The following is a 230686-nucleotide window of genomic DNA, read 5'->3' on the forward strand; positions in this document are numbered from 1 at the left end:
GCGCTTTGCCGGGCCCTACAACAATGGCGGTTGCCGCGATCGGTGATTGCCTGCACCGGCCTCATCGCCGGCAAGCCGGCTCCCACAGGAATTGCGTTAACTTCTAGAAATTGGGTAAGACATTTGCCCCCACAATATCCGCAGCGCTGCTAAACCCTGTGGGAGCCGGCTTGCCGGCGATGAGGCCGGTGCAAGCACCTGCTTTGCCGCTACCGGCAACCCGGCGCCGGATAACCGGCGTTCTCATGGTCGGCAGCTCCCCTCAAAGCCTGTATTTACGGGCTATTCCACGATTTCAAAAAGTTGGTTCGGAACTTGCTTGAGTGCCTGCACAGCAACGGCGAGCGGCAAGCAATCGCCAGTGCAGCGGAGGATGACTGTGGACAAGATGCTTTACGTGGCCATGACCGGCGCCAGCCAGAACGCGCTGGCGCAGAAGGCCCATGCCAACAACCTGGCGAACATTTCCACCAATGGTTTCCAGCGTGACCTGGAGCAGGCGCGCTCGATGCCGGTGTTTGGTGACAGCTTTCCGTCGCGGGCGTATGCCATGACCGAGCGTCCTGCCACCGACTTCAGTGAAGGGCCCATGGTCGAGACCGGGCGTGACCTGGATGTGGCGGTGGCGGGGCAGGGCTTCATTGCCGTGCAGGCCCCCGATGGCAGCGAAGCCTACGTGCGTACCGGTAGCCTGAACATCGATGCCCTCGGCGTGCTGCGCGCCGGCAATGGCATGCCGGTGATCGGCAACGGCGGCCCGATCGCCATTCCGCCAGAGCAGAAGGTCGAAGTCGGCGCTGACGGCACCATCAGCATCCGCTCCATGGGTGAAGACCCGCGGGTGATGGCTGAAGTCGACCGGATCAAGCTGGTCAACCCGGACACCAAAGGCCTGACCAAGGGCCTGGACGGGCTGATCCACACCGCCAGCGGCCAGCCGGCTGCTGCCGACGTCAACGTCAAGGTCGTATCGGGCTTCCTGGAGGGCAGCAACGTCAATGCCGTCGAAGAGATGACGTCGGTGCTGGCGCTTTCTCGCCAATTCGAACTGCACGTGAAAATGATGAACGCGGCCAAGGAAGGCGACGAAGCCATGGCGCGTGTTTTGCAACTCGGCTAACCACACTTGAACGGGTGCCGTAAAACAGGCGCACGAGGAGAATACTGATGCTTCCGGCTCTTTGGGTCGCTAAAACCGGCCTGTCCGCCCAGGACACCAACCTGACGGTCATTTCCAACAACCTGGCCAACGTGTCGACCACCGGCTTCAAGCGTGACCGCGCCGAGTTCCAGGACCTGCTGTACCAGATCAAACGCCAGCCAGGCGCGCAGTCCACCCAGGACAGCGAACTGCCGTCGGGCCTGCAGGTCGGTACCGGTGTGCGCATCGTCGGCACTCAGAAAAACTTCCAGACCGGCAGCCTGCAGACCACCGAAAACCCGCTGGACATGGCGGTCAACGGCCGTGGTTTCTTCCAGGTGCTGCAGCCGGACGGTACGGTTTCGTACACCCGTGACGGTACCTTCCACCTGAACTCCGACGGCCAGATCGTCACCGCCAATGGCTTTGCGCTGGAGCCTGCGGTGGTCGTGCCGAACGACGCCCAGACCTTCACCGTCGGCCAGGACGGCACCGTGTCGATCACCACTGCTGGCAACCCGGCAGCGCAGGTGATCGGCAACATCCAGACCGCCGACTTCATCAACCCGGCCGGCCTGCAGGCGATCGGCGACAACCTGTTCCTGGAAACCGCTGCCAGTGGTGCCCCACAGGTCGGTACCCCAGGCCTGAACGGCTTCGGCACCACCCTGCAGCAGACCCTGGAAAACTCCAACGTCAGCACCGTGGAAGAGCTGGTGAACATGATCACCACTCAGCGCGCCTACGAGATGAACTCCAAGGTCATCTCCACCGCCGACCAGATGCTGTCGTTCGTCACCCAGCAGCTGTAAGCCCAAGTCCCTGTTACACCGTGAGGTAAGCGTCATGAATCGTCTGTTGTCCGTGTTCGCCCTGGGGGGGGCGGTGTTGCTGGCTGGTTGCGTCGCACCGACGGCCAAGCCCAACGACCCGTACTACGCGCCGGTTTTGCCGCGCACCCCGTTGCCGGCAGCGGCCAACAACGGTTCGATCTACCAGGCCGGTTTCGAGCAGAACCTGTACAGCGACCGTAAGGCGTTCCGCGTCGGTGACATCATCACCATCACGCTCAACGAACGCACCTCGGCCAGCAAGAATGCCGGTTCGCAGATCCAGAAGGACAGCAGCGCCAACATCGGCCTGACCTCGCTGTTCGGTGCCACGCCGAGCACCAACAACCCGTTCGGCAGCGGCGATCTGTCGCTGGAAGCGGGCTACAGCGGTGAACGCGCCACCAAGGGCGACAGCAAGGCTACCCAAGGCAATACGCTGACGGGTTCGGTCACTGTCACCGTCGCTGAAGTGCTGCCCAACGGCATCATCGCCGTGCGTGGTGAGAAGTGGATGACCCTGAACACCGGCGAAGAGCTGGTGCGCATCGCCGGCCTGATCCGCGCCGACGACATCGCCACCGATAACACAGTGCCGTCCACCCGTGTGGCCGATGCGCGCATCACCTATTCGGGTACCGGTTCCTTCGCCGACGCCAGCCAGCCTGGTTGGCTGGACCGTTTCTTCCTCAGCCCGCTTTGGCCCTTCTGAGTACGGATGAACATGTTCAACGTCAGGCAACTGATTGCCGCAACCTTGCTTCTGTCCTGTGCGTTCGGCGCCCATGCCGAGCGCCTGAAGGACATCGCCAGTATCTCGGGCGTGCGTTCCAACCAGTTGATCGGTTACGGCCTGGTGGTGGGGCTCAACGGCACGGGTGACCAGACCACCCAGACGCCATTCACCCTGCAGACGTTCAACAACATGCTGTCGCAGTTCGGCATCAAAGTGCCCGCCGGCTCCGGCAACGTGCAGCTGAAAAACGTCGCTGCGGTGTCGGTGCATGCCGACCTGCCGCCATTCGCCAAGCCGGGCCAGGTGGTGGACATTACCGTGTCCTCGATCGGCAACTCCAAGAGCCTGCGCGGCGGCAGCCTGCTGATGACGCCGCTCAAGGGTATCGACGGCAACGTCTATGCGATCGCCCAGGGCAACCTGGTGGTCGGCGGCTTCGATGCCGAAGGCCGCGATGGCTCGAAGATCACCGTCAACGTTCCGTCAGCTGGCCGTATCCCGGGTGGCGCTTCGGTGGAGCGTGCAGTACCGAGTGGTTTCAACCAGGGCAATAGTCTGACGTTGAACCTCAACCGGCCCGACTTCACCACCGCCAAGCGTATCGTCGACAAGGTCAACGAACTGCTGGGCCCAGGCGTGGCCCAGGCCGTGGATGGCGGCTCGGTGCGCGTCAGCGCGCCGATGGACCCGACTCAGCGTGTGGACTACCTGTCGATCCTTGAAAACCTGGAGATCGACCCGGGCCAGGCTGTTGCCAAGGTCATCATCAATTCGCGTACCGGCACCATCGTGATCGGCCAGAACGTCAAGGTCTCGCCGGCCGCGGTGACCCACGGCAGCCTGACCGTGACCATCACCGAAGACCCGATCGTCAGCCAGCCGGGGCCGTTCTCCAATGGTGAGACGGCCGTGGTGCCGCGCTCGCGGGTCAACGCGCAACAGGAAGCCAAGCCGATGTTCAAGTTCGGCCCGGGCACCACGCTGGATGAAATCGTCCGTGCGGTGAACCAGGTGGGCGCAGCGCCCAGCGACCTGATGGCCATCCTCGAAGCCCTGAAACAGGCCGGCGCCTTGCAGGCCGACCTGATCGTGATCTGAGGACGCCACGCATGAACTCGAAAAGCCTGGTTTCCAGCGCGGCCGACAGCGGCGCCTACACCGACCTCAATCGCCTGAGCTCGCTCAAGCACGGTGATCGCGACAGCGACGCCAACGTGCGCAAGGTGGCCCAGGAGTTCGAGTCGCTGTTCATCAGCGAAATGCTCAAGGCCTCGCGCAAGGCCAGTGATGTACTGGCCGATGACAACCCGATGAACAGCGCGACGGTCAAGCAGTACCGCGACATGTACGACCAGCAGCTGGCCGTGAGCATGTCCCGCGAGGGCGGCGGTATCGGCCTGCAGGACGTGCTGGTGCGCCAGCTGTCGAAGAACAAGAGCGCGCCGGTCAACACCAGCCCGTTCCCGCGTATCGAGGGCAGTGCGCCGGCGCTGTGGGGCAACAAGGTAGCCGAGCCGGTACATGCCGCGCAGTCGGCTGCCAGCCGCAACGACGTTGCCGCGCTCAATTCACGGCGCCTGGCGTTGCCGGGCAAGCTGACCGACCGCTTGCTGGCCGGTATCGTGCCCTCGGCGGACAATCCGGCGGCGGCCACCAATACCGCCGCCGTGCCGGCCCGCGATGGGCAGCAGGTGGCCCAGAGCTTTGCCGTGCCCGAACGCGGCCTGCGCATCACCGGCCGTGCCGTGGCGCAGCCACCCTTGGCGCCGAACAAAGCGTTCGCCGACAGCGACGCGTTCGTCGCCACCATGCTGCCGATGGCCGAACAGGCCGCCAAGCGTATCGGTGTCGACCCGCGTTACCTGGTGGCCCAGGCCGCCCTGGAAACCGGTTGGGGCAAGTCGGTCATGCGCAACAGCGATGGCAGCAGCAGCCACAACCTGTTCGGCATCAAGGCCACGGGCAATTGGGAAGGCGATTCGGCGCGGGCGATCACCAGCGAGTTCCGTGACGGCCAGTTCGTCAAGGAGACGGCAGCGTTCCGCTCGTACGATTCCTATCAGGACAGCTTCCACGACCTGGTGAGCCTGCTGCAGAACAATTCCCGCTATCAAGAAGCGGTGAAGGCGGCCGATAAGCCAGAACAGTTCGTGCAAGAGTTGCAAAAGGCCGGGTACGCCACCGACCCGAATTACGCCAGCAAGATCTCGCAGATCGCAAGACAGATGAAGTCGTACGAGAGCTATGCATCGCTCGGTACCACAACACCACTTTAAGGGTATGGAAACATGGCGAGTTTGATCAACATTGGCATGTCGGGGTTGTCGGCCTCCCAGTCGGGTCTGCATACCACAGGCAACAACATCGCCAACGCCGATGTCGCCGGGTACTCCCGTCAGCAGAACATCCAGCGTGCCAAGGGTTCGCTTCAGGAAGGCCAGTTGTTCATGGGCACCGGTACGACGCTGGCGGATGTGCGCCGGGTGTACAACGCCTTCCTGGATGCACAGTTGCAGACCGCCACCTCGCTCAACAGTGACAGCACCGCCTACCTGAATCAGGTCACGCCGCTCAACAACTTGTTGTCTGACAGCAACACCGGTATCACTGGCGCGCTGACCAACTTCTTTTCTGCCTTGCAGAGCGCCGCCAACAAACCGACCGAAGATGCTTCCCGCCAGCTGTTGTTAAGCAATGCCGATGCGTTGGCCAATCGTTTCAACAGCCTGTCTGCCCAGTTCAAGGAGCAGAACACCAACATCAATGGCAACTTGAGCTCGATGACCGCCCGGATCAACGAGCTGACCTCCAGTATCGCGCAGTACAACGAGCAGATTTCCAAGGTTTCGGCAGTCAATGGTCAGCCCAACGACCTGCTCGATCAGCGCAACGAGGCCGTGCGCCAGCTCAATGAGTTGGTGGGCGTGCAAACCGTCGAGCGTGACGGCAATATCGACGTCTACCTGAAGAACGGCCAGTCGCTGGTACTGGGCAAGACCACCAACAAGATGAGCGCTGAACCCAGCGCCACCGACCCTACGCAGTTTGCGATCAAGCTCGATCGTGGCAGCACCACCATGGACATCACCAACAGCATCACCGGTGGTGAAATGGGTGGGCTGTTGCGCTACCGCAGTGAAACCCTGGCGCCGGCCATGAACGAGCTGGGTCGTATCGCGCTGGTGGTGTCGCAGCAGATCAACTCGCAGCTCGGCCAAGGTATCGACAAGAACGGTGAATTCGGCGCTGCTCTGTTTGGCGACATCAATAGCGACAAAGCCATGTCTGCGCGCAGCACTGCCAAGATTGGCAATGCTGGCGACGCCGCCCTGAACGTTGTCATCCGCGATACCGGCAAGCTGAGCACCAGTGACTATCAGGTGACGTTCGTCGGCCCGACCGCGGACAAGTTCCAGGTCAAGAAGCTGCCTGACGGCACGGACATGGGCACCTACAGCACCAACGACGACCCGGCACCGGTGATCGACGGTTTCAGCATCGACCTCAAGAGCGGTACTGCTGCAGTGGGGGACAGCTTCAAGATCACCCCGACCCGCAATGCCTCGGCAGAAATCGATGTGGTGCTCACTGACGCCAAGCGGCTGGCCTTGGCCGCACCGCTGACCGCCACATCCGGCAGCGGCAATTCCGGTACCGGTGTGATCACCCAGCCGGTTCTGACCTCGGTGCTGGACATCGCCGACCCTGCCCAGCGTCTGGAGCTGCAAACCGGCATAAAGTATTCCACCCCGGTGCGCCTGGTGTTCGGTGACGAAACCACCTCACCGCAAACCTACGAAGCCTTCGATGCCAAGGGCAACAGCATTGGCACCGGCACCTTCATTCCGGGGCAAAGCAATACCCTGAAGCTCGATGTGCCAATGATCGATGCCTCGGGCAACCCGATCAATGACGCCAGCGGCGTCCAGAAGTCATTCAGCTTCGAGATGGATGTAGCCGGCTCGCCCAAGAATGGCGACAGCTTTACCGTATCGTTGACCGGCGCAGGCTCCTCGGACAACCGCAATGCACTGTCCCTGCAGGAGCTGCAGACCAAACAGACGATGGACATCGGTTCGACCAAGGGCATCAGCATTACCGATGCCTACGGCAAACTGGTGGAAAGTGTGGGTGCCCAGGCCAAGCAGGGCCAGATGGATACCCAGGCAACCGGCGTCATCCTTACCCAGGCTGCCGGTGCCCGTGATTCGTTGTCCGGCGTGCAGCTGGATGAAGAAGCCAGCAACCTGATCAAGTACCAGCAGTACTACACGGCCTCGTCGCAGATCATCAAGACGGCGCAGGACATCTTCAACACCCTGATCGCTGCGCTTTAAGGAGTATTGATCCATGCGTATTTCCACGGCCCAGTTCTACCAGACCAGCGCGGCGAACTACCAGCGCAACTATTCCAACCTGATCAAGACCAACGAAGAGGCCAGTTCCTTCGTCAGGGTCAATACCGCTGCCGATGATCCGGTGGGGGCTGCACGTCTGCTGCAGCTGGGTAATCAGGCAGACATGCTGGCCCAGTACAAGACCAACGCGACAAACATCACCAACTCGCTGAACCAGACCGAGACCACGCTCAATTCGATCAACACGATCCTGACGCGGGTCAACGAGCTGGCGATCGAGTCGGGTAATGCCGGCTACACCGACACCGAACGCAAGGCCAAGGCAGCCGAGCTGGGGCAGTTGGAAGACCAGCTGTTGAGCCTCATGAACAGCCGTGATGAGAACGGCCAGTACCTGTTTGCCGGTTCCAGTACCGACACCGCGCCGTTCGTGCGCAATGCCGATGGTACCTATTCTTATCAAGGTGACCAGACCCAGCTGGAGCTGCAGGTTGGTGACATGCTCAAGATGGCCGGCAACAGCTCTGGCTATAGCGTATTCGAGCAAGCCCTCAACACCAGCCGCACCGAAACCAGCCTGAGCGCCCCCGCGGTGGATGATGGCCGCGTGAAGCTGTCCAATGGGCAAGTGTCCGGCAGCGTCACGTACAACGATCGCTTCCGCAGTGGTCAGCCGTACACAGTCACCATGCTCAGCAGTACCGAGTTCAGCATCACCGACAGCTTGGGCAACGATGTGACCGCCGAGGCCACCCAGGGCGGTAAATTTGATCCCGATACCGTAGGCGGATCGATGATCAGCTTCCGTGGTGTGGACATGCGGCTGAACATCAACCTTCAGGACGGCGACGTTCCGGATGCAGCGGTGGCAGGTCATACCTTCACCCTGCAAAGCAAGCCCGATACCATCACTGCGACCCGTAGCCCGGGCAACCCGTCGAGTGCTCAGGTATCGTCGATCAGCATCACTGATCCGGCCCAGTACAAAGCGATGTTTCCCAATGGCGGTGCGGTCATCAAGTTCACCAGCGCCACGGACTTCGAACTCTATGCCCAGCCGCTGACCGCTGACAGCCGCCCGGTGGCCAGTGGTGCCATGACTGGCAACGTCGCCTCGGCTGCCGGTGTGGACTTCACCTTCACCAGCACGCCCGCGCAGCAGTCCGGTGACCAGTACGTGGTGAACGTCGACAACCACCAGACCCAGAACGTTCTGGACACCGTCGCCCAGTTGCGTACGGCGTTGAGCAAGCCGATCGACGGCGACAACGCGGCCTACCAGCAACTGCGTGCAGACCTGGATTCGGCCATCGCCAATATCCAGAGCGGTCAGGACGCGCTCAACACGGCAGTCACCGATATCGGTGCCCGTGGCAAGGCGCTGGAAATCCAGCAAAACACCAACGAGAGTCTGAGCATTGCCAACAGCACCACGCAGTCGTCGATCCGTGACTCGGACCCTGCCACCGTGCTGGTCCGCCTTACCCAGCAGCAGACCTTGCTTCAGGCTTCGCAGGCGGCTTTCGCACGCGTCAGCCAGCTGAGCCTGTTCAACGCCATCGGTTAAGTGCGCCCGTCGCCTTCACCGCTTATCCCTCGGGTACGCGGTGAAGGCGCATTGATTTCCCCGTAGTATCGACTGTTCTGAATTCCCTGCGGGCAGTCATCGGTCGAGAGATTTCCTCGTGAACCCAGCCCCTCTAGTCAGCCTCGTCATTCCCGCCTGCAACCCCCGTTACTTCCGTACTGCTCTGGTCAGCGCCCTGGCTCAGGATTACGCAAACCTCGAAGTCATCGTCTGCGACGACAGCCCAGGTACGCAGATCGAGGCGGTGGTCGATGAGCTGCGCAGTCTTGCACGTCATCCACTGATTTACTTGCGTAACCCGCAACCGCTGGGTTTTGCCGGGAATTTGCAACACGGGCTGGAGCAGAGCCAGGGCGACTACATCAAGTTCCTCTGTGACGATGACCGCCTGATGGCCGATTGCGTGTCCAGCCAGGTGCGACTGTTCCAGGCCCATGACGATGTCAGCCTGGTCGCGGCCAGGCGCCACCAGGTCGATGCTGAAGATCACATTTTGCCGCAGCGTCTGGAAACCAGCCCGGTCACGTTTGGCGACACACTGTTCAACGGTGACGACCTGCTGGATTTCTTCGAGACCCGCCAGCTCAACTTCATCGGCGGGCTGAGCAGCGTGCTGGTGCGTACCCGCGATCTGCGTGAATTGCTGCCTGCGCTGGCGCCGGGCTTTGTGGCAATGCTCGATTTCGTGTTGTTCGTGTGCCTGCTGCGTCGCGGCCATCTGGGCGTGACCGCCGGGGTGCACTGTGTCGAGCGGGTTCATCCCGACCAATTGCGTCGCCAGAGCGATGTGAAGGCTGCCGCTACCAGTGAATCACAACACCTGCGCGACATGTTCGCCGCGCGCACTGCAGTACGTGAGCCGTTCTCCGGTTGGGTGCGGGTGCAAATCCTCCAGGGCGACGAGGGCGATACCCAGCGTATCTGGGAGAACCTGTTCCTGATCCATACCCTGCGCTGCTTGCAGGCGATCCAGGAATCTCATGTCGGCAGCGACAGCGACAGTTTTGCCGAGCTGTACAGCAAATGGCTGGCCTGCCGACAGGATCCGCTGGTGCTCGCGCGTCTGATGCGCCTTAGCGAGCACTGGCCAACTCGTCCGCGAATCGTGCCCGTGGTTATCGACAGCGAGGGTGATGCACAAGCTCTGCAGGTTACCCTGGACAGCATTGAGCGCCAGGCCTATGGCGCAGAGATGACGCTGGTATTGTCCAGCGCGCCGCTGCCAGGCGGCCCAGATGTTCGCAGGGTCCACCAGCCATTGCAGGCCGACTGGGCTGAACAACTGAACACGGCGTTTGACCAGTTGGGCGAGGTGGACTGGATCTACCTGCTGCGTGCTGGCGACCGGCTCAATGCCTTCAGCCTGATGCTCCTGGCCGAGCGGGTCGTATCGCGCCCGCAGATCGCCTGCTGCTATGGCGATGAGGGGGGCGTGCGGGATGAGGCGTCCGTAGAGCCGGTGTTCAAGCCCGACTTCAACCTCGATTTGATGCGCGGCTACCCCTATACCGGTCGCATGCTGGCGTTCTCGCTTGACGCCTTGCGGGTACTGGGCGGTTTCACGCCCGGATATCGCGAGCTGGCGCCGCACGATCTGCTCTGGCGTCTTGTGGAAAGCCGCGGCCCCCATGCCATCGAGCACATTCCGGAAGTGCTGGCCGAAAGCGCGTTCAGCTACGCTGCCTGGCTGTCTTCGCAGGCAGTGGTTGAGGAAAATCCGAAACTGCTGGATGCCCACCTCAAGCGCTTGGGCGTGACCTACCGGCTGCAGAACAGTGGCGGGGCAATCAACCAGGTCCGCTACCTGCACGCCACCCAGCCACTGGTAAGCCTGGTGATCAGTGCCCAGGACCAGTTGCCTGCCCTCGAGCGCTGCCTGGAAAGCGTGCTTGAGAAGACCGCCTACGGTCACTACGAAGTGCTGATTGTCGACAATGCCAGTCAAGGTGCCGAGACTCACGCCTGGCTCAGCGCCCTTCAACAGCTGGGCGAAGACAAGTTGCGGGTCCTGATGCTGGGCGAGCAGGCCAGCTTCGCCGCTGTGCAGAACCTTGCCGCGCAACACGCCCGGGGTGAATACCTGCTGATGCTGAGCCCGTTCGCTGTGGTCACCGAGCCAGACTGGCTCGACGCACTGCTCAGCCATGGCCAGCGCCCTGAAGTCGGAGCGGTGGGTGCCAAGCTCTGCAACGCCCACGGTCTGATCGTGCATGCGGGCGGCGTGCTGGGCCTGCGTGGCGCCGTGGGGTCGCCGTTCGTGGGCGAGCCGATGGAGGCGGGCGGTTACATGCAGCGCTTGCAAGTGGCGCAGAATTATTCTGCTGTCGGGGCTGATTGCCTGTTGGTGCGCAAAGAGCTGTTCCTGTCGTTGGGCGGGCTCAATGAAAGCGTCTTCAGCCTGGCCTTCAGCGATATCGACCTGGGCCTGCGCCTGGGCGAAGCCGGGTACCTTGTGGTGTGGGCGCCGGATGCCCGGCTGGTACTGGACCCGCCAGCGCCGGCGGCGATCGATGCGCAGGCTGAAGCCGAGCGCCAGGCCCGGCTGGCGCAGCAGCATGATGCCTTCTTCAAGGCCTGGATGCCGGTGGTAGCGCGTGACCCCGCTTACAATATCAACCTGTCCCTGAACGGCTCCAGCTTCTGCCTGGATCCGGGCCTCAAGGCCGCCTGGACGCCTTTCGTCAGCCGTCCACTGCCCCATGTGCTGGCGTTGCCAATGAACAAGACTGCGGTCGGGCATTACCGGGTGATCCAGCCGCTGGTCGAGCTGGAGAAGGCTGGCTGGGTGACCCAGCAGCAGTACTTCGAGATACCGAGCAACGTCGAGCTGGAACGCAGCTCGCCGGATGTGGCAATTCTGCAGGGGCGTTATACCGAAGGGTTCGTCAAGGAGATCGAGCGCCTCAAGACCTTCTCCAAGGGCTTTTGCATCTACGAGCTGGACGACTACGTGATTGATGTGCCGAAGAAGAACGGGCACCTCAAGCACACGCCAAAAGATCTGGAAAAATCCCTGCGCCGAGGTATCGAACGCTGTGATCGGCTGGTGGTGTCGACCCAGGCGCTGGCGGATGCCCTGCATGACACCCATAGCGATATCCGGGTAATGCCGAACATGCTGGCCGAGCAGCTCTGGACCGGTTTGCGTAGCCAGCGCCGCAGCGCGCGCAAGCCGCGGGTGGGTTGGGGCGGTGGCACCAGCCATACCGGCGACCTGGAAGTGATTGCCGAGGTGGTCAAGACCTTGGCGAACGAAGTCCAATGGGTGTTCTTCGGTATGTGTCCGCCGGCATTGCGGCCCTACATCAGCGAGTTCCATCCGCCGGTGCCGCTGGAGCTGTACCCGGCCAAGCTCGCCAGCCTGAACCTGGACCTGGCCTTGGCGCCACTGGAGTATCACATCTTCAATGACTGCAAGAGCAACTTGCGCTTGCTGGAATACGGCGCGTGCGGGTACCCGGTGATCGTCACCGATACCCGTGCCTATGAAGGCTACTTGCCGTGCACGCGGATCAAGACCAACAGCACCGCCGAGTGGCTGGAGGCGATCCGCATGCACCTGGCGGACCCTGACGAAAGTTTCCGCCAGGGCGACCGTCTGAAGCAGGAAGTGCTGCGTGACTATGTGCTGCGCGAAGAGCACGTTCAGCATTGGTACAGCGGCTGGATGCCGGGCTGACTGCGGGGTGTATGGACGACACCAGTAAAGCGCCTTCTGGCGCGTTTCCTGCAAGCCCCCCGTCATATCGCCATAAATCGTGCAGCCACACGACTTATGGCCGGTGACGAACACGAGGGGACGACATGAAGGCGGTAATTCTGGCGGGTGGACTGGGCACGCGTATCAGCGAAGAGTCTCACCTCAAGCCCAAACCCATGATCGAAATCGGTGGGAAGCCAATTCTCTGGCACATCATGAAGCAGTACTCGGCTCACGGCATCCACGACTTCGTGATCTGCCTGGGCTACAAGGGCTACGCGATCAAGGATTTCTTCGCCAACTACTTCCTGCACACCTCGGACGTCACCTTCGACATGCGCGAAAACCGCATGGACGTGCACCAGAACTACAGCGAGCCATGGCGCGTGACCCTGGTCGACACCGGTGAAGAAACCATGACCGGTGGCCGCCTGCGCCGCGCCGCTCGCTACCTTGAGGGCGAAGATGCCTTCTGTTTCACCTACGGGGACGGTGTTTCGGACCTGAACATCGGCGCCCTGGTGGATTTCCACCTGGCCCACGGCAAACTCGCCACCGTTACTGCGGTACAGCCTCCTGGCCGCTACGGCGCGCTGGCACGCGACGGCGACAGCGTCACCGGTTTCGTCGAAAAGCCCCGTGGTGACGGTGGCTGGATCAACGGTGGCTTCTTCGTGCTTTCGCCCAAGGTGCTCGACTACATCGCCAACGATCAGACTTCCTGGGAGTCGGAGCCGCTTGCCTGCCTGGCCGCTGAGTCGCAACTGAACGCCTTTGAGCATGATGGCTTCTGGCATCCAATGGATACGCTGCGTGACAAGAACCATCTGGAACAACTCTGGCAAAGCGGGGAGGCTCCATGGAAGCAGTGGGCCTGAGTCCAGCGTTCTGGCAGGGCAAGCGTGTTCTGCTCACCGGTCACACGGGTTTCAAAGGCAGTTGGCTGGCGCTCTGGTTGCATGAGCTCGGCGCTCAGGTCACAGGCTTCGCGCTGGACCCTGGCACCGAACCAAGCCTGTTCGAACTTGCCCAGGTCGGCAGCGACATTGCCGACGTGCGCGGCGACCTGCGCGACCTCGGCGCGCTGCTTGAAGCTGTGGCCCAGGCCCAGCCGGAAATCGTCCTGCACCTGGCGGCTCAGCCACTGGTGCGCGAGGCCTACCGTGACCCGCTAGGTACCTATTCCAGCAACGTGATGGGCACCCTTAACCTGCTTGAAGCGGTGCGCCAGGTTGGCGGGGTGCGTGCGTGCGTCCTGGTCACCACCGACAAGGTCTATGCCAACCAGGAATGGCCCTGGCCGTACCGCGAGAACGAGGCCCTGGGCGGGCATGACCCGTACAGCAGCAGCAAGGCCTGCTGCGAGCTGCTGGCGCAGTCCTATGCCGCGTCATTCTTCCCGGCCGCCGAGCACGCAGAACATGGCGTGGCCCTGGCCACCGCGCGCGCCGGCAACGTGCTGGGCGGTGGAGACTTTGCCGCAGAGCGGCTTGTACCCGATGTGCTCAAGGCTTGGTCGGCCGGGTCGCCGGTCACCCTGCGCTACCCGCAGGCCGTGCGCCCCTGGCAGCACGCCCTGGAACCGCTGGCCGGCTACCTGCAGTTGGCCGAGCGCCTGTATACCCAGGGGCCGGCCTGCGCCGGTGCGTGGAACTTCGGCCCGAGCGAAGGCGACATGTGCAGCGTCGGTGAGGTGGTCGACCGCCTGGCCCGGCAATGGCCGCAGGCACCAGGGGTGCGGGTCGAGCCAAGCGAGTTGCATGAAGCCGGGTTGCTACGCCTGGACAGCTCTCGCGCCCGCCAGGTGCTGGGCTGGCGTACACGCTGGTCGTTGCACGAATGCCTGCAGCACACGCTCGACTGGCACCTGGCGTGGCAGCGTGGCGACAACATGCGCGCCGTCACGCTGCACCAGCTGAACCTGTACACGGAGTTGCCGTGACTGATCTGCTGCTGCAAGCCTTGCCACTGGGTGGCCTGTTCAGTGTCCAGCACAAGCGCCATGGCGATGCCCGCGGGCAGTTCGCGCGGCTGTTCTGCGAATCCAGCCTGGGCGCCCTGGGTGCGCCGTTCCATGTGCGCCAGATCAACCACTCGCACACTCAGGGCTCAGGTAGCGTACGTGGCCTGCACTACCAGACCGGCGACACCCCGGAGGCCAAGCTGATCACCTGCCTGCGCGGTGAGGTGTGGGACGTGGCAGTGGACCTTCGCGAAGGCTCGCCAACCTTCCTGCACTGGCACGCCGAGCACTTGCGGGCCGGCGATGGCCGCAGCCTGTTGATACCGGCCGGCTTTGCCCATGGTTTCCAGGTGCTGAGCGAGGATGCCGAGCTGCTTTACCTGCACAGTGCCGACTATGCGCCGGGCCGCGAAGGCGGGCTGTCGGTACTCGATCCGAAATTGGCCATCTGTTGGCCGCTCGCTGTCAAGAATCTGTCGGCCCGGGATGCCGCTCATCCCTGGCTGGACCTGTCGTTTACCGGAGTGCGTCCATGAACTGCCGTGGCTGTGGTACCTGCCTGAGCCTGCCCCTGATCGACCTTGGCACTGCGCCGCCGTCCAACGCCTACCTGCGCGCTGACCAACTGGCCGCGGCCGAGGCCTGGGTGCCGCTTAAAGTGGCGGTGTGTGAGCAGTGCTGGCTGGTGCAGACCGAGGATTACACCCGCGCCGAGACGCTGTTCGATGCCGACTATGCGTATTTCAGCTCCTATTCCAGTTCGTGGCTGGCCCATGCCCGCGACTATGTCGGGCAGATGGTCGAGCGTTTCGGCCTGAACGGCGAGAGCCGGGTGGTGGAAATCGCCGCCAATGACGGTTATCTGTTGCAGTATGTGGCCGAGCGCGGCATTCCGTGTCTAGGTGTCGAACCCACCCGAAGCACTGCGCAGGCGGCCCGGGAGAAAGGGCTGCAGATTCGTGAGGTGTTCTTCGGCGAACAGGCCGCCCGTGACCTGGCGAGTGAAGGTTGGTCGGCTGACCTGATGGCCGCCAACAACGTGCTCGCCCACGTGCCGGACATCAACGATTTTCTGCGCGGTTTCGCGACCCTGCTCAAAGCCGATGGTGTGGCCACTTTCGAGTTTCCGCACCTGCTGCGCCTGATGGCCGAGCAGCAGTTCGATACCCTTTACCATGAGCACTACTCCTACCTGTCGCTTACGGCGGTCAACACGCTCTGTGCTCGCAACGGCCTGGTGATCTTCGATGTCAGCGAATTGCCGACCCATGGCGGATCGTTGCGGGTTTTCGTGCAGCGCGCCGATGGCCCGCGCCCACGCCAGGCCAGTGTCGACGACCTGCTTGGCATCGAGGCGCGGGTCGGTGTCAGCACGGCGGCGTTCTACAGCACCCTTGCACCGGCGGCGCAGCGGATCAAGCACCAGCTGCTGCGCTTCCTGTTGCAGGCCAAGGCCGAAGGCAAGCGAGTGGTTGGCTATGGCGCCGCAGCAAAGGGCAACACCCTGTTCAACTACGCAGGCGTGAAGCCCGACCTGCTGGCCTGGGTGGCCGACGCCAACCCGCACAAGCAGGGCAAGTTCCTGCCGGGCAGCCGAATTCCCGTGGTCGCCCCCGAGCGCCTGGCCATCGAGCGGCCGGACTATGTGCTGGTACTGCCGTGGAATCTGCTCAAGGAAGTCAGCGAGCAGCAGGCGCACATCCGCAAATGGGGCGGGCGCTTTGTGATCGCCGTGCCTGAGCTGACCGTCCTGTGACCGCGATGAAGGTGCTTGTCACCGGTGCCACAGGCTTTGTTGGCCGGCATCTGGTCGCCGCCTTGCTGGCGCGCGGGTACCGGGTGCGTGCGCTGGCACGTCGTCTGGAGCCGGCTCAAGCCATGCCGTGGTTCGGCCAGGTCGATTTCGTCGGCGCCGATCTGCATGACCCGCAGCTGGACGTCAATCAGTTGTGCGACGGCATCGATGCGCTGGTGCACCTGGCCTGGCCAGGCCTGCCGAATTATCAAGGGCTGTTCCACCTGGAGCGCAACTTGATGGCTGACTATGCCTTCATCAAGCGTGCCGTCGCAGCCGGTGTCGGCCAGGTGCAGGTGGCCGGCACCTGTTTCGAATATGGCCTGCGCAATGGCGCGCTGGACGAGGCGCTGGACTGCCAGCCGGCCAACCCTTATGGGCTGGCCAAGCACAGCTTGCGCCTGTTCCTCGAAAGCCTGGCCCGCCAGCAACCGTTCAACCTGCAGTGGGTGCGCTTGTTCTACCTGTTTGGCGAGGGGCAAAACCCAGGCAGCCTGCTGGCAGCCTTGGACCGCGCAATCGACCAGGGGCAGCCGCATTTCGACATGTCAGGTGGCGAGCAACTGCGCGACTACCTTGCCATCGAAAGCGCCAGTACATACCTGGCCGACCTGCTCGGGCAGCGCGATTTCAGCGGCGTGGTCAATTGCTGCAGCGGCCAGCCGATATCGGTACGCAAGCTGGTGGAAGCCCGCATCGCCGAGCGCAACGCCACCCTTGCGCTGAATCTTGGCCATTACCCTTATCCTGCCCACGAACCCATGGCGTTCTGGGGCGATGCCCGCAAGTTGCAGGCTCTGCTGGGAGCACGCCATGAAACATGAGTTGTATCGCGCTACCGGCCTGCCGGTGCTGCAGAACCGCACATTCGCCGATGCCCAGTCGGCCCGTACCTCTGCCTGCGCCGAGATGCGTCTGGTGCAGGACAGCCGCACCGGGTTGGTCTACAACGACGCTTTCGATGCCGACAAGCTCAGCTACGACAGCGACTATCAGAACGAGCAGGCGCATTCGGCGCGCTTCCAGCGCCACCTGGACGATGTCGAAGGTGTCATCGCCCGCCACTTCAAGGGCCAGCGTCTGATCGAAGTGGGCTGTGGCAAAGGCTGGTTCCTCGAACTGCTGCGCGAGCGCGGTTATGCCGTCACCGGCATCGACCCGGCCTACGAGGGCGACAACCCGGACGTGGTCAAAGCGCCCTTCACCCGTGAGTTGAACCGCCAGGCCGAAGCCATCGTGTTGCGCCATGTGCTCGAGCACATTCAGGACCCGGTCACGTTCCTTGCCGCCATCGCCGATGCCAACGGCGGGGCAGGGCAGATATACATCGAAGTGCCCTGCCTGGACTGGATCATCGAGCACAAGGCCTGGTTTGACCTGTTCTACGAGCATGTCAATTACTTCCGCCTGGCCGACCTGCGCCGCTTGTTCGGTACGGTCGCCGAGGCCGGTCACCTGTTCGATGGCCAGTACCTGTACATCGTTGCCGACCTTGCCAGCCTGCGCACCACGCTCGAGCCCGTGCCGCCGCTGTCGTTGCCGGCAGATTTCAGTGCCAGCCTGCAGCATGCCGCACGTCTGGTGCGCCGCGATGCCGGACGTGGTTCGGCGATCTGGGGGGCATCGTCCAAGGGCGTGATCTATTCGCTGTTCCTGCAGCGTGCCGGGGCTCCGGTGGACCAGGTTATCGACATCAATCCTGCCAAGCAGGGTCGCTACCTGCCGTTAAGTGGCGCGCGGGTGTCATCGCCGCAAGAGGCGATGCAAAGCCTGCCGGATGGCGCCCACCTGTTCGTGATGAATTCCAATTACCTCGAGGAAATCCGCCGCATGACCGATGGCCGTTTTGTCTATCACGCCGTCGACAATGCCGATTTCACCGACCAGCCAACCGAGTAAAGAACCATGACCGACACGCCGATCAAAGCCTTCGAAGCCGAGTGCAACGCGCAGATCGCCTCCCAGGGCGAAGACAAGGAGCTGCAGCAACTGTCTCGCGACTTCTTCAACAAGTCCGCCGAGCACAAGTACAGCTACCATTTTTCGTGGATGGGCCGGCCGATCATCCAGTTGCCCCAGGACATGATGGCGATGCAGGAGATCGTCTGGCAGGTCAAGCCTGACCTGATCATCGAGTGCGGCATCGCTCACGGCGGTTCGATCCTCTACTACGCCTCCCTGCTGGAGCTGCAGGGCCATGGCGAAGTGCTTGGCATCGACATCGACATCCGCCCGCACAACCGCCAGGCCATCGAGGCGCACCCGATGAGCAAGCGCGTGCGCATGATCGAAGGCTCGAGCATCGATGCCGAGATCGCCGGGCAGGTCAGGGCGCTCGCCGAAGGCAAGAAGGTCATCCTGGTGCTCGACTCCAACCACACGCATGAGCACGTGCTCAAGGAGCTGGAGCTGTATGCGCCGCTGGTGGCCGTGGGCAGTTACTGCGTGGTGATGGACACCGTGGTCGAGGACATGCCGGCAGACTTCTTCCCCGATCGCCCGTGGGGGCCTGGCGACAACCCCAAGACCGCAGTTTGGGAATACCTCAAGGGTAACGACAGCTTCGAAATCGACTATCAGCTGCAGAACAAGCTGCTGGTCACCGTGGCACCGGACGGCTACCTGCGCCGGGTTCGCTGAGACATTCAACAGAGTTCGATTTCTTCGGCGGCAACGCCAATGGTGGGTAAGACTATGCAAGGCAATTTCTCGGCAGACCAGGCAGCCACACTGCGCGAGCGGTTCACGCTGGTATTGATGACGCACAACCGGCCGGCGTTCCTGCAGCGCACGCTGCAGTATTACAGCGGCTATCGGTGCTCGATCCTCGTGCTGGATTCCTCGGGCGAATCGGCCGAGGTGATGGCCGCGCAGTACCCCGGCGTCGAGTACCTGCACCTGCCACAGTTTTCCTACCAGGGCTTCCAGGCCAAGCTGGCCTATGGCGTGGGCCGGGTGAACACGCCGTTCATGGCCTTCGCCGCTGATGACGATTTCCTGCTGTACGACGGGCTGAACCAGTCGCTGGACTTCCTTGAGGCCAACCCCGATTACGGCCTGTGCCATGGCTACTGTCTGAACTACCTGGCCGAAGCCACCCAGGTGAAGTACTACCGGCGTAACAAGAAGGTCCGTGAGGACTACAACGCTCCGCGCGCTGAACAGCGCCTGCTGGACTACATGGGTGAGTTCATCCCGCCCTTCTTCGCTGTCACCCGCACTGCATTGCTGCGCCAGTGGTTTGAGCTGCTGCCCGAGGGCACGAGCTTCGAGTGGCAGGAAATCGGCCACGCGTACTTCCTGCTGACCAACGCCAAAGCGCGGATTCTGCCAATCCCCTACGCGGTACGTGAAACCAACTACGGTGTCTCCGAGCATCAGACCGAGGTCATTCATGTGCTGGCCTTCACCGACGCCAAGTCGGTGGCCGAGCGCGAACAGTTTGCCGACTTCCTTGCCGGCCTGCCGACCGCCATCGAGGGGCTGGACCACGAGGCGCGGCGCCAGCTGGCCCTGGACAGCTTTGCAGTCACTGCCGAGGGGCTGTTCAAAGGCCGGGCGATGACCCTGGAGCTGATCTGGGAGTCAAGCTGGACCGACCCGCTGAACCCGCCGGTGCGTACCTTCCAGCCGTCCCAGTACGTGGAAATGCCGTTCTACAACCAGGCATTCTTCGATCAGCTTACGGCACTGGAGTTTCTGATCCATGCCATGCCGGCCGGGCGCCTGCAGTTGCAGCAACTGGAGCCGCTGCTATTGCGCCAGGAACAGCTGCTGCTGGCACAGCCCAGCGACACTTCGGGCACCGTACGTACCCGCTTGTGGGAGGCACTGCAGTGCAACGCGTTCAACCGTGAGGTGGTGCGGCACCTGGCCGGACACCTGCGTGACAGTGATGAGGCCGAGGAGAGCGAGGCGCTGTTCGCTTGGCTGGCACGGCTTGAAGGCGTATTGAAGCAAAGCGGTCGCGAACTGCTTGGGAGCATGCATTCGGGTCGCCTGCTCGACTGGCTGGAGGCGCGCAAGCCGGACACCGCCGCGCTAGCGGCGGTCAACGAGCACCTGGCGCTGCATCAGGGTGGTCCGCAGTTCGGCATCCTGCTGTTGGACCTGGACAACAACATGGCCAAGCTCCAGGACACGTTCGACAGCCTGCTGGGCGGCCTGAGCAAGGCGTTCCGGATCATGGTCTTCACCACAGGCGAGCCGCCTGTGGCCACCTCGCTGCAGAACACCCTGCATTTCATCAAGGTCAGCCGAGAAGACTACGTCGAGCGGATCAACCAGATCGCCCGGCAGACGGCCTGCGAATGGCTGTTGCTGGCTGATGCGGGTGACCGTTTCACCGCCACCGGTCTTTTGCGCGCCAGCCTCGAGCTGCTGAACGCTCCCGATTGCCGAGCGGTCGCGGTAGACGAGATCCAGCAACAGGCCGATGGTGCCTGGCGAGAGCTGCTGCGCCCGGGAGTAAACCTGGACCTGCTGCAGGCCAATCCCGCGCTGATGGCACGCCATTGGCTGCTGCGTCGGGAGGTGCTGGTGGAGGCGGGTGGCTTCGATAAGGACTTTGCCGAGGCGTTGGAGTTCGACCTGCTGCTGCGCCTGATCGAGCAGGGCGGCCTCAACGGGCTGGCCCATCTCGACGAGCCGATGCTGATCACCCCGGCACCGCAGGCCAAGGACAGCGAGCATGCCCGCCAGGCCTTGATGCGACACTTGGCCGGCCGTGGCTACAAGGCCCAGGTCAGTACGCCGCTGCCTGGCACCTTGCGTATCGACTACAGGCATGTCGAGCGGCCGCTGGTGAGCATCGTGCTGCGCAGCGAGGACAATCTGGACGAACTGCAGCGCTGCCTGAAGAGCATCCTGCAGCGCACTCGCTATGCGCGCTACGAGGTACTGATCGCCGACAACGCCAGTCAGTCACCGCAGTTGCTCGAATGGCTGGCGCAGCAGCAAGTTGGCAAGGTGCGCGTGCTGCAAAGTGCCGAGCGCCTGAGCGCGGCAGCGCTATGCAACGCTGCCAGTGCCGAGGCCAAGGGGCAATACCTGATATTGCTGGCGGCGGACGCCGAAGTGGTCAATGCCAACTGGATCGAAGCGTTGCTCAACCAGGCGCAGCGTCCGGAAGTAGGCGTGGTCGGTGCCAAGCTGCTCGATACTGACGGCAAGCTTGCCCAGGCGGGCTTGCTGCTGGACGCCGAAGGCGCAGTTGCGCCAGCTTTTGCCGGTGAGGCCGCAAATGCCATGGGTTACCTGAATCGGCTGGCGGTCGAGCAGAACTGCCCAGCGGTCTCGGCGAGCTGCCTGATGGTCCGTAGCGAAGTCTTCCGTGCTCTGGAGGGGCTCGACGAAACCACGTTCGCCCATGCCCATGGTGATGTCGACCTGTGCCTGAAAGCAGCCGCGGCCGGCCTGCTGACAGTCTGGACGCCACAGGTGCAGGTGATTCACCCCGGCGTGGTCGCCGAGGACGAGGCGGCGCTGGCGGCATTGCGTGCCAAATGGTCGGCGCAGTGGCAAGGTACAGTCCAAAGCCAGGTGCTTGCCCCCGGCAAGGCGGCGCTGGACTGGGCCGGGCTGATCGCCTGACGCGGGACTGGCCTGCATCTTGCTTCGAGCTGGTTCATTGGGGGCGCGAGTCAGAAATCTGTACGCTGTGCGCCCTGCCTTACAGTGCAATCGGGCGCCTTCGTCAGCTGACGGCGCCGCCCCTAGGAACCAGGTATGTTCGACGACAAGTCCATTTTCATCTCCGGGGGGACCGGGTCGTTCGGGCGCCGCTTCATCGAGCGGTTGCTTGAGCGCTACCGCCCGCGGCGCGTCGTGGTGTTCTCCCGCGACGAGTTGAAACAGTATGAGATGCAGCAGCGTTTCAACGCGCCGTGCATGCGCTATTTCCTGGGCGATGTCCGTGATGCCGAGCGCGTGCGCCAGGCCATGCGCGGTATCGACTATGTGGTTCATGCCGCCGCGCTCAAGCATGTGCCCGCGGCCGAATACAACCCCACCGAATGCATCCGCACCAACGTCAATGGTGCCGAAAACATCATCGCCGCGGCGATCGAGAATGGCGTGCAGAAGGTCGTCGCACTGTCCACCGACAAGGCGGCCAGCCCGATCAACCTGTATGGTGCGACCAAGCTGCTGTCCGACAAGCTGTTCGTGGCCGCCAACAATTTTGCCGGCCAACAGGACACCCGCTTTGCGGTTGTGCGCTATGGCAATGTGGCGGGCTCCCGGGGCTCGGTGGTGCCATTCTTCAAGCGCCTGATCGAGGAGGGTGCCCACGAGCTCCCCGTCACTGACCCGCGGATGACGCGCTTCTGGATCACCCTCGACCATGGCGTACAGTTCGTGCTCGACAGCTTTGCCCGCATGCACGGGGGGGAAGTGTTCGTGCCCAAGATCCCATCCATTCGCATCGTCGACCTGGCGCGCGGCATGGCCGGGCACTTGCCGCAGAACGTGGTCGGCATCCGCCCGGGGGAAAAGCTGCACGAACTGATGATCCCGCTGGACGATGCGCGGATGACCCTTGAGTTTGGTGATCATTTCACCATCGTTCCGTCGATCCGCTTCAACCATACGGATGTGGATTTTGCGATCGATTGCGTGGGTGAAACCGGGCGCTGGGTTGCCGAGGACTTCGAGTACCGTTCCGATACCAATCCCGCCTTCCTCACCGTGGACCAGCTGGCAGACCTGCACGCAGGCTTGCCAGCATGATCCCCTATGCTCGGCAGAGCATCGATCAGGCGGATATCGCCGCGGTCGTAGAGGTGCTGCAGTCCGACTGGCTGACTCAGGGGCCACTGATCGAGCACTTCGAGCAGGCTATGGCCCAGCGTTGTGGCGCAACGCACGCGGTAGCTGTGTGCAACGCCACTGCGGGGCTGCACCTTGCCTGCCTCGCCGCTGGCCTGGGGAGCGGGGACTGGCTATGGACCAGCCCCATCAGTTTTGTCGCATCAGCCAACTGTGGGCGCTACTGCGGCGCCGGTGTCGATTTCGTCGATATCGACCCGCACACCTGGACTATCGACGCCCAGGCACTTGCGCTGAAACTCGAGCAGGCCGCCCGGGAGGGGCGCCTGCCCAAGGTAGTAGTCGCCGTGGCCTTTGCCGGGCAAAGCGCCGACATGCGTTCGATCGCGGTGCTGGCCCGGCAGTATGGCTTTACCCTTATCGAGGACGCTGCCCACGCGGTCGGCGCACGTTACGCGGGCAAGCCGGTCGGCTGTGGCGAATATGCCGACATGACGGTGTTCAGCTTTCACCCGGTAAAGATCATCACCACGGCCGAGGGCGGCATGGTGCTTACCGCGCGTGACGATCTGGCCGTGCGTTTGCGCAGGCTGCGCAGTCACGGGATCAGCCGTGACCCGGGCCAAATGACCGAAGAAAGCCATGGTGCCTGGTACTACCAGCAACTTGAACTGGGCTTCAACTATCGCATCACCGACCTGCAAGCTGCCCTGGGGCTGTCTCAACTGACCCGGCTGGATGCGTTCCTTGCCCGTCGCCGTGAGTTGGCGGCTCGCTATCAGCGCTTGCTGGCGCACCTGCCCGTGAGCGTCCAGGCACCTCAGCAGGATGCCGAGTCCGCCTGGCATCTGTTCGTGGTGCGCCTTGAGTGTGATCGTATCCTGCGTTCACACCGGGAGATTTTCGATGGGATGCGGGCTGCAGGAGTTGGGGTCAACCTTCATTACATTCCCATTCACCTGCAACCCTATTACCGCGACCTGGGCTTCAAACAGGGCGATTTTCCGCAGGCCGAAAGTTACTACGCACAAGCCCTGAGCCTGCCAATGTACCCGCAGCTGACTGACGCTCAGCAGGATCAAGTGATCGCCAGCCTGTGCGGGTTGCTGAAGTTGCCGGTGGGCTGCGTGAATGCCTGAGCGAATGGAAACCAACGTCGCGATCATCCCGGCCCGTGGAGGCAGCAAACGGATCCCTGGCAAGAACCTCAAGATGTTCGCCGGGCTGCCGATCATTGCCCACTCGATCCGCGTGGCACTGGCCAGTGGCTTGTTCGACCAGGTGGTGGTCAGCACCGACGACCCTGAAATAGAGGCGGTGGCACGGGAATACGGTGCGCAGGTGCCGTTCCGTCGGCCGGCGCACCTGGCTGACGATCATGCCACCACCCAGGCTGTGGTCAGCCACGCCCTGCAGGCACTGGCCAGCCAGGGCCATGTCCTGACCCATGCCTGTTGCATCTACGCCACTGCGCCTTTCGTGCAGCAGCGTTACTTGCAGCAGGGGTTGGCGTTGTTGCGGCAACACCCTGAGCGCTCTTTCGCCTTTTCGGTGAGCAGCTTCGGTTTCCCGGTACAGCGGGCGCTGTCGCTCGACGATCAGGGTGCGCTTGTGCCTCTGTACCCACAGTATCGTGAGACCCGGTCTCAGGACCTTGCACCGGCCTATCAGGATGCTGGCCAGTTTTACTGGGGGCGGGTGCAGGCCTGGTTGCAGAACGAGGCCCTTCATTCCGAGCGGAGTTTGCCAGTGATCATCCCCCGGCATCTGGTTCAGGACATCGACAGCGAGGAAGACTGGTTGCGCGCGCAGTACCTGTACGCAGCGCTCAAAGCTGGCGGGGAGCTGGCGCCATGAAGGTGCTGGTACGTGCTGATGCCTCTTCATCGATTGGCGTCGGCCACACGGCGCGCTGCCTGACGCTGGGCAAAGCCCTCCGAGAGCTCGGTGCGCAGGTGAGCTTTGCCTGTTGCCTGCTTGACGGTCATCGCCGGGCCGCCATCGAGCAGGAGGGTTTCGAGGTCTTTGCATGGCCGCAGCGCGAGGAAAAAAAACCGGGCATCGAACCCTGGGCCGCGGATATCGCGGCGCTGCGTGATGTGCTGCCGGCACAGGCCCGATTCGACTGGCTAATCGTCGATCATTACGCCTTGGACGCCCGCTGGGAGCAGGCAGCCCGGGCGTTCGCCCGGCGCATCGCGGTCATCGATGACCTGGCTGATCGTGATCATGCCGCCGACCTGCTGCTGGATCAGAATTTCAGTGCCAGCGAGGCGCTCTACGCGCCGCGGCTGGCAACGGAGTGCCGGCGCTTGCTGGGGCCACGCTATGCGCTGGTGGGGCCGGCGTTTCAGGGGGCGGCGATATCGCCGCCCCTGCAGGCACGAAGGGTGCTGGTGAGTTTCGGTGGCTTCGATGTGGCTGGCATGCTGCCCAGGACCTTGCAGGCGCTGTCCGGGCTGGAAGGGTTGCAGGTCACCTGCATCGCTGGGCTCGGGCATCGGCAGGGTGAGCTGCTGGCCCAGTTGTGCGACGCGCGGGCGGGTTGGGAGCTGCATGACTATGTCGACGATCTGCCAATGCGGATGGTTGCGGCAGACTTGTTCATCGGCGCCGGCGGCGGTACTACCTGGGAGCGCGCCGCGCTGGGCTTGCCGAGCCTGTGCGTGAGCGTGGCAGACAACCAGCGGGCTAATGCCCAGGCCATGGCTCGGGCGGGCATGCACCTTTACCTGGGGGAGGCTGGGCAGGTCCAGGTGCCTGCGCTGCGCCAGGCGATTGCCCTGTTGCTGAGCAATCAGGCACTGCGCCAGAGCTTCGCCGAGCGCAGTCGGGCACTGGTCGATGGCCTGGGGGCGCAGCGGGTGGCGGTGGCCTTGCTGGGGGAAGGGCTTGCGCTACGTCCGGCCAGCAGTGAAGACGCGCGGCTTTTGTTCGACGGGCGCAACGCGCCCGAGGTACGTCGCCGTTCGCAGCAGGCGCGGGAGCTGGACTGGGCGGGGCATCTGGCCTGGCTGGCTGCTACGCTGGCTGATCGGCAGCGTTTGCTGCTGATCGCCGAGGCAGCCGGCGGGCCGGTGGGCTGTGTGCGCTACGACCGCTTGCCCGGGCAGCGGGCGAAGGTGTCGTTGTATCTCTTCGCGGGGCGTTGCGGGCTGGGTTGGGGCAGAGCGTTGCTCGCCCGTGGCGAGGCCTGCGTGCGTGAGTTCTGGCCGGACCTGCGTGCGATCGAGGCCCAGGTGCTGCCCGACAATCAGGCGTCATTGCAATTATTCGCGGGTGCCGGCTTCGCTCAGTCGCCGTGCTCGTTCGAGCGGGTATTCCAGGAGTAGCCCATGAACAGATTCAACATCGGGCACCGCTGTGTCGGCCCGGACCAGCCACCGCTGGTGATCGCGGAGATGAGTGGCAATCACAACCAGTCGCTGGCCCGGGCACTGGAGATCGTCGAAGCGGCCGCCGCCGCCGGCGCCCATGCGCTGAAGCTGCAGACCTACACTGCCGACACCATGACCCTGGACCTGGCGCATGGTGAGTTTTTCATCGCCGACCCGAACAGCCTCTGGTCTGGCTCATCGCTGTATGCGCTGTATGAAAAGGCCCATACCCCCTGGGAGTGGCACCCAGCGATCTTCGAGCGCGCTCGTGAGCTGGGCATGCTGGTGTTCTCCACGCCGTTCGACGAAACGTCGGTGGATTTCCTCGAAAGCCTGGATGTGCCGGCCTACAAGATCGCCAGCTTCGAGAACACCGATCTGCCGCTGATACGCAAAGTGGCGGCCACTGGTAAACCTATGATCATTTCCACCGGCATGGCCAGCCTCGCGGAACTCGAACGTACCGTGCGGGTGGCGCGCGAAGGAGGGTGTCGCGACCTGGTGCTGCTCAAGTGCACCAGTACCTACCCGGCCAGCCCGCAGAACAGCAACGTACTGACCATCCCGCACATGCGCGAGCTCTTCGGTTGTCAGGTCGGGCTGTCGGATCACTCCATGGGGGTGGGGGTTGCCGTGGCGGCAGTGGCCCTGGGGGCGACGGTGGTGGAAAAGCACTTCACGCTTGACCGTGCCGATGGCGGCGTGGATGCGGCATTTTCCCTGGAACCCCAGGAAATGGCAGCGCTGGTGCTGGAAACCGAGCGTGCCTGGCAGTCGCTGGGGCGGGTGCACTATGGCGCGACCCAGGCCGAGGAGGCCTCGCGGCGTTTCCGCCGCTCGCTGTATGTAGTGCGTGACATGGCTGCTGGCGAGGTCTTCGACCGTAGCAACGTGCGCGCCATCCGCCCAGGTTTGGGGCTGGCGCCAGGCCATCTCGATGCGGTGCTTGGCCGCAAGGCCAGGCAACCACTCAAGCGCGGTACGCCCCTGGACTGGCAACTGCTCGACTGAAAGTTGGCTCCAGCCGGGGCCAGGTTTGCCCTGCATGGCAAACTCGCAAGCGCTATGACGACGTGACGCGGCCAGGCAAAATATGCGATTGTCTTGAAATATTCGTGACCTATCGGTCAGAGCGGGCATCTCCTTCTGTAACCGTTAATGGGGCAGGTGTGCAATTGCCGCCTGCCACCCTGCCTGTCGCCACGCCACCTGGGCGGCAGATCCCGTTCTTCAGGCGCCGCTCGAGTCATCCGGGCGGTGGTATTGAGCTGTTATTTATTGGGAAGCCATGATGATCGGCATTAAAAGCATCGCGAGCTATGTGCCCGCTTCCGGCCTGGACAACTATGTACAAGGCGCGAAATTCGGCAAGGACGAAGAGTTCATGTTCGGCAAGATCGGCGCAAGCTTCCTGCCGCGCAAGGACGATGAGCAGGAGACTTCCGATCTGTGTGTCGAAGCGGTCAACAACCTGTTCGCCGCTAACCCGCAACTCAAGCGCGAGGCGATCGATGCGCTGATCGTCGTCACCCAGAACGGTGACGAGGAAGGCTTGCCTCACACCGCTGCCATCGTCCAGCACAAACTCGGTCTGCCGACCCATGTCGCGGCCTTCGACATTTCCCTGGGCTGCTCCGGCTACGTCTATGGCATTTACGCGCTCAAAGGCTTCATGGAAGCCGCAGGCCTGAAGAATGGCCTGCTGGTGACGGCCGATCCGTACTCCAAGATCGTCAACACAGAAGACCGCAATACCACCATGTTGTTCGGCGACGCGGCCACTGCCACCTGGATGGGTGAGGGCGCTACCTGGCAACTGGGCAAGGCGAAGTTCGGTACCGACGGTGCTGGTGCGCCGCACCTGAAGGTGACTGATGGCGAGTTCTTCATGAACGGTCGTCAGGTCTTCAACTTCGCTCTGATCAAGGTGCCGGCGCATCTGCATGAGCTGCTGCGCGAGTCAGGGCTGGAAAACAAGGATATCGACGCCTTCTGCATCCATCAGGGCAGTGCGGCGATCGTCGATGCCGTGGCACGACGCTTCGAGGAAGACCCGGAAAAGTCCCAGGCCGACAAGTTCATCAAGGACATGCTGGAGACCGGTAATACCGTGTCATCGAGCGTTCCGCTGCTGTTGCAGAAGCACATGTTCGACAGTGCCTGGAAGCGCGTGGCCATTAGCGGCTTCGGTGTCGGCCTGTCGTGGGGCTCGGCGGTTCTCTACAAGGCTGAATAAGCGCTGCCAGTCGGGTACTCTTCGGTGTTTCGCAGGTAAGGGAAGCTCAACCCATGAGCGAGTTTTTCCAGCGTAACGCTGAAGTGCTGCAGGCCCGCTGGCCGGCACTGTACGAGCGCCTGCAAGGCGAGGCGTGTAGTGCGCTCGAGGTCGAGCTGGTGGAGGGGCTGGGGTCTACCCTGAGCGTGTGTGGCATCCAGCTCACAAGTCGTCACGATCGTCTTGCCGAGGCGCGCCTGCAGGCCGCGAGCCTGCCTGAAGACAGTTCCACTCTTCATCTCTATGGCAGTGGGCTGGGTGACTTGCAGCGTGTGCTGCTGGAGCGGCCTGGGCTCGTGCGGTTGCAGGTGTACCTGCTCAACGGCGCACTGTTCCAGCTGGTGCTGCAACTGCTGGATCAGTCCGACTGGCTTGCCGACCCGCGCGTCGAACTGGCCTATGCCGGCGACAGCGCGGAAATCGCCTTGCCGTTCTTCGCCTTGCCTTCCGAACGGGTGCTGGCCGATGACTTCAATGCGAAGGTGCGCGACCGTCTGATCAGCGAGGCCCACCTGGCAGACAACAATCGCGCTTTCGATGTGGCCGACCCGCGCTTGCAGAAGCTGCTCGAAGACAGTTTGCCATTGCTGCGTCTCGACCCCGATGTGGCCACGCTGTTCGGTAGCCAGGCCGGGCGTGACTGCTATGTGATTGCCACCGGGCCAACCTTGGCCGGGCACCTGCCTGCGTTGGCAAGGGTGCGCGCTCAGGCCGAGCGGCCACTGTTCATCTGCGTCGACACCGCTTATATCCCCCTGCTGCGCGCCGGAATCCAGCCTGACATCGTGGTCAGTGTCGACCATAAAATCCGCCTCCATCACTTGCCGCCGCAAGACTCGGCTGCGACCACTCTGGTCTACATGCCGATGCTGGACGTCGAGCTGCTCGGTAATTGGCGTGGGCCACGCTACACAGCCTATTCCGGCAGTGCGCTGTATGCACAGGTGCGCCAAGCCATACCGCGCGCCGAGTTGTTCGTTGGGGGAAGCGTGATTCACCCTGCTACGGACCTGGCTGTGAAGATGGGGGCCGTGCGCATTACGTTTTTCGGCGCTGATTTCGCCTTCCCGGGTGGTCGCACCCACACAGGCTGGGACGATGGCGTACTCGGCCCGGCGATTGCGGCGGCGCAGCACTGGGTGCTGGATGGCCATGGCCAGCGTGCACGAACCCAGCTTAACTTCCGCAGTTACCTGATCGAGCTTGAGCGGTTCATTGCGCGCCATCCCCAGGTGCGGTTCCACAACACCAGTCGTGCCGGCGCGCACATCGCCGGCACCACTTTCGATCCGGAGTTCTGTTCATGAATGCTGCCGATCAAGGGCGCGCGGCGCGCGAATGCGCCACGCTGTTACGCCTTGGGCGGGATGTGGAGGCGGCGTTGCGTATGGTCGAGCTGTTCGATGAGGTATTGCCGCAGGTCGATCCAAAAGCGGGGGCGGTGGTCATGCAGGCCATGCTCGATGCCCAGCAGCGCCAGGACTGGCTGGCGCTGGCCGATTACCTCGAATATGAGCTGCTGCATCTGATCGAGCAGGCGGCCTCGCGCTGAAGTGTGAGCTGTATCACACTTCGTGGTTGGCGAAAGCATCGCGGGGAACGGCTGTAAAGCCCGGTTTGCAAGGGGGTGGCGTGGTGATGGCATTTTTTTTTGGAAAAGCCCTAAAGCAACTTGCAAACCCGACGATAACCATTACGAAGGTTCTCTAGGCCACACCCGGCGGACGCCAGGGCCGGAAGCCGCAGTATCCATCCAACGAGGAATTCGTCATGGCTTTAACCGTAAACACCAACACCACTTCGCTGGGCGTGCAGAAGAACCTGAACAAAGCTTCCGACGCGCTGAGCACTTCGATGACTCGCCTGTCTTCCGGCCTGCGTATCAACAGCGCTAAAGACGATGCTGCTGGTCAGCAGATCGCCAACAAGCTGCAGACCATGGTTACCGGTACCACCGTTGCCATCAAGAACGCCAACGACGGTAACTCGATCACCCAGACCGCTGAAGGCGCGCTGTCGGAAATCACCAACATCCTGCAGCGTATGCGTGAACTGGCTCTGCAGGCACGTAACGACTCCAACGGCACCACTGAACGCGCTGCTCTGAACAAAGAATTCGCGGCCAAGTCCGACGAGATCACTCGTATCGCGACCTCCACCACCTTCGGTACCAGCAAGCAACTGCTGAACGGCACCGCTGGCACCATGGAGTTCCAGGTTGGCGCGATGACTGGTACCAGCCAGATCCTGAGCGTTTCGATGACTTCCTCGTTCGCTGCTTCGACCCTGGCTGTCGGCACTGGCACCCTGGCGATCTCGGGTACTTCCGACTCCGCCGTTCACACCTCCGTCGACGCCGCCATTACCGCGATCGACGCTGCTCTGCAGACCGTTGACACCAAGAAGTCGGACCTGGGTGCTATCCAGAACCGCTTCCAGTCGACCATCAACAACCTGCAAAGCATGAACGAAAACTCGGCTGCCGCCATGGGCCGAGTTCAGGACACCGACTTCGCCGCAGAAACCGCTCAGCTGACCAAGCAGCAGACCCTGCAGCAAGCTTCGACCTCTGTTCTGGCTCAGGCTAACCAGCTGCCATCCGCCGTACTGAAACTGCTTCAGTAATAGCGCGATGAAGTTCGGCGAGGGAGTGCTCATGCGCTCTCTCGCTTTTTACTTTTTAAAGGTGATGTGCGATGGACATAAGCGTCAAGTCAAGCCCGTCGTATCCGGTGTCGTCGCTGGTTGGCAACACCGAGCACAATACAGCTGCTGACAAGGTTTCAGGTCAGCTGCGCAAGACATTGCAGCAAGACGCTCCCAAGAGCGAGGCCGAGTTACAATCGGCCGTCAAGGAAATTCAAGATTTTGTCCAGTCGTTGCAGCGCAACCTGGAGTTTTCGGTGGATGATTCCACCGGCAGGTGGATCGTCAAGGTCGTTGCCCGCGATAGCGGTGAGGTGATCCGTCAGATCCCGTCGGAAACAGCGCTGGAGCTGGCCCGAAGCCTGCAAGATGTCAATAGTTTGCTCTTCGATGAGAAAGTCTGACAGCCGGCCGGTCATTTGAATTGTTGCACCGGCGCTGATCAGGCAACTCTGCGTTTGGGCGTTAACCAGAAAGGAGGATGTAATGGCAAGTCCAATTCTACCGAGTTTGGGGCTGGGTTCCGGTCTCGATACCTCGGCCATTGTGAAGGCCCTGGTTGATGCCGAAAAGACTCCCAAGCAGAGCCAGCTCGACCGCCGCACGTCGGCGAACACCGCATCGATTTCGGCGGTGGGTAGCCTCAAAAGTGCGTTGACCGCCTACAAGACGGCGCTGGAGAAGCTTAACGACAGTGCCAACCCTGCGTTTCTCGGGTCGACGGCAGCCTCCTCCAACGACAAATACGTCAAGGCCACGGCAGGCAGTGCGGCAGTCAACGGCAGCTATTCGATCCAGGTTACCCAGCTGGCCACGGCGTCGCGCGTAGCCAGTCAGCGTTTCACCGACAGCAGCTCGGTTGTTTCCGCCAGTGGTGGCACGTTGACCATCACCCAGAATAGCGTCGACTTCGATGTGACCATTCCGGCCAACGCTACGCTGCAGCAGGCGCGTGATGCGATCAACGCCCAGGCGAGCGGCAAGGGCTTCACCGCCAACATCGTTAACGACGGTACCGGTTCGCGGTTGGTGTTGAGCTCCGAAACCATGGGCGAAGGTTCGGACATCTCTACTTCGGGGATCGCTGACCTGACCATCGACCCGGCAACGCAGATGGCCGATGCGGGCGGTGCTGGCCGTATCGGCGAACTCGCAAAAGATGCCGAGTTCGATATCGATGGCATGAAGCTCACCAGCAAATCGAACAAGGTCGATAACGCGATCAGTGGCATGACGTTCGAACTGCTGTCCAAGACCGAAACGCTCAGCCCGGTCAGCGTCACCGTGGCTGCCAACACTGAGGGCCTGAAAAAGTCGGTGCAGTCGTTCGTCGATGCCTATAACGCGTTGGTGAATACGATAAACAGTGTGAGTGTGTCGACCAAGGCGGCAGACGGCAGCTGGAACACTCCGGCTCTGTCGGGTGACCCGGCAGTGCGCAGCATGCTGTCGGCCATGCGTAATGAACTGGTGGTCTCCGGTACCGGTGGTTCGGGGCAATTGACGGTACTTTCGCAGTTGGGGATCAATACCGCTCAGAGTAGCGGCCTGCTGGAGTTCGACAGCACCAAGTTCACCAAGGCGATCAATGATCAGAAGCTTGGTGGTGAGGTGCAGAACCTGTTCAATGGTGACGGCGGCCTGCTCGATCGCATGGTCAAGACCATGGAGCCGTTCTCTGCGTCCGGTGGTGTGCTGGATGAGCGCAACAAGTCGCTTGAGGTTGCCAAGAAAAGCCTGAGCATGGAGCAGAGCTCTCTGGATGCCCGCATCAAGGACCTGGAAGCGTCGCTGACCAAGAAGTACAACACCATGGACACCCTGGTTGGGCAGCTCAATGCTCAGCGCGACAGCGTCGTTTCCATTTTTGAAGCAATGGCAGCGCAACAGAAGAACTCCTGATCTGCCTGAGGCTTCATGGCAAGGTCGCGGCGTCACACTGTATGGCGCCGCGCGCGTGTTACGATGTAGGCACGGTAAACAAACGCCAAAAGCCCGACGAAGCGTGACGCTTGGTCGGGCTTTTTTGTATTCTCCCTAAAGTTTTTTGACGCCGCGCCGATAGCCCGGTCATACAGCAACCCCGTGGTGACGAGGTACCCCATGAATCCAATGTTAGCCCTTCGGCAGTACCAGAAGATTGGCGCCCAGGCGCAGACCTCTGAAGCGAGCCCGCATCGTTTGGTGCAAATGCTGATGGAGGGTGGCCTGGACCGCATTGCCCAGGCCAGTGGCGCGATGCAGCGCAAGGACATCGCCGGCAAGGGCATCGCGATAGGCAAGGCTATTGGCATCATTGGCGGCCTGCGCGAAGGTCTGGACCGTGACAACATGACTGACGAGCTCAATCGTCTCGACAGCCTTTACCTGTACATGACTCGTCGTCTGAGTGAGGCCAATATCCAGAACGATCCGGCGATCCTGGACGAGGTCAGGGACTTGCTGAGCACTGTCAAGGAAGGCTGGGACGCGATCGGCCCACAGTCGATGGTCCCCTGAGCCGGGAGGTTTTATGAGCAAGGTGATCGAGGGTATCGAGCGGACTCGCAGCGAGTTGCTTGCCGCATTGGCCAGCCGTGACTGGGATGCGGTAGGTGAGCTTGACCTGAAGTGTCGTCTTTGTGTCGAGGACGTTCTGGCTGAGGCGCTCAGCAATGAAGACGCGGTACGCTCGAGCCTTGAGGGCCTGCTAGCGGTCTACGGGAAGTTAATTGAAGTTGCAAGCGGTGAGCGTCAATCGATAGTCGACGAGATGGTGCAAATCCGTCAGGCGAAAAACGCCGCTAAGGTATACCATCTGTTCACTTGACCACAGATGTCCTAAAAGCCATGCGCCATTAATTTGACTGCATGCTTTTTTTTGACTTTACTAGTGGCTGTTTTCGAATTTCAGACGTCCGAACACTGACCATTCAGTCTGAATGATGTCGAGCACGCCCTCGGGCGCCGATATGACTAGGGAAGTTGCTATTGCATGTGGCGTGAAACCAAGATTCTCCTGATCGATGACGACAGCGCCCGCCGCCGCGATCTGGCGGTGGTTCTGAACTTCCTCGGCGAAGAAAACCTGCCCTGCTCCAGCCTGGATTGGCAGCAGGTGGTGGGGGCATTGTCTTCCAGCCGTGAAGTGCTCTGCGTGCTCATCGGAACCGTGAATGCTCCAGGCAATGTGCTTGGGTTGCTTAAGACAGTGGCCGGGTGGGATGAGTTCCTTCCGGTATTGCTGATCGGCGAAATTTCTTCTGCGGATTTCCCCGAAGAGCTTCGCCGTCGCGTGCTGGCCAACCTTGAGATGCCGCCCAGCTACAGCCAGCTGCTCGACTCCCTGCACCGTGCCCAGGTCTATCGCGAGATGTACGACCAGGCCCGTGAGCGTGGCCGTCAGCGCGAGCCCAACCTGTTCCGCAGCCTGGTGGGCACCAGCCGCGCCATCCAGCATGTTCGGCAGATGATGCAGCAGGTCGCCGATACCGACGCCAGCGTGCTCATTCTTGGTGAGTCCGGTACTGGCAAGGAGGTGGTCGCGCGCAACCTGCATTACCACTCCAAGCGCCGCGAAGCGCCGTTCGTGCCGGTCAATTGCGGGGCGATCCCGGCCGAATTGCTGGAAAGCGAACTGTTCGGCCACGAGAAGGGTGCTTTCACGGGCGCCATCACCAGCCGTGCCGGGCGTTTCGAACTGGCCAATGGCGGTACGCTGTTCCTTGACGAGATCGGCGACATGCCGCTGCCGATGCAGGTCAAACTGCTGCGTGTGCTGCAGGAGCGTACCTTCGAGCGGGTGGGCAGCAACAAGACCCAGAGCATTGACGTGCGCATCATCGCCGCGACCCACAAGAACCTCGAGACCATGATCGAGGGTGGGACCTTCCGCGAAGACCTGTACTACCGCCTCAACGTGTTCCCGATCGAGATGGCGCCGTTGCGTGAGCGTGTGGAAGACATTCCGCTGCTGATGAACGAGCTGATTTCGCGCATGGAGCATGAGAAGCGCGGCTCGATACGCTTCAATTCTGCATCGATCATGTCGCTGTGCCGGCATGGCTGGCCGGGCAACGTGCGCGAGCTGGCCAACCTGGTCGAGCGCATGGCGATCATGCACCCGTACGGCGTGATTGGCGTGTCGGAGCTGCCGAAGAAATTCCGCTACATCGACGATGAAGACGAGCAGTTGGTCGACAGCCTGCGCAGCGACCTCGAAGAGCGCGTGGCGATCAACGGCCACGCGCCGAGCTTTGCCAACCATGCCATGCTGCCGCCTGAGGGCCTGGACCTGAAGGATTACCTGGGCAGCCTGGAGCAGGGGCTGATCCAGCAGGCGCTGGACGACGCCAACGGTATCGTGGCGCGGGCGGCTGAACGTTTGCGTATTCGGCGTACCACCTTGGTGGAGAAGATGCGCAAGTACGGCATGAGCCGCCAGGGCGGTGAGGAGCAGGCTGAAGATTGACTTCGCCTGTACCGCCACAATCGCCGGCAAGCCCACATGGATTTGCGCCGGCTTTAAGAAATTTTGCTTGCACAGGTAAAGCGCAAACCTGAAGAGCAGCGCGGTCGTGGTGGGAGCCGGCTTGCCGGCGATAGGGCCCGAGCAGGCAGCACAAACCCCCATCCCCGGCACGGCTATTGCTACACCGCTGGCATCACACCGTTTTTATGACGGTCAGCCACGCGAGAGAGCACGATGCCCCAGGCCGCCCATGTTTCCCGAGTCCCTGATCCGCAGGGGCCTACCCCCGTCGAACAGGAGAGTCGACAGGGGCTTGAGCAGGCGTTCGCCCTGTTCGACCAGGTCTCCACCCAGCTCAACCAGTCCTACAGCATGCTCGAGGCCCGCGTCAGCGAACTCAAAGGCGAGTTGGCGGTGGTCGGCGCCCAGCGCATGGCCGAGCTGAACGAGAAAGAGCGCCTGGCCAATCGCTTGCAGAACCTGCTGGCCCTGCTGCCCGGCGGGGTGATCGTCATCGATGACCAGGGCCTGGTGCGCGAAGCCAATCCGGCGGCCTGTGAACTGTTGGGTGAACCCTTGCTCGGCCAGTTGTGGCGCCAGGTGATCGCCCGCAGCTTCGCCCCGCGCAAGGATGACGGGCATGAGGTGTCACTGCGCGATGGCCGTCGCCTGTCCATTGCCACGCGTTCGCTGGATGCCGAGCCAGGCCAACTGGTGCTGCTCAATGACCTGACCGAAACCCGTCGCCTGCAAGACCAGTTGGCACGCCATGAGCGCCTGTCGTCGCTGGGGCGCATGGTTGCTTCGCTGGCCCATCAGATACGCACGCCGCTGTCGGCAGCCATGCTCTATGCCAGCCACCTGGCGCAAGACGAGCGTGAGCTTGCGCCACAGACCCGCCGGCGTTTCGCCGGAAGCCTCAAGGAACGTCTGCACGAATTGGAGCACCAGGTGCGCGACATGCTGGTGTTCGCCCGCGGCGAGCTGCCACTGGGTGACCGGTTGAGCCCAAAGGGCCTGTTCCAGGCCTTGCAGCAGGCTGCCCAGCCTCATGTCCAGGGCCATGCCGTGCGTTGGCAGTGCGACAGCCACCTGGGTGAGTTGCTGTGCAATCGCGACACCCTGGTCGGTGCCATGCTCAACCTGATCGAGAATGCCCTGCAGGCAAGCGTTGGCGCTGCGCGGCTCAAAGTGCACCTGTATCGGCGCGCGCACACCCTGCACCTGTGCGTCAGCGATGCCGGCAGCGGCATCGATGCCGACCTGTTGGGTCGGCTGGGTGAGCCGTTCCTGACCACCAAAGCTACCGGCACCGGGCTCGGCTTGGCGGTGGTCATGGCCGTGGTGCGGGCGCACCACGGCAAGTTGCAGCTGCGCTCCAGGGTAGGGCGTGGCACCTGCGTCAGGGTGGAGTTGCCGTTGATCGGCGGGCAGCCTGCGGAGGTCGCATGATGCTCATCAAGGTGCTGCTGGTCGAGGATGACCGCGCGTTGCGCCAGGCGCTTGGCGATACCCTGGAGATCGGCGGTTTTGCCTATCGCGCTGTCGGCAGCGCGGAAGAAGCGCTGGAGGCGGTGCAGGGCGACGCGTACAGCCTGGTCATCAGTGACGTGAACATGCCGGGGATGGATGGGCATCAGTTGCTGGCGCACCTGCGCCGCCAGTACCCGCAATTGCCGGTGCTGCTGATGACCGCTCACGCTGCCGTGGAGCGCGCTGTCGAGGCGATGCGCCAGGGCGCTGTGGATTACCTGGTCAAACCCTTCGAGCCCAAGGCGCTGCTGAGCCTGGTCGAGCGTCATGCCGCCGGGCGCCTGAGTGCGGTCGAGGACGAAGGGCCGGTGGCCAGCGAGCCTGCCAGCCGCCAATTGCTGGAGCTTGCTGCACGTGTGGCCCGCAGCGATTCGACCGTACTCATCTCGGGTGAGTCGGGCACCGGCAAGGAAGTGCTTGCGCGGTACATTCACCAACAGTCGCCGCGTGCAGCGCAGCCATTTGTCGCGATCAACTGCGCGGCCATCCCGGACAACATGCTCGAGGCGACCTTGTTCGGTCACGAGAAAGGAGCCTTCACCGGCGCCATTGCGGCGCAGGCCGGCAAATTCGAGCAGGCCGAGGGTGGCACCTTGCTGCTCGACGAGATTTCCGAAATGCCTCTGGGCCTGCAGGCCAAGCTGTTGCGTGTCTTGCAGGAACGTGAGGTCGAGCGGGTAGGGGGGCGCAAGCCGATTGCCCTGGACATCCGCGTGCTGGCAACCAGCAATCGCGACATGGCCGGTGAAGTGGCGGCCGGGCGGTTCCGCGAAGACCTGTTCTATCGCCTGTCGGTGTTCCCGTTGGCCTGGCAGCCGCTGCGTGAGCGTGCCGGTGACATCCTGCCGCTGGCCGAGCGCTTGCTGGCGCGGCATGTGGCGAAGATGAAGCATGCGCCGGTGCGCCTGTCTGCTGCGGCGCAGGCCTGCCTGCAGGCCCATGCCTGGCCAGGCAATGTGCGTGAGCTGGACAACGCTTTGCAGCGGGCGCTGATCCTGCAGCAGGGCGGGGTGATCGAGGCGGCGGATTTTTGTCTGGCCGGCGCCATTCCCTTGTCGGCGGTTGCACCAGCCGCGGCGTTGCCCGTGGCGGTCGAGCCGGCAGGTGAGGCCGGTGGCCTGGGCGATGACATGCGCCGCCATGAGTTCCAGATGATCATCGACACCTTGCGCGCCGAGCGCGGTCGCCGCAAGGAGGCTGCCGAGCGGCTTGGCATCAGCCCGCGTACCCTGCGCTACAAGCTGGCACAAATGCGCGATGCCGGGCTCGACGTGGAAGCCAGCCTGTACGGGTGAGCTACAAGCTACAAGCAAGCGCAAGAGCACCGCAGCCTGGCTTGAAGCTTGAAGCTTTCAAAGGCTGGCACTGTTGTTGCTTAGAGAGGCTATCCGCCGCATGAGTGTCAAAAAAATGCGGCCGCCGGAGAGAGAAGTTCATGAGCCAAGGTGTTGAATTCAATCGTCTGATGCTGGACATGCGTGCCATGCAGGCCGATGCCATGTCGCTGCCAAAAGCCACTGCTGCCCCCGAATTGGCAGAAGGCCAGAGCAGCTTCGCTGACATGCTCGGCCAGGCCATCGGCAAAGTGCACCAGACCCAGCAGGCGTCGACCCAGCTCGCCAATGCTTTCGAGATCGGCAAGAGTGGTGTCGACCTGACCGACGTGATGATCGCCTCGCAGAAAGCCAGCGTTTCCATGCAAGCGCTGACCCAGGTACGCAACAAGCTGGTCCAGGCGTACCAGGACATCATGCAGATGCCGGTTTGAGGACGGAAGTAAGTCATGGCTGAAGCAGTCGTCGATAACGCCCCCGCCAAAAGTGGCCCGCCAGCGTCCAAACCGCCGCTGTTCGGCATGGCGTTTCTGGAAAACATCTCGCAGATGCCCATGCTGCGTCAGGTCGGCCTGCTGGTCGGGTTGGCGGCGAGCGTGGCGATCGGCTTCGCCGTGGTGCTGTGGTCGCAACAGCCGGACTACCGCCCGCTGTATGGCAGCCTGGCGGGCATGGACACCAAGCAGGTCATGGATACCCTGGCCGCTGCAGACATCCCCTACAATGTCGAGCCCAATTCCGGTGCTCTGCTGGTCAAGGCCGACGACCTCTCCCGTGCGCGCCTGAAACTGGCAGCCGCCGGCGTTGCGCCAAGCGACGGCAATGTTGGCTTCGAACTGCTCGACAAAGAGCAGGGCCTGGGTACCAGCCAGTTCATGGAAGCTACCCGTTACCGTCGCAGCCTGGAAGGCGAGTTGGCCCGTACGGTCTCCAGCCTGAACAACGTCAAGGCGGCGCGCGTGCACCTGGCGATTCCGAAAAGCTCGGTGTTCGTGCGCGATGAGCGCAAGCCAAGCGCCTCGGTCCTGGTCGAACTGTACCCGGGCCGTTCGCTGGAAGCCGGCCAGGTGATGGCGATCGTCAACCTGGTCGCCACCAGCGTGCCCGAGCTGGACAAGTCGCAGGTCACCGTGGTCGACCAGAAGGGCAACCTGCTCTCCGACCAGTTGCAGGACACGGCGTTGACCATGGCTGGCAAGCAGTTCGACTACAGCCGCCGCATGGAAGGCATGCTCACCCAGCGTGTGCACAACATCCTGCAACCCGTCTTGGGTAACGACCGTTACAAGGCCGAGGTGTCGGCCGACCTTGACTTCAGTGCGGTGGAGTCCACTTCCGAGCAGTTCAACCCGGACCAGCCGGCGCTGCGCAGCGAGCAGTCGGTCAACGAGCAGCGCGCCAGCAGTTCGGGGCCGCAAGGTGTGCCGGGCGCGCTGAGCAACCAGCCGCCGGCAGGTGCCGCAGCGCCTGAAAACGCCACCGCCGCAGCCCCTGCTGCCGGTGCCATCCAGCCTGGCCAGCCGCTGGTGGATGCCAATGGCCAGCAGATCATGGACCCGGCCACCGGCCAGCCAATGCTCGCGCCATACCCGGCCGACAAGCGTCTGCAGACCACCAAGAACTTCGAACTGGACCGCTCGATCAGCCACACCCGCCAGCAGCAGGGTCGCCTGACCCGTCTGTCGGTGGCGGTAGTGGTCGATGACCAGGTCAAGGTCGACGCCGCCGGCGAGACCACCCGCGCGCCGTGGGGCGCCGAAGACCTGGCGCGCTTCACCCGCCTGGTACAGGACGCCGTTGGCTTCGATGCCAGCCGTGGCGACAGCGTGACGGTGATCAACGTGCCGTTCGCCGCCGACCGGGGCGAAGAAATCGCCGACATCGCGTTTTACCAGCAGCCTTGGTTCTGGGACATCGTCAAGCAGGTGATGGGCGTGGTGTTCATCCTGGTACTGGTGTTCGGCGTGCTGCGCCCGGTACTCAACAACATCACTGGCGGCGGCAAGCAGGCTGCTGCAACGGACAGCGACATGGAGCTGGGCGGCATGATCGGTCTGGATGGCGAACTGGCCAACGACCGCGTCAGCCTGGGTGGCCCGACAAGCATTCTGTTGCCAAGCCCGAGCGAGGGTTACGAGGCACAGCTCAACGCAATCAAAGGCCTGGTGGCCGAAGACCCGGGCCGTGTCGCCCAGGTCGTGAAAGAGTGGATCAACGCCGATGAGTGATAACCGAGCCGTTACCGCCAAGCTGAGCCGCACCGACAAGGCGGCAATCCTTTTGCTCTCGCTGGGTGAGACCGATGCCGCCCAGGTACTGCGGCACATGGGCCCCAAAGAAGTGCAGCGGGTCGGTGTGGCCATGGCTCAGATGGGCAACGTGCACCGCGAGCAGGTCCAGCAGGTGATGAGCGAGTTCGTCGAGATCGTCGGCGACCAGACCAGCCTGGGCGTAGGTTCCGACGGTTATATCCGCAAGATGCTCAACCAGGCCCTGGGCGAGGACAAGGCCAACGGCCTGATCGACCGCATCCTGCTGGGCGGCAACACCAGCGGCCTGGACAGCCTCAAGTGGATGGAGCCACGGGCGGTGGCGGATGTGATCCGCTTCGAGCACCCGCAGATTCAGGCCATCGTGGTCGCCTACCTCGACCCCGATCAGGCTGGCGAAGTGCTGAGCAACTTCGACCACAAGGTGCGCCTGGACATCATCCTGCGCGTGTCGTCGCTCAACACCGTTCAGCCTGCCGCGCTCAAGGAACTGAACCAGATTCTCGAGAAGCAGTTCTCGGGGAACTCCAATGCCGCACGCACCACCCTGGGTGGCATCAAGCGCGCCGCCGACATCATGAACTTCCTCGACAGCTCTGTGGAAGGTGCGCTGATGGACTCGATCCGCGAGGTCGACAACGACCTGTCGGAGCAGATCGAAGACCTGATGTTCGTCTTCAACAACCTGGCCGATGTCGACGACCGCGGCATCCAGGCGCTGCTGCGCGAAGTGTCCTCCGATGTGCTGGTGGTGTCGCTCAAAGGTGCCGACGAGCGCGTCAAGGACAAGATTTTCAAGAACATGTCCAAGCGTGCTTCGGAACTGCTGCGCGACGACCTCGAGGCCAAGGGCCCGGTGCGCGTCAGCGACGTGGAAACGGCGCAGAAGGAAATCCTCACCATTGCCCGACGCATGGCCGAGGCCGGCGAGATCGTGCTGGGCGGCAAGGGCGCCGAGGAAATGATTTAAGCGGCAAGCCACAAGCTGCAAGCTACAAGGGAAAGCCAGACGCTGCACAGCCTGCTTCTTCTTGCAGCTTGCAGCTAACAGCTTGCAGCTCATCCCGCTTTCAACACCAGGCATGCCAATGTCCAGCAAAGAAACTCACCCCAGCGACCTGATTCGTGCACGTGACCTGGAAGGCGTCGATGTGTGGGCACTGCCCAGCTTCGACCCTGAGCCGGAACCGGAGCCGGAACCGGAACCCGAAATCATCGAGGAAGAGGTCGAGGAAGTGCCGCTGGAGGAAGTCCAGCCCCTGACCCTTGAAGAGCTCGAAGCGATCCGGCAGGAGGCCTACAACGAAGGTTTCGCCACCGGCGAGCGTGAGGGTTTTCACAGCACCCAGTTGAAGGTGCGACAGGAGGCCGAGGAGGCGCTCAATGCCCGGCTGGCTGACCTGGAACAACTGATGGCACACCTGCTCGAGCCTATCGCCGAACAGGACACACAGATCGAGAAGACCCTCGTTCACCTGGTGGCGCACATGGCGCGCCAGGTGATCGGTCGCGAACTGCGCAGCGACTCCAGTCAGATCACCCAAGTACTGCGTGAAGCGTTGAAGCTGCTGCCCATGGGTGCGGACAATATCCGCATTCACCTCAATCCTCAGGATTTCGAGCTGGCCAAGGCCCTGCGCGAACGCCATGAGGAGAGCTGGAAGCTGCTTGAGGATGACGCCCTGTTACCCGGGGGGTGCCGCATCGAGACCGCGCACAGCCGCATCGACGCGACCATGGAAACCCGTATCGAAAAGGCCGTGGCCCAGCTGTTCGACCAGTTGCACGACCAGTCCCTGCACCCGGCGGCGCCGGATGTATCGATCGAGTTGGGCGCCAACGATGCGCCTTGACCGCACCAGCTTCGGCAAACGCCTGGGTGGCTACGCCGAGACGATCAAGCTGCCCGTGCAGCCGGTGGTCGAAGGCCGCCTGCTGCGCATGGTCGGCCTTACCCTGGAGGCCGAGGGGCTGCGCGCCGCAGTGGGCGCACGCTGCCTGGTGATCAATGACGACTCGTACCACCCGGTGCAGGTCGAAGCCGAAGTCATGGGCTTTGCTGGCAGCAAGATCTTCCTCATGCCGGTCGGCAGCATCGCCGGTATCGCGCCCGGGGCGCGGGTGGTGCCACTGGACGACAGCGGCCGTTTGCCCATGGGCATGAGTATGCTCGGCCGGGTGCTCGATGGCGCCGGTCGCGCCCTGGACGGCAAGGGCGGGATGAAGGCCGAGGATTGGGTGCCGATGGACGGCCCGATCATCAACCCGCTCAACCGCGACCCTATCAGCCAGCCACTGGACGTGGGCATTCGCAGCATCAACGGCCTGCTCACCGTCGGCCGGGGCCAGCGCCTGGGACTGTTCGCCGGTACCGGTGTCGGTAAGTCGGTGTTGCTCGGCATGATGACTCGCTTCACCGAAGCCGAAATCATCGTGGTCGGCCTGATTGGCGAACGGGGCCGCGAGGTGAAGGAGTTCATCGAGCATATTCTGGGTGAAGAGGGGCTCAAGCGATCGGTGGTGGTCGCATCCCCGGCCGATGACGCGCCGTTGATGCGTTTGCGCGCGGCTATGTATTGCACGCGCATTGCCGAGTACTTCCGCGACAAAGGCAAGAACGTCCTGCTGCTGATGGATTCGCTGACCCGTTTTGCCCAGGCCCAGCGTGAAATTGCCTTGGCAATCGGCGAACCGCCAGCGACTCGTGGCTATCCGCCATCGGTGTTCGCGAAACTCCCCAAACTGGTAGAGCGCGCCGGTAACGGTGAGCCGGGTGGTGGTTCGATCACGGCCTTCTATACCGTATTGTCCGAAGGTGACGACCAGCAGGATCCGATCGCCGACTCGGCGCGGGGCGTGCTCGATGGCCACTTCGTCTTGTCCCGGCGGCTGGCCGAAGAAGGCCACTACCCTGCTATCGACATCGAAGCCTCGATCAGCCGGGTGATGCCCCAGGTGGTCGATGCCAATCATCTGCGCCAGGCGCAAAAATTCAAGCAGCTGTGGTCGCGCCTGTCGCAAAGCCGCGACCTGATCAGTGTCGGCGCTTATGTGCCAGGCGGCGATCCTGAAACCGACCTGGCCATTGCCCTGCAGCCAAAACTGGTGGACTTCCTGCGCCAAGGGCTGGACGAAAATGTCGGCATGGACCAGAGCCGACAGCAGTTGGGGGCGATCTTCACGCCTCCGGCGAACGGTTGATAGGCCATGAGTACGCCAAGCCGTGCCGCGCGCCTGGCGCCAGTGGTGCAGATGGCCGAGGAGGCCGAACGCAAGGCAGCCCAGCGGCTGGGGCACTTTCAGCAGTTGGTGGCTCAGGCCCAGGCCAAGCTGGCCGAACTCGAGTCGTTTCGTGAGGGCTACCAGGCGCAATGGATCGACCGCGGTGGCCAAGGCGTCAATGGCAGTTGGCTGGTCAACTACCAGCGCTTTCTGGGGCAGCTTGAAACGGCCATGACCCAGCAGCGCCAGAGCCTGACATGGCACCAGAGCAACCTGAAGAACGCCAGGGGCACCTGGCAGCAAGCCTATGCCCGGGTAGAGGGCCTGCGCAAACTGGTGCAGCGTTACCTGGAAGAGGCGCGGCGGGCCGAGGACAAACGCGAGCAGCGCTTGCTGGATGAATTATCACAGCGGTTGCCAAGGCAAGGCCACATCTAGCTTGCAGCTTGCAGCTCTGCCCCCCGCCTGCTAAACCTTGAACTGTTGCATTCGCCATCATCGAAGGAATCGCTAGCATGGCAGTCGAGACTGATTTTTCGCAGGACGAGAAAAAGCTGACGATCAAGATCAAAGGCCGCTTCGATTTCGGTAAGCATCAGGAGTTTCGCGATGCCTACGAGCGCCAGCCCAAGCGCCCGGACTCGGTGGTGGTCGACCTCAAAGACACCACTTACCTGGACAGCTCCGCCCTCGGCATGTTGCTGCTGCTGCGTGATCACGCCGGTGGCGATGAATCGGACGTGCGCGTGGTGCATGCCAGTTCAGATGTGCGCAAGATCCTTGCCATCTCCAATTTCGACAAACTGTTCGCTATCAGTTGAGCGTCATGACGCCGGCCGAACAGCCGTTGACTGTGCTGGTGGCCGAAGACGGGGCCACGGATAGGCTGTTGCTGGCCCAGATCGTCCGGCGCCAGGGGCATCACGTGTATACCGCCGAAAACGGCCAGCAGGCCGTTGAGCTGTTTGCCGAAAAGCGCCCGCAGCTGGTTCTGCTCGATGCCCTGATGCCGGTCATGGACGGTTTCGAAGCTGCGCGGCAGATCAAGGCATTGGCCGGCGAGGCCCTGGTACCGATCATCTTTCTTACCTCGCTCAACGAGGAAGAGGCCTTGGTGCGCTGCCTGGAGGCCGGTGGTGACGACTTCATGGCCAAGCCCTACAGTGCGGTGATCCTTGGTGCCAAGATCCGCGCCATGGATCGCCTGCGCAGGTTGCAGGCCACGGTGCTGGAGCAGCGTGACCTGATCACCCGGCATCACCATCACCTGCTCAACGAGCAGCGGGTGGCCAAGGCAGTGTTCGACAAGGTTGCCCATTCTGGCTGCATCACGGCGCCGAACATTCGGTACCTGCAGTCGCCTTACGCGTTATTCAACGGCGACTTGCTGCTGGCCGCGTTCACTCCATCCGGCGACATGCATGTGCTGCTGGGTGACTTTACCGGGCATGGGCTACCCGCCGCAGTCGGTGCCATGCCCCTGGCAGAAGTGTTCTACGGCATGACTGCCAAGGGCTACGGCCTGGCGCAGATGCTGCGCGAGATGAATGCCAAGCTCAAGCGCATCCTGCCGGTAGACATGTTCTGTTGCGCACAGCTCCTCAGCCTGAGCGTGCAGCGCGGCTCGGTGGAGGTCTGGAACGGTGGCATGCCGGATGGTTACCGGCTGTCGGCCGGCGGCGAGGTGCTTTCCATGCTGGGTTCGCGCCACCTTCCGCTGGGCATCCTGGCGCCGGAGCGCTTCGATGACAGTACCGAGGTGTTGCCGCTGGCGCCGGGGGAGCGGCTGCTACTGCTGTCCGATGGCGTTGTGGATACAGCCGACGAAGCGCAGACGTTGTTCGGTGTCGAGCGCTTGCGCGCGGTGCTGGCGGCCAATCGTGACCCGGCGCGGCTTTTCGACGAGGTGATGGAGGCGCTGGAGCGCTTCGGCGGGTGCCCCAGAGATGACATCAGCCTGTGCGATATCCGCATGTTCACTGCGCAGGAGCGGGTGCCGGCCCCAACCATCTATTCTGATAGTGGGCGCTCCAGCCCGCTGGACTGGTCGCTGGGCTTCGAGTTGCGCGGTGAGAGCCTCAAACGTTTCAACCCGGTGCCGTACCTTGTGCAGTTGCTGCAGGAAATCCACGGTTTGCGGCCCCGCACCGGCGCCCTGCACAGCGTGCTAAGCGAGCTGTATTCCAATGCGCTGGAGCACGGTGTGCTGGGCCTGGATTCGCGGCTCAAGCGCGATGTGCATGGGTTTGCCGACTATTATCAGGAACGCACCCGCAGGCTCGGTGTGTTGACCGAGGGCAGCGTGCGCATCGATCTGAAGGTGGAACCGATGGCTGCAGGCGGTCGTCTGATGATCGAAGTTCGTGACAGTGGTGCTGGGTTCGATGTGCAGCGGGTGCTGGCGCTTCCTTCCCGTGAGCATGGATTGAGTGGTCGAGGGTTGCACCTGGTACGGCGCCTTGGTAGTAGTGCCGGGTGGCGGGACGGTGGCCGTTGCGCATGGGTGCAGTTCGATTGGTGAGCTGTTTGGCGCTTGAGGCATAATTCTGCTTGATCAAGGAGTGAGCAAGTGACTGACATGCATATTGATCACAGGGTGCTCAGTGAGCTGCAGGAGGTCATGGAAGATGGCTACCTGCAACTGCTGGAAACCTTTCTGGAAGATTCCGGGCGGCGTCTTGACGAACTTCATGGCGCCAGGAACGCCGATGAGTTGTGCGTGGCTGCGCACAGTTTCAAGGGCAGCAGCAGCAACATGGGTGCGGTCGGGCTGGCGCAGCTTTGCCATCAGTTGGAGGAGCGGGTCAAGCAGCGCTCGCTGCATGGCATAGAAGAGCTGATCAACCGCATCGACCAGGAGTATCTTGAGGTGCAGCGTTTCTATCAGGGCGAGCGCAAGCGGGTTTCCGCAGGCTGATCGGCCAGTTGGCTCGACTTTTGCCTGTATGTGCCTGAACGATACCTTTGTTTCTGGCGCGGAGACCCTTCAATGCCTGTCGCACCTAATCCTTTGTTGCAAACCAGTACGCTGAGCAAGCCGTCGCGTGCAGGTGCCTCGCAGGTGGACAAGCCGCTGCAGGCCTCGGGCGGGCAGGGCAGCGGCTTCGATCAGGTCATGGCCAAGCAGGGCAATGACAAAGCGCCGGTACGCGATGACAAGGTTGCCCAGGCCAAGCCCAAAGACAAACCCGAGGTCGCCCACGGCGGCAAGAAAGAGGCGGCCGACAAACCGGCGGTTGCCGATGACGGCAATAAGTTGCCAGCTGACGATCAGGCGCAAGCCGGTGCCGATAGTGCGCCTGGCAGTGAATCGACCTCGCTGGACGCCAGCCTGGTGGCGGGCCAGGTGACCGATGCGCAGCCGGGGGCGCAGTTGCTGCAAGCCCAGGCTGAAGCCGTGGCGCCGGTGCTTCAGGCAGCGGTCCAGTTACCGCAAGCCCCGACAACCGAAGAGCTGCCCGAGGACCCGGCAGCGCAGGCCTTCGACCCTGATGCCGACCCATTGGCCAACTTGCCGACCCTGCGCCTGGCGCTGGAGCAAACTGCCCAGGCCAAGGGCACGACCTCGGCCCACGCCGCCGATCCTTCCCAGGCCGGCGCCGAGGATGGTCAGCCAGCCGTCAATCCCTTGGCGACCTTGATGGACAAGGTCGAGGCTGAGGCAGGGCAATCGGAGAGCGGGGACAAGGCGTTTGGTGCGTTGCTCGAAGATGGCCTCAAAGACACCAAGAGCGCCTCCAGCGACACCCGAATCGACGATTTCGCCAACCGCTTGGCGAGCCTGACCCAGGCTGCCACGGCCAAGACGGCCAATGCCGTGCCGGTGACCGGCAATCCGCTGCACCAGCCGTTGCCGATGAACCAGAACGCCTGGGCCGAAGGTTTGGTCAACCGCGTCATGTACCTGTCCAGCCAGAACCTGAAGTCGGCGGACATCCAGTTGGAGCCGGCCGAGCTTGGCCGCCTGGATATCCGCGTCAACGTGGCGGCCGACCAGGCCACCCAGGTGACCTTCATCAGCGGCCACGCGGGCGTGCGTGATGCGCTGGACAGCCAGGTGCATCGCCTGCGCGAGCTGTTTGCCCAGCAGGGGCTGGCGCAGCCGGACGTCAACGTGGCTGACCAGTCGCGCGGGCAGCAACAGCAAGCCCAGCAGGACGGTTCACAGCTGTCCGGCGTTGCCGCACGGCGGGCGCAGGATGGCGGTGGTACCGAGCAGGGTGAGCTTGCCGATGCCTCACGGCCGGTGGAGCAGCAGGTGGTCGTTGGCGACAGTGCGGTCGATTTCTACGCGTGAGTTGCTGATGGCCCTTTCGCAGGCGATAGGGCCGGTACAGGCAAAAATTCCCAATCTGGCATAACACTTGCTCAAGCCACGTCATCCTCATTTGAAACCCCGATGGACGACGGATTATTGGCATGGCGAAGAGCGACGCAGTGAAAGACCCCGCCACTAAAGGCAAACTCAAGCTGATCCTGCTGTTGGTGCTGGCCCTTCTGCTGGCGGTCGGCCTGTCGGTAGGCGCGACCTGGTTCTTCATGCACAAGAGCGAGTCGGCACCCGCGGCCGACCCGGCAGCGGCCAACGTCAAGCCGGCGGCGATCTACGAGCCCCTGGCGCCGGCCTTCGTGGTCAACTTCAACCAGAACGGCCGCCAGCGCTACATGCAGGTGAGCATCACCCTGCAGGGCCGCAACCAGGCCGACCTTGATGCCCTCAAGGTGCATATGCCGGTGATCCGCAACAACCTGGTGATGATGTTCTCCGGGCAGGGCTTCGACACCTTGGCCGCCAGCTCCGTGGGCCAGGAAATGCTGCGCCAGAAAGCCACCGCAGTGGTTCAGGAAGTGGCGCAAAAGGAAGTCGGCAAGCCGGTGATAGACCAGCTGCTGTTCACCAATTTCGTATTGCAGTAGGAGTCCGCAATGGCCGTACAGGACCTGCTGTCCCAGGATGAGATCGACGCCCTGTTGCATGGCGTCGATGATGGGCTGGTACAGACCGAGAGCGCTGCCGAGCCTGGCAGCATCAAAAGCTACGACCTGACCAGCCAGGATCGGATCGTGCGGGGGCGCATGCCGACCCTCGAAATGATCAACGAACGTTTCGCCCGCTACACCCGTATCAGCATGTTCAACCTCCTGCGCCGCTCCGCCGACGTGGCGGTTGGGGGTGTGCAGGTGATGAAGTTCGGTGAGTACGTGCATTCGCTGTACGTGCCGACAAGTCTCAACCTGGTCAAGATCAAGCCGCTGCGCGGCACTTCGCTGTTCATTCTGGATGCCAAGCTGGTGTTCAAACTGGTGGACAACTTCTTCGGTGGTGACGGTCGTCACGCCAAGATCGAAGGCCGCGAGTTCACCCCCACTGAGCTGCGGGTTGTGCGCATGGTGCTGGACCAGTGCTTCATCGACCTCAAGGAAGCCTGGCAGGCGATCATGCCGGTCAACTTCGAGTACATGAACTCCGAAGTCAACCCGGCCATGGCCAACATCGTCGGGCCGAGCGAAGCAGTGGTGGTGTCGACCTTCCATATCGAACTGGACGGTGGCGGCGGCGACCTGCACGTGACCATGCCCTACTCGATGATCGAGCCGGTGCGCGAAATGCTCGATGCCGGTTTCCAGTCCGACCTGGACGACCAGGACGAGCGCTGGGTGAAGGCCCTGCGCGAAGACGTGCTGGACGTTTCCGTACCGCTCAGTGCCACGGTTGCCCGCCGCCAACTCAAATTGCGCGATGTGCTGCACATGCAGCCGGGTGACGTGATCCCGGTGGAGCTGCCGGAGCACCTTGTGCTGCGTGCCAATGGCGTACCGTCGTTCAAGGCGCGCCTGGGTTCGCACAAGGGCAACCTGGCGCTGCAGATCATCGACCCGATCGAACGCCGCTGACGGCGTGCCGGTCGCTCACTACGAATTGAATGCCTGTCGAGGACATCATGGCTAACGAAAACGAGATCACCTCCCCGGAAGACCAGGCCCTGGCCGATGAATGGGCGGCGGCGCTGGAAGAAACCGGTGATGCCGGCCAGGCTGACATCGATGCGCTGCTCGGTGGCGACGGCGGTAGCGCCGGTGCCGGCCGGTTGCCGATGGAAGAGTTCGCAAGCTCGCCACGGCCGAAAGAAAACGTCAGCCTGGAAGGCCCGAACCTGGACGTGATCCTGGACATTCCGGTGAACATCTCCATGGAAGTGGGCAGCACCGAAATCAACATCCGCAACCTGCTGCAGCTCAACCAGGGCTCGGTGATCGAGCTCGACCGCCTGGCCGGCGAGCCGCTGGATGTACTGGTCAACGGCACTTTGATCGCCCATGGCGAAGTGGTTGTGGTCAACGAGAAGTTCGGCATCCGCCTGACTGACGTGATCAGCCCCAGCGAACGTATCAAGAAGCTGCGCTGAGTGAAGGGCACGATACGGGCCGTCACGGCCCTTGCCGCGCTGCTCGCCAGCGAAGTGGTGATCGCCGCTGCCGCGCCGGCCGTGGTGGCCACGCCGCCAGCTGCGGCGCCCGGCAGCCTGGGTGGGCAGCTGGCGCAAATGGTGCTGGGCTTGCTGCTGGTGGTGGGCCTGATCTTCTTCCTGGCCTGGTTGCTGCGCCGTATGCAGGGCGCGGCACCCAAAGGTGGCCAGGTGATCGAAGTGATCGGCAGCCGCGCCATCGGCCCGCGTGACCGGCTGTTGCTGGTGCAGGTCGGCAAGGAGCAGATCCTCATCGGCCATACCCCGGGCAGCATCGAGGCCTTGCATGTGCTGGCCGAGCCCGTGGAAGTACCTGCCAGCGCCCGCCAGGCGACGCCGGAGTTTGCCCAGCGCCTTATGGAGCTGATGGGCAAGGATCATAAGGACAAGAAGTGATGAGCGGCGCGCTACGTACCCTGTCGGGCCTGTTGTTGATGCTGGCGCTGCTGTTGGCCGCGCCGCTGGCCTTGGCCGCCGACCCGCTGTCGATCCCGGCCATTACCTTGTCCAACGGCCCGGACGGGCAGCAGGAATACTCGGTCAGCCTGCAGATCCTGTTGATCATGACGGCGCTGAGTTTCATACCTGCGTTCGTCATCCTGATGACCAGCTTCACCCGAATCATCATCGTGTTCTCGATCCTGCGCCAGGCCCTGGGCTTGCAGCAGACACCGTCGAACCAGGTGCTGACCGGCATGGCGCTGTTCCTGACGATGTTCATCATGGCCCCGGTGTTCGACCGGGTGAACCAGGATGCACTGCAGCCGTACCTTAAGGAGCAGATGACCGCCCAGCAGGCGATCGACAAGGCCCAGGGGCCGCTCAAGGACTTCATGCTGGCGCAGACCCGGCAGAGCGACCTTGACCTGTTCATGCGCCTGTCCAAGCGCACCGATATCGCCGGGCCTGATCAGGTACCTTTGACCATCCTGGTGCCAGCGTTCGTCACCTCGGAGCTCAAGACGGCGTTCCAGATCGGTTTCATGATCTTCATTCCGTTCCTGATCATCGACATGGTGGTCGCCAGCGTGCTGATGGCCATGGGTATGATGATGCTGTCGCCGTTGATCATCTCGCTGCCGTTCAAGATCATGCTGTTCGTTCTGGTCGATGGCTGGGCGCTGATCATGGGCACCCTGGCCGGCAGTTTCGGCGGCGTCTGACGCCGTCAAGGAGAGCCTTGCATGACCCCTGAAGTTGCCGTCGACCTGTTCCGCGACGCCCTGTGGCTGACCACGCTGATGGTGGCCATCCTGGTGGTGCCGAGCCTGCTGGTCGGCCTGGTGGTGGCGATGTTCCAGGCCGCCACGCAGATCAACGAACAGACCCTGAGCTTCCTGCCGCGCCTGCTGGTGATGCTGGTGACACTGATCGTCGCCGGGCCGTGGCTTACGCAGAAGTTCATGGAATACATCACGGGCCTGTACACCAGCATCCCGCAGCTGATCGGTTGAGGCGGCCATGCTGGAGCTGACCGACGCACAGATCGGCACCTGGGTCGCCACCTTCATCCTGCCGCTGTTCCGGGTGACCGCGGTGCTGATGACCATGCCTATCTTCGGTACCCGCATGCTGCCGGCGCGCATACGCCTGTACGCGGCCGTGGCCATTACCGTGGTGATCGTGCCAGCGTTACCGCCGTTGCCTGAATTCGACCCGCTGAGCTTGCGCGGCCTGTTGTTGTGCGGTGAGCAGATCATCGTCGGGGCGTTGTTCGGTTTTTCGTTGCAGTTGCTGTTCCAGGCGTTCGTCATCGCCGGGCAGATCATCGCGATACAGATGGGTATGGCCTTCGCATCGATGGTCGACCCGGCCAACGGCGTAAACGTGGCGGTGGTCAGCCAGTTCATGACCATGCTGGTGAGCGTGCTGTTCCTGGTGATGAACGGCCATCTGGTCGTGTTCGAGGTGCTGACCGAAAGCTTTACCACCTTGCCGGTGGGCAACGCGCTGGTGGTCAACCACTTCTGGGAGATGGCTGGGCGCCTTAGCTGGGTATTTGGTGCCGGTCTGCTACTGATCCTGCCGGCAATCGCCGCGCTACTGGTGGTGAACATCGCCTTTGGCGTGATGACCCGCGCCGCGCCGCAGTTGAACATCTTCTCTATCGGTTTCCCGCTGACACTGGTGCTGGGTATGGGCATCTTCTGGGTGGGCCTGGCCGATGTTCTTTCCCACTACCAGGCATTGGCCAGCGAAGCGCTGCAATGGCTGCGTGAACTGGCGAGGGCGCGCTGAGCATGGCTGAGAGCGAGAGTGGTCAGGACAAGACAGAAGACCCCACCGACAAGCGCAAGCGCGACGCACGCGAAAAAGGTGAGATCGCCCGGTCCAAGGAGCTGAACACGGTGGCGGTGACCCTGGCGGGTGCCGGCGGTTTGCTGGCGTTCGGTGGGCACCTGGCCGAGACGCTGCTGGAAATGATGCGCCTCAACTTCAGCCTGACCCGTGAAGTGATCGTCGACGAGGGTGCCATGGGCGCCTTCTTGCTGGCCTCGGGCAAGATGGCGATCTGGGCAGTGCAGCCGGTGCTGATCTTGCTGTTCGTGGTGGCATTCATTGCGCCCATCGCGTTGGGCGGCTTTCTGTTCTCCGGCAGCCTGCTGCAGCCAAAATTCAGCCGCATGAACCCGCTGGCGGGGATCAAGCGCATGTTCTCTATGAATGCCCTGACCGAGCTGCTCAAGGCCGTTGCCAAGTTCGTCGTCATCCTGGTGGTGGCGTTGGTGGTGCTGGCCAACGACCGCCAGGCGTTGCTGGCGATCGCCAACGAGCCGCTGGACCAGGCGATCATCCATAGCGTCCAGGTGGTGGGGTGGAGTGCATTGTGGATGTCGGCGGGGCTGTTGCTGATTGCCGCAGCAGACGTGCCGTTCCAGCTTTGGCAGACGCACAAGAAGCTGAAGATGACCAAGCAGGAGGTCAAGGACGAGTACAAGGACAGCGAAGGCAAGCCTGAGGTCAAGCAACGGATTCGCCAGTTGCAGCGCGAGGTGTCGCAGCGGCGCATGATGGCTGCCGTACCCGATGCGGATGTGATCATCACCAACCCGACCCACTATGCCGTGGCGCTGCAGTATGACCCCGAGAAGGGTGGGGTGGCACCGCTGCTGCTGGCCAAGGGTACGGATTTCATTGCCTTGAAAATTCGCGAGATCGGGGTCGAGCACAAGGTGCAGATTCTAGAGTCGCCTGCGCTGGCGCGTGCGATCTACTACTCCACCGAAGTCGAGCAGGAGATTCCCGCAGGGTTGTACCTCGCGGTGGCGCAGGTGCTGGCGTATGTGTTCCAGATCCGTCAGTACCGGTCCGGCAAGGGCAAGCGGCCGGAGCCGTTGAAGGAAGATTTGCCGATACCGCCGGATTTGCGGCGTGATGGTTGAGGTATACAGGTAATTGGCCTCTTTTTTGTAGGAGCGGCCTTGCGTCGCGAAGGGGCTGCGATGAGTCCCCTGGTTGTCAGCGGCGCTGCATGAATTGCCGGGGCTGCGATGCAGCCCTTTCGCGACGCAAGGCCGCTCCTACAGGCAAATAAAAGTGACCTGAGCAAAGTTGGAAAGCTTCTTGCAAAGCCACGCCCAAGCGCCCCTTGGGCGTCAAAGTTTTGCTTGAAGAGGGCTCTCGGTGGATCGCAGTCAGTTAATCAACAACGCACGCCACAACCTGGCCGGCCTGGGCCGGGGCAACCTGGGTGTGCCGCTGTTGCTGCTGGTGATGTTGGCAATGATGATGTTGCCGATACCGCCGTTCCTGCTCGACGTGTTCTTCACCTTCAACATCGCGCTGTCGATCGTGGTCCTGCTGGTCTGCGTGTATGCCTTGCGGCCACTTGATTTTGCCGCCTTCCCCACCATTTTGCTGGTCGCGACGCTGCTGCGACTGGCGTTGAACGTCGCCTCCACGCGCGTGGTCATGCTCCATGGTCAGGAGGGCCATGGTGCCGCAGGCCAAGTGATCCAGGCTTTCGGTGATGTGGTGATCGGCGGCAACTATGTGGTCGGTGCGGTGGTGTTCGCCATCCTCATGATCATCAACTTCGTGGTGGTCACCAAGGGTGCCGGGCGCATCTCTGAAGTGAGCGCGCGTTTCACCCTCGACGCCATGCCCGGCAAGCAGATGGCGATCGACGCCGACCTCAACGCCGGCCTCATCGATCAGGCCCAGGCCAAGGGGCGGCGCGCTGAGGTCGCCCAGGAGGCCGAGTTCTACGGTTCGATGGACGGTGCCAGCAAATTCGTGCGCGGTGACGCCATCGCCGGCCTGTTGATCCTGTTCATCAACCTCATCGGCGGCATGCTCATTGGCATGCTCCAGTACAACATGTCCTTCAGCGAGGCCGGCAAGGTCTACGCGCTGCTGACCATCGGTGACGGTTTGGTGGCGCAATTGCCATCACTGCTGCTGTCTACCGCTGCTGCGATCATGGTGACCCGTGCCTCCGGCTCCGAGGACATGGGCAAGCTGATCAACCGGCAGATGTTCGATTCGCCCAAAGCGCTGGCGGTGTCTGCAGGCTTGATGATCGTCATGGGCCTGGTGCCAGGCATGCCGCACTTCGCTTTCATCAGCCTTGGGCTGTTGGCCGGCGGTGGTGCCTATCTGGTGTGGAAGAAGCAGCAGAAGGCCAAGCTCGCCGCGCAGCAAGAGGTGCAACGCCAGCAGGACCTGTTGCCGTCGCCGCAACGGGCGATGGAAACCAAGGAGCTTGGCTGGGATGACGTGACGCCGATCGACATGATCGGCCTGGAGGTCGGCTACCGCCTGATCCCGCTGGTCGATCGCAACCAGGGTGGGCAGTTGCTGGCCCGGATCAAGGGGGTGCGCAAAAAGCTCTCCCAGGACCTGGGCTTCCTCATGCCCACCGTGCACATCCGCGACAACCTCGACCTGCAGCCCAGCGCCTACCGCCTGACGCTGATGGGCGTGATTCTGGCCGAGGCCGAGATCTACCCGGACCGCGAGCTTGCCATCAACCCGGGGCAGGTATTCGGCACCCTCAACGGTATCGCCGCCCGTGACCCGGCCTTCGGCCTGGAAGCGGTCTGGATCGATATTGGCCAGCGCGCCCAGGCGCAGTCGCTGGGCTACACCGTGGTCGACGCCAGTACCGTGGTTGCCACGCACCTCAACCAGATCCTGCAGAAGCACTGCCATGAACTGATCGGCCACGAGGAAGTGCAGCAACTGCTGCAGGTGCTGGCCAAGGCTTCGCCTAAACTTGCCGAAGAGCTGGTGCCTGGTGTCATTTCCTTGTCGGGGCTGCTCAAGGTCCTGCAGGCACTGCTCGCCGAGCAGGTGCCGGTGCGTGACATCCGCAGCATTGCCGAGGCCATCGCCAATAATGCCGGCAAGAGTCAAGATACCGCCGCGCTGGTGGCGGCAGTGCGCGTCGGATTGTGTCGCGCCATCGTGCAAAGCATTGTCGGCGTTGAGTCCGAGCTGCCTGTGATCACTCTTGAGCCAAGGTTGGAACAGATTTTGCTCAATAGTCTGCAAAGGGCCGGGCAAGGTCAGGAAGACGGTGTTCTTCTGGAGCCGAGCATGGCCGAAAAGCTGCAGCGTTCGTTGATCGAAGCGGCCCAGCGTCAGGAGATGCAGGGCCAGCCGGCCATCCTTCTGGTTGCCGGCCCGATCCGAGCCATGCTGTCGCGCTTCGGCCGCCTGGCTGTACCGAATTTGCATGTTCTGGCGTATCAGGAAATACCGGATAACAAGCAAGTCACCATCGTTGCCACCGTGGGCCCCAACGGCTGAGGTAGTGGGTTATGCAAGTTAAGCGTTTTTTCGCCGCCGATATGCGCCAGGCCATGAAGCTGGTCCGTGATGAGCTGGGCTCCGACGCCGCCATCATCGGTAACCGGCGCATCGCTGGCGGTGTCGAACTGACGGCCGCGCTGGACTACAAACTGTCCGCGTTGGCCCCGCGCGTGCCCAATGCCGAGCTCGAGCACGAGCTGCGCAAGACCCAGACGCGCATCGCCACTGCCCAGGCCGAGCTGGACAACCGCAGTGATGCCACCGAAGGCAGCCGCCAATTGTTCGCCGGCCAGTCGCTGACCGCCTCGCAGCCGTTGATCGAACCGCATGTGGATGTACCGGCCCCTGCAGCACCTGCTGCACCGGCACCGGTTGACCCGCGCCTGTTCGATGCCATGCGCTCTGAGCTGTCGGGCCTGCGCGAGCTGCTGGAAGTGCAGCTTGGCTCGCTGGCATGGAGCCAGCTGCAAGGCAGCAAGCCGGCGCAGGCCAACCTCTGGCGCCGGCTGCAGCGCATCGGCCTGTCCGGGCCGATCGCCCGCGAGTTGCTTGACCTCACCGCCGAAATCGAGGAACCGCGCCAGGCTTGGCGCATGCTGCTGGCGCACTTGGCACGCATGATCGAAGTGCCTGAGATCGAACCGATCGAAGAGGGTGGTGTGATCGCCATGGTCGGCCCCGCCGGCATGGGCAAGACCACCACCCTGGCCAAGCTGGCGGCGCGCTATGTGCTCAAGTACGGCCCGCAGAACCTGGCCCTGGTCAGCATGGACAGTTTCCGCATTGGTGCCCAGGAGCAGCTCAAGACCCTGGGGCGCATCCTCAACGTGCCGGTGACCTATGTAGACCCCGGCCAGTCGCTGGCCCAGGCGTTGGAGCCGCTGCTGCGCAAGCGCGTGGTGCTGATCGATACCGCCGGCCTGCAGGCCAGCGACCCGGCCCTGCGCATGCAGCTGGAAAGCCTCGCCAGCCGCGGCATCGCCTCGAAGAATTACCTGGTGCTGGCCACCACCAGCCAGAAGCAGGTGCTGACGGCTGCCTATCACAGCTACAAACGCTGTGGGCTGGCCGGCTGCATCCTGACCAAACTCGATGAAACGGCGAGCCTCGGCGATGTGCTGAGCCTGGCCATCAGTCATGAACTGCCCGTTGCCTATCTTACCGATGGCCCGCGCATTCCTGACGACCTGCACTTGCCGCGGGCGCACCAACTGGTTACCCGCGCGGTCAATGTGCAGTTGCAGGACGAGCCCAGCGAAGAGGCCATGGCCGACATGTTCGCTGATCTCTATCACAACCCAAGGAGAGCGGGTTGATGATCAAGCGTATGCAAAATACCTACACCAAGGGGGCCGCAGTCATGCCCCACGTGTGGCTTGGGTCCAAGCGAGACAAGGTGAACAACGAACATGGGTAGCATGCATCCCGTACAGGTGATCGCCGTAACCGGTGGCAAAGGTGGCGTCGGCAAGACTAACGTTTCAGTGAACCTGTCCCTGGCGCTGGCCGAGCTCGGCCGCCGGGTCATGCTGCTGGACGCCGACCTGGGCCTTGCCAACGTCGACGTATTGCTGGGCCTGACCCCCAAACACACCCTGGCCGATGTCATTGAAGGGCGCTGTGAGCTGCGCGACGTGCTGCTGCAAGGGCCGGGCGGCGTGCGCATCGTGCCGGCGGCCTCTGGCACGCAGAGCATGGTGCACCTGGCCCCGGCCCAGCATGCCGGGCTGATCCAGGCCTTCAGCGAGATCGGCGACAACCTCGACGTGTTGGTGATCGACACCGCTGCGGGGATTGGTGACTCAGTAGTCAGCTTCGTCCGTGCAGCCCAGGAAGTGCTGCTGGTGGTGTGCGATGAACCCACCTCGATCACCGATGCCTACGCGCTGATCAAGCTGCTCAATCGCGATTATGGGATGAACCGTTTCCGCGTGCTGGCCAACATGGCGCAGAGCCCGCAGGAAGGGCGCAACCTGTTCGCCAAGTTGACCAAGGTCACCGACCGCTTCCTCGACGTTGCCCTGCAATACGTCGGCGCCGTGCCGTACGACGAGTGTGTGCGCAAGGCGGTGCAGAAGCAGCGGGCAGTCTACGAAGCCTTCCCCCGTTCCAAGTGTGCGCTGGCCTTCAAGGCCATTGCGCAGAAGGTCGACAGCTGGCCGTTGCCGGCCAACCCGCGCGGGCATCTGGAGTTCTTCGTCGAGCGCCTGGTGCAGCCCACCAGCGCAGGGCCGGTCCTATGAGTGCGAGCGGGTTCAAGATGTACAGCAAGGCGTCCAAGGACGCCCAGTACGATCTGGTTGAACGCTACGCGCCGCTGGTCAAGCGCATTGCCTACCACCTGCTGGCGCGCTTGCCTGCCAACGTGCAGGTGGAAGACCTGATCCAGGCCGGCATGATCGGCTTGCTTGAGGTGGCCAACAAATACGACGCCAGCAAGGGCGCCAGCTTTGAAACCTATGCCGGCATCCGCATCCGCGGCGCCATGCTCGATGAGGTACGCAAAGGTGACTGGGCACCGCGCTCTGTGCACCGCAACACCCGCATGGTCAGCGATGCGATGCGCGCTGTGGAAGCAAGAACCGGCCGTGACGCTAAAGATCATGAAGTTGCGGCCGAACTCAAGTTGAGTCTCGATGATTACTACGGGATTTTGAACGATACCCTGGGTAGCCGCCTGTTCAGCTTTGACGACCTGTTACAGGACGGCGAGCACGAAGGGTTGCACGAGGAGGGCGCCAGTGGCCAGGTCGAGCCGTCGCGCGACCTGGAAGACGAGCGCTTCCAGGCCGCACTGACCGATGCCATCGCCAACTTGCCGGAGCGCGAGCGGCTGGTGCTGGCGCTGTACTACGACGAAGAGCTGAACCTCAAGGAAATCGGTGAGGTACTGGGGGTCAGCGAATCGCGTGTCAGCCAGTTGCACAGCCAGTGCGCCGCGCGACTGCGCAGCCGTCTTGGGGAATGGCGGGCGCGTTGAGCCCGGGGTCGTTGCAGTCGTTTTCACGTTGTACCGAATTGATTGAATGCGCGCTCGGGGCCGAGCGCGTTTGAGACTGCTTGGAGGTCTAATTGAACAAAGACATGAAAATCCTCATCGTTGACGACTTTTCGACGATGCGGCGGATCATCAAGAACCTGTTGCGTGATCTGGGCTTCACCAATACTGACGAAGCCGACGACGGCACCACGGCATTGCCGATGCTCGAAAGCGGCCATTACGACTTCCTGGTGACCGACTGGAACATGCCTGGCATGTCCGGCATCGACTTGCTGCGCAAGGTACGTGCCCACGACCGCCTGAAGGCCATGCCGGTACTGATGGTGACGGCCGAAGCCAAGCGCGACCAGATCATCGAAGCGGCTCAAGCCGGCGTGAATGGGTATGTGGTCAAGCCGTTCACCGCCCAGGTGCTCAAAGAAAAGATCGAGAAGATCTTCGAACGCGTCAACGGCTGAACAAAGTCAGGGGGCGCCATGGAATCAACACAAACGTCTTTGGGGGAGTTTGAGTCAACCCTGAAGAAGCATGCCCAGGAACTGGTCGAAAGCCTGGAACGGGGCCGGTTCGGCGAGGCGGTGCAGCTGATTCATCAGCTCAACCAGACCCGCGACCGCGGCTTGTATCAGGAAGTCGGCAAGCTCACCCGCGAGCTGCACAGTGCGATCGTCAGCTTCCAGATCGACCCGCGCATGCCGCAGGCCGAGGAAGTCTCGCAGATCACCGACGCCACCGAACGTTTGTCCTATGTGGTCAAGCTTACCGAAGGCGCCGCCAACCGCACCATGGACCTGGTGGAGGAGAGCACGCCCGTGCTCAACGACCTGGCCGCTGAGGCGCAGAACCTGAGTGTCGACTGGCAGCGCTTCATGCGCCGCGAAGTCGCTGCGCCGGAATTCCGCGAGCTGGTCAAGCGTGTCGACAGTTTCCTGACGCACAGCGCTGAAGGTAACCGCAAGGTATCTGGCCACCTCAATGACATTCTGCTGGCTCAGGACTATCAGGACCTGACCGGCCAGGTGATCAAGCGGGTGACCGCGCTGGTGACCGAAGTCGAAAGCAATCTGCTCAAGCTCGTGCTGATGGCCAGTCAGGTCGACCGTTTTGCCGGTATCGAACATGACCACCAACAGCTGCGCGCTGAAAAAGATGAAGAAAAATATCCGGCTCGGGGTGAAGGTCCGCAGATTCATGCCGATAAGCGTGAAGACGTTGTGTCCGGTCAGGACGATGTCGATGATCTGCTGTCCAGCCTGGGTTTTTAAGGAGCACGTTTAATGAGCTTCGGCGCCGATGAAGAAATCCTTCAGGATTTCCTGGTAGAAGCCGGCGAAATTCTTGAGCAACTGTCCGAGCAACTGGTCGAGCTGGAAAGCCGGCCCGATGATGCCGACCTGCTCAATGCGATCTTTCGCGGTTTCCACACTGTAAAAGGGGGCGCCGGCTTCCTCCAGCTCAATGAGCTGGTGGAGTGCTGCCATATCGCCGAGAACGTGTTCGACATCCTGCGCAAAGGTGAGCGCCGGGTCGACGCGGAACTGATGGACGTGGTGCTCGAAGCGCTGGATACGGTCAACAGCATGTTCGGCCAAGTGCGCGAGCGCAGTGAAGTGACCCCGGCCACGCCCGAGTTGCTGGCGGCCTTGGCCCGCCTGGCCGAGCCGGGTAGCGTCGAAGCTGCTGCGCCGGTGGCCGAGGCTGTGCCTGCGCCGGCCGAGCCTGCCGCCGAGGCAGACATCACCGACACCGAATTCGAGCAGTTGCTCGATTCGCTCGATGCGGTCAAAGCCCAAGCAGCGGCTGCCGAACAGCAGCTGCAGGGCGAAACGTTGGCCGGCTCCGGTGACGAGATCACCGACGACGAATTCGAGTCGTTGCTTGACCAGTTGCACGGCAAGGGCCAGTTCTCGGCCGAAGTCGTTGCCACTGAGCCCGTGGCCGCTGCAGCCAGCGCGCCAGCCAGCGACGAAATCACCGACGAAGAGTTCGAGTCGCTGCTGGATCAGCTGCACGGCAAGGGCACGTTCCAGGCGGACGCGCTGCCTGCTGCCGTTGCTCCGGTGGCCGGTGAAGTGCCAGCTGCCGGTAGCGGCGATGAAATCAGCGAGCACGAGTTCGAGGCATTGCTCGATCAGTTGCATGGCAAAGGCAAGTTCACCGGCGATGCCGTGACCGCTGAAGCGCCCGCCGCCGTTGCCACCCCTGTCGCCGCCAAGCCGCAAACCCAGCCTGTGGCCAAGCCGGCACCGGCACCTGCTGCTGTGGCCAAGCCTGCCGCGCCGGCCCGCGCGCCCGCACCGGCTGCCGAGAAGCACGCAGTCAGCGAAGCGGAAACCACCGTGCGCGTCGATACTGCGCGCCTGGACGAGATCATGAATATGGTCGGCGAGCTGGTGCTGGTGCGTAACCGCCTGGTGCGCCTGGGCCTGAACAGCGGTGACGAGGCCATGTCCAAGGCCGTGTCGAACCTCGATGTGGTCACGGCCGACTTGCAGACTGCGGTGATGAAGACCCGCATGCAGCCGATCAAGAAAGTCTTCGGCCGCTTCCCGCGCCTGGTCCGCGACCTGGCCCGCCAGTTGAAGAAAGAGATCAACCTGGAACTGGTCGGTGAAGAGACCGACCTGGACAAGAACCTGGTCGAGGCATTGGCCGACCCGCTGGTGCACTTGGTGCGCAATGCGGTTGACCACGGTGTCGAGATGCCTGAAGAACGTGAAGCCTCGGGCAAGGCGCGTACCGGCCGCGTGGTGCTGTCGGCCGAGCAGGAAGGCGACCACATCCTGCTGTCGATTTCCGACGACGGCAAAGGCATGGACCCTAACATTCTGCGCGCCAAGGCCGTGGAAAAGGGCTTGATGGACAAGGACGCCGCCGACCGTCTGAGCGAGTCGGACTGCTACAACCTGATCTTCGCTCCGGGCTTCTCGACCAAGACGGAAATCTCCGATGTGTCCGGCCGTGGTGTCGGTATGGACGTGGTCAAGACCAAGATTTCCCAGCTCAACGGCTCGATCAACATCTTCTCGGCCAAAGGCCAGGGTTCGAAGATCGTCATCAAGGTGCCGCTGACGTTAGCGATCATGCCGACCCTGATGGTGATGCTGGGCAACCAGGCGTTCGCCTTCCCGCTGGTCAACGTCAACGAGATTTTCCACCTGGACCTGTCGCGCACCAACGTGGTCGACGGCCAGGAGGTGGTGATCGTACGCGACAAGGCGCTGCCGCTGTTCTACCTCAAGCGCTGGCTGGTTCAGGGCCAGGTGCATGAGGAGCAGCGCGAGGGCCACGTGGTGATTCTGTCTGTGGGCACCCAGCGCATCGGCTTCGTGGTCGACCAACTGGTCGGCCAGGAAGAAGTGGTGATCAAGCCGCTGGGCAAGATGCTGCAGGGCACCCCGGGCATGTCCGGCGCCACCATCACCGGCGACGGTCGCATTGCGCTGATTCTCGACGTACCGAGCATGCTCAAGCGTTACGCGGCGCGGCGTATTTGATTTCGGTGGCGCGCCCTTGCCGGCTGCGCCACCTAATGGAGTGTTTATGGCAGTCAAGGTCCTGGTGGTGGATGATTCGGGTTTCTTCCGCCGCCGCGTCTCGGAAATCCTCTCGGCGGACCCGACGATCCAGGTCGTCGGTACCGCGACCAACGGCAGGGAAGCGATCGACCAGGCGCTGGCGCTCAAGCCCGATGTCATCACCATGGACTACGAAATGCCCATGATGGATGGCATCACCGCAGTGCGGCACATCATGCAGCGCTGCCCGACGCCGGTGTTGATGTTCTCCTCGCTGACCCACGAAGGCGCCCGGGTGACCCTCGACGCGCTGGATGCCGGTGCGGTGGATTACCTGCCGAAGAACTTCGAGGACATCTCCCGCAACCCGGAGAAGGTCAAGCAGATGCTGTGCGAGAAGGTTCACACCCTTTCGCGCAGCAACCGTCGTTTCGGTGGTTACGCAAGCCCCGCTGCGGCGGCTGCGCCGGCACCTGCCAGCGTTGCGCACACCGCCACCAGCAGCCTGGCCAGCCCGGCGCCAACGCGCAGCGTGGCGCCTGCCCGTGCGGCGGCGGCGTCAACCCATTCGCCAGCGCCCAAGCGCAAGCCCTACAAACTGGTGGCTATCGGTACGTCGACCGGTGGCCCGGTCGCCCTGCAGCGGGTACTGACGCAACTGCCTGCCGGGTTCCCGGCGCCGATCGTGCTCATCCAGCACATGCCGGCGGCGTTCACCAAGGCTTTTGCCGAGCGCCTGGACAAGCTGTGCAAGATCAGCGTCAAGGAAGCCGAGGACGGCGACTTGCTGCGCCCAGGCCTGGCCCTGTTGGCCCCCGGTGGCAAGCAGATGATGATCGATGGCCGGGGCACGGTGAAGATCCTGCCCGGTGACGAGCGCTTGAACTACAAGCCCTGCGTGGACATCACCTTCGGTTCGGCAGCCAAGTCGTACGGTGACAAGGTGCTGTCGGTGGTGCTTACCGGCATGGGCGCCGACGGCCGTGAGGGCGCGCGCCTGCTCAAGCAGGGTGGCAGCACCGTGTGGGCCCAGGATGAAGCCAGTTGCGTGATCTATGGCATGCCCATGGCCATCGTCAAGGCCAACCTGGCCGATGCGGTGTACAGCCTGGATGAGATCGGCAAGCACTTGGTCGAGGCGTGTGTCTGATGGATGTCCTTAGCCTGATCGGTCTGATCCTGGCCTTCGTCGCCATCGTCGGTGGCAACTTTCTCGAAGGGGGCCATGTCGGGGCGCTGCTCAATGGCCCGGCAGCCCTGATCGTGTTGGGCGGTACCCTGGCGGCGGCGCTTTTGCAGTCACCGTTGTCATCGTTCAAGCGTGCCTTGCAGATCTTGCGCTGGATCATCTTCCCGCCACGGGTTGACCTGGCTGGCGGTATCGACCGGGTGGTGAACTGGAGCCTGACCGCACGCAAGGAAGGCCTGCTGGGCCTGGAGGGTGTGGCCGATGGCGAGCCCGACCCGTATGCCCGCAAGGGCTTGCAGTTGCTGGTCGACGGCGCCGAGCCCGAGGCCATCCGCAGTATCCTCGAAGTCGATTTTCTCACCCAGGAAGGCCGCGATATCCAGGCTGCCAAGGTGTTCGAAAGCATGGGTGGCTATGCGCCGACCATCGGTATCATCGGTGCGGTGATGGGCCTGATCCACGTGATGGGCAACCTGGCCGACCCGTCGCAGCTGGGCAACGGCATCGCTGTGGCGTTCGTTGCCACCATCTATGGCGTGGCCAGTGCCAACCTGATCCTGCTGCCGGTCGCCAGCAAGCTCAAGGCCATTGTCATGCGTCAGTCGCGCTACCGCGAAATGCTGCTCGAAGGCCTGTTGTCGATTGCCGAGGGTGAGAACCCGCGTTCGATCGAGTTGAAGCTGCAAGGCTTCATGGAGTAACCCATGCGTCGCCGTCGCCATACCGAAGAACACGAAAATCACGAGCGCTGGCTGGTGTCGTACGCCGACTTCATTACCTTGCTGTTCGCTTTTTTCGTGGTCATGTACTCGATTTCCTCGATCAACGAGGGCAAGTACAAGGTCATTTCGCAAGCACTGCTCGGGGTGTTCAACGACCCTGAGCGGAGCATGAAGCCAATCCCTATCGGCGATGAGCAACCGCTCAGCATCAAGCCGGCCGAGCCGTTGATCAAGGACAGCGAGCAGACCGACGCAGGCCTTGCGCAGAGCAGCGTCGACCCACTCAAAGCCATCAGTGACGACGTACGCGATGCCTTCGGTGACCTGATCAAGTCCGACCAGATGACCATCCGCGGAAACGAGCTGTGGGTGGAGATCGAGCTGAATTCCTCGCTCCTGTTCGGCAGTGGCGATGCCATGCCCAGCGACAAGGCTTTCGACATCATCGAGAAGGTGGCGAATATCCTCAAGCCGTTCGCCAACCCGGTGCACGTCGAAGGCTTTACCGACAACCTGCCGATCCGTACCGCGCAATACCCGACCAACTGGGAGCTATCTTCGGCGCGGGCGGCGAGCATCGTCCGCCTGCTGGCGATGGAAGGCGTCAACCCGGCGCGCATGGCCTCGGTGGGGTATGGCGAATATCAGCCTGTGGCCGGCAATGACACTGCTGAGGGCCGGGCGCGAAACCGCCGTGTGGTGCTGGTGATCTCCCGCAACCTTGAAGTACGCCGCAGCCTGACCGGCTCCGGCAGTGCCAACGCCACACCGGACGCTGCCTTGCGCCGCGCTGGCACACAAAGTGCACCGGCAACCCCAGCAGCGATGGCGGGGCAGTGACTCGTCAATTCTCTGTCACCGCAAACCCATTGCGGTCCGGAAAACCGGATCGCACAGGGGTCAGCGGCCTCCATGAATCAAGAGTTGTCCTATGAGAGTCTGGGCAGTAGCCAATCAGAAAGGCGGGGTCGGCAAGACCACCACCACTATCGCCCTGGCCGGTTTGCTGGCCGAGGCGGGCAAGCGCGTGGTCGTCGTCGACCTCGACCCGCATGGTTCGATGACCAGCTATTTCGGGCACAACCCCGATGCGTTGGAGCACAGCTGTTACGACCTGTTCCTGCACAAGGGCCAGGTGCCGGACGGCTTGCCCGGGCAACTGCTGCTGCCCACCAGCGACCAGCGTATCTCGCTGCTGCCCTCGAGTACCGCATTGGCGGTGCTGGAGCGTCAGTCGCCGGGGCAGAGTGGCCTGGGCCTGGTGATCGCCAAGAGTCTGGCGCAGCTGTGGCAGGACTTCGACTTCGCCCTGATCGACAGCCCGCCGCTGCTCGGGGTGCTGATGGTCAATGCACTGGCCGCCAGCCAGCAACTGGTGATTCCGGTGCAGACCGAGTTCCTCGCGGTCAAGGGCCTGGAACGCATGATCGGCACGCTGGCCATGATCAACCGTTCGCGCAAGCAGGCCTTGCCGTACCAGATCGTGCCGACCCTGTTCGACCGCCGTACCCAGGCCTCGCTGGGTACGCTGAAAGTGCTACGTGATGCCTATGAGCATCAGGTATGGCAGGGCTACATTCCGGTCGATACGCGCCTGCGCGATGCCAGCCGCAACGGCGTCACGCCGTCACAGTTCGATGGCAAGAGCCGCGGCGTGATCGCTTACCGGGCACTGCTCAAGCACCTGCTCACCTACAAGACTGCAGTACAGGTGGCTTCATGACGGTGAAGACCGGTACCCTGCCGCAACTGGCCCTGCAATCCTATCTGGATGGTCTGCTGCAGGAAGCCACCGAGGCTGAGGGCATTCTTGACCTGCCGGCTGCGAGCGACGAATTTGCCGCTGCCGTGCGCGAAGAACAGGCCCGAGATGCGCAGCCGCAGGTCCAGAGCCCTGCAGTCAGCATCCCGGCAAGGCCTTTTGCCGAACCGCAGGCCGGGGTGCTTGCGACCGTCTTGCCGGTCGAAGCGCCGGTCGTGGCGGTGGTCGAGACCAAGGTGGTGGCCGAAGCCGCCATTCCTGTACTGACCCAGGTTCAATCGCCCGAGCCCGTCGCGCCGCTGGTTGAAGTCAACCTGCCCGCGCCGAGTGCGCCCGTGCCACCGGCAACGGTCGATGGTCGCCCGGCCTGGGCGGCCGAGCCCTTCGAGTGCCTGCTGTTCGACGTCGCCGGGCTGACGCTGGCGGTGCCGCTGGTGTGCCTGGGCTCTATCTACAGCCTGGAGGGCCAGGAGCTGACGCCGCTGTTCGGCCAGCCGGACTGGTTCCTTGGCATCCTCACCTGTCAGGCGGGCAACCTGAAGGTGCTGGACACGGCGCGCTGGGTCATGCCGGATCGCTACCGGGACGATTTCCGCCAGGGCCTGCACTACGTCATTTCCGTTCAGGGCTACGAATGGGGGCTGGCGGTGCATCAGGTCAGCCGTTCGCTGCGCCTGGACCCGTCCGAGATCAAATGGCGCAGCCAACGTGGCCAGCGACCGTGGCTGGCCGGCACGGTGATCGAACACATGTGTGCGCTGCTGGACGTCGCCGAACTGGCCGAGCTGATCGCCAGTGGCGCGGTCAAGCAGTTGCATGCCAAACACAAATAACTGCGAACACACCGCCATCGGCGGAATTTGAGGGCTAGGGGAATGAAAAAGTCGTCTGCACAAGGTTCGGAAGATCCGATTCTGCAATGGGTAACCTTCCGTCTGGACAACGAGTCCTACGGCATCAATGTCATGCAGGTGCAGGAAGTCCTGCGCTACACCGAGATCGCCCCGGTACCGGGTGCGCCGAGCTACGTGCTGGGTATCATCAACCTGCGTGGCAATGTGGTGACAGTGATCGATACCCGTCAGCGCTTCGGCCTGATGCCTACCGAGGTGACCGACAACACCCGTATCGTCATCATCGAGGCTGACAAGCAAGTGGTCGGCATCCTCGTCGACAGCGTCGCCGAGGTGGTCTACCTGCGTCAGTCGGAGATCGAGACTGCGCCGAACGTGGGTAACGAAGAGTCGGCCAAGTTCATCCAGGGTGTATGCAACAAGAATGGAGAACTGTTGATCCTGGTCGAGCTGGACAAGATGATGACCGAGGAAGAGTGGTCCGAGCTGGAGAACATCTGAGTTGATTTTCGAGGTTGCTGTCATCTTCCTGGCGCTGTTGTGGGCGCTGAGCCTGTGGTTCTTCCTCAACTACAGCAAGCGCCAGCGCGAACTCGCTGCCCAGCAGGCCCTGGGCGATGCGGTGCGTGACCAGCGCATCAAGGACCTGGCCAAGCGCCTGGATGACTACCAGAACGGTACCGTGCGCATGGGTGAAGCCATCCATGAGTTGCGCGCGGTGGTGGCCACCTTGCCAGACCGGTTGGAGCGTCTGGAGCAACGCGACCCGAGCAATGTCACCTTCAGCCAGGCGGCCAAACTGGTAGGGATGGGGGCGAGTGTGTCGGAGTTGACCGAAAGCTGCGGATTGACGCAAGCCGAGGCCGAGCTGATGAGCAAGTTGCATCGCAGCGAGTAGTTGAAGCAGCGAGTAGTTGAAAAGGCGACCCAGGTCGCCTTTTCCTTTTCTGTACCGGCTCGTTCAAGCCAGTCTGCGGCTCACACAAACCCTAATGAATATGCCGCTCAGGGCCTGACCCAGGAATTGAATCCGCCGATCCTGGCAATCCGGTCAAGCGGGAGCATCTGCCTTTGCACCGCCCGCAAGTCAGTAAGGTTCACGAACTGCCATGAGTGGGTTCGGGGGAAGGCGTACAGGTTGATGATCTGGCGCATGACGCCGAGCTCTGGCAGGTGGCGATCGACCATGTCGGTGAGCAGCCTCGGCCCGGTGAGGCGGCAAAGGGTCTGGGCATATTGATAGAAGCCGTGCGGGTCAGTTTGCAGGGTAGGCTTGCTGTCGTAGAAGCCTGGTTCCTCCAGGTAGCGCGCATGCATCTCTTCGAGGATTGCCCTTAGTGTCGGATTACCCGCATGGCTGCCTATCAGGCTGCTGTTATAGAGGGTGTTCATGCCCATTTTTTCATTGGACACAGGGGGGTAGAGCAGCAGGCCGCTTTCGGTGGTGGCGAGTGTCACGTCATCAAGCCGCTCACCCGGCTGCCCCCTGGGTACACCGTCGATGACCGAAGGGTACTCACCCGGTGCCAGCAATGCATCGTCGATGTCCATGTACAAGCCTCCCTCGTGCTCTAGCAGGGCAAAGCGCAAGATGTCTGCGGCGGAGGCAAAGTTGCTGGCCACGCCGCCGTTCCCGTCGATCGCCGCCTGATACTGGGTGTAGTTGTCGCTGCCCCGCAAGCTTGCATAGAACGGCTGGTCTTCAAGTGCCAGTACCTCGACCCCCGGGGCATGCGCTGTCAGGCGAGCCAGGTTTTCCTGGAAGGCAGCAGGCTCGGCCCTGGAAAGATAGAGACGCAGCGCGTACTGCGTATCCTGCACTTTCAGGGCGTTGCTGGCGACGTTGTCGATCAACAAGTCCGGAATGACCTTGTCGCCCACCCACACGTTGAGGATCTGCTTGGGGATCGGGCGCAGGTCTGCGGCGTGTGGCGCGGGCAAATCGATGGGGAGCTCCAAGTCCACGCCCAATGCACGCAGGGTTGCCATGCGCATGGCATTGGTGACCGGACGCGTTCGCACATCTACTTCAACCAGGTTGAGCGAGCCCGGCGTTGCGATGTAATAGGTCGGCTCGACCTCATTCAGATCGCTTTCCAGGCGAAAGGCATCAGCCTTCATGTCATAAATCACTTCTGCGTGGTAACCACCGATCATTGCTGCGAGCAGGTCAGGCGTGCCGTCGTAGCGAGGCGTCCTGACAATCGCCCCGGCAACGTCAGTGTTTGCCTCAGCAAGCGGAGCAATAGGGTCCGGTATATGGAAATAATCAGCCACTTCGGCCAGCGGCAGGTGGGGTGGCGTGGTGGGGCTCAGGGGGTAGCCAAGTTTCCCGTTTACTCTGCTGGGTAGCACGAAACCATCGTTTTTGATGCGCAGCAGCGTGGGGGCTTCGGACAAGCCGGCAGTGATCAGCGGCGCGGCATTGAGCAACCCGAAGACCGACGTACTGACGCCTTCGGCTTTCTGTTGTGCGCTCTTGCCTTCAATGGCCTGGTCCAGGCCCAGGCCAAACTGGGCGACGCCGCCCAGGGCGAACAGCGGGGCCAGCTCGGGTACCACCAAAGCCAGAGGGGCCAGCAGGTTGATCGCTGAGTTCAGGTAGCCGCGCCACCTGGCCTTGGTCACCTCACGGTCGCTGGTGATGATGAAACTCGCATCCTGGTAGCTGCGCTGCTTCTGGCGTTTGGCCAAGGTAAGGAACAGGTCGCCCTGGATCAGCGGGCTGTAGTCCTTGGCCTTGTAGTTGATGTAGTCCTTTGGTGGCCAGATGCCTTCTGCCGTGAAACCGGGGCGGTTGCTGTCCAGGTGATAAGGCTCTGGATAGCTGCCAAGGCCGCACAGGGCAGTGTGAAGGCCGCTGTAGCTCAAGCCGTCTTCGCGGTCAGCGAGCGTGAAGTGGGCTTGAAGTGCATCGCGTTTGTCGGGTGCGCGGCATTGTTCGGCGAACCAGTCCAGCAGGGCCTGTTTGCCCCTGAACTCATGCAGCGGCGAAGCGTTGCCCGGAATGTAGAGCAGAACCAGGTCGCTGACGGCGTCGTTGATACACAGCAGGTCGGTGGCCGCATAACCGTACACATTCAGCAGCCTGGCCCGCACCCTCGGTTTGCTGCTGGCCGTGCCGTCGCTGCGCAGTACCGGGGCCGCAGCTTCCAGGCCGCATGCCTGCCAGGCCAGTTGCCTGCCAGCGTCAGTGAGGCTGCCTTCGGCCACTTGCTTGTTGCAGGCGGCGATGAAGTTGATTTTTGCACCGATGCGGTAGTGGTCCAGGTGAGCATCCCAGTAGCTGTCGAGCATCGACTTGTAATGCCCGTGCAAGTCCAGTTCCCAGATAAAGGACTCAAAGGCCTCGGCGTCCAGTGGTACATGGGTGCTGGCGTTGTATTGCTGCTTGTCGCTATGCCTGAACAGGCCGTTGTAGACGCCATACGGTGAGTGGTTGCCCAGCAGGCTTTGGTCGCGCAGGCTGTCGACGATGGTCAGCGGGCCATCGGGTAGATGTCCGGCCCAAGGCGCACCGATTGCCGCGCCCAGCCAGTTGTTGGCCGATTCACCTTGCCAGTTCGACAGCACCGCTTGGGTCAGTGTCATTTTCTGCGCAATGACGGCAACCCAGCCGAGCTTGGGGTTGAACTGGCAGTGCAGCGTGACGGCATCGACCCTGTCAGGGTCAAGGTCTATGGCGCGTTCTTTGGCCCACTGGCGTATGGCGTCGGCTGCTGCCCGGTCCGGGCGCGGAAAACCGGCGAGGCTGTCGCGCACATATTGCACACCCTTGGCATTTACGTATCGGTTCTTCATGGTATTCACTTTCGCAGCGGGGAAGGGCTGGCAAAAGTGACTTGTGCAGAGAGGGGGGTGGGGCTAATTAATTGTGGGGTTGTTCACCGGCCTTTACCGATGCGCCCGCGCGCCTCACCGTATCAACCCGAGGGCAGACGCAATGTTTGCGGGGTGATATCACGGCTTGGGGCTGGCTCGTCGTCGAAGCCAACAGGGACTTTGCCGCGCAATTGCCAGGCGAAGGCGATGATCTCGGCGATGGTCAGGTACAGCGCTTCGGGAATCTGCTCGCCCAGCTCCAGGCGAGCCAGCAGGCGCACCAGCTCGGCGTTCTCGTAGATCGGCACTTCATGTTCACGTGCCAGCGCCAGGATGGCCTCGGCCAGTTCATCGTCGCCTTTGGCACTCAGGGTGGGGGCTTGCTGGCCATCGTAGCTCAGGGCGATGGCCTGACGCGGTTGCTTGCTGCTCATGCGGTTTCGTCCACCCAGCGTTGTTCCACACGTGTGCGCGGCCCTTGAGGCGGGATGCCGGGATGACATTCGAGGTCGCCAACGTCCAATCCGCGGGCCAGAAGGCGTTCACGCAGCGCGCCGAGCTGGCTGTCGATCAGTCGGGCGGTTTGTTCACGTTCAGCCCACAACTGGCCGGACAGCCGGCCCTGGCTCAGTTGCGCCTGGACCTGCAGGGGGCCGAGCGGTGCCAGGTCGAAGGCCAGGTCGATGCGCCACAGGGCCTGCAGCGGGTCCTGATGTTCCCGCTCCCGGTCGGCTTGTTGCTGCGCGGTTTCCTCGCGCTGCAGCTTGACCTGAAGCGGAATGAAGTCCAGGCCATGGCGCACGGGTATCTCGGTTTGCCAGGTGGTCTGCAGGTTGCCGTTTTCCAAGCTGCCGGATTGTTGCAGGCTGCTCAGGGCGTGGCTTTGCAGGCGCGAGATGGCCGCAGCGGCGAGGCGCAGCAGCTGCTGCAGGTCGCCTTCGTGTTCCATGGCCTGCAGCAACCGGGAGGGCAGCGGAAACCCGCCTGGCTGTTGCTTCGGGCTCGCCCGCTCGAGCATGCCCAGGGCGCCGCGTGCCATGGTTGGCAAAGCCTGGGCCAAGGTGGTGGAGGCGACGGCTGGACTTGCCGGTGCGTACGCCGAGGCCTGGGCCACCAGCCTGATCAGATGGGCCTTCAGGTCGGTTGCCACGTGTGCGCTCTGGCCGCCAAGCAGTTTCGCTTCAAGGAATGCCCCGCTGTTGCTCAAGGCCTGGGCAAACGCTTTGCCATCGCCCAGTTGGCGAGCGTCCGGCAGGCTGGCCAGCAGGCGCTCGGCGCTGGTGCGCAGTTCGCCGTTGCCGCTCTGGTCGCTGGCTATTCGCTGCAAAGCGTTGAGCAGGCCGGGCAAGGAGGCCTGGCGGCCCTGTTGGGTGAGCAGCTGCTGGGCGATGTTCAATTGCTCCTGACGGCCGCTGAGCGGCACGAAGCGTAGCGACTGGTCGCCTTGCACCAGCGCGCTGAGCAGGCTGCCGACCGGCAACGGGCGCGGGCTGTCGATGGTCAGGACGGCGCCTGCCTGTGCGCTGTTGAGCAAGCTCACCAGCGCGCGAAAGCTGGTGGCGGCACCAGGGCCAAGGGCAAGTGCCTGGTTGGTCAGGACCTTGCCTTGCAGGAGGGTGCCGACAGGCACCTTGCTGGTATCGAGTTGAGTGAGGAGGGTGACGTTGCTGGCGCTGGCCTGTTGCACCATTACCGCGAGGCGGTTGCTCTCTGGCTGGCTGACGGTGATCTGGCTGCCTTGGGGGATGGGTTGGCTGGTGGTGACCTGCAGCTGGTCCTGCTTGCCGTTGGCCTGGATCAGCTTGAGCACCAGTTGAAACTCGCCACCTGACTGGCGCAGCGTCAGTACCTCGGCCTGGGCGGTCTCGCCAGGCTTGAGCAGCCCGGGTTGTGCCTGGGTCAGGTTCAGCAGCTCGCCGGTCAGCGCCGCCTTGATCGCCTGCGGGTTGACGACGTTTTGTGCGCCGAGACTATTGATTTCAGTCATGATTGTATACAACCTGTCGAGCCCGCCCTCTTGGCAGCGGGGCAGCGCATGTAATAATGCCGGCCGTCCGCCACTGCCAGTATAACGGCAGCCAGGGGGGCGACTTGAGCCGTAAACTGGATAAGGCGAAACCGTGACCCTTCACCTCCAAGCCGTGGGCCTGGCCTGCGAGCGCGACTGGCGCCTGCTGTTCGAGCACCTGGATTTCGAGCTGCGGCCAGGCGACATGCTGCAGATCAGCGGCCCCAACGGCAGCGGCAAGACCAGCCTGCTGCGCCTGTTGGCCGGGCTGATGCAGCCGACTGCCGGGCAGATCCTGCTGGGCGGCAAGCCGTTGGCCGAACAACGCCATGCGCTGGCCAGCATCCTGCTGTGGATCGGCCATGCTGCCGGTATCAAGGACTTGCTCAGCGCTGAAGAAAACCTGGCCTGGCTGTGTGCCTTGCACCAGCCTGCCACAGCCGAAGCGATCTGGGCTGCTCTGGAAGCGGTCGGCTTGCGCGGTTTCGAAGATGTTCCCTGCCATGCCTTGTCTGCCGGGCAGCAGCGCCGTGTAGCGCTGGCCCGGCTGTACTTGCACAGCCCGCCGTTGTGGATCCTCGATGAACCCTTCACCGCGCTGGACAAGCAAGGGGTCGCGCAGTTGGAGGCCCATCTGGCACGCCATTGCGAGCGCGGCGGCACGGTGGTGCTGACCACCCACCACACGCTTGACCAAAAGCCCTCCGGCTATCGCGAACTGAACCTGGGGCAATGGGCGGCATGAGCGTATTCATTCTGTTGTTGCGCCGTGAAGCGCGCCTGTTGTTCCGCCGCCCGGCGGAACTGGCCAACCCTTTGGTGTTCTTCGCTATCGTGGTGGCGCTGTTCCCGCTGGCGGTTGGGCCGGAAAGTCAATTGTTGCAAACCTTGTCGCCCGGCTTGGTCTGGGTGGCGGCCCTGCTGGCAGTGCTGCTGTCGCTCGATGGCCTGTTTCGCAGCGATTTCGAAGACGGCTCGCTGGAGCAGTGGGTGCTGTCGCCGCACCCTCTGGCAGTGCTGGTGCTGGCCAAGGTGCTGGCGCACTGGATCTTTTCCGGGCTGGCGCTGGTATTGTTGGCGCCACTGCTGGCACTGATGCTGGGGCTGCCTAGCCATTGCCTGCCGGTGCTGCTGGGCTCGCTGTTGCTGGGTACGCCGGTGCTGAGCCTGCTGGGTGCGGTAGGTGCGGCGCTGACGGTTGGCCTCAAGCGCGGTGGGTTGCTGCTGGCATTGCTGATTCTGCCGTTGTATATCCCTGTATTGATCCTGGGCAGTGGTGCGTTGCAGGCGGCGTTGCAAAATATGCCGGCGACCGGCCATCTGCTCTGGCTGGCCAGCCTTACGGCCCTGGCGGTGACACTGGCACCCTTTGCGATAGCGGCCGGCCTGAAGATCAGCGTCGGTGAATAACGAGTCCCGGGCTCTCAAGCCCGGCTAATACCCTGGATGTACCCTGATGAAAATTAGCTGGACGTGGTTCCACAAGCTTGGCTCCCCAAAATGGTTCTATGCCATCAGCGGCCGCATGCTGCCGTGGCTGACCGTATCGGCCATCCTGCTGCTGGTGACGGGGGTGATCTGGGGCCTGGCCTTTGCCCCCCAGGACTACCAGCAGGGCAACAGCTTCCGCATCATCTATATCCACGTGCCGGCGGCCATGCTTGCACAATCGTGCTACGTGCTGCTGGCGGTGGCTGGCGTGGTGGGGCTGGTGTGGAAGATGAAGCTGGCGGATGTCGCCCTGCAGTGCGCAGCGCCCATCGGCGCCTGGATGACTGCCGTGGCGCTGTTGACCGGGGCCATCTGGGGCAAGCCGACCTGGGGCAGCTGGTGGGTCTGGGATGCGCGGCTCACGTCCATGCTGATTCTGCTGTTCCTGTACTTCGGCATCATCGCCCTGGGCCAGGCAATCAGTAACCGTGACAGCGCGGCCAAGGCCTGTGCCGTGCTGGCCATCGTTGGGGTGATCAATATCCCGATCATCAAGTATTCGGTGGAGTGGTGGAACACCCTGCACCAGGGCGCCACCTTCACCCTGACCGAAAAACCGGCCATGCCCGCCGAGATGTGGCTGCCGCTGCTGTGCACGGCGCTGGGCTTCTACTGCTTCTTCGGCGCCGTGCTGTTGCTGCGCATGCGCCTTGAAGTACTCAAGCGCGAAGCGCGCGCCAGTTGGGTCAGGGAAGAAGTATTGAACAGCCTGGGCCGGAGGGCCGTGTGATGAGCTTTTCTTCATTCGGCGATTTCCTCGCCATGGGCCACCATGGCCTGTATGTCTGGTCGGCCTACGCCATCTGCATGGCAGTGCTGGCGGTCAATGTCGCCGCGCCGTTGCTGGCCCGCCGTCGCTATCTGCAAGATGAGGCGCGCCGTCTGCGCCGGGAGAACAACCAGTGAATCCGCAGCGCAAGAAACGCCTGTTCCTGATACTCGGCCTGCTGGTCGGGGTGGCGGTTGCCGTCGGCTTTGCCCTGAGCGCCCTGCAACAGAACATCAACCTGTTCTACACACCGACGCAGATCGCCAATGGCGAGGCGCCGCTGGACACCCGCATCCGCGCAGGCGGCATGGTCGAGAAGGGCTCGCTGCAGCGCACGGGCGACTCCCTCGATGTGCGTTTCGTGGTCACCGACTTCAACAAGTCGGTGCCAATCACCTACCGCGGCATCCTCCCCGACCTGTTCCGCGAAGGGCAGGGCATCGTCGCCCTGGGCAAGCTCAATGCCGAGGGTGTGGTGGTGGCCGATGAAGTGCTGGCCAAACACGATGAGAAATACATGCCGCCGGAAGTCACCAAGGCTCTGAAGGAAAGCGGCCAGGCCGCCAGTGGCGCGGAGGCCAAACCATGAATCCGGCGTTGGTGATCCCTGAACTGGGCCAATTGGCGATGATCCTGGCGATCTGTTTCGCCGTTGTGCAGGCGACCGTGCCGTTGCTCGGCGCCTGGCGCGGCGACAGCCTGTGGATGAGCCTGGCACGCCCGGCGGCCTGGGGCCAATTTGCCTTCCTGGCCTTTGCTTTCGTTTGCCTGACCCACGCCTTCATGACCGACAACTTCTCGGTTGCGTACGTGGCCAGCAACTCCAACAGCGCCTTGCCCTGGTACTACAAGTTCAGTGCCGTGTGGGGCGCGCACGAAGGCTCGTTGCTGCTGTGGGCGCTGATTCTCGGTGGCTGGACCTTCGCCGTGTCGGTGTTCTCGCGCCAGCTGCCGCAAGTGATGCTGGCGCGGGTGCTGGCGGTGATGGGCATGATCAGTGTGGGCTTCCTGAGCTTTTTGATCATCACCTCCAACCCGTTCCAGCGCTTGCTGCCGCAAGTGCCGACCGATGGCCGCGACCTCAACCCGCTGCTGCAGGACTTTGGCCTGATCGTTCACCCGCCGATGCTGTACATGGGTTATGTGGGCTTTTCGGTGGCCTTCGCCTTCGCCATCGCCGCGCTGCTGGGCGGGCGCCTGGATGCTGCGTGGGCGCGCTGGTCGCGGCCCTGGACCATCATTGCCTGGGCGTTTCTCGGCGTGGGCATCACCTTGGGCTCCTGGTGGGCCTATTACGAACTGGGCTGGGGCGGCTGGTGGTTCTGGGACCCGGTGGAAAACGCTTCTTTCATGCCTTGGCTGGTGGGCACGGCACTGATCCACTCGCTGGCGGTGACGGAAAAACGCGGCGTGTTCAAGAGCTGGACCGTGCTGCTGGCGATTGCCGCGTTCTCGCTGAGCCTGCTGGGGACGTTCCTGGTGCGTTCCGGCGTGCTGACCTCGGTGCATGCCTTCGCCTCCGACCCTTCACGTGGCGTGTTCATCCTGATCTTCCTGCTGTTCGTGGTCGGTGGTTCGCTGACCCTGTTCGCCCTGCGTGCCCCAGTGGTCAAAAGCCAGGTGGGCTTTGCCCTGTGGTCGCGCGAGACGCTGCTGCTGGCCAACAACCTGGTGCTGGTGGTGGCGGCTTCGATGATCCTGCTCGGCACCCTCTACCCGTTGGTGCTCGATGCCCTGACCGGGGCCAAGCTGTCGGTGGGTCCGCCGTACTTCGATGCCTTGTTCCTGCCGCTGATGGCACTGCTGATGGTGGTGCTCGGCATCGGTGTGGTGGTGCGCTGGAAGGACACCCCAGGCAAGTGGCTGGCGAGCATGATGACGCCGGTACTGATCGCGAGCGCAGTGCTGGCGCCAGTGGCCGGGTTCATCGTCGAGGACTTCGACTGGCCGACCCTTACCGCTTTTGCCCTGGCAGCCTGGGTAGTGCTCAGCGGGTTGCGCGACATTTTCGACAAGACCCGCCACAAGGGCCTGGCCAAAGGCGTGCGTGGCCTGACGCGCAGCTACTGGGGCATGCAGCTGGCGCACTTGGGGCTTGCGGTGTGCGCCCTTGGCGTGGTGCTGTCGAGCAACAACAGTGCCGAGCGTGACCTGCGCCTGGCCCCGGGTGAAAGCGTGGAGCTGGGTGGTTATCAGTTCCTGTTCCAGGGCGCCAAGCACTTCGAAGGGCCGAACTTCATTTCCGACAAGGGCACCGTCGTCGTCAGCCGCGATGGCCGTGAAGTGACCACGCTGCACCCCGAGAAGCGGCTCTATACCGTGCAGCAGTCGATGATGACCGAGGCCGGCATCGATGCCGGTTTCACCCGCGACCTGTACGTTGCCTTGGGCGAGCCGCTGGACAACGGCGCCTGGGCCGTGCGCGTGCATATCAAGCCTTACGTCCGCTGGATCTGGCTGGGCGGTCTTCTGACCGGCCTGGGCGGTTTGCTGGCGGCCCTCGACCGGCGCTACCGCGTCAAGGTCAAGACCCGGGTGCGTGATGTCCTGGGCGTGTCTGGAGCAGCTGCATGAAGCGTTGGATCATGGTGGTGCCACTGGCGGTATTCCTGCTGTTGGCCGTTTTCCTCTACAAGGGCCTGTTCCTCAAGCCCGACGAGCTGCCCTCGGCAATGATCGGCAAGCCGTTCCCGGCGTTTTCCCTGGCCTCGACCCAGGGCGATCGCACCCTGACCCAGGCCGACCTGCAAGGCCGCCCGGCGCTGGTCAACGTATGGGCCACCTGGTGCCCGTCGTGCAAGGTCGAGCACCCTTACCTCAACCAGCTTGCCGGGCAGGGCGTGGTGATCTACGGCATCAACTACAAGGACGACAATGCTGCCGCCCTGAAGTGGCTGGCCGAGTTCCACAACCCGTACCAGCTGGATATTCGCGACGAGCAGGGCAGCCTGGGCCTGGACCTGGGCGTCTATGGCGCGCCGGAAACCTTCCTGATCGACGCCAAGGGCATCATCCGCTACAAGCATGTGGGCGTCGTCGATGCCACCGTGTGGCGCGAGCAACTGGCACCGCTGTATCAGGGCCTGGTCGACGAGGCCAAGCCATGAGGCGCTGGCTTGCGGCCGTTGTACTGGGTTTGAGTGTTGCCGGCGTGGCCAGGGCGGCCATCGATACCTACCAGTTCCGCGACGACGCCGAGCGTGAGCGTTATCAGCAACTGACCAAGGAACTGCGCTGCCCCAAGTGCCAGAACCAGGACATCGCCGACTCCAACGCACCGATTGCCGCCGACCTGCGCCGCGAGATCTTCCGCATGCTGGGCGAAGGCAAGAGCAATCAGCAGATCGTCGACTTCATGGTCGACCGCTATGGCGACTTTGTGCGCTACAAGCCAGCCCTCACTGGGCGTACCTGGCTGCTCTGGTTCGGCCCGGGCATTCTGCTGGTCGGTGGCTTTGCGGTGCTGGCGGTGATTGTCCGCCGCCGCCGTGTGCCGGCTACCCAAGGCTCGCACGAGTTGTCCGTCGAAGAACGCGAGCGTCTCGCCAAACTGCTGGATAAAGAACAGAACCATGACTGAATTCTGGCTTGGTGCGGGCCTGCTGCTGCTCGCCGCCCTCGGCTTTCTGCTGATCCCGACCCTGCGTGGCCGTCGCCAGCAGCAGGAAGAAGACCGTACTGCGCTGAACGTGGCGCTGTATCAGGAACGTGTCGCCGAACTGGCTGCCCAACAGGCCGCCGGTGTGCTGGATGACGCGCAACTGGCCAACGGCCGCGATGAGGCCGCCCGTGAACTGCTGGCGGACACCGAAGGCGCCGAAGCGCCGCGCCAGGGGCACCTGGGCAAGGTGCTGCCACTGCTGGCCGCAGTACTGGTGCCGGTGGTGGCGCTTGGTCTGTATCTGCACTTTGGTGCTGCGGACAAAGTGGAGCTGACTCAGGAGTTCGCTGCTGCGCCCAAGTCGATGGAAGAAATGACCACGCGCCTTGAGCGCGCCGTCCAGGCTCAGCCGGATTCGGCCGAAGGCCTGTATTTCCTGGGCCGCGCCTACATGGCCGAGCAGCGCCCGGCAGATGCGGCCAAGGCTTACGAGCGCGCCGTGGCCCTGGCCGGTCGCCAGCCCGAATTGCTCGGCCAATGGGCCCAGGCCCTGTATTTCGCTGCCAACAAGCAGTGGAGCGCACAGGTGCAGGCGCTGACCGACGAGGCGCTCAAGGCCGACCCGAACGAAGTGACCAGCCTTGGCCTGCGCGGCATTGCGGCCTTTGAAGGCGAGCGCTATCAGGAAGCCATCGACTACTGGAACCGCCTGCTGGCGCAGTTGCCTGAGGGCGACGCCTCGCGGGCGGCCTTGCAAGGCGGCATCGACCGTGCGGCAGAGCGCCTGGGTGGCAATACCGGCAAGCCCGAGACCCCGGTGGCGGCACGCCTGAAGGTGCGGGTAGAGCTGGCACCGGCGCTCAAGGACAAGGTCAAGCCCGACGACACTGTGTTCATCTTCGCCCGCGCCACCAGCGGCCCGCCCATGCCGCTGGCGGCCAAACGGGTGACCGTTGCCCAATTGCCGCTGGAGGTAGAATTGTCTGACGCCGATGCGATGATGCCGCAGATGAAACTGTCCGACTTCGCCGAAGTCCAACTGGTTGCAAGGGTATCGCGCGCCGGCCAGCCCACCCATGGTGAGTGGATCGGCCAGGGCGCACCGCTGCCCAGCAAGACCCAGGCCACCCAGCTCCTGACCATCGACAGCCCCGACCCGTAAGAGAACCCTGCCATGCGAAACGCCGTCCGCCTGACCCTGATCACCCTGGCCCTGGGTTTGTCTGCGTGTACGGTGCGTGAGCCGTACGAACAGCCGGCGCCACCGATCGAAACGGTGCCGCCGCACAAGGGGCCGGTGGTCAAACCACTGCCTGGCGGCCAACCGGCCACGCAGCCGAGCAAACCGGCAGCGACCCCCAAACCGATGCCGCGGACCTCCGCAAGCTTTGCACCGCCGCCGGGGGGCGCCAGCCATTGGGATCCGAAACTGGGTGTTTATGTATTGGAGAAGAAGCCCAATACGTTCTATCGGCAGCGCACCTACTACCGTTATGACAATGGCTGGAGCTGGTCTTTGAGCCCGGATGGCCCGTGGCAGGAGACCGACAGCAGTGGTGTACCCGGTGGGCTGGGCCGGGCGTTCGCTCAGTAATGGTTTTGCCGTTTTCGGCCAACCGATACAGTACAGTTGACCCGCGATTTACAGATTGACTGTACCGCCCGCCGACTCCGCATAATGCCCCTTCGAATTTGAGCCGGAGGGGTGCATGAGCAAGACAGTCCTGGTGTTGGTGGAAACCGTCGATGATTACCTGCCCCTGCTCGAACAGGCCGGCTACCGGCTGATCCGTGCACCGTCCGCGCCACTGCGTGCCGACGCCATCCAGCGCCAAGGCGCTGAGATCGATGCGGTGCTTACCCGCGGCCCGCTGGGCCTGACCGCTGTGGAAATCCAAGCGTTGCCCAACTTGCAGATCATCTGCGTGATCGGCGCCGGTTACGAACACGTCGACCTGGCCGCCGCCGCTGCCCGTGGCATTACCGTCACCAATGGCGCGGGTGCCAATGCCGCCGCCGTGGCCGACCACACCCTGGCGATGCTGCTGGCCCTGCTGCGCGACATTCCCCGCGCCGATACCGGTATCCGCCGCGGCGAGTGGCACCGGGTCATCAGCCCCTCGGTTAGTGGCAAGCGCCTCGGCATCCTCGGCCTGGGCGCAGTTGGCCTGGCTATCGCCAAACGTGCCAGCCTCGGGTTCGACATGAACATCAGCTACCACAGCCGCACACCGCGCCAGGGCGTGCCTTACACCTGGTACGACAGCCCGTTGCACCTGGCCGATGCCGTCGACATTCTGGTCGTGGCCACCCCAGGCGGTGCCAATACGCACCATCTGGTCGATGCTCGGGTGCTCGAGGCTTTGGGCCCCGAGGGCTATTTGGTGAACATCGCCCGTGCCAGCGTGGTGGATACCCAGGCCCTGGTTGGCGCGCTGCAGCGCGGGCAACTTGCGGGTGCAGCACTTGATGTGTTCGATGACGAACCGGCCGTGCCCGATGCCCTCAAGGCCCTCGGCAATACGGTGCTCACCCCGCATGTGGCCGGGCAATCCCCTGAAGCGGCGCGCGACACGGTGGCCTTGGTCCTGCGCAATCTACAGGCCTTCTTTGCCGGCGAACCGGTACTCACACCAGTCCATCCGTAACCTTCGTTTAAGTTTCTGCCCGGCGCTGCCCGGGCCACAAGGAGTGTTCGCATGCAACTCGAGATCTTCCAGGTCGATGCCTTTTCCGCCGAACCGTTCGGTGGCAACCCGGCAGCAGTGATCGCGCTTGAAAGCTGGCTGCCTGATGACGTGCTGCAGCGTATCGCCGAAGAGAACAACCTCTCCGAAACCGCCTATTTCGTGCGCAATGGCGAAACCTTCGACCTGCGCTGGTTCACCCCGGCGGTGGAGGTCGAGCTGTGTGGCCATGCCACTTTGGCGTCGGCCTATGTGCTGTTCGAGCAGTTGGGCGAGCAGGCAGAAGTACTGCGCTTCAACACCCGCAGCGGTGAATTGCGGGTTAGCCGCGGGGCCGACGGCTTGCTGGCCATGGACTTCCCGGCCAAGCAGCCGCTGGCCGTCGAGGCGCCCGCCGGTTTGCTGAAGGCGCTGGGGTTGAGCGGGGCGAGTGCGGTGTATCAGTCCGACGACTATGTCGTGATGATCGATGACGCCTCGCTTTTGGACCCGCTGCAGCCTGACTTCGTCGCCTTGTCGGCCTTCGATGTGCGTGGCATCGCCGTGACCGCGCCCGGGCGCGGATACGATTTCGTCACGCGCTGGTTCGGCCCGCGAGTCGGTGTCAACGAAGACCCGGTCACAGGTTCTGCGCACACCTCGCTTGCGCCTTTGTGGGCGCAGCGGTTGGGCAAGCGCACCCTGACCTGCGAGCAGGGCGGCGCGCGCAAGGGCCAGCTGCACTGTGAGGTGCCAGGTAATGGCCGAGTGATCATCAGCGGGCGGGCGGCGTTGTACCTGCGCGGTACTGTCTACATCTAGACGTTTGTGTAGTCCACTGTAGGAGCGGCCTTGTGTCGCGATGGGCTGCAAAGCAGCCCCCTGGTTTAATGATGATTGCGTAACTCGAGAGGCCGCGTTGCGGCCTGATCGCGACACAAGGCCGCTCCTACCTGGCATCTATAATTGCTGGCCCAATCCTCGCTAATGGAGCACCCCATGGTCATGGAGAAACAAGGCACCTGCCTGTGCGGCGCCACGAAGCTCACGGTCACCCTCGACAACACCCATATCAGTGCCTGCCATTGCAGCATGTGCCGCAAGTGGACCGGTGGGCCGTTGCTGGTCGTTCACTGCAGCCAGCCGCCGGTCATCGAAGGGCGTTCGCCCGGCGTCTACGATTCATCCGACTGGGCCCAGCGCGGCTTTTGCGGGCGCTGCGGCACTCACCTGTATTACCGGCTCAAGGCCAACGATTTCTACGCGGTGCCGGTGGGCCTGCTGGACGGCGATGAGGCTTGGGATTTCGACCTGCAGATATTCGTCGAGCAGAAACCTGCCTGGTACTGCTTTGCCAACCAAACCAAGGAATTGACTGGACAGCAAGCCTTCGAGCAGTTGGGTTGAGCCTGGCGGCTTGCCAAACCCGTGCATTCCTGAGAAAAGGGCGGCCTTGAATTTCAGCGTTGGAGCATGCCCATGAGCAGCGAACTGCAAATCACCGACCTCGTCGAAGGCGACGGCAAGGCCGCCGTCAAAGGCGCCCTGATCACCACCCAGTACACCGGCTGGCTGGCCGATGGCAGCGAGTTCGACTCGTCCTGGTCGCGCGGCAAACCGTTCCAGTGCGTGATCGGCACGGGCCGCGTGATCAAGGGCTGGGACCTAGGCCTGATGGGCATGCGCGTGGGGGGCAAACGCACGCTGCAGGTGCCGGCGCACCTTGGTTATGGCGAACGTAGCGTGGGCGCGATCCCGCCGAATTCAGACCTGACGTTCGAGATCGAATTGCTCGAGGTGTTGACACGGGATGACTGAGTGTCGGATGCGGCCGGCAGGCTTTAAATAATTCGGCAACATGTATGCCTTAACGTAAGTCTTGCCCAGGGAGGAACCAAACGCGTTGAGGGCACTCTGACCCCTACTCGTTGGCCAGGGATGGCATTCACTACAAGGATGCCTTGCGGCTTGAGCCTCAGGGCAATGTGGCGGGTCGACCCGAAACTGTCTGCCACAAGAGCCTGCCTACATGAAGTTGCCACCGTTTGTTCGCCGTAGTCGCCACCTGCTGCTGAGCCTCGCACTCGTCGCTGCGGCGGTGCCCTTGGCACTGGAAGTGGTCGAAAGCCGCGCTCAACCGGTCGATGGCACCCAGACCCTGGTGTTTCTGCGCCATGCCGAGAAACCCGGCGAAGGGTTGGGGCAGTTGAACTGTCAAGGCCTCAACCGTGCATTGGACCTGGCCACGCTGCTGCCCGAGCGCTTCGGCAACGCCGATTTCGTCTTCGCAGCCAACCCGACACGAGAGGTCGAGGAAGGCAGCAGTGACCAGAGCTACAGCTACATCCGGCCACTGATGACCATCACCCCGAGTGCGATACGTCTCGGCCTGCCGGTGAATATCGATTACGGTGCAAACGACACCGATGAGCTAGCCGATGAATTGCTCAGTGGCAAGTACCGCAACGCCACCGTCTACACTGCCTGGTCCCATGGTTACCTGCCGGAGCTGATCAATACTGTCGCCGGCAAGGCGCTGGGTGAGGACCGGGTGATCACCGAAGATTGGCAGGGCGATGACTTCGACACCCTGTATGTTCTGACCTTGACCTGGCGCGACGGCAAGGCCAGCCTGCTCAGCCGCAACATACGCCAGGGCCTGGATGGCGGTGCGCATAGCTGTCCGACCTGATCTGCTGTTACTGTCTTGGCAAGCAAGCCGACTCCCACTGGGTTGAGCTGAATTTGAGAGCAGCGGGGCAACCTGTGTGAGCCGGCTTGCCGGCGATAGGGCCGGCGAAGACCCCTGAGGCTTTACCGCCCGAACCGCATCGGCCAGCCCACCACTTTCTTCGCCCGCGGGGTGGCATAGGTCCGCACCTTGGACGTGCTCAGCCCCATCCGCACCAACGATTCGGCAATGGTCACCGCCGCGCTCACGCCATCGACCACCGGCACCCCGGTACGTTGGCGAATCTGCTCGTCCAGCCCGGCCATGCCGCCACAGCCAAGGCAGATCACCTCGGCCTTGTCTTCGCGCACCGCCCGTTCGGCCTGTTCGACGATGGCCTGTACCGCACGCTGCGGGTCTGCCTCCAGTTCCAGCACGGCCAGGCCACTGGCGCGCACCGAGGCGCAGCGGTCGTATAGCCCGGAAAGCTTCAGGCGGTCCTCGATAAGTGGCACGGTACGGTCCAGGGTGGTCACCACCGAGTAGGCGTGGCCCAGGTACATCGCAGTGCTGGCGGCGGCATCTGTGATGTCCACCACCGGCACGTTCAGCAGTTCCTGCAGACCTTCGCGGCCATGTTCGCCGTAGCCGGCCTGGATCACGGCATCGTACGGGCCCTCGTAGGCCAGCACGCGGTCCATCACGGCAATGGCGGCCAGGTAGCTCTCGAAATTGCCCTCCACCGACTCGGCACCGAACCATGGGGTCAGGCCGATGATCTGCGTGCCGGGCGACGCCACGCTGCGGGCCTGTTCGGCGATGGCCTCGGTGATGGCTTCGGTGGTGTTGACGTTGGCGATCAGAATACGCATGAACACTGCTCCTTGATCAGTGGCTGCTGTGGTCGACGGCGATGCATTCGCCGCTGACATCAGCGTAATGGCGGTTGCGCGGGGCGATCAGCAGGTACAGCGCAGCGGCGATGCCGGCACCGATCAGCCAGGAAAAAGGCGCGATGGCATGGAAGTTGGGCACCAGCGCCAGGACGATGGCCAGCAGCGCGGCCGGCAGGAACGCGGCGACGGCCCGCAGGTTGATGCCCTTGCTGTAGTGGTAGGCCCCGGCCGGGTGTTCGCTGTACAGCTCCGGCACGTTGATGCAGCCTTTGCGCAGCAGCCAGTAGTCGGCCATGATCACCCCGTACAGAGGGCCCAGCAGGGCGCCCAGGCCGGACAGGAAGTAGACGATCACCAGCGGGCTGTTGTAGAGGTTCCATGGCAGGATCAACACGGCGAGGGTGGCGCTGATCAACCCCGCGCGGCGAAAGTTCAGGTGCCGCGGCGCCAGGTTGCTCAGCACGAAGGCCGGGGCGACGAAGTTGGCCATGATGTTCACCGCAACGGTGACGATCAGGAAGGCCAGGCAACCGAGCACCAGGAAAGCGGTGTTGGGGATGCTGGCAACGATCTGGGTCGGGCTGTCGATGATCTGGCCATTGATCTGGAACTGTGCGCCGCACAGCACCACGGTGATGACCGCGAAGACCAGGATGTTCACCGGCAGGCCCCAGAAGTTGCCTACGCGGATGGTCTTGCGGCACGGCGAGGAACGGGCGAAGTCGCAGAAGTTGAGCACCAGGGTGCCGTAGATCGCCAGCCACAGCGCGCCGCCGGCGAATATGTTGCGCCACATCTCGTAACCGGTCAGCGGCTCGGCCACCGACCAGGCGATGCGCGCATCGGCCTTGAAGTACATGAACACCGCCAGGCTGGCCACGGTCAGCAGGATCACCGGGCCGGCGAATGCCTCGTAGCGGCGCACCATCTCCATGCCGTAGGCGAGGATCACCAGTTGCACCAGCCAGATCGCCACGAAGCACACCCAGCCCAGGCTCGACAGGCCGAGGATGCTGTCCTGGTCATAGCTGGCGAGTTGCGGCCACACGGCCGTGAGTAGCACGCGCAGCACTACAGAGGCCAGGTAGGTCTGGATGCCGAACCAGGCGATGGCAATCACTGCACGGATCAGCGCAGGGATCTGCGCGCCATGGATGCCGAAGGCGATGCGGCTGATCACCGGGAACGGCACGCCGGTCTTCTGCCCCATGTAGCCGGACAGGTTCATGAAGAAGTACACCAGCGCGGCGCCGATCGCCAATGACAAGAGTATCTGCCAGCCGCCCAGGCCCAGGGCGAACAAGCCCATGGCGAATGAGTAGTTGGCAATGTTGTGCACATCGTTGGTCCACAGCGCGAAGATACTGTAGCGCCCCCAGCGGCGGCCCTCTATGCGCGTCGGGGCAAGGTCGCGGTTATGCAGGCGCGGGCTCAGTTCAAGTTGTGGCGCATGGCCGGCCAGGGAGGAAGCGGGGGTGGTGCTGGCGACGGATAGTTCAGGGGCAAGGTCGAGGCTGGTACTCATTCCGGCAGGCTCCTGATGCACGTGGACTGCGATGAGCGGGCATGCGCACGGGCTCGCCATCTCGTCAGTGCAGCGTTGGCATCACTGGGTTCTGGGCGCGGCGGCCGGTTTGGGGCGGCGTCGCGGGTTCTTGTGTATTTATGTTCTGTCTAACTTGTATACAAAACACGAACACACAAAAGCGAGTTCCATGCCACTCAAAAACCGTACTTCGAGTTGTCACTATCTCGAATCTATCTCTCTGAAAGCTAAGTTGATGAATTAAAGAAACTATAAATTGACCAATTGAACAGGTTTAATTTTTTGTTCGGATAATTAGTTGATCATTTGGTCAGATTAAGTTGCGCGAACTGTGTAACGTAATGGGGCATTGCTAGCACTTATGCACACAAAAATGGCACCTAAGGTGACATTTATGTGTACATGGGTGGGTCAGGTTTTTCAGGTGCCTCAGTCCATCGGCGGCAAGCGCCGCTTTACCGGGCTCTTCTTGATGATCGCCGTGTTGGTGTCTGCTAGCACATTGATACGGTCAAGCAGGGCGTCGAGCTGTTCCATCGACCGCACATGCAGCCGGGCAATGAAGCAATCCTCGCCCGTTACCTTGTCGCACTCGGTGAACTCGGGAATCGCGACAATCTGCCGTTCCACCTCCTGCAACTGCCCCGGCAGCGGGCGAATGCGCACGATGGCCTGCAATTGGTAACCAAAGCTGCGCGCATCGACATCCACGGTGTAACCCCGCAGCACGCCGCGCTCCTCCAGACGGCGCAGGCGCTCGCTGACACTGGGTGCAGAAAGGCCACTGATCTGCGCCAATGCTTTCAGTGAGCGGCGGGAATCTTCCATCAGGGCATTGATCAGGAGTTGGTCGATGGCATCGGTCATATACGCCTCATTAGGTTAAGGAGAGATTTCCCCTTGATAGTAAAGGCGCACTGGCCATTTTGCCTTGGTTATCCGCTGGTAGGTTAATCGTCAGCCTCTGCATACTGTGGCCATCATCAATGGGAGGTGTGAGATGGACAGTTCGTTGCGCCGTGGCTCGCTGGAAATGGTCGCTGCCATGCTGATTTCCGGGACCATCGGCTGGTTCGTGCTGGTATCCGGGCAGCCGGTGCTGGACGTGGTGTTCTGGCGTTGCGTGTTCGGTACTGGCACGTTGCTGGTGATCTGCGCGGCGTTCGGGTTCCTCAAGCCCGGCGTGATCAGCCGCACGGCTTTGCTCTTGGCCATTGCCAGCGGCGTGGCCATCGTCGGCAACTGGGTGTTGCTGTTCGCTTCCTATTCGCGGGCGTCGATCGCCATCGGCACAGCGGTGTACAACGTCCAGCCGTTCCTGCTGGTGGGGCTGGCGGCAGTGTTTCTGGGCGAGAAGATCACTATGGCCAAGCTCACCTGGCTGAGCGTGGCGTTCCTTGGCATGCTGGCCATCGTCAGCGCCCATGGCGCAGGGCAGGGCAGCGGTGAAGAGTACTTGGTGGGCATTGCGCTGGCGCTGGGGGCGGCGTTTCTGTATGCCATTGCCGCATTGATCATCAAGCACCTGAGCGGCACGCCACCGCATCTGATTGCCTTGATCCAGGTAGCGACCGGCGTAATGCTGCTGGCGCCGTGGGTCAAGCTGGGTGGGGTGCCTGGCGAGCCTTCGGCGTTGGCCAGCCTGGTGACGTTGGGCATGGTGCACACGGGGCTGATGTACGTGCTGCTGTACAGTGCCATCCAGCGCCTGCCCACGGCATTGACCGGTGCCCTGTCATTCATCTACCCGATTGCCGCGATCCTGGTCGACTGGGTGGCCTTCGGGCACCGCCTGGCGCCACTGCAGTGGCTCGGTGTGGCGCTGATCTTGCTGGCGGCGGCGGGCATGCAGCAAGGGTGGTGGTTCCGTTCGGCGCCGATCATTGCCAAAAGATAGTGAGGACGCTGTATGACCTATCGCCGAACAAGCCGGCGATAGGGCGCGCAGCGGCCTCGCGGGGTAGAATGCTCCCTTTTATCTGCTTGCGACCCGCCATGACTTCGCCGATCCACACCCTCGAACAGCATCTGCTCACTGCCCTCGACCCCGCCCCGCAGGAAACCCGCCGCCTGTTCCATGGCCGCGGCCGTTGCTGGCCGGGGCTGGAGCAGGTCACCGTCGACTGGTTGCAGGGCGTGCTGTCGGTAGCGTTGTTCCGTGAACCACCCGAGGGCCAGCTGGCAGAACTAGAGGCCATGCTGCGCAACCTCGCCGAGCACCCACAGTGGGCCGGCCAAGCGATCCTCATCCAGCACCGTTACCTGCCGGACAGCCCGGGCCAGTGGTTGTGGGGCGAGCCGTGCCAGCAGCGCGAGGTGGTCGAAGATGGCCTGACCTATCTGCTCGACCTGGGCGTGCGGCAGAACAACGGCCTGTTTCTCGACATGCGCTACGGCCGACGCTGGGTGCGTGAGCAGGCGGCGGGCAAGCGCGTGCTGAACCTGTTCGCCTACACCTGCGGCTTCTCGGTGGCAGCGATTGCCGGGGGCGCCGAGCAGGTGGTGAACCTGGACATGGCCAAGTCGGCGCTGTCCCGTGGCAGAGACAACCATCGCCTCAATGGCCACGATGCATCGCGGGTGGCGTACCTGGGGCATGAACTGTTCAAGTCGTGGGGCAAGGTGCGCAAGTACGGACCCTACGATTTGATCATCATCGACCCGCCCACCTTCCAGAAAGGCAGTTTCGTGCTGACCCAGGATTACGCGAAGATCTTGCGGCGCTTGCCAGAGTTGCTGACCGAGGGTGGGACTGTGCTGGCGTGCGTGAATGATCCGGCGATCGGGCCGGAGTTTCTGATCGAGGGCATGGCTGAGCAGGCCCCGGCGTTGGCTTTCGTCGAGCGTCTGGATAACCCGCCGGAGTTTCCGGATGCCGATCCGGCGGGGGGCTTGAAGGCCTTGGTATTCCGCAGTAAATCACCAGCCTGATGCTGGGGAACCTTCACTTGGGCGCAATGGTGGCGCACAAGTGAAGGTAGAACTCAATTACTGACCGGTATAGATCTGGTCGAACACCCCACCATCGTTGAAGTGGGTCTTCTGCACGGTGCGCCAGTCACCGAAGGTTTTCTCCACCGACAGGAAGTCGACCTTCGGGAAGCGGTCGGTGTACTTGGCCAGTACGGTTGCATCACGCGGACGCAGGTAGTTCTGTGCGGCGATTTCCTGGGCTGCTGGCGACCACAGGTACTTGAGGTATTCCTCGGCCACGGCCTGGGTGCCCTTCTTCGCTACCACTTTGTCGACCACACTCACCGGTGGTTCGGCTTCGGCCGACACGCTCGGGTAGACCACTTCGAACTGGTCGCGGCCGAATTCGCGGGCGATCATTTCGGCTTCGTTCTCGAAGGTCACCAGCACATCGCCGATCTGGTTGGTCATGAAGGTCGTGGTCGCGGCGCGGCCACCGGTATCGAGTACCGGTGCCTGTTTGAACAGCTTGCCGACGAAGTCCTTGGCCTTGTTCTCGTCACCGCCCTGCTTGAGCACATAACCCCAGGCCGACAGGTAGGTATAGCGCCCGTTACCTGACGTCTTGGGGTTGGGCACGATGACCTGTACACCATCCTTGAGCAGGTCAGGCCAGTCTTTGAGTGCCTTGGGGTTGCCCTTGCGCACGATGAACACAGTGGCCGAGGTGAACGGGGCGCTGTTGTTGGGCAGGCGTGTAACCCAATTGTCTGGCACCTGCTTGCCGATATCGGCCAGCGCATTGATGTCGGTGGCCATGTTCATGGTGATGACATCGGCTGGCAGGCCATCGATCACTGCACGTGCCTGTTTGCTCGAACCGCCGAAGGACATCTGCACGTTGACCTTCTCGTCGTGCTCGGCTTCCCAGTGTTTCTGGAACGCTGGGTTGTAATCCTTGTAGAAGTCGCGCATCACGTCGTATGAAACGTTGAGCAGGGTCGGAGCGGCCTGAGCGAGGGTGCCGAACGCCAGGCCGGCGGCCAGCAGCGAAGCAGTGAAGAGTTTTTTCACGATGCGTCCTTGTTCCGGAGTGTTTGGTAACTTATGCGCGACTATAGCGTTTCGTTATTGAACGACTAAAGACCAAATGGCTCTTTGCTTATTCTGTTTTCGGGAACAGCAGGTTACCGCAGCGCGAGCAAAATGCAGCGCCGTGTTCATGGGCCTTTTTGCTGCACCTTGGGCAGTCGTGCTGCAACTGTTCGGCGCGCATGGCATTGGCCAGTTCGGCGGTGAAAATCCCTGTGGGCACGGCAATGATCGAATAACCGGTGATCATCACCAGTGAGGACAGCACCTGGCCCAGCGGTGTTTTCGGCACGATATCGCCAAAGCCCACGGTCGTGAGCGTGACAATGGCCCAGTAGATGCCTTTGGGGATGCTGGTAAAGCCGTGCTCGGGGCCCTCGATCACATACATCAAGGTGCCGAACACAGTGACCAGGGTCGACACGCTGAGCAGAAACACGATGATCTTCTGCTTGCTGCCACGCAGTGCCGCCATCAGGTAATTCGCTTGGTTCAGGTACTGGCCGAGCTTGAGCACACGGAAAATCCGCAGCATGCGGATCACCCGGATGATCAGCAGGTACTGCGCGTCGCTGTAGTACAGGGCGATGATCCCCGGCACGATCGCCAGCAGGTCGACCAGGCCGTAGAAGCTGAAGGCGTAGCGCATGGGCTTGGGCGAGCAGTAAAGGCGAGTGATGTACTCGGCCAGGAAGATCGCGGTGAAGCCCCATTCGATACCGGCCAACAGGCCTGCGTAGTTCTGGTGAATCTCGTCGATGCTGTCGAGGATCACCGTGACCAGGCTGGCCAGGATGATCAGCAGGAGGGTCTTGTCGAAGCGCCGGCCGGCGACGGTGTCGGTCTGGAATACGATGACGTAGAGCCGTTCGCGCAGGCTCGCAGGGTTGTTCATGGGCTCGTTCCACAAAAGCGATGGGCTGAGCCTAGGGGTTGCGTTTCAGCTGTGCAAGCGCCTGGCATTGCGCTGCCTGGGCTGGGCCAGGTGGCTGCCCAAGTGCATCAGCCAGCAGGCGGCGACGAACGGGGCGGTCAGGCCGGGCACCGGTAGCAGCTTGAACAGCGGTTGCAGCAGTAGAGCCAGGGCAATCGCCAGCAGGGTCACCCAAGGCTTTTCACCCTGTCTGCTGAAGGCCAGCGCCGCCAGTGCCGCGTTGAAGCCGTACAGACCCAGCCAGGCAGATTGCGCTTCGGCAAACAAGGCTACGCTGCCACCGATGGCCGAGCCGATCACCGCCCACATCGCGGCATAGGGGTTGGCGATGAACATGCCTAAGATGATCAGCAACCCGGCCAATGGCTGGTCGAGCAGGAAAATCTGGCCTACGCCCCGCGCCAGAGCATACAGCGGGTCGGCTTCGACGAAGCCGCTGGGTGAGGGGCTGGCGAGCAGCAGTGTGCCCCAACCCAGCAGCACGAAAGGGGCGGTGTAGGCGATCAGCAGTTTGCCCCCGCGCTTGCGCCACTGGTGGGTAATGATGCTGGACAGCCCACCGGCAGCGATGATCAGCGGCGGCATGATTGCCGACCAGGGCAGTACCGCGCAGATCAGGATGCCGATCAGCACGCCGTTATAGCAGTAAAGCCCGGCCTGGCGGTCGGCGCGGTCATAGCCGCGGCGCTGGGCGGTGAGCAGGCCGGCGAGGGCGCCGAGCAGGGCGCCGCCGACCAGGTCGGGGGCGGTCAGCAGGATGGCCAGCAGGCAGCACAGGCCGCACAGGGGGCTGCGCAGCAGCAGCACCTGGCTGAAGCCGTTGAGTAGCGCCGTGGCCCAGTCGGGGCACGGGTTGACGAAATTTTTGGTGTACATGGGCAGTCGGTAAGGTTGAGGGAGGAGCGGTGGGCCTCTTTGGGCCTCGGTTTTCCGCGTGTCTGTTGTTGGGGGCAAGGGGAGGGCTTTGCCCTCCTTTCGCGACGCAAGGCCGCTCCTACAGGGTTTCGCGTTCGCCGGTAGGAGCGGCCTTGCGTCGCGAAAGGGGCGCAAAGCGCCCCCGGCAATCTCAGACCAAGGTCTCGATCCGCAGGCTGTTGGTCGAGCCTGGCTTGCCGAACGGCACACCGGCAGTGATCAGCAATGTGTCACCACGGCTGGCCATGCCTTGGGCCTGGGCAATTTCCAGTGCGGTGGAGACCACCTCATCTACCTGGCGCAAACGGTCATTGACCACCGAGTGCACGCCCCAGGTCACGCTCAAGCGGCGGGCAGTGACCAGGTTCGGCGTCAGGTTGAGGATCGGTGCCCGTGGCCGCTCGCGTGCGGCGCGCAGGGTCGAAGCCCCCGACTCGCTGTAGTTGACCAGCACCGCCACCGGCAGGATGCCGCTGATCCGGCGGATCGCGCAGCTGATGGCGTCCGACACGGTGGCTTCAGCTTTGGGCCGGCCAACGTCGAGCTGGGCCTGGTAATCCGGGCCGTTCTCCACCTGGCGGATGATCTTGCTCATCATCTGCACGGCTTCCAGTGGGTAGTCACCCGAGGCGGTCTCGGCCGACAGCATCACCGCATCGGCACCTTCGGCAACGGCATTGGCGACGTCGGTGACTTCGGCGCGGGTCGGGGCTGGCGAGAAACGCATGGATTCGAGCATCTGCGTGGCCACCACCACCGGTTTACCCAGCTGGCGGCAGGTGCCGATGATGCGTTTCTGGATCTGCGGCACGCTCTCGGCCGGCACTTCCACACCCAGGTCGCCACGCGCCACCATGATTGCATCGGACAGTTCGGCAATCGCCTGCAGCTGCTCCACGGCCGACGGCTTTTCGATCTTGGCCATCAGGTAGGCACGGTCGCCGATCAGCTGGCGGGCCTCAAGGATGTCTTCGGGGCGTTGCACGAACGACAGCGCCACCCAGTCCACCCCCAGTTCCAGGCCGAAGGCCAGGTCGCGGCGGTCCTTTTCGGTGAGCGGGGAGAGGTCAAGCACCGCTTGCGGCACGTTGACACCCTTGCGGTCGGACAGCTCGCCACCGGCCAGCACTTCGGTGTCGATGGCATCGCTGTGCTTGGCGGTCACCCGCAGGCGCAGCTTGCCGTCGTCCAGCAGCAGGTCCATGCCGGGCTCCAGCGCGGCGATGATCTCCGGGTGCGGCAGGTTGACCCGGCGGCTGTCACCCGGGGCCTTGTCCAGGTCCAGGCGTAGCGCCTGGCCGCGTTGCAGCTGCACCTTGCCTTCGGCAAAGCGGCCAACGCGCAGCTTGGGGCCCTGCAAGTCCATGAGGATGCCGAGCGGGTAGTTCAGTTGCTGCTCGACCTCGCGGATCCACTGGTAGCGCAGGGCGTGGTCGGCGTGTTCGCCATGGCTGAAGTTGAGGCGGAAGATGTTCACCCCGGCTTCTACCAGCTGGCGGATATCGTCGATGCCATTGATCGCAGGGCCGAGGGTGGCGAGGATTTTGACTTTTTTATCAGGCGTCATGATTGTGCAGTCTCAAGGATCAGGATGGCGCGGAAGTCGTTGACGTTGGTGCGGGTCGGCTCAGTGACGATCAGCGCATCGAGTGCGGCGAAATAGCCGTAGCCGTTGTTGTTGTCCAGCTCGTCACTGGCCGACAGGCCCAGTGCCTCGGCGCGGGCGAAGCTGGCTGGCGTCATGAAGGCGCCGGCGTTTTCTTCCGAGCCGTCGATGCCGTCGGTATCACCAGCCAGGGCGTACACGCCCGGCAGGCCCTTCAGGCTTTCGGTGAGGCTGAGCAAAAACTCCGCATTGCGCCCGCCACGGCCATTGCCGCGTACGGTGACAGTGGTTTCGCCGCCAGAAAGGATCACGCAAGGTGCTTTGAGCGGCTGCCCGTGCTGGACGATCTGCCGGGTGATACCGGCATGCACCTTGGCCACTTCGCGCGATTCACCTTCCAGGTCGCCGAGGATCAGCGGGCTGAAGCCGGCCTGGCGGGCTTGCACTGCAGCGGCTTCAAGCGATTGCTGGGGCTTGGCGATCAGCTGGAAGTGGCTGCGGGCCAGGGCCGGGTCATCGGCCTTGACGGTTTCCGAGGCGGGGTTGTTGAGCCAGTCGATGACGGCCTTGGGCGCTTCGATGTTGTAGCGCTTGAGGATCGCCAGGGCATCGGCCGAGGTGCTCGGGTCGGCCACGGTGGGGCCGGAGGCGATGACCGTAGCCAGGTCGCCGGGCACATCGGAAATGGCATAGGTGTAGACAGTGGCGGGCCAGCAGGCTTTGGCCAGGCGGCCGCCCTTGATCGCCGAGAGGTGCTTGCGCACGCAGTTCATCTCGCCGATGGTGGCACCGGATTTGAGCAGCGCCTTGTTGATCTGTTGCTTGTCGGCCAGGGTCAGGCCTTCGGCTGGCAGCGCCAGCAGGGCCGAACCACCGCCAGAGAGCAGGAAGATGACGCGGTCGTCTTCGTTCAGGTTGCTGACCAGTTCCAGCACACGTTTGGCCACGGCCAGGCCAGCGGCGTCGGGGACCGGGTGGGCGGCTTCGACCACTTCGATCTTCTGGCAGTTGGCGCCATGACCGTAACGTGTGACCACCAGCCCGGACACTTCACCCTGCCAGCTCTTCTCGACCACTTCGGCCATGGCCGCTGCGGCTTTGCCGGCGCCGATGACGATGACCCGGCCGCTACGGTCGGCGGGCAGGTAGGGTTCGAGGACTTGACGGGGGTGGGCGGCAGCGATGGCTGTGTCGAACAGGTCGCGGAGAAGTTTTTGCGGATCGACCGACATGGCAGGCTCCCAATTATTGTTGTTCTGCAGAATCGAAAACGCCCCTGGAACTGCCTCCGTGCAGGCCGAACCAGGGGCGGTCCCCAGAGCTGCAAGCTTCAAGCTACAAGCCGCAAGTAAAAGCAGACCTGCTTTTACTTGCCGCTTGAGGCTTACAGCTTGAAGCTTATTTCTCGCCGCGGATCGAGAAGTTGGCCATGTGCTCCAGGCCTTTGATCAGCGCCGAGTGGTCCCAGTTGCCGCCGCCCAGTGCCACGCAGGTGCTGAACACTTGCTGGGCGTTGGAGGTGTTGGGCAGGTTGATGCCCAGCTCCTTGGCGCCTTGCAGGGCCAGGTTCAGGTCTTTCTGGTGCAGGTTGATGCGGAAGCCTGGGTCGAAGGTGCCTTTGATCATGCGTTCGGCATGCACTTCGAGGATCTTCGAGGAGGCGAAGCCGCCCATCAGCGCTTCACGCACCTTGGCAGGGTCTGCACCGTTCTTGGCCGCGAACAGCAGAGCTTCGCTGACGGCCTGGATGTTCAGGGCGACGATGATCTGGTTGGCGACCTTGGCCGTCTGGCCGTCACCGTTGCCGCCGACGCGGGTGATGTTCTTGCCCATGGCTTCGAACAGCGGCAGGGCGCGTTCGAAGGCGTTCGGGCAGCCACCGACCATGATGCTCAGGGTCGCGGCCTTGGCACCGACTTCACCACCGGACACTGGTGCGTCGAGGTAGGCGGCACCGGTGGCCTTGATCTTCTCGGCAAAGGCCTTGGTGGCGGTCGGCGAGATCGAGCTCATGTCGATCACCACCTTGTTCGGGCCCACGCCTTCGGCGACACCGTTCTGGTCGAACAGTACGCTTTCGACCTGCGGGGTGTCCGGCACCATGACGATGATGAACTCGGCTTCCTGGGCAACCTCTTTCGGGTTGGCCAGCGCCACTGCGCCAGCGGCGATCAGGTCAGCCGGTGCGGCCTCGTGGTGGGTGGAAACGAAAATGCTGTGACCTGCTTTTTGCAGGTTCTGAGCCATGGGCTTGCCCATGATGCCGGTGCCGAGGAAACCGATTTTAGCCATGAGAAATTACCTCTTTTATATTTATGTAAGCAGGCGACTCGGCCCCCTGTAGGGGCGGCCTTGGGTCGCGAAGGGGCGCGCAGTGGCCCCTCGATCTCAGTTGCGCAGGCAATCTGCCGGGGCTGCTTTGCAGCCCTTCGCGACACAAGGCCGCTCCTACAGCAGGTTCTGCGAGCGTTCTTAGATTGCGTTGTGTGTCTTCAGCCAGCCCAGGCCTGCTTCGGTGGTGGTCAGCGGCTTGTACTCCGCGCCTACCCAACCCTGGTAACCGATGCGGTCCAGGTGTTCGAACAGGAAGCGGTAGTTGATCTCGCCGGTACCCGGTTCGTTACGGCCCGGGTTGTCGGCCAGCTGGATGTGGTTGATCAGTTTCAGGTTGGCTTCCATGGTGCGAGCCAGGTCACCTTCCATGATCTGCATGTGGTAGATGTCGTATTGCAGGAACAGGTTGTCGCTGCCCACTTCGGCCTGGATTTCCAGGGCCTGCCGGGTGGTGTTCAGGTAGAAGCCCGGGATGTCGCGGGTGTTGATCATTTCCATGACCAGGCGAATGCCAGCGGCTTTGAGCTTGTCGGCAGCGAACTTCAGGTTGTCGACAAAGGTCTTGCGCACGTCGGCGCACTGCAGGCCTTGCGGGCGAATGCCGGCCAGGCAGTTGACCTGGGTGTTGCCCAGTACCTTGGCGTATTCGATGGCCTTGTCGACACCGGCGCGGAATTCTTCGACGCGGTCGGGATGGCAGGCGATTCCGCGCTCACCTTTGCCCCAATCACCGGCCGGCAGGTTGAACAGCACCTGGGTCAGGCCGTGGGCGTCGAGCTGCTGCTTGATTTCGGCAGCGCTGAAGTCGTACGGGAAGAGGTATTCGACGCCGCTGAAACCAGCATCGGCGGCAGCCTTGAAGCGGGCCAGGAAGTCCTGTTCGGTGAACAGCATGGACAGGTTGGCAGCGAAGCGAGGCATGATGTGTCTCCTTGCGATGAAGGCCCCCGGCGCCCTCAGGTAGGGCGCAGCACGGGGGCGTCAGGCGATCAGTCCAGCATCGAGATGGCGGTTGGCGCGTCGTTGCCGACCAGCGCCAGGTCTTCGAACTCATTGACCGCGTTGATCTCGGTGCCCATGGAAATGTTGGTCACACGCTCCAGAATCACTTCCACCACGACCGGTACTCGGAACTCTTCGGCCATCTTCTGTGCCTTGAGCAGGGCCGGGGCGATCTCACCTGGCTCGAAGACACGGATGGCTTTGCAGCCCAGGCCTTCGACCACGGCGACGTGATCGACACCGTAGGTGGCGGCGTCGGTGGAGTTGATGTTCTCGAACGCCAGTTGTACACAGTAATCCATGTCGAAGCCACGCTGCGCCTGACGGATCAGGCCCAGGTAGGCGTTGTTCACCAGCACGTGTACGTACGGCAGGTTGAACTGCGCGCCCACGGCCAGCTCTTCGATCATGAACTGGAAGTCGTAGTCACCCGACAGTGCCACAACCTTGCGTTTCGGGTCGGCCTTGACCACACCCAGTGCCGCCGGGATGGTCCAGCCGAGCGGGCCGGCCTGGCCACAGTTGATCCAGTGACGTGGCTTGTACACGTGCAGGAACTGTGCACCGGCAATTTGCGACAGGCCAATGGTGCTGACGTAGCAGGTGTCCTTGCCGAACACCTGGTTCATCTCTTCGTAAACGCGCTGCGGCTTGACCGGCACGTTGTCGAAGTGAGTCTTGCGCTGCAGGCTCGATTTACGCTGCTGGCAGTCTTCCAGCCAGGCCTTGCGGCACTGCAGCTTGCCGGCGGCTTTCCACTCGCGGGCCACTTCGATGAACACGTCCAGCGCCAGGCCTGCGTCGGAAACGATACCCAGGTCCGGGGTGAACACGCGGCCGATCTGGGTGGGCTCGATGTCGACGTGAACGAACTTGCGGCCTTCGGTGTAAACGTCAACGGAACCGGTGTGGCGGTTGGCCCAACGGTTACCGATACCGAACACCAGGTCGGACTTGAGCAGGGTGGCGTTGCCGTAGCGGTGCGAGGTCTGCAGGCCGACCATGCCGACCATCTGGGCGTGGTCGTCCGGGATGGTGCCCCAGCCCATCAGGGTAGGGATCACGGGCACGCCGGTCAGTTCGGCGAACTCCACCAGCTTGTCGCTGGCGTCGGCGTTGATGATGCCGCCACCGGCCACCAGCAGCGGGCGCTCGGCGTCGTTGAGCAGGGCCAGGGCTTTTTCAGCCTGTACGCGAGTGGCGGACGGTTTGTTGACGACCAGCGGCTCGTAGGCGTCGATGTCGAATTCGATTTCGGCCATCTGCACGTCGAACGGCAGGTCGATCAGCACAGGGCCTGGGCGGCCGGTACGCATTTCGTAGAAGGCTTTCTGGAAGGCATAAGGCACTTGGCCTGGTTCCAGAACGGTGGTCGCCCACTTAGTGACGGGCTTGACGATGCTGGTGATGTCGACAGCCTGGAAGTCTTCTTTGTGCAGACGGGCACGTGGCGCCTGGCCGGTGATGCAGAGAATCGGGATGGAGTCGGCCGATGCGCTGTACAGGCCGGTGACCATGTCGGTGCCGGCGGGGCCGGAGGTGCCGATGCACACGCCGATGTTGCCTGGGTTGGCGCGGGTGTAACCCTCGGCCATGTGCGAGGCGCCTTCAACGTGACGAGCGAGGACGTGATCGATGCCACCGACTTTTTTCAGGGCCGAGTACAACGGGTTGATGGCAGCCCCTGGGATGCCGAACGCGGTATCTACACCTTCACGGCGCATGACCAGAACGGCTGCATCGATTGCTCTCATTTTGCTCATGGGTTGTGCCTCATCGATTTTGTAATTGTATACAACTTGCTTTGTGCCAGAGTGTATTCACGGCTGGCGGTTCAGGTCAATGGGTTTTCATCGGGGGAGGTTGCTTTCGTCCGAGCGCCCATGAAAACGGCGATTTGCGTCATCGCATACGATCGTTTCAATTTATTGTATACAAAAGTGGTTGCAGTTGTGTTCTATTTGAGTGATCGATTTTCAACTGCCCTCCGGGCTTCTCACAACAAGAAGAGGACCTTTCCATGAACGCTTTGAACCTGAAAGTCGCTGTCAGCCTGGTGAACGCAGCGCTGGCGGCGGGCCGCAAGATCAATGCTGCGCCGTTGACGGTGGTGGTGCTGGACGCCGGTGGGCATGTGCTGGCCCTGCAGCGCGAAGATGGCGCCAGCCTGATTCGCCCTGAGGTGGCCACGGGCAAGGCCTGGGGCGCGATTGCCCTGGGCAAGGGCTCGCGCTTGCTGGCGCTGGATGCGCAGCAGCGGCCGGCGTTTTTTGCTGCGTTGAATGGTGTGGGTGAGCGGCCGGTGGTGCCGGCACCAGGTGGCGTGCTGATCCGCGATCAGGACGGCAAGGTGCTGGGTGCCGTAGGGATCAGCGGCGATACGTCGGATATCGACGAGCAGTGTGCGATCAGTGCGATCGAAGAGGCGGGGTTGACGGCGGATGCCGGTGTAGCTGCGTAAGGCTTTAAATTGCCGGGGCCGCGTTGCGGCCCTATCGCGACACGAGGCCGCTCCTACAGCGGCCTTGTGTCGCGAGAGGGCTGCAGAGCAGCCCCACTGGCCTTGTCAGGCCGCCTCGGGTTCACAGCCTTTGAGCACCAGCCGAATGATGGTCTCGGCTGCTGCTTCGTAATCACTGTCGGCCAGCTTGGCCTTGCCGGTGATCACCGAAATCTGCCAATCGAAATCGGCATAGGTCTGAGTCGCCGCCCAGATGCTGAACATCAGGTGGTGCGCGTCGACCTTGGCAATCTGCCCGCGCTCGATCCAGCGCTCGATGCACTCGATGTTGTGGCGGGCCTGCTCGTTGAGCTGTTCCACCTGGTTGGGCGAGAGGTGCGGCGCACCGTGCATGATCTCGCTGGCGAACACCTTCGAGGCATGCGGCAGGTCGCGCGAAATGCGGATCTTCGAGCGGATGTAGGCACTCAGCACTTCCTTGGGGTCGCCGTCGGCATTGAACGGCGTGGACGCCTGCATGATCGGCGCGATGATGCTCTCCAGGACCTCGCGGTAGAGGTTGTCCTTGGACTTGAAGTAGTAATACACGTTCGGCTTGGGCAGGCCGGCCTTGGCCGCGATATCGCTGGTCTTGGTGGCGGCGAAGCCCTTGTCGGCGAATTCCTCGCTGGCCGCGCGCAGGATCAGTTCCTTGTTGCGCTCGCGAATGGTGCTCATGGTCAGGGATCTTCCTCGTGTCTGGCCACCTCTAAGAGGGATCGGGCATGGTAGCACCGGGCTCGAGGGGCGCTCAAGGCAGCGACTTTGGGCTAGACTCCGGCCCATTCATTTCACGGGAAACAGGCAGACATGGCAGGAAGCAGTTTACTGGTACTGATCGACGACATTGCCACGGTACTCGACGATGTCTCTTTGATGACCAAGGTGGCGGCGAAGAAAACCGCAGGTGTGCTGGGCGACGACCTGGCACTCAACGCCCAGCAGGTCACCGGTGTGCGCGCCGAGCGCGAGATCCCGGTGGTGTGGGCGGTGGCCAAGGGCTCGTTCGTCAACAAGGCGATCCTGGTGCCGGCGGCGCTGCTGATCAGCGCGTTCATCCCATGGGCGGTGACGCCGCTGCTGATGATCGGTGGTGCGTACCTGTGTTTCGAAGGCTTCGAAAAGCTGGCGCACAAGTTCTTGCACAGCAAGGAGGAGGATGCTGCCGAGCACAGTGCGCGCAGCGAAGCCGTTGCCGATGCGAACGTCGACCTGGTGGCCTTTGAGAAGACCAAGATCAAGGGGGCGGTGCGCACCGACTTCATCCTATCGGCAGAAATCATCGCCATCACCTTGGGCACTGTGGCCGATGCGCCGCTGACTCAGCAGATCATCGTGCTGTCGGGCATTGCGATCGTCATGACCGTGGGTGTCTATGGGTTGGTGGGCGGTATCGTCAAGCTCGATGACCTGGGCTTGTGGATGACTCAGAAAGCCTCGAAAGCGGCCCAGGTGGTGGGCAACGGCATTCTGCGGGCGGCGCCCTACATGATGAAAAGCCTGTCGGTGATCGGGACTGCGGCGATGTTCCTGGTCGGTGGCGGGATTCTGGTACACGGTGTTGCGCCGCTGCATCATGCCATCGAGGCGTTCAGTGAAGGGCGGGGTGGGGCGCTTACTGGAGCGTTGCTCAATGGTGGGGTGGGGATTGTTGCGGGGGCCGTGGTGTTGGCGGTGGTCAGCGGATTGGGCAAGTTGTGGCGGGTACTGCGCCCGGCTTGATGAAGGTGAATTGGGCCGCTTTGCGGCCCTTTCGCGACACAAGGCCGCTCCTACGGCGATCATTGTAGGATCGGCCTTGTGTCGCGATGGGGCTGCACAGCAGCCCCCAGGATCAGAAGTGAACCTTGACCAGGAAGCTTGCAGTGTTCTGGTCGGTGGTGAACCCGTCGGAATCCTTGATGCCGTACTTGTTCTTCCAGTAGTCGTACTCAAAGCCCACATACAGCTGCTTCTCGCCCAGGTGCAACGCCTTGCCCAGGTCATATTTGACCTGCGGGTTGAAGTGCAGGTTGGCCTGGTAGGTACCGCGGCGGTTCTCGTCGTTGTCGACCACCCAGTCCATGAAGCCGTCGATGAGGATGTCGGAGGAGCCCACAGGGATGGTGTACGACCACACCGGGGTGATCTGCCAGACGTTGTCACCGGCCCGGCTGCCGTCGGTGGTGCGCTGGTAGAAGTTCAGCTGGAAGTAGTCGAAGCCCGGGATGTCCAGGTCGAAGCCAGGGCCGATCAGGTAGGACTCGGTATCACCCTCGCCAAACTCATAGGTCATTGCCAGCAGCACGTCCTTGACCGGGCCGAATGCCAGCTTCTGGTCGAAGATCTTGCCGAACGACAGGCGCGGGCTGATTTCACCGTAGTAGGTGTTGTCGCCGTTACCCGAGTCCTTCTTGCCGTTGTAGAAGATCTTGTCGACGAAGACGAAGTTGTCGCCGTACTTCCAGCCATCGGCGTGCTCGAAGGTGACGGTTTGCTGGATCGCCGGGTTGACCTTGAAGTTCTTGCCCCACAGGTAGGTCAGGCTGTTGTTCTGCCACTGCAGCAGGTCATCGGCGTAGGTGGTGCCGCAGGCCAGCAGGCCGCCCGCGAGAATCAGGCTATTGATGGTACGCATTGCGAGTGTCGCTCCCTTGATTGGTCTGTTGTCAGCGCTCGGTATTGGCGCTTTTTTTGTCTTTTGAGTCAGCTTTTTTCGATTGGCCACAGTTGTTTGGCAAGAGCTGCGCCAACTTCCCAGATTGGCTACAACCTTCCTGCTCGACTCGTTCTGAACGGCTGAAAATGGGTATTTCCGGCTGGCAACGCGTTGGCCAACCGCCCGAATTCATTGACTGAGCGGTCAGTAAACGCGGGCAGGATCCATCCTGCCCTGTTCGAGGGGGCGCGCAGATTACTGGCTTGCGCGCCTGGCCTCAAGTGCTCCGTCCTGGAGCAGCGTGTATCAAACTTGGGCGTTTGATCAGGTTTTCAGAAATGTACCTTGATCAGGGCGCTGGCGACACTCTGGTTACTCTCCAGATTGCCGCGGCTGTCGATGCCGTACTTGTCCTTCCAGTAGCTGTACTCAAAGCCTACATACAGCTGTTTGGCGCCCAGGTTGAGCGCCTTGCCCAGGTCGTATTTGACCTGCGGGTTGAAGTGCAGGTTGGCGTGATAGGTGCCGCGGCTGTTCTGGTCGTTGTCGGGCACCCAGTCCATGTAGCCGTCGATCAGAATGTCCGACCTGCCCACGGGAATGGTGTACGACCAACCGGGGGTGATCTGCCAGACGTCATCGCCAGGGCGGCCGCCTTCGGTGTTGCGCAGGTAGAAATTGAGGGTGAAATAGTTGAAGCCGGGAATGTTCAGGTCGAAACCGGGGCCGATCAGGTAGGCCTCGTTGTCGCCTTCGCCACGCTCGTAGGTCATTGCCAGCAGCACGTCCTTGATCGGGCCGAAGGCGAGCTTCTGGTCGAAGATCTTGCCGAACGACAGTCGCGGGCTGAACTCACCGTAGTAGGTGGTCACGCCTTTGCTGGCATCGGGCTTGCCGTTGTAGAAGATCTTGTCGACGAACAGGAAGGTGTCGCCGTACTTCCATTTGTTGGCGTGCTCGAACGTGATGGTCTGCTGAATGTCTGGGTTGACCTTGAAGTCCTTGCCATACAGATAGGTCAGGCTTTCGCCGTGCCACAGCAGCCATTCGCCTGCATGCGAGGGGAGGGTGGCCAGCAGGCTGCTGCCCAGCAACAGGGTTGATGCGATGCGCTTCATGTTGTGATTCCCGGACTTATTGTTTTTGTTGGCGGATTTTTTGGCGCGCAGGCGCCCCGGGCGGCCCATTCCGGCGGGCCGACGGTGTGGCAGTTACAACGGACAAGAGCAGGGGCGACGCACGGCGCCGCCCCGCTTGGCTCAATGCTGGTGACAGGCGTCGTTGTGCGCCGCGCGGTCGGCACCACCGAGGATGTTGAACAGCACGTTCAGCACCAAGGCACTGACCGTGGCCATGGCGATACCACTGTGGGTGATGGGTTCCATCCACTGCGGCATCTGTGCGAAGAACTCCGGGCGGACCACCGGGATCAGGCCGAAGCCGACGCTGACCGCAACCAGCAGCTGGTTGCGGCGGTCGCCGATGTCTGCCTCCTGAAGGATCTTGATCCCGGTGGCGGTGACCATGCCGAACATGGCAATGGACGCACCACCCAGCACTGCAGGCGGAATCGAGGCGATCAGGTAAGCCGCCTTGGGCAGCAGGCTGAGCAGGATCAGCAGCGCGCCTGCCACCACGGTGACATAGCGGCAGCGTACCCCGGTCATCTGCACCAGGCCGATGTTCTGGGCGAACGAGGAGTGGGTGAAGGTGTTGAAGAACCCGGCGATGAACGACGCGCCGGCATCGCACAGCAGGCCCCGGCGCAGCATCCCTGGGGTGACTTCGCGATCGGTCACCTTGCCCAGGGCGAGGAACATGCCCGTGGACTCGACGAAGATGATCACCACCACCAGGCACATCGACAGGATCGGTGCCAGGCTGAAGGTCGGCATGCCGAAGTGCAGTGGCGTCACCACTTGCAGCCACGGTGCCTGGCTCAGGCCGGACAGGTCGACCATGCCGATGGAACCGGCCAGGATGTAACCCAGGCCCATGCCTACCAGCACCGATACGTTGACCCAGAAGCCACGCATGAAGCGGTTGATCAACAGGATCACGGCCAGCACCAGGCCTGCCACCATCAGGTAGATCGGCGAGCCGAAGGCTTCTGCCTCATGGCCGCCACCGGCCCAGTTGACTGCGACCGGGAACAGCGAGAGGCCGATCGAGGTGATCACGGTACCTGTGACCAGCGGCGGGAAGAAGCGTACGACCTTGGACATGAACGGCGCGATGAGCATGCCGAAGAACCCGGCGGCGATGGTCGCACCGAAGATCCCCTGCAGGCCTACGCCAGGCATGCCGGCCATGGCCACCATGCTGCCGACGGCAGCGAAACTGGCGCCCATCATCACCGGCATGCGGATCCCTACCGGGCCGATACCGAACGACTGGATGATGGTGGCTACGCCTGCGACCAGCAGGTCGGCGTTGATCAGGAAAGCGACTTCTTCACGGGACAATCCGGCTGCCTGGCCGATGATCAAAGGCACGGCAATCGCGCCTCCGTACATCAGCAGAACGTGTTGCAGGCCGACCAGGATCAGTTGGAACAGGGGCAGAGGTTCGCGCGGTGGCGCCACAGGAATGTACGCCTTGCGTGACTCGGACATGCAGCACCTCGAGTTTTGTTTTTATTCTCGGATCCAAGCGGCAAGCTCCAAGCGGCAAGCTTCAGGAAGAAGCTTGGTGATCCGCGTTGGAGCCTGACGCTCGATGCTTGCTTGTTACTTGGGACTTACAGCTTGAAGCTTGAAGCGTGCGGCTTCGATCAGTTGACCTGGGCACCTTTGGCGATCCAGTCACCGACGAGCTTGCGCTCCTCGACGGTCATCTGGGTGATGTTGCCCAGCGGCATGATCTGGCTGGCGACCGCTTGCGCCTGAATGCGCGCGGCCTGGGCCTGGATCTGCTGCGGGGTGTCGAACACCACGCCGCCAGGGGCGGTGCTGAACAGCGGGCTGGTCGGTTTCGACGAGTGGCACACTGTGCAGCGTTCCTGGATGACGGTGTGGATCTTGTCGAAGGCGCCGCCACCGGCCTGCGCAGTCGCCTGGGCTGGGGCTTGAGCCGGTGCGGCAGGCGCTTGGGCCGCCTTGGCAGCGTCCTCGGCGCGCTGTTCGGCAGCGGTCTTGCCACCTACTGCCGTCGCTGGCAGTGGCTGGTACTCGACCTTCGCTGCGGCCTGCTCAGGGGCAACAGCCATCGGTTTCGGGCCGGTGACGTAAGCCAGGCAGATCATCGCCAGGGCACCGGCCGGCAGGGTCCAGGCGTACTTGCTGCTGTCGTGGCGGGTGTTGAAGTAGTGGCGGATCAGTACCGCGGCTACGGCAATGCCGGCCAGGATCAGCCAGTTGTACTGGCTACCGTAGGTGCTCGGGAAGTGGTTGCTGATCATGATGAACAGCACCGGCAAGGTGAAGTAGTTGTTGTGACGCGAACGCAGCAGGCCTTTGGCCGGCAGGCGCGGGTCGGGGGTGGTGTTGTTCTCGATCGCTGCCACCAGCTGGCGCTGGGCCGGCATGATGATGCGGAACACGTTACCGACCATGATGGTGCCGATGATCGCGCCAGTGTGCAGGTACGCGCCACGGCCGCTGAACACCAGGCTGAAGCCCCAGCAGGCGGCGATGATCAGTACGAACAGCACGGCGCCAAGCAGTGCCGGGCGTTTGCCCAGTGGCGAATCGCAGAGCAGGTCGTAGATGAACCAGCCGGCCACCAGCGAACCGATACCGATGGCCACGCCCTCGGCACCGCTCAGGGTGCTGCCAGGGGCCAGCAGGTACAGGGTCGGGTTCCAGTAGAACACCACGCACAGCAGGGCGATACCGGACATCCAGGTGAAGTAGGCTTCCCATTTGAACCAGTGCAGGTTCTCGGGCATTTTCGGCGGCGCCAGCTTGTACTTCTCAAGGTGGTAGATACCACCGCCGTGGATGGCCCAAAGGTCACCCGACAGCCCGTCACGCGGATTGCTCCGGTTCAGGTTGTTTTCCAGCCAGACGAAGTAGAACGATGCACCGATCCAGGCCACGCCGGTGATCATGTGAACCCAGCGAATGCTCAGGTTCAGCCATTCGTGAAGGTGTGCTTCCACAGTATGTACCTCTGCCGATCACCGAACGATGATCGACCTTTTCTTATTGGTGGGGATTGAGGATCAGCATCTGTTCCTCGGTGAAGTAATGCTCATCGCAGTTGTTGCCGGAACCACTGCGATCAACCACCAGGAAATCATCCCGCTTTTCGATCGTAAGCACCGGGTGGTGCCAAACGCCGCGATGGTAATTGACGCCCTGCCTGCCATTACTGCGGAAGGCACGGACCAAGCCTGATACAGGTGCATCGCCAACGGGCGCGACCACGATCAGAAAGGGGTTGCCGAGCAGCGGGATGAAAGCCTGGCTGCCCAGCGGATGGCGTTCCAGCATGCGCACGGTCAGCGGCATGTCCAGCGCGTCGGCGCGGAAGATGCTGATGATCGCTTTGTCTTCAGGCTCGGCGGTCTCGACCGTGGCGAGCTTGTGGAAGCGCATGGTCGAGCCGTTGTTGATCATGAAGTGGTCACTGCCATCGGTTTCGATCACGTCACCGAAGGGGGCGAAGGCTTCTTTGGTCAGGGGCTCGATCATCAGGGTGCGCATGCGGTTATCTCTTCTATGTTCGTTGTTCTGGATAAGGCTCTAACGTTGCCGCGCCGGTTACAGCTGCAGCAGACGGAACAGGGCGATCAGGTTGATCTGCGCCAGGGCTTCCTTGAATTCGGCATCGGTGTCGTTGTGGATGCGCTTTTCGAAAGCGGCGAGGATCTGGTGCCGGTTGCTGCCCTTGACTGCCATGATGAACGGGAACTGGAACTTGGCCTTGTAGGCATCGTTCAGTTCGGTGAACCGGGCGAACTCTTCGGCGGTGCACTGGTGGATACCGGCGCCGGCCTGTTCGTTAGTGCTCGATTCGGTCAGCTCGCCCTGGATGGCGGCTTTACCGGCCAGGTCCGGGTGAGCGTTGATCAGCGCCAACTGGTCGGCGTGGTTGGCACTGAGCAGGATGTCGCTCATGCGCTGGTGCAGCGCTTCGATCTCGTTCAACTCGTCCAGCTGGCCCAGGTCGTAGGCTTTTTCGGCGACCCATGGCGAATGCTCGTAGATGTCGGCGAAGACCTTGACGAAGGTGTCACGGTCCAAGGTCGATGGCTTGAGGGTCTTGAAGGCGGTCATCAGGCGTTCTCTTTCTTGTACGGGTGGGTGGCGTGCCAGTGGCGGGCGATGTCCGCGCGACGGGCGAACCAGACCTGGTCATGGCTCTTGGCGTAGTCGACGAAACGCTTGAGCGCGGCCAGGCGCGCCGGGCGGCCGACCAACCGGCAGTGCAGGCCGATGGAAAGCATCTTCGGCGCTTCGGCACCTTCGGCGTACAGCACATCGAAGGCGTCCTTGAGGTACTGGAAGAACTGCTCGCCGCAGTTGAAGCCCTGTACCTGGGTGAAGCGCATGTCATTGGTGTCCAAGGTGTAGGGGATCACCAGGTGCGGCTTGCCGGTCGGGTTGTTCGGTTCCCAGTAGGGCAGGTCGTCATCGTAGGTATCGCTGTCGTAGAGGAAGCCACCTTCCTCCATGACCAGGCGGCGGGTATTGGGGCCGGTGCGGCCGGTGTACCAGCCTACCGGGCGTTCGCCGGTCAGTTCGGTGAGGATGCGGATGGCCTCGAGCATGTGCTCGCGCTCCTGGGCCTCATCCATGTTCTGGTAGTCGATCCAGCGGTAGCCGTGGCTGCAGATCTCGTGGCCGGCTTCGACCATGGCGCGGATCACGTCCGGATGGCGCTGGGCAGCCATGGCCACGGCGAACACGGTCAGCGGCACGCCGCTGTCCTTGAACAGCTTGAGCAGGCGCCATACGCCGGCCCGGCTGCCATATTCGTACAGCGACTCCATGCTCATGTTGCGCTGGCCCTGCAACGGCTGGGCAGCGACCATCTCGGACAGGAAGGCTTCGGATTCTTTGTCGCCGTGCAGGATGTTGCGCTCGCCACCTTCTTCGTAATTCAGGACGAAAGACAGCGCGATGCGGGCATTGCCCGGCCATTGCGGGTGAGGTGGGTTGTTGCCGTAACCGATCAGGTCGCGAGGATAGTCAGCGCTCACTGCAGTCTTCCTTCTTGTGCGTTAGTGCGGGGGGTGGGCGGGCCGCGTCGGGATGTCGCACCACCGGATGGGCTGATTGTATACAACTTCTGAAATCATTTGTAAGCCTGTTTTTCCGCATTTCTTCCCTTTTGTCGCCTGAGAATCTGTTGCAAGAAACCTGCCTGATTGGTCAGTTAATGAGATTGGCGTCGGCACAGCGCCTGTATTTGCGACTATTGACCCGTTCGAGCGGGCCTCGACGGAAGGGCTCAAAAAATTGTGTACAATCTGCCGACGAAATGTCTTAATAACGGCATTCCCGCCCATCGCAGGTTCCTTGCCGTGCGAATGGCTGTGTATTTTTTGCCCACAGATTGAACAAGAGGCGACAAGCAATGGGACGTTTGACTACACACGTACTGGATGCAGCTCACGGCTGCCCGGGCAGCGCGATCAAGGTCGAGCTGTACCGTGTCGAAGGCCAGCAGCTTGAGCTGGTGAACACTGCCCTGACCAACAGCGATGGCCGCGTCGATGCGCCGCTGTTGCAGGGTGACGATTACCGTACTGGCGTTTACCAGCTGCAGTTCAGTGCTGGCGCCTACTACCGTGCTCGCGGCGTACAACTGCCGGAGCCGGCGTTTCTGGATGTTGTTGTGCTGCGCTTTGGCATCGACGAGAAGCAGGAGCACTACCATGTGCCGCTGCTGATCTCGCCGTATAGCTATTCGACCTATCGCGGGAGCTAGTTGGTCGCTAGAAGAATCTTCGTAGGTCCTTGGCCCGCTCTCACACTGGCGGGCTTTTTTTCGTCTGCTGTTTTGTGTTCTCTCCACTGGCTTCATCGCCGGCAAGCAGGCTCCCACAAAAGGTACGGCGCCGGCCTTATCGAATGGCATCCAAGCGATTTCGCCACTCTCCCGGGCACTGACCTATTCAACTTCTAAAGCTGACGCCACTCCAGTAGAAGCCGGCTTGCCGGCGATGAGGGCGGTGCTAACAGCACAAAAAGGGCGCCGAAGCGCCCTGTTCTGGTGCAATTGTCAGCTCAGAGGAACACGAACTTGGCAATGAAGATCGCGCACAGCACCCACAGGCTGGCCGAAATCTCTTTGTACCTGCCGGTACCGGCCTTCAGCGCCACATAGGTGATGAAGCCCATGGCAATACCGTCTGCCACCGAGAAGGTCAGCGGCATCATGATCACCGTGACGATCGCCGGGATGCTGTCGGTGGCTTCATCCCAATGGATGTGCGCCATGCTGCCCATCATCAGCATGGCCACGTAAATCAGTGCACCTGCAGTCGCGTAGGCTGGAATCATCCCGGCCAGCGGTGCAAAGAACATCGCCGCCACGAACAGCAGGCCAACCACCACCGCGGTCAGGCCAGTGCGGCCACCTGCGGCAACACCCGCGGCACTTTCTACATAGCTGGTTACCGGCGGCACCCCGACCACGGCACCGAACACGCTGGATGCGCTGTCCGCCTTCAATGCCTTCGACAGGCCTTCGATGCGGCCGTCCGGTGCCACCAGGTTGGCCCGCTGGGCGACGCCCATCAAGGTGCCGGCGGTGTCGAACATGTGCACGAAGAGGAACGCCAGCACCACGCTGATCATGCTCACGTTGAACACGCCGGCCACGTCCATGGCCATCCAGGTGGGGGCCAGGCTCGGAGGCATCGACATCACGCCGCCAAATTTCACCAGGCCCAGGCCCCAGCCTGCCAGCGTGACGCCGATGATGCTGATCAGGATGGCGCCGAACACGCGTTTGTAGCTGAGGATGGCAATCGACAGGAAGCACAGGGCCGCCAGCAGCGGGCCTGGTTCATGCATGGAGCCCAGCTTGATCAGCGTGGCCGGGCTGTCGACGATGATGCCTGCGGTCTTGAGGCCGATCAGCCCGAGAAACAATCCGACGCCGGCCCCCATGGCATGTCGCAGGCTTACCGGGATGCTGTTGAGCAGCCACTCGCGGACCTTGGACAGGGTCAGAAACATGAACAGCACACCGGATACGAATACCGCGCCCAGCGCTGTCTCCCAGTTGTAGCCCATGGTCCCGACCACGGTGTAGGTGAAAAACGCGTTGAGGCCCATGCCCGGCGCCAGGCCCACCGGCCAGTTGGCGTACAGGCCCATCAGCAGGCAGCCCAGTGCTGCGGCAATGCAGGTGGCGACGAATGCTGCGCCGTGATCGATGCCGGCGTCAGCCATGATGTTGGGGTTGACGAAGATGATGTACGCCATGGTGATGAAGGTGGTCACCCCGGCGATCATTTCGGTTTTGACGGTACTGCCGTGTTGCTTGAGTTTGAAAATCCGCTCCAGCCAGCTCGTTTCGAGCGGCGGAGCGAGATCCAGCGTAGGTGCGTCGGATTTGCGGCTTTCCACAGCGGTACTCCTCAAGTCTTTCTTGTTGTTCTTGGAGCCAGTGACCTGCGCAATGCACTTGGTGGCTCCGCGAGGGATGGCAGACGTCTGACGCCGCTTTGTTGACTTACGGGTCAAGAAGTTGCTCGATGGATTATGCTTTTGTGTACAAAGAAAGCAAATAATGTTTTATCTTTTGTGCGCACAATATGCCGCGCATCGGCTATATAGCTAAAAGCCCACCTGCAGAAACGGCTCAGCCTGTGTACAATGCCGCCATACTTTCCTTCGTGCCTCGAGAGCCCATGAACGAACAGCTGCAACCTCTGAAGAAACCTGCACGTACCGGCAAGGCTGGCCGCAGCGGTACCCAGGACGATATCGTCTATGCGCATATCTTCGAGGCGATCCTCGAGCAGCGACTCGCACCGGGCACCAAGTTGAGCGAGGAAGCGCTGGGCGAGATATTCGGCGTCAGCCGTACCATCATCCGTCGTGCCTTGTCGCGCCTGGCCCACGAAAGCGTTGTGCTGCTGCGGCCCAACCGCGGTGCCGTGGTGGCCAGCCCGACGGTCGAAGAGGCGCGCCAGGTGTTCTTCTCCCGGCGCATGGTCGAACGCGCCATCACCGAACTGGCCGTACAGCACGCCACCCTCGAGCAGCTCAACGAACTGCGGCACATGGTGCGTGAAGAGCGTGACAGCTTCTCGCGGGGCGACCGTGGTGCCGGCATCCGTTTGTCCGGCGAGTTTCACCTGAAGCTGGCCGAGGCGGCCGGCAATGCCCCGCTGGTCAGCTTCCAGCGCAGCCTGGTGTCGCAGACGTCGCTGATCATTGCCCAGTACGAAAGCGGCAACCGCTCGCACTGCTCTTACGACGAGCACATGCAACTGATCGATGCCATCGAGGCGCGTGATGCCGAGCAGGCGGTCAGCCTGATGATGCATCACATGGACCATATCGACAGCAAGCTCAACCTGGACGAGGAGAGTGCCTCGGACGATCTGCATGCGGTGTTTTCGCATCTGCTGAAAAAACCCAAGGTTTCGCTCAAGGGTTGATCGTTTGCCTGGCTGAATGAGTGGCCATAAACCAAACGTCTGCTAGATTCTTGTGAGCAAACCTTCATCAAGTAGTTGGGCTTGCGCAGTCTCCTGCGTTCAACTACATGAGGAAAGGTTCATGTCGACGTCTTTGGGTGTGCGCATGGGAGCCGAGCTGATCGGCACCTTCTGGTTGGTCCTCGGCGGCTGCGGCAGTGCGGTAATCGCAGCCAGCTCTCCCCTCGGCATCGGCGTTCTCGGTGTCGCCTTCGCTTTCGGTCTTACCGTGCTGACGATGGCATTCGCCATTGGCCACATCTCCGGTTGTCATCTGAACCCTGCCGTTTCCTTCGGGTTGGTAGTGGGCGGGCGTTTTCCGGCCAAAGAGTTGCTGCCTTACGTCATCGCTCAGGTGATCGGTGCGATCTGCGCGGCAGCGGTGATCTACTTCATCGCCAGTGGCAAGGCCGGCTTCGAGCTGTCGGCGGGCCTGGCGTCCAACGGCTATGCCGACCACTCGCCAGGCGGTTACTCGTTGGGCGCAGGTTTTGTCAGTGAAGTGGTGATGACGGCGATGTTCCTGGTGGTGATCATGGGCGCAACCGACGCTCGGGCCCCGGCGGGTTTTGCACCTATCGCCATCGGCCTGGCCCTGACCCTGATCCACCTGATCTCGATCCCTGTGACCAATACCTCGGTCAACCCCGCGCGCAGCACGGGGCCGGCGCTGTTCGTCGGTGGCTGGGCCTTGCAGCAGCTGTGGCTGTTCTGGCTGGCGCCGCTGATCGGGGCAGCGATCGGCGGTGCACTTTACCGGGGCCTGGCGAAAGCGCCTTAGCGCTGGTGCACGCAGCGCCCGGCGGCGTAGGTTTCGCGCACGGTGCGATCATCGCCCAGGGTGGTGAGCACGAACAGGGTCTCTTCGATGCTGCCTGACTGCTGGATACGGTAGTCAAGCAGCGGCGTGGCCTTGTAGTCGAGCACCACGAAGTCGGCATCGTTGCCGGGGCGCAGGCTGCCGATCCGGTCATCCAGGCGCAGCGCACGGGCACCGCCCAGGGTGGCCAGGTACAGCGACTTGTAGGGGTGCAGGCGCGCGCCTTGCAGCTGCATGACCTTGTACGCCTCGTTCAGGGTATTGAGCAGCGAGAAGCTGGTGCCGGCGCCGACGTCGGTACCCAAGCCTACGTTTACCTTGAAGCGTTCGGCCTGGGGCAGGTTGAACAGGCCGCTGCCCAGGAACAGGTTCGAGGTCGGGCAGAAGGCGATCGCCGAGCCGGTCTCGGACAGGCGCTGGCATTCGTCGTCGCACAGGTGCACGCCGTGGGCGAAAACGGAGCGCTCGCCGAGCAGTTCGAAGTGGTCGTAGACGTCCAGGTAACCTTTCTGCTCAGGGAACAGTTCCTTGACCCAGTCGATTTCCTTGAGGTTCTCGGACAGGTGGGTGTGCATGTAGACGCCCGGGTGCTCCTTGAGCAACTGCCCGGCAAGCTTCAATTGCTGCGCGGTGCTGGTGGGCGCGAAGCGCGGGGTTACCGCGTAGTGCAGGCGGCCCTTGCCGTGCCAGCGCTCGATCAGCGCCTTGCTGTCGGTGTAGCTGGTTTCGGCGGTATCGGTCAGGTAGTCGGGGGCGTTGCGGTCCATCATCACCTTGCCGGCGATCATGCGCAGGTCCAGGCGCTCGGCCTCCTCGAACAGTGCATTGACCGACTGCGGGTGCACACTGCCGAACACCAGCGCAGTGGTGGTGCCGTTGCGCAGCAGTTCCTTGAGGAAGATCTTCGCCACTTTGTCGGCGTGATCCTTGTCGGCGAACTGCTTTTCACAGGGGAAGGTATAGGTGTTGAGCCAGTCCAGCAGTTGCTCGCCGTAGGAACCGATCATGCCGGTCTGCGGGAAGTGAATGTGGGTGTCGATGAAGCCCGGGGTGATCAGGGCGTCCTGGTAATGCACCACTTCGATGTCGGCATCCAGCGTCGGCAGCAGTTCGCTGGCATGACCCAATGCACTGATGCGACCCTCGTCGATCACCAGCAGGCCGTCCTCGTAGTACTCATGGGAGGCGTCCAGGCCCACCTCGGCCGGGTCGGCGATGCTGTGCAGGATGGCGGCACGGTAGGCTTTGCGGGTAACGGTCATAACTCACTCGTCAATTGGCTTGGCTGCGCCGGGAGGGCGGCAGCAACTGGGCGATGGGGCCCGCATTGACGCCAGCGTCATGCTGGCCAAAGCAGGCGTTGTAGGTGGCAATGATTTCGCCGGCGATGGACACGGCGATCTCGATCGGCAGCTTGCCCTTGACCTCGGCGATGCCCATCGGGCAACGCATGCGCGCCATCACGGCCTCGTCAAAGCCGCGCTCGCGCAGGCGGTGTTCGAACTTGACCCGTTTGGTCTTCGAGCCGATCAGGCCGAACCAGGTGAAATCGTTGCGCTTGAGAATGGCGGCGGTCAGCTCCAGGTCGAGCTGGTGGTTGTGGGTCATGACGATGCAGTAGCAACCGGCTGGCAGCTCGGCCACTTCGTCGACCGGCTCTTCGCTGACCACCTTGGTCACCCCGTTGGGGATGAGCTCGGGGAATTCCTGTTCACGCGAATCGATCCAGCGCACCCGGCAGGGCAGGGCGGCGAGCAAGGGTACCAGAGCCCGGCCGACATGGCCCGCGCCGAACACGGCGATTTGCGCCTGCACAGCGGTCATGGGCTCGAACAGCAGCACGGTGACGCCGCCACAGCACTGTCCGAGGCTGGCGCCGAGGCTGAAGCGCTCCAGGTGCGGCGTGGTGCGGTGTTCTTCGAGCATTGCCCGGGCAATGTGCAGCGCCTTGAATTCCAGGTGGCCGCCGCCGATGGTGTCATACAGGGCTGTGGCACTGACGACCATTTTCGAGCCGGCATTGCGCGGGGTCGAGCCGCGCTCCTCGATGATGGTCACCAGTACGCAGGGTTCGCCGCGGGCCTGGTGGTCGGCGAGGGCGTTGATCCATTGGTGCATGATTCAAAATCCTCTATGGGCGACTCGGTCCTGTGGTAGGAGCGGCCTTGTGTCGCGAAAGGGTCGCGCAGCGGCCCCAAGAATCTCCATTGCTGCACAGATCTTGGGGCCGCTGCGCAGCCCTTTCGCGACACAAGGCCGCTCCTACACAGGTCTGCGGCGTCAGTGAGTGGAGGTTTCCAGTTCCTGCAAGGCAGGCTGCGCGGCAGTTACTTGCTTGCGCATCTGCTCGCACCCCCACAGCACCCGCTCCGGTGTCGCCGGTGCGTCGATGTTCGGTTGCAGCCGGTAATCGGCAATGCTGGCCACGGCATCCTTGATCGCGCACCAGGCGGCGATGCCGAGCATGAACGGTGGCTCGCCAACCGCCTTGGAGTGGAACACGGTGTCTTCCGGGTTCTTGCGGTTTTCCACCAGTTTCACCCGCAGGTCCAGCGGCATGTCGGCCACGGCCGGGATCTTGTAGCTGGCCGGGCCATTGGTCATCAGCTTGCCCTTGGCATTCCACACCAGCTCTTCGGTGGTCAGCCAACCCATGCCCTGGATGAAACCGCCTTCCACCTGGCCAATGTCGATGGCCGGGTTCAGCGAATCGCCGACGTCGTGCAGGATGTCGGCGCGCAACATCTTGTACTCGCCGGTCAGGGTATCGACGACCACTTCGACGCAGGCGGCGCCGAAGGCGAAGTAGTAGAACGGCCGGCCGCGTGCCTGGCTGCGGTCATAGAAGATCTTCGGCGTGCGGTAGAAGCCGGTACTCGACAGCGACACCTGGGCGAAGTATGCCTGCTGCACCAGTTGTTCGAAGCTGACGATCTGGTCGCGTACGCGCACATGGCCGTTGCGGAACTCGACGTCCTCCTCGGTAACCTGATAATGCCGCGCGGCGAACTCGGTCAGGCGCTTTTTGAGAATCTCGGCGGCATTCTGCGCCGCTTTGCCGTTCAGGTCGGCGCCGCTGGATGCCGCCGTTGGCGAGGTGTTGGGCACCTTGTCGGTATTGGTGGCGGTGATCTGGATGCGGCTGAAATCAACCTGGAAAATCTGTGCAACGACCTGGGCCACCTTGGTGTTCAGGCCCTGGCCCATCTCGGTGCCGCCGTGGTTCAGGTGGATGCTGCCATCGGTGTAGATATGGATCAGCGCGCCGGCCTGGTTGAGGAAGGTGGCGGTGAACGAGATGCCGAACTTGACCGGGGTCAGCGCCAGGCCTTTCTTGAGGACTGGGCTGTTGGCGTTGAAGCGGCGGATCGATTCGCGGCGTTCTGCGTAGTCGCTGCTGGCTTCCAGCTCGGCCGTCATCTCCTCGAGCATGTTGTGCTCGACGGTCTGGTAATAGTGGGTGACGTTGCGCTCGGTCTTGCCGTAGTAGTTGGCCTTGCGCACTGCCAGCGGGTCACGGCCCAGGTGACGCGCAATGTGGTCCATCACCTGCTCGATGGCAACCATGCCTTGTGGGCCGCCGAAGCCGCGGTAGGCGGTGTTGGAGGCGGTATTGGTCTTGCAGCGGTGGCCGTGCACGGTGGCATCGCCCAGGTAGTAGGCGTTGTCGGAGTGGAACATGGCACGGTCGACGATCGAGCCGGAAAGGTCGGGCGAGTAGCCGCAGTTGCCGGCCAGGTCCATGTTGATGCCTTGCAGGCGCCCGTCGTCATCGAAGCCGACGTCGTACTCGACATAGAAGGGGTGGCGCTTGCCGGTCATCATCATGTCTTCGACACGCGGCAGGCGCATCTTGGTCGGCTGGCCGGTCAGGCGTGCGATCACCGCGCACAGGCAGGCCGGGCTGGCGGCCTGGGTTTCCTTGCCGCCGAAGCCGCCGCCCATGCGGCGCATGTCGAGCACCACCTTGTTCATCGGCACGTCGAGCACTTCGGCGACCAGCTTCTGCACTTCGGTAGGGTTTTGCGTGGAGCAGAAGACGATCATGCCGCCGTCTTCGGTGGGCATTACCGAGGAAATCTGCGTCTCCAGGTAGAAATGCTCCTGGCCGCCGATATGCAGGGTGCCCTGCAGGCGGTGCGGGGCGCTGGCCAGGGCAGTGGCCGAATCACCGCGCTGGTGGGTGTGGCTGTCGAGTACGAAGTGCTTCTTGCGTAATGCCTCGACCACGTCCAGTACCGGCTCCAGGTCTTCGTATTCGATGATCGCCGCCATTGCTGCACGGCGCGCAGTGTCCAGGTCGCGCGCGGCCACGGCGAGCACCGGCTGGCCGAAGAACTCGACCTTGTCGATAGCCAGCAGCGGGTCACCGGCCACCACCGGGCCTATGTCTTTCAGGCCAGGGATGTCCTCGTGGGTGATGGCGATGCGCACCCCTTCGAAGGCATAGCAAGGTGTGGTATCGATGCGCAGGATGCGTGCGTGGGCACGGTCGGCGGTGCGCGCATAGACGTGCAACTGGTTGGGAAACTCCAGGCGGTCGTCGATGTACACCGCTTCACCTGCCACGTGCTTATCGGCGCTGTCGTGCTTGACGCTGCGGCCGACCCCGGTGGTCAGGTCCTGGCTGAACAGTTCGGCCATCTCGGCCTGGCTCTTGACGGCGTGATGGTTAGACATAGTCGGTCACCCGGGTTTCGATGTGCGGCGTTTGCTGTTCGATGAAGTACTTGCGCAGCAGGTTCTGCGCGGTCAGCAGGCGGTATTCCTTGCTGGCGCGGAAGTCGCTGAGCGGGGTGAAGTCCTCGGCCAGGGCCTGGCAGGCGCGCTCCAGGCTCGCCTGGTTCCAGGGCTTGCCGCGCAGGGCTGCTTCACAGGCGCGGGCACGTTTGGGGATCGCGGCCATGCCACCAAAGGCAATGCGCACGCCGCTGACCACGCCGTCTTCGATGCTCAGATTGAAGGCGCCGCACACGGCCGAGATGTCGTCATCCAGGCGCTTGGAGACTTTATAGGCGCGGAATGCCCAGTCATTGCTGGCACGCGGTACGATGATCTTCTCGATGAATTCGCTGTCCTGGCGGGCAGTGATGCGGTAGTCGATGAAGTAGTCCTCCAGCGGCATCGTGCGCTGGCGGTCGCCCTGGCGCAGAACGATCTGCGCATCGAGGGCGATCAGCAAGGGCGGTGAGTCGCCAATCGGTGAGGCGTTGCCGATGTTGCCGCCGAGGGTGCCCTGATTGCGGATCTGCAGCGATGCAAAGCGGTGCAGCAGGTCGCCGAAATCGGGGTATTCCTCGTTGAGCGCGCCATAGCAATCGGTGAGCGGCGTGGCGGCGCCGATTTCCAGGTGGCTGGCGGTCTTGTCGATGCGTTTGAGTTCGGCCACGTGGCCGACATAGATCATGACCGGCAAGGTCTTGTGGAATTGGGTGACTTCCAGTGCCAGGTCGGTGCCGCCTGCCAGCAAGCGCGCTTCGGGGTGCGAGCTGTACAGGTCGGCGAGGTCGGCCACGGTCAGCGGCACCAGGCAGCGCTTGTCGCCGCTGTTGAGCTCGCCGGTCTGGGTTGGTGTGATGGCTTTCAGGCGGCTGATGGTCTGCGCTTTTTGCGCGTCGAACTGATCACGGCAGGGTTGGCGGCAGCTCTGTTCGGCAGCATCGAGAATCGGCCGGTAGCCGGTGCAGCGGCACAGGTTGCCAGCCAGCGCCTCCTGGGCCTGATGCAGGTCGTGGCCCTGGCTGTTTTTCTGCAGGGCGAACAGCGACATGACGAAGCCTGGGGTACAGAAGCCGCATTGTGAACCGTGGCAGTCGGCCATGGCTTGTTGCACGCTGTGCAGTTCGCCCTGGTGCTTGAGGCCCTCGACGCTGATCAGTTGCTTGCCGTGCAGCGACGAAACGAAGGTCAGGCAGGAGTTGAGGCTGCGGTAGCGCAGGCTGTCCTGGCCTTGATCATCCTGGGTCAGCTCGCCGACCACCACGGTGCAGGCGCCGCAGTCGCCGCTGGCGCAGCCTTCTTTGGTGCCGGGTTTGCCCAGGTGCTCACGCAGGTACTGCAGCACCGTCATGTTCGGGTCCAGGGCGTGCTCGCTGCGCAGCTCCTGGTTGACGAGAAACTGGATCACGGGGATGGCCTCGCAATGGTTTTATTGTTGTTGAGCGGACAATAAGCAGAGCTGACACGATGGTCAATAATTTTCTGACTTGAAGGTCAAGAAATTCTCCGCACGGTAGTCTGGCCGCCCAGCCTGCCCATATACAAAGCATAGATCGGGCCGCCTTGACCGTTGTCTGGCGGCTCAAATAAAGGCTGTCGCCCCTCTGCGCGACTGCTGGCCAAGTGCGCTACAATCGTCCGCTTGTGCCCAGTTCAATGATTTTGAAGGAAAACCATGACGTTCAAGGCGCCGGACAGCCTCTCCGAGCAGATTGCCGACTACCTGGCCGAACGCATCATCCGCGGCGAGCTCGAGCCGGGTGAGCGCATCCAGGAGCAGAAGGTCACCCAAGCGTTGAATGTCAGCCGCGGCTCGGTGCGTGAAGCGTTGTTGATCCTCGAACGTCGTCATCTGGTTGCGATCCTGCCGCGCCGCGGCGCCCATGTGACCAGGCTCGACGAGCGCAGCGTGCGCAGCCTGTGCGCCCTCATGGGCGAGTTCTACATTCTGCTGGGTAACGCCGTTGCGCAGAAATGGCGCACCGACGCAGACCTGCGCCCGTTCCTGGACATCCAGCAACGCCTGCAGCAGGCCCGTGAACAAGGTGACATCAAGGCCTTCGTCGCCGACAGTTTTGCCGTGATGCGCGCCGCCTATCCGTTTGCCGACAATCCTTACCTGCAGGAAACCGTCGAAAACCTGCAGCCGGCCATGAGCCGGGCCTATTATCTGGCCCTCGACCAGCGCCAGGCCAACATGCTCGATTACCTTGACCTGTTCGCCCACCTGCTCGACGCCGTGGTCGCCCGTGATCTGCCGCGCATCCGCGAGGTACTCACCGCCTATTGCCAGCGCAGTTGCGAGCTGGTGCTGGCGGCGCTGGCCCGAGGCTGACCGATGCGCCTGAAGTGCATTCGCCTGGCCGGTTTCAAGTCGTTCGTCGACCCGACCACCGTCAACTTCCCCAGCAACATGGCGGCCGTGGTCGGGCCCAATGGCTGCGGCAAGTCCAACATCATCGATGCGGTGCGCTGGGTGATGGGCGAAAGCTCGGCGAAGAACCTGCGTGGCGAGTCGATGACCGATGTCATCTTCAACGGCTCCACCAGCCGCAAACCGGTCAGCCAGGCCAGCATCGAGCTGATCTTCGACAACAGCGAGACCACGCTGCTGGGCGAATATGCCGCCTATGCGGAAATCTCCATCCGCCGCAAGGTCACCCGTGACGGGCAGAACACCTATTACCTGAACGGCACCAAATGCCGCCGCCGCGACATCACCGACATCTTCCTCGGCACCGGCCTGGGCCCGCGCAGCTACTCGATCATCGAACAGGGCATGATCTCCAAGCTGATCGAGGCCAAGCCCGAGGAGCTGCGCAACTTCATCGAAGAGGCGGCGGGCATCTCCAAGTACAAGGAGCGCCGCCGCGAGACCGAAAGCCGCATCCGCCGCACCCAGGAGAACCTGGCGCGCCTGACCGACCTGCGCGATGAGCTCGAGCGCCAGCTCGAACGCCTGCACCGCCAGGCGCAGGCCGCTGAGAAATACCGTGAGTACAAGGCCCAGGAACGGCAGCTCAAAGCACGCTTGGCGGCGCTGCGCTGGCGTGACCTGGATGAACGCGTACGCCAGCGCGAGTCGGTGATTGGCGATCAGGATGTGGCCCATGAGGCGCTGGTTGCCGAACAGCGCAATGCCGATGCGAGCATCGAGCGGCTGCGTGACGGCCATCACGAACTGTCTGAGCGCTTCAACCAGGTGCAGGGGCGCTTCTATTCGGTGGCCGGTGACATTGCCCGGGTCGAGCAGAGCATTCAGCACGGCCAGCAGCGCCTGCGCCAATTGCAGGACGACCTGAAGGAAGCTGAGCGCACGCGCCAGGAAACCGAGTCGCACCTGGGGCATGACCGCACCCTGCTGGCGACTCTCGGTGAAGAGCTGGCGATGCTCGAACCGGAGCAGGAAATGACCTTGGCCGCAGCCCAAGAGGCTGCCGCCACCCTCGAAGAAGCCGAGTTGGGCATGCACGGCTGGCAGGAGCAGTGGGACAGCTTCAACACCCGCTCCGCCGAGCCGCGGCGCCAGGCCGAGGTGCAGCAGTCGCGCCTGCAGCAACTTGAAGCCAGCCTGGAGCGCATGGCCGAGCGCCAGCGCAAGTTGAGCGAGGAGCGCGACCAGTTGGGCGCTGACCCGCAGGACGGCGCCATGCTTGAGCTGGCCGAGCAGTTGGCTGCCAGCGAGATGCTGCTTGAAGAGCTGCAGCTGTCCGAAGAGCAGGTGGTCGAGCGCCTGGAGGGCGTACGCGCGCAATTGCAGCAGGCGGCCCAGGCTCAGCAGCAACAGCAAGGCGACTTGCAGCGCCTGGGGGGCCGTCTGGCATCCCTGGAGGCACTGCAACAGGCCGCGCTCGAGCCCGGGGCCGGTGCTGCCGAGTGGCTGCGCGGGCAAGGTCTGGAGCAGCGGCCGCGCCTGGCGCAAGGGCTGCGTGTGGAACCGGGTTGGGAGCTGGCGGTGGAAACCGTGTTGGGCGCTGACCTGCAGGCCGTGCTGGTGGAGGACTTCACCGGCCTGGATTTTGCCGAGCTGGAGCAAGGCGAGCTGCGTCTGTTGGTGGCGGGGCAGGAAGGTGCACGCCGGCCCGGCAGCTTGCTCGACAAAGTCGAGGGGCACACCGACCTGGCCCCTTGGCTGGCCCAGGTCCGGCCAGTTGAAGACCTGGCTCAAGCCCTCGCTGAACGCGCCGGGCTTGGCGAAGGCCAGAGCCTGGTCAGCCGCGATGGTTACTGGGTTGGTCGGCATTTTTTACGCGTCAGCCGGGGGGGCGAATCCCAGGGTGGGGTGCTGGCGCGGGGCCAGGAAATCGAGCGCCTCGGCCAGGAGCAGCTGGAGCTGGAAGCTACGCTGGAGCAGATGGAGCAACAGCTGCAAGCCTTGCGTGAGCAGCAACTGGGCCTGGAAGAGCAGCGCGAGCAGCTACGCCGTAGCACCCAGGAAGAGAGCCGCCAGCATGGCGAGCTCAAGGCCAGCCTTTCGGCAGGCCGGGCCCGTGCCGAACAGGTGGAGCTGCGTCGGCGCCGGCTGCAGGAAGAATTGAGCGAACTTCAGGAGCAGCGCGCTCTGGAGCATGAGCAACTGGGCGAAGCCCGCCTTGTGCTGCAAGAGGCCCTGGACCTGATGGCCCAGGACACCGAGCAACGCGAACAGTTGATGGCCCGCCGCGATACCCTGCGCGAAGGCCTTGACCGGATCCGCCAGGAAGCTCGCCAGCACAAGGATCACGCTCACCAGTTGGCTGTGCGCCTGGGATCACTGCGCGCCCAGCACGACTCGACCCGCCAGGCACTGGAACGCCTGGAGCTGCAGGCGGCACGCCTGAGCGAGCGGCAGGAGCAGCTGAGCCTGAACCTGGAGGAGGGCGAGGCACCGCTGGAAGAGCTGCGCCTGAAGCTGGAAGAGCTGCTTGAGCGGCGCATGAGCGTCGACGAAGAAATGCGCCAGGCGCGTCTGCACATGGACGAAGCCGATCGCGCCCTGCGCGACGCCGAAAAGCGTCGCACCCAGGCCGAGCAGCAGGCGCAGTTGCTGCGTGGCCAGCTCGAGCAGATGCGCTTGGAGTGCCAGGGGCTGGATGTGCGGCGCAAGACCTTGCAGGAGCAATTGCTGGCTGACGGCTACGATTTGCAGGGTGTGCTTGCCACCGTCGAGGCCGAGGCCAGCGAACAGGGTACCGAGCAGGAGCTGGAACAGATCGACGCCCGTATTCAGCGTTTGGGCGCGATCAACCTGGCCGCGATCGAGGAGTACGAACAGCAGTCCGAGCGCAAGCGCTACCTTGATGCCCAGGACGCCGATCTGGTCGAGGCGCTGGAGACGCTTGAAAACGTCATCCGCAAGATCGACAAGGAAACCCGCAACCGCTTCAAGGATACCTTTGATCAGATAAATGCCGGATTACAGGCACTTTTCCCAAAAGTTTTCGGTGGTGGCAGCGCTTATCTGGAACTGACGGGCGAAGATCTACTCGATACAGGGGTGACGATCATGGCGCGCCCACCGGGCAAGAAGAACAGCACCATCCATTTGCTGTCCGGCGGCGAGAAGGCACTGACCGCATTGGCGCTGGTGTTTGCCATCTTCAAGTTGAACCCCGCACCGTTCTGCATGCTCGACGAGGTCGATGCGCCGCTGGACGATGCCAACGTCGGCCGGTATGCCCGGTTGGTCAAGGAAATGAGTGAAAGCGTGCAGTTCATCTACATCACCCATAACAAGATTGCCATGGAGATGGCGGATCAATTGATGGGGGTAACCATGCATGAGCCTGGGTGTTCACGTCTTGTTGCAGTGGATGTGGAGGAGGCATTGGCCATGGTCGACGCCTGATGAGCGAAGAGAAGGCGGATTGTGCAGGTAAATGCCCCCGCCATGTGCGACAGACGGTGTAAAGTTGTCTTTGGTCGTGCTAGCTTAATGTCACTCGTTTTTTGCGTGGGTAAAACGCCTGTCAGAACATAGAGTTGGCGCCACGTGTTAAAGGGCTTTGAAGCCTTTGTTTTCAAGCATATTTTTATAGAGGCACGGGATTACATGGAAATCGGTCTGCGCGAGTGGCTGATCCTCATCGGCATCATTGTCATCGCCGGTATTCTTTTCGACGGCTGGCGCCGTATGCGCGGCGGAAAAGGCAAGTTGAAATTCCGTCTGGATCGCAGTTATTCCAACCTCCCGGACGAGGAAGGCAGCGCTGAGGTGCTCGGCCCGTCGCGGGTGCTCGATACCCAGAAGGAACCGGAGCTGGACGAAAGCGACCTGCCGTCGCTCAGTGCGCCGGCGCGTGAACGCGAGCGCGAGCAGAAACCGGCCAAGGCCAGCAAGCGTGGTAAACGTGCCGCTGAACTGCAGCCGCAGGGCGACCTGGACCTGGTGGCCGAGCAGCGCGAGCCCGACCTGTTCGCCGATGCCGATGACGATTTTGCTGGCGACAACAACCGCAACAGTGGTTTTGCTGATGCGGGCGGTGCTGCCAAGGAGCTGCCGCCGGTCGAAGAGGTGCTGGTGATCAGCGTGATCTCCCGCGACGAAGGTGGCTTCAAGGGCCCGGCGCTGCTGCAGAATATTCTTGAAAGCGGTTTGCGCTTCGGTGAAATGGACATTTTCCACCGTCACGAAAGCATGGCCGGTCACGGCGAAGTCCTGTTCTCCATGGCCAACGCGGTCAAACCCGGCATTTTCGACCTGGACGACATCGACCACTTCAGCACCCGTGCGGTGAGTTTCTTCCTCGGGTTGCCAGGGCCGCGTCATCCGAAACAGGCCTTCGATGTGATGGTCGCTGCGGCGCGCAAGCTGGCCCACGAGCTCAATGGCGAGCTCAAGGATGACCAGCGCAGCGTGCTCACCGCCCAGACCATCGAGCATTACCGCCAGCGCATCGTCGAGTTCGAGCGCCGCGCGCTGACCCAGAAACGCTGATGTCATTGAGCGAGCGGACCATGCCCTGGTCTTGCTCGCTTCGTTTCAAGCGCAAGAGCAGCCTGGGGCTAATGCCAGTCAGTTAGCGTTACCAGGGCTGCTTCGCAGCCCATCGCCGGCAAGCCGGCTCCCACAGATACCATGCAGTTCTTGAGGTCTGCGCTGTGCCTGTGGGAGCTGGCTTGCCGGCGATGGGCCGCAAAGCGGCCCCAAATCGTTTAACTGACTGGCATTGAGCCTAGGGCTGCTCTTTTGCTTTGCAAGAGAACCTGAAGAATGAACGCCGAATCCCGAATCCACGCACTGCGCGCCGAACTCGACCAGCACAACTACCGCTACTACGTACTCGACGAGCCCAGCGTGCCGGACGCCGAGTACGACCGCCTGTTCAACGAGCTCAAAGCCCTCGAAGCCGAACATCCTCACCTGATCACTCCCGACTCGCCCACTCAACGCGTCGGCGGCGCTGCCCTGGCCGCGTTCAGCCAGGTGCGCCACGAAGTGCCCATGCTCAGCCTGGGCAACGCCTTCGAGGAAGCCGACCTGCGTGAGTTCGGCCGCCGTGTGGTGGAAGGCCTCGACCAGCCGGGCGCGGTCGACTACAGCTGCGAGCCCAAGCTCGATGGCCTGGCGGTGAGCCTGCTCTATCGCGATGGCCAACTGGTCCAGGGCGCGACCCGGGGTGACGGCACCACCGGCGAAGACATCAGCGCGAACGTGCGTACCGTGCGCAACATCCCGCTCAAGCTGCAGGGCAAAGGTTGGCCGGCTGTGCTCGAAGTGCGTGGTGAAGTGTTCATGAGCAAGGCGGGGTTCGATCGCCTCAATGCCGCACAGGCCGAAGCCGGGGGCAAGACCTTCGCCAACCCGCGCAACGCAGCTGCCGGCAGCCTGCGCCAGTTGGACTCGAAGATCACCGCCAGCCGCCCGCTGGAATTCTGCTGCTATGGCGTTGGCCAGGTCTCGGCAAGCATTGGCGAGAGCCACATCGGTATCCTCGAGCAGCTCAAGGCATGGGGCTTGCCGATCAGTCGCGAGCTCAGGCATGCGGCTGGTATCGAGGAGTGTCTGGCTTACTACCGCGATATCGGCGAGCGGCGCAACAGCCTGCCGTACGAAATCGATGGGGTGGTGTTCAAGGTCAACAGCCTGGCCTCCCAGCGCGAGCTGGGCTTTCGCGCCCGCGAGCCGCGTTGGGCCATCGCCCATAAGTTCCCGGCCATGGAAGAGCTCACCGAGGTGCTGGATGTGGAATTCCAGGTCGGGCGTACCGGTGCGGTCACGCCGGTTGCACGCCTCAAGCCGGTCAAGGTGGCTGGCGTGACCGTGTCCAACGCCACCCTGCACAACATGGACGAGATTGCCCGGCTGGGCCTGCGCATCGGCGATACGGTAATTATCCGCCGTGCCGGTGACGTGATCCCGCAAGTCATGCAGGTGGTGCTTGAACGCCGTCCTGAAGACGCCCGCCCGGTGCAGGTGCCAAGCGCGTGCCCGGTGTGTGGCTCCCAGGTTGAGCGTACTCAGCTGGTCAAGCGTAGCAAGGGCAAGGAAACCACCAGCGAAGGCGCGGTGTACCGTTGTGTCGGCCGCCTGGCGTGTGGTGCCCAGCTCAAACAGGCGATCATTCACTATGTTTCGCGGCGAGCCATGGATATCGACGGCCTGGGCGAGAAGAGCGTCGAGCAGTTGGTGGACGAAGGCCTGATCGGTTCGCCGGCGGACCTCTACAAGCTGCAATTCGACCAGATCGTCGGGCTGGAGGGATTTGCCGAAGTCTCCAGCAAGAAACTGCTGGATGCCATCGAGGCCAGCAAGCGCCCGAGCCTGGCGCGCTTCATCTATGCCCTGGGCATCCCGGATGTGGGGGAGGAGACCGCCAAGGTTCTGGCCCGTTCGCTGGGCAGCCTGGCCCGGGTGCAGCAGGCGTTGCCGCAGGTGCTGACGTACCTGCCGGACATTGGTCTGGAAGTGGCCTACGAGATCCACAACTTCTTTGAAGACGAACACAACTGCAAGGTCATCGAACAGTTGCTCGGTTGCGGCATGCAATTGCAGGACGAAGGTGAGCTGGCTGCCGAATTCGCTGCCAGCACTACCCTGGCCGGGATGATCGCCAAGCTCGACATCGCTTCGGTCGGGCCCACGGGCGCGGAAAAGCTGGTCGCCAAGCTGGACAGCCTGGACAAGATCATCGCGGCCGACGGCATCGACCTGCGTCAGGCGCTGGCAGCGAAACAGGCCGAAGCCGTGCGCGAATTTTTCAAGGACGAGGCCAACCAGAAACTGGCCCGAGACATCGAGGCTCAGTTGCTGGCGTTCGGCATGCACTGGAGCAGCGAAAAGAAGGTCACCGAGGGCTTGCCCCTGGCTGGTCAGACCTGGGTGCTGACCGGCACGTTGGAGCGCATGAGCCGCGACATCGCCAAAGAGAAGCTGGAAAGCCTGGGGGCCAAGGTGGCCGGTTCGGTGTCGGGCAAGACACACTGCGTGGTCGCTGGCCCTGGCGCCGGTTCCAAGTTGGCCAAGGCCAGTGAGCTGGGGGTCAAGGTGCTGGATGAGGATGCGTTCGTCGTGTTCCTGGGCGAGCAGGGCATTGCCATCTGATTGGCCTGGCCCCATCGCCGGCAAGCCGGCCACAGGTATTGTGTTGCCCTCAGGCTTGGTGCGGTCCCTGTGGGGGCCGGCTTGCCGGCGATGAGGCCGGGCCAGACATCTCGATCTGGACAAGTCATTGAGAAATGATGACTTTTTCTCCGGTTAAAGGTTGTAACTTCGCCCCAGACCGGTACAATGGCGCGGCTCGCTGCTTGGCGAGCCGCGTAGTGGTGGCCCCATCGGTCCCCCCGCATTGATTACCCGTTAACCTGGTCAGGCCCGGAAGGGAGCAGCCATAGCGGGAACATCGAGTGCCGGGGTGTGGCTGGTGGGGCCGCCTCCATTACGCAAGTCCTTAATTCTAAAGGACTTTTTTCTCTAAAAATCTCGAAGTGGACCAGTGCCTTAGTACACCTAAGTGGTGCACTCTGCTGAGCATTCTAGCTTCGTCATCTTGCCTCTCCAATACCCCTCTCCGGTTACGCCAATATCGGCGCTGCCCTCTCATCCGCTTATGTGGCGGTTTCTTTCTGTCTCTCGCAGTGATTTGCAATTGCCAGTACGGCAGCAGTGCTACTAGGATGTGGTATCTGAGCGAGGAGCGAGACATGGAATTCGTAGAGCGACTGAACGCGTTATCCGCCAAAATCCGCCAGCAGGGGACTGCAATCCAAACGGAAGAGGCGACCAAGATCGCCTTTGTTATGCCCTTCATCAACTCTGTCCTAGGTTACGATGTCTTCGACCCCTCTGAGGTGACGCCAGAGTACGTCTGCGACGTTGGGACGAAGAAGGGGGAGAAGATCGACTATGCCATCATGAAGAATGGCGAAATCCAGATCCTTATTGAGTGCAAGAAGATTGGTGAGCCGTTGCATATCAATCACGCGAGCCAGCTCTTCCGTTATTTCCACGTCACCAGTGCTCGTATTTCGATCCTCACTAATGGTCAGGTGTACCGCTTCTTCACCGACCTCGATGCTCCTAACAAGATGGACGAGAAACCATTCCTTGAGCTGGACCTTCTGGATCTGGATGAGCATGCGCTACCCGAGCTTCAGAAGCTGACGAAGTCCGCATTTGACGTCGACTCAATCATTAATGCCGCTGGCGAATTGAAGTATGTTGGTCAGATCAAGAAGGAAATGGCCGCGCAATTCAGTCAGCCAAGTGATGACTTTGTTAAGTTCTTCGCAGCTCGTGTGTACGATGGAATTATCACCCAAAAGGTCCGGGAGCAGTTCACCACCTTGACTAGGAAGGCAGCAATTCAATTCCTAGGGGATCAGATCAACGACCGCTTAAAGTCCGCGATGAGCGGGGCTGTGGAGCCCTCCTATGCAATGATGGCCGTTCAGCAGAGCTCTGTAAGCGAGCCGGCTGAAGAGGATGCTGATGATCGAGTCCAAACCACTCTCGATGAGCTGGAAGGATTCCACATTGTCAAAGCGATAGTGCGAGCTGTCGTCGATGCCAAGCGCATTGTGCAAAGAGATACTCAAAGCTACTTTGGGATTCTGCTTGATGACAACAATCGTAAGCCTATTTGTCGTTTACACTTCAATCGTAGTCAGAAGTATATCGGGCTTTTTGATGCTGAGAAGAACGAAACTCGCCATCCGATTACCTCGGTTGATGATATCTATGGTTTTGCAGATCAGCTCAGAGGAGCAATTGCTCTGTACGAATAAGGTTAGCTAAAGCTGCGAAAGCTGGTGCCTGAGGTTCGGGTTTGTTGTTCTGCGTGCATGGTGCTAGTGTCGTGAGCGGTTAGTTCATTTTCTAACGAAATAGATATACTGCTTGCCATCACCCCTCGCCTGGTTTCTCGGGTGCCTCGACCCATCGCTTCCTTTTCACTGCAACCTGCTGAAGTCATTACGCTTCACACTGGCTACGCAGGAGTACACTGGAGCAATGCCTCGGGCAACTGGCGCGGATACTCCTTTTACTCGCTGAAGGGGTGACACCCAAGGCCATATGTGTGCAGTTACAGATGACCTCACCCACGGTGTTCAAGTGGCGAAAACGCTACCTTGAATCGGGCATCGAGGGCCTGAATGACCTGCCGCGCAGCGTCCAGCCGCTGAAGCTGGGAGCTGATAAAGTCAGAGAAATTCTGACCCTGGCCACTCAGCGGGTACCCAATGGAGCGACACACTGGAGCGTTCGGCTGATGGCCAATACGCGTGTGTTACTACCTGGCAAGTTCGGCAGATCTGGGCGGCGTCCGATCTCAAGCCGCACCGACTGAAGACATTCAAAACCAGCAATGATCCGCATTTCGCCGAAAAGGTTATTGATGTCGTCAGGCTCTATCTGAGCCCGCCGGACAACGCCACGGTACTCTCGGTTGACGAGAAAACCCAGATCCAGGCGCTGGTGGGTAATTGCACTGATTTGACCACCTGTTTGCATTCGACTTGACCAGCCATTTGCATCGGATGTGACCAGCGCACGACTACATCTTGACCGGCAGCTTTCGACCCAGGCTGTGTGAAAACGCAGTAAATACATCGAAAACTCAGAGTCGAGCTGACTGCCTGTGGAATCAGCACGCGAGAGCGCGAATAGCCTCACCCAGCGAAAAAGACGTTTGCAGCGCTATATGGGCCGCGTCAGCGGCCCATATAGCTGTTTGCGGGCCAGCAAACAGCGGGGTTTACGCCCTGATCGCCTCAAGTAACCCTGCGATGCCGAAGATGCTCATCATTCGTTTGAGGTTGTAGGCGAGCACGTGAAGGCTCATTTCGGTGCTTACCCTCGGCAGGGTTTTGGTCAGGAAGTGGGTACTTCCCATCCAGAATTTGAGCGTGCCAAAGGGATGCTCCACCGTCTGCCGGCGAACCTTCATCTTCCCCGGATCATGCTCCAATCGAATCTGCACTCCTTCGACTACGGCTTCATGCTCCCAGCGCTTTAATCGCCGCTCTTTACCGGTCGTACACTGCTTCTGCATCGAGCAGCTCTGGCATCCTGAAAACCAGTAGCAGTGCAGTAGCATGCCGTCTTCCACTGAGGAATGCCGGCGCGTCAGCAACTGACCCGCAGGGCATCGATATTCGTCCGAAGCAGCCATGTAGATGAAGTCCTGCTTGCCGAATCGGCCTTCCGCTTTGCTGCTCGATGTCAGTGGTTTAGGTACAAAGGTGGTGATGCCAGCTTGCTCGCAAGCAAGGATTTCCGGGCCTTTGTAATAGCCTCTATCAGCAACCACCGTCAGCGCCTCAACACCGATTTCTTCCCGTGCCTGGTTAGCCATATTGCTCAGTTGCCCGCGATCATTACCAACGTTGGTCACCTCATGGGCAATGATCAGATGGTGTTTGTCGTCGACTGCTGTTTGTACGTTGTACCCAACTGTGCCGGAGCCTCGGCCGCTTGTGGCCATTGAACGGGCATCTGGATCGGTAAGCGAGATTTGCTGATCGGGACTGGCTTGAAGCTGCGCCTCGATGTCCTTGAGTTTTTGCATCTGCTGTTTCAGTTTTTCGACTTTGTCTTTCAACCGCTCAGTCTTGGCCTCGGCCACTTCCGGCGCTGCCCGATCCGCTGAATCCATTGCCGCTAGATAGCGGTCGATGCTCTGCTCGATCTGCTGCATGCGCGCCTTCACTTTGCCTTGAGTGAAATTGCGGTCGCGGTTATTCACGGCTTTGAATTTGCTGCCGTCGATGGCGATGATCGATTGGGAGAAGAGATTGAGGTTGCGGCAAAGTACAACGAACTGCCGGCAGACACTGCGAATGGCTTTACCATTGTCTCGGCGAAAGTCGGCAATCGTTTTGAAGTCAGGCGCCAATCGGCCTGTCAGCCACATCAGCTCGACATTACGCTCGGCCTCACGCTCAAGCCGGCGGCTGGACTGAATTCGGTAGAGATAGCCGTAGATGTAGATTTTTAGCAGCACTGCTGGATGGTAAGCCGGACGACCCGTTGCCGCAGGATCGACACCCTCGAACCCGAGTGTTCCAAGGTCGAGTTCATCGACAAAAACGTCGACTACCCGAACTGGGTTTTCTTCGGTGATGTAGTCGTCCAGGCACTCCGGCAGCAACGTGACTTGCGTCCGAGACTCACCTTTAATGAATCGCTTCATGATCGTCCCCGCCGCGATCTCGACGATCAGAAGGTTAGACAATCGCAGGCGTTTTCACACAGCCTGGACCCAAAGCCGCCATTCGTGAAGAGCAGCGCCAATAGCTGCCTATGGAAACGGCTGAAAGCGTGGTGATCCACATTTTCTGGCTCTAGGCAGTGCCAGCAAGCGACTATCAATCCTTGCAGACTCGACTACACCGTAGACATGAGCCAGCGTGGATTGAGAGCGCTTATTCAACAGATACCATACACCGCTAGCAGATTACTGAGTCAAGGCCTCGCGGTAGGTCTTTTATTGCTTAAGGCAGCTTGCATAGTGCTGTATCGCCATTCGATAACCATCGGTGCCGAACCCCGCGAGCACGCCCTTGGCAACGCGTGACACGTAGGAAAAGTGCCTAAAATCTTCACGCCTGTGGACATTTGAGATGTGAACCTCAATCACCGGTACCTCGGCTGCGATCAACGCATCGTGGATGGCGGCCGATGTATGAGTCCATGCTCCTGGATTGATCACAATCCCCGCTATCCTTGTGCGGGCCTGGTGAATCCATTCAATCATTTGCCCTTCGTGATTGGTTTGCTGAAACTCAATTACAAGCCCATGTCTTTCGCCGTACTGACGACACGCCTGCTCAACGTCCGCCAATGTCTCCCGCCCATACACCTCGGGCTCTCTCAGTCCCAACATGTTCAGGTTAGGGCCGTTCAAAACTAGAATGGTGTTCATCATTTGATCCTCGTGAGTCGCTTCAATTCTTTGCGGGACTCATGGCTGCCAGCCGTGCCTTATGATATTCACCGGCTTCTGTGGATTGGGCATCGCGGTTACCGAGGTCGGCTGTAGGAATTCGAGAGGTCTCAGGTGCGCACCAGGCCGCAATGGCAGCTATCAACGTGCACACACAAGCGATCCCACCGACAATCAACGGTATGTTTTCAGTACCAGGGCCAGCGATCAGGGCAAACAGAGCAGGTAACATTGCGGTGATGAACAGTCCGCTGTTTTGCGAAATTGCCATCCCGGACACTCGGTAGCGCGTTTCAAATTGCTCTGGGAAGAAGGATGGGAACACCGCGTTGTAGCCTTGGTAGATCATTCCCCACATCAGCAGTGATGCGCCGAAAGCGAGCGGGAGGTTGTGAATGCTGATTGCGTATAGATAGGCAAAGGACATCAGCCCGCAACCAAAGGCGCTTGCGATAATCAGAGGGCGGCGCCCAACCTTGTCAGAGAGATTGCCCACGAAAGGGATGCACAGCACGGCCACGATATTGCCAACGACCGGGATCCACAGGTACACGCTTTTATCGAAGCCGATGCCATAGGCAGGTTGCACCGCATAGGCCGCTCCGAACACGGTCGTAATGACTGGAATAACATTCATCAACGAAACCCCAACTACAACCAGCATGCCTCTCCAGCTGTGTTTGAAGGCTCCGATAATCGGCGATTCAGACTTCTCATCCTTGGTTGTTTGCTCTACGAATACTGGCGGTTCCTCAACTTCCCGGCGAATGATGAAGCCAGCGATCAGCACCACAGCGCTCAAAAGAAAGGGAATGCGCCAGCCCCAGCTATTGAAGGCTTCATCGGACATGAAATAGGCGAGAGGCAAAAAAATGGCTGCTGCGAGTACCTGACCTGCCTGTACCCCTTGAAGTGTGTAGCTGCCGAAGTATCCTCTTCGCCCTTGGGGTGCATGCTCCAGAATCATTGAGCTGGCTCCCGAGATTTCTCCCGCTACAGCAAACCCCTGCACTAGTCGCAGTACTACAAGCAGGATAGGTGCCCATATACCAATCTGATGGTAGGTCGGCAGCAGGCCTACCGCCATGGTGGCGAATCCCATCAGGAACATGCACAGCAGCAGTACGTTCTTGCGGCCACGGGTATCACCCCAGTGACCCAAGAAGAATGCGCCGATAGGGCGAGCAATGTACCCAACCCCGTAAGTCGCCATAGCCGCCACGATGGCAATTTTTGGATCGGTTGAGGGGAAGAAGAGTTGTGGAAAGATCAGTGCTGCCGCTTGGGCATAGATGAAAAAGTCGTAATACTCCAACGCGGAGCCAATCCAACCACTCGCTGTGGCTTTCTTCGCTTGCTTGGAGCGGTGCTGCTCTGTCGCTGTTGCTGTGTTCATCTGACTACTCCAGATATTGTTTTTATAGATCTGGCAGGGCAGCAAAAACCGCCCCGGTACACGTAAAACAGGGCATGACTGGAATCCATGCCGGGCTTAAATACGGTCGATTTCTACGATCGAGCCGCTTTTTGCGGCCTGTGAGATAGCCTCAGTGATGATCAGATTCCGCAGTCCGTCGCGCACGGAGACCAGAGGCGTTTCCGTGCCTCGTATGACGTTGCAGAAGTGCTCAAGCTGGATCTCAAGGGGGTCTTTGCGGTCTACAGCGCATTGGCCCGTTTGGAAGGGCTTCCACCATGATCTGTCTTCGGCCTTCATGTAGTATTTGAGACGCATTGTGGGCACTGACAGTGAGCCGTTCTTTCCACTGATGACGTAGCAATCCTCATCCTCGTAGGACGGATAGCTCGCGTTTTCTTGTGATGTTTGTTCCCAGCTGCGGGCACATCCGGTGCTGTCGGAAAGCAAGAAGGAACCGAGTGCTCCATTTTCAAAGCGCAGGCCGATACACACGGTATCTTCGACAGGAAATCCACGTGCGACACTGGACTGCATTGCTTGAACAGCAACAATTTCACCGCACAGCGAACGCAGGTTGCCGATCTCATGGATCATATTGATCAGGATAGGGCCACCGCCTTCCTGGCGTCGCCAGATGGCAGCGTCGAAATAGTCATCTGGTTTGTAAAACAGAGCGCTGCCTTGTACAGCAACGATGTCTCCAAGAATGTCGTCTCGGATGATCTCTCGCGCCTTGGCAAGAATTGGGCTATGCGCCCGATGATGTCCTACGAGCAGCTTGGCGTCAGCTGCATCGGCGACAGCGAGTAACCGCTTGCCCTCCTCAACGCTGTGCGCCACCGGTTTCTCGATCAGCGCGGCAACACCAGCCTCAATGCACTGCAATGTCTGTGCGACATGTAGGGCGTTTGGAGTGGCGAGAATCACGCCATCAGGCTTGTCCTCGGCGAAACAAGCCAGAAGGTTTTCATACTGCGAGGCGCCCAGCGAGTCTAGGTAGGAGCCATCAAGTTCGAACGGATCGATAACGGCTGCCAGTTCGCAAGAAGAACTCGCTTGGATGAGTTCGATATGGCGTCGACCGATGAGGCCGGCACCCGCTACCGCAATTCTGATTTTGGACATGCTTTGATCTTCGCGAGCGTTATTGTTTTGAATCTCGACGTCTTGAGGTCGTGATTCGATCTGCTAGGATCAAGGTTACTATCAACCTTTAAGGCTATAATTGAGCCATATGGAAAATCAGAATTCTCCCATAGTGAATAATGATCCCTTCCTTAGGGATCTGCTTCTGTTCTCCGTAATTGCGAAACGCGGGAGTTTTAGCGCTGCCGGGACAGAGCTTGGAATTTCCCCCGCGCATGTCAGCAAGCGTGTTTTGGCGTTGGAGGAAACGCTTAGCTGCAAGCTCTTTAACCGGACAACCAGGCGGGTTTCGATCACCAAAGATGGCGAGACGATGCTCGTTTGGGCGCAAACGATCATGGACAACGTCAATGGAATGCTTGAGACATCACTGGGAGACCGGGTCGAGCCCAGAGGCACGTTGCGTATCAGCACAAGCCAGCGAATGGGACGATTTCACATCGCTCCAGTTCTGGCCTTGCTTCGTAAACGCTATCCAAAATTAGAGGTCTGGCTTGAGCTGGTTGACCGTCGAACTGATCTCATTGGCGAGCAGTTCGACATCGACATCCGAGTTGGAGAAGTTAACGAGCAAAATCTGATTATTCACAAAATCGCGGAAAGCCAGAGGATACTCTGTGCGGCTCCGAGCTACCTGGAAGAGCGCGGTAATCCAAGCTCTCTGAGCGAGCTTCAACGCCACGATTGTCTGTTGTTTCGTGGGAGGGATCAAAGCTTTGGTGTATGGCGGCTTGAGGGGCCAAACGGTCTTGAGTCGGTGAAAGTCACAGGGCCAATGGCGTCCAACCACAGTGATGTCGTTCGAGAGTGGGCACATGATGGTTTCGGCATCATCATGGCATCAACCTGGGATGTGGCCCCGAGCATCAGGAATGGGACGCTCATTCGCATCCTGCCTGAACACTTCCAGCCGGCGGATGTGTCCGCAGTCACTACGATTCGGGCTTCTGGGTCGATGAAGATCAGGGTATGCCTGGAGTTTCTGAGTGCACACCTGAGTTCTGGCCCTTACGCGCTACGAAATGGTTAAATCCCAGAGGGTTTTGCTACGACAGGCAGCTATTGGCCGATTCCTGCCCTTCGCGAGAGACCGCTTAGGGTCGATTCCTGCCGGTCAAGACGTTCCCGTACACTGGTCACATCCGATGCAAATGGCTGGTCAAGTCGAATGCAAACAGGTGGTCAAGTGGGATGCAAACGGTTGGTCAAGTCCGGTGCAATTTCCCAGCTGGAACGTACTCAGCCAATGCTGCAACTTCGACCTGGGCAGATTGAGCAGCGCACCCATGATTACAAGCGCCATGGCACCGCCAGTCTCTATGCCGCGTTCGACATCATGACGGGCGAAGTCATGGGCCGGATTACCCAGCGGCACCGGGCCAAAGAGTTTCTGGACTTTCTGCGACAGATTGATAGCAACACACCTGCCGGGCTGGATTTGCATGTGATTCTGGACCACAGCTCAATCCACAAAACTGCTGCGATAAAGGCTTGGCTGGAAAAACACCCGCGCTTCAAGCTGCATTTCACACCGACCAGCGCGTCTTGGTTGAACGCAGTAGAAGGCTGGTTTTCGCAATTGAAGAGACGAGCGCTGTATCGCGGGGTCTTCACAAGCGTGACTGATCTGAAAACGGCGATCCGTCAATTCATCAAGGCTAACAACGAGCATTCAGCCAAACCGTTCAAGTGGAACAAGACGGCAGAGGCCATTATCAGCTCAGTGCATATGGCAAAGCTGAGCGTGGTGAAAAATAAGCTAATGAATTGAGCGCTTGGGACACTAAAACAGACGCGCAAGTAGTTCACTCGAATAATCCTTGAATGGTATGTCAGTTCCACAAGACAGAAGCCATACGTCATGTATGGCCTCAGAGGTTTCAACGTCCGCGCTGAGCGGCATCATCGGAATGTGTATTCCTCATGCCGAGGGTTGCGCTGATGGGCAGCCCTTACAGATTGTACTTTTCATCGATCCTGCGTTTGTCGAGCGTGTACCGCTTGAGGTCGATCGCGTCGGACTCCAGCTTGGCATCTAGCTCGTCCATGTCATGCTTCTTAAGCGTTGCAACGTGAGCTTTGGTGGCCTGGTAGTTGATGAACTCTGCAGCGTCATGCCCGCTCACTGGGTCCCAGAGAATGGAAAGAGGCCAGAACAACAGGTTCACGACGCCAAAACCGTATGCGCGACCATAGAACGAACCTCCCCCTGGAAGCAGGCCGAGGCCGGCAGCGAGCCCAGGGCTTTTTTCTTCCACCGCGAGGTTTTTGGCGCGGTAGCTGGCAAGTTCCGACTCTTGGGCCGAATTGAGGCCGGTAGCGCAACCAGTAGTTAGCGCTATCAGGGCGGCAGCGGTCAGATTTCTAATTGTAGACATGCAACATTTCCTAAGTGTAAGTGCTGTACTCGCACACGGCTGGGCGTCGAGGCGCGTAACTTTACACTGAGTAGTGGCGCATTATAATCATTGTGCTATCATCTTTTTAAAGCAGTGCAGCCCCTGCTTTTCCCGAGCCCCGCCGCCGAGAGCTTCATCAGTCGCTGGAATTTCGGGCATGCCAGATGATCTTGTTCAGGACACTGCGCCGCATGCCGCAATCCCTTGCTCATCGCTTGCAACCGCCTGATTCGCGCATCCAGTTCGTCCGCCTTGGCCGCCAGCATCTGCCGATCGACCTGCTGGTCCACCAGCATCGCCCCCACTTCATCCAGAGAAAATCCCGCAGCCTGCCCCAGGGCGATCAGTGCCAGCCTGTCTGCAACATCGGCTGCAAACTGTCGCCGCTGGCCGCGTCCGGCCAGTGACTTGAGTAAGCCTTTCTTCTCGTAATAACGCAGTGTCGATGCGGGTACGCCTGTGCGTTTGGCGACGTCGGCAATGTCCATTTCGGGCCCTTGACTTGAAGTTGACTTCAAGTTCTATGCTGCGTGGCATGGTAATGACCGTCAACCTTCGAGGGCTTGTTCAATGACGTTTACTGCGATGTTTCTAGCTGCATTGCCGATTGGCGTAGGTGCCACTGTAGTGATGGACCTGTGGGGGTTACTGCTGAGGCGGTTGGGTATCGCAACGCTGAATTTCGCCATGATCGGGCGTTGGGCGGGGCATTTGCGGAATGGGCGTCTGCGGCATCAAGCGATTGCCAAGGCGGACCCGGTGCGGCATGAACTGGCGTTGGGGTGGGGGATTCATTACGCCATCGGTGTGCTATTCGCGATGTTTCTACTTGTGGTGGTGGGAGAGGGCTGGTTGCTGGCGCCTACCTTACTGCCTGCAGTGGTAATAGGTGTGGTTACCGTCGTGGCGCCTTTGTGCTTTATGCAGCCGGCGATGGGCGCGGGTTTCTTTGCGTCCAGAACGCCTGCGCCAGCGCGTAATTGCCTGAAGAGCCTGATCACGCATTTTGTGTTTGGTGTAGGGTTGTTCTTGAGTGCGGGTTTGCTTGCGTTAGTGTGAGGGCAGGGAGTTGGATCAGAGCGAGCGCAAAACCAGCATGCCTGCTATCAGCAATACCCCCGTAGAGATCGCGCCGAGGTAAAACAGGAGCACACCTGTCCATGGCGAAGATGCTCTAAGGTTGCGCATTTCTTCAGCGAACGCTTCCGCTTCATTTAGTGATCTCCTATTGTGATCCTGGGCGGCGTGGTGCATTTGCTACTCCTTGTGGCTGGATTAATCGAAGCTCAGAGCTTGCTGGCCAGTGCCATTACGCCAACGATGGTCGTGACAACTGCTGAACCCGTTGCGATTGGGTACCAGAACGCCTCCTGCCTGAGCTTACGCGCTTCTGCTACAAATTTCTGTGCCTCGGCCCTTAACTTGCGGCCTTCATTTTGTAACTTCTCAAGTTCGAGATGTTCACGATCATCCTGATGCATCGGGTTGTCTATTCTGTTGCGGCGAAGGTGCCAGGGGTCGTGCATGATTGTGTGCGGTTTGGGTTGGGGGCGAAACTGCCGTCTTGCAGCGAGTGTTGTAGTCCAATTTCGCTCAAGATCGTGAGGGCCAGCAAATTTTGCAAAGGCGTACCCTCCCTGAACAACGCGCCTGCCTCAACGCTGAGACGACGCGCGCAGGGTGCAATTTCGGCCCCGCTCCGCTAGCATTAGCGATCTTCCGCTCGATCAGGCTACGATGGTTTTTCGATGAGTTATCAGGTTCTTGCACGTAAATGGCGTCCGCGCTCGTTCCGCGAAATGGTCGGCCAGGCCCATGTGCTGAAGGCCTTGATCAATGCCTTGGACAATCAGCGCCTGCACCACGCCTACCTGTTCACCGGTACCCGGGGCGTGGGCAAGACGACCATCGCCCGTATTATCGCCAAGTGCCTGAACTGCGAAACCGGCATCACCTCCACGCCATGTGGCACCTGTTCGGTGTGCCGGGAGATCGATGAAGGCCGTTTCGTCGACCTGATCGAGATCGACGCCGCCAGCCGCACCAAGGTCGAGGACACCCGCGAACTGCTCGACAACGTGCAGTACGCCCCCAGCCGCGGGCGCTTCAAGGTCTACCTGATCGACGAAGTGCACATGCTGTCCACGCACTCGTTCAACGCCTTGCTCAAGACGCTGGAAGAGCCGCCGCCCTACGTCAAGTTCATCCTCGCCACCACCGACCCGCAAAAGCTGCCGGCCACCATCCTGTCGCGCTGCTTGCAGTTCTCGCTGAAGAACATGAGCCCGGAGCGGGTGGTCGAACACCTGAGTCATGTTTTGGAGGCCGAGAACGTTCCGTTCGAGCCTGATGCCCTGTGGCTGCTGGGCCGCGCTGCCGATGGTTCGATGCGTGACGCCATGAGCCTCACCGACCAGGCGATCGCGTTCGGTGAGGGCAGGGTGTTGGCCGCCGATGTGCGGGCCATGCTCGGCAGCCTCGATCACGGCCAGGTCTATGGTGTGCTGCAGGCGCTGCTGGAAGGGGATGCGCGGGCGCTGCTGGAGGCGGTGCGCAACCTCGCCGAGCAGGGGCCGGACTGGAGTGGCGTGCTGGCCGAAATGCTCAATGTGTTGCACCGGGTCGCCATTGCCCAGGCGCTGCCCGAGGCGGTGGACAATGGTCAGGGTGATCGCGACCGAGTGCTGGCGCTGGCGTCGGCCTTGCCTGCCGAAGATGTGCAGTTCTATTACCAGATGGGCCTGATTGGCCGACGCGACCTGCCCTTGGCACCCGACCCGCGGGGCGGTTTCGAAATGGTCCTGCTGCGGATGCTGGCGTTCCGACCGGCCGATAGCGACGATGCGCCGAAACCGGTACTAAAGCCGGTGGGGATCAGCCAGGCCACAGCTGATCCTGCAACCCCGGTGGCAGCGCCCACGGTGGTCCCCGACGCGCCTGTCGTTGCTGCCGCAGCACCCGCTGCAGTGGTTGCGGCCCCGCAAGCCGAGCCTGCGGCTGCCGTCGAGGCAATGTCGGCTGCGCCACCACAACCTGAGCCCAAGGCCGAGCTGGCCGAGCCCGAGCCGGCACCGGAAGAGGAAGTCATCGACCTGCCCTGGGAGGAGCCTGCTGCCAAGCCTGCTCCCGTTGCCGTTGAGCCGGAGCCGGAGCCTGCGCCTGCGCCGGCTGCCGCGCCCCAGCCCTCAGTCGCTGAGCCGCAAGATGCCCAGCCGGCCTATGACGAGCCGCCATTCGATCCGTCTGCCTACGCCTCGGCGGGCATGGAGCGTGATGACGAGCCACCGATGGATGAGGACTACTATGGCGGCGAAACCGACCCGGTGGGCTTCAGCTATCTGGACGAGCTGGTCGAGCACGTTCAGGAAGAGGCCCCCATCGCTGCGCCCGAGCCGCTGCCGGCCGCCAAGCCCGCCACCGGGCTGGCCCTGCAATGGCTGGAATTATTCCCACAGTTGCCTGTGTCCGGGATGACAGGCAACATCGCCGCAAACTGTACGCTGATGGCTGCAGACGGTGACGACTGGCTGCTGCACCTTGACCCGGGTCAGGGCGCCTTGTTCAACGCCACCCAGCAACGCCGGCTGAATGAAGCGCTCAACCAGCACCTGGGGCGCACGCTGAACCTGCGCATCGAGCTTATCCTGCCCGAGCAGGAAACCCCGGCCCAGGCAGCCTCGCGCAAGCGTGCCGAGCGCCAGCAGGACGCCGTGGCGTCGATCGAGCAGGATCCGTTGATCCAGCAGATGATCAAGCAGTTCGGTGCGACCGTGCGGCAGGATACTATTGAACCTGTAGAAGCCCTGGTCAGTCAGGGTCAGTAACGGATAACCATGCGGCCGGCCTGCGGCGGGCTGCATCACACGACCCAATCGAGGTATACCCCCATGATGAAAGGTGGCATGGCCGGCCTGATGAAGCAGGCCCAGCAGATGCAGGAAAAAATGGCCAAGATGCAGGAAGAGCTGGCCAACGCCGAAGTGACGGGCCAGTCTGGTGGCGGCCTGGTCAGCGTGGTGATGACCGGCCGTCATGACGTCAAGCGCGTCAGCATCGATCAAAGCCTGATGTCGACTGAAGAAGACGACAAGGAAGTGCTCGAAGACCTGATTGCTGCTGCACTGAACGATGCCGTACGTAAGGTCGAGCAGAGCAGCCAGGAAAAAATGGGTGGCATGACTGCAGGCATGCAGCTGCCGCCGGGCTTCAAGATGCCGTTCTAAGGCATTTGCAGTTGAAAAGCCGCCGCTGGGTTCCAGGGCGGCTTTTTTTGTGGTGTTGTTTACAGGTCGTTGCTGATGCTGCCGGGCGCATGCCTGGATTGTTCTGGCGGCCTTTGGATCGAGCGCCGCTTGTGATAGGTGAGATTTGACGCTGTCAGGCTGCGCCGGTATAAACCGCCTCTCATAGAATTATCAGGCCTTTCCCATGAGCTTCAGCCCCCTTATCCGCCAACTGATCGACGCCCTGCGCACGCTGCCGGGCGTCGGCCAGAAAACCGCCCAGCGCATGGCCCTGCAGTTGCTGGAACGCGACCGCAGCGGTGGTGTGCGCCTGGCCCAGGCGCTTAGCCTGGCCATGGAAGGGGTTGGCCATTGCCGCCAGTGTCGCACCTTGACCGAGCAGGAGTTGTGCCCGCAATGCGCTGATACGCGCCGCGACGATACCCAGCTGTGCGTGGTGGAGGGGCCGATGGATGTGTATGCGGTGGAGCAGACCGGCTATCGCGGTCGCTACTTCGTGCTCAAGGGGCACTTGTCGCCGCTTGATGGCCTGGGGCCTGATGCTATTGGCGTGCCGCAGCTGATGGCGCGGATCGAGGAGCAGGGCAGCTTTACCGAGGTGATCCTGGCCACCAACCCGACTGTGGAAGGGGAGGCGACAGCACATTACATCGCGCAGTTGCTGGCCGAGAAGGGGCTGGTAGCCTCGCGGATTGCCCATGGCGTGCCGCTGGGCGGCGAGCTGGAGCTGGTCGACGGCGGCACCCTGGCACATGCCTTTGCGGGGCGTAAGCCGATTTCCCTTTGATTTGAATTGCTGGGGCCGCTGTGCGGCCCTTTCGCGACACAAGGCCGTACGCGGTCCCCTGTAGGGGTGGCCTTGTGTCGCGAAAGGGGTGCAAAGCACCCCAAGAATCACTCAGTACTCGCTCAGCGAAAACTCGGTCAGGCAGAAGGTCGGCACACCCGCCGCCTGCAGCCGGCGCGAACCGTCCAGCTCAGGCAGGTCGATGATCGCCGCCGCCTCGAACACCTGTGCACCGGTGCGGCGCACCAGGTTGGCTGCGGCCAGCAGTGTGCCGCCGGTGGCGATCAGGTCATCGAAGATCAGCACCGAATCGCCTTCGCACAGGCTGTCGGCATGCACTTCCAGGAAGGCTTCACCGTACTCGGTCTGATACCCCTCAGATAGTACGTCAGCCGGCAGTTTGCCTTGCTTGCGGAACAGGATCAGCGGCTTGTTCAACTGGTGGGCGATGATCGAGCCGATCAGAAAGCCCCGGGCATCCATGGCGCCGATGTGGCTGAACTCCGCCTCGACATAGCGTTCGATGAACTGGTCGGCGACATAACGCAGCCCGCGTGGCGACTGGAACAGCGGGGTGATGTCGCGGAAGATCACACCCGGCTTGGGGAAGTCCACTACCGGGCGGATCAGGGCTTTGAGGTCGAAGGCTTCGCTGTGCATTGTTGCAGGTATCCTGAAAAACGAATGCGCCAGTATACCTTTTTCAAGCAGGCTTTCAGGCCTCCATCGCACCACCGGCCAGCGCACACAGCTGGATCGGGTCGAGGATGTGCACTTCCTTGCCCTCGGCGCGCAGCAGGCCGTTCTGCTGGAAGCGGGTGAACACCCGCGACACGGTTTCAACGGCCAGGCCCAGGTAATTGCCGATTTCGTTGCGCGACATGCTCAGGCGGAACTGGTTGGCCGAATAGCCGCGGGCGCGGAAGCGTGCCGACAGGTTGACCAGGAAGGTGGCAATGCGCTCATCGGCGGTCTTTTTCGACAGCAGCAGCATCATTTGCTGATCGTCACGGATCTCACGGCTCATCACCCGCATCAGCTGGCGGCGCAGCTGGGGTAGTTGCACCGACAGCTCATCGAGGCGCTCGAACGGGATTTCGCACACCGAGGTGGTTTCCTGCGCCTGGGCCGAGACCGGGTAGGCTTCAGTGTCCATGCCGGACAGGCCGACCAGTTCGCTGGGCAGGTGGAAGCCGGTGATCTGCTCCTCGCCGCTGTCGCTCAGGCTGAACGTCTTGAGGGCGCCGGAACGTACGGCGTAAACCGAGCCGAAATTGTCACCCTGGCGGAACAGGAACTCGCCCTTTTTCAGCGGGCGTCCGCGTTTGACGATTTCATCCAGTGCATCCATGTCTTCCAGGTTGAGCGAAAGAGGCAGGCACAGGGGGGCCAGGCTGCAATCCTTGCAATGGGCCTGGCCGTGGGCGCGCAGTTTGACTGGCTCGGACATTTGAATCGATCCTTGTGGGAAAGCACACATAAGTCGTAAGGGTAACCTACGGCATAGGGTGTAGGCCAGTGTGCGCGAGGATGATGCGCCTTGGCCGAACCCCAGCTGCATCATGCCGGGGGTCCGTTCTTGCCCATAGTGTGCCTGGCAAGCGGGCTTGTCCACACGGTCAACGATTCGCTTGGCTAGATCACCCGCGAGAATCGCTGACGGTCGTGCATCGCCAGATACGCGTCGAACACCATGCATACCGAGCGGGCCAGCAGGCGCCCGGCCGGCAGGATGCGGATGCCCTTTTCGTCGAGGCGGATCAGGCCGTCCCTTTGCATGTTCAGCAGCGCTGGCCAAAGATCGTTGAAATAGCCCCGAAAATCGATGGTGAAGGCGCTTTCGATCGGCTCGAAGTCGAGCTCGAAGTGGCAGATCAGTTGCTGGATCACTGCCCGTCGCAGGCGGTCATCGTGATTGCACAGCAGGCCGCGCTGGGTTGCCAGCTGGGAGCCGGACAGCGCGTCCTGATAAGTATTGAGGTCGCTGCTGTTCTGGCAGTACAGGTCGCCGATCTGGCTGATTGCCGAAACCCCCAGGCCGATCAGGTCGCAGTGGCCGTGGGTGGTGTAGCCCTGGAAGTTGCGCTGCAGGGTACCTTCTTCCTGGGCGACGGCCAGCTCGTCGTCGGGCAGGGCGAAGTGGTCCATGCCGATGTAGCGATAGCCGGCGGCGGTGAGCTGCTCGATGGTGGCCCGGAGCATCTCCAGCTTGGCTGCCGGGGCCGGCAGGTCGTTGCTGTCGATACGCCGTTGCGGCATGAAGCGCTCAGGCAGGTGAGCATAGTTGAAGACCGAGAGGCGGTCGGGCTGCAGGCGGATCACTTCCTCGACGGTGCGGGCGAAGCCTTCCGGGGTCTGCTTGGGCAGGCCGTAGATCAGGTCCAGGTTGACCGAGCGGAACTGCAAGGTGCGCGCCGCCTCGATCAGGGTGCGGGTCTGTTCCAGGCTCTGCAGGCGGTTGATCGCGCGCTGCACCGCAGGGTCCAGGTCCTGCACACCGAGGCTCACGCGGTTGAAGCCCAGTTCGCGCAATAGGCCCATGGTCGACCAGTCGGCCTCGCGCGGGTCCAGTTCGATGCCGTAGTCGCCGGAATCATCGTCCAGCAGGTTGAAGTGCTGGCGCAGGGTGGCCATCAGCTGGCGCAGTTCCACATGGCTGAGGAAGGTCGGCGTGCCGCCGCCCAGATGCAACTGTTCAACACGCTGTTTAGGGTCCAGGTGGCAGGCGATCAGCTGGATTTCCTGCTCCAGGCGCTGCAGGTAGGGTGCGGCTCGGCCACGGTCCTTGGTGATCACCTTGTTGCAGGCGCAGTAGTAGCAGATGTTGGCGCAGAACGGCACGTGTACGTACACAGACAGCGGGCGCACGGCCCGGCGGCTTTCGCGCAGGGCGTGGAGCAGGTCGAACGAGCCGACTTCGCTGTGCAGTTGCACCGCGGTCGGGTAGGAGGTGTAGCGCGGGCCGGCCAGATCGTAGCGGCGGATCAGGTCGGCATCCCAGCGTAGATCTTCGAGCATGTGGGCGGTCCCCGGAATGAGCAGCAGTGCCCCGGAGTCTATGGTCGTCTGTAGGAATCTGTGTTGATTTGTATCAAGAGCTAGGGGGCCGCTGCGCAGCAGCGCCTGTCAGTGCCCCATCAGCCAATGCTGGTGCGGCCCCGGCAGTGTCCACAGGCCGAACAGGATGACCAGCAGTCCTCCTGCCATGCGCACGCTACGCCGCCGCAACAGGCTGTTGACCCGCTCCGCCGCCAGCCCCGTGGCCAGCAGCACCGGCCAGGTACCCAGCCCGAACGCCAGCATCAGCGCCGCGCTATACCCCGCATTGCCCTGGCTGGCTGCCCACAGCAAGGTGCTGTAAACCAGCCCGCACGGCAACCAGCCCCACAGCGCGCCAAGCAGCAGGGCCCGTGGCAGGCTGGAGACCGGCAACAGGCGCGAGGCCACTGGCTGGATATGCCGCCAAAGCCCTCTGCCCAGTGCTTCGATGCGTGTCAGCCCGCTCCACCAGCCGGCCAGGTACAAGCCCATGGCGATCAGCAGCAACGCGGCCACCACTCGCAGTGCCAGGGCGGCAGGGCTGCTGGCTACCGCCCAGCCGGCCAGGCCCAGCAGCAGGCCGGCGCAGGCATAACTGAGGACCCGCCCAAGGTTGTACGCCAGCAGCAGGCGCAGGCGCCGGCCGCGTTGCTCCGGCGGGATCGCCAGGGTCAATGCGCCCATCAGGCCGCCGCACATGCCCAGGCAGTGGCCGCCGCCGAGCAGGCCGAGGACCAGCGCGGAGCCGAGCAGGGGAAGCAGGTCAGGCACGGGGTGGTTGGTCCTTGTCTTGCGGCTCGTCGGGCTCTTGTTTGACAGCAGCCTGGTGGCGTGGGTCCTGGTCGTCGAACAGGATGCTGTGGGCAGGGCTTTCAAGGTCGTCGTACTGGCCGCTGTCCACCGCCCAGAAAAAGATGTACACGGCGACGCCGACGAGCAGCAGGGCGGCCGGGATCATGACATAGAGGGCTGGCATGGGCGGCTCCTGATCAGGCAATGGCAGGTTGTGGGGCGCTGGCGGTGGCCGCCACGCCCGGCAGCCGGGTCAGGCGCAGGGCATTGAGGACCACGATCAGCGAGCTGACCGACATGCCGACGGCGGCCCATACCGGGGTGATCCAGCCGAGCGCGGCAAACGGCAGCATGAGGCCATTATACAGGGTCGCCCAAAGCAGGTTCTCGAGGATGTTGCGGCGGGTGCGGCGGGCCAGGTCGAAGGCATGTACCAGCGCTTGCAGGCGGTTGCTCAACAGCACTGCATCGGCACTGGTCTTGGCAAGGTCGGTGGCACTGCCCATGGCAATGCTGATATCGGCGGCGGCCAGCACCGGCACATCGTTGACCCCGTCACCCAGCATCAGCACCTTGCGTCCTGAAGCCTGCAGAGCCTTGAGCCGGTCCAGCTTGTCGTCCGGGCGCAGGCCGCCGATGGCCTGATCGATACCCAGTTGGGCGGCTACTTCGGCGACCATGGGCGAGCTGTCGCCCGACAGCAGCAGGGTGCGCCAGCCACGCGCCTTGCAGGCCGCCAGCAGGGCAGGGGCGTCCTCGCGCAGGCGGTCGTCCAGGCCGAACCAGGCCAGCGGGCCTTGGCGATCACCCAGCAGCAGCCATTGGCCGCGGGGCTCCGGGACAGTCGGGATTTCGGCGCCGCTGAGGGCGCAAACGAACGTGGGCTGGCCGATGCGCAGGCGTTGCCCGCCGACCAGCCCTTCCAGGCCCAGCCCAGGTACCGTTTGCACATCCTCCGCAGGCTCGGCATTGCGACCGAAGGCGCGGGCGATGGGGTGCTCGGAGCGGTTTTCCAGGGCGGCGGCAAGGGCCAGGCAGCGGTCGGCGGCCACCGCGCCCAGCGGGCGAATGCTGCGCAGCGTCAGGCGGCCCTCGGTGAGCGTGCCGGTTTTGTCGAAAATGACCGTGTCGATCTGGTTGAGGCCTTCCAGTACATGGCCGCGGGTGACCAGCAGGCCGAGCTTGTGCAGCGTACCGGTGGCGGCGGTCAGTGCAGTAGGGGTGGCGAGCGAGAGCGCGCATGGGCAGGTGGCTACCAGCATGGCCAGGACAATCCAGAACGCCCGTGTCGGGTCCAGGTGCCACCACCACAGGCCTATGACGATGGCGGCCACCAGCGTGAACAGCAGGAACCATTGCGATGCACGGTCGGCAATCTGCGCCAGGCGTGGCTTTTCCGTCTGCGCGCGTTCCAGCAGGCGGACGATGGCCGACAGTCGCGACTCCTGGCCAAGGGCTTCGATTTCTACGTTCAGCGTGCTTTCGACATTCAGGGTGCCGCCGGTGACCCGGTCGCCGACCCGCCGCGGTTGCGGCAGGTACTCACCGGTCAGCAGCGACTCGTCGACGCTGGAGCGGCCTTCGACAATGCGCCCGTCAGCCGGGATCACTGCGCCGGGCAACACCTGCACGGTGTCGCCGCGTTGCAGTTCGCTGAGCAGGATGCGCTCGCTGCGGCCAAGGCTGTCCAGGCGCAGGCAAGAGGCCGGTAGCAGGTTGACTAGTTGCGCGGTGGCCGCTGCCGTACGCTCGCGTGCGCGGCGTTCAAGGTAGCGGCCGGTGAGCAGAAACAGTGCGAACATGCCCACGGTGTCGAAATACAGTTCGCCACTGCCGGTGATGGCCGTCCAGATCCCGGCACCAAAGGCCAGGGCGATGGCCAGCGATACCGACACGTCCATGGTCAGGTGGCGGGTGCGCAGGTCGCGTGCGGCCCCTTTGAAGAAGGGCGCGCAGCTGTAGAACACGATCGGGATGGTGAGAAACAGCGCCACCCAGCGCAGGATGGTGTGCAGCTCGGGCGACAGGTCGATGTTGAATTCCGGCCAGGTGGCCATGGTCGCCATCATCGCCTGGAACCACAGCAGCCCGGCCACGCCCAGCCTGCGCAGGGCGCTGCGGTTTTCGCGGGCCAGTTGCTCGGCGGCCTGGTCTGGCTGGTAGGGGTGGGCGGCGTAGCCGATCTGGCGCAGCTCGGCCAACAATCGCGAGAGCGGCAGGCGTTGGTCTTCCCAACTGAGCAGCAGGCGATGGTTGGACAGGTTAAGGCGTGCGTCGGCCACGCCGGGCAGGTTGCGCAAGTGCTTTTCGATCAACCAGCCGCAGGCGGCGCAGCTGATGCCTTCGACCAGCAGGGTGGTTTCGGCCAGGTCGCCTTGGTGACGGACGAAGGTCTGTTGCACGTCACTGCGGTCGTACAGGGCCAGTTCGTCCTGCAACTGCTTGGGCAGGGCCTCGGGGTTGGCGCTGTTGTCGCTGCGGTGCTGGTAGTAGTGCTCCAGGCCACCGGCGACGATCGACTCGGCCACTGCCTGGCAGCCGGGACAGCAGAACTGCCGGGGCTGGCCGAGGACCACGGCGGTGAAGCGGCTGCCCGGGGGGACGGGCAGGGCGCAGTGGTAGCAGGGGGTGGGCTGGGTCATCACATCATTGCCTTACATATATCGGCTGGCCGGCGCGTTCCCCTGTAGGAGCGGCCTTGTGTCGCGAAAGGGGCGCGAAGCGGCCCCAAATTTTGAGCTTCGCAGCATAGACTGCTCAGCTTGGCAGCATAGGTTGCTGGGGCCGCTTCGCGCCCCTTTCCGACCGGTCCGGCGCCCCGGCAAGGCCGCTACAAGTGTTCAGCGCCCTGGATGGCTTCATCGCCCAACTGCAAGGTCACACCATGCGCCACTTTTTCCTCCTCGAACAAGCGCCACACCTGGCCGCTTTCGCTACCCAGCAGCTCGACAAAGCGGCGCCCGTCCACCTTGTCTTCCAGTTGCCCCACATAGCGCCCTGCCTCGACCCGGCTCAGCAGCACCTTACGGTCCTTCTCTGGCTGGGTAGGTGAAATCAGGTTCAGCTCCAGGCTCTGCGGGTCGCTGCTGCCGGCCAGGCGCAGGTCCACTTCGCCCGTCAGCTCGTCCAGGTGCACGCTGGCCTTCAAGCCCAGGTTCTGCGCCAGCAATTCACGGTCCAGCGAGCGGTTGATGCCTTTGCCAGCCTCGTAGTAGTTGTCGTTGACCAGGTTGTCGGGGTTGTTCACGGCGATGCTGACCATGGTCAGGCTCAGGCATACCGAGGTAGTGAGGATGCCGATGATGATCCAGGGCCAGAGGTGCTTGTACCAAGGGCTGGTGGCGGTGGCGGCAGGCATGGTTCGCGTTCTCTCTCAGCGGATCTGTGGGCCGATGAAGCGGCTCTTGGCTTCGACCTCGGCAGCGCTGTCATCGGCGCTTTTGAGGGTGAAGGTGATTTCGTTGGTGGTCGAGGGCAGCTTCTCGGGGGCGACCGACAACTGCACCGGCAGGCTGACGATATCGCCGGCGGCCACGCGGATTTCCCGCTGGCCTTCGAGCCGCAAGTCAGGCAGGCCAGCGGCGTCCAGCACGTAGACGTGATCACGCTGGTCCTTGTTCATGACCTTGAGGCTGTACACGTTCTCGATCCGCCCCTGGGCGTTCTCGCGGTACAGCACGCGGTCCTTGCTGACGTCGAAGCCCACCAGCGAGCGGGTGGCGAAGGCGGTGGCCAGGGCGCCGATCATCACCAGCAGCACCAGTGCGTAGCCGATCAGCCTTGGGCGCAGCATGTGGGTCTTCTGCCCCGACAGGTTGTGTTCGGTGGTGTAGCTGATCAGGCCTTTGGGGTAGTTCATCTTGTCCATGATGCTGTCGCACGCGTCGATGCAGGCGGCGCAGCCGATGCACTCGATCTGCAGCCCGTCGCGTATGTCGATGCCGGTGGGGCAGACCTGTACGCACATGGTGCAGTCGATGCAGTCGCCCAGGCCCTGGGCCTTGTAGTCCGTGTCCTTCTTGCGCGGGCCGCGGGTTTCACCGCGGCGCGGGTCGTAGGAGACGATCAGGGTGTCCTTGTCGAACATCACGCTCTGGAAGCGTGCGTAGGGGCACATGTACACGCACACCTGCTCGCGCAGCCAGCCGGCGTTGCCGTAGGTGGCCAGGGTGAAGAAGCCGACCCAGAAGTAGGCCCAGCCATCGGCCTGGCCGGTGAAGAATTCGATGGCCAGTTCGCGAATCGGCGAGAAGTAGCCGACGAAGGTCATGCCGGTGACGAAGCCGATCAGCAGCCACAGGCTGTGCTTGGTGAACTTGCGCAGGAACTTGTTGGCGCTCATCGGGGCCCGGTCAAGCTTCATGCGCTGATTGCGGTCGCCTTCGGTGACCTTTTCGCACCACATGAAGATCCACGTCCACACGCTTTGCGGGCAGGTGTAGCCGCACCATACGCGGCCGGCATACACGGTAACGAAGAACAGGCCAAAGGCGGCGACGATGAGGATGCCCGAGAGCAGGATGAAGTCTTGCGGCCAGATGGTGGTGCCGAAGATGTAGAACTTGCGCTCGGGCAGGTTCCACCAGACGGCCTGATGGCCGCCCCAGTTCAGCCAGACAGTGCCAAAGTACAAAAGGAACAGCGCTGCCCCGCCGACCATTCGCAACCTGCGGAACAGGCCGGTGAAGGCGCGGGTGTAGATTTTCTCGCGAGAGGCGTAGAGGTCGACGGAATCCTTCCCTTTGCTGGCAGGCGGGGTAACGTCATGTACCGGAATTTGCTTGCTCATCATCAAGTCCCACGGCAGTGGAGAAATGCCGCGGCCAGTGCGTGCCGGCCGCAGTCTCGCGCATTCTGCTAGCGCTGCGCCCCATGATACGCCGCTGATGGCACGCCGGGGTCGCTCTGCGACCTTTAGTCGCGTTGGGTTCGGGGTGTTAATCGTGTTAAGGCGGGTGTCAATTGATCCAGGTCATCTAGCGCTGAATCTACCGGCCCTATCGCCGGCAAGCCGGCTCCCACGCCGTGCGGGGGCCGGCTTGCCGGCGATAGGCCAGTGCAGGCATCACTCGGCCTTTTCAGGCTCCTGCTCCTGATGCGACAGGCTGTACACATAAGCCGCCAGCAGGTGAACTTTGTCATTGCCTTGCAGTTGCTCCTGCGCCGGCATCTGCCCCTGGCGACCATAGCGGATGGTCTGTTGCAACTGAGCGAAGCTCGAGCCGTAGATGAACGCCTGCGGGTGGGTCAGGTTCGGCGCGCCCATGGCGGGTGTGCCTTTGCCTTCAGGGCCATGGCACGCCACGCAGTTGGCGGCGAAGATCTTCTGCCCGTTCTCGACATCGGCCTTGGCGCCTTCAGGCAGGCTGCGACCATCGAGCTTGCTGATCACGAAGGCTGACACGTCGGCCACGCCTTGCTCGCCGATCACCTCCGCCCACGCCGGCATCACGCCATGGCGGCCGCCCATGATGCTGGCCTTGATGGTTTCCGGCTCGCCGCCCCAGCGCCAGTCGTTGTCGGTGAGGTTGGGGAAGCCGTAGGCGCCCTTGGCGTCGGAGCCGTGGCACACCGAGCAGTTGGACGCAAACAGCCGCGCGCCCATCTTCAGCGCTTGCGGCTGCCTGGCCACTTCTTCGATAGGCATGGCCGCATACTTGGCGAAGATTGGCCCGAAGCGGGCATCGGCCTTGGCCATTTCTTTTTCCCACTCGTGCACGCCGGTCCAGCCGGGCTGACCGTTGGTGAACTCGGTCTGCTTGTCGTTATCCAGGTACGAATACCCAGGCAGCACGCCTTTCCAGTTGCCCAGGCCCGGGTACAGCACCAGGTAGCCGAGGGCGAAAATGATGGTGCCGACGAACAGCCAGAACCACCATTTGGGCAGGGGGTTGTCGTATTCCTCGATGCCATCGAAGGCATGCCCGACGGTTTCGTCGGTGACCTCTTCGCGCTGGCCCTTGCGGGTCGACAGCAGTAGCCAGGTCAACGCGAAGATGGTGCCCAGGGTCAGGACGGTGACGTACAGACTCCAGAAGGTTGTCATTGTTGTTTGCTCCCAGAAGCTTTTGCTTGCGCTTGCTCGACGTGCGTTTTGGCCTCGGGGTCATCGGCGAACGGCAGTTGGGTTGCCTCGTCGAACTCCTGTTTGCGCCGTGGGTTGAACACCCACAGCGCCAGGCCCACGAAGGCCACCATCACCACGACGGTGCCCAGGCCGCGAATCATCCCGATATCCATCAGCGTCACCGTTTGCTTTTGATGATGGTGCCAAGACCCTGCAGGTACGCGACCAGTGCGTCCATTTCGGTCTTGCCCTTGACCGCGTCGCGGGCACCGGCGATGTCGGCATCGGTGTACGGCGTGCCCAGGGTACGCAGCACTTCCAGCTTCTTCGCGGTGTCTTTGCCGTCGAGCGTGTTTTCCACCAGCCACGGGTAGGCCGGCATCTTCGACTCCGGCACTACGTTGCGCGGGTTGTACAGGTGTGCGCGGTGCCAGTCATCGGAATAGCGGCCGCCGACGCGGGCCAGGTCCGGGCCGGTGCGCTTGGAGCCCCACAGGAACGGGTGATCCCACACGCTTTCACCGGCCACCGAGTAGTGGCCGTAGCGCTCGGTTTCAGCGCGGAACGGGCGGATCATCTGCGAGTGGCAGCCCACGCAACCTTCGCGGATGTAGATGTCACGGCCTTCGACTTCCAGCGCGGTGCGCGGCTTCATGCCTTCGACGGGTTTGTTGGTGACGTCCTGGAAGAACAGCGGGACGATCTGGGTGAGGCCACCGACGCTCACGGCGATGACCATGAAGAAGGCCAGCAGGCCGATGTTCTTCTCGACAGCTTCATGCTTCATCAGTGGGCTCCCACAACGACGATCTTGGCGGCTTCATCCGCTTCTGCCGGGTTGGCGGCGCGTACGGTGCGCAACACGTTGTAAGCCATCAGCAGCATGCCGGAGGCGAAGAACGCACCGCCCAGTGCGCGGACGATGTAGCCCGGGTGGCTGGCCTGCAGGGCTTCGACGAAGGAGTAGGTCAGCGTGCCGTCATCGTTGATGGCGCGCCACATCAGGCCTTGGGTGATGCCGTTGACCCACATCGAGGCGATGTACAGCACGGTGCCGATGGTCGCCAGCCAGAAGTGCGCGTTGATCAGGCCCACGCTGTGCATCTGATCGCGGCCATACAGGCGCGGGATCATGTGGTACACGGCGCCGATCGAGATCATCGCCACCCAGCCGAGCGCGCCGGCGTGTACGTGGCCGATGGTCCAGTCGGTGTAGTGCGACAGCGAGTTCACGGTCTTGATGGCCATCATCGGGCCTTCGAAGGTGGACATGCCGTAGAACGCCAGCGATACCACGAGGAAGCGCAGGATCGGGTCGGTGCGCAGTTTGTGCCAGGCACCGGAGAGGGTCATCATGCCGTTGATCATGCCGCCCCAGCTCGGCGCCAGGAGGATGATCGACATCACCATGCCCAGCGACTGCGCCCAGTCGGGCAGCGCGGTGTAGTGCAGGTGGTGCGGGCCTGCCCAGATGTACAGGGTGATCAGCGCCCAGAAGTGGACGATCGACAGGCGATACGAGTAGATCGGCCGCTCGGCCTGCTTGGGCACGAAGTAGTACATCATCCCCAGAAAGCCGGTGGTGAGGAAGAAGCCCACGGCGTTGTGGCCGTACCACCACTGGATCATCGCGTCGGTGGCGCCGGAGTAGGCCGAGTAGGACTTGAACAGGCTCACCGGCAGCGAGATGTGGTTGACGATGTGCAGCATCGCGGTAACCACGATGAAGGCGCCGTAGAACCAGTTGCCGACGTAGATGTGCTTGGTCTTGCGCTTGACGATGGTGCCGAAGAACACCAGCCCGTAAGTCACCCAGACGATGGCCAGCAGGATCGCCAGTGGCCACTCGAGCTCGGCGTATTCCTTGGTGGTGGTGTAGCCCATCGGCAAGGTGATCAGCGCACCGACGATCACGGCCTGCCAACCCCAGAAGGTAAAGGCGGCCATGCTGTCGGAAATCAGCCGGGTCTGGCAGGTTCGCTGCACCACGTAGTAGCTGGTGCCGAACAACGCACAGCCGCCGAAGGCGAAGATGACCAGGTTGGTGTGCAAGGGGCGCAGGCGGCCGAAGCTGGTCCAGGGCAGGTCCAGGTTCAGTTGCGGCCACACCAGCTGCGAGGCGATGAAAACGCCCAGGCCCATGCCAAGGATCCCCCAGACCACCGTCATGATGGCGAACTGGCGGACGACCTTATAGTTATAAGCAGTCGGACTGATTGCTGTGCTCATTCTAAGGTTCCACGGTTTTGGTGTTCTTGTTGGTTGAAAAATCGGCGCCAGTATCGATAACCGCCAGGGTTATGGCAACGCAAGGAGCCCTGCGCCGACCCGTGTCCGGGCCCTTATGCCGGTGTCCCGCGGCAATAGGGTTCGGGCGATTGTACACAAATAAATATTTGTAATGTGTACCGTTTTTCATCTTTTTCTGATCGATCGGTCAAGCTTTTTTTCCAGGCGGCGTCAGGCGATGCACCGCGTCTGCTTCGCTGGATTGACAGCGAAGGCCACTGTGGCAACAAGCTTAGTTCTGTTCGGAGGGGGTGCAAGGCGGGGCTAGGGGCGGGGAGGTGCTGGGGCCGCTTTGCGGCCCCGGGGTGTTACTTGGCAGTCACGGTTGCAGGCATATCACCCTGCGAAAGGCTGTACACATAAGCCGCCAGCAAATGCACCTTGTCGTTGCCCTGGATATCCACCTGGGCCGGCATTTGCCCCTGGCGGCCATAGCGAATGGTCTGCTGCAGCTGGGCAAAGCTCGAACCGTAGATGAACGCCTGCGGATGGTTCAGGTTAGGCGCGCCCATGGCTGGGGTGCCATTGCCCTCGGGCCCGTGGCAGGCCACGCAGTTGCCGGCGAAGATCTCCTTGCCCTTGGCCACATCAGCCTTGGCGCCTTCCGGCAGGCTGCGGCCATCGAGGTTGCTCAGCACGTAGGCGGCTACATCCGCCACGCCCTGTTCGCCGATCACCTCAGCCCAGGCGGGCATCACGCCGTGGCGGCCATTCATGATCGACGCCTTGATGGTTTCGGGCTCGCCGCCCCAGCGCCAGTCGTTGTCGGTCAGGTTGGGGAAACCATAGGCGCCTTTGGCGTCCGAGCCGTGGCACACCGAGCAGTTGGAGGCGAACAGGCGGCCGCCCATCTTCAATGCCTGCGGGTCCTTGGCCACTTCCTCGACCGGCATGGCCGCGTATTTGGCGAAGATCGGGCCGAACCTGGCGTCGGCCTTGTCCATTTCCTTCTGCCATTCGTTCGCGCCGGTCCAACCATTCTCGTAGCCGGGCAGGACGCCCTTCCAGTTGCCCAGGCCCGGGTAGAGGATCAGGTAGCCCACCGCGAACACCAGGGTGCCGACGAACAGCCAGAACCACCACTTGGGCAGCGGATTGTCATACTCCTCGATGCCGTCGAAGCTGTGCCCCATGGTCTGGTCGGTGGTGTTGCTGCTCTGGCCCTTGCGGGTCGACAGCAGCAGCCAGGTCAGGCCGATCAGGCTGCCGATGGTCAGTACGCAGATGTACGTACTCCAGAAGGTAGTCATTGGGGATTACTCCTCATGCCAGTGTCCTGCCCGGCAGGGGGCAGGCGGTCGTCGACGAAGGGCAGCAGGCGCGCTTCGGCGAAATCATGGTCGCGGCGGCGGTTGAACACCCACAGCGAAAGGCCGATGAAGGCAATCATCACCACCAGGGTGCCCACGCCGCGGATCATGCCGATATCCATTTCCATCGCACTCACCTCTTGTTCTTGATCGCGGTGCCGAGCACCTGCAGGTAGGCGACCAGGGCGTCCATCTCGGTCTTGCCCTTGACCGCATCACGCGCACCGGCAATGTCCTCGTCGGTGTACGGCACCCCCAGGGTGCGCAGGGTGCGCATCTTGGTGTCGGTGTGGCTGTTGTCGACCTGCTGGGCGACGAGCCATGGGTAGGACGGCATCTTCGACTCCGGTACCACGTTGCGCGGGTTGTACAGGTGCGCGCGGTGCCAGTCGTCGGAGTAGCGCCCGCCGACCCGGGCCAGGTCCGGGCCGGTACGCTTGGAGCCCCACAGGAACGGGTGGTCCCACACACTTTCACCGGCCACCGAGTAGTGGCCGTAGCGTTCGGTCTCGGCGCGGAACGGGCGGATCATCTGCGAGTGGCAGCCCACGCAACCTTCGCGGATATAGATATCGCGGCCTTCAAGCTGCAGCGCGGTGTAAGGCTTCATGCCTTCGACCGGCTTGTTGGTGACGTCCTGGAAGAACAGCGGGACGATCTGGGTCAGGCCGCCGATGCTGACGGCGAACACCATCAACAGGGCCAGCAGGCCGACGTTTTTTTCGATGACTTCATGTTTCATCAGGCAGGTCTCCTCAGGCCAGCTGGGCGTTGGCAGGGGCGGCCTCGGTGGCCGGAGCACGTACGGTGCGCCAAGTGTTCCAGGCCATCAGGAACATGCCACTGAGGAAGATCGCACCACCGACGAAACGCACGATGAAGCCCGGGTGGCTGGCCACCAGGGTTTCCACGAACGAGTAGGTGAGCGTGCCGTCGCTGTTCACCGCGCGCCACATCAGGCCCTGGGCGATGCCGTTGACCCACATCGAGGCGATGTACAGCACGGTGCCGATGGTCGCCAGCCAGAAGTGCGCGTTGATCAGGCCGATGCTGTACATGCGTGCCTTGCCGAATACTTGCGGAATGGTGTGGTACAGCGCGCCGATGGAGATCATCGCCACCCAGCCGAGGGCGCCGGCATGCACGTGGCCGATGGTCCAGTCGGTGTAGTGGGACAGGGCGTTGACCGTCTTGATGGCCATCATCGGGCCTTCGAAGGTGGACATGCCGTAGAACGCCAGCGATACCACGAGAAAGCGCAGGATCGGGTCGCTGCGCAGTTTGTGCCAGGCACCGGACAGGGTCATCATGCCGTTGATCATGCCGCCCCAGCTGGGGGCCAGCAGGATCAGCGACATCACCATGCCCAGCGACTGCGCCCAGTCGGGCAGCGCGGTGTAGTGCAGGTGGTGGGGGCCGGCCCAGATGTACAGGGTGATCAGCGCCCAGAAGTGGACGATCGACAGGCGATAGGAATACACCGGGCGTTCGGCCTGCTTGGGCACGTAGTAGTACATCATCCCCAGGAAGCCTGCAGTGAGGAAGAAGCCCACGGCGTTGTGGCCGTACCACCACTGCACCATGGCGTCGGTGGCCCCGGCGTAGACCGAGTACGACTTGGTCAGGCTGACCGGCAGTTCGAGGTTGTTGATGATGTGCAGCATGGCCACGGTCAGGATGAAGGCACCGAAGAACCAGTTGCCGACATAGATATGCTTGGTGGTGCGCTTGATCAAAGTGCCGAAGAACACGATGGCGTAGCAGACCCAGACGATGGTGATCAGGATGTCGATCGGCCATTCCAGCTCGGCGTATTCCTTGGAGCTGGTGTAACCCAGCGGCAAGGTAATGGCCGCCAGCAGGATGACCAGTTGCCAGCCCCAGAAAGTGAACGCGGCCAGCCCTGGTGCGAAGAGGGTGGTCTGGCAGGTGCGTTGCACCGAATAATAGGAGGTGGCGAACAGTGCGCAGCCGCCGAACGCGAAGATCACCGCATTGGTATGCAGTGGGCGCAGGCGGCCGAAGCTGGTCCAGGGGAGGTCGAAGTTAAGGGAAGGCCAGGCGAGCTGGGCGGCGATGAAGACGCCGAGCCCCATCCCGACGATTCCCCACACCACCGTCATGATGGCGAATTGGCGGACCACCTTGTAGTTATAGGCGGTACTGCTGGTTGTGTTCATGTATGGGTTCCCATCCACGGTTATTGGCAGGCTTTACAGCGAGGCAAGCATGATTAATGGGCAACGTGCCGGTATTGACGGGGATCAATGGGCGAAGATCGGAAATGTCCCAGGCTTGCACTGCAATCCGGCGCAGAATCAGCAAGATGGCAGTGCTGCGGCGTGCCTGATCCTGGCCCATGGCGCTGGCGCGCCGATGGACAGCGGGTTCATGGATGAAATGGCGCAAAGGCTGGCGGCGCTTGGCGTAGGGGTGGTTCGCTTCGAGTTTCCCTACATGGCCGAGCGCAGGGCAGGGGGTGGCAAGCGGCCACCCAACCCACAGAAGGTGTTGCTCGAATGCTGGCGCGAGGTGTACCGGCAGGTGCGACCTTTGGTCACGGGCAAGCTGGCGATTGGCGGCAAGTCAATGGGCGGGCGCATGGCCAGCGTGCTGGCCGACGAGTTGGGTGCTGACGCGCTGGTGTGCCTGGGCTATCCGTTCTATGCCGTGGGCAAACCGGAAAAACCACGGGTCGAGCATTTGGCGGGCTTGCAGACGCCTGCGTTGATCGTGCAGGGCGAGCGGGATGCGCTGGGTAATCGTGACGCAGTGCAGGGGTATGCGCTGTCACCGTCGATCGAGGTGAGCTGGCTGGTGGCAGGCGATCATGATCTGAAACCGCTGAAGGCTTCGGGGTTCAGCCATGAGCAGCATTTGCAGGCGGCGGCTGAGAAGGTAGCGGGGTTCCTCAGAGGCTGACTACCTGTAGGAGCGGCCTTGCCGGGGCGCCGGACCGGTCGGAAAGGGCTGCGAAGCAGACCCAGGATTCAGCAGCGCAACAACAATTGCTGGGTCTGCTTCGCAGCCCTTTCGCGACACAAGGCCGCTCCTACAAGCGACCGTGTGTGCAGCAACAGATCAGTCGCGATACTCGCACAGGTAGGCAGTATCCACCGCCACTTTCAGCTGGAACTTGCTGTCGGCGGCCACATTGAACTTGTCGCCGGCGTTGAAGGTTTCCCAGTTGTCGCTGCCCGGCAGCTTGACGGTCAGCGCACCGGAAACCACGTGCATGATTTCGCGCTTGGCGGTGCCGAACTCGTATTCGCCCGGTGCCATGACGCCGACGGTGGCCGGGCCTTCAGTGCCTTCGAAGGCGATCGACTTGACGGTACCATCGAAGTACTCGTTGACCTTGAACATGGGGCGACTCCTGAAAAAGAGGGGATGAAAAAGGGCTGGCCAGTATGCCCAAGCCCATCCGCCCCGTCATCTGCTTTCAGGCGGCCCAGAGCTCAAATGCCCGGCAGGCTCAAGGGCAATAGCCGCGCGGTATTGCGGGCATCCTCCAGCGCCCGGTGCTGTTGCCCGCAAAAATGCATACCGGCCAGTTGCAGGGCACCGTTGAGGCCCGTCGGACGCTGCAGGTGACGAGCCTTGGCGAAGCGCTGCTTGAGGTTGATATGCGGCAGGTCGCGCAACAGGCTGTCGAGCTCATGTTGCTGCCATTCCTGCAGTAACTGCTGGCGGTCGTAATCACCCCAGCTGACCCAAGCCTGCAATTGCCCGCGATGGTGCCCCAACCAGCGTTCGAAACGCGCCCATACCTCGGGAAATGGCGCTGCGCTATCCACATTGGCCTGGCTGATGTGCGTCAGTTCGCGGCAGAACGGCGTCAGTTGCGGCCGCCGCCTGGGCCGCACGAAGCGCTGGAAGTGGTCCACTTCGCGGCCTTCACGGGTCACCAGGCTGGCGCCGATTTCAATGATTTCCATCTCCGTCACCGGCCAGCCACCGTCATCGGTGGTAGCTTCCAGGTCGATCACCAACCAGTGGCCCATACCAGGCTCCCTCGCCATACATGCCAAAGCAGCGTAGCCAATGTCGGGCGTCACGGCATCCCCTGGCAAAATGCCCTCACTTTGGCATAACCAGCAGTTGTGCCTTGCCAGGAAAACGCCTAGCTTAGGCGCATCCAGGTATGAACCGTGATGAGTGTCCGTCTTGACTCCAGCGCCCGGCCTGAAGGCTTTGACCACCCTGTTGATGCTGGCCGCGGTATGGCTGGCGGCACCGGTCTGGGCTGCCGACGCCATCGAGGTAAAGGTCGGCGCTGCGCATTTTCCGCCTTATACGGTTCGCCCCGAGCAGGGTGCCGACACCGGGCTGCTGCCGCAACTGGTCGAAGCGTTGAACCGCCTGCAGCAAGATTATCGCTTCGTGCTGGTGCCCACATCGATTCAGCGGCGCTTTGGCGATTTCCAGCAAGGCCGTACCGATATGGCCATCTTCGAAAACCCGCAGTGGGGCTGGCAACGGATACCGCATCAGGCGGTGGATATGGGCCTGGAAGATGCAGAGGTGTTCGTGGCCAAACAGGCCGATGGCCGGGACCAGCATTATTTCGATGATCTCGCCGGCAAGCGCCTGGCGCTGTTCAACGGCTACCACTATGCATTCGCCCGTTTCAATCCGGACCCCAACTACCTGCGCAAGACCTACAACGCCACGCTGACCTATTCGCACGACAGCAACCTGCTGATGGTCCAGGCTGGCCGAGCCGACATCGCGCTGGTGACGCGCTCTTACCTCAGTGATTTCCTGGCGCGCAACCCGGCCAGTCACAGCCGGTTGATCGCCTCCACGCGCATCGACCAGGTCTATCATCACTATGCTTTGCTGCGCCCCGGCGCGCCTATCAGCGATGCGCAATTGGCCGCGCTGCTGCGCCATCTGCGTGATACCGGCGAACTGGCCCGCATCTTCCAGCCTTACCGGATCACCGTCGAAGCCCCCCATGACTAAATTCCCCGATTGCAGTGACGTTTTCAGAAATGAGCCTTTCTTTCATTTTCTGTGAGCCCTGACCATGCCGTTCGATGCCGCTTCTCAGCCCTTGTCACAGCCTCGCTGGCGCAGCCTGAGCGCTGAAGAGGGCGATTGCTGGTTGAGCCTGACCCTGGAGGGTCGCCCGCTGATCCAGGTGCGCCTTGCGCCAGCTGCTACCCTGGCGGTGCATATTGAACGCCTATGCCCCGAACGCCCACAGCAGGCCCTGTGGGCCGCCTGTTACTGGTTGTTGTCGCGGGATCCAGCCTGTCAGCGCCTTGCCTGGCACCTGCCGCAGCCTGTACCTGAGACCCTCGCCAGCGGCCTGTTGCTCAGCACGGAACAGCCAGGCGTGTACCTGTGCGAGCGCGCTATGTTCTGGCAGTTGCCACAGCCTTGGCTTGGCCAGTTGGTCAGCGGCGCATACCCACAACAGATGCAGATCAGCAATGGCAAGCGCCACCCGCGCCGCGCACCCAAGCCCCATGGCGAGGTGTATCGGCGCTTCGATGCGCGCCTGGGGAGTTGGGTGTCGCTGCGCACCCTGGAGCTCGAACAGGACCTGGAGCGCTTCAATCGCTGGCAGAACGATCCGCGTGTGGAGCAATTCTGGCAGGAGGGCGGGTCGTTGGAGCAGCACAGGGAATACCTGGCCAAGCTGGAAGCCGACCCGCACACCGTGACCTTGATCGGCTGTTTCGACGATCAGCCATTTGCCTACTTCGAGGCTTATTGGGCCAAGGAGGACCGCATCGCGCCGTTCTATCAAGCCGACGACTACGACCGCGGCATCCACATGCTGGTGGGTGAGCAGGCGCATCGCGGTCCGCACAAGGTCGCCAGTTGGTTGTCGGCGCTGGTGCATTACCTGTTTCTGGATGACCCACGCACCCAGCGGGTGGTGGCCGAGCCCCGTGCCGACAATGGCAAGATGATCGGCTACATGCACGACCAGTGCTTCCATTGCGACAAGGAGTTCGATTTTCCGCACAAGCGCGCAGCGTTGATGATTCTGGGGCGGGAGCGGTTTTTCGATCGTTGCAGGCTGGCTTAGGGGGGCTTCGAGCTGCAAGCTGCAAGAGAAGGGCGCGTCGCCGCTGATTCATCTTGCAGTTTGCAGCTGCTTCAGGCCTGGCGGCTGGCGGTCTTGCGGCAATGAACCAGCGCATCACGGATCATGAAGTTGACCAGCGTGGGCGACACGCCCAGCTCCTTGGCGATGTCTTTCTGCGGCACGCCGTGCAGGCGGTACATCTCGAAAGCGTAACGGGTGCGCTGGGGTAGCTCGTTGAGCGCCTCGGCAATGTGCTCGAGGGCCGCCAGGTTGATGTGCGTGGCCTCGGGCGAGGCGTTCTGGATGACCACGTTCAAACCTTCCTCTTCGCTGCCTGAGTACCTCAGCTCCATCGCCTGCTTGCGGTAATGGTCGATGGCCAGGTTGCGCACGATCTGGAACAGGTAGCTGAGCTGGGCCTTGAACGACGAGGTGATCTGGGGGGCGGCGCCGAGCCGGAAGAAAGCGTCCTGCACCACGTCTTCGGCCCGTGAGCGGCAGCCGGTGATGCGGGCTGCGATCTTGACCAGGATGCTGCGGTTGTCGACGAATGCCTGGAGTAATGGTGAATCGCACTTACTTGTGGATAGTTGTTCCGCCATGGAAATCACCTTGTCACAGAGGGGAATAGGAGCACCCCACATGGGGAAGCTTCCTACGACGTGCGACAAACTATTCAGAATGATAATGATTGTCAAATACGAAAGTTAATGAGTATCTATTAGTTTCAGTTCTAAGCAGGCGATCGTGATGCGCGTCACTTTCCGTGTGCCTGATCGCTGCGACATCCCGGTAATTTCTTGCGCTGCCCATCCGTTCCCCTGTGTACATCCGGCCGCCGGACGCTGCCCGCCGAACCACGCGCGGCAGCCGGCCCGACTTACCCAGACACTGGCAGGAACACCCCATGACGGACGCCTTCGAACTCCCGCTCTCGCTGGTCCAGGCCCTGGCGCAACGTGCTGCGCACACCCCTGACCGCATCGCCTTGCGCTTTTTGGCCGATGCTCCCGGCGAGCAGGCGGTGCTCAGCTATCGGGACCTGGACATGCGTGCGCGCACCATCGCAGCAGCCTTGCAGGCCCGCGCCGCGTTCGGTGACCGCGCCGTGCTGCTGTTCCCCAGCGGGCCGGACTATGTGGCGGCGTTCTTCGGCTGCCTGTATGCCGGTGTCATCGCCGTGCCGGCCTACCCGCCGGAGTCTTCGCGCCAGCATCACCAGGAGCGCCTGCTGTCGATCATCGATGACGCCGAGCCCCGCCTGCTGCTGACCGTCGCAGCGCTGCACGACAGCCTGCAGGGCCTGCAAGCACTCGCCGCAGACAGCGCCCCTGAGCTGCTTACGGTGGATGGCCTGGACCCGGCCCTGGCCAGTGACTGGCGCGAACCGGCGCTGGCCGGCGACGACATCGCCTTCCTCCAGTACACCTCCGGCTCCACCGCCCTGCCCAAGGGCGTGCAGGTCAGCCACGGCAACCTGGTGGCCAACGAGCAGTTGATCCGCCATGGGTTTGGCATCGACCTCAACCCCGATGATGTGATCGTCAGCTGGTTGCCGCTTTACCACGACATGGGCCTGATCGGCGGGCTGCTGCAGCCCATCTTCAGTGGCGTGCCGTGTGTGTTGATGTCGCCAGGTTACTTCCTCGCACGGCCGCAGCGCTGGCTGCAGGCGATCAGCGAATACGGCGGGACCATCAGCGGCGGGCCGGACTTTGCCTACCGCCTGTGCAGCGAGCGGGTCAGTGAGGCGGCCCTGGCCAGCCTCGACCTGAGCCGCTGGCGTGTGGCCTATTCCGGCTCCGAGCCGATCCGCCAGGACAGCCTGGACACCTTCGCCGAGAAGTTCGCCCCCTGCGGTTTCACGCCCAGCAGTTTCTTCGCCAGCTATGGCCTGGCCGAAGCCACCTTGTTCGTCAGCGGCAGCCGCCGTGGCCAAGGCATCGGCGCGCTGGAACTCGACGCCGACGCCTTCGCCGCCAACCGTGCAGAAGCCGGCAAGGGCAGCGTGCTGATGAGCTGCGGCTACCCGCAGCCAGGGCATGCGGTCCGTATCGTCGAGCCACAGTGCCTGGACGTGCTGAGTGACAATCGGGTTGGCGAAATCTGGGCCGCTGGCCCCAGCATCGCTTCGGGCTACTGGCGCAACCCTGAGGCCAGCGCGCGGACCTTTGTCGAAATGGACGGCCAGACGTGGCTGCGCACCGGTGACCTGGGCTTCATGCGTGAAGGTGAAGTGTTCGTCACCGGGCGCCTGAAGGACATGCTGATCGTCCGTGGCCAGAACCTCTACCCGCAGGACCTGGAAAAAACCCTGGAACGTGAAGTCGATGTGCTGCGCAAGGGCCGTGTAGCGGTATTTGCCGTGGACGACCAGGGTGAAGAGGGGATCGGTGTTGCGGTGGAAATCAGCCGTAACGTGCAGAAGGCGTCCACCCCCGAGGCGCTGATCAAGACGCTGCGCCAGGTCGTCGCCGACGCCTGCCGGCAGGCGCCTGCCGTGGTCCTGTTGCTCAACCCGGGGGCCTTGCCCAAGACCTCCAGCGGCAAGCTGCAGCGATCGGCCTGCCGCCTGCGCATGGACGATGGCAGCCTGGACTGCTATGCACGCTTCCCGACGCCCGTCGAAACCGGTGAAACTGCCGCTGCCGGCGACGGCCTGCAGGCACGTATCGCGGCCCTCTGGTGCGAGGTGCTCAAGGCCGAATCAGTCGCCGCCGATGATCACTTCCTGCTGCTGGGCGGCAACTCCATCGCTGCCACCCAGGTGACTGCGCGTCTGGCCGATGAACTGGGTATCGCGCTGGGCCTGCGCACCCTGTTCGAAGCACCGACCCTGGCGCAGTACAGCGCTGCCGTGGCGGCAATCCTCGCCCAGGGGGGTGGCGAAACGGCGACCATTGCCCGCCTTGACCGTGGGCAGGCCCTGCCGCAGTCGTTGGCGCAAAACCGCCTTTGGCTGCTGTGGCAGCTGGCGCCGCAGTCGGCGGCCTACAACATACCTGCCGGCCTGCACCTGCGCGGCGAGCTGGACGAAGCTGCGCTGGATGCCGCATTCCAGGCGCTGGTGGCGCGCCACGAATCGTTGCGCACCGTGTTCAGCGAAGAACACGGCCAGGCGCTGCAGCGCATCCTGCCCCGGCAGGCGTTCACCCTGCTGCACCTGGACCTGCAAGGGCTGCCAGCCACCGACGTGGCCGAGCGCCGCGAAGCCGAAGCACAGCTACCGTTCGACCTGGGCCAGGGCCCGTTGCTGCGCGTGACCCTGGTGCGGCTGGGTGACGAAGACCATCAGCTGTGGGTGACCTTGCACCACATCGTCGCCGATGGCTGGTCGCTGAACATCCTGCTCGACGAATTCGCCAAACTGTATGCCGCCCGTTGCCAGGGCCTTGAGGCTTCGCTGGCGCCTTTACCACTGGGTTACGCCGACTATGGCAACTGGCAGCGCCAATGGCTGGCTGAAGGCGAAAGCACGCGCCAGCTTGAATACTGGAAAGCCCGGCTGGGCGATGCGCTACCGGTGCTCGACCTGCACCCGGACCGGCCGCGTTCCAGCCAGCAGGCAAACCGTGCGGCACGCTTGAACGTCAAAGTACCGGCCAAGCTGAGCGAAGCCCTCAAGGGCCTGGCCCGCGAACATCAGGCCAGCCTGTTCATGGTGCTGCTGGCAGCCTGGCAGGGCCTGCTGCACCGCTACACCGGCCAGCACGACATCCGTGTCGGTGTACCCAATGCCAACCGCCCGCGCCAGGAAACCCAGGGCATGGTCGGTTTCTTCATCAACACCCAGGTGCTGCGAGCGCAGCTCGATGGCCGCCAGCCGTTCGCGCAACTGCTGGCTCAGGTAAGGCAGGCGACCCTCGATGCCCAGGCCCACCAGGACCTGCCGTTCGAGCAACTGCTCGAAGCGTTGCCCGACGCCCGTGAGCAGGGCCTGTTCCAGGTCATGTTCAACCACCAGCAGCGCGACCTCTCGGCCCTGCGCCGCCTGCCGGGTTTGCTGGCAGAAGAGTTGCCGTGGCACAGCCGCGAAGCCAAGTTCGACCTGCAGCTGCACAGCGAGGAAGACCACTTGGGCCGTCTGAGCCTGGCCTTCGACTACGCCGCCGAGCTGTTTGCCGAAGATACCGTCACCCGCCTGGCACAGCACCTGCTGGCGCTGCTCGAGCAAGTGTGCGCGGACCCGCAACTGGCCTTGGGCGACGTCGCTTTGCTGGATGAGCAAGCCCGCCAACAATTGCTGGCCTGGGGCCAGGCGCCGGCGCCGGCACTGCAGCGCCTGGTGGTCGAGCAACTCAATGAACAGGCGCGCCAGACCCCTGAGCGCAGGGCGCTGGTTTGGGAAGGCGGCAGCCTGGATTACGCCGAACTGCACCAACAAGCCAACCGCCTGGCCCATTACCTGCGCGACAAAGGCGTCGGCCCCGACTGCTGCGTGGCCATCGCCGTGGAGCGCTCGCCGCAACTGCTGGTCGGTCTGCTGGCGATCCTCAAGGCGGGCGGTGCCTATGTGCCGCTTGATGTCGACTACCCGGCCGAACGCCTGGCCTACATGCTGCGCGATTGCCAGGCCAGCCTGCTACTGAGCAACAGCGGCATGCTGGCCAACCTGCCGCAAGTCGATGGCGTCAGTGCCATTGCCCTCGATCAGCTGCACCTGGACAGTTGGCCAAGCCACGCGCCTGGCCTGCACCTGCACGGCGACAACCTGGCCTATGTGATCTACACCTCCGGTTCCACCGGCCAGCCCAAAGGCGTGGGCAACACCCATGCAGCTTTGGCCGAACGCCTGCAGTGGATGCAGGCCACTTATGCGCTGGATGCTGGCGATGTGCTGATGCAGAAGGCGCCGATCAGCTTCGACGTGTCGGTCTGGGAGTGCTTCTGGCCGCTGATCACCGGTTGCAAGCTGGTGCTGGCCGGCCCCGGCGAGCACCGTGACCCGCAGCGCATCGCCGCGCTGGTGCAGCAGCACGGGGTCACCACGCTGCACTTCGTGCCGCCTTTGCTGCAGGTGTTCGTGCAAGAGCCGCTGGCCGCTGGCTGCAGCAGCTTGCGCCGGCTGTTCTGCGGTGGCGAGGCGTTGTCGGCGAGCCTGCGCGACCGCGTGCTGCAACGGCTGCCGCAGGTCCAACTGCACAACCGCTATGGCCCGACCGAAACCGCCATCAACGTCACCCATTGGCACTGCCGGGCTGAAGACGGCGAACGCTCGCCCATTGGCCGGCCGTTGGGCAACGTGATCTGCCGTGTGCTCGATGGCGAACTGCAACTGGCCGCACCGGGCGTGCCAGGCGAGCTGTACCTGGGAGGCGCGGGGCTTGCCCGCGGCTACCTCGGCCGCCCTGGCCTGACCGCCGAACGCTTCGTGCCGCAGGCCGATGGCAATGGCGAGCGCCTGTACCGCAGTGGCGACCGTGCCCGCTGGCAGTTACAGGCCCAGGCTCTGGAATACCTCGGCCGCCTGGACCAACAGGTGAAAGTGCGAGGTTTTCGCGTCGAGCCCGAAGAAGTCCAAGCCTGCCTGCTTGCTCAGCCGGGTGTCGAGCAAGCGCTGGTGCTGATCCATCAGGACGGCGTGGGCGCGCAGCTGGTCGGCTACTACAGCGGCCCGGGGCAAGCCGAGGCATTGCTCGCCAGCCTGGCCGAACGCCTGCCTGCCTACATGGTGCCAGCGCAACTGATCGCGCTTGAACACATGCCGCTGGGGCCCAGTGGCAAGGTCGATCGCAAGGCGCTGCCGGCACCGGTCTGGCAGCAGCGCGAACATGTCGCGCCGCAGACAGCGTTGCAGCAGCAGGTTGCGGCCATTTGGTGCGAGGTGCTGAACCTGCCGCGCATCGGCTTGCACGACGATTTCTTCGCCCTTGGCGGGCACTCGCTGCTGGCCACCCAGATCGTCTCGCGCACCCGCCAGGCCTGCGATGTCGAGCTGCCCTTGAAGGTGCTGTTCGAAGCCAGCGAGCTGGGCGCCTTCTGCGCCGAGATCGCCCGCATCCGCGAAGCCGGCGAACGCAACCTGCAGGGCGAGATCACCCGCGTCGACCGCCGCCAGGCTGTGCCGCTGTCGTATTCGCAACAACGCATGTGGTTCCTATGGCAGATGGAGCCGGACAGCCCGGCCTACAACGTCGGCGGCATGGCGCGCCTGCGCGGCACGCTGCATGTGGATGCGTTCGAGCGCGCACTGCAGGCGTTGATCGTGCGCCATGAAACCTTGCGCACCACGTTCCCCGCCATTGACGGTGTGCCGTACCAGTGCGTGGCCGGCGAAGGCGCCGTACACCTGGACTGGCAGGATTTCAGCACCTTGCCAGCAGCCCTGCGCGAGCAGCGCCTGCAGCAACTGGCCGACGCTCAGGCGCACCAGCCGTTCGACCTGGAGCGTGGCCCGCTGCTGCGTGCCTGCCTGGTCAAGGCCGAGGAGCGCGAGCACTATTTCGTGCTCACGCTGCACCATATCGTCACCGAAGGCTGGGCCATGGACATCTTCGCCCGCGAACTGGGCGAGCTGTACGAAGCGTTCGTCGATGAGCGCGAGTCGCCACTGACGCCGTTGCCGGTGCAGTACCTGGACTACAGCGTCTGGCAGCGGCAGTGGCTGGAAAGCGGCGAAGGGGCGCGCCAACTGGCCTACTGGAAAGCCCGCCTGGGCGATGAGCACCCGGTCCTGGCCCTGCCGGCTGACCGGCCACGCCCGACCGTGCAGAGCCACCGTGGCGAGCTGTACCGCTTCGAGCTGGACCCGGCGCTGGTTGCCCGCGTGCATGCCTTCAACAGCCAGCGCGGGCTGACCTTGTTCATGACCATGACCGCCACCCTGGCCGCCTTGCTGCACCGCTACAGCGGCCAGCGCGACCTGCGCATCGGTGCGCCGGTGGCCAACCGTATCCGCCCCGAAAGCGAAGGGTTGATCGGCGCCTTCCTCAACACCCAGGTGCTGCGCTGCGAGGTGGACGGGCAGATGATCGCAGCCGCATTGCTCGACCAGGTGCGCCGGGCCGCCATCGAAGGCCAGTCGCACCAGGACCTGCCATTCGAGCAACTGGTAGAAGCTTTGCAGCCACCGCGCAGCAGCGCCTACAACCCGCTGTTCCAGGTGATGTGCAACGTGCAGCGCTGGGCCTTCCAGCAAAGCCGTGAGCTGGCAGGCATGCAGGTGGATTACCTGGTCAACGATGCCAGCGCCACCAAGTTCGATCTGTACCTGGAGGTGACCGACCTAGATGGCCGTCTCGGTTGCTGCCTGACCTACAGCCGCGACCTGTTCGATGAACCGCGGATCGCGCGCATGGCCGAGCATTGGCAACAGTTGCTGGTCGGCTTGCTGGACAACCCGCATCAGCGTCTGTGCGAGCTGCCGATGCTGGCCGGGGCCGAACAGCAGGTATTGCTCGACCAGTTGCAGGGTGAGCATGATCTCGCCCCTGAGCAGACCCTTCACGGCCTGTTCGCCGCCCAGGCTGCGCGTACGCCACAAGCCGGCGCGCTGACCTTCGCCGGCCGGCACCTGAGCTATGCCGAGCTCGACCAGCAGGCTAACCGCCTGGCCCGAGCCCTGCGCGAGCGGGGTGTCGGCCCGCAGGTGCGCGTGGGCCTGGCGCTGGAGCGTTCGCTGGAGATGGTCGTCGGCCTGCTGGCCATCCTCAAGGCCGGTGGCGCTTACGTGCCGCTCGACCCGGAATACCCGCTCGACCGCCTGCGTTACATGATCGAGGACAGCCGTATCGGTCTGCTGCTGAGCCAGCGTGCGCTGCTCGAAACCCTTGGCGAACTGCCCGACGGCGTAGCGCGCTGGAGCCTGGAGGACGACGCCGCAGGCTTGTCCGCCTACAGCGATGCACCCTTGGCCAACCTCAACCTGCCGCAGCACCAGGCCTACCTGATCTACACCTCGGGGTCCACCGGCAAACCCAAGGGTGTGGTGGTCAGCCACGGCGAAATCGCCATGCATTGCCAGGCGGTGATCAAGGCCTTCGGCATGCGCAGCGACGACTGCGAACTGCACTTCTATTCGATCAACTTCGACGCGGCCAGCGAGCGCCTGCTGGTGCCGCTGCTGTGCGGCGCCCGCGTGGTGCTGCGTGCCCAGGGGCAATGGGGCGCCGAAGACATCTGCCAACTGGTACGCGAGCAGCAGGTCAGTATCCTCGGTTTCACCCCAAGCTACGGCAGCCAGCTGGCCCAGTACCTGGCCGGGCAGGGCGAGCAACTGCCGGTACGCCTGGTGATCACCGGCGGTGAGGCGCTGACCGGCGAGCACCTGACGCGTATCCGTCAGGCCTTCGCCCCCCAGCAGTTCTTCAACGCCTACGGCCCGACCGAGACGGTGGTCATGCCCCTGGCTTGTCTTGCCCCTGACACCTTGCCCACCGATGCCGGCAGCGTGCCGATCGGCCGGGTGATCGGTGCCCGCAGTGCCTATATCCTCGATGACGACCTGGCGTTGCTGCCACAAGGTGGCATCGGCGAGTTGTACATCGGCGGGGTAGGGCTTGCCCAGGGCTATCACGACCGCCCTGGCTTGAGCGCCGAGCGTTTTGTCGCCGACCCGTTCAGCCATGACGGTGGGCGCCTGTACCGCACCGGTGACCTGGTGCGCCTGCGCGCCGATGGCCTGGTGGAGTATGTCGGGCGTGCCGACCAGCAGGTGAAGATCCGCGGCTTCCGTATCGAGCTTGGCGAAATCGAGAGCTGTCTGCAGGCGCATGCAGATATCGAAGAGGCTGTGGTCCTGGCTCACGATTTGCCCGGCGGCAAGCAACTGGTCGGTTACCTGGTGTGCAAGCGGGCCAGCGCTGACAGTGAGGTCCAAGCCCGGTTGCGCGAAGCGGTCAAGGCGCACGCCCGTCAGCACCTGCCCGATTACATGGTGCCGACGCACCTGGTACTGCTGGGCAGCCTGCCGCTGATGGGCAACGGCAAGCTGGACCGCCGTGCCTTGCCGCTGCCAGACCTGGAACAGGCCCGCGAACAGTACCAGGCACCTGCGAACGCGCTTGAGGAGCAACTGGCGCAGATCTGGCGCGAGGTGCTCAACATCTCCCGCGTGGGCGTGCAGGACAACTTCTTTGAACTGGGCGGTGATTCGATCCTGTCCATCCAGGTGGTCAGCCGGGCCCGTCAGCTGGGCCTGCAGTTCACCCCGCGCGACCTGTTCCAGCACCAGACCATCCAGACACTGGCCGCCGTGGCCAGCCGCAGCGAGGTGGCGAACAGCATCGAGCAGGGCCAGCGCCAGGGCCGCAGCGGCCTGACGCCGATTCAGCACTGGTTCTTCGACAGTGAGGTGGCCCAACCGCAACACTGGAACCAGGCCGTCTTGCTTCAGGCGCGCGTGCCGCTGGACAGCGCCCTGCTGGAGCGGGCCCTGGCCACCCTGGTGGCACACCACGACAGCCTGCGCCTGCGGTTTACCCAGGCAGATGGCCGCTGGCAGGGCGAATACGCCGCAGCGCCTGGCGAGCAACTGCTATGGACTGCCACGGTGGCCGATTTCAATGCCTGTCAGGCGCTGTACACCGACGTACAACGCAGCCTGGATCTGGAACAGGGGCCATTGCTGCGGGCCTTGCTGGTCAGCGACGGGCAGGGCGCCCAGCGGCTGTTGCTGGCGATCCATCACCTGGTGGTCGATGGAGTGTCCTGGCGCGTGCTGCTCGAAGACCTGCAGGCGCTGTACCGTGGTCAGCCGCTGGTGGCCAAGACCCACGCCATGGCCGACTGGGCTGCGCGCCTGGCAAGCTACGCCGGCAGCGATTCGCTGCGCGATGAGCTCGGCTGGTGGCAAGACCAGCTGGGGGATGTGCGCCATGAGCTGCCATGCGATCACCCGCAGGGCGGCAACCTGCACCGGCATGCCGATACCCTGGCCATCGCCCTGGATGTGGAGCAGACCCGTCAGTTGTTGCAACAGGCCCCCGCGGCGTACCACACCCAGGTCAACGACCTGCTGCTGACTGCCCTGGCGCGCACGCTGTGCCGCTGGACCGGTGACGACGAGGTGCTGGTGCAGCTAGAAGGCCATGGCCGTGACGGGCTGTTCGAAGACATGGACCTGACCCGCAGCGTGGGCTGGTTCACCAGCGCCTACCCGCTGCGCCTGAACCCTCAGGCGGGTGAGGACGACAGCGCCCGCGCCACCTCGATCAAACGCATCAAAGAACAGCTGCGCCAGGTGCCGCACAAAGGCCAGGGTTACGGCGTGCTGCGTTACCTGGCTGATGACGCCAAGCGCGAGAGCATGGCCGCGCTGCCGCAAGCACGCATCACCTTCAACTACCTCGGCCAGTTCGACCAGCAGTTCGACAGCGCGGCGCTGTTCCAGCCGCTGGATGCCCTTGCGGGCCTGGCCCACGACCTCGACGCGCCACTGCCGAACTGGCTGAGCGTCGACGGCCAGGTCTATGGCGGTGCCTTGCAGTTGCGCTGGACCTATAGCCGCGAGCGTTTCGACGAGCAGACCATTGCGCGCCTGGCCGAGGCTTATCGCCACGAACTGTTGGCCCTGGTCGGCCACTGCCTGGCCCAGGGTACGGGCAGCTTCACGCCCTCGGACTTCCCACTGGCGCACCTGACCCAGGAACAGATCGACGCGCTGCCGGTTCCGGCTGCCGAAATCGAAGACGTCTACCCGCTGACCCCAATGCAGGAGGGCCTGCTGCTGCATACCCTGCTGGAGCCGGGTACCGGCATCTACTACATGCAGGACCGTTACCGCATCAACAGCGCCCTCGACCCGCAGCGCTTCGCCCAGGCCTGGCAGGCGGTGGTGGCGCGCCACGAGGCACTGCGGGCATCGTTCAGCTGGAATGCCGGCGAAGCGATGCTGCAGATCATTCACAAACCGGGTAACACCCCTGTCGACTACCAGGACTGGCGTGGCCTCGACGACGCGGCCCAGGAACAACGCCTGCAAGCGCTGCACAAGCAAGAGCGCGAGGCCGGCTTCGAGCTGCTGCGCCAGGCGCCGTTCCACCTGCGGCTGGTCCGCGTGGACGATGAGCGTTACTGGTTCATGATGAGCAACCACCACATCCTCATCGATGCCTGGTGCCGCTCGTTGTTGATGAACGACTTCTTCGAGCTCTACCAGGCCCTCGGCGAAGGCCGCCAGGCCCAGCTGCCGGTGCCGCCACGCTACCGCGACTACATCGGCTGGCTGCAACGCCAGGACCTGGGCGAAGCACGACGCTGGTGGCAGGCCAACCTGGCTGGCTTCGAGCGCGCCACGGCGATCCCAAGCGACCGCCCGCTGCGTCATGACCATGCCGGTGACGGCATGCTGGTCGGTGACTGCTACACCCGCCTGGAGGTGAGTGATGGCGTGCGCCTGCGCGAACTGGCCCAGGCTCACCAACTGACCATCAACACCTTCGCCCAGGCGGCCTGGGCCCTGGTGCTTGCCCGCTACAGCGGTGAGCGCGACGTGGCCTTTGGCGTGACCGTGGCCGGGCGGCCGGTGAGCATGCCGCAGATGCAGCGCACCGTCGGCCTGTTCATCAACAGCATCGCCCTGCGTGTGCAATTGCCCGAACCGGGCCAGCGCTGCAGCGTGCGCCAGTGGCTGCAAGGCCTGCTGGAGCGCAACATGGAGCTGCGCGAGTACGAATACCTGCCGTTGGTGACGATCCAGGAGTGCAGCGAACTGCCCAAAGGCCAGCCGCTGTTCAACAGCTTGTTCGTGTTCGAGAACGCCCCGGTGGAAACCGCGGTGCTCGACCACGCCCAGCACCTCAACGCCAGCTCGGACTCAGGCCGTACTCACACCAACTTCCCGTTGACGGCGGTGTGCTACCCGGGCGACGACCTTGGCCTGCACCTGTCGTTCGACCAGCGCTACTTCGACCATTCAACCGTCGAGCGCTTGCTGGCCGAGTTCAAGCGCCTGTTGCTGGCGTTGGTGCAAGGTTTCGACGGGCAGGTCAGCGAGCTGCCGTTGCTGGGTGAGGCAGAGGAACGCTTCCTGCTTCAGGCGTGCAACCGCACCGAACGGGCCTATGCCCTGGAGCAGAGCTACGTCGCGCAGTTCGAGGCACAGGTCGCCGCGCACCCAGAGCGCACGGTGGCCCGTTGCATGGAGGCGAGCTATGACTATGCCGGGTTGAACCTGGCAGCCAACCGCCTGGGCCATGCGCTGGTCGCTGCGGGTGCTGGCATCGATCAGCCGGTCGCGCTGCTGGCCGAGCGGGGCCTGCCACTGCTGGGCATGATCGTCGGCAGCTTCAAGGCAGGTGCCGGTTACCTGCCCTTGGACCCTGGTCTGCCGTCGGCGCGCCTGCAGCGTATCGTCGAGCTCAGCCGCACGCCGGTGCTGGTGTGCAGCGCAGCCTGTGCCGAGCAGGCGCGCCTGTTGCTGGACGAACTGGCCGGCGTGGCGCGGCCGCGGCTGTTGATATGGGAGGAGGTGCAATCGAGCAACATCGCCAGCCACAACCCGGGTATCCACAGTGGGCCGGACAATCTTGCCTACGTGATCTACACCTCAGGCTCCACTGGCCTGCCCAAAGGCGTGATGGTCGAGCAGCGCGGCATGCTCAACAACCAGCTGAGCAAGGTGCCGTACCTGGCGCTGAGCGAGCAGGATGTGATTGCCCAGACCGCCTCGCAGAGCTTCGATATCTCGGTCTGGCAGTTCCTTGCCGCGCCATTGTTCGGCGCCAGGGTCGAGATCGTGCCAAACGCCATCGCCCACGATCCGCAGGGCCTGCTGACGCATGTTCAGGCCACCGGCATCACGGTGCTGGAGAGCGTGCCCTCGCTGATCCAGGGCATGCTGGCCAACGATCATCAGGCGCTGGGCGGCTTGCGCTGGATGCTGCCGACCGGCGAAGCCATGCCGCCGGAGCTGGCCGCGCAATGGCTGCAGCGCTACCCGGGCATCGGCCTGGTCAACGCCTACGGCCCGGCGGAGTGCTCCGATGACGTGGCGTTCTTCCGCGTCGACCTGGCCTCGACCCGTGGCAGCTACCTGCCGATCGGCACGCCAACCGACAACAACCGCCTGTATCTGTACGGCGAGGACCAGGCCTTGGTACCGCTGGGCGCGGTGGGCGAGCTGTGCGTAGCCGGTACCGGCGTGGGCCGGGGCTATGTCGGCGACCCGGTGCGTACCGCTCTGGCCTTCATCCCCCACCCGCATGGTGCGCCGGGCGAGCGCCTGTACCGCACTGGTGACCTGGCACGGCAGCGCCCGGATGGCGTGTTCGAATATGTCGGTCGCATCGACCACCAGGTGAAGATCCGCGGTTACCGGATCGAACTGGGTGAAATCGAAGCCCGCCTGCACGAGCAGGTCGAAATCCGCGACGCCGCCGTGGGTGTACAGGACGGTGTCAACGGCAAGCACCTGGTCGGATACCTGGTGGCTCATCAGGGCGTTACCGCCGATGCCGCGCTGCTGGAGCAGGTCAAGCAACGCCTGCGTGCTGATTTGCCGGAATACATGGTGCCGCTGCACTGGGGCTGGTTCGACAGCCTGCCGCACAACGCCAACGGCAAGCTTGACCGCAAGGCTTTGCCGGCCATCGACATCGGCGGCCAGCATGGCCAGGCCTACCTGGCGCCACGCGACGAGCTGGAAGAGGTGCTCGCCGCTATCTGGGCCGACGTGCTGAAGGCCGAGCGGGTAGGGGTGCACGACAACTTCTTCGAGCTGGGCGGGCATTCGCTTCTGGCAACGCAGATTGCCTCGCGGGTGCAGAAACAGTTGCAGCTGAACGTCCCGCTGCGGGCGATGTTCGAGTGCAGTACGGTTGAGGAGCTGGCGGAGTATGTGCGTGGGCTGCAGGGCAGTGCGCTGGATGAGGGCAAGGTGGATCGGTTGAGTGATCTGATGGCGGAGCTGGAGGGGTTGTGACAGCCACAGCTTAGTCTGTAACGGCCTCTTCGCGGGCTACCCCGCTCCCACAGGTTTTGCGTTGTATCACATACAGCGGCGAGCCTGTGGGAGTCGATTTACCCGCAAAGAGGTGGCTGCGGTCACCCAGTATTCGATACGTTTCGGGAGGTTTTCTTCATTGTTTTGAATGGTGGCGTTGATGATCGTGTAGCCAATGAGCTGAGTGCACAATAATAGAGTGATGTTTGTCCTCTGGCATGGCCGAGGCGGGGAGGTCCGGTGCTTTAGGTTGTTGTTTGGGGGTGGTTCAAAGTTAAGTATTTCATAGTTGTAGGTTCTTATTGTTTTCATTTCGTCTCTGGGATGCAATTCAAGTGCTGTGACTGAAGCCAGCCAGGCTGCAGAGTAAGCCTGCGTCAAGAGTTGCTGTAGGGTTGGCAAATGTCAACCTGTGTTAATCCGGCCCTGAGCGAGCGAAACTGATGCGGCGGTTTATTGGGGTTTTTAAATGTAAGAATAATGCTTAGGTGTTTTCCTACAGAGACTAAGTAGGATGGGTGGATCTTGTCGTTTATTGAGATGTTCTGGCAGGTTTTCTTGAGGTGGTGTAGTCCTTTTCGCTTTTATTCTTTGAATTGATTGCGATGCGTTTATAGCGTTTTTTTGTGATTAGTGTTTCGTGATGTTTTCGGCGGGCAACTCAATAGCCGGGTGGAAGGGGACCTGCTTTGTCCCCCTTCTTTCAGGGAGGGGTATTGTTGCGCTTGCGAGATCGAGCGCCGCCCGCGCGGCGCTCGATCTCAGGAGCACCGAGAACCCGAAATCTGCAACATTTAACGCTTGCCGAGAATTTTCCCCAACAACTCCGGCCGCGGTGCCCCTTGCTGGCTCTGCAGGTTGCCCTGCTCATCCTGATAGAAGATTGCCGGGGTGGCCTGCAGGCCCATTTCTTCCATCAAGGCCAGGTTCGCCGCCAGTTTCTGCTGCACTGCCTCTGGCACCTTGTCCAGCGCTTTCAGCGTGCTGGCCTTGCCTGCTTTCTCATGCTCTTCCAGCGCTTTGGCCGGGTCCTTGGCGGCCAGCAGTGCCGCCGACTTGCCTGGGCTGTCCTCGCGGATGATGCCGACCATGATATGGCGCAGCTGCACCTTGCCCGACTCTACCCATGGCCGTGCCTGCTGCCAGAACATGTTGCAGTATGGGCAGTTCGGGTCACTGAACAGGTATACCTTGCGCGGTGCATCGGCTTTGCCGTCAGCGATCCAGCTGGTTTTTTCCAGCTTCGCCCAGATGGCCTTGGACATGGGCCCGTACACCAGCTTTTCCAGGGGGGCGGCACTGAGGTCCTGGCCCTGTTCGTCAAACAGGCTGCCGACCAGTACATGCTTGCCATCGGGTGTGAGGTACAGGGCGATGCCGTTGTTCTGGTACTCGGCGGCGTAACCGCGCAGGCCATCGGGTGCATCGAAGCTGCCTTTGATCACGGCGCCCTTGGCTTGCAGTTGCTCGATTGCCTTGGGCAGGGTTTCGGCATGCGCCAGCGGGGTGGCCAGCAGGGCCAGGGACAGGGGCAGCAGTGCAGTCAGTCGCATGTCATTTTCCTTGTGCGGCAGGGGCGGGCGCAGCGGCCCGTTCGAAAGGTTCCAGGGCATGGCGCAGGCTGGCCCGGGACAGCTCGCCCAGGTGGCTGCCGATCAGCCGCCCGTTGGCGTCGTAGAACAGGGTGGTGGGCAGGGCCATCGAACCTACCCGCTGGGCCAGGATGCCGGTGCCGTCGAACAGCACATGGGTCAGGCTCAGGCCGGTGGTGGCGAGGAAGGTGCTGACGTTTTCCGGCGTCTCGCCCTGGTTGACGAACAGGAAAGTCACGTGAGGGTACTCACCCTGGGCGTGTTGCAGCACCGGCATTTCCCGGCGGCACGGCGGGCACCAGGTCGCCCAGATGTTGATCACCAGCGGCTTGCCGCGGTAGCTGTGCAGCGCAACCGATTGCCCGCTGGCATTGCGCAGGCTCAGCTCTGGCAGCTCGGTGCCCTTGCTGTACAGATGGCTGCCAAGGCTGGCCAGGCCCCAGAACAGCGCGCCACTGAACAGTGCCCAGCCCAGCGGGCGGCGCAGCCCGGGGTGGCGCCAGCCTTGCCAGAGGCTGGCGAGTACGACGCCGATCAGCCCCGACCAGAGCAGGAAGCCACCGTCGCGGATGTCGATCACCTGCACCAGGTCATCGCGGTACATCGGCCAGTAAACCAGCACGAAACCCAGCCGAGCGCACAGCAGGCCGATCAGGAACAGGTTGAATAGCGCCGACTCCGGGCTTTCGCCGCCACGCCGGGCGACCCACCAGCCGACCACGCTGGCGATGCCCAGGGCGGCGAGCATCAACAGATGATTGAGGGCCATGGTCAGGGGCCCCAAGGTTACAGTCAGCATCAACCTTGGCTCCTGGTCTGGGCCCAATGTTGCAGGAATGCGGCCGCATCCACCTCGCCGGTGATGCGCCGTGCGCGGCGTTCCTCGCCTTCCGGGCCGAGCCAGATGATGCTGGGTGGGCCGGGTACCTGGTAGCGTTGCAGCAGCGCGCGGCTGGCGGGGGCATCGGCGGTCACGTCCAGGCGCAGCAGGTGCACGCCGGCCAGGCTGGCTTGCACATCGTCACGGGCAAACACCTGCTTTTCCATGACTTTGCACGATACGCACCAGTCGGCGTAGTAATCGACCATCACCCATTGGCCACGGGCTTTGGCCGCATCGAGCTCACGTTGCAGGTCCTCCGGGCGGCTGACGGTGACAAACGCATCTTCGGCGTGCTGAGTGGCCGAAGGTGCGGGGCCACCGGCAAACGGGCGCAACGGCTGCCAGAGGTCATCGCCACCGGCGGCAGCGCCTATCAGCAGCAGCCCACCCCACAATGCGCCCAGCAGCGGTACGGCGCGCAAGGCAGGCAAGCGCTGCAGGGCCGGCCACGCGGCCCAGCCCAGTGCAATCAGCCACGCGCCGCTCAAGGCCAGCAGCAGCGGTGCGGCGAGCAGGCTGCGTACGGTGTACAGGGCCATGGCCAGGAACACGAAGCCGAACACCCCCTTGACCCGCTCCATCCAGGCGCCCGGGCGCGGCAGGTAGCGGTTGCCCAAGGTCACCAGCAACAGCAGTGGCACACCCATGCCCAGGCCAAGGCTGAACAGCACCAGCGCGCCTTGCAGCACATCGCCACTCTGCGCGATGTAAAGCAGGGCGCCGGCCAGCGGGGCGGTCATGCACGGCCCGAGCAGCAGGCCGGACAGTGCCCCCAATAGCGCCGCACCGTAGAGGTTGCCGCCCCGGGTGCTCTGCCCGGCACGGTCCAGGCGATCACGCAGGGCGGCTGGCAATTGCAATTCGAAAGCGCCGAACATCGGCAGGGCAAGTAACACGAACAGCGCCGCCAGGCTGCCCAACAGCCAAGGCTGCTGCAGCCAGGCTTGCAGGCTGGCGCCAAGCAGCGCGGCGACCACGCCGAGCCCTGCATACACCAGCGCCATGCTCAGCACGTAGACCCCGGCCAGCACCCAGCCACGTCGTGCGCTGGCGCCGTTGCCCATGACCAGGCCGGCGAGGATCGGCAGCATGGGCAGCGAGCAAGGGGTGAACGCCAGCAGCAGGCCGAGGCCGAAGAACGCCAGCAGGCTCCAGCCAAGGCTGGCGCTTTGCAGGCCGCTGGCCAGGGCTTGGTCGCTGGCCTGGTCAGTGGCAGGCGCGGCGCTGCCGCCCAGGTCGATGACAGTGGTTTGCGGCGGGTAGCACAGGCCGGCGTCGGCGCAGCCCTGCCAGCCCAGGCGCAACTGGCCTTGGGCGTTGGCGGGCAGCAGCAGTTCGAGTTGGTCGCGGTACACCGCGCTGTCGCCGAAGAATTCATCGTGATGGTTGAGGGCCGGCGGCAGTTGCGGGTGCTGCTCGACGGGTAGGCCGTCGAATTTCAGGCGCTTCTGGTAGAGGTAGTAACCCTGTTTGATCTGGAAATAAAGGCGCATCTGGCCGTCGGCCTGGCGGTCGTGGGTCAGGACGAACGCCTGGTTCACCGGCAGGAAGTCGGGCTTTACGTCGAACGGGTTGGCCTGCAGCGGGCCGGCCATAAGGAATGTGAGGAAGAGCAGGAGGACGCGCATGTCTTCGCCTTGGCAGATTTGAACGGGGCCATGCTGGCCTGAGCCGATTAACCCAAGGTTAACCTGTGGCCCCGTTCGTGCGAGCTGAGCGTGGACATACCGCGACATACTGTCTGCTTGACTTTGCCAAAACCTACTTGAGTGCTGTAAAGTTGACGTGAAAGTCAGTTTTTGTGAGCGCCCTGTGTCGGCGCTCACCTCCTTCCGCGTTTCCAGCACAAGAATCAAAAGATGGGCAGGCAGCGGCCTGCCCAGAGGATCAAGCATGTCCAACCGTGATATTTCCCGGCGCTCCTTCCTGCAAGGTGGCCTGATCGCCGGTGTCGGCGTGAGCATGGCGCCGCTCGGCAGCCAGGCCTTCGCCGCACTGATGGAAGATCGTGTCACCACCTCGCCGCAGAAGTGGATGAACCACGACGGCAAGGCGCGTTTCCGTAACGACGCGTTGTCCAAGGTGTGCGGCAACAAAGTCTTTGCCCGCGACATCCGCGCCAAGGACATGCCCGGCTGGCCCGAGCAGCAAGGGCACGCCATGTTGCTCAAGACCACCAAGGCCGACCGTATCTACGCCGGTTACGACCTTGAGTGGCTCGGCGCCGGGTTGCAGCCAGACCGCATCGTCACCTCCGCTGACCTGGAAAAGGACGGCATTGCCTGGCCCGAAGCCCATTCGCCCGACCCGCTGCTGCCACCTGGCAAGGTGCCGATGTTCATTGGCCACCCGGTGGCGATCCTGATCTGGAACGACTTCGAGCGCTTCCGCCAGGCCAAGCGCAAGCTGCAGTTCAACGACAAGGCGATCCGCTACGGGGCCCAGGCCCCGCTGTATCAGCGCGACCCCTATGGCAGCTTCCGCTTCGTCCGCGTTGGTGGGGCCACGCCGTTCGACGACGATGAGTTCTCCAGCCTGAAGAACGCCATGCTGTTCCCCACCATTCTCAACCGTAAGCCGGTGTGGTCCAAGCAGCCCAACCAGCACGGCGACCTCACCGAGCAGGGCCTGTTCTACGCCAAACGCATCGGCGAGCAACTGGACAACCCGCCCGAAGACTGGCTGGTGTTCGATGAGCGCTACAAGACGCCTTCCATCGAGCCGGCGGCGCTTGAGCCCGACAACGGCAATGGCTGGTACGACGCCGGCACCGGCACGCTGCACTTCGTGGTCGCCACCCAGTGCCCGTTCGAAGTGGCGCAGGACTGCGTGCACATGATCAAGCCGTCGCGCTTCGCCCTCAAACACCTCAACATGCACCCGGGTTACACCGTGGGCTATGGCTCCAAAGACAACAACATCTTCGTGTTCTATGCCGCGGTTGCCGCGCTGTATGGCGCTGGTGTGCCGGTCCGCCTGGCCAACGACCGCTATGAGCAGTTCCAGAGCGGCATCAAGCGTCATGCCTTCGACATCCGCTATCAACTGGCCGTGGACAAGAAGGACAACAGCTTCAGGATCTTCCGCGCCGACATGAGCTGTGACGGCGGTGGCCGCATCAACTACAGCCCGTCGGTTGCCGCAGTCGGGGCCACGGCGGCGCAGTCTATCTACTACATGCCGCAGAACGACCTGTCCGTCACCGCCTACCACTCGCGGGGCGTCGAGGCAGGGTCCATGCGTGGCTACGGTACCCTGCAGACCATGGCGGCCACCGAAATGATGGTCGACGAGGTCGCCCAACGCCTGGGTGTCGATGCCATCGACCTGCGTCGTGCCAATGCGCTGAAGTCAGGCATGAAGAACACCCAGGGCGCAGTGCCTGCCGGCGCCCTGCGCCTGCACGAGATCCTCGACAAGGCTGCTGCCCATGACTGGTGGCGCAACCGTGATGCGCGCAAGCGACAGATGGACGCCAAGGACCCGGACCACTGGTACGGCGTGGGCTTTGCCATTTGCCAGAAGGATTTCGGCACCGGTTCCGAAGCGCCGATGGCCAGCGTCGAGTTCACTGCCGATGGCCGCATCAGCCTGCGCCACATCGGCACCGAACTGGGCACCGGCATGTCCACTTCCCAGGCCCTGGTGGTCAGCGACTTCCTCGGCCGCTCGGCCGACGAGGTGAAGACCGCAGTGACCGAGTGGCCTGAACTGCAACTGGCCACCAGCGGCAACCCTTACCTGATCAGCCAGGCCGAGCAGGATGCGGCGCTGCGCAACCCGCGCTGGGTCGGCAAACTGGCATCGCCATCGTCGGCGACCAACTCGGCGTTCTATTTCAGCCACGCCACCCGGGAAGCGGCGCGCGTGCTGTTCAATCATGGCCTCTGGCCGGCGGCCATGGCCCTGTGGCGCCAAGGCCCGTTCGGCGGGCAGGCCAACCCCTTGGTGGTGCGCCGCGAGAACGCGGTGTGGGTCAATGGTGAGCTGACCGGCAACGGGCTGGCGCCCATTCCCTTCGCCGAGCTTGCGAAGAAAGCCCACGAAATGGGCCTGGTCACCGGCGTCAGCGTTCACGGTTTCAACCGTTGGAGCTGGGCAGAAGCCGACTTCGTCATCGACGGCGTGCGCGAGCGCTTCCCGCTCGATGCCGTGGCCGTTAAGTACGGCGACGGTGCGCCCAACGCCAAGAAAGCGCAGATGAGCAGCAACGGCTACCACTTGCTCGACCGGCAGAACGCCGCCTACCCGGCCACCCAGTTGAACAACGCCATGGTCACTTACTACAGCCCGGTGGCCACTATCGTCGAAGTGAAAGTGAACAAGGGCACCCATGAAGTCCAGGTGCTCAACCATCACAGCTGGGTCGAGTGCGGCCGGGTGTTGGTACCGGAGCTGGTCAAGGGCCAGCTCGAAGGCGGCATCGCCATGGGCATTGGCCATGCGCTGACCGAAGAGATGCCACTGCATGAGGGTGGCCCGGGGGAGGGCGACTGGAACTTCAACCGCTATCGCCTGCCGCATGCCAAGGACGTGGCCGTCTGGAAGCAGACGTCCGAGATCCTCCCACCGTTGTCGCCCACCGACCCGTCCAAGGGCATTGCCGAGGTGGTGATGATCCCGGTGGTCGGTGCCATCGGCAACGCCGTGGCCCATGCCATTGGCAAGCGTGTTCGCGATCTTCCGATTACTCCAGCCCGCATCAAGGAGGCCCTCAATGGCTAACCGTCCGCTTCAACTGACCCTCAACGGTCAACCTGTCGGTCCGGTCGAGGTCCCCGACGACCTGGCGATGATCGATTACCTGCACGAACACCAGAACCTCACCGGCTCGCGCCTGGGTTGCGGCCAGGGTATCTGCCATGCCTGCGTGGTGATCGTCGACAACCCCGATGGCACCAGCGAAGAAGTGCGCACCTGCATCACCGGTGCCCACTACTTTGCCGGCAAGAAGGTCCGTACCATCGAGAGCCATGCCAAGCAGGACGAGGCCGGCAACTTCACGCTGAACCCGATCCAGCAGAAGTTCGTCGACCTGTTCGCCTTCCAGTGCAGCTACTGTGCACCCGGCTTCGTCAACGCGGCGACCGTGCTGGTGGAAAATGCCCAGCGCCAGCCGGTGAAGAAGAGCGAACTTGAAGACCGCATCGAAGAGAGTCTGGGGCATCACATTTGCCGCTGCACCGGCTACGTACGCTATTACGATGCTACCCGCACGGTCCTCAACGACCTCGGCCTGGTCAAGGAGGGTTGAGCATGGCGTTCGTTCGTTCCGGTCTCACGCTGGCGCTGGGCCTTGCCGTCGCCATGGTTGCCCAGGCAGATGACCAGGCGCTGGTCAAACGTGGGGAATACCTGGCTCGCGCAGCCGACTGCATGGCCTGCCACACCGCCGAAGGCGGCGCGCCGTATGCCGGCGGCCTGCCGATCCACTCGCCGTTCGGGACCATCTATGGCACCAACATCACCCCGGACAAACAGTACGGCATCGGCAACTACACGGCCGACGAATTCTTTGCGGCCGTCACCGAGGGCAAGCGCAAGGACGGCGCCAACCTGTACCCGGCCATGCCCTACACCTCGTACCACCTGATCTTGCGGGAAGACTCGGACGCGATACTTGCATACCTGATGACCGTGCCGCCGATCAATCGCCCGGCACCGCAGACCAAGCTCAGCTTCCCGTTCAACGTGCGCATGGGCCTGTCGGGCTGGAACATGCTGTACGGCAAGAGCGTGCAGTTGCAGCCCACCGACGGCAAGAGCCCGGCATGGCAGCGCGGGCAGTACATGGTCGAAGTCATGGGCCACTGCGGCGAGTGCCATACCCCGCGTAACCCGATTGGTGCGCTGCAGCAGGATCAGCGCCTGACCGGCGGGCTGCTCAATGGCTACCTGGCACCGAGCCTGCTGGCCAAGGACCTGGCCGAGCGTGGCTGGACCCACCCCGACCTCACCACCTTCCTCAAGCACGGTATCAGCGCCCAGGGCAGCATGTTCAACGAGATGTACCCGGTGGTGCACCATAGCACCCAGCACCTCAAGGACGCCGACCTGGCCGCCATGGCCACCTACCTGTTGGGTGAACAGCCACCGCCTTCCAAGGTCATACAGGAAGTCCCCCTGGACCGGCTCAGCGACAGCGCCAAGCGCGGCCGACAGCAGTATCTCAACGTCTGCGCCGGTTGCCACGGTGTCGACGGCGAAGGCAAGCCGCATATCGCGGTGGCCATGCAGGGCAACACGGTGCTGCGTCAGGGGGACTCGCGCAACCTGGTCAAGGCCATCCTCGACGGTATCCGTGAGCAGCAATTCACAGGCTTCGAACGCATGCAGCCAATGCCAGGCTTTGCCGACAAACTCAGTGATGAGCAGGTCACGGATATGGTCAACTACCTGCGTCAGGCCTGGGGCGGATTGCCGGGTGATTTGAGCGTACAGCAGCTAGCTGAGCTGAAGGCGGAGTAATACGTGCAACATCTTGATCTGCAGGTCGTACACCAGGCGATGCAGTGGTCGGGCAACGGCCAGCGGGTCTGGTTGTGCACGGTGCTTGCCACTTACGGGTCGGCGCCTCGCGCGCCGGGCTCGCTGCTGGCGGTGAACGAGGCAGGGCAGTGGGTGGGCTCGCTGTCGGGCGGCTGCGTCGAGGAAGACTTCCTTGAGCGCGTGGCCCTTGGCGAGTTTCCCGAGCCGGTCGCGATCGTGCGTTATGGCGATGGCAGCGACCGGCGCTCGAGCATTCGTCTGCCCTGTGGCGGGGTGCTGGAGGTGCTGGTGGAAAACCTGCCGGCCGATTGCGAAGTGCAGGCGCATCTGCGCGCCTTGGCTGGTGCGTTGCAGGGCCAGCGGCGGCTCTTGCGCGAGGTGAGCCTGCCTGACGGCACGCGCCGGCTCAGCGACGACTCGTGCCAGGGCCCAAGGGTCGAACGTGATAGCACCCGTGTGCGCCTGCGTGTGGGCGCTGCCCAGCGGCTGCTGTTGGCGGGGTATTCCAGCGTTGCGCATTATTGCGCCGAGTTCGGCAAAGGGCTGGGTTTTGAAGTCATCCTCTGCGACCCGCGTGACGAGGTGCTCGAAGGCGTGGTGCTGGACGGCATCGAAGTGCGCCGCGAGCTGCCGTCGGAATTCATCGCCAACGGTGGTTGCCATGCCGACACGGCAGTGGTTGCATTGACCCATGACCCCAAAATCGATGACTTGGCCATGCTTGAAGCAGTGCGTACCGAGGCGTTTTACATTGGCGTGATGGGCTCGAAGGCCACCTCCGACAAGCGTCGCGAACGCCTGCAGCGCATCGGTGGCCTGGCCAGCGGCGAGCTGGCGCGCATCCACGCACCGATCGGCCTCAACCTGGGCAGCAAGACCCCCGCAGAGATCGCCCTGGCAGTGCTGGCCGATATCCTGCGCATGCGTAACGGCATCCAGCGGGCGGCGCTGTGAGCATCGTCGCGCTGGTGCTGGCGGCGGGCAGCAGCGTGCGTTTTGGTGGCGACAAGCGCCGGGCCACGTTGGGCGACGGGCGCAGCTTGCTGGTGCACAGCGTCGAGCGGGCTTGCTCGGTGTTCAGCGATGTTCGCGTGGTACTGCGCGATGGCGAGCGGGGCGAGGACCTGGGCTTGCCGGGCGCATGCCGGATCATTTCCAGCCCGGATGCCGGATTGGGGATGGGGCATAGCCTGGCGGCTGGGGCTGCGTCGTTGATCGACAGTGAGGCACAGGCAGTGGCGGTGCTGTTGGGCGATATGCCCTGGATCGCTCAGGCTACGTTGGGCCAGCTTGCCGCGGTTGCCGATTTGTCTAGGATCGTCTTGCCAGAACATGACGGACAACAGGGGCACCCGGTGTTGTTCGGGCGCGATTTCTGGCCGGCGCTTTCACGCCTGACGGGTGATGAGGGGGCGCGCTCGGTGGTGAAGGCGCACCCGGCGAGTTGCATCAGGCTTGAAGTGCAGGACGCCGGGGTGTTGCAGGATGTGGACCGGCCAGAGGCGGTAAACCGCTGAGCGCGGGCGGCACTCGATCTCACCGGCGCTAGAATTCATGCGTCGGGCCTCAAACAACCGACACACCCGCTACCGGAAAAAAGCCCATAATCCCCCCTTAATCCCCCAATAGTGCAATGCCAGCCACACCACTCCGGGAGCACCCACCATGCACGTTCTGCTCTGCGAGGACGACGACCTGATCGCCAGCGGCATCTGCGCCGGCCTCACCGCCCAAGGCCTGACCGTCGACCGCGTGGCCAACGCCGGTGCCGCCCGGGCCATGCTCCAGGCGGCGCAGTTCGACGTGATGATCCTTGACCTCGGCCTGCCCGATGAAGACGGCCTCAAGCTGTTGCGCCGCCTGCGTCAGCAGGGCATCGACCTGCCGGTGCTGGTGCTCACCGCGCGCGATGCGGTCACCGATCGGGTCGACGGCCTGCAGGCCGGTGCCGACGACTACCTGCTCAAGCCCTTCGACCTGCGCGAGCTGGCCGCGCGCCTGCACACCTTGCTGCGCCGGGTTGCCGGGCGGGCGGTGAACGTGATCGAGCATGGCCCGCTGCGCTACGACCCCAGTAGCTGCGAAGCGACCCTGGCCGGCCAGCCGGTCGACCTGTCGCGGCGTGAGCAGGCCTTGCTCCAGGCGCTGCTGCAGAACCCGGGCCGGGTGCTGTCCAGTGAACAGCTCAAGGACTGCGTGTACGGCTTCAGCGACGAAGTCGAAAGCAACGCCCTCAACGTGCATATCCATCACTTGCGCCGCAAGCTTGGCAACAGCATCGTCGAGACCGTGCGCGGCCTGGGCTACCGCCTTGGCCCGGCGCAGGCGCCAGAGGAAGCCGCATCATGAGCCTGCGGGTACGCCTGAGCCTGATTCTGGGCAGCGCGTTCATCATCATTTGGGTGCTCGCTGCTGCCTGGATGCTGCGCGACCTGCGCCAGCAGATGATGTTCTCCCTCGACCAGCGCCTGGTGGCTTCGGCGCGCATGGTTGCCGGGCTGATCGACCAGTTGCCCAAGCCGCTGACCGCCAAGGGCGAAGAGGCGCACTTTTCCGCCGACCAGTTCACCGTGCCCGACGGCATGGCCTGCCAGGTAAGTTCGCTGCGCGGCGAGATTCTTGCCAGCAACCACAAGCATGATGGGGGCATGGACGATGAACAAAGCGGCTTCCGCGACCAGACCATCGACGGTGCACTGTGGCGTACCTTCACCTACAACCATGGCGATGTGCGCATCACCACTGCCGACCGTCACATGGAGCGCGAGGCACTTAACCAGTCGATCCTGCTGGCAGCTTCGGCGCCGGTGCTGATGGCCTTGCTCGGCAGCCTGGGGCTGGTGTGGATCGGCCTGGGCAAAGGCCTGGAGCCGCTCAATCGCATGCGTGACGCCTTGCGCAGGCGGCGTGCCGACAGCGTTGAGCCGTTGCAGGTGGCGGGCTTGCCCAGTGAGTTGCAACCTTTGCTCGACACCCAGAACCAGCTGTTTCTGCGCATCGCCCAGACCCTTGAGCGCGAACGGCGGCTGACCGACGACGCCGCGCATGAACTGCGCAGCCCGCTGACGGCGATCAAGACCCACCTGCAGGTGGCCCGCATGACCGATGGCGCAGTGCGCGAACAGGCGCTGGAACATGCAGAACAGGGCACCGACCGCATGCACCGGACCCTGGAACAGCTGCTGCTGCTGGCGCGGGTCGAAGGCAGCCTGTCGTTCGAAGATGGCGTGCAGTGCAGCGCCGAACAGGTCGCCCGGCAGGCCGTGCAGGATGCCGGTGGGGGTGACAACCGGCGCATCGTTCTGCGCCTGCCCGAGCAGGCCACGCAGATCTACCTCGGCATGCCGGCCCCGCTGGCGGTGGCGGCGCTGCGCAATCTGCTGGACAACGCTCTGCGCCATGGCGGTGATACTGAAGTGGAACTGGAGGTGCAGATGGCCGACGGGCAGATTGGTTTCATGGTGCGCGACCATGGGCCTGGTATTGCCGCTGATGACCTGCAGCACTTGACCGAGCGCTTTTGGCGCAACGGCCAGAGCGGTGGCTGCGGGCTGGGGTTGGCGATTGTTCAGGCGATCGTGCAGCGCTGTGCCGGCAGCTTGCGCTTCGACAGCCAGAGCGATGGCTTGCGGGTGGTGCTGCAAGTGCCGGCGCGCTCGGGGGCTTGATCTTCGCCGCCTGTACCGGCCCCATCGCCGGTACAGACCCCAAAAAATCCCATAACAAGCGCTAAATCCTCCCCCCAGCCAAGCGTTTTCCAAGCGACAACTACCCGCACATTCGCTTGCTTGCGAGGATTTACCCATGTCGACTGCTTCCAGCCTTGCCCAGGTCCCGCCGGCCAGTGCGCCGCAACCGCTGTACGAGTTCACCGAGTCGCCCCTGCTGCAACGCCAGCAGCAACAGGAATCCAACGCCCGCAGTTATCCGCGGCGCATCCCGCTGGCGCTCAAGCGCGCCCGTGGCATCCATGTCGAAGATGTCGAGGGCAGGCAGTTCATCGACTGCCTGGCGGGCGCCGGCACCTTGGCCTTGGGCCACAATCACCCGGTGGTGATCGAGGCCATCCAGCGTGTACTGGCCGATGAAATACCCTTGCACACACTCGACCTGACCACGCCGGTCAAGGACCGCTTCGTTCAGGACCTGTTCGGCATCCTGCCCGAAGCATTGCGCCGTGAAGCCAAGGTGCAGTTCTGCGGCCCGACCGGGACCGACGCCGTGGAGGCAGCGCTCAAGCTGGTGCGCAGCGCCACCGGGCGCAGCACCGTGCTGGCCTTCCAGGGCGCCTACCATGGCATGAGTCAGGGCGCGCTGAGCCTGATGGGCAGCCATGGCCCCAAGCAGCCGCTGGGTGCCTTGCTGGGCAACGGGGTGCAGTTCATGCCGTACCCCTACGACTACCGATGCCCGTTCGGCCTGGGTGGCGAAGCCGGGGTCAAGGCCAACCTGCATTACCTGGAGAACCTGCTGCTCGACCCTGAAAGCGGCGTGCCGCTGCCCGCTGCCGTGATCCTGGAGGTGGTGCAGGGCGAAGGCGGGGTGATTCCTGCCGATGTCGAATGGCTCAAGGGGGTGCGCCGTATCACCGAGCAGGCCGGTGTGGCACTGATCGTCGATGAGATTCAGAGCGGTTTTGCCCGTACCGGGCGGATGTTCGCCTTCGAGCACGCTGGCATCGTGCCGGATGTGGTCACCCTGTCCAAAGCCATTGGTGGCAGCCTGCCGCTGGCGGTGGTGGTGTACCGCGACTGGCTCGACACCTGGAAGCCGGGCGCCCATGCCGGCACCTTCCGTGGCAACCAGATGGCCATGGCGGCGGGTTCGGCGGTGATCAACTACCTGGTCGAGCATCGGCTGGCCGAGCATGCCCAGGCCATGGGCCAGCGCCTGCGTGATCACCTGCAGCGGCTGCAACGCGACTATCCGCAGTTGGGCGATATCCGTGGGCGTGGCCTGATGCTCGGGGTCGAACTGGTCGATGTGCAAGGCCCGCGCGATGTGCTGGGCCATCCACCGGCCAATCGCGAACTGGCACCCAAGGTACAGCGCGAATGCCTCAAACGCGGGCTCATTCTGGAGTTGGGTGGGCGCCACGGTGCGGTGGTGCGCTTCCTGCCGCCGCTGATCATCAGCGCGCAGCAGATCGATGACGTGGCGCAGCGCTTTGCCGAGGCACTGGCTGCGGCGGTCTGAGCTCACGAGGGGGCGCGTTGCGCCCCATTTCTCGGCAAGCCCGCTGCCACGGGAGTTGGCGCGGCATGCCTGCCGCGTCCTGTGCCGCTTACCAGCCGCGCCCGGAGTTGACCCAGAAATTCACCGACAGCGATGTCGACACCGACTCCACTTGGTGAAACCAGCCTTCGGGCAGGAACAACAGGTCGCCGGCTTGCAGCAGCACGCGCAGGAAGGTCACCCCGCGCGCGTCAGGGAAGCGCTGGTAATCCGGTGCATCGGGGTTGAAGTCGCACCCGTCCAGGCCGCCCTTGGGTGAGGTCGACCAGGTGCCGAGTGCCGGGCGATGGTGCGGCGCTGCCAGGATGAACGACTTGTCCCCCCACACCTGGGCGAACAGGTTGTCGGCATCGTCGCGGTGCAAAGGGGTGAGGGTGCCTTTGGGGCCGATCCAGATGCGCGGTGCGATGTACAGCGAGCGCTCGAAGTAGGGCGGGTACTGGATCAGCTCAAGCAACTGCGCAGGCACGATGTTGTTGCCCATGTAAGCCGGTGGCTCGCCGTTGCCGGTGCGTGGCTGCGGGTTGTCCAGCGAGTTGATGAAATCTGCCATGGAAGTGGAGCGAAAGTCGCGCTCGGTGGAGAAGGTCTTCTTCACATAGTCGCCATGGCGGGTGATGCCCTGCAGTTCGGCGAAGTGCTCCAGCGAAGCCTGGCGCTCGAGGTTGAACAGCTTCCACTCACGCAGGGCGTCACTGATCACCACCGGTGTGCCGTACGGCAGGAAGTTGCGCTGGAAGCGCTCGGCATCCAGCTGCGCGGCGGGGATTCTTTCTACCTCGGTCAGCTGTGGCAGGCTGGCCGACACACGTTCGCTGTAGCGCGGTGGCGTGACATGGCGCTGGTTCATGTCGGTCTTCTGCGCCGTCACCCCCTTGCGCGCCAGGTCGATGATTTGCGGCAGCAGGGTGGCCAGGCCCAGGTTGCCGCCGATTTTCAGCCGGCCGCCAGCAAACAGCTCTTCGACGTTGGCGCTGCCGGCCATGATGCCCAGCAGGTCTTGCTGGGTGACTTCGATGGTGACATCCGGCGTGGCATGCCGACCGGCCTCGGTGCGCGGCTGGGTACCAGCTTCGCACCAGTAGGCCTGCTGCGGGCCGAAGATGAATTGGAAGGTGCCTTCGACGCCGACGGCACCGGCATTGGCGAACAGCTTGCTCAGCAAAGGTTGCAGTTCCACGGCGCAGCCTCTTCGTGGGGGGAGGGGTGTGAGAACGGAACGAAGGGCGGGCTGCGAAATTTAGCGCGCCGCCCGGCGCTGGCCAGGGGGTTGGCGGTGTTAATTTTTTGCAGGTTGTATCCGTTTCGTAGGGATAGCCGGGCACTGCCCGTGGTACCCCACTCGTACGGAAAGCAAGCTGATGAATCCCGAAAAGTCCCTGCAACTGGCCCGCCGTTTCATTGAATTGCCGCTGGAAAAGCGCCGCCTGTTCCTTGAAACCCTGGCCAGAGAGGGCATCGACTTTTCCCAGTTCCCTATTCCGGCCGGGGTGGCGGCTGACGACCGTCTTGCACCCTCGTTCGCCCAGCAACGCATGTGGGTGCTCTGGCAGCTGGATCCGCACGGCGGTGCCTATAACCTGCCAGGTGCGGTCCGCCTCAAGGGGGCACTTGACGAGGCCGCCTTGCAGCAGGCGTTCAGCCACCTGCTCGAACGCCACCAGAGCCTGAGCTGTGTGTTCCAGCAGCAGGCCGATGAGCGCCTGTGCCAGGTGCACCGCCCGGGCGCGCCGCAGATCCAGCGCCTGGACCTGCGCGAGCTGGCCGAAGACGCCCGCCAGGCACGGGTGCAAGCCGAGGTCGAGGCCGAGTCGCTGTGCCCCTTCGACCTGGAGCATGGCCCGTTGCTGCGCATCCGCCTGCTGCAACTGGCTGAGCAGGACCACGTGTTGCTGCTCACCTTGCACCACATCGTCGCTGACGGTTGGTCGATGAATGTGCTGATCGACGAATTCAGCCGCTGCTATGACGCCTGCGCTGCTGGCACACAGCCGCAACTGCCGGCGCTGCCGATCCAGTATGTCGATTACGCCCTGTGGCAGCGGCGCTGGCTTGAAGCCGGCGAACTCGAACGCCAGCTGGCCTACTGGCAAGCCACGTTGGGTGAAGAGCAGCCGGTGCTGGAGTTGCCGCTCGACCGCCCACGCCCGGCCGCGCCAAGTTTCAAAGGCAGCCGCCAGGAGCTGGTGGTGGACACGGCGCTTGCTCAGCAATTGCGCAGTTTTGCGGCGCAACACAACCTGACGCTGTTCATGGTTCTGCTCGGTGCTTTCGGCGTGCTGCTGCAGCGTTACACCGGCCAGTGCGACCTGCGCATCGGCAGCCCGGTGGCCAACCGCAACCGCGCAGAAGTCGAGGGGCTGATCGGCCTGTTCGTCAACACCCAGGTATTGCGCCTGCAGCCGGATGCCCAAGCTGACGCACTGGCCTATTTGCAGGCAGTGCGGCAAACCGTGCTGGGCGCCCAGGCCCATCAGGACCTGCCCTTCGAGCGCCTGGTCGATGCGTTGAAGGTGGAGCGCAACCTGAGCCACGCACCGTTGTTCCAGGTGATGTACAACCACCAGCCGCAGGTGGCCGACCTGGCTGCGGTCACGCTGGGCTCTGGCCTGGAGCTGTCCGCACTGGAGTGGCGCAGCCGCACCACCCAGTTCGATCTGAGCCTGGACACGTACGAGCAGGGTGGCGTGCTGCGCGCTGCGTTCACTTACGCGACCGACCTGTTCGATGCGGCGACCATCGAACGCATGGCGGGCCACTGGCTCACCGTGCTGCGTGAGTTGGTGGCTGACCCTGCACGCCCGCTGTGGCAACTGCCCATGCTCGACCCGGCCACCCGCCAACGGGTGCTGCAGGACTGGAACGCCACGGCTGCCAGCTACCCGCTGCAGTATGGCGTGCATGAGCTGATCGAGGCTCAGGCGCAGCGCACCCCGCACGCGCCGGCACTGCTGTTCGCCGACAGCCTGCTCAGCTACGCCGAGCTCGATGCCCAGGCCAATCGCCTGGCCCATTACCTGCGTGGTCAAGGGGTGGGCAGCGACAGCCTGGTCGGGGTCGCGGCTCAGCGCAGCATCGAGATGGTCGTCGCCTTGCTGGCGATCCTCAAGGCCGGTGCGGCCTATGTGCCCCTGGACCCGGAGTACCCTGAGGAGCGCCTGGCCTACATGATCGAGGACAGCGGCATCGGCCTGCTGCTGACCCAGCAGGCGCTGCTCGACAGCCTGCCGCTGCCGCACGGTGTGCAGTGCGTGGCGCTCGACGCCCTGGTGCTGGACACGATGCCGGACAGCACCCCGGGTCTCAAGGTCGAGCCGACGCAGCTGGCCTATGTCATTTATACCTCCGGCTCTACGGGGCGCCCGAAGGGCGCGGGTAACAGCCACCAGGCGCTGACCAACCGCCTGTGCTGGATGCAGCAAGCCTATGGCCTGGATGCCAGCGATACGGTGCTGCAGAAAACCCCGTTCAGCTTCGACGTGTCGGTGTGGGAGTTCTTCTGGCCGTTGATGACCGGCGCCCGCCTGGCCATCGCGGCGCCGGGCGAGCACCGCGATCCGCAACGCCTGATCCGCGCCATCGAGCACTACCGGGTGACCACGCTGCACTTCGTGCCTTCGATGCTGCAGGCCTTCATCCATGAGCCCGGTGTGCACGCCTGCAGCACCCTGTCGCGCATCGTCTGCAGTGGCGAAGCGCTGCCGGTGGACGCCCAGCGCCAGGTGTTCGCGCGTTTGCCTGCAGCGGGGCTTTACAACCTTTATGGCCCCACCGAGGCTGCCATCGATGTCACCCACTGGACCTGCGTCGAAGAGGGCAAGGACAGCGTGCCTATCGGCCAGCCGATCGCCAATATCCGCACCTATGTGCTCGACGCCGGCCTTGAGCCCGTCGCTGTCGGTGTGGCCGGTGAGTTGTACCTGGGCGGGGTGGGCCTGGCGCGCGGCTACCACCGCCGCCCAGGGCTGACGGCCGAGCGCTTCGTCGCCGACCCGTACGGCACCGGCGAGCGCCTTTACCGTACCGGTGACCGTGTGCGCCAGCGTGCCGACGGTGTGATCGAGTACCTGGGGCGCTTCGATCACCAGGTGAAAATCCGTGGTTTGCGCATCGAGTTGGGTGAGATCGAGGCGCGTCTGGCCGAGCACGCGCTGATACGCGAGTGCGTGGTGCTGGCCCTCGATGGTCGCCGGTTGGTGGCTTACCTGGTGCTCAATGCAACGCCTGAGGGCTGGCAAGGGCAGCTCAAGGACTGGCTGCTGCAAAGCCTGCCCGAATTCATGGTGCCCAGCCAGCTGATGCCACTGGACGGCCTGCCGCTGACACCCAACGGCAAGCTCGATCGCAAGGCCCTGCCACAGCCCGAGGCCGGGGCACAGGGTACCCATGTTGCGCCTCAGAGCGCGGCCGAACGCCAGCTGGCAAAGGTCTGGTGCGAAGTGCTGGGCATCGCCCAGGTGGGCCTGGACGACAACTTCTTCGAGCTTGGTGGCGACTCGATCATTGCTATCCAGGTCGTCAGCCGCGCCCGTCAGGCCGGGCTGGCGCTGAGTCCGCGTGACCTGTTCCAGCACCAGACGCTGCGCGCTCTGGCCCAGGCTGCGGGCAGCGTGGACAGCCGCCAGGCCGACCAGCGCCCGGCTGAGGGCGAGGCACGCCTGACCCCGGTGCAGCTGCAGTTTTTCGACACGCCCATGCCGGTGCGCCAGCACTGGAACCAGGCCGTGCTGCTGGTGCCCCGCGAGCCGCTGCAAGCGGCGCAGCTGCAGCAGGCCCTGGCTCAGATGGTGGCGCAGCACGACGCCTTGCGCCTGCGCTTCACCCAGGCTGATGGCCAATGGCAGCAGCAACACGCGCCGGCCTCTGCTGGCGTGCCGCAGCTCTGGCATCGCCAGGCAGACAGCGAGCAAGCGCTGGCTGCATTGTGCGATGAGGCCCAGCGCAGCCTGCGGCTCGATCAGGGGCCATTGGTGGCGGCGATGCTGGTGGCCATGGCCGACGGCAGTCAGCGCCTGCTGCTGGTGATCCACCATCTGGTGGTCGACGGCGTTTCCTGGCGCATCCTGCTCGAAGACCTGCAACGTGCTTGCCTGGGCCAGCCGCTGCCTGCCCGGACCAGCAGCTACCAGGCTTGGGCCGAGCGCCTGGCCGGGCATGCCGACGCCTGTGCGGGGCAGCTCGATTACTGGCTGGCACTTGGCGAGGCCGGGGCGCAGGCGCTGCCACGTGACCGTGCGGTAACGCAGACGCGCGTGGCGGATGAGCGCAAGGTACGGGTCAGTTTCCCGCCGGCCTTTACCCAGGCCCTGCTGCAACAGGCGCCGAGTGCCTACCGTACGCAGGTCAATGACCTGCTGCTGGCGGCCCTTGCCCGTGCCCTGTGCAACTGGAGCGGCAATCAGCAGGTACTGGTGCAGCTCGAAGGGCATGGCCGTGAGGAGCTGTTCGAGGATATCGACCTGACCCGTACTGTGGGCTGGTTCACCAGCCTGTATCCGGTCGCCTTGCGCCCGCAAGCACAGCCCGGTGCCTGCATCGCGGCCATCAAGGAACAACTGCGCGCCGTACCCCAGCGTGGCCTGGGCTATGGGGTGCTGCGTTATCTGGGCACACCGGCGCAACGCGAGCAACTGGCGCGCCAGGCGCAACCGCGGGTGACGTTCAACTACCTGGGCCAGTTCGACAGCCAGTTCGAGAAGGGTGCGCTGTGGCAGCCCGACCCTCAGGGGGCCGGGCAGGGGCAGGATGGCGACGCGCCGCTGGCCAACTGGCTGAGCGTGGAGGGGCAGGTCTACCAGGGCGAGCTGGGCATCAGTTTCGGCTACAGCCAGGCGATGTACGACGAGGCCACCATCGATGCCCTGGCCAGCGATTTCGCCAGCCAGCTACGCGCCTTGGTCGATCACTGCCTGCAACCGGGGGTTGCCAGTGCCACGCCGTCGGACTTCCCGCTGAGCAACCTGGACAGCACCGGGCTTGCTGCCCTGGCAGTGGACTTGGCCCAGGTCGAGGACATCCTGCCGCTGTCTCCCTTGCAACAGGGCCTGCTGTTCCATTGCCTGCATGCGGCCGCAGCCGGCGACTACATCAACCAGTTGCGCCTGGATATCGACCAGCTCGACCCGCAACGCTTCCAGGCCGCCTGGCAGGCGGCGCTGGACACCCACGCGGGGCTGCGTGCCAGCTTTCACTGGCCGGTCGACGTGCAGCAACCCGTGCAGGTGATCCGCCGCCAGTTGCAACTGCCGTTCAGCCAGCTCGACTGGCGCGACCAGGCCGCGTCGTCCGACCACCTGCAAATCCTGGCCGAGCAGCAGCGCCTGGCCATGGCCGCGACTGATCAGGCGCCCTTGCTGGGCATCACCCTGGTGCGCCTGGGCGAACAGCGCTGGCACATGATCTACACCCATCACCACCTGCTGCTCGATGGCTGGAGCCATGCCCGGTTGCTGGCTGAAGTGATGCAACGCTACCGTGGCCAGGCACCCCGCCAGGCACCTGCGCATCCACGTACCTACCTGGCCTGGCTGGCCACGCGTGACCGCCAGCAGGACCAGTCGTTCTGGCAGGCGCAGCTGCAGGGCATGCAGGCGCCAACACTGCTCGCCAGCCAGCGCCGCAGCGTTGAAGCGGCCGGCTACGGCCTGTGGCAGCAACGCCTTGGCAGCGCTGCATCGGCGCAGATCAAGGCGGCGGCGCGGGCGCGCAAGGTTACCGTCAATACATTGGTGCAGGCGGCCTGGCTCTTGCTGCTGCAACGGCACTGCCGTCAGGACACCGTCTGCGTCGGTGTTTCGGTATCGGGGCGGCCTTCTCAGTTGCCGGGCATCGAGGCGCAACTGGGGCTGTTCATCAACACCGTGCCGTTGGTGGCCGCCCCGCGCCTTGAGCAGCGCCTGGACGACTGGCTGCAACAGCTGCAGGCCAGCAACCTGGCACTACGCGAGCACGAATACACACCACTGGCCGACATCCAGCGCTGGGCGGGCAGGGCTGGCGAGGCACTGTTCGACACCTTGCTGGCGTTCGAGAACTACCCCGTGGCCGAGGTGCTGCAAGGTGGCGGTGACGGGCCGCGCTTCGGTGTGCCGGACAGCCACGAGCAACCCCACTACGCCTTGACCCTGTCGGTGGGCATGGGTGAGCAGTTGCAGGTCGACTATCGCTTGCGCCACGACGCTTTCAGCCTGGCCGACGTGCAGCGCCTGGCCGACCAGTTTGGCCACCTGTTGCAGGCGATCGCTGGCGCTGGCAACCCATGCCTGGCTGAGCTGAGCCTGCTGGATGCCGCCAGCCATCAGCGTTGCCAGGGTCAATGGCAGGCCGCTGAAGGTACTGTTCCGGCACTGGGCGTACACCAGCTGATCGAGGCCCAGGCGGCGCGCAACCCGCGGGCCGTGGCGGTGGTTGCCGAGGACGGCACGTTGGATTACGGCCAGCTCAACGGCTTGGCCAACGCCTGGGCGCAACAGTTGATCGCGCGGGGTGTCGGCCCCGAGGACCTGGTAGGGCTGTGCAGTGAGCGAGGCCTGACGATGGTTGTCGGCCTGCTGGCGATCCTCAAGGCCGGTGCCGGCTACGTGCCGCTGGACCCGCAATACCCGCGTCAGCGTCTGCAGGACATGCTCGACGACAGCGCCGTCAGGCTGGTGCTGGGCACCCGTAGCGCCGCGCAGCCACTGGCGCTGGCAGGCACGGCCCAGTGGTTGTGGCTGGACCAGCCCCTGGCGCCGCAGGACGATAACCCTGCGCCGCGAGCCACCGCCGACAACCTGTTGGGGTTGATCTACACCTCCGGCTCCACCGGTCGCCCCAAGGGTGTGGCCCTGACCCATGGCGCCATCGCCGCGCACATCGCGACCATGGTCGGCCAGTATCAGGTGACGGCGCAGGACCGCTTCGTGCACTTCGCTTCGATCAACTTCGACTGGGGCACTGAGCAATGGTTGTTGCCGTTGAGCCAGGGCGCCTGCTGCATCGTGCGTGGCGATGAGATCTGGACCGCGGCCCAGGCATTCGAGGTGATCGAGCGCGAGCGCGCCAGCGTGGTCTACTTCCCCACCCAGTACGCCTGTCAGTTGGCCGAGTGGGCGCATCAGCAGGGCCGGGCACTGCCGGTGCGCTGCATGAACGTGGCCGGGGAGGCGCTGGCGCGTGAAGGCTTCGAGCGAATCCAGGCCCACTTGCAGCCGCAGCGTATCGTCAACGGCTACGGCCCTACCGAAACAGTGATCACCCCGCTGCTGTGGCAGGCCGACGGGTCTACCCGCATCGACACCGGCTATGCGCCGATCGGAACGCCGGTGCCGGGGCGTACCGCTTACCTGCTCGATGCAGCCTTGCAACTGCTCGATACCGGCACTGACGGCGAGCTGTATATCGGTGGCCCCTGCCTGGCGCGTGGTTACTTTGGCCAGGCGGCGCTGACCGCTGAACGTTTCGTGCCCGACCCCTACGACACGGTCGGCGGGGGCCGCCTGTACCGCAGTGGTGACCTGGTGCGGCAGCAGGCCAATGGCGAGCTGGTGTTCATCGGCCGCCTGGACCACCAGGTGAAAATCCGCGGTTTCCGCGTCGAGCCCGGTGAAGTCGAAGCCTGCCTGCTGGCCCTGCCTGAGGTGCGCGAGGCCGTGGTGATGCCGGGCGGTCAAGGTGCCGACCTGTACCTGGCCGCCTGGTTGGTACCGGTCAGCGGTTCGCAGGCCGATGCCGGGCTGCGTCAGCGCATTCTCGACGCGCTGCGCGCCGTGCTGCCGCCCTACATGGTGCCGTCACGCCTGCAACTGCTCGACAGTTTGCCGCTGAACCCCAACGGCAAGGTCGACCGCAAGGCATTGCCGTCGATCGAGGTCGACACCTCTGAAGCAGCGTTCAGTGCGCCCCTGGATGCGCTCGAACGCGAGGTCGCCCAGGCCTGGGCCAGTGTGCTGGGCAGGCACGAAGTGGGCCGTTTCGAGCACTTCTTCGAGGCCGGTGGCCACTCACTGCTGGCCACGCAGGTGGTGGCGCGGCTGCACCGCGACGGCCACACCGGGGTCGGTGTACGCGACCTGTTCAGCGCCCCGCGCTTATGTGATTTCGCTCAGCGCCTGCGCCAGGCGCAGCCGGTAAGCGATGCCGGCCCGCAACTGCGCGCACTGGGCGTCAAGGCCAGCGCACCGCTGTCGCTGGCCCAGCGCCGGTTGTGGATTGCCGAACAGTTTGCCCAGGGTAGCGGGGCGTACGGCATGCCGCTGGGCCTGCGCCTGGACGGGCCGTTGCAGCCCGCATGCCTGAAGCAGGCCTTGCAGGTGCTGGTGCAGCGCCACGAAGTGCTGCGCAGCGCGGTGGCCTGTGACGACGAAGGTGAACCGCTGCTGGTGATCCAGGCGGCGGTCGACCTGGACCTGCCAGTGGACGACCTGAGCCTTTTGGCTGCCGCCGAGCAACAGCTGCGCGTGCTTGAAGCGCAACTGGCCAACGTGCGTCAGCCGGTGCCCCTGGACCAGGCGCCGATGCTGCGTGCACGCCTGCTGCGCCTGTCCGGCGACGCCCATGTGCTGCTGCTCAACATGCATCACATCATTTCCGATGGTTGGTCGATGGCGCTGATGGTCAACGAACTGATCGCCAGCTACAGCGCCCTTGCCCGTGGCCAGGCGCCCGTGCTGGCGCCGCTGGTGCTGCAGTACTCCGACTATGCGCTATGGCAGGCCGAGCGCGAGCGTGCCGGGCTGCTGCAGGCCCCGGCGCAGTGGTGGCGCACGGCCTTGCACGGTAGCAGCGGGCGCTTGCAGTTACCCACTGACTTGCCGCGCCCGGCCAAGGCGTCCCAGGCGGGGGAGAACCTCTATCACGAGCTGCCGCCGACTACGGTCGTGGCGGTACGCGAACGGGCCGCGCAATTGGGCGTGACCCCCTACATGCTGCTGCTGGCGGCGTTCCAGCTGCTGATGCACCGCGCCAGCGGCCAGCACGACCTGCTGCTCGGGGCGGATGTCGCCGGCCGCGAACACCCCGACCTTGAGGCGCTGATCGGCTTCTTCGTCAATGTTCTGCCACTGCGCTCGCAACTGGACGAACAACTGGACTTCGCCGCGTGGCTGGCGCGCACCCGCACCACCTTGCTCGATGCCAGCGAGCAGCAGGCGCTGCCGTTCGACCTGATCGTCGAGGCTGCTGGCGCGCCGCGCCACCCAGGCATGAACCCGCTGGTGCAGGTGCTGTTCGTGATGAACGACATGCCGCTGGCGCATGGCGGCCTGGCCGACCTGAGTGTGCAGGTGCTGCCGCAGGCGGGCGGCTATTCGAAATTCGACATGGCGCTGTTCATCGACCCGGTCGCGGACGGCTGGCGCGTCACCTGGCAGTACGCCACACAGCTGTTCAAGGCAGAACGGGTCCAGGCACTGCTGCGTGGCTGGCTGGACATCCTGGGCCAGGTGCTGGGCAACCCACACATCCAACTGAGAGAGATCACTATGGCGGTTCACAGTGAAATCGTGGCGGCGCCTGCCGCCGCCGGCGGGCAACCCAAAAAAGACAAGCTGGGCAGTTTCCTCAAGCGCGGCGCCGGCACGCCAAGCCGGCCGGCCAGCGCAGTGCGCGAGGCTGCGATGGTGCCGGGGCAGGCCTTTCCGTTGCTGATCGAACCGGTCGATCCCGGCGTGAGCCTGACCGACTGGGTGGTGAAGCACCGTGCCGAGATCGAACGCAAACTGGTGGCTCATGGCGGCATTCTGTTCCGCGGTTTCGGCTTGCAGACCCCGCAGGACTTCGAGGCCTTCGCCGAGGCTGTGCAGCCTGGGCTGTACGGCCAGTACGGTGACCTGCCTAAGAAGGAAGGCGGCAAGAACACCTACCGCTCTACGCCGTATCCGGAGCAGAAGATGATCCTCTTCCACAACGAAAGTGCCCACCAGGACCGCTGGCCGCGCAAACAGCTGTTCTTCTGTGAACTGCCTTCGCCGGTTGGCGGTGCCACCCCGGTGGTCGATTGCCGGCAGATGTATCAGCGCCTGCCCGCTCCCCTGCGCCAGCGTTTCGAGGACAAGGGCCTGCTCTACGTACGTACTTTCACCGACAAGCTGGACGTGTCCTGGCAGCATTTTTTCAAGACCGACTCGCGTGCGGATGTCGAGCGCCGTTGCCAGGCGTCGGGTATCCAGTGGCGCTGGCTGGACAACGACGAACTGCAGATCCGCACGCCTTGCCCGGCGGTGATCGAGCACCCGGTCAGCGGTGAGAAGAGTTTCTTCAACCAGGTGCAACTGCACCACGTGTTCTGCCTGGATGCCGACGTGCGCGAGGACTTGTTGGCGCTGTATGGCCTGGAGCGCATGCCGCGTCAGGTTTACTACGGCGATGGCAGCCCGATAGAAGACGCCGACATGGCGTTGATCGGTGAGCTGTACGAGGCGTGCGCGGTGCGTTTCGACTGGCAGGCCGGTGATGTGATCCTGCTCGACAACATGCTGGCCGCACATGCCCGCGACCCGTTCCAGGGGCCACGCAAGATCGTCGTCGCCATGGGCGACATGATGCAACGTGCCGACCTTGAAACCCTCACCTTGAACCGCACAGGAGTGCAAGCATGAACATCACCGTTGAATCGAGCGGCCTGCCGTTGTTGCCCATGCAGGTGCTCGAGCTGACTGCACTGCCTGCCCGCTGGCAGGACGCGGCGCGCTGCATCACCTTGCAGCTCGACAGCGTGCCGGCGCCCGCCGCGCTGCGGGCTGCCCTGCAGCTGTGGCAGGGCCAGCACGACGCGCTGCGCCTGCGCATCGGCCAAGCCGCCGGTTATCGCGGCCTGCGTCAGTTTTTTCAGCGCGAGGCGGCAGCGGTGGACCTGACGTGGCTGGCGGCGGGCGATACCGCCGGCCGCCAGGCCTGGTTCGAGCGTGAGGTGGATGTGCAGGCCGGGGCGGGCGTCGCCGTGCTGGTGTGCGAGCAGGCCGAGGGGCGCTGCCAGTTGGTGCTTGGTGTGCTCGCTGCGCTGGTTGACGCTGCCAGCCTGCCGGCCCTGGCTGCAAGCCTTGCGGCGATCTGCCAGGGCGCACTGGGAACAGCCGAAGACGGCGATTTCGAACAGTACCTGCAGTGGCGCAGCGAGGTGGTGGTGGATGAAGACGCCAGCACTGCGCGCAGCTACTGGAACGCGCTGAACGGCAAGCCCGCAAGCGCCCAGCAACTGCCCCGGCGCCCCCCGCAAGGCAGCCCGCGCGGTGAGCGCGCGCAGGCCCGCGCCGCGCTTGATCCGGCCGTTGTGCAGCACCTGGCCGGCCTTGGCCTGCCCTTGGACATGGTGTTGCAGGCAGCCTGGTGGCTGCTGCTGGCGCGGCTCGATGGTCAGCCTGCGCAGGTGGTGAACTGGTGCCACGACAGCCGCGGCGACTACACCTATTTCGCCGACAGTGCAGGGGTGTATCACAAGCAGCTGCCGGTGCTTGTCGACTACCAGGCCGAGCAGCCACTGCGTACCTGGCTGCACGGCCTGGCCGCGCAGTTGGAGCAGCATGCCGTTTGGCAGGAATACTTCACCCCCGAGCAGACGCCCGCGCTGGAGCCTGCCGCCATCGGTTTTCGCCTGATCCCCGCCTGCCCGCCGCTGGCCGGAGGTTGGCAGGTAGTGGGCATGGACGCGCCGAGGGTCGGCCCCGACCTGCTGCTGCAAGTCGACAGCGACCGCGCAGCGCCACAGGCGCTGTTGCAGTACTGGGCCTCGTGGCATAGCCCGGCACTGGCGCAGCTACTGCTCGAGCAGTACGTAACGCTGCTGGCAAGCATCGCTCAGACACCAGACGCGGCCTTGGCCAGCCTGGGGCTTGTCGGTGAGCAACAGCGTCGCCTGGTGCTTGAGCATAACGCCCAGGCTGCACTGCCAGCGGTCACCGAACTGCTGCCGGAACGGGTCGCCCGCTGGCTGCGCGAACAGCCCCAGGCGCTGGCGATCATCGAGCAAGGGCAGGGGTGGAGCTGGCAGCAGCTCGACCAGCTGGCCACTGCGCTGGCCGCGCACCTGCAGGCCCAGGGCGTTGGCAGCGCCAGCGTTGTCGGCCTGGCCCTGCCGCGCTCGGTGCACTGGCTGGCGGCGGTGCTGGCCTGCTGGAAGTGTGGCGCTGCATACCTGCCGCTGGACCCGCTCTGGCCCGCAGCGCGACGCGAGCAGGTCAGCCGCCTGGCCGGCGCGCAGTTGCAGATCGATGCCACGCTGTTCGAGCAGTTGGCGGACACCTCTGCGCCGTTCGAGGCGCAAGCGCTCACGGCCAGTACGGCGGCCTATGTGCTGTTCACCTCGGGTTCGACCGGTGAGCCCAAGGGGGTGGTCATCGAACACGGGCAACTGGCCGGGTACCTGCAGGCCGCTGAGCAGGCCTTGGAGCTCTCGGCCTGCAGGCACTTTGCGTTCAGCGCCACGGTGGCGGCTGACCTCGGTCATACCAGCCTGTTCGGCGCCTTGCAGGTTGGCGCCACCTTGCACGTTGCCAGCGACGCAGTGATGCAGGACCCGGCAGCCTTTGCCGCGTTCGTGCGCAACGAAGGTATCGATTGCCTGAAGATCGTGCCGTCGCACCTGGCGGCGCTGCTCGACAGCGCGCAGCCCAGCCTGCCAGCGACCCTGGTACTGGGCGGCGAAGCGCCGAGTGCGCAGTTGCTGGCGCGCATCGCACGGCTGGCGCCTCAGGCTCGGGTGTTCAACCACTATGGCCCGACCGAGGCCACCGTCGGCGTGCTGGTCCAGCCACTGCGGGCCGAGGCGCCGATGGCGAGCCTGGGCCAGGTGCTGGCCGGCAACCGCGTTTACTTGCTGACGCCTGCAGGGCAACTGGCGGGCGTGGGTGAGCTGGGTGAACTGCATGTGGCCGGGCGCCAGTTGTGCCGGGGCTATCTGGGGGACGAGCAGGGGGCGTCGCGCTTTATCGACAACCCATTGCAAGCCGGCGAGCGCCTGTACCGCAGCGGTGACCTGGCCCGTTACCAGGCCGATGGCAGCATCCTGCTGCAGGGGCGGCAGGATCACCAGGTGAAGATTCGCGGGTTCCGTGTCGAGTTGGCCGAAGTGGAAGCGCGCCTGCTGGAGATCGACGGGGTGGCGCAGGGGGCGGTGCTGGCGATCGAAACCCAGCCCGGGCAACTGGAACTGCTGGCTTGCTACGCCGTGCACGGCGAAGCCGAAGGGCTCGATGAATCCTCGCTGCGTGCGCGGCTTGCCGAGTGCCTGCCAGCGGCCATGGTACCGACGCAGCTGCGTTGCCTGCCGAGCCTGCCGCGCCTGGCCAACGGCAAGCTCGACCGTCGCGCGCTGCTGCAGCTGCCGCAGCAGGGCGGCCAGCAGGATGCCCCACAGGACGCATTGCAGGCGTTGCTGGCCCAGCGCATGGCGCAGTTGCTCGGGCGCGACAGCATCGGTATCCACACCGACTTCTTCGCTGCCGGCGGCCATTCGCTGCTGATCATCAAGCTGGTGGCTGGGATCCGTAAGTTGTTGAACTGTGAAGTGGCGCCGGCGCTGGTCTTCGAGCACCCCACAGTGGCGGGGCTGGCCGAGGCATTGCAGGCCAGCGAGGCAAACCGCGGGCAGTTGCTCAAGATTGCCCAGGCGCGCCTGCAACTGGAGCGCATGAGCCCTGAGGAAAAGGAGCAGATGCTGGCCAAGGCGAAGAACGTTACGGCATAGCTCAGACAGCGTTTGATAGGGCTGCTACGCAGCCCATCGCCGGCAAGCCGGCTCCTACAGGTACAGCGCAGGCCTCAAGAACCACGCTGAACCTGTAGGAGCCGGCTTGCCGGCGATGGGCCGCAAAGCGGCCGCAAATCTATTGACCGACTGGCATTAGCCTTCCGGTTTTTCATGAGTGCGAGGTTAGGCAGCCCCGAGCCATCGACCAATTGAACGCAAATGAAAAAAGTTATCAGTTTTTTTCACGTTCGTGCGTCTTACCTGTAAGCCGCTGAAAACGCGTCGCTCGAACGCGTAAGGCCCTTATAGAAACGGTACGTCGAGACCGTCACCTACACACTCATAGAACAGTCGGAGTCAGTTGCGCACATGAAGTCCAAACGTATGCGAAACAAGGGGGCAGCCTTGGCCGCCGGGCCATCGAAGTGGAGCCTGCGGGCTTCGGCACTGGTGCTGAGCCTGGCCATGGCCCATGCCCATGCCCAGCCGGTTGCGGTGGACATCGCAGCCCAGCCATTGGACCAGGCCCTGATCGCCCTTGGCCAGCAGACCGGCCTGCAGATGGTCTACTCGCCCGACCTGGTCAGCGGCAAGCGTGCACCCAAGGTCAGCGGCACCATGGAGCCGGACCAGGCCCTGGCGCAACTGCTGGAAGGCGCAGGCCTTACCTACCGCATCGAGAACAATTCGGTCCTGTTGATCAGCACCGACACCAGTGATGTCGGCGCCGGTGCTCTGGTTATCGGCGAAACCACCATCATGGGCCAGGGGATGGGCCAGGCTACCGAGAACACCGGCTCCTACACACCGGGCCTGACCAGCGTCGGCTCGAAGAGCCCGACCTCGTTGAAGGAAACCCCGCAATCGGTGTCGGTGATCACCCGCCAGGTCATCGAAGACCGCCAGTTCACCGACATCAACGATGCGATGAAGGCCGTGCCGGGTGTGACCGTGCAGAGCAACACCTTCCGTATCCAGGACTTCTATTCACGCGGCTTCCCGATCCAGAACATCCAGCTCGACGGCGCCGCCCCCATGGCGTTGGGCACCACCGCCGGCAGCTTTTACGCGTCGAACATCTACGACATCGCCGAGTTCGACCATGTCGAAGTGCTGCGTGGTGCCAGCGCACTGTTTGGCGGCACCGGTGACCCGGGCGGTATCATCAACCTGGTGCGCAAGCGCCCGCTGGACTTCTACCAGCTCAAGTTCACCGCCTCGGCGGGCAGCTGGGACAACTACCGCAGCGAGCTGGACGTGACCGGCCCGCTGGGCTTCGATGGCAAGCTGCGTGGCCGTATGGTGGTGGCCTACCAGGACCGCCAGTACTTCGTCGACAACCGTGCCACCGACAAGCCGTTCTTCTATGGCGTGCTTGAAGCCGATGTCACCGACGACACCATGCTCACCGCAGGCTTGCGTTTCAACAAGGTCCACGAGACCGGCACCGCCTCGGCCGTGCCACGCTACAGCAACGGTGCAGACCTTGGCCTGCCGCGCCATACCGGCCTGTCTACCACTTGGGCGTACGCGGACGGCTTTTCCCGCGAGTATTTCGCCAAGATCGACCATCGCCTCAATGATGATTGGAAGCTCAACCTCAGCTACACCAACATCTACGACACCATCACCACCAACAACGCCACCACGCTGGGCTCTGTTAACCCGGTCACCGGCACCGGCGTGACCCGCTACGGCACCTACAACACCCAGTGGAGCGAGCAGAACCTCTGGGACGTCAACGTCTCCGGCGACTTCAGCATGTTCGGCCTCGACCACCGCCTGGTGGTGGGTGGCGACTATCAAGAGATCGACAGCCGCTGGCGCGGCACTGGCCGCTTCACCACTGCCGGCGGCCCGGTCAATGTATTCGATCCCGATTCCACCCCATGGGATGATCCAGGCGCCCGGCCGGTCATCAGCCGCGACTACAAGCCCAACAGCCAGACCCAATACGGCCTGTACTCGAGCCTGCGCCTGCAACTGGCCGAGCCGTTGCACCTGATCGTCGGTGCCCGTGCACAGCGCTACAAGTTCGACCAGACCTACCAGACGGCAGACGCCACCGGGTCGACCTGGACCCAGCAGTCGCGGGTGGACATGCGCGAACCGACCAAAGTCACCCCGTTTGGCGGCATCGTCTATGACCTGACGGACGAATGGGCGGCCTATGCCAGCTACGCCGAGATCTTCAAGCCACAGCAGAACCTGCTGGCCGGGCCTGCGACCTCTGGCAGCACCCTCGACCCGATGACCGGCAAAACCTACGAGACCGGCATCAAGGGCGAGCTGTTTGGCGGTGCGGTCAACACCAGCATTGCGCTGTACTACACCAAGCGTGAAGACCAGGCGGTGCAGGACCCGAACTACCCGTTGAGCCAGGTGGCATTCGGCGGTAACTGCTGTTACGTCAATGGTGGGGAAACCATCAGCAAGGGCATCGACATGGAAATCTCCGGCGAAATCCTGCCGGAATGGATGATGATGGCCAGCTACACCCTCAACATCAACAAGAACCGCGACACGGGCTCTGCGCTGAGCACCGTCACGCCCAAGCACATGGCCAAGCTGTTCACCACCTACCGCTTGCCGGGTGTGCTGAACGACTTCCGCGTCGGGGGTGGCGTGGACATCCAGAGTGCGACCAAGGTCAGCGGCACCGCAGCGACCTACGACAGCCTGGGCAACGTAGTGCAGTCCGATGTGCCTTTCGAATACCAGCAGAGCGGTTATGCGATCTGGAACGCGATGGTCGACTACCGTATCGACGAGCACTGGAACGTGACCCTCAACGGCAACAACCTGTTCGACAAGAAGTACTACCAGACAGTCGGTACCTCGACCTACGGCAACTACTATGGCGATCCACGCAACTTCATGCTGACGGTACGGGCGACGTACTGATTTCAGTCAGCGTAATCAGGGCTGCTGCGCAGCCCATCGCCGGCAAGCCGGCCCCCACAGGTACAGCGCAGTTCTTGAGGTCTGCGCTGTACCTGTGGGCCGGCTTGCCGGCGATGGGCCGCAAAGCGGCCCCAGATTCGCATCAGGCCAGCACCTGCTCCAACCAGCATCCTGCCGCGGCATACACCTCGCCAGTCGCTCCGGTGATCCCCCACATGCGCAGAAAGTCGTGGGTCAGCCCCGCCTCTATGCGCAGGGTGGTCGGTGTGCCGCTCGCCTCAAGCTTGCGCGCATAGTCCAGGCCTTCATCGAACAACGGGTCGTACTGGGCCAGGTTCACATACGCCGGCGCCATGGCCGGCAGCGCCGGGTGCAGCAGAGGCGAGGCGCGCCAGTCATTGTGCGCCTGGGCGGCGCCCAGGTAATGGTCATAGAACCAGTCCAGTGTGCCGCTCTCCAGCAGATAACCCTCGGCATACCGCTGGTGCGAGGCGCGCCGGGTATTGCTTTCGGCCACAGGGTAAAACAGCAGCTGCGCTTTCACTGCCATGGCCTGCGGGTGTTGCGCGGCTTCGATCGCCAGCACCGTGGCCAGGGTTGCCCCCGCGCTGTCGCCGGCCAGCACCAGCGCGCTCGGCAGGCCCAGTTCGGTGGCGCTGTGCTGCAGCCAGCTGGCGGCGTCCTGGCAATCGTGCAGGGCCGTCGGGAACGGTTGCTCCGGCGCCAGCCGGTAGTGCGCAGCGAACACCGCATAGTCACCCAGGCAGGCCAGGCGCCGGCACACGCAGTCATGCGAGTCCAGGCTGCCGACCACATAGCCACCGCCATGCAGGTAGAGCAGGGTGGCCTTGGGCGTGACGCCCGGGCGCACGTAGAGGCGGGCGGGCAACTGCGCACCATCGCGGCAACTGAACTGCAGGGCGCGCACCTCGACGTGGGCGGGAGGGTCGGGGTCGAGCAGGCGCGAGGCGTTTTCAAATTCCGCCCGCGCCTGGGCGATGCCCAACTGATGCATGGGCTGGCTCTTGCCCGTCAGGCGGCCGAGTTCGGCCAGTTCCAGGAACGCTTCCAGATCGCCATCCAGGGACATTCGGGTTTCCTTCACATTGTTGGATAAGGGCCCGGCCGCGCAGGGCGGCCGGGCGCAGGCTCACAGGGTTGGTGCGGCCACCGGCTGCAGGCGGTGAAGCACGGTTTCGAGCAGTGCACCATGGCTGACGATGGCGTAGTGATCTGCGGCCAGGCACTGGCTGGAGTGGATCGCGTGGCGCGCTTCGAAGGCCTGGCAGACGCCCGCTTCGCTGCTCTGTGCCCACCAGCAGTCCAGGCTGGCGCGTACCGCAGGCAGGGCGTGCACTTGCAGCGACAGGGCCTTGAGGGTCATGGCGACGGTAAACGTGCGCGCCAGATCCTCGCTGCTTTGCAGGCCGTCCATGGCCTCTGCGCCCAGGCTCCGCTCGATCAGTGCCTGCAGCTGCGTGGCATCGGCATTGGCCGCTACCGGGAACAGCGGCAGGCTGTCGGCCGGGCGGCCACTGACCACGGCGAGGAAGGCGCGCAGGTCGCCGCCGCAGTCTTCGTCCAGCGCCGCACCTGGCTCACCCGGTACATACGGGTCAACCAGACCAAGCAGGTCGATCTGCTGGCCCTGGCTCTCCAGCTCGCGGGCCACCAGTAGCGCCAGGGTGCCACCCAGCGACCAGCCCAGCAGGCGGTAGGGGCCTTGGGGCTGCTTCTGGCGGATGTACTGGGCGTAGTCGATGGCCATGGCTTCGAGCGACTCGTCTTGCCACTGGCGGTCGAGCAGCATGCGGTTCTGTAGGCCATAGACACTGCAAACGCCGTCCAGCCGCTGAGCCAGTGCGCGGTAGTCGAACACCGTGCCGAAGCCTGCATGCAGGCAGAACAGCGGTGCCTGGCGTTCGACCTTGCGGTTGAGCAGCAGCAGTGGGTCGAGCGCCGCCTGCTCGCGCGCCTCGGCCGGGCACAGTTCGGCGATGGTCGGGCGGGCGATCAGGTCGCGCAGCTTCAGGTTCAGGCCCAGTTGCGGTTGGTTGCGCAAGCGCGAGAGCACCTTGAGCACACCCAGTGAATCGCCCCCCAGTTCGAAGAAATGATCACTCACCCCAACCTGCTCCAGGCCCAACACATCGGCCCATATCGCCGCCAGCGCACGCTGGCGGTCATCCGCCGGTGCCTGGTACTGGCGTTCGCACATGAGAGGCTCGGGCAGTGCGCGGCGATCGACCTTGCCATTGGGGGTTAGCGGCAAGGCATCGAGCACCATCAGTTGCGCCGGTACCATGTAGTCCGGCAGTACCTGGCGCAGGTACTCGAGCATCGGGATGACAGCCCGCTCGCCGTCGCCACGTACCACGTAACCGACCAGCTGCTTACCGTTGGCACCCTCGCGCGCCACCACCACGGCATCGAGCACGTTGGCGATATCGCGCAGGCGCGCCTCGATCTCACCCAGTTCGATGCGAAAACCGCGGACCTTCACCTGATTGTCCAAACGCCCGAGGTAGTCGAACACCCCGTCCGGGCGCTGGCGTACCAGGTCACCGGTGCGGTACAGGCGCCCGCCAGTGGCGCTGAACGGGTCGGCGACGAAGCGCTCGGCACTCAGCCCCGGGCGGCGGTGATAGCCACGGGCAAGGCCCTCGCCACCGATGTACAGCTCGCCGGCCAGGCCTGCCGGCAGCGGGTTGAGGCAATCATCCAGTACATGCAGCGTGCGGTTGCCCACGGCCACGCCAATGGGTGCATACACCGCTTCGCAGCGCGCCGTCACCGGCACCTTCCACAGCAGTGGGGTGACCACGGTTTCGGTAGGGCCGTAGCCGTTGGTGAGGTACTGCGGTTTGAGCACCTGCTTGACCTGCTCGAAGTTGGCATCGGCCACTGCATCGCCTCCGAAGCAGTAGATGCGCACAGGGGGCGGGGCCGGTTGTGCCTGGCCATATTCGGCCAGTTGCTGAAGATAGGCCGGCGGGAAGCAGGCGATGCTGATGGCCTCGGCATGCAGCACGTCCCAGGTCTGCTGCGGGGTCCACAGGGTGTTGCCACGCACCACCAGCAAGCCCCCGCTGATCAGGGTCGACAGCCAGCGCTCCTGGGCACCGTCGAAGGCGAACGACATGAACAGCAGTTCGCGGGTCGACGGGCCCATTTCATAGCGTTCGATGATCGCCTGGCAGTGCATGCGCAGCGGGCCTCGGGCCACGGCCACGCCCTTGGGGTTACCGGTGGAGCCGGAGGTGTAGATCATGTAACTGAGCTGATCGTCCAGCGCCTGCTGTTGCGGCGCGTGACGCTGCGCGGACAGCTCGCACCGGTCCAGGTCCAGGCGGCGCTCGGGGGCGATGCCCAGGCGCTCGCCGATAACGCTGTCGGTCAGCAACAGGGTCACGTCGGCGTCGCCGATGATCCACTGCAGGCGTTCGGCGGGGTAATCGATGTCCAGCGGCACATAGGCCGCGCCAGCCTTCATCACCGCGTAGAAAGCAACGATGGTGCGCACCGAGCGGTCCAGGGCGATGCCCACCCGGTCCTCGCGCCCGATACCGCGTTCGAGCAGGGTCCAGGCCAGGCGGTTGGCCTGCTCTTCCAATTGCCCGTAGGTCAGTTGCACCCCGTCGCAGCGCACTGCCACCTGGTCTGCACGCTCCTTTGCATGACGGCCGATCAGGCTGGCCAGGTCATGCTGTGCTGTATCGCAGGGCTGTGCGTGTGGCTGCACGACGGTGTCGAGCAGGCCGAGCGTGCCGACTGCCGCCTCGGGGTGGCTCAGCAGGCGTTCGAGCAAGGCTTCGAAGTGGCGGCGGATGGCCTGCACCTGCTGCGCCTGGAAATGGTCCAGGCGGTAGAGGAACTCGATACGCAGGCGGGTATTGAGGTGCACCGCCAAGTCCATCGGGTAGTTGGTGACGTCGCGCAGTTGCGCTTCGCCGAAACGCAGGCCGGCGGCACCGGCCGATTGCAGGCGTTCATCGATGGGGTAGTTCTCGAACACGATGATGCTGTCGAACAGCGCCTGGCCGTTGCTCTGGGCCCAGCGCTGGATGTCCACCAGCGGCGTGTGCTCGTGGTCGCGCACTTCCAGGTTGCAGGTCTGCAACTGTTGCAGCCAGTCCTGCACCGCTTGTGCCGGGTGCGGTGCCTGGATGATCGGCAAGGTGTTGATGAACAGCCCCAGCAGGCTGTCGGCACCCGGGAGGCTGGCCGGGCGACCGGACACGGTGGCGCCGAAGCACACGGTCTGTTGGCCGGTGTAACGTTGCAACAGCAGCACCCAGGCAGCCTGCACCAGGGTGTTGGGGGTTACGCGCAGGCGCTGGGCCTGCTCGCGCAGCCAGGTGGTGCGCTGCTCGTCCCAGTGCAGGTAGAGCGCGCCGTGGCCTTCCTGGGCGCTGCGGCTGCCGGCCGCACCGGCCAGCTGGGTGGGGGCCTGCAGCTCGGCCAGGCGTGGCCGCCAGAAGGCTTCGCTGGCCTGTTGCGCCGGCGCCTGCAGCCAGCGGATGTAGTCGCTGTAGCGGCCTTGCTGAGCCGGCAACGGCTGGCCGGCGTAGCACTGGAACAGTTCACCGAGCAGGCGTGACTGGCTCCAGCCATCCATGAGGATGTGGTGGCTGGTCAGGATCAGTTGGTGGCGCTCGTCATCCAGGCGCACCAGCAACAGGCGCAGCAGGGGCGGGGCGAGCAGGTCGAACGGGCGGCGGCGCTCGGCTTCGGCGGCGGCGGTCAGGCGCGCCGGCTCGACGGCCTGGCCACGCCAGTCCAGCTCCCGGGCGTCGAGCTGGCCCTGGCGCAGCACCACCTGCAGTGGCTCGCTCAGCTGTGGCGCCTGCCAGAAGGCACTGCGCAGCATCTCGTGGCGCTCCACCAACCGGCCCCAGGCGGCGATGAAACGCGGCGCCTCCAGGCCTTGGACCTCGACGCTGGTCTGGTTGATGTAGAAGTCCCCGGCACCGGCATCCTGGGTGTGGAACAGCATGCCCTGCTGCACGGTGGACAGCGGGTAGATGTCCTCGACCTGGTCGCAGGCGAAGGGCAACAGGGCCAGTTGGGCCTGGCTCAGGCGGGCCAGCGGCACGTCCGAAGGGGTCAGGCCCCGGCGCACGCCCTGGCCGCACAGGGCCACGACCTCGCGCAACTCGGCGGCGTAGTCATCGGCCAGGCGCTGCAGTTGAGCCGGCTCGAACATGCGCTGGCTGAAGCTCCAGTTCAAGCGCAGCTCGCCGTCGAACACCTGGCCATTGAGTGCCAGCCAGTTCTGCAGCGGTGCATCGGCGCTGTGTTCGCGGCCTTTGTCTGCCGGGATCGGCCGCATCAGCGTGGCGGCATCGTCGTTGCCACTGTCGAACTGGCCCAGGTAGTTGAAGGTGATACGCGCAGCGGGCAGCGCGGCCAGGGCCTTACGTATTGCCGGGCTGGCGAAGCTGCGCAGGGCACCGAAGAAAGCACCTTTGCCCGGCAGGGCGCGCAAGTGTTCCTTGGTCAGCATGATCGCTTCGGCCAGCGAGCTGCCGGCGCTGATGCGGGCCGGGTAGAGGCTGGTCAGCCAGCCGACGCTGCGGGTCAGGTCGGCCTCGAAGTCGGCGAAGGCTTCGCGGCCATGGCCTTCGAGTTCCACCAGATGGTCTCCGGCGCCGGTCCAGCGTTGCAGCACGCGGGCGAGGGCGGCCAGCAGCAGGTCGTTGATCTGCGTGCGGTAGGCGGCCGGGCAATCCTTGAGCAGGCGCGTGGTGGTCGCGGCATCCAGATGGGTGGTGACGCTGCGGCTGTCGCACAGGCGCAGCGTAGCGTCGGCATCGATCACCGGCAGCGTGCTGTCGATATCGGCGCACTGGCGTTGCCAGAAGGCGGCTTCCTGCTCCCCGGCCGGGCTCTGTGCGTGCGCTTGCAGGCGCAGGGCCCAGTCCTGCACCGACAGGGTACGCGGTGGCAGCGCGCAGGCCTGGCCGGCAGCCGCCTGGGAATAGGCACTTTGGAGGTCTTCAAGCAGGATGCGCCAGGACACACCGTCAACGGCCAGGTGGTGGATCACCAGCAGCAGGCGCTGCTCACCGTCGACCACCCCCTGCACTGCGCGCAGCAACGGGCCTTGGGCCAGGTCGAGACTGCCCTGAGCACGGTCGCACAGGCCCTGCCAGCTGTCGCCCTGGCTTGGCTCGAACAGCCAGAGCACGTCGTCGTCGGGCACGTGCGGGGCAAAGTGTGCCTGCCACTCGTCTTGCACCTGGCTGAAGCGCAGGCGCAAGGCATCGTGGGTGGCCAGCAGTGCAGCGAGTGCCTGGCGCACATGGGCCGGGGCCAGCGCCTGGTTGGCCTTGAGCATCACCGACTGGTTCCAGCGCTGCGCCTGCGGTACGGCCTGGGCGAAGAACTGCTGTTGCATCGGCAGTAGCAGGCTGCGACCGCTGGCGGGCAGGTACGCGGCTTCGCGCGGTTCGGCCTGGGTCAGGGTGACGTGGGCCAGCGTGCGCACGGTCTGGTGGCTGAACAGGTCTTTGGGGGTGAAGTGCAGGCCGTCGCGTCGAGCCTGGCTCACCAGTTGGATGGACACGATCGAGTCGCCGCCCAGCTCGAAGAAGTTGTCATCAATGCCCACGTGCTCACGCTTGAGCACCCGCTGCCAGACCTGCACCAGGCGTGCCTGCAGTTCATCTTCGGCGGCGCTGTAGCTGGCCTGGGCCTGAGCCAGCCCCGGGGCGGGCAGGGCCTTGCGGTCGAGTTTGCCATTGGGGCTCAGCGGCATGCGCTGCAGGAACAACCACTGGTTGGGCACCATGTAGTCGGGCAGGTGGGCCAGCAGTGCCTGGCTCAGTTGCTCGCGCTCCGGCAGCGGTGTGCCGGCCTTGGCCACCAGGTAGGCGACCAGCTGGTTGTCCACGGCCAGCACGGCGGCCTCGTGGATGGCGGGTTGCTCCATCAGGCGCGCTTCGATCTCGCCGAGTTCGATGCGCAGGCCGCGGATTTTTACCTGGTGGTCGATGCGCCCGCAGTACTCGATCACGCCGTCGGCGCGGTAGCGCGCCAGGTCGCCCGTGCGGTACATGCGTGCGCCAGGCTGGAACGGGCAGGCAACGAAACGCTCGGCGGTCAGTGCCGGGCGTTGGTGATAACCGCGGGCAAGGCCCACGCCGCCCAGGTACAGCTCGCCGATGACGCCCGCGGGTTGCGGCTGCAGGCCGGCATCAAGGATCCAGCAGGCCAGGTTGGCGATCGGATTACCAATCGGTACGCCGGTCTTACCCTCGTCACGGCAGGTCCAGTGGGTGACGTCGATGGCCGCTTCGGTGGGCCCGTACAGGTTGTACAAGCGGGCCTGCGGCAGTTGCGCGAATACTTGCTGCTGCGCCTCCACCGGCAGTGCTTCGCCACTGCAGACGATGCGCTGCAGGCTGCTGCAGCGGGCAACCTGGTCGTCGAGCAGGAAGGCCTGCAGCATCGAGGGCACAAAGTGCAGGGTGGTGACCTGATGCTGGACGATCAGTTGTACCAGGCGCGCCGGGTCGCGGTGGTCACCCGGCGCGGCGATGGCCAGGCGGGCGCCGGTGATCAACGGCCAGAAGAACTCCCACACCGACACGTCGAAGCTGAAGGGGGTCTTCTGCAGCACTGTGTCGCTGGCATCCAGGCCGTAGGCCGCCTGCATCCACTGCAGGCGGTTGGCCAGGGCCTGGTGGCTGTTACCCGCGCCTTTCGGCCGGCCGGTGGAACCGGAGGTGTAGATGACGTAGGCCAGTTGCTCGGGCGCGCACGGCAGCTGCGGATCGTGCTCGGGCTGCGCGGCCAGCGCCTGGTCGAGCAGGAGCACGGGCAGCCGGGGCGGCAGCGGCAGGCGATCGCGCAGGTGCGACTGGGTCAGCAGCAGGCCGATGCCACTGTCTTCGACCATGTAGCTCAGGCGCTCGGCGGGGTATTCCGGGTCGAGCGGCACGTAGGCGCCGCCGGCCTTGAGGATGGCCAGCAGGCCAACCACCAGTTCCAGGCTGCGCTCGGCGGCGATGCCGACCGGCGTGTCCTGGCGCACGCCTTGGGCGATCAGGGCGTGGGCCAGCCGGTTGGCCTGACGGTTGAGCTGGGCGTAGCTCAGCGCGCTGTCGCCGAACAGCAGTGCGGTGGCATCGGGTGTGCGGCGTGCCTGGGCTTCGACCAAGGCATGGATCGACGGCGTGGCAGGGTAGGCGTGGGTGGTGGCGTTCCACTGGGTGAGCAAGCGCTGGCGTTCTTCATCGGCCAGCAGTGTCACCTCGCCAAGCGCCTGCTGCGGGGCATGCACCACTTGCGCCAGCAGGCGCAGCCAGTGGTCGCCCAGGCGTTGGATGGACGTGTGGTCGAACAGGGCTGTGGCGTAGGTCAGGCTCGCACTCAAGCCCTGGGCGTCCTCAAAGGTGTTGAGGGTCAGGTCCAGCTGCGCGGTCTCGCCTGCCAGTGGCAGCGGCTCGATGGCCAGGCCGTGGCCGAGGGCCGTTTCGTTCGGCTGGGGCGCGCCGACCTGATGGTTGAACATGACCTGGAACAACGGGTTGTGGCTGAGGTTGCGCTCGGGCTGCAAGGCCTCGACCAGTTGCTCGAAAGGCAGGTCCTGGTGGGCCTGGGCCTGCAAGGTGGCGGCTTTGACCTGGTCGAGCAACTGCTCGAAGGACAGGGTTGGCTGGCACTGGGCATCGATGACCAGGGTGTTGACGAAGAAGCCGATCAGGTCTTCGGCCTCGACCCGGTTGCGGTTGGCGCTGGGCACGCCGACGCGGATGTCCTGCTGGCGGGTATAGCGGTGCAGCAGGGCCATGAACGAGGCCAGCAGCACCATGAACGGTGTGGCCTGGCGTGCCTGGGCCAGCTGGCGCACGGCCAGGGCCAGGGCCGGCGGGATGGCCAGCGGCAGGCGCGCACCGTCGAATCGCTGCACGCTCGGGCGTGGCCGGTCCAATGGCAGTTCCAGCACTGGCACTGCGCTGCCCAGGCGCTGGCGCCAGTAGTCGAGCTGGCGTTCCTGCTCGCCGGCTTCCATCCAGTGGCGTTGCCAGATGGCGTAGTCGGCGTACTGCAGCTGTGGTTCTGGCAACTGGCTGGTCAGGCCCTGGCTGAAGCGGGCGTAGCAGTGGGTCAGCTCCTTGACCATCACCTGCATCGAGCGGCCGTCGCTGATGATGTGGTGCTGCACCAGCAGCAGCACATGGTCATCGCAGCCCACTTGCAGCAACTCGGCACGCAGTAATGGGCCGCAGGCCAGGTCGAAAGGTTCACGTACCCGCGCCTGGATATGGGCCTGTACGGCCTGCTCATCGAGCGTGGTGAGCGTCAGTGCCAGCGCGACGGTGCTGTCGACCTGCTGCGCGACGCCTTGCTCGTCTTCGATGAAACGCGTGCGCAGGCTGTCATGGCGGCGCACCAGCGCCTCAAGGCTGGCCTGCAGCGCAGCGACGTTCAGGGCGCCGCGCAGGCGCAGGGCGCAGGGGATGTGATAGGCGCTGGCCTGGCGGTCGAACTGCCAGAGGAACCATTGACGTTGCTGGGCGAACGACAACGGCAGGCGGTCGAACGCTTCACGTACCTGAGGGATCGGCAGGCTGGCCACCGACAGGCCTTCCTCGCGCATCTTCAACAGGTACTGCCGGCGCTTTTCCAGCGGCAGCAGGACAAAGCGCTTGGCAATTCTCGAAGCGGCAGTGCTGTCCATCAGTGTTCCTCCATTTCGTCGAGCCAGGCTTCGAGGGTGTCGAGCTTGTTTTCATCGACCGCAGTTGTAGTGGTGTCCAGTTGAAGCGCCAGGGCTTGAAGGGTCGGATGCTGGAACAGGGCCTGTGGGGTCAGCTCGCGGCCCAGCTCCAGCTGGATGCGCGAGACCACGTTGATCACCAGCAGCGAATGGCCGCCCAGCTCGAAGAAGTCGTCGTCCAGGCCCACGGCCTGCACGCCGAGCACCTGTTGCCAGATGCCGGCCAGTTGCTCCTGCAACGGTGTGTGGGGGGCGCGGAAGGTGCGTTGGGCGTTGCTGTCGGCTGGTGCCGGCAGGGCACTGCGGTCGAGTTTGCCGTTGACGGTCAGGGGCAGCTGTTCGAGCCACATGCAATGGGCCGGCACCATGTAGTCGGGGAGCTGCGCCTTGAGCGCGGCGCGCAGGGCGCCGGTGTCGCCGCCCTGGCCTGCATGCGCCACCAGGTAGGCGAGCAGGCGGGTGCCGGCGGGCCCCTGGTCGGCGATCACCACTGCCTGCGCCACCGTCGGCTGCGCTAGCAGGCTGGCCTCGACTTCGCCCAGTTCAATACGGAAGCCGCGGACCTTCACCTGTTGGTCGATGCGCCCGATGTATTCGAGGGTGCCGTCGCTACGGCGGCGCGCCAGGTCGCCGGTGCGGTAAAGGCGGCTGCCGGGCTGGGTGGAGAACGGGTTGGCGATGAAGCGCGTGGCGCTCAGCCCGGCGCGGTTGAGGTAGCCTCGGGCGAGGCCCGCCTGGCCGATGTACAGCTCGCCGACGCAGCCCGCCGGAACCGGCTCGAGTTCGCCGTCGAGCAGGTAGCCGCTGAGGTCGTCGATCAGTTCGCCGATCGGGCTCACCGTGCGGTTCAGGTCATCCAGGCCAATCGGTCGATAGGTGACGTGCACAGTGGTTTCGGTGATGCCGTACATGTTCACCAATTGTGGCCGCTGTGCGCCGAAGCGCTCGAACCAGGGGCGCAGTGCAGCCACGTCGAGCGCTTCGCCGCCGAAGATCACAAGGCGCAGGGCAAGGTCTGCCGAGGTGGCGCTGCACGCGGCCTGGGTCAGTGGTTTGAAAGCCGAAGGTGTCTGGTTGAGTACGCTTACACGCTCGTCCACCAGCAGTTGCAGGAAGCCCTGCGGGTCGCGGCTCAAGGCCTGCGGCACGATCACCAGGCGGCCTCCATGCAGGAGCGCACCGAAGATCTCCCACACCGAAAAGTCGAAGGCAAAGGAGTGGAACAGGGTCCAGACGTCATTGTGGTCGAAGCGGAACCAGCGATCGCAGGCGCTGAACAGCCTCAGGACATTGCGCTGGCTGAGCAGCGTACCTTTGGGCAGGCCGGTGGAGCCGGAGGTGTAGATGATGTAGGCGAGGTTGTCGACGCTGCTGCGCGGCTCGGGATTGTCCACCGGCTGGTCGTCGTAGCCGGCCTCCAGGTTCAGGCGCAGCAGCCCGTCGTACTCTGGCAGTTCGGCGAGCAGGCCGGGCTGGTCGAGTAGCACCTTGATGCCGCTGTCGCGGACCACGAAAGCCAGGCGCTCTGCTGGGTGCGCGGGGTCGAGCGGCACGTAGGCGCCGCCGGCCTTGAGGATGGCCAGCAAGCCGACGATCATCGCGAAGCCGCGCTCTGCCACCAGGCCCACCGGCACCTCGGCGCCCACGCCCGCCGCGATCAGGCGGTGTGCCAGGCGGTTGGCGCGCTGGTTGAGCTCGGCGTAGCTCAAGGCCTGGCCCTGATAGCGCAGGGCAACAGCCTGCGGCTGCCGTTGTACCTGGGCTTCGATGCGTGCCGCCAGCGCTTGCGTTTGTGGGTGGGCGACCGGCGCGCCGTTCCAGGCGTCCTGGACCTGCGAGCGTTCGGCCGGGTCCATCAGGGCCAGTCGTGCGAGCGGCAGCCCTGGCTGGGCCAGGGCCTGTTCGAGCAGGTTCAGCCAGTGCCTGGCCAGGCGTTGCAGGGTGGTGGCGTCGAACAGTGTGCGGTCGTAGGTAAAGCTGGCGCTAAGGCCGTGTTCACCCTGGGCCGTGCTTAGCGCCAGGTCGAACTGGGCCTCCTCCGGCTGGCTGTCCAGTGCCTCCAGGTGCAGCGCACCCAGTGGCGCGGCATCGGCCGCCTGGTGGTGGTTGTACAGCACCTGGAACAAGCCCTGTTGCGGGCCGCGCTGGGGCAGCAGGGCTTCGAGCAGTTGCTCGTAGGGCAGGTCCTGGTGGTCTTGGGCTTCGACCATGGCCTGGCGGGTCTGCGCCAGCAGCCCGGCAAACGACAGGTCGGCCGTGCAGTCGGCGCGCAGCACCAGCGTGTTGACGAAGAAGCCGATCAATTGCTCGGTTTCCAGGCGGTTGCGGTTGGCCACCGGTACGCCGATGCGGATGTCCGGCTGGCCGGTGTAGCGGTGCAGCAGGGCCTGCCAGGCCGCCAGCAGCACCATCGGAACTGTCGCCTGGTGCGCGCTGGCGAAGCGTTGCACGGTTTCGCCCAGTGCCGTGGGCAATACCAGATGCAAGCGTGCTGCCGGGCGCTTGGCGTTGTCGCGACGGGGGTGATCGCAGGGCAGCTCGAGCACCGGTTGCTCGCCGGCCAGGCGTGTGCGCCAGTAGGCCAGCTGGCGCTCGCGCTCGCCGTCATCCAGCCAGCGACGCTGCCAGGCAGCGAAGTCGGCGTATTGCAGTGCCAGTGCGGGCAAGGCCTGGCCTTGATAGAGCGCGCACAGCTCGCGGACCATCACCTGCATCGACCAGGCGTCGGAGACGATGTGGTGCTGCACCAGCACCAGCACGTGGTGGTCGGCCGCCAGGCGCGCCAGCCCTACACGCAGCAGCGGGCCGTTGGCCAGGTCGAAGGGCTGGCCGAGCAGGCCTGCGATAAAGGCTTGGCACTGGCTCTCTTCAAGTGACTGGCACTGCAGGTTCAGCGACCAGGGGGCGAGGATGTGCTGGCGCGGCCGTTCACCTTCGAGGGTGAAGCAGGTGCGCAGCGCTTCATGGCGGGCAATCAGCTGGTCGAATGCTCGGCTCAGGGCGGTGACATCCAGCGGGCCGCGCAGGCGCAACACGCTGGGAATGTGGTAGGCGCTGCTTTCTGGGGCCAGCTTCCACAGCAGCCACTGGCGCTCCTGAGCGTAAGACAGCGGCAGTTGGTCACGCGCGGTTTGCACCGGCAGGGCCAGCGGCGTGGCCCTTTGCAGCTGCGACAGGGCCTGGCAGAAGTCGCCCAGGCGCGGCTGGTCGAACAGCAGGCGCAGGGGGAAGTTCAGCGCCAGCTCATGGCGCAGGCGCGAGACTGCCCGCGCCACCAGCAGCGAATGGCCGCCCAGGGCGAAGAAATCATCACCCAGCCCGACGCGTTCGGCCTTCAGCAGCTCGGCCCAGGTGGCCGCAACCTGGCGTTGCAGGTCAGTGGTCGGCGCCAGGTAGCGAGCCTGCGCCGGGCTTTCATCGACCACCGGCAGGGCCTTGCGGTCGAGCTTGCCGTTGGGTGTCAGCGGCATGGCCTGCAACAGGTGCAGGCGTGCTGGCAACATATAGCCCGGCAGTTGCTCACGCAGCGGCGCCAGGCAGTGTTCGGTGAATGCCTGGATGTCGGCGGGCCTGCTGGCGGGTACCACATAGGCGACCAGTTGAGCGCCATCGACGCCGTCGCGGGCGACCACTGCGGCTTCGCGCACCGCGTCCAGGGTGAGCAGGGCCGCTTCGATCTCGCCCAGCTCGATGCGAAAACCACGGATCTTCACCTGATGATCGACCCGGCCAAGGAAGTCCAGGCTACCGCTGGCGTGGCGGCGCGCCAGGTCGCCGGTGCGGTACAGGCGCTCGCCGGGCTTGCCATAGGGGTGCGGCACGAAGCGTTCGGCGGTCAGGCCGGGGCGCTGGTGGTAACCCTGGGCCAGGCCGTCGCCGCCGATGTACAGGTCAGCCGGCACCCCCGGGGGGCTGGGCAGCAGGTTGCCGTCGAGCAGCAACAGGCCGGTGCGCTCGATCGGCTGGCCCAGTTCGGGGCGGGCGCTGGCGCGGGCCAGTGCGTGGCGCGCCGACCAGATGGTGGTTTCGGTCGGGCCGTACAGGTTCCACAGCGCGGCGCAACGGGCCAGCAGCCTTACCGCCAGGTCATCGCCGAGCGCTTCCCCGCCGCATAGCGCGGTCAGTGCAGGCAGGCGTTGGTCGGGGTCATTGTCGAGCAGCATGCGCCATGTCGACGGGGTGGCCTGCAGCACGTCGACGTGCTCGCTGATCAGCAGGTCGAGGATTGCCGCCGGGTCCTGCACGGTGTGCTTGTCGGCCAGCACCATGCACGCCCCGGTGCACAGTGGCAGGTACAGCTCCAGGCCGAAGATGTCGAAGGAGCAGGTGGTGATGCTCAGCAGGCGCTGGCCCGGGTGCAGGCCGGGGGCTTTGGCCATGGCCGCGACGAAATTGGACAGTGCGCCATGGGGCACCATCACGCCCTTGGGGTTGCCAGTCGAACCGGAGGTATAGAGCACGTAGGCCAGTTGCTGCGGTGGGCAGTCCAGGGCCAGGGCCGGTTCGGGCTGGTGCGTGGCCTGCAGGTCGAAGTCATCGAGCAGCAGTACCTGCTGGCCTGGCGTTGGCAGGGCAGCCAGCACCGAGGCCTGGCTCAGCAGCAGGGGGGCGCCGCAATCTTCAAGCATGTAGGCCAGGCGTTCGGCGGGGAACTGGGGGTCCAGCGGCACGTACGCCGCGCCGGCCTTGAGGGTGGCCAGCAAGGCGACGATCAGCGGTGCGCCGCGCTCCAGGGCCACCGCCACTCGCTCGCCCGGGCGGATGCCGGCGGCTTGCAGCCGGCGGGCAAGGCGCTCGGCGGCGTTGTCGAGGGCGCGGTAGCTCAGGTGCGAGTCGCCGGCGACCAGCGCAACGGCCTCGCCGTGGCTGCGCGCCAGGCGTGCGAACTGCTGGTGCACGGCCAGGCCGTCGAGGGCATCGCCAGCGGGGCCCTGTGCGGCCGCCAGCCACTGTTCACGCTGCAAGGCAGGTTGCGCATGAAGCTCACCGATAGCGCACTCGGGGTGGTCGAGCATGGCCTGGAGGATGGCCAGCCAGTCCTCGCCCAGCCGCTCAGCGGTGGCTGCCTCGAACAGCGCGGCATCGTAGTCGAGGCTGATGCCGAGCCGCTCGCGACCCGCCTGAACGTTGAGGCTGAGGTCGAACTTGGCGGCAGTCGGCGCACTGGGCAAGGGCTCGATGTGCAAACCTGCGAAACCGGCCGGGGGCTGCTCGGCATTGTCGCTGGTCCAGTTGAACAGGCAGTGGAACAGTACGCCGTTGGTGCTGTGGCGTTGTTCGGCAAGCGCTTGCTCAAGCGGATAGTCGGCATGTTCCAGGCACGCCAGGGCGTGCTTGCGCACCTGCTCGAGCAGGCCGGCCACGGACTGGCGCGGGTCCAGGCGTGCCCGGTGGATCTGGCTGTTGACGAAAAAGCCGATCAGGTCCTGTACCTGTTCCTGGGTGCGCCCGGCATTGGGCACACCAACGATGAAATCCTCCTGCCGGGCATGGCGGCCAAGTACCAGTTGCCAAGCGGCCAGCAGCACCATGAACGGCGTCAGGCCATTGGCCCGGCAGGCTGCCTGCAGCTGGCTGAACAGCGCGGCGGGCAACGCCAGGGTGCAGGTCCCGGCGGCGGTGGCGGGGCGGCTGTCGCGCGGGTGATCGGTGGGCAGTTCCAGCCGTTGCAGGCCACCTTGCAGGTACTGGCGCCAGTAGCTGGCGGCGCGTTCGTGGGCCGGGCTGGCCTGGTAGACGCCGCGCTGCCAGTGGGCGAAGTCCAGGTACTGCACCGCTGGGCGAGGCAGCTGACAGTCACTGCCGGCGCAGGCGTTGGCGTAGGCCTGCGAGAGGTCGCGCAGCAGCACCGGATTGGACCAGGCATCACTGACGATGTGGTGGCTGGTCAGGGCCAGCACATGGCGTTGCGCGCCCAGCTGGTACAGGCAGGCGCGCAGCAGTGGGGCCTGGGTGAGGTCGAACGGGGTGGCGGCTTCGGTGTGCAGCGCCTCGCGCAGCACGTGCTGTGGTTGGCTGCGCAGGTCGACGCAGCGCAGGTTCAGCCGCGCTGCGCGGTCGACCTGCTGGCGTGGCTGGCCCTGCACCTCGTTGATGCGGGTACGCAGGATGTCGTGACGGTCGATGACCCGGTCCAGTGCCTGTTGCAGGTCTTGCGCCTGCAGCGGGCCCTGGAGCAAAAAGGCGCGCGGCTGGTTGTAGGTGGCGGCATCGGGGTCGAGCTGATCGAGCAGCCACAACTGCTCCTGGGCGAACGACAGCGGCGCGTGGTCGGCGCCGTGGGCAACGATGCCGGCAGGGGCAGCGGCGGTTTCGTCGAGCTCGCAGAGCAGGGCCAGCAGCGCGTCATCGGTGGATTGGTTCTGGGGTGTCATCTCGGTCTCGCCATCACTGGAGAATTAAGCGTACTGAGAGAGACGAAGGGGCAGGGGGGTGATTTAGGCAGGTGACGAAACAGCTGCACCCGGCGCGCGTGGGGCGCGCCGGGTGGGGCTCAGGCGAGGGCGGGTGCGTGTTCGACGACGACTTTGCCGGCCTGCAGCCGCACCAGCTGGTCGGCGATGTCGAAGTAGCGGTCATCGTGGGAAATGACAATGATGGTCTTGCCCAGGCGCTTGAGGTCCGGCAGCAGCTCGGTGTAGAAAATCCGCCGGAAGGTCGGGTCCTGGTCGGCGGCCCATTCGTCGAACACCAGCACCGGGCGCTCTTCCAGCCAAGCGTTGATCAGCGCCAGGCGCTTGCGCTGGCCGGTGGACAGGTCGGTGGTGCTGAACGCACCGTCCTTGACGCTGACCTTGTGGGCGATTTCCAGGCGCTCCAGGTAGCGGTTGGCGTCTTCGGGGATGTGCGTGTCCCCCTGCACCACATCATCGAACAGGTAGTAGTCGGCAAACACCGTGGTGAACAATTGCCGGTAGTCGTCGCGAACCTGTGCGTCGACGGCCTGGCCGTTGAGCAGGATCTGCCCCTGTTGCGGCGTGTACAGGCCCAGCAGCAACTTGATCAGGGTGGTCTTGCCACAGCCGTTTTCACCGACCACGAAGACGATGTCGCCCTGGGCGATGCGCAGGTTCACCGGCCCTACCTGGAACGGTTGGGCACCGGGGCTGGCTTGATAGGCATAGCTCACCTCGCGCAATTCCAGGCTGTCGACCACGACAGGCTTGTTGCCGTGGTCCTCCAGCAGCAGGTGCGCTTCAGGCGAAGAAAACTGCTCGGAAAGCTCGGCGATACGGCGAAAGGCGATTTGCGCGCGGCTGACCACCGGCAAGGTACCGATCAGGTGTTCCAGCGGGCCTTTCATGTACAGCAGCACCAGCACGAAGCCGCTGATGGCCTTGGGGTCGGCGCTTGGCCAGAGGAACTGCAGGGTCAGGCCCAGGCCGATGACCACGAAGAACAGCATGGAGCCGAAGCTCTTGGCAATGACGAACGTGTTGATCGAGCGGACCTGAGTGGCGCAGATCGCGTCGGCGGTGTCCTGGATGCCTTGGCGGAACATGCGCTGGCGCCGCGGGCGGTGGATGCGCAGCTCCTTGGCCCCCTCGGCGATGGCGTGGTAGTGCTTCTGCAGCCGGTCTTCCGCGTCGCGCGCCGCCATGAAGCCTTTGATGCCACGGCCTCGAGCGATGTACTGGACGACACTGCCGATACCGATTGCCAGCAGCATCATCAGGAACATCGGCAGTGACAGGGTGGCCAGGTAGCCGAGGCAGCCAAGGGTTACGGTCAGCGAGATTGCCAGGGGCGCAAAGGCGAAGGCGAAGTCGCTGATGGTATCGACGTCATGGGTCAGTACCGGGATCAGGCGGTGGCTGCGGAAACGTTCGATCTGCTCGATCGGGGCCGACAGCACCTTCTCGCCCAGGGCTTTGCGCAGTTTGGCGATGATGTGCTGGCCGACGTAGTTGGTGCCGATGTCGGAGCAGATCGAGCTGGCCAGAGCCAGCGCACACAGCCCGGCGAAGCCGAGGATCACGCTGTTGCTCAGGCCGCCGTCGGCGTGCAGGCCACTGTTGATGGTGGCCAGCAGTGCGGTAACGCTCAGGCCGCCGACCATGCCCATGACGACCGACAGGGTGACGATCGGCCAGAACGGTTTGAGCAGGGTGAATAGCTCGCTCAGCGCCCCGCGGGTTTTGGAGGTCATGTTGAATTCCTGGATCAGAGGCAAAAGTACATCGTTATGACGAGTGGCCCGCGGGGCAATTTAACCGCGTACCGTCACAGGTCGCGGACCACCCGCACACCCAGCCAGTCACCCAGGCGGCCCGGGAAATTGGTGTTGCGGTTGCCGGAGCGGGAGAAGATCGGCGCCTCGCCCCAGTCGTTGCCGCGGATACTTACCACCTTGCAGCTGTCCTTGGCCCGGCTGGCCTGGCCCCAGGCACTGCCGTCGGCCGGGGCGCCTTCATAGCTGTTGTGGTAGCAGTCGGCGACCCATTCGTAGACATTGCCGTGCATGTCGTACACGCCAAAGGCGTTGGCCGGGTAACTGCCCACGGGCGAGCTATAGCTGTAGCCATCCTTGGGGCCATAGACGTTGGCGTGCTGGCTGATTTCCAGGGTGCTGTCCGGGTCGATCGGGAAGGGGAACATACCGGTGCTGGCGCCGCGTGCGGCATATTCGCGTTGGGCCTCGCTGACCATGCGGTAATGCTTGCCGGTCTTTTTCGACAGCCAGGCCACGTAGTCCTGCACATCGTGGTAGCTCATGCACACTGCCGGTTGCTGCGGGCCCTGTTTGTAACTGGGCTTGCTGGCGGTGCAGCGGCGGCCAGGGCGATCGTCGCCGTCGGCGATGCGTGTGCCCGTGGCCTTGAGGTAGCCGTCCCATTGCTCGGCGGTCACCTGGAAGCGGCTGATGGCGAAGGGCTTGGCGAAGGTCACCGCATGCTGCGGACCTTCGTCATCCTGGCGCCCCATTTCGTCGGCCGGGGTGCCCATGTTGAAGGTGCCGGCGGGCAGTACCACCATCTCCGGGCAGAGCTTGTCGCAGTCACGGAACACCGTGCCTGGGGTATCGGCGGCTTGTGCTGCCAGGGCCGGCAGGCTGCAGGCGGCCAGCAGGCCGGCCAGGGTCAGGCGATGCAGGGAAGCGGTCATGGTGATGCCTTGTCAGAGTTGTTGGGTAATCAGGGCCATGGCCCGGTCGATCTGCTGCTCGTCATTGAGCAGGCTGGGGGCCAGGCGGATCACCGGGCCGACATCGCGATACACCGCATCGCACATCACCTTGTTGGCAGTGAGGTGGGCGGCGACGGCGTCGGCGTCGCGGTCCTTGATGCGGAAAAACGTGAAACCGGCCGAATAGCGCTCGCTGCGCGGTGTCACCAGCTGGACCTGACGGTGCTCGGCGAGGCGCGCCTTGAGCAGGCTGTTGAGCTGGTGGATGCGCTGTTGCACGTCGGCCTTGCCCAGCGCCAGGTGCAGTTTGAAGGCCTCGTTGGTGGCCCAGCGGTGTTCGAAGGCGTGGTAGCCGCCAGGGGTCATGATGGTGGCGAAGTCTTCATCGCGGGAGAACGTGGCGATGGTCGGGGTGAGATGCTCCATGCCGGTGGAGGCTGCGCAGATGATGCCCGTACCGCGCGGGCCGAACATCCACTTGTGGGTGCCGGCGATGAAGTAGTCGCAGTTGAAGTCGGCAAAACGCACGTTCTCCACACCGAAGCCGTGCACGCCGTCGACCACATAGAGAATGCGCTCGGCTTCGCTGCGGTTGCGGTTGTGCTGGCGCACCAGCGCGCCGATCTCACCCACCGGCAGCTTGACGCCACTGCCGGAGTGCACCCAGGTCATGCCCAGCACGCGGGTGTGCGGCTGGATGGCTTTGTCCAGGGTGCTCAGCACCTGGTCGGTGGAGACTGTCCATGGGTCGTCGAACAGGCGGATCTTGCGGGTCAGGGTGCCCTGGCGCTGGGCGCGGAAGGCCAGCGCCTTGTGGGTGGAGTAATGCTCGTGCTCGGTGACCAGGATTTCCTGGTGGGCGCCGACCTTCAGGCCGCCATAGATCATCGCCAGGCCTTCGGTGGTGCTGCCGGTCAGGGCCACCTGGCGCGGCTTGACCTCAAGGTAGCGCCCGGCCCACTCGCGCACCTCGTCCTCGCGCTGCCATTCGTACTGGCTTTCCCAGTCCATCAGGGCGGCGGGGTTGCGGTCCAGCGCGGCACGGTGGCGGTCGATCGCTGCCTGTACCGGGCGCGGGTGGGCGGTCACCAGGAAGTTGGCGAAGTGCGCGACCTGTGGGTCGAGCGGGAACAGCGTGCGCAGGTTGCGCCATTTGTCGGGGCCGCTCAGTGGTGTGCTGGCGCCAGCCAGGGCCTGGGGCAGCAGTGGCAGGCTCGCGGCCAGCAGGCCGGCCTGTTTCAGGAAACTACGGCGGTTGCTCATGGTAGGCAGGGCTCGGCTCAACGGTTGGCGACAGGCTGGGCAGCGCTCTGGACTTGCTCCCAGGCGCGCAGGAAATTGCCCGCCCAGAGCTTTGCAATGTCCGTTTCGCTGTAGCCGCGGGTCAGCAGTTCGGCGGTGACGTTGCTAATTTCGCTGACGTCCTTCCAGCCCTCCAGGCCGCCACCATCGTTGAAGTCCGAGGCGATGCCGACGTGGTCGATACCCACCTTTTTCACGGTGTAGTCGATGGCGTCGACATACTGTTTCAAGGTTGCTTTGGGTTCGTCTTCGAGGATGGCGTACAGCGAGCTTGCATACTCGCCGAAGCGTGCCTCGGGCCAGATGGCGATCACCGCGTCGCCCGGCATCAGGGCATTGGTCAGGCCTTGCAATGGTTGCAAGTCGAAGCGCGCACGCAGGGCATCGAGCTTGTCCACCACCGGCTGGGTCAACGGCTTTAGGTACTGACCGAAGCCGACCACCTGGATCACGCCGCCGCTCTGCTTGATCAGTTGCATCTCCTTGTCGGAGAGGTTGCGCGGGATATCCACCATCGCCCGCGGTGCCGAGTGCGAAGCGATGATTGGCGCGCGCGACAGGCGAGCGACATCTTCGAGTGCCAAGGTGGACATCTGTGACACATCGATGATCACCCCCAGGTCGTTCAGGCGTTTCACTGCCTGCTCGCCCAGCGGTGACAGGCCGCCGAGGGCGTCGGCGGTGTCGTTGAAGAACGGCAGCGGCCGCGAAGAATCGGCCCAGTCGTTGTTGCCGACGTAGCTGAAGCCGAACATGCGCATGCCACGTGCTGCCCACAGGTCAAGCTGCGACAGGTCGTGGCCCAGCGGGTAGGCATTGAGCATGCTGATGAAGATGGCGAACTTGCCTTCGCCGTTGAGGCGCCGGAAGTCGTCAGGGGTGTAAGCGATACCGACCTGGTTGGGGAAGTCGCGGACCATGCCGGTGATGATCTTGTAGCGCCCTTCCTGTTCTTGCCGGGCGGCATCGACGAAGCCGGGGGTGGGGCGGTGCGGGGCGTTCGGGCCGTTCCAGATTTCCGGCCAGCCGAACACGGTCAGGGCGGCACCAGAGAGGCGGCCGCGGTTGGCCTTGACCAGGTCGAACTGGCCCGGGCCATCCTTGTCTACTTCGTGCCCCTCGCTGCCCATGCTCAATGGCACGGTGATATGGCTGTCGAACGAGAGCATGTGCTCGTGCAGCTCCTCAGCCTGCTGCACGATCTTCAGCGGGTAGCCTGCGTGCAGGTGCCGCCAGTAGAAGTAGCCAGCGGCACTTGCCAGGGCAACGGTCAGGGCCAGGGGCAGGCCGATGTACAGGGCTTTGCGGGAACGGGTCTTGGTCATTGCCATCTCGTTGCGCGGTGATCGGGGCGGCTGCCGGCTCAGGGTTTGCTGCGCGGGCAGGGCTTGGGTATCAGGTGGACGAACAACGGCGGGGCAAATTTATCGTTGGCTGCGTCACAGGCCGTCTGCCTGCGGCGGTAAATTTTGCGTACTGCACAACGTTCTAGCCTTGGACGGGCCGTGCTCCATGGCCGCAATGAATGCTCAGGTAGTGCAATGACGATTTCTCGACGCGGGTTCATCGCCGGTGTGGCATTGACAGGCATGGCGGTGCCCGGTGCGCTGTATGTGCGGCACGTGCAGCGCCAGCAGTTCGACGAGCAGTATCCTGAAACCCCGGGCGAAGCCGTTGTCGAACTTGCCGATGCGCCCCTGCAGCAGTTGGGCGACACCTTGCGCGGGTGCTGGCTCTGGACAGCGCAGGGCAGGGACGCAGGGCTGCACGGTTTGCCTGATGGGGAGCTGGAGCTGTTGCTGGACGTTGCCCACAGTGGGCGTGGCCTGCGTGGTTACTTGGACACGCCCGAGCGCCTGCGTGGTCCGCAAGAGCCGCGCTATCGCGTGATGGGCGACCTGCTGGGGGACAAGCCAGGGACACTGCGCTGGCGGCTGTTTTCGACGCAGCCGGGCCAGGAGCAGGCGAACTATGAGTGCCAGGTGGTCCTCGACGAAGCCTGGGGCGGGTTCGGCAACGCCGGTCAGGCGACACTCAATGGCCGCATCCTGCCGCTGAACCGCGCATTGACGCTGCCCGAGCAGGACAACCGGTTTCTAGCGCTCAAGCGGCCTTTCCCCGAGGCCCGCGAACGGGCGCCCCTGGCACCGGCCTTGCTGGCGAGGCTGATCGCGCCGGAGCATCGATTGTTCCACCAGCTCTGGCATGCCGCGCGCGACAAGTGGCACAAGCTGGACGAGGACAAACAGGCAGCGCTGCGCGGCCTGGGCTGGCAGCCAGGGCCGCGGGGCCATGAACGCGATGCGCGGGGCCGGCACAAGGACCGCAACGGTTCGGGCGTGGATTTTTTCTTCATGCACCGGCACATGCTGGGTGCTGCCCGGGCCCTCCAGGACCTACCCTCCTGGCCGCGTTTTCCGCTGCCGCAGCCGGAGCTTGAGCGCGACCGTATCGGCTTCGCCCGCTATTTCGACAACCATGATGGCAATGCCCTACCGCCTACCTGGCTGGCTTCGGACGATGCCGCGTACACCCAATGGGTGCGCGATATAAAGACGCCCGAAACGTTCCATGCCAACTTCCAGGTCTGGGAGTCGAAGTACACTGATCCGCACTACCTGAGCACGCTTACGCTGGGGCAGTTCGGTTCGGAAATGGAGCTGGGTTTGCACGACTGGCTGCACATGCGCTGGGCTTCGGTGCCGCGCGACCCTTCCAGTGGCCTGCCAGTGCCTTTCGCTCGCAAACCGGAGGATTTTGCCGCGCGTTGGTTCCAGGCCGAGAACGACTTCCTCGGCGACCCGTTTTCATCCCATGTGAACCCGGTGTTCTGGCACTTCCACGGCTGGATCGACGACCGTATCGAGGATTGGTTCCGTGCCCATGAGCGGGTCCACCCGGGCCAGGTCAGGCGCCTGGAAGTCAATGGTGTGCCGTGGTTCGCGCCTGGGCGCTGGGTCGAAGTGGCCGACCCGTGGCTGGGGCCAGACACCCACGGTTGCTCGACGGTACCGGGGCTGCGGCCTGGGCGCAGCGTGGAGATGGACCCTGAGACCATGAAGCTGGCGTTGCGCATCATCTTTGGCGACGATGACCTGTTCGCCAAGCTGCGGCCGAAAGTCCCGCAACGCCCCTGGTACGCGCGCAATCTGAAACTGGCTCAGCGCTGAACA

The 230686-nt window shown here is 63.3% G+C and carries 178 protein-coding genes, 1 other RNA gene and 2 pseudogenes (1 of these 181 cut by a window edge); 116 read left to right on the forward strand and 65 right to left on the reverse strand.

What is annotated here, in order from left to right; all coding sequences use genetic code 11:
- The 65 genes from IWW33_RS18685 to IWW33_RS19005 all read left to right on the forward strand — a co-directional run.
- On the forward strand, nt 1-46 hold the 3' portion of the coding sequence (locus IWW33_RS18685) for a hypothetical protein (RefSeq protein ID WP_012315558.1). It extends 140 nt beyond the left edge of the window; only the last 46 of its 186 coding nucleotides appear in the window; its start codon lies off the left edge, out of view; its stop codon occupies nt 44-46.
- Nucleotides 47-379: 333 nt separating this feature from the next.
- Nucleotides 380-1120 carry a flagellar basal-body rod protein FlgF gene (flgF, locus tag IWW33_RS18690; RefSeq protein WP_119687563.1) on the forward strand — a complete coding sequence of 247 codons (741 nt, stop codon included), beginning with the start codon at nt 380-382 and terminating at the stop codon, nt 1118-1120.
- A 47-nt stretch (nt 1121-1167) separates the two neighbouring features.
- The gene (flgG, locus tag IWW33_RS18695) at nt 1168-1953 is read left to right on the forward strand and encodes a flagellar basal-body rod protein FlgG (protein ID WP_012315556.1); all 786 of its coding nucleotides are present in this window, start codon (nt 1168-1170) and stop codon (nt 1951-1953) included.
- A gap of 34 nt (nt 1954-1987) precedes the next feature.
- A complete protein-coding gene (gene flgH, locus IWW33_RS18700) occupies nt 1988-2683 on the forward strand; it encodes a flagellar basal body L-ring protein FlgH (RefSeq protein ID WP_161871692.1) in 696 nt (231 codons plus the stop codon).
- Nucleotides 2684-2695: 12 nt separating this feature from the next.
- Nucleotides 2696-3805, forward strand: a complete 1110-nt coding sequence (locus IWW33_RS18705) for a flagellar basal body P-ring protein FlgI (protein ID WP_046785428.1) — start codon at nt 2696-2698, stop codon at nt 3803-3805.
- An 11-nt stretch (nt 3806-3816) separates the two neighbouring features.
- The gene (gene flgJ, locus IWW33_RS18710; protein WP_125924750.1) at nt 3817-4983 is read left to right on the forward strand and encodes a flagellar assembly peptidoglycan hydrolase FlgJ; all 1167 of its coding nucleotides are present in this window, start codon (nt 3817-3819) and stop codon (nt 4981-4983) included.
- 12 nt (nt 4984-4995) lie between these two features.
- Complete coding sequence (gene flgK / locus IWW33_RS18715; protein WP_125924749.1) at nt 4996-7044, forward strand: flagellar hook-associated protein FlgK; 2049 nt, start codon at nt 4996-4998, stop codon at nt 7042-7044.
- 13 nt (nt 7045-7057) lie between these two features.
- The gene (locus tag IWW33_RS18720; protein WP_119687560.1) at nt 7058-8632 is read left to right on the forward strand and encodes a flagellar hook-associated protein 3; all 1575 of its coding nucleotides are present in this window, start codon (nt 7058-7060) and stop codon (nt 8630-8632) included.
- A gap of 118 nt (nt 8633-8750) precedes the next feature.
- Nucleotides 8751-12332: a glycosyltransferase gene (locus tag IWW33_RS18725; RefSeq protein WP_174142102.1), complete on the forward strand. Its 3582-nt coding sequence runs from the start codon at nt 8751-8753 to the stop codon at nt 12330-12332.
- A gap of 125 nt (nt 12333-12457) precedes the next feature.
- Nucleotides 12458-13231 (forward strand): glucose-1-phosphate cytidylyltransferase, encoded by a 774-nt coding sequence (rfbF, locus tag IWW33_RS18730; protein ID WP_119687558.1) that lies wholly within the window; start codon nt 12458-12460, stop codon nt 13229-13231.
- Entirely contained in the window at nt 13213-14295 is a 1083-nt protein-coding gene (gene rfbG, locus IWW33_RS18735) for a CDP-glucose 4,6-dehydratase (protein WP_174142101.1), read from the forward strand. Before rfbF ends, rfbG begins: the two co-directional genes overlap by 19 nt.
- Nucleotides 14292-14852: a dTDP-4-dehydrorhamnose 3,5-epimerase gene (gene rfbC, locus IWW33_RS18740; RefSeq protein ID WP_119687556.1), complete on the forward strand. Its 561-nt coding sequence runs from the start codon at nt 14292-14294 to the stop codon at nt 14850-14852. Before rfbG ends, rfbC begins: the two co-directional genes overlap by 4 nt.
- On the forward strand, nt 14849-16072 hold the full coding sequence (locus IWW33_RS18745) for a class I SAM-dependent methyltransferase (RefSeq protein ID WP_119687555.1): 1224 nt from the start codon (nt 14849-14851) through the stop codon (nt 16070-16072). The genes rfbC and IWW33_RS18745 overlap by 4 nt, the downstream gene beginning before the upstream one ends.
- A 5-nt stretch (nt 16073-16077) precedes the next feature.
- Entirely contained in the window at nt 16078-16935 is an 858-nt protein-coding gene (locus IWW33_RS18750; protein ID WP_119687554.1) for an NAD(P)-dependent oxidoreductase, read from the forward strand.
- The gene (locus IWW33_RS18755) at nt 16925-18010 is read left to right on the forward strand and encodes a class I SAM-dependent methyltransferase (RefSeq protein WP_119687553.1); all 1086 of its coding nucleotides are present in this window, start codon (nt 16925-16927) and stop codon (nt 18008-18010) included. The genes IWW33_RS18750 and IWW33_RS18755 overlap by 11 nt, the downstream gene beginning before the upstream one ends.
- 6 nt (nt 18011-18016) lie before the next feature.
- The gene (locus tag IWW33_RS18760) at nt 18017-18751 is read left to right on the forward strand and encodes a cephalosporin hydroxylase family protein (RefSeq protein WP_119687552.1); all 735 of its coding nucleotides are present in this window, start codon (nt 18017-18019) and stop codon (nt 18749-18751) included.
- A 54-nt stretch (nt 18752-18805) separates the two neighbouring features.
- Nucleotides 18806-21703, forward strand: a complete 2898-nt coding sequence (locus IWW33_RS18765; RefSeq protein ID WP_174142100.1) for a TIGR00180 family glycosyltransferase — start codon at nt 18806-18808, stop codon at nt 21701-21703.
- Nucleotides 21704-21838: 135 nt separating this feature from the next.
- The gene (gene pseB, locus IWW33_RS18770) at nt 21839-22840 is read left to right on the forward strand and encodes a UDP-N-acetylglucosamine 4,6-dehydratase (inverting) (protein ID WP_119687550.1); all 1002 of its coding nucleotides are present in this window, start codon (nt 21839-21841) and stop codon (nt 22838-22840) included.
- Nucleotides 22837-24018 (forward strand): UDP-4-amino-4,6-dideoxy-N-acetyl-beta-L-altrosamine transaminase, encoded by a 1182-nt coding sequence (pseC, locus tag IWW33_RS18775; RefSeq protein WP_174142099.1) that lies wholly within the window; start codon nt 22837-22839, stop codon nt 24016-24018. The genes pseB and pseC overlap by 4 nt, the downstream gene beginning before the upstream one ends.
- On the forward strand, nt 24011-24736 hold the full coding sequence (gene pseF / locus IWW33_RS18780) for a pseudaminic acid cytidylyltransferase (protein ID WP_174142098.1): 726 nt from the start codon (nt 24011-24013) through the stop codon (nt 24734-24736). Before pseC ends, pseF begins: the two co-directional genes overlap by 8 nt.
- Complete coding sequence (gene pseG / locus IWW33_RS18785) at nt 24733-26211, forward strand: UDP-2,4-diacetamido-2,4,6-trideoxy-beta-L-altropyranose hydrolase (RefSeq protein WP_174142097.1); 1479 nt, start codon at nt 24733-24735, stop codon at nt 26209-26211. Before pseF ends, pseG begins: the two co-directional genes overlap by 4 nt.
- 3 nt (nt 26212-26214) lie before the next feature.
- Nucleotides 26215-27267 carry a pseudaminic acid synthase gene (gene pseI, locus IWW33_RS18790; protein ID WP_119687546.1) on the forward strand — a complete coding sequence of 351 codons (1053 nt, stop codon included), beginning with the start codon at nt 26215-26217 and terminating at the stop codon, nt 27265-27267.
- 280 nt (nt 27268-27547) lie between these two features.
- Nucleotides 27548-28492 carry a ketoacyl-ACP synthase III gene (locus tag IWW33_RS18795; RefSeq protein WP_119689077.1) on the forward strand — a complete coding sequence of 315 codons (945 nt, stop codon included), beginning with the start codon at nt 27548-27550 and terminating at the stop codon, nt 28490-28492.
- A 53-nt stretch (nt 28493-28545) separates the two neighbouring features.
- On the forward strand, nt 28546-29838 hold the full coding sequence (locus IWW33_RS18800; RefSeq protein WP_174142096.1) for a 6-hydroxymethylpterin diphosphokinase MptE-like protein: 1293 nt from the start codon (nt 28546-28548) through the stop codon (nt 29836-29838).
- Nucleotides 29835-30083, forward strand: a complete 249-nt coding sequence (locus IWW33_RS18805; RefSeq protein ID WP_125924739.1) for a hypothetical protein — start codon at nt 29835-29837, stop codon at nt 30081-30083. The genes IWW33_RS18800 and IWW33_RS18805 overlap by 4 nt, the downstream gene beginning before the upstream one ends.
- Before the next feature lie 218 nt (nt 30084-30301).
- Nucleotides 30302-31156 carry a flagellin domain-containing protein gene (locus IWW33_RS18810; RefSeq protein ID WP_012315533.1) on the forward strand — a complete coding sequence of 285 codons (855 nt, stop codon included), beginning with the start codon at nt 30302-30304 and terminating at the stop codon, nt 31154-31156.
- 71 nt (nt 31157-31227) lie between these two features.
- Nucleotides 31228-31581, forward strand: a complete 354-nt coding sequence (locus tag IWW33_RS18815) for a flagellar protein FlaG (protein ID WP_119687544.1) — start codon at nt 31228-31230, stop codon at nt 31579-31581.
- Nucleotides 31582-31663: 82 nt separating this feature from the next.
- Nucleotides 31664-33079, forward strand: coding sequence for a flagellar filament capping protein FliD (gene fliD / locus IWW33_RS18820; RefSeq protein ID WP_119687543.1), 1416 nt, complete (start codon nt 31664-31666; stop codon nt 33077-33079).
- Nucleotides 33080-33280: 201 nt separating this feature from the next.
- Entirely contained in the window at nt 33281-33676 is a 396-nt protein-coding gene (gene fliS / locus IWW33_RS18825; protein WP_039603508.1) for a flagellar export chaperone FliS, read from the forward strand.
- A gap of 13 nt (nt 33677-33689) precedes the next feature.
- Nucleotides 33690-33986, forward strand: a complete 297-nt coding sequence (locus IWW33_RS18830; protein WP_119687542.1) for a flagellar protein FliT — start codon at nt 33690-33692, stop codon at nt 33984-33986.
- Nucleotides 33987-34151: 165 nt separating this feature from the next.
- The gene (fleQ, locus tag IWW33_RS18835) at nt 34152-35627 is read left to right on the forward strand and encodes a transcriptional regulator FleQ (RefSeq protein WP_115274180.1); all 1476 of its coding nucleotides are present in this window, start codon (nt 34152-34154) and stop codon (nt 35625-35627) included.
- Nucleotides 35628-35861: 234 nt separating this feature from the next.
- Nucleotides 35862-37079: an ATP-binding protein gene (locus IWW33_RS18840; protein WP_174142095.1), complete on the forward strand. Its 1218-nt coding sequence runs from the start codon at nt 35862-35864 to the stop codon at nt 37077-37079.
- Complete coding sequence (locus IWW33_RS18845) at nt 37079-38455, forward strand: sigma-54 dependent transcriptional regulator (protein ID WP_115275501.1); 1377 nt, start codon at nt 37079-37081, stop codon at nt 38453-38455. Before IWW33_RS18840 ends, IWW33_RS18845 begins: the two co-directional genes overlap by 1 nt.
- 140 nt (nt 38456-38595) lie before the next feature.
- Nucleotides 38596-38928: a flagellar hook-basal body complex protein FliE gene (gene fliE, locus IWW33_RS18850; protein WP_012315525.1), complete on the forward strand. Its 333-nt coding sequence runs from the start codon at nt 38596-38598 to the stop codon at nt 38926-38928.
- A 15-nt stretch (nt 38929-38943) separates the two neighbouring features.
- Nucleotides 38944-40722, forward strand: a complete 1779-nt coding sequence (gene fliF, locus IWW33_RS18855; protein ID WP_115274182.1) for a flagellar basal-body MS-ring/collar protein FliF — start codon at nt 38944-38946, stop codon at nt 40720-40722.
- Entirely contained in the window at nt 40715-41734 is a 1020-nt protein-coding gene (gene fliG / locus IWW33_RS18860) for a flagellar motor switch protein FliG (RefSeq protein WP_012315523.1), read from the forward strand. Before fliF ends, fliG begins: the two co-directional genes overlap by 8 nt.
- 118 nt (nt 41735-41852) lie before the next feature.
- Nucleotides 41853-42617 carry a flagellar assembly protein FliH gene (fliH, locus tag IWW33_RS18865; protein WP_012315522.1) on the forward strand — a complete coding sequence of 255 codons (765 nt, stop codon included), beginning with the start codon at nt 41853-41855 and terminating at the stop codon, nt 42615-42617.
- The gene (fliI, locus tag IWW33_RS18870; protein ID WP_174142094.1) at nt 42607-43965 is read left to right on the forward strand and encodes a flagellar protein export ATPase FliI; all 1359 of its coding nucleotides are present in this window, start codon (nt 42607-42609) and stop codon (nt 43963-43965) included. The genes fliH and fliI overlap by 11 nt, the downstream gene beginning before the upstream one ends.
- 6 nt (nt 43966-43971) lie before the next feature.
- Entirely contained in the window at nt 43972-44424 is a 453-nt protein-coding gene (fliJ, locus tag IWW33_RS18875) for a flagellar export protein FliJ (protein WP_119687540.1), read from the forward strand.
- A gap of 77 nt (nt 44425-44501) precedes the next feature.
- Nucleotides 44502-44807, forward strand: coding sequence for an STAS domain-containing protein (locus IWW33_RS18880; RefSeq protein ID WP_012315519.1), 306 nt, complete (start codon nt 44502-44504; stop codon nt 44805-44807).
- A 5-nt stretch (nt 44808-44812) separates the two neighbouring features.
- A complete protein-coding gene (locus IWW33_RS18885; RefSeq protein WP_119687539.1) occupies nt 44813-46507 on the forward strand; it encodes a fused response regulator/phosphatase in 1695 nt (564 codons plus the stop codon).
- Between the two features lie 48 nt (nt 46508-46555).
- Nucleotides 46556-46903: an Hpt domain-containing protein gene (locus IWW33_RS18890; protein ID WP_174142093.1), complete on the forward strand. Its 348-nt coding sequence runs from the start codon at nt 46556-46558 to the stop codon at nt 46901-46903.
- Nucleotides 46904-46975: 72 nt separating this feature from the next.
- Nucleotides 46976-48283: a flagellar hook-length control protein FliK gene (locus IWW33_RS18895; RefSeq protein WP_174142092.1), complete on the forward strand. Its 1308-nt coding sequence runs from the start codon at nt 46976-46978 to the stop codon at nt 48281-48283.
- Nucleotides 48284-48405: 122 nt separating this feature from the next.
- The gene (gene fliL / locus IWW33_RS18900; RefSeq protein ID WP_039601488.1) at nt 48406-48903 is read left to right on the forward strand and encodes a flagellar basal body-associated protein FliL; all 498 of its coding nucleotides are present in this window, start codon (nt 48406-48408) and stop codon (nt 48901-48903) included.
- A gap of 9 nt (nt 48904-48912) precedes the next feature.
- The gene (gene fliM, locus IWW33_RS18905; RefSeq protein WP_012315514.1) at nt 48913-49881 is read left to right on the forward strand and encodes a flagellar motor switch protein FliM; all 969 of its coding nucleotides are present in this window, start codon (nt 48913-48915) and stop codon (nt 49879-49881) included.
- A gap of 47 nt (nt 49882-49928) precedes the next feature.
- Nucleotides 49929-50393 (forward strand): flagellar motor switch protein FliN, encoded by a 465-nt coding sequence (gene fliN / locus IWW33_RS18910; protein ID WP_012315513.1) that lies wholly within the window; start codon nt 49929-49931, stop codon nt 50391-50393.
- Nucleotides 50394-50849 carry a flagellar biosynthetic protein FliO gene (gene fliO, locus IWW33_RS18915; protein WP_046785348.1) on the forward strand — a complete coding sequence of 152 codons (456 nt, stop codon included), beginning with the start codon at nt 50394-50396 and terminating at the stop codon, nt 50847-50849.
- Nucleotides 50849-51616, forward strand: coding sequence for a flagellar type III secretion system pore protein FliP (gene fliP, locus IWW33_RS18920; RefSeq protein ID WP_012315511.1), 768 nt, complete (start codon nt 50849-50851; stop codon nt 51614-51616). The genes fliO and fliP overlap by 1 nt, the downstream gene beginning before the upstream one ends.
- Before the next feature lie 21 nt (nt 51617-51637).
- The gene (gene fliQ, locus IWW33_RS18925) at nt 51638-51907 is read left to right on the forward strand and encodes a flagellar biosynthesis protein FliQ (protein WP_012315510.1); all 270 of its coding nucleotides are present in this window, start codon (nt 51638-51640) and stop codon (nt 51905-51907) included.
- A gap of 7 nt (nt 51908-51914) precedes the next feature.
- The gene (gene fliR / locus IWW33_RS18930; RefSeq protein WP_012315509.1) at nt 51915-52691 is read left to right on the forward strand and encodes a flagellar biosynthetic protein FliR; all 777 of its coding nucleotides are present in this window, start codon (nt 51915-51917) and stop codon (nt 52689-52691) included.
- A gap of 2 nt (nt 52692-52693) precedes the next feature.
- Nucleotides 52694-53836, forward strand: a complete 1143-nt coding sequence (gene flhB / locus IWW33_RS18935; protein WP_046785347.1) for a flagellar biosynthesis protein FlhB — start codon at nt 52694-52696, stop codon at nt 53834-53836.
- A 241-nt stretch (nt 53837-54077) separates the two neighbouring features.
- Complete coding sequence (gene flhA, locus IWW33_RS18940) at nt 54078-56207, forward strand: flagellar biosynthesis protein FlhA (protein ID WP_196914327.1); 2130 nt, start codon at nt 54078-54080, stop codon at nt 56205-56207.
- 11 nt (nt 56208-56218) lie between these two features.
- Entirely contained in the window at nt 56219-57526 is a 1308-nt protein-coding gene (gene flhF / locus IWW33_RS18945; protein ID WP_046785345.1) for a flagellar biosynthesis protein FlhF, read from the forward strand.
- Nucleotides 57527-57619: 93 nt separating this feature from the next.
- Nucleotides 57620-58453 carry a flagellar synthesis regulator FleN gene (fleN, locus tag IWW33_RS18950; protein WP_011534890.1) on the forward strand — a complete coding sequence of 278 codons (834 nt, stop codon included), beginning with the start codon at nt 57620-57622 and terminating at the stop codon, nt 58451-58453.
- Nucleotides 58450-59190, forward strand: a complete 741-nt coding sequence (gene fliA, locus IWW33_RS18955; protein WP_012315498.1) for an RNA polymerase sigma factor FliA — start codon at nt 58450-58452, stop codon at nt 59188-59190. The genes fleN and fliA overlap by 4 nt, the downstream gene beginning before the upstream one ends.
- A 104-nt stretch (nt 59191-59294) precedes the next feature.
- Nucleotides 59295-59669: a chemotaxis response regulator CheY gene (locus IWW33_RS18960; RefSeq protein WP_115274187.1), complete on the forward strand. Its 375-nt coding sequence runs from the start codon at nt 59295-59297 to the stop codon at nt 59667-59669.
- 18 nt (nt 59670-59687) lie between these two features.
- The gene (locus tag IWW33_RS18965) at nt 59688-60476 is read left to right on the forward strand and encodes a protein phosphatase CheZ (RefSeq protein WP_039601990.1); all 789 of its coding nucleotides are present in this window, start codon (nt 59688-59690) and stop codon (nt 60474-60476) included.
- Between the two features lie 12 nt (nt 60477-60488).
- Nucleotides 60489-62708 carry a chemotaxis protein CheA gene (locus IWW33_RS18970; protein ID WP_115274188.1) on the forward strand — a complete coding sequence of 740 codons (2220 nt, stop codon included), beginning with the start codon at nt 60489-60491 and terminating at the stop codon, nt 62706-62708.
- A gap of 46 nt (nt 62709-62754) precedes the next feature.
- Complete coding sequence (locus tag IWW33_RS18975) at nt 62755-63879, forward strand: chemotaxis response regulator protein-glutamate methylesterase (protein ID WP_174142091.1); 1125 nt, start codon at nt 62755-62757, stop codon at nt 63877-63879.
- On the forward strand, nt 63879-64619 hold the full coding sequence (locus IWW33_RS18980) for a flagellar motor protein (RefSeq protein ID WP_012315493.1): 741 nt from the start codon (nt 63879-63881) through the stop codon (nt 64617-64619). Before IWW33_RS18975 ends, IWW33_RS18980 begins: the two co-directional genes overlap by 1 nt.
- A gap of 3 nt (nt 64620-64622) precedes the next feature.
- The gene (gene motD, locus IWW33_RS18985; protein WP_046785341.1) at nt 64623-65480 is read left to right on the forward strand and encodes a flagellar motor protein MotD; all 858 of its coding nucleotides are present in this window, start codon (nt 64623-64625) and stop codon (nt 65478-65480) included.
- A 91-nt stretch (nt 65481-65571) separates the two neighbouring features.
- Nucleotides 65572-66363: a ParA family protein gene (locus IWW33_RS18990; RefSeq protein WP_046785340.1), complete on the forward strand. Its 792-nt coding sequence runs from the start codon at nt 65572-65574 to the stop codon at nt 66361-66363.
- The gene (locus IWW33_RS18995) at nt 66360-67235 is read left to right on the forward strand and encodes a CheW domain-containing protein (RefSeq protein WP_174142090.1); all 876 of its coding nucleotides are present in this window, start codon (nt 66360-66362) and stop codon (nt 67233-67235) included. Before IWW33_RS18990 ends, IWW33_RS18995 begins: the two co-directional genes overlap by 4 nt.
- Nucleotides 67236-67277: 42 nt before the next feature.
- A complete protein-coding gene (locus IWW33_RS19000) occupies nt 67278-67757 on the forward strand; it encodes a chemotaxis protein CheW (RefSeq protein WP_003254393.1) in 480 nt (159 codons plus the stop codon).
- A 1-nt stretch (nt 67758) separates the two neighbouring features.
- Nucleotides 67759-68154, forward strand: coding sequence for a DUF2802 domain-containing protein (locus IWW33_RS19005; RefSeq protein ID WP_119687533.1), 396 nt, complete (start codon nt 67759-67761; stop codon nt 68152-68154).
- 107 nt (nt 68155-68261) lie between these two features.
- Here the strand turns inward: IWW33_RS19005 and IWW33_RS19010 are convergent, their stop codons facing one another.
- From IWW33_RS19010 to IWW33_RS19020, 3 genes are all read right to left on the reverse strand, one after another.
- On the reverse strand, nt 68262-71057 hold the full coding sequence (locus IWW33_RS19010; RefSeq protein WP_174142089.1) for a DUF6543 domain-containing protein: 2796 nt from the start codon (nt 71055-71057) through the stop codon (nt 68262-68264).
- A gap of 122 nt (nt 71058-71179) precedes the next feature.
- Nucleotides 71180-71512, reverse strand: coding sequence for an EscU/YscU/HrcU family type III secretion system export apparatus switch protein (locus IWW33_RS19015; protein WP_046785336.1), 333 nt, complete (start codon nt 71510-71512; stop codon nt 71180-71182).
- On the reverse strand, nt 71509-73065 hold the full coding sequence (locus IWW33_RS19020; RefSeq protein ID WP_115274192.1) for a flagellar hook-length control protein FliK: 1557 nt from the start codon (nt 73063-73065) through the stop codon (nt 71509-71511). Before IWW33_RS19020 ends, IWW33_RS19015 begins: the two co-directional genes overlap by 4 nt.
- 133 nt (nt 73066-73198) lie before the next feature.
- On the opposite strand from IWW33_RS19020, the gene ccmA reads away from it, so the two are divergent.
- From ccmA to IWW33_RS19095, 15 genes are all read left to right on the forward strand, one after another.
- Nucleotides 73199-73831 carry a cytochrome c biogenesis heme-transporting ATPase CcmA gene (gene ccmA / locus IWW33_RS19025; protein WP_174142088.1) on the forward strand — a complete coding sequence of 211 codons (633 nt, stop codon included), beginning with the start codon at nt 73199-73201 and terminating at the stop codon, nt 73829-73831.
- Complete coding sequence (gene ccmB, locus IWW33_RS19030) at nt 73828-74496, forward strand: heme exporter protein CcmB (protein WP_039601257.1); 669 nt, start codon at nt 73828-73830, stop codon at nt 74494-74496. The genes ccmA and ccmB overlap by 4 nt, the downstream gene beginning before the upstream one ends.
- A gap of 46 nt (nt 74497-74542) precedes the next feature.
- Nucleotides 74543-75307 (forward strand): heme ABC transporter permease, encoded by a 765-nt coding sequence (locus tag IWW33_RS19035; protein ID WP_174142087.1) that lies wholly within the window; start codon nt 74543-74545, stop codon nt 75305-75307.
- Nucleotides 75307-75483: a heme exporter protein CcmD gene (gene ccmD, locus IWW33_RS19040; protein ID WP_039601249.1), complete on the forward strand. Its 177-nt coding sequence runs from the start codon at nt 75307-75309 to the stop codon at nt 75481-75483. Before IWW33_RS19035 ends, ccmD begins: the two co-directional genes overlap by 1 nt.
- Entirely contained in the window at nt 75480-75935 is a 456-nt protein-coding gene (gene ccmE, locus IWW33_RS19045) for a cytochrome c maturation protein CcmE (protein WP_174142086.1), read from the forward strand. Before ccmD ends, ccmE begins: the two co-directional genes overlap by 4 nt.
- A gap of 11 nt (nt 75936-75946) precedes the next feature.
- The gene (locus tag IWW33_RS19050) at nt 75947-77920 is read left to right on the forward strand and encodes a heme lyase CcmF/NrfE family subunit (RefSeq protein WP_174142120.1); all 1974 of its coding nucleotides are present in this window, start codon (nt 75947-75949) and stop codon (nt 77918-77920) included.
- Nucleotides 77917-78453, forward strand: a complete 537-nt coding sequence (locus IWW33_RS19055; protein ID WP_012315479.1) for a DsbE family thiol:disulfide interchange protein — start codon at nt 77917-77919, stop codon at nt 78451-78453. The genes IWW33_RS19050 and IWW33_RS19055 overlap by 4 nt, the downstream gene beginning before the upstream one ends.
- Nucleotides 78450-78926 (forward strand): cytochrome c-type biogenesis protein, encoded by a 477-nt coding sequence (locus IWW33_RS19060; RefSeq protein ID WP_115274195.1) that lies wholly within the window; start codon nt 78450-78452, stop codon nt 78924-78926. Before IWW33_RS19055 ends, IWW33_RS19060 begins: the two co-directional genes overlap by 4 nt.
- Nucleotides 78919-80109, forward strand: a complete 1191-nt coding sequence (ccmI, locus tag IWW33_RS19065; protein WP_174142085.1) for a c-type cytochrome biogenesis protein CcmI — start codon at nt 78919-78921, stop codon at nt 80107-80109. The genes IWW33_RS19060 and ccmI overlap by 8 nt, the downstream gene beginning before the upstream one ends.
- Nucleotides 80110-80121: 12 nt before the next feature.
- Entirely contained in the window at nt 80122-80541 is a 420-nt protein-coding gene (locus IWW33_RS19070) for a lipoprotein (protein ID WP_039601243.1), read from the forward strand.
- Between the two features lie 115 nt (nt 80542-80656).
- On the forward strand, nt 80657-81595 hold the full coding sequence (locus IWW33_RS19075) for a 2-hydroxyacid dehydrogenase (protein ID WP_115274197.1): 939 nt from the start codon (nt 80657-80659) through the stop codon (nt 81593-81595).
- 51 nt (nt 81596-81646) lie between these two features.
- On the forward strand, nt 81647-82435 hold the full coding sequence (locus IWW33_RS19080) for a PhzF family phenazine biosynthesis protein (RefSeq protein WP_046785327.1): 789 nt from the start codon (nt 81647-81649) through the stop codon (nt 82433-82435).
- Nucleotides 82436-82612: 177 nt separating this feature from the next.
- Entirely contained in the window at nt 82613-83020 is a 408-nt protein-coding gene (locus IWW33_RS19085; protein WP_119687530.1) for a GFA family protein, read from the forward strand.
- 72 nt (nt 83021-83092) lie between these two features.
- On the forward strand, nt 83093-83431 hold the full coding sequence (locus tag IWW33_RS19090) for an FKBP-type peptidyl-prolyl cis-trans isomerase (protein WP_046785325.1): 339 nt from the start codon (nt 83093-83095) through the stop codon (nt 83429-83431).
- A gap of 211 nt (nt 83432-83642) precedes the next feature.
- The gene (locus tag IWW33_RS19095; RefSeq protein WP_046785324.1) at nt 83643-84305 is read left to right on the forward strand and encodes a hypothetical protein; all 663 of its coding nucleotides are present in this window, start codon (nt 83643-83645) and stop codon (nt 84303-84305) included.
- A 122-nt stretch (nt 84306-84427) separates the two neighbouring features.
- Here IWW33_RS19095 and IWW33_RS19100 read toward each other — a convergent pair whose 3' ends face one another.
- From IWW33_RS19100 to IWW33_RS19110, 3 genes are all read right to left on the reverse strand, one after another.
- Nucleotides 84428-85156, reverse strand: a complete 729-nt coding sequence (locus IWW33_RS19100; RefSeq protein ID WP_119687529.1) for an aspartate/glutamate racemase family protein — start codon at nt 85154-85156, stop codon at nt 84428-84430.
- Nucleotides 85157-85172: 16 nt separating this feature from the next.
- Nucleotides 85173-86705: an NCS1 family nucleobase:cation symporter-1 gene (locus tag IWW33_RS19105; protein WP_046785322.1), complete on the reverse strand. Its 1533-nt coding sequence runs from the start codon at nt 86703-86705 to the stop codon at nt 85173-85175.
- Nucleotides 86706-87155: 450 nt separating this feature from the next.
- On the reverse strand, nt 87156-87593 hold the full coding sequence (locus tag IWW33_RS19110) for an Lrp/AsnC family transcriptional regulator (RefSeq protein ID WP_039603292.1): 438 nt from the start codon (nt 87591-87593) through the stop codon (nt 87156-87158).
- Between the two features lie 133 nt (nt 87594-87726).
- Here IWW33_RS19110 and IWW33_RS19115 point away from each other — a divergent pair, with 133 nt between their 5' ends.
- The gene (locus IWW33_RS19115) at nt 87727-88623 is read left to right on the forward strand and encodes a DMT family transporter (protein ID WP_174142084.1); all 897 of its coding nucleotides are present in this window, start codon (nt 87727-87729) and stop codon (nt 88621-88623) included.
- Between the two features lie 98 nt (nt 88624-88721).
- Entirely contained in the window at nt 88722-89657 is a 936-nt protein-coding gene (locus tag IWW33_RS19120; protein WP_119687526.1) for a class I SAM-dependent methyltransferase, read from the forward strand.
- Between the two features lie 57 nt (nt 89658-89714).
- On the opposite strand, the gene IWW33_RS19125 is transcribed toward IWW33_RS19120, so the two are convergent.
- The 8 genes from IWW33_RS19125 to gcl form a co-directional block, all read right to left on the reverse strand.
- Nucleotides 89715-90713, reverse strand: coding sequence for a sulfate ABC transporter substrate-binding protein (locus IWW33_RS19125; protein WP_174142083.1), 999 nt, complete (start codon nt 90711-90713; stop codon nt 89715-89717).
- Between the two features lie 88 nt (nt 90714-90801).
- The gene (locus tag IWW33_RS19130) at nt 90802-91626 is read right to left on the reverse strand and encodes an ion transporter (protein WP_046785318.1); all 825 of its coding nucleotides are present in this window, start codon (nt 91624-91626) and stop codon (nt 90802-90804) included.
- A 45-nt stretch (nt 91627-91671) separates the two neighbouring features.
- Nucleotides 91672-92541 carry an urea transporter gene (locus tag IWW33_RS19135; RefSeq protein WP_115274204.1) on the reverse strand — a complete coding sequence of 290 codons (870 nt, stop codon included), beginning with the start codon at nt 92539-92541 and terminating at the stop codon, nt 91672-91674.
- A 190-nt stretch (nt 92542-92731) separates the two neighbouring features.
- Nucleotides 92732-94147: a pyruvate kinase gene (gene pyk / locus IWW33_RS19140; RefSeq protein WP_125924714.1), complete on the reverse strand. Its 1416-nt coding sequence runs from the start codon at nt 94145-94147 to the stop codon at nt 92732-92734.
- Nucleotides 94144-95418, reverse strand: coding sequence for a glycerate kinase (locus IWW33_RS19145; protein ID WP_174142082.1), 1275 nt, complete (start codon nt 95416-95418; stop codon nt 94144-94146). The genes pyk and IWW33_RS19145 overlap by 4 nt, the downstream gene beginning before the upstream one ends.
- A gap of 166 nt (nt 95419-95584) precedes the next feature.
- Entirely contained in the window at nt 95585-96478 is an 894-nt protein-coding gene (locus tag IWW33_RS19150; protein WP_039603965.1) for a 2-hydroxy-3-oxopropionate reductase, read from the reverse strand.
- A gap of 180 nt (nt 96479-96658) precedes the next feature.
- The gene (gene hyi, locus IWW33_RS19155) at nt 96659-97441 is read right to left on the reverse strand and encodes a hydroxypyruvate isomerase (RefSeq protein WP_012315455.1); all 783 of its coding nucleotides are present in this window, start codon (nt 97439-97441) and stop codon (nt 96659-96661) included.
- A 68-nt stretch (nt 97442-97509) separates the two neighbouring features.
- Nucleotides 97510-99285, reverse strand: a complete 1776-nt coding sequence (gene gcl / locus IWW33_RS19160; protein WP_115274207.1) for a glyoxylate carboligase — start codon at nt 99283-99285, stop codon at nt 97510-97512.
- A gap of 257 nt (nt 99286-99542) precedes the next feature.
- Between gcl and IWW33_RS19165 the strand changes: the two genes are divergently transcribed.
- Nucleotides 99543-99983 carry a heme-binding protein gene (locus tag IWW33_RS19165; protein WP_012315453.1) on the forward strand — a complete coding sequence of 147 codons (441 nt, stop codon included), beginning with the start codon at nt 99543-99545 and terminating at the stop codon, nt 99981-99983.
- 105 nt (nt 99984-100088) lie between these two features.
- Here IWW33_RS19165 and IWW33_RS19170 read toward each other — a convergent pair whose 3' ends face one another.
- Entirely contained in the window at nt 100089-100700 is a 612-nt protein-coding gene (locus IWW33_RS19170) for a TetR/AcrR family transcriptional regulator (RefSeq protein ID WP_039604598.1), read from the reverse strand.
- Between the two features lie 132 nt (nt 100701-100832).
- Between IWW33_RS19170 and IWW33_RS19175 the strand changes: the two genes are divergently transcribed.
- Nucleotides 100833-101744: a DUF808 domain-containing protein gene (locus IWW33_RS19175; protein WP_119687522.1), complete on the forward strand. Its 912-nt coding sequence runs from the start codon at nt 100833-100835 to the stop codon at nt 101742-101744.
- A gap of 112 nt (nt 101745-101856) precedes the next feature.
- Here IWW33_RS19175 and IWW33_RS19180 read toward each other — a convergent pair whose 3' ends face one another.
- From IWW33_RS19180 to puuE, 7 genes are all read right to left on the reverse strand, one after another.
- Nucleotides 101857-102639: an outer membrane protein OmpK gene (locus IWW33_RS19180; protein WP_039601601.1), complete on the reverse strand. Its 783-nt coding sequence runs from the start codon at nt 102637-102639 to the stop codon at nt 101857-101859.
- Nucleotides 102640-102992: 353 nt separating this feature from the next.
- Nucleotides 102993-103778 carry an outer membrane protein OmpK gene (locus IWW33_RS19185; protein WP_012315449.1) on the reverse strand — a complete coding sequence of 262 codons (786 nt, stop codon included), beginning with the start codon at nt 103776-103778 and terminating at the stop codon, nt 102993-102995.
- A gap of 141 nt (nt 103779-103919) precedes the next feature.
- The gene (locus IWW33_RS19190; protein WP_039601600.1) at nt 103920-105275 is read right to left on the reverse strand and encodes a nucleobase:cation symporter-2 family protein; all 1356 of its coding nucleotides are present in this window, start codon (nt 105273-105275) and stop codon (nt 103920-103922) included.
- Nucleotides 105276-105433: 158 nt separating this feature from the next.
- Nucleotides 105434-106762 (reverse strand): urate hydroxylase PuuD, encoded by a 1329-nt coding sequence (locus tag IWW33_RS19195; RefSeq protein ID WP_046785311.1) that lies wholly within the window; start codon nt 106760-106762, stop codon nt 105434-105436.
- Nucleotides 106763-106805: 43 nt separating this feature from the next.
- Nucleotides 106806-107309, reverse strand: coding sequence for an ureidoglycolate lyase (locus IWW33_RS19200; protein ID WP_012315446.1), 504 nt, complete (start codon nt 107307-107309; stop codon nt 106806-106808).
- A 57-nt stretch (nt 107310-107366) separates the two neighbouring features.
- Nucleotides 107367-107882 (reverse strand): 2-oxo-4-hydroxy-4-carboxy-5-ureidoimidazoline decarboxylase, encoded by a 516-nt coding sequence (gene uraD, locus IWW33_RS19205; RefSeq protein WP_012315445.1) that lies wholly within the window; start codon nt 107880-107882, stop codon nt 107367-107369.
- Nucleotides 107882-108808, reverse strand: coding sequence for an allantoinase PuuE (puuE, locus tag IWW33_RS19210; protein ID WP_012315444.1), 927 nt, complete (start codon nt 108806-108808; stop codon nt 107882-107884). Before puuE ends, uraD begins: the two co-directional genes overlap by 1 nt.
- A gap of 377 nt (nt 108809-109185) precedes the next feature.
- Here puuE and uraH point away from each other — a divergent pair, with 377 nt between their 5' ends.
- The gene (gene uraH / locus IWW33_RS19215) at nt 109186-109539 is read left to right on the forward strand and encodes a hydroxyisourate hydrolase (RefSeq protein WP_012315443.1); all 354 of its coding nucleotides are present in this window, start codon (nt 109186-109188) and stop codon (nt 109537-109539) included.
- 299 nt (nt 109540-109838) lie between these two features.
- On the opposite strand, the gene IWW33_RS19220 is transcribed toward uraH, so the two are convergent.
- A complete protein-coding gene (locus tag IWW33_RS19220) occupies nt 109839-111158 on the reverse strand; it encodes an NCS2 family permease (RefSeq protein WP_223255092.1) in 1320 nt (439 codons plus the stop codon).
- Nucleotides 111159-111472: 314 nt separating this feature from the next.
- Between IWW33_RS19220 and IWW33_RS19225 the strand changes: the two genes are divergently transcribed.
- Together IWW33_RS19225 and aqpZ are read left to right on the forward strand one after the other, a co-directional pair.
- Nucleotides 111473-112228: a GntR family transcriptional regulator gene (locus IWW33_RS19225; protein ID WP_046785309.1), complete on the forward strand. Its 756-nt coding sequence runs from the start codon at nt 111473-111475 to the stop codon at nt 112226-112228.
- A gap of 121 nt (nt 112229-112349) precedes the next feature.
- Nucleotides 112350-113048, forward strand: coding sequence for an aquaporin Z (gene aqpZ / locus IWW33_RS19230; RefSeq protein ID WP_046785308.1), 699 nt, complete (start codon nt 112350-112352; stop codon nt 113046-113048).
- Here the strand turns inward: aqpZ and guaD are convergent.
- The 4 genes from guaD to xdhA form a co-directional block, all read right to left on the reverse strand.
- Nucleotides 113045-114349, reverse strand: a complete 1305-nt coding sequence (gene guaD, locus IWW33_RS19235) for a guanine deaminase (protein ID WP_115274211.1) — start codon at nt 114347-114349, stop codon at nt 113045-113047. The genes aqpZ and guaD overlap by 4 nt on opposite strands.
- A gap of 10 nt (nt 114350-114359) precedes the next feature.
- On the reverse strand, nt 114360-115205 hold the full coding sequence (gene xdhC, locus IWW33_RS19240; RefSeq protein ID WP_046785306.1) for a xanthine dehydrogenase accessory protein XdhC: 846 nt from the start codon (nt 115203-115205) through the stop codon (nt 114360-114362).
- A gap of 162 nt (nt 115206-115367) precedes the next feature.
- On the reverse strand, nt 115368-117767 hold the full coding sequence (gene xdhB / locus IWW33_RS19245) for a xanthine dehydrogenase molybdopterin binding subunit (RefSeq protein WP_046785305.1): 2400 nt from the start codon (nt 117765-117767) through the stop codon (nt 115368-115370).
- Nucleotides 117760-119214 carry a xanthine dehydrogenase small subunit gene (xdhA, locus tag IWW33_RS19250; protein WP_174142600.1) on the reverse strand — a complete coding sequence of 485 codons (1455 nt, stop codon included), beginning with the start codon at nt 119212-119214 and terminating at the stop codon, nt 117760-117762. Before xdhA ends, xdhB begins: the two co-directional genes overlap by 8 nt.
- A 267-nt stretch (nt 119215-119481) precedes the next feature.
- Here xdhA and IWW33_RS19255 point away from each other — a divergent pair, with 267 nt between their 5' ends.
- The 7 genes and pseudogenes from IWW33_RS19255 to IWW33_RS19285 form a co-directional block, all read left to right on the forward strand.
- Complete coding sequence (locus tag IWW33_RS19255; protein WP_012315435.1) at nt 119482-120141, forward strand: GntR family transcriptional regulator; 660 nt, start codon at nt 119482-119484, stop codon at nt 120139-120141.
- Nucleotides 120142-120144: 3 nt separating this feature from the next.
- Complete coding sequence (smc, locus tag IWW33_RS19260) at nt 120145-123633, forward strand: chromosome segregation protein SMC (protein WP_174142601.1); 3489 nt, start codon at nt 120145-120147, stop codon at nt 123631-123633.
- Between the two features lie 204 nt (nt 123634-123837).
- Nucleotides 123838-124722 carry a cell division protein ZipA gene (gene zipA / locus IWW33_RS19265; RefSeq protein WP_115274215.1) on the forward strand — a complete coding sequence of 295 codons (885 nt, stop codon included), beginning with the start codon at nt 123838-123840 and terminating at the stop codon, nt 124720-124722.
- Between the two features lie 276 nt (nt 124723-124998).
- A complete protein-coding gene (gene ligA, locus IWW33_RS19270) occupies nt 124999-127329 on the forward strand; it encodes an NAD-dependent DNA ligase LigA (protein WP_174142602.1) in 2331 nt (776 codons plus the stop codon).
- 228 nt (nt 127330-127557) lie between these two features.
- Nucleotides 127558-127654: signal recognition particle sRNA small type (ffs, locus tag IWW33_RS19275), an RNA gene on the forward strand.
- 274 nt (nt 127655-127928) lie between these two features.
- On the forward strand, nt 127929-129011 hold the full coding sequence (locus IWW33_RS19280) for a type I restriction endonuclease (RefSeq protein WP_115274216.1): 1083 nt from the start codon (nt 127929-127931) through the stop codon (nt 129009-129011).
- A 141-nt stretch (nt 129012-129152) separates the two neighbouring features.
- A pseudogene (locus IWW33_RS19285) lies at nt 129153-129702 on the forward strand (IS630 family transposase); the annotation flags it as partial.
- Nucleotides 129703-129982: 280 nt separating this feature from the next.
- On the opposite strand, the gene IWW33_RS19290 reads toward IWW33_RS19285, so the two are convergent.
- The 4 genes from IWW33_RS19290 to IWW33_RS19305 all read right to left on the reverse strand — a co-directional run bounded on the left by IWW33_RS19290 (nt 129983) and on the right by IWW33_RS19305 (nt 134717).
- The gene (locus IWW33_RS19290; RefSeq protein WP_174142656.1) at nt 129983-131419 is read right to left on the reverse strand and encodes an IS1182 family transposase; all 1437 of its coding nucleotides are present in this window, start codon (nt 131417-131419) and stop codon (nt 129983-129985) included.
- Nucleotides 131420-131713: 294 nt separating this feature from the next.
- A complete protein-coding gene (gene aroQ, locus IWW33_RS19295; protein WP_115274437.1) occupies nt 131714-132154 on the reverse strand; it encodes a type II 3-dehydroquinate dehydratase in 441 nt (146 codons plus the stop codon).
- Nucleotides 132155-132173: 19 nt separating this feature from the next.
- Nucleotides 132174-133568 (reverse strand): MFS transporter, encoded by a 1395-nt coding sequence (locus tag IWW33_RS19300; protein WP_115274438.1) that lies wholly within the window; start codon nt 133566-133568, stop codon nt 132174-132176.
- A 96-nt stretch (nt 133569-133664) separates the two neighbouring features.
- Entirely contained in the window at nt 133665-134717 is a 1053-nt protein-coding gene (locus IWW33_RS19305) for a Gfo/Idh/MocA family oxidoreductase (RefSeq protein WP_115274439.1), read from the reverse strand.
- A 109-nt stretch (nt 134718-134826) separates the two neighbouring features.
- Between IWW33_RS19305 and IWW33_RS19310 the strand changes: the two genes are divergently transcribed.
- Together IWW33_RS19310 and IWW33_RS19315 are read left to right on the forward strand one after the other, a co-directional pair.
- A complete protein-coding gene (locus IWW33_RS19310; protein ID WP_115274440.1) occupies nt 134827-135768 on the forward strand; it encodes a LysR family transcriptional regulator in 942 nt (313 codons plus the stop codon).
- Nucleotides 135769-135966: 198 nt separating this feature from the next.
- Nucleotides 135967-136509, forward strand: a pseudogene (locus IWW33_RS19315) (IS630 family transposase); the annotation flags it as partial.
- A gap of 181 nt (nt 136510-136690) precedes the next feature.
- Here IWW33_RS19315 and IWW33_RS19320 read toward each other — a convergent pair.
- On the reverse strand, nt 136691-137116 hold the full coding sequence (locus tag IWW33_RS19320; protein ID WP_125924648.1) for a hypothetical protein: 426 nt from the start codon (nt 137114-137116) through the stop codon (nt 136691-136693).
- A 98-nt stretch (nt 137117-137214) separates the two neighbouring features.
- Entirely contained in the window at nt 137215-137625 is a 411-nt protein-coding gene (locus IWW33_RS19325) for a helix-turn-helix domain-containing protein (protein WP_115274242.1), read from the reverse strand.
- Nucleotides 137626-137707: 82 nt separating this feature from the next.
- Here IWW33_RS19325 and IWW33_RS19330 point away from each other — a divergent pair, with 82 nt between their 5' ends.
- The gene (locus IWW33_RS19330; protein WP_115274243.1) at nt 137708-138196 is read left to right on the forward strand and encodes a DUF2938 domain-containing protein; all 489 of its coding nucleotides are present in this window, start codon (nt 137708-137710) and stop codon (nt 138194-138196) included.
- Nucleotides 138197-138211: 15 nt separating this feature from the next.
- Here the strand turns inward: IWW33_RS19330 and IWW33_RS19335 are convergent, their stop codons facing one another.
- A complete protein-coding gene (locus IWW33_RS19335) occupies nt 138212-138391 on the reverse strand; it encodes a hypothetical protein (RefSeq protein WP_115274244.1) in 180 nt (59 codons plus the stop codon).
- A gap of 32 nt (nt 138392-138423) precedes the next feature.
- Nucleotides 138424-138618 carry a hypothetical protein gene (locus tag IWW33_RS19340; protein ID WP_020193510.1) on the reverse strand — a complete coding sequence of 65 codons (195 nt, stop codon included), beginning with the start codon at nt 138616-138618 and terminating at the stop codon, nt 138424-138426.
- A gap of 267 nt (nt 138619-138885) precedes the next feature.
- Between IWW33_RS19340 and dnaX the strand changes: the two genes are divergently transcribed.
- From dnaX to recR, 3 genes are all read left to right on the forward strand, one after another.
- Nucleotides 138886-140961: a DNA polymerase III subunit gamma/tau gene (gene dnaX / locus IWW33_RS19345; RefSeq protein ID WP_174142617.1), complete on the forward strand. Its 2076-nt coding sequence runs from the start codon at nt 138886-138888 to the stop codon at nt 140959-140961.
- 63 nt (nt 140962-141024) lie between these two features.
- Entirely contained in the window at nt 141025-141360 is a 336-nt protein-coding gene (locus tag IWW33_RS19350) for a YbaB/EbfC family nucleoid-associated protein (protein WP_012315418.1), read from the forward strand.
- Nucleotides 141361-141565: 205 nt separating this feature from the next.
- The gene (gene recR / locus IWW33_RS19355) at nt 141566-142168 is read left to right on the forward strand and encodes a recombination mediator RecR (RefSeq protein ID WP_012315417.1); all 603 of its coding nucleotides are present in this window, start codon (nt 141566-141568) and stop codon (nt 142166-142168) included.
- Between the two features lie 111 nt (nt 142169-142279).
- Here recR and IWW33_RS19360 read toward each other — a convergent pair whose 3' ends face one another.
- The 16 genes from IWW33_RS19360 to ccoN (IWW33_RS19435) all read right to left on the reverse strand — a co-directional run bounded on the left by IWW33_RS19360 (nt 142280) and on the right by ccoN (IWW33_RS19435) (nt 157845).
- The gene (locus IWW33_RS19360) at nt 142280-142828 is read right to left on the reverse strand and encodes an adenine phosphoribosyltransferase (protein ID WP_003254303.1); all 549 of its coding nucleotides are present in this window, start codon (nt 142826-142828) and stop codon (nt 142280-142282) included.
- Between the two features lie 55 nt (nt 142829-142883).
- Complete coding sequence (fnrA, locus tag IWW33_RS19365; protein ID WP_012315416.1) at nt 142884-143618, reverse strand: Crp/Fnr family transcriptional regulator FnrA; 735 nt, start codon at nt 143616-143618, stop codon at nt 142884-142886.
- Nucleotides 143619-143803: 185 nt separating this feature from the next.
- Nucleotides 143804-145186: an oxygen-independent coproporphyrinogen III oxidase gene (hemN, locus tag IWW33_RS19370; RefSeq protein ID WP_174142616.1), complete on the reverse strand. Its 1383-nt coding sequence runs from the start codon at nt 145184-145186 to the stop codon at nt 143804-143806.
- 108 nt (nt 145187-145294) lie between these two features.
- Entirely contained in the window at nt 145295-145978 is a 684-nt protein-coding gene (locus tag IWW33_RS19375) for a sulfite exporter TauE/SafE family protein (RefSeq protein ID WP_046785297.1), read from the reverse strand.
- A complete protein-coding gene (gene ccoS, locus IWW33_RS19380; protein ID WP_046785296.1) occupies nt 145971-146183 on the reverse strand; it encodes a cbb3-type cytochrome oxidase assembly protein CcoS in 213 nt (70 codons plus the stop codon). The genes IWW33_RS19375 and ccoS overlap by 8 nt, the downstream gene beginning before the upstream one ends.
- Nucleotides 146184-146196: 13 nt before the next feature.
- Nucleotides 146197-148641, reverse strand: a complete 2445-nt coding sequence (locus tag IWW33_RS19385) for a heavy metal translocating P-type ATPase (RefSeq protein ID WP_196914328.1) — start codon at nt 148639-148641, stop codon at nt 146197-146199.
- A 188-nt stretch (nt 148642-148829) separates the two neighbouring features.
- Nucleotides 148830-149357, reverse strand: coding sequence for a FixH family protein (locus tag IWW33_RS19390; RefSeq protein ID WP_046785426.1), 528 nt, complete (start codon nt 149355-149357; stop codon nt 148830-148832).
- 15 nt (nt 149358-149372) lie between these two features.
- Complete coding sequence (ccoG, locus tag IWW33_RS19395) at nt 149373-150788, reverse strand: cytochrome c oxidase accessory protein CcoG (protein ID WP_046785294.1); 1416 nt, start codon at nt 150786-150788, stop codon at nt 149373-149375.
- Between the two features lie 276 nt (nt 150789-151064).
- Nucleotides 151065-152045, reverse strand: a complete 981-nt coding sequence (ccoP, locus tag IWW33_RS19400) for a cytochrome-c oxidase, cbb3-type subunit III (RefSeq protein WP_046785293.1) — start codon at nt 152043-152045, stop codon at nt 151065-151067.
- Nucleotides 152042-152239, reverse strand: coding sequence for a CcoQ/FixQ family Cbb3-type cytochrome c oxidase assembly chaperone (locus tag IWW33_RS19405; protein ID WP_012315408.1), 198 nt, complete (start codon nt 152237-152239; stop codon nt 152042-152044). Before IWW33_RS19405 ends, ccoP (IWW33_RS19400) begins: the two co-directional genes overlap by 4 nt.
- Nucleotides 152240-152244: 5 nt before the next feature.
- A complete protein-coding gene (gene ccoO / locus IWW33_RS19410; protein WP_012315407.1) occupies nt 152245-152853 on the reverse strand; it encodes a cytochrome-c oxidase, cbb3-type subunit II in 609 nt (202 codons plus the stop codon).
- The gene (ccoN, locus tag IWW33_RS19415; protein ID WP_012315406.1) at nt 152853-154295 is read right to left on the reverse strand and encodes a cytochrome-c oxidase, cbb3-type subunit I; all 1443 of its coding nucleotides are present in this window, start codon (nt 154293-154295) and stop codon (nt 152853-152855) included. The genes ccoO (IWW33_RS19410) and ccoN (IWW33_RS19415) overlap by 1 nt, the downstream gene beginning before the upstream one ends.
- A 368-nt stretch (nt 154296-154663) precedes the next feature.
- Entirely contained in the window at nt 154664-155605 is a 942-nt protein-coding gene (gene ccoP / locus IWW33_RS19420; protein WP_046785291.1) for a cytochrome-c oxidase, cbb3-type subunit III, read from the reverse strand.
- Nucleotides 155602-155793 carry a CcoQ/FixQ family Cbb3-type cytochrome c oxidase assembly chaperone gene (locus tag IWW33_RS19425; protein WP_012315404.1) on the reverse strand — a complete coding sequence of 64 codons (192 nt, stop codon included), beginning with the start codon at nt 155791-155793 and terminating at the stop codon, nt 155602-155604. The genes ccoP (IWW33_RS19420) and IWW33_RS19425 overlap by 4 nt, the downstream gene beginning before the upstream one ends.
- 5 nt (nt 155794-155798) lie before the next feature.
- Nucleotides 155799-156407 carry a cytochrome-c oxidase, cbb3-type subunit II gene (gene ccoO / locus IWW33_RS19430; RefSeq protein ID WP_023381403.1) on the reverse strand — a complete coding sequence of 203 codons (609 nt, stop codon included), beginning with the start codon at nt 156405-156407 and terminating at the stop codon, nt 155799-155801.
- 13 nt (nt 156408-156420) lie between these two features.
- The gene (ccoN, locus tag IWW33_RS19435) at nt 156421-157845 is read right to left on the reverse strand and encodes a cytochrome-c oxidase, cbb3-type subunit I (RefSeq protein ID WP_012315402.1); all 1425 of its coding nucleotides are present in this window, start codon (nt 157843-157845) and stop codon (nt 156421-156423) included.
- 49 nt (nt 157846-157894) lie between these two features.
- Here ccoN (IWW33_RS19435) and IWW33_RS19440 point away from each other — a divergent pair, with 49 nt between their 5' ends.
- Complete coding sequence (locus IWW33_RS19440; protein ID WP_119687514.1) at nt 157895-158587, forward strand: alpha/beta family hydrolase; 693 nt, start codon at nt 157895-157897, stop codon at nt 158585-158587.
- A gap of 159 nt (nt 158588-158746) precedes the next feature.
- Here the strand turns inward: IWW33_RS19440 and IWW33_RS19445 are convergent, their stop codons facing one another.
- Together IWW33_RS19445 and IWW33_RS19450 are read right to left on the reverse strand one after the other, a co-directional pair.
- Nucleotides 158747-159031 (reverse strand): pyrimidine/purine nucleoside phosphorylase, encoded by a 285-nt coding sequence (locus tag IWW33_RS19445; protein ID WP_012315400.1) that lies wholly within the window; start codon nt 159029-159031, stop codon nt 158747-158749.
- Nucleotides 159032-159123: 92 nt separating this feature from the next.
- Nucleotides 159124-159669, reverse strand: coding sequence for an exonuclease domain-containing protein (locus IWW33_RS19450; protein ID WP_119687513.1), 546 nt, complete (start codon nt 159667-159669; stop codon nt 159124-159126).
- Between the two features lie 163 nt (nt 159670-159832).
- Here IWW33_RS19450 and IWW33_RS19455 point away from each other — a divergent pair, with 163 nt between their 5' ends.
- Both IWW33_RS19455 and IWW33_RS19460 read left to right on the forward strand, forming a co-directional pair.
- Entirely contained in the window at nt 159833-160633 is an 801-nt protein-coding gene (locus IWW33_RS19455; RefSeq protein ID WP_119687512.1) for a transporter substrate-binding domain-containing protein, read from the forward strand.
- A 64-nt stretch (nt 160634-160697) separates the two neighbouring features.
- Nucleotides 160698-161711, forward strand: a complete 1014-nt coding sequence (locus IWW33_RS19460; RefSeq protein WP_119687511.1) for a GNAT family N-acetyltransferase — start codon at nt 160698-160700, stop codon at nt 161709-161711.
- 71 nt (nt 161712-161782) lie between these two features.
- Here IWW33_RS19460 and IWW33_RS19465 read toward each other — a convergent pair whose 3' ends face one another.
- Complete coding sequence (locus IWW33_RS19465; protein WP_119687510.1) at nt 161783-162313, reverse strand: RNA polymerase factor sigma-70; 531 nt, start codon at nt 162311-162313, stop codon at nt 161783-161785.
- 305 nt (nt 162314-162618) lie between these two features.
- Between IWW33_RS19465 and IWW33_RS19470 the strand changes: the two genes are divergently transcribed.
- Nucleotides 162619-175572: a non-ribosomal peptide synthetase gene (locus tag IWW33_RS19470; RefSeq protein WP_174142530.1), complete on the forward strand. Its 12954-nt coding sequence runs from the start codon at nt 162619-162621 to the stop codon at nt 175570-175572.
- Nucleotides 175573-176387: 815 nt separating this feature from the next.
- Here the strand turns inward: IWW33_RS19470 and dsbG are convergent.
- The 3 genes from dsbG to dsbD are packed head-to-tail and all read right to left on the reverse strand — an operon-like array spanning nt 176388 to nt 179696.
- Nucleotides 176388-177146, reverse strand: a complete 759-nt coding sequence (gene dsbG / locus IWW33_RS19475) for a thiol:disulfide interchange protein DsbG (protein WP_119687508.1) — start codon at nt 177144-177146, stop codon at nt 176388-176390.
- 1 nt (nt 177147) lies between these two features.
- Nucleotides 177148-177984, reverse strand: coding sequence for a TlpA family protein disulfide reductase (locus IWW33_RS19480; RefSeq protein ID WP_046785283.1), 837 nt, complete (start codon nt 177982-177984; stop codon nt 177148-177150).
- Nucleotides 177984-179696, reverse strand: coding sequence for a protein-disulfide reductase DsbD (gene dsbD, locus IWW33_RS19485; protein ID WP_115274254.1), 1713 nt, complete (start codon nt 179694-179696; stop codon nt 177984-177986). Before dsbD ends, IWW33_RS19480 begins: the two co-directional genes overlap by 1 nt.
- 265 nt (nt 179697-179961) lie before the next feature.
- Between dsbD and IWW33_RS19490 the strand changes: the two genes are divergently transcribed.
- The 8 genes from IWW33_RS19490 to IWW33_RS19525 all read left to right on the forward strand — a co-directional run bounded on the left by IWW33_RS19490 (nt 179962) and on the right by IWW33_RS19525 (nt 189753).
- The gene (locus tag IWW33_RS19490; protein ID WP_119687506.1) at nt 179962-182793 is read left to right on the forward strand and encodes a xanthine dehydrogenase family protein molybdopterin-binding subunit; all 2832 of its coding nucleotides are present in this window, start codon (nt 179962-179964) and stop codon (nt 182791-182793) included.
- Nucleotides 182786-183322, forward strand: a complete 537-nt coding sequence (locus IWW33_RS19495; RefSeq protein WP_012315391.1) for a (2Fe-2S)-binding protein — start codon at nt 182786-182788, stop codon at nt 183320-183322. Before IWW33_RS19490 ends, IWW33_RS19495 begins: the two co-directional genes overlap by 8 nt.
- A gap of 53 nt (nt 183323-183375) precedes the next feature.
- Entirely contained in the window at nt 183376-184536 is a 1161-nt protein-coding gene (locus IWW33_RS19500; protein WP_231386470.1) for a cytochrome c, read from the forward strand.
- Nucleotides 184537-184539: 3 nt separating this feature from the next.
- Nucleotides 184540-185511, forward strand: a complete 972-nt coding sequence (locus IWW33_RS19505) for an XdhC family protein (protein ID WP_115274257.1) — start codon at nt 184540-184542, stop codon at nt 185509-185511.
- Complete coding sequence (locus IWW33_RS19510) at nt 185508-186074, forward strand: nucleotidyltransferase family protein (protein ID WP_174142532.1); 567 nt, start codon at nt 185508-185510, stop codon at nt 186072-186074. Before IWW33_RS19505 ends, IWW33_RS19510 begins: the two co-directional genes overlap by 4 nt.
- Before the next feature lie 148 nt (nt 186075-186222).
- Complete coding sequence (locus IWW33_RS19515; protein WP_012315384.1) at nt 186223-186906, forward strand: response regulator transcription factor; 684 nt, start codon at nt 186223-186225, stop codon at nt 186904-186906.
- Complete coding sequence (locus IWW33_RS19520) at nt 186903-188225, forward strand: ATP-binding protein (protein ID WP_012315383.1); 1323 nt, start codon at nt 186903-186905, stop codon at nt 188223-188225. Before IWW33_RS19515 ends, IWW33_RS19520 begins: the two co-directional genes overlap by 4 nt.
- A gap of 136 nt (nt 188226-188361) precedes the next feature.
- Complete coding sequence (locus tag IWW33_RS19525) at nt 188362-189753, forward strand: aspartate aminotransferase family protein (protein ID WP_115274259.1); 1392 nt, start codon at nt 188362-188364, stop codon at nt 189751-189753.
- An 88-nt stretch (nt 189754-189841) separates the two neighbouring features.
- Here IWW33_RS19525 and IWW33_RS19530 read toward each other — a convergent pair whose 3' ends face one another.
- Nucleotides 189842-190972, reverse strand: coding sequence for a cupin-like domain-containing protein (locus IWW33_RS19530; protein ID WP_046785273.1), 1131 nt, complete (start codon nt 190970-190972; stop codon nt 189842-189844).
- A 181-nt stretch (nt 190973-191153) separates the two neighbouring features.
- Between IWW33_RS19530 and IWW33_RS19535 the strand changes: the two genes are divergently transcribed.
- From IWW33_RS19535 to IWW33_RS19545, 3 genes are all read left to right on the forward strand, one after another.
- Nucleotides 191154-201368 carry a non-ribosomal peptide synthetase gene (locus tag IWW33_RS19535; protein ID WP_174142533.1) on the forward strand — a complete coding sequence of 3405 codons (10215 nt, stop codon included), beginning with the start codon at nt 191154-191156 and terminating at the stop codon, nt 201366-201368.
- On the forward strand, nt 201365-204451 hold the full coding sequence (locus IWW33_RS19540; RefSeq protein ID WP_174142534.1) for an amino acid adenylation domain-containing protein: 3087 nt from the start codon (nt 201365-201367) through the stop codon (nt 204449-204451). Before IWW33_RS19535 ends, IWW33_RS19540 begins: the two co-directional genes overlap by 4 nt.
- Nucleotides 204452-204823: 372 nt before the next feature.
- Nucleotides 204824-207358, forward strand: a complete 2535-nt coding sequence (locus tag IWW33_RS19545) for a TonB-dependent receptor (RefSeq protein ID WP_080952081.1) — start codon at nt 204824-204826, stop codon at nt 207356-207358.
- 142 nt (nt 207359-207500) lie between these two features.
- On the opposite strand, the gene IWW33_RS19550 is transcribed toward IWW33_RS19545, so the two are convergent.
- The 7 genes from IWW33_RS19550 to pvdM all read right to left on the reverse strand — a co-directional run bounded on the left by IWW33_RS19550 (nt 207501) and on the right by pvdM (nt 228838).
- The gene (locus IWW33_RS19550) at nt 207501-208448 is read right to left on the reverse strand and encodes an alpha/beta hydrolase (protein WP_196914329.1); all 948 of its coding nucleotides are present in this window, start codon (nt 208446-208448) and stop codon (nt 207501-207503) included.
- A 60-nt stretch (nt 208449-208508) separates the two neighbouring features.
- Complete coding sequence (locus tag IWW33_RS19555; RefSeq protein ID WP_196914330.1) at nt 208509-217046, reverse strand: non-ribosomal peptide synthetase; 8538 nt, start codon at nt 217044-217046, stop codon at nt 208509-208511.
- The gene (locus tag IWW33_RS19560; protein ID WP_196914331.1) at nt 217046-223459 is read right to left on the reverse strand and encodes a non-ribosomal peptide synthetase; all 6414 of its coding nucleotides are present in this window, start codon (nt 223457-223459) and stop codon (nt 217046-217048) included. Before IWW33_RS19560 ends, IWW33_RS19555 begins: the two co-directional genes overlap by 1 nt.
- Before the next feature lie 119 nt (nt 223460-223578).
- A complete protein-coding gene (locus IWW33_RS19565) occupies nt 223579-225234 on the reverse strand; it encodes a cyclic peptide export ABC transporter (protein WP_046785267.1) in 1656 nt (551 codons plus the stop codon).
- 74 nt (nt 225235-225308) lie between these two features.
- Nucleotides 225309-226190 carry a formylglycine-generating enzyme family protein gene (locus IWW33_RS19570; protein ID WP_174142467.1) on the reverse strand — a complete coding sequence of 294 codons (882 nt, stop codon included), beginning with the start codon at nt 226188-226190 and terminating at the stop codon, nt 225309-225311.
- Nucleotides 226191-226202: 12 nt separating this feature from the next.
- Entirely contained in the window at nt 226203-227474 is a 1272-nt protein-coding gene (locus IWW33_RS19575) for an aminotransferase class V-fold PLP-dependent enzyme (RefSeq protein WP_115274267.1), read from the reverse strand.
- Nucleotides 227475-227491: 17 nt separating this feature from the next.
- Entirely contained in the window at nt 227492-228838 is a 1347-nt protein-coding gene (gene pvdM, locus IWW33_RS19580) for a pyoverdine-tailoring dipeptidase-like protein PvdM (protein WP_046785264.1), read from the reverse strand.
- A gap of 216 nt (nt 228839-229054) precedes the next feature.
- On the opposite strand from pvdM, the gene IWW33_RS19585 reads away from it, so the two are divergent.
- A complete protein-coding gene (locus IWW33_RS19585; protein ID WP_174142468.1) occupies nt 229055-230683 on the forward strand; it encodes a PvdJ/PvdD/PvdP-like protein in 1629 nt (542 codons plus the stop codon).
- The last annotated feature ends 3 nt before the right edge of the window (nt 230684-230686 follow it).

It is taken from the genome of Pseudomonas sp. M2 (genome assembly GCF_015751845.1).
In the GTDB taxonomy this organism is placed as follows: domain Bacteria; phylum Pseudomonadota; class Gammaproteobacteria; order Pseudomonadales; family Pseudomonadaceae; genus Aquipseudomonas; species Aquipseudomonas putida_E.

What these genes read in the sequence shown, in the direction of transcription:
- IWW33_RS19540 (WP_174142534.1), top strand. Translation starts at nt 201,365, where the DNA reads ATGAACATCACCGTTGAATCGAGCGGCCTGCCGTTGTTGCCCATGCAG.
- IWW33_RS19575 (WP_115274267.1), bottom strand. Translation starts at nt 227,474, where the DNA reads ATGAGCAACCGCCGTAGTTTCCTGAAACAGGCCGGCCTGCTGGCCGCG.
- pseB (WP_119687550.1), top strand. Translation starts at nt 21,839, where the DNA reads ATGTTCGACGACAAGTCCATTTTCATCTCCGGGGGGACCGGGTCGTTC.
- zipA (WP_115274215.1), top strand. Translation starts at nt 123,838, where the DNA reads ATGGAAATCGGTCTGCGCGAGTGGCTGATCCTCATCGGCATCATTGTC.
- IWW33_RS18885 (WP_119687539.1), top strand. Translation starts at nt 44,813, where the DNA reads ATGACGCCGGCCGAACAGCCGTTGACTGTGCTGGTGGCCGAAGACGGG.
- uraH (WP_012315443.1), top strand. Translation starts at nt 109,186, where the DNA reads ATGGGACGTTTGACTACACACGTACTGGATGCAGCTCACGGCTGCCCG.
- IWW33_RS19085 (WP_119687530.1), top strand. Translation starts at nt 82,613, where the DNA reads ATGGTCATGGAGAAACAAGGCACCTGCCTGTGCGGCGCCACGAAGCTC.
- IWW33_RS19340 (WP_020193510.1), bottom strand. Translation starts at nt 138,618, where the DNA reads ATGCATCAGGATGATCGTGAACATCTCGAACTTGAGAAGTTACAAAAT.
- IWW33_RS19330 (WP_115274243.1), top strand. Translation starts at nt 137,708, where the DNA reads ATGACGTTTACTGCGATGTTTCTAGCTGCATTGCCGATTGGCGTAGGT.
- IWW33_RS19280 (WP_115274216.1), top strand. Translation starts at nt 127,929, where the DNA reads ATGGAATTCGTAGAGCGACTGAACGCGTTATCCGCCAAAATCCGCCAG.
- IWW33_RS18965 (WP_039601990.1), top strand. Translation starts at nt 59,688, where the DNA reads ATGGAATCAACACAAACGTCTTTGGGGGAGTTTGAGTCAACCCTGAAG.
- flgJ (WP_125924750.1), top strand. Translation starts at nt 3,817, where the DNA reads ATGAACTCGAAAAGCCTGGTTTCCAGCGCGGCCGACAGCGGCGCCTAC.
- IWW33_RS18975 (WP_174142091.1), top strand. Translation starts at nt 62,755, where the DNA reads ATGGCAGTCAAGGTCCTGGTGGTGGATGATTCGGGTTTCTTCCGCCGC.
- fliJ (WP_119687540.1), top strand. Translation starts at nt 43,972, where the DNA reads ATGAGTACGCCAAGCCGTGCCGCGCGCCTGGCGCCAGTGGTGCAGATG.
- IWW33_RS19110 (WP_039603292.1), bottom strand. Translation starts at nt 87,593, where the DNA reads ATGACCGATGCCATCGACCAACTCCTGATCAATGCCCTGATGGAAGAT.
- fliG (WP_012315523.1), top strand. Translation starts at nt 40,715, where the DNA reads ATGAGTGATAACCGAGCCGTTACCGCCAAGCTGAGCCGCACCGACAAG.
- IWW33_RS19490 (WP_119687506.1), top strand. Translation starts at nt 179,962, where the DNA reads ATGTCCAACCGTGATATTTCCCGGCGCTCCTTCCTGCAAGGTGGCCTG.
- IWW33_RS18705 (WP_046785428.1), top strand. Translation starts at nt 2,696, where the DNA reads ATGTTCAACGTCAGGCAACTGATTGCCGCAACCTTGCTTCTGTCCTGT.
- IWW33_RS19175 (WP_119687522.1), top strand. Translation starts at nt 100,833, where the DNA reads ATGGCAGGAAGCAGTTTACTGGTACTGATCGACGACATTGCCACGGTA.
- IWW33_RS18845 (WP_115275501.1), top strand. Translation starts at nt 37,079, where the DNA reads ATGCTCATCAAGGTGCTGCTGGTCGAGGATGACCGCGCGTTGCGCCAG.
- IWW33_RS19165 (WP_012315453.1), top strand. Translation starts at nt 99,543, where the DNA reads ATGAACGCTTTGAACCTGAAAGTCGCTGTCAGCCTGGTGAACGCAGCG.
- IWW33_RS19190 (WP_039601600.1), bottom strand. Translation starts at nt 105,275, where the DNA reads ATGTCCGAGTCACGCAAGGCGTACATTCCTGTGGCGCCACCGCGCGAA.
- fliL (WP_039601488.1), top strand. Translation starts at nt 48,406, where the DNA reads ATGGCGAAGAGCGACGCAGTGAAAGACCCCGCCACTAAAGGCAAACTC.
- IWW33_RS19170 (WP_039604598.1), bottom strand. Translation starts at nt 100,700, where the DNA reads ATGAGCACCATTCGCGAGCGCAACAAGGAACTGATCCTGCGCGCGGCC.
- fnrA (WP_012315416.1), bottom strand. Translation starts at nt 143,618, where the DNA reads ATGTCCGAGCCAGTCAAACTGCGCGCCCACGGCCAGGCCCATTGCAAG.
- motD (WP_046785341.1), top strand. Translation starts at nt 64,623, where the DNA reads ATGCGTCGCCGTCGCCATACCGAAGAACACGAAAATCACGAGCGCTGG.
- IWW33_RS19115 (WP_174142084.1), top strand. Translation starts at nt 87,727, where the DNA reads ATGGACAGTTCGTTGCGCCGTGGCTCGCTGGAAATGGTCGCTGCCATG.
- IWW33_RS18880 (WP_012315519.1), top strand. Translation starts at nt 44,502, where the DNA reads ATGGCAGTCGAGACTGATTTTTCGCAGGACGAGAAAAAGCTGACGATC.
- pseF (WP_174142098.1), top strand. Translation starts at nt 24,011, where the DNA reads ATGCCTGAGCGAATGGAAACCAACGTCGCGATCATCCCGGCCCGTGGA.
- fliQ (WP_012315510.1), top strand. Translation starts at nt 51,638, where the DNA reads ATGACCCCTGAAGTTGCCGTCGACCTGTTCCGCGACGCCCTGTGGCTG.
- flgK (WP_125924749.1), top strand. Translation starts at nt 4,996, where the DNA reads ATGGCGAGTTTGATCAACATTGGCATGTCGGGGTTGTCGGCCTCCCAG.
- dsbG (WP_119687508.1), bottom strand. Translation starts at nt 177,146, where the DNA reads ATGCGACTGACTGCACTGCTGCCCCTGTCCCTGGCCCTGCTGGCCACC.
- IWW33_RS18815 (WP_119687544.1), top strand. Translation starts at nt 31,228, where the DNA reads ATGGACATAAGCGTCAAGTCAAGCCCGTCGTATCCGGTGTCGTCGCTG.
- IWW33_RS18750 (WP_119687554.1), top strand. Translation starts at nt 16,078, where the DNA reads ATGAAGGTGCTTGTCACCGGTGCCACAGGCTTTGTTGGCCGGCATCTG.
- IWW33_RS18800 (WP_174142096.1), top strand. Translation starts at nt 28,546, where the DNA reads ATGAGCGAGTTTTTCCAGCGTAACGCTGAAGTGCTGCAGGCCCGCTGG.
- fliD (WP_119687543.1), top strand. Translation starts at nt 31,664, where the DNA reads ATGGCAAGTCCAATTCTACCGAGTTTGGGGCTGGGTTCCGGTCTCGAT.
- fliA (WP_012315498.1), top strand. Translation starts at nt 58,450, where the DNA reads ATGAGTGCGAGCGGGTTCAAGATGTACAGCAAGGCGTCCAAGGACGCC.
- smc (WP_174142601.1), top strand. Translation starts at nt 120,145, where the DNA reads ATGCGCCTGAAGTGCATTCGCCTGGCCGGTTTCAAGTCGTTCGTCGAC.
- IWW33_RS19070 (WP_039601243.1), top strand. Translation starts at nt 80,122, where the DNA reads ATGCGAAACGCCGTCCGCCTGACCCTGATCACCCTGGCCCTGGGTTTG.
- IWW33_RS19180 (WP_039601601.1), bottom strand. Translation starts at nt 102,639, where the DNA reads ATGCGTACCATCAATAGCCTGATTCTCGCGGGCGGCCTGCTGGCCTGC.
- IWW33_RS19450 (WP_119687513.1), bottom strand. Translation starts at nt 159,669, where the DNA reads ATGGGCCACTGGTTGGTGATCGACCTGGAAGCTACCACCGATGACGGT.
- pyk (WP_125924714.1), bottom strand. Translation starts at nt 94,147, where the DNA reads ATGACGCCTGATAAAAAAGTCAAAATCCTCGCCACCCTCGGCCCTGCG.
- dnaX (WP_174142617.1), top strand. Translation starts at nt 138,886, where the DNA reads ATGAGTTATCAGGTTCTTGCACGTAAATGGCGTCCGCGCTCGTTCCGC.
- ccoN (WP_012315406.1), bottom strand. Translation starts at nt 154,295, where the DNA reads ATGAGCACAGCAATCAGTCCGACTGCTTATAACTATAAGGTCGTCCGC.
- IWW33_RS19560 (WP_196914331.1), bottom strand. Translation starts at nt 223,459, where the DNA reads ATGACACCCCAGAACCAATCCACCGATGACGCGCTGCTGGCCCTGCTC.
- IWW33_RS19385 (WP_196914328.1), bottom strand. Translation starts at nt 148,641, where the DNA reads ATGACCCAGCCCACCCCCTGCTACCACTGCGCCCTGCCCGTCCCCCCG.
- flgH (WP_161871692.1), top strand. Translation starts at nt 1,988, where the DNA reads ATGAATCGTCTGTTGTCCGTGTTCGCCCTGGGGGGGGCGGTGTTGCTG.
- IWW33_RS19060 (WP_115274195.1), top strand. Translation starts at nt 78,450, where the DNA reads ATGAGGCGCTGGCTTGCGGCCGTTGTACTGGGTTTGAGTGTTGCCGGC.
- fliI (WP_174142094.1), top strand. Translation starts at nt 42,607, where the DNA reads ATGCGCCTTGACCGCACCAGCTTCGGCAAACGCCTGGGTGGCTACGCC.
- recR (WP_012315417.1), top strand. Translation starts at nt 141,566, where the DNA reads ATGAGCTTCAGCCCCCTTATCCGCCAACTGATCGACGCCCTGCGCACG.
- fliM (WP_012315514.1), top strand. Translation starts at nt 48,913, where the DNA reads ATGGCCGTACAGGACCTGCTGTCCCAGGATGAGATCGACGCCCTGTTG.
- IWW33_RS18755 (WP_119687553.1), top strand. Translation starts at nt 16,925, where the DNA reads ATGAAACATGAGTTGTATCGCGCTACCGGCCTGCCGGTGCTGCAGAAC.
- IWW33_RS19565 (WP_046785267.1), bottom strand. Translation starts at nt 225,234, where the DNA reads ATGACCTCCAAAACCCGCGGGGCGCTGAGCGAGCTATTCACCCTGCTC.
- IWW33_RS19390 (WP_046785426.1), bottom strand. Translation starts at nt 149,357, where the DNA reads ATGCCTGCCGCCACCGCCACCAGCCCTTGGTACAAGCACCTCTGGCCC.
- IWW33_RS19335 (WP_115274244.1), bottom strand. Translation starts at nt 138,391, where the DNA reads ATGCACCACGCCGCCCAGGATCACAATAGGAGATCACTAAATGAAGCG.
- IWW33_RS19470 (WP_174142530.1), top strand. Translation starts at nt 162,619, where the DNA reads ATGACGGACGCCTTCGAACTCCCGCTCTCGCTGGTCCAGGCCCTGGCG.
- IWW33_RS18760 (WP_119687552.1), top strand. Translation starts at nt 18,017, where the DNA reads ATGACCGACACGCCGATCAAAGCCTTCGAAGCCGAGTGCAACGCGCAG.
- ligA (WP_174142602.1), top strand. Translation starts at nt 124,999, where the DNA reads ATGAACGCCGAATCCCGAATCCACGCACTGCGCGCCGAACTCGACCAG.
- IWW33_RS19225 (WP_046785309.1), top strand. Translation starts at nt 111,473, where the DNA reads ATGAACGAACAGCTGCAACCTCTGAAGAAACCTGCACGTACCGGCAAG.
- dsbD (WP_115274254.1), bottom strand. Translation starts at nt 179,696, where the DNA reads ATGCGCGTCCTCCTGCTCTTCCTCACATTCCTTATGGCCGGCCCGCTG.
- flhB (WP_046785347.1), top strand. Translation starts at nt 52,694, where the DNA reads ATGGCTGAGAGCGAGAGTGGTCAGGACAAGACAGAAGACCCCACCGAC.
- IWW33_RS18830 (WP_119687542.1), top strand. Translation starts at nt 33,690, where the DNA reads ATGAGCAAGGTGATCGAGGGTATCGAGCGGACTCGCAGCGAGTTGCTT.
- fliH (WP_012315522.1), top strand. Translation starts at nt 41,853, where the DNA reads ATGTCCAGCAAAGAAACTCACCCCAGCGACCTGATTCGTGCACGTGAC.
- aqpZ (WP_046785308.1), top strand. Translation starts at nt 112,350, where the DNA reads ATGTCGACGTCTTTGGGTGTGCGCATGGGAGCCGAGCTGATCGGCACC.
- IWW33_RS19100 (WP_119687529.1), bottom strand. Translation starts at nt 85,156, where the DNA reads ATGCGTATTCTGATCGCCAACGTCAACACCACCGAAGCCATCACCGAG.
- IWW33_RS18970 (WP_115274188.1), top strand. Translation starts at nt 60,489, where the DNA reads ATGAGCTTCGGCGCCGATGAAGAAATCCTTCAGGATTTCCTGGTAGAA.
- fliN (WP_012315513.1), top strand. Translation starts at nt 49,929, where the DNA reads ATGGCTAACGAAAACGAGATCACCTCCCCGGAAGACCAGGCCCTGGCC.
- IWW33_RS19300 (WP_115274438.1), bottom strand. Translation starts at nt 133,568, where the DNA reads ATGAACACAGCAACAGCGACAGAGCAGCACCGCTCCAAGCAAGCGAAG.
- IWW33_RS18990 (WP_046785340.1), top strand. Translation starts at nt 65,572, where the DNA reads ATGAGAGTCTGGGCAGTAGCCAATCAGAAAGGCGGGGTCGGCAAGACC.
- IWW33_RS19480 (WP_046785283.1), bottom strand. Translation starts at nt 177,984, where the DNA reads ATGCTGACTGTAACCTTGGGGCCCCTGACCATGGCCCTCAATCATCTG.
- IWW33_RS18895 (WP_174142092.1), top strand. Translation starts at nt 46,976, where the DNA reads ATGCCTGTCGCACCTAATCCTTTGTTGCAAACCAGTACGCTGAGCAAG.
- IWW33_RS19460 (WP_119687511.1), top strand. Translation starts at nt 160,698, where the DNA reads ATGCCGTTCGATGCCGCTTCTCAGCCCTTGTCACAGCCTCGCTGGCGC.
- rfbG (WP_174142101.1), top strand. Translation starts at nt 13,213, where the DNA reads ATGGAAGCAGTGGGCCTGAGTCCAGCGTTCTGGCAGGGCAAGCGTGTT.
- IWW33_RS18960 (WP_115274187.1), top strand. Translation starts at nt 59,295, where the DNA reads ATGAAAATCCTCATCGTTGACGACTTTTCGACGATGCGGCGGATCATC.
- IWW33_RS19290 (WP_174142656.1), bottom strand. Translation starts at nt 131,419, where the DNA reads ATGAAGCGATTCATTAAAGGTGAGTCTCGGACGCAAGTCACGTTGCTG.
- IWW33_RS19055 (WP_012315479.1), top strand. Translation starts at nt 77,917, where the DNA reads ATGAAGCGTTGGATCATGGTGGTGCCACTGGCGGTATTCCTGCTGTTG.
- fleN (WP_011534890.1), top strand. Translation starts at nt 57,620, where the DNA reads ATGGGTAGCATGCATCCCGTACAGGTGATCGCCGTAACCGGTGGCAAA.
- IWW33_RS19520 (WP_012315383.1), top strand. Translation starts at nt 186,903, where the DNA reads ATGAGCCTGCGGGTACGCCTGAGCCTGATTCTGGGCAGCGCGTTCATC.
- IWW33_RS19035 (WP_174142087.1), top strand. Translation starts at nt 74,543, where the DNA reads ATGAAAATTAGCTGGACGTGGTTCCACAAGCTTGGCTCCCCAAAATGG.
- fliS (WP_039603508.1), top strand. Translation starts at nt 33,281, where the DNA reads ATGAATCCAATGTTAGCCCTTCGGCAGTACCAGAAGATTGGCGCCCAG.
- IWW33_RS19555 (WP_196914330.1), bottom strand. Translation starts at nt 217,046, where the DNA reads ATGGACAGCACTGCCGCTTCGAGAATTGCCAAGCGCTTTGTCCTGCTG.
- rfbF (WP_119687558.1), top strand. Translation starts at nt 12,458, where the DNA reads ATGAAGGCGGTAATTCTGGCGGGTGGACTGGGCACGCGTATCAGCGAA.
- ccmB (WP_039601257.1), top strand. Translation starts at nt 73,828, where the DNA reads ATGAGCGTATTCATTCTGTTGTTGCGCCGTGAAGCGCGCCTGTTGTTC.
- fleQ (WP_115274180.1), top strand. Translation starts at nt 34,152, where the DNA reads ATGTGGCGTGAAACCAAGATTCTCCTGATCGATGACGACAGCGCCCGC.
- IWW33_RS19570 (WP_174142467.1), bottom strand. Translation starts at nt 226,190, where the DNA reads ATGACCGCTTCCCTGCATCGCCTGACCCTGGCCGGCCTGCTGGCCGCC.
- xdhC (WP_046785306.1), bottom strand. Translation starts at nt 115,205, where the DNA reads ATGCACCAATGGATCAACGCCCTCGCCGACCACCAGGCCCGCGGCGAA.
- guaD (WP_115274211.1), bottom strand. Translation starts at nt 114,349, where the DNA reads ATGACCGTTACCCGCAAAGCCTACCGTGCCGCCATCCTGCACAGCATC.
- IWW33_RS19440 (WP_119687514.1), top strand. Translation starts at nt 157,895, where the DNA reads ATGATTAATGGGCAACGTGCCGGTATTGACGGGGATCAATGGGCGAAG.
- IWW33_RS19080 (WP_046785327.1), top strand. Translation starts at nt 81,647, where the DNA reads ATGCAACTCGAGATCTTCCAGGTCGATGCCTTTTCCGCCGAACCGTTC.
- IWW33_RS18720 (WP_119687560.1), top strand. Translation starts at nt 7,058, where the DNA reads ATGCGTATTTCCACGGCCCAGTTCTACCAGACCAGCGCGGCGAACTAC.
- IWW33_RS19525 (WP_115274259.1), top strand. Translation starts at nt 188,362, where the DNA reads ATGTCGACTGCTTCCAGCCTTGCCCAGGTCCCGCCGGCCAGTGCGCCG.
- IWW33_RS19135 (WP_115274204.1), bottom strand. Translation starts at nt 92,541, where the DNA reads ATGTACACCAAAAATTTCGTCAACCCGTGCCCCGACTGGGCCACGGCG.
- IWW33_RS19200 (WP_012315446.1), bottom strand. Translation starts at nt 107,309, where the DNA reads ATGCGCACCCTGATGATCGAGCCCCTGACCAAAGAAGCCTTCGCCCCC.
- ccmI (WP_174142085.1), top strand. Translation starts at nt 78,919, where the DNA reads ATGACTGAATTCTGGCTTGGTGCGGGCCTGCTGCTGCTCGCCGCCCTC.
- flhF (WP_046785345.1), top strand. Translation starts at nt 56,219, where the DNA reads ATGCAAGTTAAGCGTTTTTTCGCCGCCGATATGCGCCAGGCCATGAAG.
- ccoO (WP_012315407.1), bottom strand. Translation starts at nt 152,853, where the DNA reads ATGAAGCATGAAGCTGTCGAGAAGAACATCGGCCTGCTGGCCTTCTTC.
- IWW33_RS19120 (WP_119687526.1), top strand. Translation starts at nt 88,722, where the DNA reads ATGACTTCGCCGATCCACACCCTCGAACAGCATCTGCTCACTGCCCTC.
- IWW33_RS19495 (WP_012315391.1), top strand. Translation starts at nt 182,786, where the DNA reads ATGGCTAACCGTCCGCTTCAACTGACCCTCAACGGTCAACCTGTCGGT.
- IWW33_RS19515 (WP_012315384.1), top strand. Translation starts at nt 186,223, where the DNA reads ATGCACGTTCTGCTCTGCGAGGACGACGACCTGATCGCCAGCGGCATC.
- ccoG (WP_046785294.1), bottom strand. Translation starts at nt 150,788, where the DNA reads ATGAGCAAGCAAATTCCGGTACATGACGTTACCCCGCCTGCCAGCAAA.
- IWW33_RS19010 (WP_174142089.1), bottom strand. Translation starts at nt 71,057, where the DNA reads ATGAAGAACCGATACGTAAATGCCAAGGGTGTGCAATATGTGCGCGAC.
- IWW33_RS19445 (WP_012315400.1), bottom strand. Translation starts at nt 159,031, where the DNA reads ATGTTCAAGGTCAACGAGTACTTCGATGGTACCGTCAAGTCGATCGCC.
- fliP (WP_012315511.1), top strand. Translation starts at nt 50,849, where the DNA reads ATGAGCGGCGCGCTACGTACCCTGTCGGGCCTGTTGTTGATGCTGGCG.
- IWW33_RS19550 (WP_196914329.1), bottom strand. Translation starts at nt 208,448, where the DNA reads ATGTCCCTGGATGGCGATCTGGAAGCGTTCCTGGAACTGGCCGAACTC.
- gcl (WP_115274207.1), bottom strand. Translation starts at nt 99,285, where the DNA reads ATGAGCAAAATGAGAGCAATCGATGCAGCCGTTCTGGTCATGCGCCGT.
- IWW33_RS19020 (WP_115274192.1), bottom strand. Translation starts at nt 73,065, where the DNA reads ATGACTGAAATCAATAGTCTCGGCGCACAAAACGTCGTCAACCCGCAG.
- IWW33_RS18840 (WP_174142095.1), top strand. Translation starts at nt 35,862, where the DNA reads ATGCCCCAGGCCGCCCATGTTTCCCGAGTCCCTGATCCGCAGGGGCCT.
- IWW33_RS19405 (WP_012315408.1), bottom strand. Translation starts at nt 152,239, where the DNA reads ATGGATATCGGGATGATTCGCGGCCTGGGCACCGTCGTGGTGATGGTG.
- IWW33_RS19105 (WP_046785322.1), bottom strand. Translation starts at nt 86,705, where the DNA reads ATGAGTACCAGCCTCGACCTTGCCCCTGAACTATCCGTCGCCAGCACC.
- fliF (WP_115274182.1), top strand. Translation starts at nt 38,944, where the DNA reads ATGGCTGAAGCAGTCGTCGATAACGCCCCCGCCAAAAGTGGCCCGCCA.
- IWW33_RS18810 (WP_012315533.1), top strand. Translation starts at nt 30,302, where the DNA reads ATGGCTTTAACCGTAAACACCAACACCACTTCGCTGGGCGTGCAGAAG.
- IWW33_RS19500 (WP_231386470.1), top strand. Translation starts at nt 183,376, where the DNA reads ATGGTTGCCCAGGCAGATGACCAGGCGCTGGTCAAACGTGGGGAATAC.
- IWW33_RS19185 (WP_012315449.1), bottom strand. Translation starts at nt 103,778, where the DNA reads ATGAAGCGCATCGCATCAACCCTGTTGCTGGGCAGCAGCCTGCTGGCC.
- hyi (WP_012315455.1), bottom strand. Translation starts at nt 97,441, where the DNA reads ATGCCTCGCTTCGCTGCCAACCTGTCCATGCTGTTCACCGAACAGGAC.
- hemN (WP_174142616.1), bottom strand. Translation starts at nt 145,186, where the DNA reads ATGCTCGAAGATCTACGCTGGGATGCCGACCTGATCCGCCGCTACGAT.
- IWW33_RS18995 (WP_174142090.1), top strand. Translation starts at nt 66,360, where the DNA reads ATGACGGTGAAGACCGGTACCCTGCCGCAACTGGCCCTGCAATCCTAT.
- IWW33_RS19545 (WP_080952081.1), top strand. Translation starts at nt 204,824, where the DNA reads ATGAAGTCCAAACGTATGCGAAACAAGGGGGCAGCCTTGGCCGCCGGG.
- uraD (WP_012315445.1), bottom strand. Translation starts at nt 107,882, where the DNA reads ATGACCGCCTTCAAGACCCTCAAGCCATCGACCTTGGACCGTGACACC.
- IWW33_RS19255 (WP_012315435.1), top strand. Translation starts at nt 119,482, where the DNA reads ATGACGTTCAAGGCGCCGGACAGCCTCTCCGAGCAGATTGCCGACTAC.
- IWW33_RS19350 (WP_012315418.1), top strand. Translation starts at nt 141,025, where the DNA reads ATGATGAAAGGTGGCATGGCCGGCCTGATGAAGCAGGCCCAGCAGATG.
- IWW33_RS19145 (WP_174142082.1), bottom strand. Translation starts at nt 95,418, where the DNA reads ATGTCGGTCGATCCGCAAAAACTTCTCCGCGACCTGTTCGACACAGCC.
- IWW33_RS19465 (WP_119687510.1), bottom strand. Translation starts at nt 162,313, where the DNA reads ATGGCGGAACAACTATCCACAAGTAAGTGCGATTCACCATTACTCCAG.
- pseI (WP_119687546.1), top strand. Translation starts at nt 26,215, where the DNA reads ATGAACAGATTCAACATCGGGCACCGCTGTGTCGGCCCGGACCAGCCA.
- IWW33_RS19305 (WP_115274439.1), bottom strand. Translation starts at nt 134,717, where the DNA reads ATGTCCAAAATCAGAATTGCGGTAGCGGGTGCCGGCCTCATCGGTCGA.
- ccoP (WP_046785291.1), bottom strand. Translation starts at nt 155,605, where the DNA reads ATGACTACCTTCTGGAGTACGTACATCTGCGTACTGACCATCGGCAGC.
- IWW33_RS19310 (WP_115274440.1), top strand. Translation starts at nt 134,827, where the DNA reads ATGGAAAATCAGAATTCTCCCATAGTGAATAATGATCCCTTCCTTAGG.
- IWW33_RS19425 (WP_012315404.1), bottom strand. Translation starts at nt 155,793, where the DNA reads ATGGAAATGGATATCGGCATGATCCGCGGCGTGGGCACCCTGGTGGTG.
- IWW33_RS19360 (WP_003254303.1), bottom strand. Translation starts at nt 142,828, where the DNA reads ATGCACAGCGAAGCCTTCGACCTCAAAGCCCTGATCCGCCCGGTAGTG.
- IWW33_RS18795 (WP_119689077.1), top strand. Translation starts at nt 27,548, where the DNA reads ATGATCGGCATTAAAAGCATCGCGAGCTATGTGCCCGCTTCCGGCCTG.
- IWW33_RS18805 (WP_125924739.1), top strand. Translation starts at nt 29,835, where the DNA reads ATGAATGCTGCCGATCAAGGGCGCGCGGCGCGCGAATGCGCCACGCTG.
- ccoO (WP_023381403.1), bottom strand. Translation starts at nt 156,407, where the DNA reads ATGAAACATGAAGTCATCGAAAAAAACGTCGGCCTGCTGGCCCTGTTG.
- IWW33_RS19150 (WP_039603965.1), bottom strand. Translation starts at nt 96,478, where the DNA reads ATGGCTAAAATCGGTTTCCTCGGCACCGGCATCATGGGCAAGCCCATG.
- xdhB (WP_046785305.1), bottom strand. Translation starts at nt 117,767, where the DNA reads ATGTCTAACCATCACGCCGTCAAGAGCCAGGCCGAGATGGCCGAACTG.
- pseG (WP_174142097.1), top strand. Translation starts at nt 24,733, where the DNA reads ATGAAGGTGCTGGTACGTGCTGATGCCTCTTCATCGATTGGCGTCGGC.
- IWW33_RS19090 (WP_046785325.1), top strand. Translation starts at nt 83,093, where the DNA reads ATGAGCAGCGAACTGCAAATCACCGACCTCGTCGAAGGCGACGGCAAG.
- flgG (WP_012315556.1), top strand. Translation starts at nt 1,168, where the DNA reads ATGCTTCCGGCTCTTTGGGTCGCTAAAACCGGCCTGTCCGCCCAGGAC.
- IWW33_RS18745 (WP_119687555.1), top strand. Translation starts at nt 14,849, where the DNA reads ATGAACTGCCGTGGCTGTGGTACCTGCCTGAGCCTGCCCCTGATCGAC.
- ccoP (WP_046785293.1), bottom strand. Translation starts at nt 152,045, where the DNA reads ATGACAACCTTCTGGAGTCTGTACGTCACCGTCCTGACCCTGGGCACC.
- ccmD (WP_039601249.1), top strand. Translation starts at nt 75,307, where the DNA reads ATGAGCTTTTCTTCATTCGGCGATTTCCTCGCCATGGGCCACCATGGC.
- IWW33_RS18765 (WP_174142100.1), top strand. Translation starts at nt 18,806, where the DNA reads ATGCAAGGCAATTTCTCGGCAGACCAGGCAGCCACACTGCGCGAGCGG.
- fliE (WP_012315525.1), top strand. Translation starts at nt 38,596, where the DNA reads ATGAGCCAAGGTGTTGAATTCAATCGTCTGATGCTGGACATGCGTGCC.
- IWW33_RS19585 (WP_174142468.1), top strand. Translation starts at nt 229,055, where the DNA reads ATGACGATTTCTCGACGCGGGTTCATCGCCGGTGTGGCATTGACAGGC.
- pseC (WP_174142099.1), top strand. Translation starts at nt 22,837, where the DNA reads ATGATCCCCTATGCTCGGCAGAGCATCGATCAGGCGGATATCGCCGCG.
- IWW33_RS19000 (WP_003254393.1), top strand. Translation starts at nt 67,278, where the DNA reads ATGAAAAAGTCGTCTGCACAAGGTTCGGAAGATCCGATTCTGCAATGG.
- IWW33_RS19095 (WP_046785324.1), top strand. Translation starts at nt 83,643, where the DNA reads ATGAAGTTGCCACCGTTTGTTCGCCGTAGTCGCCACCTGCTGCTGAGC.
- fliR (WP_012315509.1), top strand. Translation starts at nt 51,915, where the DNA reads ATGCTGGAGCTGACCGACGCACAGATCGGCACCTGGGTCGCCACCTTC.
- IWW33_RS19320 (WP_125924648.1), bottom strand. Translation starts at nt 137,116, where the DNA reads ATGTCTACAATTAGAAATCTGACCGCTGCCGCCCTGATAGCGCTAACT.
- aroQ (WP_115274437.1), bottom strand. Translation starts at nt 132,154, where the DNA reads ATGATGAACACCATTCTAGTTTTGAACGGCCCTAACCTGAACATGTTG.
- ccoN (WP_012315402.1), bottom strand. Translation starts at nt 157,845, where the DNA reads ATGAACACAACCAGCAGTACCGCCTATAACTACAAGGTGGTCCGCCAA.
- IWW33_RS19130 (WP_046785318.1), bottom strand. Translation starts at nt 91,626, where the DNA reads ATGAACAACCCTGCGAGCCTGCGCGAACGGCTCTACGTCATCGTATTC.
- pvdM (WP_046785264.1), bottom strand. Translation starts at nt 228,838, where the DNA reads ATGACCAAGACCCGTTCCCGCAAAGCCCTGTACATCGGCCTGCCCCTG.
- IWW33_RS19325 (WP_115274242.1), bottom strand. Translation starts at nt 137,625, where the DNA reads ATGGACATTGCCGACGTCGCCAAACGCACAGGCGTACCCGCATCGACA.
- IWW33_RS19015 (WP_046785336.1), bottom strand. Translation starts at nt 71,512, where the DNA reads ATGAGCAGCAAGCAACCGCGTCAGGCCATCGCCCTGAGCTACGATGGC.
- ccoS (WP_046785296.1), bottom strand. Translation starts at nt 146,183, where the DNA reads ATGCCAGCCCTCTATGTCATGATCCCGGCCGCCCTGCTGCTCGTCGGC.
- IWW33_RS18980 (WP_012315493.1), top strand. Translation starts at nt 63,879, where the DNA reads ATGGATGTCCTTAGCCTGATCGGTCTGATCCTGGCCTTCGTCGCCATC.
- IWW33_RS19535 (WP_174142533.1), top strand. Translation starts at nt 191,154, where the DNA reads ATGAATCCCGAAAAGTCCCTGCAACTGGCCCGCCGTTTCATTGAATTG.
- IWW33_RS19075 (WP_115274197.1), top strand. Translation starts at nt 80,657, where the DNA reads ATGAGCAAGACAGTCCTGGTGTTGGTGGAAACCGTCGATGATTACCTG.